We start from the raw sequence: 230,686 nt of genomic DNA, 5'->3' as shown, positions 1-230,686 counted from the left end.
AGTATTTTCCCTGAATTTTGTCCTGAGTGACAGATGCCGAACCCCACCAAAACTCCGCCATTGCGAGGGGTTTTAAACCTTGGGTTGCCGCATAGTGGAGTAGCTTGGGGGCGCAACAATCTCCTGTGCCGGTGGGCATTAAGCCTCCTGGCATCAATTGTTGCAACGATAAAGATTGCCCTGAAAAATTCGTCAGGCTGTAGGCAGCGTGCATCTGAGCCTGCAATTTCCGGGAAAGTGCTTTACGCTGTTGCTTCAGTTCTCTCATCCGCGTATCCGCCTGTTCAATCTGCTGCTTGAGCGGTTGTAATGCTTCATCGCGCTGGCGTTTGAGTCTTCGCCGATCAATTCCTTGCCGGCGGCTTTCTTCATCGAGTTGTTCAAGCGCATTAGTGAGTGTTTCCCCAGTCAGCGTTTCACTAAGTCTCTGCCGTTCTTCCTGCCGGCGCTCCTTACAATCTCGATGGTGATCGCTCATTTCTTGCAATTGCCGGTCAAACTCACGACATCGCATTTCGTATTGTTGCCGTTGTGGAAGTTGCTTGAGGGTAATCAGTTGCTGTTTGATCGCCTCCAATTCAGCCAATGTGCCGGCTTCTTCTAGGGCAACTTGATCGCGTCCTGGAATGGGCGGAACCCAGCCCTCCACAAGACTTTGAGCATTCAGAAGCCCGGAGAAGGCTTTTAACACCCTTTGTTCGCCTGCCGGCATTTCAACCAGCAATACTCCATACATCTTGCCCTCACCAGAGTAAGACTCATTGCCGGCAAAGGATTGCATTAAACCTCTGGAGATCGCCTCTACCACAGGAGTGCGGGGAAGTCTCAGGATCTCACCACTTTGAGGACAGCGCCCTTCATAGTAATAGTGAGGCGATAAGCCGGCAGTTGCAGCATTGCAGTCAATAAAATCTGAAAGCGGATGAAGAATTACCATACAAGGCTCGATCACAAATCTGGCTGATACCACTACCTGAGATTATTGTGTCCGAGCCTACTACTTTAAAGCATCAGATAAATCAACAAAAAAAAAACTCAGCCAACCGACTGAGTTTAGGAGACAGAGTCTACAGAGACTTCTTAAAAAAGCATTTAAAAAAGAATTTAAAGAAGAATTGACAAGAAAAGAGAAAACCTCACGTTTAGCCGGCAGATAAAGCAACTAACACCAGCAAACTGACAAACAAAGTCGCAAACCCGCCCACAAAGGCGTATTGACGCTGCTGCTCTGGGGAAGGGAACTCAGCATAGTACAGATCAGGCTCAGTGGCGTAGTTGTTGAGGATGCCATTGTCGTCGGTGGTGTACATTTGTTTGCTCCGGTTTGTTACCTTATGTAAATAAATGTAACGAAATCGTTACAAAGTGTCAACCCCCTGCCGGCTTCGTAAGATAGAAAATACTTTGGCAGGAGATTAGCCCTGCCTATCGAAGCACAATAAATGATTATCATTATTTATTTAAGTAAGATGGCATAGGCGGATAAAGTTATAAAAGTTCTGAGCGTGCCGGCTTTGGCTCTGTCTGGGTTGATTTTCAACCTAACCGTCTTGATTAAATGCCGTCACAGTAAAGTAGTTCAGCCCGTTCAATAGGGGAGTCAGACAGGGAAATTTCGGAATGGCTTTGAGTTAGCCTAATTTTCGAGTGCCGGTTTCTTTAAATCGAATCCGCGCTAGGAAACTCAAACATCAATAAAAGTTGAACACCTTCTTGAGTTCGCAGATAAATATTCAATACAGGATTCTATGAAACTTAGCAATCATGATGCAGCGCTCATTCGAGATTTAAAAAATCAGCCACTCGCTTTGATTTTGGTTTATATCGCTGCCGGTGTTGCTGGGCTGGCGCTGTCAATCTTTATAGATTTTAATTTGTCTCTCAAGCTCCTGACTGTTTTTTTATGCGGGTTGATCATTGGCATTTCCGCTGAAAAATTAGTAAGTCAGAAAATTAGAAAAATTGCTTTAAATTTAATGAAAATTAGAGAAGAATAAACAAAAAAGTCTTTTTCATTTTTAAGCCTATTGCTCAACAGTTTTAGAAAAACTGAAAGAGCGTTTTTTCTAAAGCCTGGGATTGAATGAGAAAAATAGTTCAAAAGGGAACTGCTGAAATTTATTATCACCGGCATTCCTGTCCTGAGCCGAAGTGAGAGCGAAAATATATTTACTATTTTTGGTGAATTAGATAAAATTGTCACATATTTTATCTTAAACAATTTTAAGATAGAAACAAAATAATATAGTTACGAAACCGAAGAGTAATCTGTTATCACACAGGGAAAGTTGGGTGTAGACAGCATCTAAAGGAAGTTGCAATGTGAGTTTTTCAACAGAAGATTTTGACGAACATGAATCGGCTCTAGATCCAATGAGCCGACGTTTAGTTAAAGACGATACGACAAGCACTGCCGGCCTTGATTTTGTCGATCCAGCGACGGGAAGACACTCTCTGGATATACTCTATGAACAGTTTGCCAAACCTCAACTCAGTACCGTACTCAAACCTAACGAGCCTTCAATTTATATCAGACATCTAGAAGGACAAGAAATTGCTGGAGGATACAAAATTGAAATAGTGTTTGAAGATCCCCAGACGGGTTTTTATGCTGAGGGTCGAGTTCCACTTTCTGGAACAAATCCGCCTGTTCTGGTTATCCGGGGATACGGTTCCTGGTATCCTTTCGAGGGCGTACTAGAAGATACCCCAGATGTTTTTATTGCCGGCATGGAACGGCATTTTAAATCAGCAGAAACTCAAGGAGCTGTGGATTGGCTGAAGCAACAATCTGAAGCGGGAAACCAGGCAGACGTAATCGGAGAAAGTTTAGGCGGAAAAGTCGCTCAACAAATTGCAGTGAAGTACCCGGATTGCATTCGCTCAACCGTTACGTTTAACTCCCTTGGCGTTTCTCAAAAATTAGCAGAAACATCCCAAGCAAGAAATGTCTTCCACTACTTTACTTTGGGAGAAAAGTATGCCTATTGGGCAAATCAAGGAGAGTATATACCGGGTCAATTTTTCCAAATCTCCAAAAACGGAAGAAGCTGCCGATATAAAGTAGAAGAAGCTTTAATTTGGATGGGAAGATTTAGGAGTCCGGCCAGGTTTCATCCCACAGGTCGTCGGAGAAAAATGGTTTTGATAGCTTTAGCCCAATTAATTTTATTAAATAGGCACAATGAACTCATTTTAAATAGACGAGCGCCGGTGGTCATTAAAATAGAGCGCTACCCATAAATAATCTCGTTAATCTCTAGCAATCCTATATACGTTTTAATAGAGATTGAGAAATTTCTTCGCTCTCATCAACTTAGATAATTTTCTCGCCATTTAAGGCTTAGGAATGCCGGTTCGTCCAGCAAGACTCGCCACGACAGTCGCTAATTCTGCCGGCTCCACAGGTTTAGGGATGTGCATTTGAAATCCGGCAGCAATTGCTCGCATCCTATCCTCAGCCCTAGCGTATGCGGTTAGGGCAACAGCAGGAATCTTGCCCCCTTGGTCTGGAGAGAGTGCCCGTACTTTACGGATAAAAGTGTAGCCATCCTCTTCTGGCATCCCAATATCGCTTAATAGAACATCTGGTTTAAGAAATTTGATGGCCTCAATTGCTGAATCAGACGATGCAACGGCACGCACAGAAGCTCCACACTGTTCCAAAACCGTAGTGAGAAACACACGTGAATCAGCTTCATCGTCCACGACGAGTAGTTGTAAACCTTCTAGCGAAGGTAAATTATCAAATGGAACTTTCTTTCCAGCCCTTGAGGGAATCCCTTCTACTTCCCTCGTCTCGATGAGGACCGGCATAAGCGGAAGCGTTACGATAAATGCTGCTCCCTGTCCCTCCCCTTGACTGTCTGCACGAACGGTTCCGCCGTGCAATTCTACCAAGTGGCGGACAATCGCTAGACCCAGACCAAGCCCGCTGTATGTTCGGGTAATCGAGCTATCCGCTTGCCGAAAGCGGTCGAAAACATAGGGCACAAAGTCGGGACTGATGCCAACGCCGGTATCAATGACAGTTATTTCAACATGGGAGTTAATTCGTTCGAGGCGAACCTGGACGCTTCCTCCTTTAGGTGTGAACTTAATCGCATTGGATAACAAATTCCAAATGATCTGCTGCAAGCGGTTTGAGTCACCGGCAACCGGCCCTGCCGCCGGATCGAGTATGCTTTGGAGTCGAATGCCCTTAGCATCAGCCGCTGGGCGGACGGTATCAAGAGCTGCCTCAACAACTAAAGCAAGCTCAACTGAGCGGACATTAAGGGACAACTTACCCTGAATAATGCGGGAAACATCCAGCAAATCCTCCACAAGCTGAGCTTGTGATCTAGCGCTGCGTTCAATCGTCTCCATCGCCCGCGCAGTCGTCGCCTCGTCAAATTTGCGGGTATTCAGTAATCGAAGCCACCCCAGCATTGCGTTGAGAGGTGATCGCAGTTCATGAGACAGTGTCGCCAAAAACTCATCCTTCATCCGGTTTGCTGACTCCGCTGCAGCCCGTGCCTCCTGTTCCGAAACCAGTAGTTGGTTGCGCTCATCTTCAGCTTGCTTACGCTCAGTGAAGTCGCGCATGATTTTAGAAAAGCCTCGTAGTTGCCCAATCTCATCTTGTAAGGGCGTTACGATACCACTTGCCCAGAAACGGGTGCCGTCCTTACGCAAGTGCCAGCGTTCATTCTCAGATCGACCTTCTATTACTGCTATTTCCAATTCTTGCTTATCGGCCTTGCACTCTAGGTCTTCAGGTGTATAGATAATTGAGGCAGATTGACCCAACATTTCGGCTTCCTGATACCCTAAAATGCGCTCTGCCCCAAGACTCCAACGAATAACAAGCCCCTTTGTGTCGAGGAAGAAAATAGCGTAGTCTTTCACATTCTCTAACAATAGGCGGAACCGCTCTTCACTGGCCCGCAGCGCTTCTGATGCCCATTTACGCTCTGTAATGTCGGCTACGATATAAACTGCACCTGTGAAAATTCCACCCTCATTGAACACGGGATCTGTCGTTACAGAAAACCATCGTTCCCCACACTTTAACTCCTCGTTCTCCCGGCTACGGGTCTCCTGAACACGCGTTAAGGGAGCAACCTCAACGCAGCCCAGGATCTCTTGCATTAGCTCTTGATAAAAGCAACCCTCGATCTTGCCGAACGGTTTTTTTAGAAGATTTGTCATGGCGCTGTTACAGCGCAAAATTCTGCCCAAGCGATCAAGTAAACACACACCATCGCTCATGGCATTGAAGGTCGTTTGCCACTCCTTCGCCAAAGCGAGTGCCGACTCTTCAGCCTCTCGGATACGGAGCAGAGCTTTTATCGTTGCGAGTAACTCGATTGGCTCCACCGGCTGGGCTAGATAGCCATCTGCACCTGTGTCTAACCCTAGTGCCTTGTCTTTACTCTCGACAAAACTAGCAGACAGATGCAGTACGGGAATCGATGAAGTGGCAGGATTTGCCTTGAGCCGGTGGCAAACCTCAAATCCATTAATCCCTGGCAGCTGCACGTCAAGGATAATTAAGTCGGGCGGCTGGTGCGCGACCGATTCCAGAGCTATTTCGCCGGTGGCAGCCTCTTGAACCTCAAACCCCGCTTTCCGAAGCATCCGATTAACGACATAGCGGTTGGTCTCGTTGTCGTCTACGTGCAAGATCGTGACAAAGTTACTATCAGACATAATCTTGCACTCCAGTTTGCAGCACCAGTCCAGCTAAAAGAAGAGCTTCTCGCACATGAGAGGTCGCGACTTCACGTGATGGGTTTTCTTTTGAGAGAATTGCTACTGTGTTTTCAACAAGTATCGAGCGCTCCTCTGGTTCAAGAACCTTTGAAGTATGAATAATGACCGGAATATTTTGAGTTGCTGGATCGGCTTTTAGCTGTTCCAAAACCTCAAACCCGCTCATACCTGGCATTACTAAGTCGAGAAAAATGCAAGAAGGATTTTCTTGGCCGGCATAACGGATGCCTTCGTCTCCTGAATTTGCCTCAATTATCTTAAAATTAAAGCAATTTTTCTCAGTAGCAGTCCCCGTACAATCGGCTAAATATTGCTTGAGTAGATAGCGGCATACTGGGTCATCATCAACAATCAAAACTTTTTGCAAATGCTCTCGCTTAATTAAAGTATTGAGTTTTTCGAGAAGCGATAATCGTTCCACTGGTTTAACAAAGAAGGCATCAGCACCTAAGGCGCGAGCTTTTTTCTCGTTGTCAATAACAGTGATGACGACAATCGGGATCTCTCGTGTCGAAGCGTTTTCTTTCATCTCAGAAAGGAGATCCCAAGTATTTTGATCTTCCAGCAAGACGTCTAATAGCACAGCTCGTGGCTTAAACTTTTGAAAAGCTTGTTTTACTTGCTTGAGCGATCTCGCTGGAATCATCTGATAAATCGACTCCGCAAAATATTTCTCGTAGATGAAGATCGTCTCTGGGTTATCTTCTATAACTAATAGCGGATAGCGAGTCGTATCTAACTGTAAAGGAGCATCGGTTTCATCTGCCTCATCTATATCACTTCTGTAAACAACTGGTATGGTGGCAAAAAACGTGGAACCCATTCCTTGTAAACTTTTGATCGAGACACTGCCTCCCAGCAATTCGGCTAACTTGCGCGAAAGCGGCAGTCCTAAACCTGTTCCTTTAACCTGTTTTTGAAGGTGAGAATTTACCTGAATAAATTCCTCGAAGATGCGATCAGTATCTTCAGGTGCAATCCCGATACCTGTATCAGACACAGAGAAGACAACCGTGTTGCTATCCAGTTCAGCTCTGATGCGAACTTCACCTCTTTCGGTATATTTCAAGGCATTAGAAATAAAATTTCTTAGAATTTGGGCAACCTTGCCCTCATCGGTGCGGAGCGTGGGAAAGCCAATGGGTTCTTCAAAAACCAGAGAAATTGAGGAATTATCACTCAAAAGTGGGCGCAGCATTCCTCTGAGAGCAGCGAATAGATCGCTAACTTCAAACTCATTTGGATGAACCACAATTTTTCCCGCCTCGACCTTTGCCAAATCTAAAAGGTCGTTCACTAACTCCGAGAGACCTTCAGCTGATTGACGGATAAATGTTACTTGCTTTTCTTGATCGGGGGTCAATTCACCATCCATCCGATCTAGCAGCATTCTGGAGAGGGACATAATCGAGTTGAGCGGCGTGCGAAACTCATGGCTCATATTCGAGAGGAAGCGAGTTTTGAGTTCATTGGCTCGCTGCAGGGAAACTGCTTTTTCGTCTAACTCGGCATATAATGCCACAACACCGCGATTGGTATCTTCTAGCTCGCGATTGACCTGGGCCAACTCGGCTTGACGCTTTTCGAGTTCCGCTAGCGTGCGAAGCAGTTCTTGGTTCTGCTGCTGAATTTCCTCAAATGGACTTTGAGGCGATTTCATGACTAACTCATCAAGAATCTGCCCCAAGCGTGTTGCCGTCAAGATGGGTGCCGGCTTCGACAAGGTTTTTCCTATCAACACTTCTGTTCCTTGCCCTAGCTTGGAAGTGATCTGAAAGCGATCCATCAGCCGCTTGGTGCCAATGATGCCTAAGCCCACGCCGGTTTCTGATTTATACTGCCCATCCAGAATAGTCTTCAGATTGGCGATGCCCGGCCCTTGGTCACGAATGCAGATCAGCAAACTCTGAGGCAATTCGCCTTCCACCCGAAATTCAACTTTTCCCCCGCCGGCATATTGGAAGGCATTGCGGGCAATTTCAGATACAGCAGTGGCAATGCGCGTCTGATCCTGAGACTCAAACCCCAAAGCTTGAGCAATCTGCCGTGCCCGCTGACGGATCGTAAAAACATCTTGCTCGTAGCGTACTTCTACAGTGAGGAGATTGGTCATAGGTCAATTGCTAATAGAAGGATTGCTAATGGCTAATTGTTCCTTAGCCCTTACTGCTGTACTTCTTTGCCCTTCAGCTTTCTTCGCGAACAACCAGCACAGTTACGTCATCGCGACCTCGGGAGAAATCTCGGTACAAGACGCCAGCGATCAGGCTGGGATGTCTGGTTATAAGACCAGGATAGCGATCCAAACGCCACTGCGTACTCAGCCCATCGGAATGCATCACCAGAAGCCCTCCTTTAGGCCACTGATAGACAAATTCCTGAATCTTACGCACCTCATGCCCCACAGTACCGTTGTGAGAAACCATGCTGTAGCTTCCTTCGGGAGAAAAAACGCAGCCAGAGATATTTCCAACGCCGGCAAAACGAACAACTTGTCGTTCAAAATCCACTTCGGCGATCGCTAAAGCAGCTCCACGAGTGCTCCGCAAAGCCGCGTGAGCCGCTTCAATAATCTCTTTGGGACTTTTGCGGACATTGTCTCGAAATATTTGAACGGCTTCTAAGGATGCCTGGGCGGCTAGAGGGCCATGACCCAGACCATCTACGACTAATAGCAAACTACGACCGGCCTGTTGGTCGGTTACCCACCCATCACCCGGCACCTCCTCCCCGGCCATCGGTAGGCAGACGACACCAATCTCTAGATTGTTGTTCGATTGCTTTACCGGCATGGGGCTAGCCCAGAGGTGGCTTAATAAAGCTGTCCCCACCTTGGGAGCAGACTGAATATCAAAAAAAGCAGAAAGCCGGCTAACCGCCCCCAAACCATTTCCAGGAGTCCCTCCTGTAGAAAACCCGTCGCGCAGACAATCCTGGATATTGTTGATTCCCGGCCCTTTGTCTAAGGCTAGGATTTCCATCCCCGCTATGTCGTTTTTAGTTACAGCCTGTAGCAGCAGCAAACCGTCTTTCGCGTGCCGAACTAGGTTATTTGCGACCTCAGTTACGACAATACCAACCTGCGCCCGCTGAGTTTCATGGAAGCCGAGACGCGTGGCAATTGCCATCGCTATCCGTCGCGCTTCACCAACCTGACTAGACTCTAAGATGGGCAAGGCAACGGGAGCGTTCATAATTAACTTACTTCCACTTTGTAATCGTGATTTTTGTGCCTTCTCCGACACGGGAAACGATATTGAATTCGTTTACCAGTCGCTTTGACCCACTTAAGCCCATACCCAGTCCGCCGCCGGTTGTGAAGCCATCTTTTAGTGCCAGCTCAATATCCGGAATTCCTGGCCCACTGTCTTCAAAAGTCAGTCGCAGAACCCGACGGATTCCCTCCTGTAGGGCTTCAAGTTTTACAGTCCCGCCCCCGCCATAGTCTAACGTGTTGCGTGCCAGCTCACTTGCCGCCGTCACCATCTTCGTCTGATCTATCAAGCTAAAACCTAGTTCTACAGCAAACTGACGCACGGCTTGCCGTACTAGCACTACGTCTGCGGAGGACTGGATGCTCATCGTTTCAGACCTCTGCACGACCATCTATGCTCCCCCCAGGAGAAGCCTCCAACGATTTACGCAGGAGCGTCATTCCCTTTTCAACGTTTAAGGCTGTGCGAATGCCGGTTAAGGAGAGTCCCAACTCTACCAAAGTGATGGCGACTGCCGGCTGCATTCCAACAACGACCGTTTCAGCATCAAGTACACGCGACATTTTGGCAATGTTTCCCAGTATCCGTCCAATAAAAGAATCAACGATCTCCAGTGCTGAAATATCTATCAGCACACCCCGGGCGCTTGTTCGGTTAATGCGGTTGGTCAGGTCGTCTTGCAAAGCCATCGCTAGGCGATCATGCATATCGACTTGAATCGTCACCAGAAGGAAGTCGCCCATCTGGAGTATAGGGATACGTTCCATAAAACTCCTTAATTGCGTGTTTGCGGGCGAGAGATCGTGGCTCCAGTTCGCTTGAGGGCTAGAAGAAAGGCATCGGCTAGGGACGCCTTGGTAATCACATCAGCGAGATCTACGCCCAAGTAGACAATCGTTTGAGCAATCTGAGGACGAATTCCGCTCAGGATGCAATCAGCGCCCATCAGACGAGCCGCAGTCACTGTCTTGAGTAAGTGCTGAGCCGTCAGAGTATCAACGGTTGGCACTCCCGTAATATCGATGATGGCGACTTCCGATCCCGTCTCTACAATCTTCTGCAACAGTGACTCCATCATCACTTGGGTGCGGGCGCTATCGAGGGTGCCAATGATGGGTAGAGCTAAAATGCCGTCCCACAGCTTTACAACCGGCGTTGACAGTTCCATCAGTTCCTCTTGCTGGCGCAGGATCACTTCTTCTCGGGCTTTTTGATAGCTCTCTGTTGTCCAGAGGCCAAGCTTGTCCAGGAGCGTACTAACCAACCAAATTTCTTCGAGAAGGCTTTCGCTATCCTGTGCAAGTTGTGAGCGCAACCGGGTGAACAAAGGTTGCTTCAAAGAAAAAACAAAGACTGCGGTTTCTGATGGCGTGAAGCCTTTCTGGCTGCGTGAGCGCGAAATTGACCCAAGCATCTCGCGCACGCTACGCCACTCCGGTGCTTGAATGTCGGTTAAGTTCCCCTCGTGAGCTGCAACTGCTAACAGCTCAAGAAATTCCCGGCACTCTTCCCGCAGTTCTGTCTCCCTAATTAGGTCTTTACGGATACCTACAGATACTTGCTCAGAGAGCCAATCTGCCAACAGTTGGCTTTGATCAGTTTTAATAATCTCTGAGATTTTACTTTGGCCGCTCAAGTTCATATAACGGACCCTTCTCTCTAGCCCGAATTTAGCTACTTATGGTACGAGTCATCTATTTAGGCTTTTCGGTTCACTAGCTCAGTGGAGTCGTTGAACAGCTTTCGTTAGTAGAAATTCTCTGATGCAGTTTTTGAGCATCTAAAAATTTATGTAGACGAACTAGGCGGTTTGAGGTAGTGCCTTAAAGGCTGATTGACCCACATTATTATAAGGATAAGGGGAACACAATAAGTATGTGTCCCACTAACCTTTAGATTTACATAACCCCAGATGTAGTTTGCCTTAAAATCCGCAACCTGGGCCAAAAGTATATCCTGCTTTTGGCGGCTATAGCTCGTTTAGTTGCTCTGACGCTTGGCTTGCAGCAGATCTTTTGCAGAGAGTCCTTCACCCTGAAAGCCAAAATACCAAAGCGCTGCACCGGCTTCTGCACGAGTCACCGGCTTGCTGGGTTGCAACAGCGTTGTATAACCAAAAGACCGACGAATATTTGACAGTTCTCCATTTTGGAAATCTGCCTGTACCGCACGCAAGGCTTTAGGATCGATTTTTGCCGCATCTTGGAAACCCCAAGTTTGCTGCACTGCTTCAGTCGAGGCGGTTGGTAAAGACCGACGCGTATCTAATGGTACTTTCCAAAGCAACAGTTGCTCCCGCGTCAGTGGGGCATCGGGGCGAAACGAGACATCTGTCCCGTCTCCAGAAAGTGAGCTAGGAATAATGCCGGCTTCGGCGAGTCCTTGAATGACGGCAAAATCGGGATCTTTGCGGGAGACATCTGAGAAAGCCGGTTCAGCAGTTTCTAATCCCAAACGAATTTTTCTCGCCGCTTGGTTGCTATGAATTTGATTGTTTGCCGCAACCAGCCAACGGGCGTATTCCCGGCGAGTGATGATTTTATTTGGCTCAAACTTGTCACCGGCAGCCGATTCTTTTGTTTTAACTGCGGCATTTTCAGGCGTCAGTACCCCTAGCGCTGCCAAATCTTCAACAGACTGGCGCAATTCTGCCGGCGCTTTATTCAAGTCTGTAAAGCTTCCGGACTTAGTCGGTTTGGTTGGCGTTGGGCTGGGTGAAGTGGTTGTTGAACTGGGAGATCCGCCGACAGAAGTGGTTGTTGAACTAGGAGATCCGCCGACCATAGCATTGGGTGATTTGTCCGGTTTTACCTGGGCTGTATCACCTGCATCACGCCGGTATTTAATCACCAAATTCGCGCCATCGGTTAATTTTTGCCCTGCCGGCTCCACAAACACTTTTACCTGTAAATTATCCAGGGAGGTTTCAAATGAGCCTTTGCGGTCGTCTGCCGGTTGGCTGACCAACTGCCATTTGTTTTCTTGAAACTGCTTGCGGTAAAAGTTCTGGACTAAGGTACTTGAGTCGGAAGTCGTCCAGCGCGTCACCTGCCCTTGTTCATCTGGGTTGCCGGCGGCATCAAGCAGCGGCTTGGCTTCCTGTAGTTTCGCGTCTGGATATAAGGGAATTTCACTCGGAAAATCAGCCGGCAGCTCAGCAGCAGCCTCATCTGGCCGGCTACTTTGAGCTGGTGGGGGGGTAAAGGTAGCAGGATTTTCTTGGAGTCGGGGATCTGCCGCTAAAGATTGCTCTAGCGCCTTGCCGGTGGGGCTATTGGCACAAGACGTCACAGAGATCAGCAAGCAAGCAGCTAAGCCAACAAATGCAGCAGAACGTCGATAAGGCAGCACAGCAAATGAGAAAGTTAGTATCTTTCCCTAGAGTAACGTACATTGAAGCAATCCCATTGGGTCTAATGGATAGCCCCAAAAGTTCTGAAAGCTTTTTAGAGCACTCGGTACTCTTGCAACCGCCCCACTGGACACTCTAGATCGGCTACTTCACCGGCCATTGCACCCCCACTCCGTCCGGACGATCAGCAGGACTAGACTGTATTGGAGCGCAAGGCTCGAGACACAGCGGCTCAACAAGGCTCGGTTCGTTATTAATGTTTAAGTTGCCTAGCCGGCTTTCTGGCGACTGTAGCTGTTGATTTGCTTCCTCAATAGCAATTTGCAGAGGTGCAGGATCAACTGCCGGCTCAATTGGTTTCAGCAGTTCTGCCTGACTGACGCCTTGGGTGTTGCTTGGGTTGGGATTGTCTTGAAGGGCGATGTAAAGCTTTTCTTCCTTAGCAAGTGCATTCGTGCTGATAAAAACAACACCACTCAAAGACAGAAGGATAGTTAAAAGTCGTTTCATATTAGTGCTCCCTTTGCATACCGATCCGTTATTGGACGGGCGCTGGAGTGGGGAAAGATTTCTTATGAGGCTGATTTAAAGCCTAGATAAATGCCACACAACCACTGCGTTATCTTTGCGCCCATTTTCTAATGCCGGCGCAAATCCCTTTCTCCGGCTGCCCTCTTCTTATTATTTAAGCATTGAATTTGAGAAAAGCGAGATTCTCCTATACAAAATCTGTCTCAAGTTATAACGTTTAATTAAGTTATCTGTAAAAATGCTGAATTACTTCTATGCAAGTAATTTTTCATCCTTTAGATTAGGGTGGGATGAGGGGCAAGTCGAAAGCGAATTAAACATTAAACATTAAACGCCCCTACATTTTCTTCACTTCCCCGCCCCTCGTCCGATTTTTGTCTACGGCGGTCTAATCTAACCGCAGAAGTCTCTCAGGATATAGACCAGAACCCTTGCGCTTGGCTGCCGACAACACGAGTCACAGGGCTGTTGTGCCGGCAATCCCATCTAAGCTTTTTCGCCTACTCCAGGGCTGTTTAAGACCGCTGAAAACCTTTTGCAGTCTTCTTGTTTCCTTTGGATTTGGATTGAGATTTACTGACCTCTGTAATCGCTTCTTGAAACAGATCGTGCAGATGCACCGGCACACTGGCAATTTCTGGAAGTTCTGGCTCTAAAGGCTTATTAAATTCCTTCATCAGGGCGTCTAAATCCTGCTTAAGAGTGAAGTCAGGACGCCCTAAAACGCCTTGCAAGAGCTTTTCCATCCCAGTTGGATACTGCTGAGCCAGCCGCCGCCAGATAAAAACATTAATCGCCGGATCTTCCAGATATTTGCGAACCAGCTTTTCTGCGCCTTCCACTGTCTGCCAGTCTTCAGCTTCCAGTAAAGTTTTAAACCGACTGTAGGTTGGCAGAAACATCTGACCCCAACGTGGATGAGCAAGTACCGTCACCTGTTCGGCTTTCTTCAACTCTGCCGGCAGCTCAATCTTCGGTGTCACCATTTTGCCGGCTTGTTGCGGATCAAACATTTGATCAATCGATTTTGAATCAGCGCCGGCAGAAGCTGCGGCAGCTTTAATTTCTTCTTCGTCAACTCCTGCTTCTTGAGCAAGTTCAGAAAGCGATTTAGATTCATCAATGCCGGCTGCCGTCAGCCTTTTTTTTGTCATCACTTCCTGAAACTCAGTAATCTTCTTGCTCAACTGATATCCCGGCATCGTCACTTCCTCACTGCCGAAAAACTCAAGAAAATTTTCGTGATATTGCTCCACCGACTGCCACGCCTGCTCCAGCAATTCTGGCGCGTCGCTGTACAAATGTTTCCTGTATTTGTCCTTAAAATTCCCAATCGCCACAGCCAGTTTGGGTTTGCCTAAACTCCCCATTTGTGTACAAGGGCCAGAAAACATCCAGTAAGTCTCCGTTACCGGCGCAATTCGCGTAAGTAAAATTTCTCCCTGCTTAAAGGATGCCATTTCTTCTCGCGCTCGCTCATTATTAGGCTTGACCGTATAGTTTTTTGCGGTCAACCAGTTCATCAGTTCAAAGCCTTCCGGTAAATTTTGGCTAACCGCAAATAAACTGGTGAAGCTGCGCTGCCAACCTCTCACTAAATTGCGCTCACTCTCTGATAATTCGGGCCGGCTTTCTAGAAATAAATCCATCGGCGTTTTCTCGCCAACTTTTCCTTCGATGAGAAAGGTATCAATCACCAAATCTCTTTCAGCCCTGTCAAATTGTTCTCCTCGATGGGGCTGCGTGGCAACATACGCCTCTAGGGCAACTGCCAAATCTCCCTCTGCCTCAAACACAAACTCAATTAAATCTTCCTTGAGTTCTGCGGCTCTTTCTAGTCTGGCATCCACAAGCAAATCTCCACGGTGAATAGTTCTACACAAAAGGTTACTGGCAAGCTCTGAAGCTTGCCAGTTTAAGACTGTTGTTTTCCTGACAATATCGGCTGAGTGTTTTCGTTAAATTTCGCACCTCTCTTGCACTGAGATAAGATGCCAAAACTCCGAAGCAAAATGTCAGTTTATGTCCCCGGTAATGTCCGCAAGCGCTCACTGAGATGCGTGCGATCTGCCAAGTTCTGAAGTAATGGGCCATTAGAGCCAAATTCAACAATGCTAACCGATCCGACTGGACATCCCAAGCGAAAGCGGAAGCGTCCTACATCAATTCCTAGCAGGCTGCACAGTATAATTCGGATGGTTGCCTTGTGGGCGACAATCAAAACGTTGCCGGTGTTGTAGTGCTGCTTGATTTCTTCAATGACGTGCAAAGCGCGAGTCGCGATCGCAACCGCTAATTCTCCCTCAGTCGGGGGATACCAGGCGGGATCGGCTGTCCAGCGGATGTAGTCATCGTGATACTCGCGGCTGACTGTTTCTACTGTTTGAGCTTCCCATTTGCCATAGTTGATTTCCTTCAGCCCCTCCCGCAGTTGCATTTCCACGCCCACTGCATCGCACAGAGGTTGCGCCGTTGCCCTCGTTCGCTGCATCGGACTGGAAAAAATAGCACTCCAGGGTGTGGAACGGTAGGCAGCCGCAAAAGCTTGTGCCATTTCCAGCCCTTCTGGGGTTAATTCTGGGTCGATGGAACCGCAAAAGACATTTTCTCGACTGCGGGCTGTCTGCCCGTGGCGGAGGAAATAAAGCGTTAGACTCAAAGTGTTTTTTCTCCGACAGGTCTACATTGAGATTTTAGGAGAAATAAGGGAAGATATCCGCGTGTGGTGATTTTTCACTAATTATTTCTATATCATTGAAAAAATATTTGCCTTCTTCAAAACCATTTTTTTAGAAAAAGCGAAATTGATTGTTGCAAGCTCGGATATTTTTAAATGGATTATTTGGCAATTTTAATAATTATGAAAGCATTAAATAGAATTAAGATGATTTAAATAAATTTATTAGATTTATCCAGTAAAAGCCGACAACTATTGCCTTACAAAGAAATACTTTATTTTTCAGCTAGTTTATCGAGTTTTTCTTTAATTCCTAAAACAATTAAAGAGTGCAACAACACCATAAATACAATTCCCGATACGCTGAAAGCCGCGACTGCCCAAACCTTAAAATTCCCTACCAGCATCACCGCGCCGGCTATAAAGATAAATCCCGTAAAACACGCATAAATTAAGCTTTTAAGCGCTAGATGAATGCGCTTGAGGGCGCGATCACTCTCTAGAGAACGCACCCGCACTTGTAACTCACCGTCTTCAATTCGTTTTTCTAACCGGGCGATTAAAATTTCAGCGCCACTTGGCTGATTCAGCTTATATTTAATAAAATCTCGTGCTTGTCTGGCAAGTTCTCCGATTGTATTGCCTTGTCCCTTAGAGGCAGTAATACTTTTCACAAAAGGCTGAACGGCTGTCATTAAATTGTACTCAGGATCAAGCGTCCTAGCAATACCGTCAAGCGTTGTTAATGCCTTTAAAATGAATGTCATCTGCGCCGGCAAGCGAAATGGCTGCTGCTCAAACATTACATACAATTCACCTTTAATTTCATTAAATGCCTGTACATCTATAGGTTTTTCAGTGAATTTATCTAAAAGAAATGTAATGAGCCGGCGCACTGGCGTCATATCTGGCACCGGCTCAATTAAACCCATTTTAACTAATGTCTCAAGAACCTCATCGGTATCTTTCCTCAAAACAGCAAAAAAGTTTTTAATCATCTGGTCTTTTGCCAGAGCGTGTACCTCCCCCATCATCCCGAAATCATAGAAAATCAAGCTTCCATCCTGGCTTACCGCCAGATTTCCCGGATGGGGATCAGCCTGAAAAAAACCATCCTGCAATAACTGTTTTAAATAACAACAAATTCCGAGTTGATTAAGTTTTTTAACGTTAATATTACACGCTTGCAATGTTTGACGATCATCTATCTTGATTCCTGGTAAATATTCCAGTGTCAGCACTTTATTGGTCGTGTATTTCCAATAAACTTTCGGCACAATAATATCTCGATAACCATTGAAATTTTGGCGAAAGCGATCCGCATTTTTTCCCTCTTGTAAATAATCAATTTCTTGATATAAAATCGTAAAAAATTCTTTATAAATTGCATCTAAGTCGTACTTTTTTGTCCACGAAAAATAACGCTGCGAAAGGCGCATGACTTTACGCATGGCTATCACATCCACATCAAATAACTGCTGCAAGCCTGGGCGCTGCACTTTGACAACGACTTCTTCTCCTGTGTGCAGCCGTGCCCTGTGTACCTGTCCCAGACTGGCAGCCGCAAGGGGGATTTTGTCAAAATCCCGATACAAAGCAAAGATAGAATTGCCGAGTTCTGCTTCAACCAGCGCGGCTGCTTGTTCCCCACTAAACGGCGGAACCTGATCTTGCAGCTGGGATAAAGCTTCTACATACTCTATGGGGAGCAGATCGGCGCGGGTAGAGAGCGTCTGCCCAATTTTAATAAAAGTCGGCCCTAAATTTAGCAGCGTCTTGACTAACCACTGAGCGCGTTGCTTTTTCCGCCTTGAAGATTTGTGATTAAAATTGGCATCCCACCACAGATAAAAGATAAACTTGCTGGCAGCCCCAAAAACATCGATTTGACGGGCTATGGGAGAATATCGAGGCCGTTGCCAGCGTAGTGGCTTGGGTGGTGTGATCTTTTGAAGCATTATTACTTATTTGTAGATCCCTTATCATCTTTTGCAAAATAGTTGCCTAGATTTTGCAGGGCGAAATTTGCCGGCAGGAAGTGTTTAAGGCAACATTTAAAAGCTACCCATCTAAACTGCTATTATATAAGCCCTCAGGCATCTATGAATGCTGTTGCCGACTTGAAATCCCCCATTGTCCGGACTACAAGGAAAAGTTTCTCACCCATCGGGCAATAAATAATAGAGTGAGCAATGCCAAACCTACCAACAATCCATATAAAGCACGATTGAATACCGTGTTTGAGCTGGATCTAGATTTTGGTGCTGTCAAAAACCTGGGGAAGGGTGAGGGTAAAGCAAGTTTCCCAAGCAGAGGCAGCGTCTAAAGCATTGCTAGACACATTAATGGTGGCATTTAAATGCTGCACTAAACACTTGACCAAAGCCAGCCCTAAGCCGGTGCCGGCAATTGCCTGTTGAGTCACTCCTTGGCCGCGCCGAAACTTATCAAAAATATGCGGCAACTCTTCGGGAGAAATTCCTTGGCCGGTGTTGGACACACTCAGGACAAATTCATGATTGCTTTGATTAACTTGCTGATGGGCACGCAAGACAACAGCGCTTCCCGGTTCAGCATACTTGCCGGCATTGGTTAAAAGTTCTTCAAGAATCCGGTTCAAACTATCTTTATCAGTCTGGATTTTCAATGCTTGCTTGGGTAAATCTAACACTAGCGTTAATTTCTTGGCAGCCCATTTCTCTTCAAAAGGCTGGCCGATATCGCTGATTAATTGCTTCAAATCTACCTTTTGCAGCTGTAGGTCAGCTTGATTGGATTCAAACTTCTGTAGGGTCAGCAAGTCGTTGATCAGATTCGTTTCTTGGTTACATTGCTGCTCCAAAATATCTAGATATCTGTCCCGCCGGTCTTCAGACAGCCCTGGTTGGCGTAACATTCGGATGGCTAATGTCATACTCGTCAGTGGCGTCCGCAGCTCATGACTCATTGTTGCCAAAAATTCATCCTTGAGCTGATTTAACCGGCGCAGCTGGTCAATTTGCTGGCGCGTTTTTTCATACAATTTGCCTTGAACTTCCAAGCTGCTTTGCAGTTGAGCAGTGCGCTCTTCAACAAGGGCTTGGACGTGCTGCATTGTCTGGGTTTGGATAATGGCGGTACTCACTTGAGCGCTCACTAATTCTACGAGTTCTAATTCATCTGTGGCCCAAGGGCGGGGTGAAGAGTGCTGTAAGGCTAAAAACCCTAAGATAGTGCCGGCTGAGATCGAACCGCTGGGCACCCCTATCAAGGGAACTAATAGCAGCGCCGGCATTCCCTCTGGATTAAAAATCGAGGAGATCCTTGTGTCTGAATCTAAAGTCAAGACCTGGCGTTTGTCAGCGATGGCCAGGGGCTTGGGGGAGTCAGTAAAGGCTAAAGCACACAAAGCACACTCGGAGACCCAAAATGACTGATTTAACAGCGTGCTCGCCGGTTGCTGCGGTTCTGGTTCCCCGGCAGCGATCACCTCAGACGCCTCACAAACGATGGTTGCCCTAGCTTTAGGAATGCGTTTCCCCTGCGCCGGCACTGAGCGAGTCGCAAATAAGGGATCTGCATATTTCAACAGCAAAATCAGACCTTGATTGACCTGGAAGGTTTGTGCGACTCCATCAATCGCCATCTGGAGAATCTGATTCAGGTCTAAGGCATTATGAATAGCCATAGTTAACTTGTTAATCAGGTTTCGGTGTTGGGTGAAGGCCCCCACCTGCTTCTGCAAAGACCCGATTACCCCGGCTTGTAAAACTTGAGAAATGGCGATGGCCACCGGCTCTGAAATTTCTTGCAGCAACTCTTTATTTGAGTCTGTCCAACAGTAAGGCTGCGAGTGCATCACAACGATCCCTCCATTTACCTGACCTTGAAACCGTGTTTGAATTCCTAAAATCGCCTGAACTTCTAGTGCTTGCCATAAAACGGCCCTCGCACGATTGGACTCATCACTCTCAAGATTAGAAATGGCCAGAAGGTCAGAATCCTCCAGCAGCGCTTGCATGGCTGCCGGCGCAATCTGCTGAACTGACTCTGAACTCAGCACCGCTTGAGTGCTGCTAGGATATCCATATATCTGTTGGGGCAAATGGTTGTCTTGAAGTGCAACCAGGCAGCCATCTGCCTCAAACGCTTGCCCCAACGCAGTCGCAATTGCGTTTAGCAACGTTTCCGGATCAGAGATTGTCCGGATAATGTGAGCAATTTGTTGCCCTAAATCGATGGGACGGGCCGGTTGCTGCATGAGTTGCACTCGGTGTGCCTGCATAGGAAAGGTTTCACTAGGGCAATGGGCCTGTGGCATAACAGACTCTACCCTAACTGGCGCTGTCACCAAACGCTGAATACTATGCTGACACACACATCTGTTTCTGGTTGCCATTGCGCTTCCAGAAAGTGACACTTCCTGTATGAACGGGCTGTGTTCTGAAGATCCCGAACTCCCATCTTGACAAGAGCAACTTAAATGTGCAGGCGCTCCCATCTGCTCATTAAGAGTCTGCAAATCTATGTCGTTTCTTGTGAATTGATTGCACACAGTTAAGTCCTAGCTGGCATTCTCGGCACTATTGTTTAGATTCGTTACAAGAAAATTACCATCGGGTGCTAAATCTTTAGCTGGATGGTCAGCAAGATTAAGAAAACAATTAGGCAACTGGTTCCTCAACGCTGTTGGCGCAAATGAGACAGGGCGTGGTCGGTACAACTGACTCTGTCTGAATTCCAGATTACACTGCACTCACCCAGCACAGCATCCGTGATTTCGCTGCTAATAATTCAACTGATTGTTCAACACTGACGAAATCTCTAGCAAAGCGATCACATCAATATGAGCAAGCGGGCTTAAAACGTTATTTTTAACAAAAATTAATAATTTATAGCCCTAGGGAATTATTCGCATCAGTGTCAATAAACTAACTTAAAGACATAATTTTTAACAAAAATTAATAATATATTGAAATCCTACAGAGAACTCGATAAACAAAATGAGCCGGTTTTAAAGGGCTGTTTTCCACTCAATATTTTTTAGTTCTGTTGCAATAGGGTCTTGCAATGCAAAGAAATTTTTGTGCCGGCTACTTTGAAGTAACACACCGGCAGCACCCACTGCTTTGGTTTAGCTGGAATTGCCTTAACATCATAATCGTTGTGTTTAAGGCTAAGGATTAAATCCGTGTTAAAACTCTATGGCGGTGCTCGCAGTCGCGCCTCAATCGTGCAGTGGTATTTAGAGGAAATTCAAGTTCCTTACGAGTTTGTCCTGCTCGATATGCAAGCCGGTAAGCATTTAAACCCTGATTTCCTGGCCATCAACCCGATGGGTAAAGTGCCGGCCATTGTGGATGGTGATTTAAAACTTTGGGAGTCTGGGGCAATTTTGATTTACTTGGCCGAGAAGTATGGCAAGATGCCTTCTTCCTTAGAACAGCGTGCCGAGATCGACCAGTGGGTGATTTTTGCCAATGCTACTTTAGGCCCAGGGATTTTTGTTGAAGCCAGCCGCGAGCGTGAAACGAAGAAGTTGATGACGCCGCTGAATCAAATTTTCCAGCAGCAATCTTTTTTGCTTGGTGAGGAGTTCAGTGTCGCCGATGCAGCAGTTGGGTCTATGTTGGCTTATATTCCCATGATGCTCAAACTAGACCTGAGCGAGTACCCGGCTGTGGTGGATTATATTCAGCGCATATCTTCTAGGCCGGCATTCCAAAAGGCAATGGGAGGCCGCGCTTAGTAAAAGCAAGGGGTTAGGGGCGTGCTGAGTGGGAGAGTAGAGGGATGAGGCATTTTTATCCACTCTTCCACTCTTCCCTAACCTCTAGCCCCTTGCCTCTAACCCCCTAATCCCTCTTCTTATCTGAAACCTACGGCAGCTTGCCAAACGAAAGCCAGCAGGAGGAAAAATACTGGGATGATCGGTAGAACATCTACCAGGGGGTCAAAAATTGCGTAAGCTTCAGGCAGTTTTGCCAACAGCAGTGCTGCGTCCATACAGATACCTACCTCTCCAACACAGTTTTAATAATTGACATGGATCGTAACATGAGCTGCTCATACTTGAGCCGGCTCATCGCTCAACCAGTAGGCAAATTCTGTTGTAAAGCGATCTGCGAGAATGGCGTCGCGAATTTGCCGGTTAAAGCGAATCAGTTCTGTGATGTTGTGAATGGATAGCAATGTGTAGCCGAGAATTTCCTTTGAGCGGATGAGATGGCACAAATAAGCGCGGCTGAAGTTCAGGCACGTATAGCAGGGGCAAGTGTCATCTAGAGGTGTAAAATCCTCTCGAAATCGGGCGTTTCTAATGTTCCAGCGCTCCCCTCGCACCAGAACTGCTCCATGACGGGCAAAACGGGTGGGAATCACGCAGTCAAATAAATCAACACCGGCAGCGATGGCTTTGGCCATTTCCCGATAAGTGCCAATTCCCATGAGATAGCGGGGTTTGTCTGCCGGCAGCAACGGCGCTGTGACTTGAGCGATCTGGGCGATGAATTCTGCCGGTTCCCCCACACTCACCCCACCAATGGCATAACCCGGTAGATCCAACTTGGCCAGAGCTTCGGCGGCAGCAACGCGTAAATCCGGATAGACCCCCCCCTGAACAATGCCAAACAGCGCTTGATCAGGACGCCGATGCGCTTCTATACAGCGTTCTAACCAGCGATAAGTACGTTCTGTCGCTAACTCAACTGCTTCTCGGCTAGCGGGGTAGGGCGGGCACTCATCAAAGGCCATAATCACATCTGCCCCCAGTCGATTCTGGATCTGAATCGAGCGTTCTGGGGTGATGTGAATAAGTTTGCCATCCCTCGGAGAGCGAAAGGTCACACCTTCTTCTGTGATGGTGCGTAGCTTGCTCAAACTAAAGACCTGGAAACCTCCAGAATCCGTCAACATTGGCCCATCCCACCCCATAAATCGGTGCAAGCCGCCGGCACCGGCAACGATCTCTTCTCCCGGTTGCAGGTGCAGGTGATAGGTATTTGCCAAAACCATCTGGGCATTTGCAGCTTCCAGCCGGTCAGGCGTCACCGTCTTCACAGTGGCCAACGTTCCCACCGGCATAAAGCAAGGTGTCTCCACCGGCCCGTGAGGCGTCAAAAAAACTCCTGCTCGCGCATGGGTATGGCTGCAGGCTTTTAAGCATTTAAATTTAAATTTGTCAAGCAAAATAAAAAATCAACAGGCAGTTGGAGAGGTTTGAATTGATCCGTCAGCTAAAAACTGAGCACTTTAACAGTTGAACGCTGGTGCGTTTGCACTTCACCCTTAACTTTAAAACGGGAAGGTTCCTTCGTCGTCCATTTCAGCATCCAACTTGGCGGAAAGTACCTCCGTGAGTACAGCCTCCAAGGCAGCAGCATTTAAGTGGCTGGTGTGTTGCTCTTGTAGGGGGTTAGAGAGGGGGATAAGCTGCAGATGCCGGTTCTCCTGAACAAGTTCAAAATAACTTTCCCGCTCACCAGAGCGCTTAAGCTCTAGATAGTCAAAACTATAAACATTTAGATAAAGAGCATGGTTAGCGACAAGGGTAGAGCGATGAGGATCGGCAAACACCTCAATCACAAATCCTTCACCCTCGCTTTGCCATTTACCATCTTGGGTGTGGATGTAGTGAACTCGCCCTAGATCGGCGAGCAAGCGGCGCATATCTAGCTTGTTCACAACAATGCCAGTGTCTATGATACAGGGGGCGGGCACCCTGATGTTTGATTGATCAGAATTCATGGGGAAAAGCCTCTGGTGTCAAATCCTTGCTTGCAGCGAAACCGGCGGCATCCAGTGGGAGCCTTATTTCTGTATTAACACACCCACCGGAACAGGCAGCGAATAGGTGTTCTGGGTACAATTCTGGCACAGGTCAGGGGGGCAAGCTAGTCCCCTGCACAAGGAAAAATAGGAATTTTTTTTATATGGCGGAGCATCAAAGGTTAGCCAGAGAAAGCATCCAGTTTATGCGCCGGCAAGGAGAGACTCTAGCTGCTGCGATTGCATTCTATACCTGTTTGCCGGTGCCAGCGGCTTGGACGCTTGAATTTCGAGGAATCGCGCGGATGGCCCCAGCGATCGGCATCATGATTGGGGGACTTTTGGGACTTTTAGATGCCGGCTTGCAGCAGCTAGCAATGCCGGTGCTAACGCGATCAGTCTTAGTCGTTGTCACTTGGATCGCTTTAACCGGCGGACTGCATCTTGATGGTGCGATGGATACTGCCGATGGGCTAGCCGTGCCTGACCCTCAGCGGCGGCTGCAAGTCATGGCAGATAGCGTTACGGGGGCATTTGGGGCCATGGCTGCCGTTGCCCTGCTGTTGCTCAAAACAGCCGGCCTGCACGACTTAGATGGCTATCGCTGGCTAGCCTTGATGGCGGTTGCAGGTTGGGGCCGGTGGGGCCAACTGGTGGCGATTGCCCGCTATCCCTATCTCAAAACCATTGGCAAAGGCGCGATTCACAAAGCTTCCATGCATTCACCGCTGGATCTTTTGCCGGGTTTGGTGTTACTCCTCGGTTTGAGTGGGTTACAAATTCTTCTAAATCGTGATCAATGGCTAGTTGCCGTCGGCATGGCTTTGGGGGGCGGTGCGATTGCCGTGCTTACCGGCGCTTGGTTTAATCGCAAATTAGGAGGTCACACCGGCGATACCTACGGCGCAGTTGTGGAATGGACTGAAGCGCTGCTACTGTGTCTGCTCACCGGCTTGTGAAATGAGTCCTGAGTCCTGAGTGGGAGAGTAGGAGAAATGTATCATTCCCAATGCCCAATGCCCCATTACTTATCAACCGTTTCTCGCCGGCTTGGGCGCTGTCCGCTAATGTCCAACCGCTGTAGGTAATCCCAGCCTCGCTGATCGGATACCTGACGCCCGATCTGGGTGGCCATCCATTCTGCCACTTTGCGACTATTCCACGGCCCACCGTCGGGAGCTGGGCCTTGTAGAGCTTCCCAGAGTTCTTGCTGCTGCTGTTCTGACAGCAAGGGTTCGCCCCCTGGATTTTCATGCCGGCGATCACCTAGCCCTTCGGCTCCACATTGGTTATAGCGACCGGCTATTTTCCTGACCCAGGTGGCAGAATAGCCGGTTGCCTCGACCACGGCGTGGGTGGGTTTGCCTTGAGCCAAGAGCCACACAATCTGCCAATGACTGCGAGCGACGGGGTCTTTGGCTTTACGATAGCGAGTCTCTAAATCTTTAAGGCTTAAGTGAGCCTCGATAGTCAAACGTTTGGGCATCAGACAGCTCTATACTCGGAAATTGCCGGCTCCTATCATTTTAAATTTTAGATTGAGATTTTAGATTGCGACTGAGGTGCCTACACCTTTACAGCAAGAAGAACTTCCGGCTGGGACTGCCCGATTTATTCCCGGCAGACACAACACAAAACGGCCACACAGAGTGGCAATGGGCTTAAATGTTGGGTGCTAGATGAGTGTGAGCGGGTCAGTGCTAATCCTAAGGGGAAGGTTTCCCTCAAAAATTGTTTAAATATACCTCAGGGGTGAAACTCTCCCTTACTGCTGACTTGGCTGGGGAGAGGCAGATGGAGTCGGCGTAGCGGCAGAAGGAGGTGGGGCGGTGGTTGCTGCTGGGGAGGTAGCCGGCTCTTGAACACACTCACCCACCTGTTCGGGTTTCGGATCGGGAATAGCAAGGGCGACCGAGCGAACTTTCTCCTCTGCCATCCAGCCAATCGGATTTTGTCGCACAGGAGGCCGAGTGACTGGTTCGACAGTCGTAGCTTTGCCGCTGGGTTTAACTACCGGCGTTTGCTGGGGTGTAGGACTATTCAAGCGTTGCTCAGTGTTATTGTTAACGGGCGCAGCCTCACGTTCAGCTAGCTGTGGTTGGCTAGCGGCTGAGTTAACCCGACTTCGGGGCGGTATCCAGCAGACTTGGAGTTGCAACCAGCTCATCCGATCAGCGGTTGTCTGTTTACGAAGAACTTTCACAACACTGCCTGCCGACACTGAGCCGGCAATATCTGGTTGTCCCGGTTGGCTGAGTAACTGTGCTAGCTGAGTTTGACCTTCAACGGCTTCTGGTGCCAAATTTTGAATTCGGATCAGAGAACCCACGTTTAAGGACTCTACAGAGGCATCGACCACAGGAGTAACCGGCTCAGGATCGGGATTAGAATCCGGCACCCGCCCAATCAAGGGATCGACCCCTTCTTTGACTCCTGGGATGAGCCAGTACGCTAGGACGGGAAGCCCTAGTAACATCGCAATCAGCAACAATAGTGGCAAGGGGCTGCCGGCTCGACGCGGACGCTCTACTAGCTGTGTGGGGGCAGTGGATAAAGCGGTCTGATTTGCCCCTGCTGTATTTTCTGGTAAGTCCGCAGCGTCCAGCTGGGCTAGCAGCAATTCTGGAGTGATGTTGGCGTTCTTGTTTTCTTTCACCCGACAACAGACTATCCCGACGGTGACGTTATCGTGGCCATTTTGGCTGTTGCCGAGGGCGATTAATCGGGTCGCTGCCGTGGCTACATTGGTCTGGCCGGTTAACACGGGCAGAATTTCACTTTCCCAGTATTGCTCGACGCGGTCATTGTCGCTCAGCCCATCGGAACACAACAGAAAAAGACAATCTTCGTCGATTACAAAGCGCCCGACAGAGGGGTGTAGCATTCCTGAAGCTGCCATCCCCAGTGCCTGAACCAGGGAACCTGCTGCCGGCTGTTGTACAGCATCTCGGTAAAGAGCGTAGCCTAGGCGCACTTCGCGAGTTGCCACATCATCATCTAGGGTTACTTGATAGCAGCCATTGTGGGAGATCAAGTAAGCTCGACTGTCGCCAATGTTGGTAAGATACAGTTCGTGAGCTTTTGCAAAAGCCATGACCAAAGTTGTGCCCATGCGCTGGCGACCTTGGCGCTGTTCGTCGTTGTTGCGGTCACTGATCGCATCATTGGCGGCACAGGCTGATTCTTCTAGTTCAGTGATCAGGCTTTGAGGCTCTAAATCTTGAGAATGGGACTGCAACTGCTTCACTCGCTGCCGGATAGCCTCAATCGCAATGGCAGAGGCGACATTGCCCCCTTCATGGCCTCCAATGCCGTCGCAAACAATGGCTAAAGATTCGGTTGCTGAGCTTTGGTTGGTGCCGCTGACTGGGTAGCAAGCATCTTCATTTCGCCTACGGCTGGGTCCGGTGTCGGTGCGTGTGGCAATTTCATAAGTGCGAGATTGTGTTTGCCCGCAGATGGCCAGTCCTCGATCTAGAAGAGCGACGAGATGTTCGCCGGTTCGCACTCGCCCTTCTATTAGCATTTGGCACAATTTATCGAGAAAGGGAGCGAGCGGGGATTTAGCTGTTTGCACCCATTGTGACCACATCTGGCCCAGTTGCCCTAGGGTTGCAGGGGTTCGATCACTTTGCAGATGTAACAATCGAACGAGTGGCCCTTCGACTCGCAGCAGTTCTGGATTAAGCAGACTGGAAGCCACGTTTTCTGTGCTACACGGCTGCCACAACTGAGCGATCTGCCACAGCCAATTCATCTGCCGCATAGCAGTGGCATTTTTCCAGGCGATGGTTAGCTGCGGGCGCAATTGCAGGTTGACTGTTTCGGAATCGAGACCAACGGGTGCCGGTTCTAACAGCCAAATGTCAGGGGTTTGCCGGCCTTCTGAGCGCGGATGCAGTTGTCCGTACACTTGAGGGATGTGCAGCCGGTAAGGGAATAATCTAAGATAGGCGGCGATCGGTTCGGGGATTTCTTCGGGTACTGCCGGTGGAAATCCTGGTTTAGTATCCAGTAAAATCTGCTCAGACTTTCGCAAGTAGCGATCGGCTATTATCTGTCCGGGTTTATAGACGGGTAGTCCTTTCCCTACAGCCCAAAGGTATCGTCGCGGTAAGGGCGCGCGACATTTCTGGCAAAACTTGTGAGTCTCCGGGTTAGAAGTCTGACAGGTGGCCTTGGGGCAGTCAATTGTTGCCGCGTCGTTTTGCATGGGATTCCTCGCGCCTATCAGCTGTTGTTGCTACAGCCTTGCTTAGCAAACGCCTTATCAGGCTAGCTGGTTGAGGCTCTAATTGTTAAGTTGCAGTATTGCAGATGTGGTTTATTGTAGTGCCTGATTCTTTAAAGGTGGGCGATTGCTGGTGAAAGTACAGCACAAAAGGCTTCTCTTCATTTTCGCTCAGGATGCGAGTAATTGCAGCGCCCTAAAAGGATGCCAGGGAGCGTTTTCACTACTTTGTTGTAAAAATTTACCCCTTACAGAAGGGTAAGGGAGCTTTTAAATGAAAACTTAAAGTCGCTCCATTGACTTGCTCAAAGATGTTAGCCACCCATGCGCCAGTATTTTTCTAGCATTCATCCTGATTTTACTCTTTAGGTTCTCTTAGCCCTAGGGAATCCTCTTACCAGATCGATTTATTCACCTCTATTGGTCATTGCCATGCCCACTCCTAATTTTGAGCCGGTTTCCAATCCCAGCATTGTGGAGCCAGAATGCCCTGATAGCCTGGAGATAAATCAAACACTCGCAGCGCTGAAGCAGTCTCAGGAGATGAATTATCAGATGATGCGCCTCAACGCTTGGGTGCTTTCTGAAACGATGGATCAGTTTATCGCGGGTTTTTGGAGTCGGTTTATGGCCAACCGTCAAATTGCCCACAAACAAAACAGTTGTTACAGCGGCGGCAGTAAGGTGAGCGAGATCGCTGAGATCGTAACCCATTATTTTGGAGACGGAAAGAAAATCTGAGGAAAATTCAGCTTGATCTCTCCTTTGCTGCCGCTCTTGACTGCGGTATAAATAGGCATGGCTTGGATCAGTAGAAAGCGCTCTAACTATCTTGGGAAACCACTTGAGGAAGTCCCATGCTGTAGTTGAGGGCGCGGCTGTTCAAGTTGTAGGAGATTTTGCCACTTTGAAGGAGCGAGCGCACAAAATGTTCTAAATCGGAACCAATCCGGCGGAGGTTATATTCTGTTAGGTCTTGCCCGTCGTAGGATTCAACCAGCTCATCAAACTTGCGGTAGACCTGTTGCAAGGTGTCTTGCTTCCAGAGCAATTCGTTGTCTGGATCGACATCAAGGGTTAATACCTGGTCGTTAGGAACGAGTTCGTTGTTTTCAACGTCGGCGGTGAATATGTGGATATGGCGAGTGGTAGATTTTAGCAACATAGAGCCAGATTTATGCAAATCTTTACAAATACGAATTAAATCATAGCAATTTGTAGAGTCTCCGTGAACTTGCTAATCCAACAGATAAAAGCTGTGCTTCTGAGTGCGGCTTCTTCACTATCCAGACGGCAAAAACGCTATTTTCTCATGGCCATCGACGCTGTGCTGCTGTTGGTCGCCATCTATAGCGCGTTGGGACTGCGCTTTAGCTCTTTGAGTTCCGTGCCAGAAATCTATCGCTACAGTGGGTTAATCGTCTTACTGATAGGCATTAAACTCACTGTTTTTCGGGTCATGGGTCTTTACCGACCTATTCTGCGCTACACAAGCTTGGAGTTTTTGCTCACTGCGGCGCTTAAAGCAGTCGCGCTTAGTTCGGGTACACTGGTTAGCCTTGCTTATTTTCTGGATCTGTGGTCACTGCCTCGCTCGGTTCTGATTATAGATGCACTGCTAACCCTGCTGTTCGTGGTTGGGTTTCGGCTTTCGTTGCGCCGGCTCGTTTACAAACTCAACTCGATGGCTTGTACAACAGTGCCGGTAGAACGAGTGGTGATTTACGGAGCTGGGGCATCTGGGTCGGAATTGGCACAATCCTTATCAGCGAACCCTGCTTATCGCCTGATCGCCTTTGTGGATGATAATTCCTCTCTCCATCACCAAGTTGTTCAGGGACTGAATGTTTACTCACCGCAGGATTTACCCAAACTTCGAGAGAAAAAGCATTTTCATACGATTCTCTTGGCTATGCCTTCTGTGGACGGGAAAACCAAGCTTGAAATTTTAGAGCGGTTGCAGTCTTTAGCGGTGGTGGTCAAGACTGTACCCAGCATCGGAGAGATTCTGGCTGGCAAAGTTTCTATTAGTAAGATTCGCAACATTGATATTGCCGACCTGTTAGGTCGCGAACAAGTTGCGCCGAATTTAAAGTTATTACAGATGAATGTGATGGGCCGCTCGGTCTTGGTGACGGGTGCGGGTGGCTCCATTGGCTCTGAGTTGTGCCGCCAAATCGCTTTACAGAACCCTAAGTGCTTGGTGCTTTATGAAATGGGCGAGTTTGCCCTTTACAGCATTGACATGGAATTGGCTGAAAATTATCCCACACTTCATAAAGTTGCTTGTTTGGGAAGTGTAACCGATTCAGTCCAGCTGAAGGATGTTTTGAGCAAATATCAGGTCGATACGGTTTATCATGCTGCTGCCTACAAGCACGTTCCCCTAGTGGAAGCAAATCCCGCTCAGGGGATTTGGAATAATGTCTTAGGGACACTAACCGCAGCCCGTTGTGCGATGGAGTCTGGGGTCAGCAAATTTGTCTTGATTTCTACAGATAAGGCGGTGCGCCCCACCAATGTTATGGGCGCAACAAAACGGGTGGCGGAGTTGATTTTGCAGGCGCTTGCCGAACGCCCTAAAACTCCTACCTGTTTCACGATGGTTCGATTTGGCAATGTGCTAGATAGTAGCGGTTCCGTTGTGCCCCGGTTCCGCCAGCAAATTGCTGAGGGTAAACCCATTACAGTTACGCATCCAGAGATGACTCGCTATTTCATGTCCATCCCTGAAGCCGCTTCTTTGGTAATTCAAGCGGGAGCGATGGCCAAAGGCGGCGAGGTGTTTTTATTGGATATGGGTGAACCTGTGAAGATTTACGATCTAGCTGTGCAGATGATTCGTTTGAGTGGTTTGGAACCGGGAGAGGACATTGAGATTGAAATCACCGGCTTAAGACCTGGAGAAAAGATTCATGAAGAATTGCTGATTGATAGCGCCAATGCTCAAGCGACAAACCATCCCAAGATTTTCTGTGCTCATGAATCTAAAATTCGCTGGAAATGCTTAGAACCATGTCTGGAAGCGCTGTTCGCACAAGCTCGGCTTGCCGATCCCGCCGGCATCCGGACAGAACTCCAGGGCCTTGTGCCAGAGTATCAGCCAAAAACACCTTTAGCTGCTGAGACCACAATGAGACCTGTCTCGGCACAATAAGCCGGCGAGAGGAGCTAGGAGAACAGGGGGTGAGGTTAACAGATACACGCTAATCCGAAAGAATTTTTGCATTTAAATTACATAAATGTAAAAGCGGCAGATCAAGGTAATGCTTTTCATGAAACAAAAACATTGAAATTTATGTGCCGCTTTTTATACAATTTAAATGTATTAACATTAACAAGATTACTTGGCAGCAATCATGCCGGTTTGACGGGCATAGGCAAAAATGCCACCGGCATCAATGACGGGGCCAACTTCGCCCAGTGGCTTGAGGTCGTAGGTCTTACCAAGCGTGTGATTGACCAGCCGGTTTTGTTCAAAGTCAATGGTAACTTCTTGGCCGGTTTCAAACTGAGCGCACAGCCGATCAACGGATTCCCAAGGGTAGAGTTCGCCGGTGGCTGAGCAGTTGCGGAAAAAGATGCGAGCGTAGGAGAGGGCGATCACAGCTTCGACACCGGCAGCGCCTAAGGCAATAGGTGCGTGTTCTCGTGAGGAACCGCAGCCAAAGTTTTCGCCGGCAATAATAATTGGGTAACGGGTCTTGATTTCACCCGGATCAATAAACTTGCCGTAGCGGTCTGGTAAGCCGACTAAGGCGTAGCTTCCCAGTTTTTCATACTCGTCCGGTTTCGAGGGAACTAGCGTGAGGTATTCAGCCGGAATAATTTGATCGGTATCAATGTTGTCATCTAGTACAAAGATGAGGCCGCGAATCACTTTGCCCATGATTAAGATCCCTGTTTTCCCCTCGGCTGTTTAAGGTTTTCACCTTGCATTCTACCCTGCTTCGGGAATGGAGGCGGATGCTGCTTGAGGGAACACCGGCACAAGTTGCTGCCGGCTTGCACTCATGTCGGTGAAACTCGCTTAGGCAAAGCATCGCTGACATCTGACGCTCAACGCAAAAAAAAACAGCGCTTCTCTAGCCACCGAGGGGATTACAACCTATCAGTGCTGTTTGAAAGTTTCTTCCTAAATTTGTGCCAAGCAACCAGTTGATAATATCGTTATGATTCGTTATATTCTGAGCCTGGGGTAACGTTAGCAAAAAGTCAGAATATCTGGCTAAAGGATTTAAGTCAAAAACTCAGGGGTAGCGATTAATCACCGGCTGTATGAAACATGGCAAATTCGATTGATAACATCGCACGACAGGCACGCCAGGGAAGCGTGGCGGCGATTATCCAAGTTTTAAATGATAAACTCTCGCACTCCGGGGTTAGAACGCGAGCTGTTTTGGAAAATGGGGTGCTGCAATTGCTGTGCGAGGCGGCGAAAGCGGAACAGCTTGAACAATCTAGCTTAGTGGAGCGCATTCAGCAGATTTTAGAGTCTTTGGCACCGCGTAAGATTCGTCGGGTAAAAGTTAACAGTCGCATTGTCCGTGAGCAGCAGTTACTTTGGCTAGAAGAAATTAATCGCGAGACAGAAAGTCAGCTTCTCTGGTCCCAAGAAATTACCCTAGCCAAGCCGAACTTTCTAAAACGGCTGGCAGAAGATAGGGAAGATCGCAAACGAGATGTTGAGGAGCCGGCTTTTCCTCAGCAGAGTGTCACTTCTCGTTTCGAGCGAGAGCAACGTCAATTCTGGCGCGGCATCTTGGTAGGGGGTCTGGGCCTGAGTTTATTAATAGTGTTATTGGGCTGGACGCTCAGTAATTGGCTTGGCTTGAAGTTGAGCAACCCAATGCAAGCACAAACACCAAAGCCGGCCGGTTCAGTGAAGCCAGGGAGTTCTCCGAGCAGGGATAGCTTTGCCGATGCTGTCAGACTGGCTGAGCAAGCTTCATCTGCCGGTAAAGTTGCCGCATCGCCGGCTGATTGGTTGGCCCTTGCCGCAAAATGGCAGCAGGCGGGGGATCTGATGGCTGCTGTCCCGCCTACTAATCCTCGCCATAAGATCGCTCAAAACCGAGCGGCGCTTTATCGTCAAAATAGTGAAAAGGCTCAGCAGGAAGCGCAGAAGCGACGCGGACAATCTTACTGAGTCAGGGCAAACTATGAAGGGTGAAGGGTGAAGTTTGTTTCACCTTTTCCCTGATACGCTCGTTTAGTGCAAGTCTGCCTCCCAAATACCGATGTAGATGCGCTGGCGATCATCGCGCTCAATCACTCCTTTTAGGGTTTCTAAAAAAAAGAAGTACCGGCTGGACTGACCCTGCTGCACCAGTTGCAACCCCAGTTTAATTTGCTCGTTGAGCCGGCAGCCTAACATACTGTTTAAGGTTATCTGGATCGCATCAAACTCGACTGAGTTGGCAAAGGATGCTTCTGTTTGGCGAAGGTACTCAGAATTTGTGTCAAATAGAAAGCCCAAACTAACTTTTTCTGGGATTAAGTCATAAATCATCGCGGTGGTATTTGGCCAGTAGCCACTCACCGTTCGGCTTGGTCTGCCAAACATCTGGCGGACATGACTTTTCGGTGTTCCCGGTTTAAACCCTGGAATACCGACCCCGACTGGCTCCTTCTGACATTGATTTTCAAGCACATTTTCTATGGGTGTCTGCACTTCTGAGTCTTTTAAACTCAGCCAAGATTGAGAACCGGCTGAACTTCTGGCATTGAGCTTGGATGAGAGGAAAAAAAGTTGTTGTTCCGCCAGCGGTTCTGACAGTGATAGTGCCGGCAGCAATGCTTGAGACAGTCCGGTCATTAAAAAACTAATCGCGATAGAGACACCAATGACATTCATGTACGACTTTGTAACGAATAGGCGTTGCCGATTATTGAGTTTGCTGTAATGCACCCGTTGAAAATGCTTGATGTGAGGATGCGCGTTAGTGATGCCGGCATTGGGCCAAAGCCAAGTCCTAGCGTGACCAACGTCCCTTAGCCTGTTCCACAGCATATCGGAAACTCTATTTTTTGAGCGCCTTTGTAGACACTTTCGATCACTGACCATACTCGCATTAAAAAAAATGTCTTATACGCTTGCCTTTTTGGAGGGATCGAATCCAAAAAGCGTCAGGGGAATCGCTGTCTCTTTTTTGCTGCTGCTGAGCGCTGCCGGCCTCATGTTTTGCAATCTTTATTTTATGTGTAAAGACAAAGCTCTCAGTTCAAACTTTTAAACTTATCTTTAAGTGAATATCCTAGACGATTTTACCTTAGAACTATTTAAACAAAATATGCGCTAACAGAGTTTGCAAAAAAAACGCATATTTACAAAATATTATATGGTTGTTTATTTTTTTAGTTACATTATTATTTTTACTTCTATTTGTAAGTAGATAACTTAGGAGTTTAACAATTTTTTGCAAAGTTAATCCCAAGGTAATTCTCTATTTCGCTCGAATTTTCCTTTCATTTTCCTCCATTTGCAGCAACTCTGGCACTGTCACAAATTTATAACCACGATTTTTGAATTCTGCAATAATCACCGGCAACGCTTCAACTGTTTGCCAACGATTGCCACCCCCATCATGCAGCAGCACAATTCCCCCCGATCTGGTATTACGCAGAACATTGTCGATCATCGTTGATGTTGATGTGCCGGTGTTCCAATCTCTAGAATCAGCCGACCACATCATAACAGTATATTTCTGTTGTTGAGCGTAAGCGGCTAAACCATTATTTAGAACTCCTCCAGGCGGACGAAATAAAGAAGTTTTTACGTCTGTCACTTGATAAATAAGTGTTGCTGTATCTTCAATTTCTTTAGTTGCTTCTGATGGATTTAAGCTGTAAGGATGATTCCAAGTATGGTTGCCAATTGCGTGACCCTGCACTACAACTTTTTTAGCAATATGGGGGTAAAGTTTGAGATGTTTCCCTATCCAAAAAAAGGTTGCCTTAACTTGATATTGCTTAAGTATATTTAATACCTTTTCTGTAGTATCTATCCAAGGGCCATCATCAAATGTTAAAGCAATAACTTTTTCCTGACCGGCTAATTCTGCCTGCTGGACAATTTTCCCCTGAAAACTTGCCGGGGACGAAAAAACTTGTTTTTTCTTTCCTTCATCTTGCCCTTGAGTGATAGAATCCCACCACTGTTCAACCCGCTGATCCGCAATCGCTTTTACACTGGGAAACTCTAAATCTAACTTAACTGCCGGCTTGAGTATATTTGTTAGCCTTACAGATGCCGGTTCTGAAGGGGGATCAACCGGCATCAGAACACCGGCAATAAAACTGCCGGCGGCGGCAACTAAAGCAAGGCAAGTTTTTTGAACCCCAGAGAACGAAACACGAATGGTCACGTCGATTTTGAGGAGAGCATCTATTAAAACAGTCTCAACAATACCACTAAGTTATCAATCAGATTGTTTCAGTTTGCTAACTTTCTGACACCTCAAACTTAGCCAAACCCAAATAGCGAATCCCCACCGGCGTCACTTCAAACCGGCAAGGCAATACCTCTAAACCCTTGGCAACAGCCTCTCGCAACAGCTTGCCATAAACCGGATCGGTATTATCTCCAGGCGCAAAGCTGGTGCAATCGCTGCGATTGATAAAATAAAGCATCACCGGACGAATTGCCGGCAATAACGCCATTAACTCCCGCAAGTGCTTCTGTCCTCGTTCGGTTACGGTATCCGGAAATAGGGCTAATTTACCATTTGTAAACGTCGTGTTTTTCACTTCTAAATAAATCGTGCGAGGTGTGTCGGTTAATCCATTCAAAGAATAGTTTGCGGGAGGAGAAGAGGGTGAGAAGCAAGAAGCAGCATTAGTTATTTTGTCTGAGTCCGAATGTGAGATAACCTTGCTGGTTTCTAGTAATAAATCGTCTTGAAAAATGGTAGGAGTTAAAGTTGCTTTAACTTTAACTGAATTAAGGGTTTCTTCGAGAGATTGAAATAACACAAAATCTACCCGGCTTTTCTTTTCCAAACCATAAGGCACCTCACCCTGAATTCCCTCATAATCGCCTAACTGGGGAAACAGCCGCTTTTCTAGCGCCAACTTGATCACTCGGTTCGGCAGCGCCGTATTAATTCCTACCCAAGTCGGTTCGGTGTCACAAACTTCTATCATCTCCCAGGTATAAGCCAGCTTCCGCTTAGGATTGTCACTGTAAGACACTTGCACGTTTGCGCCAATTGTGCATACACCCGTCATCGGGCCGGTGTTCGGACAATGTGCCGTAATCACCTCTCCCGAAGCCAGTTCAATATCTGCAAAGAACCGCTTATAACGTTTGACTAAAATGCCTGGGTAGAGAGGTGGGTATTGATAAAGCCAATCGGACATCATGTTAGTGTTAAGCCGCAATAGCTGGTTTCCCTGAATCGCTTTCCTGAATTGAGGAGTGAAACAGAGCATTATTGTACCGAGATACCTGCTTTGAAAATTGCGGTGGCGCTCAACCTGGGGTTAGAGTCACCAAATTCAGGTTAAATAGTGTGAAGCACTTTAGCTACTTTTAACAATTCGTGTCTGACATCAAAAAACCCGCTCGTTCCTTGGCTGGGATTGCCGGCATTGTGGCAGTGGCCACCCTTATTAGCAAAATGTTTGGTTTAGTGCGCCAGCAAGCGATCGCCGCAGCCTTTGGTGTAGGTGCCGCTGTTGATGCCTATAACTACGCCTATGTCATCCCTGGCTTTTTATTTGTGTTGTTGGGTGGGATTAACGGGCCATTTCACAGCGCAATTGTCAGTGTTTTGGCCAAGCGGAAGCAGGAAGAATCAGCGCCATTGGTGGAGACGATCACCACGCTGGTAGGCGGAGTGCTTCTGTTAGTGACGGTTGGTTTAGTGATTTTCGCCGCCCCCCTCATTAATGTTGTGGCACCCGGCTTAAACGTAACGGCGGCAGAAGCGGCAACGCGTGGAATCGGTTCAGAACAATTCCAAACGCTGCTTCAAACCAGAGAGATCGCCATTCAGCAATTCCGGATCATGGCCCCGATGGCTTTACTCGCTGCCTTAATTGGCATCGGCTTTGGTACGCTCAGTGCAGCGGATCAATATTGGTTGCCGTCGATCAGTCCTTTATTTTCTAGTATCACGGTCATTGGTGGGCTTGGACTGCTGGCTTTACAGTTAGGCGATAAAATTACACTGCCGCAGTATGCTCTCACCGGCGGACTCGTGCTTGCCTGGGGAACCTTGGCTGGAGCGATTTTACAATGGTTGGTACAACTTGCCTCCCAGTGGAAGGCCGGCATGGGGACGTTGCGCCTGCGGTTTGATTTTAACCGGCCTGGGGTGCGGGACGTGATGAATATTTTAGGGCCGGCTACCTTTTCCTCTGGGATGTTGCAAATCAACGTTTACACCGATTTGTGGTTTGCCTCCTTTATTCCCCAAGCGGCTGCTGCCTTGGGATATGCCGGTCTTTTAGTGCAAACACCCCTCGGTATTATTTCTAACGTGTTGCTGGTGCCAATGCTGCCGATGTTTTCCCGGCTAGCCGATCCAGCCGATTGGCCAGAACTAAAGGTGCGAATCCGTCAGGGTTTAATCCTCACCGGCATCACCATGCTACCGCTTAGCGCCTTAATGGTGACCCTCGCTGTGCCCATCGTGCGCGTTGTTTACGAACGGGGTGCTTTCAATACAGACGCTTCTAAGTTTGTCGCGCCGGTGCTCATCGCCTACAGCATCGGGATGTTTGTCTATTTGGGACGCGATGTCGTGGTGCGGGTGTTCTATGCTTTGGGCGATGGAGAAACGCCGTTTCGAGTCAGTATGGCGAGTATCCTGCTCAATGTCGTGCTCAATTACATCATGGTTGAGGCATTTGGCGCACCGGGTTTGGTGTTAGCCACCGTTGGGGTCAACCTTGTCTCTATGGTGGTGCTATTAGTGCTGCTTGATCGCAAACTTCATGGTTTATCCTGGCAGGAGTGGTGCAGGCCAATTTTTGCGCTCAGTGGTTTGAGCGTCCTTGCCGGTGTTGCCTGCTGGGGAACGCTTTGGCTGTCTCAGAAGACTTTAGGGACTGAGGGTTTGCTCGTGCAACTGCTGCAACTATGTCTTGCCGGTGGGGTGGGATTAGTGATTTTTGGGGTATTGGCTATCCAGTTGAAGTTACCAGAAGTGGATATTTTTGTCTCCCGCTTACAGCAGCGTTTTGGCAAAAAATCCTGAGTCTTCAGTGATGAACCGACAGGTGAGTATTTACTTAAAGAAATTTAAGGCCGGTGTTTCACTCATCGCTAGGGATTGAAATCCCTGGCGATTGGTGAGATGGATGCAAGATATGAGATTAAGAAGCAAGTTTAGATTGATTTCCCTACCGTGTTGCGATGGCAGGGCTAATCTTAGTCAGAAAATACTGAACTTTGCCGGCATTTACAAGCTTTTGTACTGATAAAATCTTTAAAACAACAACAGCACCCAAGCTATACTCGCTGAGGAATTTCCTGTTTTTATCATTTAACTTAGAGTTGCACTGACTTAAAAAGTTCAGTTTGCATTGCTCTCCAGTTAGCAATATAGGAAATATCAGCCCTCTAGTTGGATGCTGCTGTTTTTAGGGAATGAGACAGATGTTAGATGAAACAGCGTTTTTTACCTCTTCAATTAAATGGACTTCGCTGTGGTATCTGTCGGGGAAGCTCGGTTGCTTCTTTTATTACTTTATCAAAATCCGCTTGGGGATCAAGAGAAATACACTAAAGTTTACGTTTTTCAAGTAGCCACTCTTGAAATTGCAAAATTAAACAAAAAAGCTAATGAGAGGTTGGGAATTAACAAGATCGATTCTTGATTAAAGGCAATTAACTGGTATAATTAAAAGCCCATGAGCGTGATTGTATTCGGCAGTATTAACCTCGACCTCGTTGCCAAAACACCCCGGTTGCCGATGGCAGGGGAAACTTTAGCCGGCAACCACTTCTTAACTGCCGGCGGTGGCAAGGGCGCAAATCAAGCCGTCGCAGCAGCCCGTCTGGGAGTGCCGGCTCAAATGGTAGGACGTGTCGGTAGTGACAGCTTTGGGCAAGAACTCCTCGCCGGTTTGCAAGCTGTCGGTGTGGACACTGCCGGCGTATTGATTGATTTGGATGCTCACTCGGGCATTGCCATGATTGCCGTAGACGATGCCGGCGAAAATAGCATCATCATTGTTGCCGGTGCCAACGGGCGCGTCAAAATTTCAGATGTCGGGCGCTTAATCAAACTGCTACCCAGTGCAAAAGTCTTACTGTTGCAATTAGAAATTCCCCTAACCACTGTACTCCTAGCAGCAGCAGCCGGCCAAAATGCAGGCATCCCCGTCATTCTCGACCCCGCACCGGCACGCCCAGATATCCCTGACGGTCTTTATCCGCTTATTGATATAATCACCCCAAACGAAATTGAAGCAGCCCAACTGGTTGGCTTTCCCGTGAATGATCCGGAAACGGCTGCCAAAGCCGCTGATGAGTTGCGATCCAGGGGTGCCGGCACAGCAATTGTGAAACTCGGTGCTCAAGGGGTATTCTGCGCCTCTGCTGCTGAAAGCTTTTTTGTCCCCGCTTTTCCCGTCGAAGCAGTTGACACCGTCGCTGCCGGTGATGCCTTTAACGGTGCACTCGCGGCTGCTCTCGCCACCGGCTTATCTCTTCATCAAGCCGTCATCTGGGGTGCTGCTGCCGGTGCCCTTTGTGCCTCCAAAGCCGGTGCACAGCCTTCAATGCCCGATCGGCAAACTTTTGACGCTTTTCTTCAAGAACAAACCCATTTTAAAATTTAGTTCTAAATCTCCCGATCCCCCTGCTGGGGTGCCGCAAGTGCCACAATTCCACACACGGGAATGTTTGCGGAACGCAGGGTTTGAGCGGCTGCGCGAACTGTTGAGCCGGTTGTGTAGATGTCATCTAACAATAAAACCGAACCTTGTGGATGCCGGTGGCGAAATGCTTTTCCCAAACTAAAGGCATCGGCAACGTTTTGCTGCCGTTCCGAAGCAGACAGCCCAAATTGAGCCTCTGTCTGCCGAACTCGTTCTAAACCCTGCGGTTGCGCCGGCAAACCTGTCACTTCACAAAAACTTTTTGCCAGTAACTCTGCCTGATTAAAACCTCGTTCCTTTAGCTTTTTCAGGTGCATGGGGATAGGGACAACCGTCAGCCGGCTCTCGGTAGATATGGGAGATTTTAGCCAAGCTTCACCCATCCAGTGACCGAGGGGTTGGGCTAATTGAGGGTGATTTTCATATTTCATCACCGCAATGGCGCGTTTCAGGGCACCTCCGTAAATTCCCCAAACAAACACCGGCTCATTTGCTGAACGCCGGCTTACTTTAGTTAATTCGCAGCGTTGTAGCTGCCGGTGACAATACTGACAGAGTAAATCCTGAGCTGGACGCTGGCATAGGGGGCAACTTGACTTGAGAAATAAATCGAGGAAGCCTTTAAATTTGTCAGTCAATTTCCTCATTTTGTGTACCCCGACATCAGCTTCAGTTCTTGAGTGTGCAATTATTGGCGCTTGGTTGCAACATCCTTAAAACGCATCATAGCGATTTTACCTAGCCCATCCCAGTGCCGGCTGTGGCCCACGAGCCAATTTTGTATAAGATTTTCATGACCCTGAGGCCCAAAAGTGGCTTTTTGTATAAACAATTCTTTAAGTTGAGCTTAAGACACTGTGCTTTATAATCAACTTCTCTGTTCTCACTTAACCTATATACCTTCATATTTATAAAGTAAAAACCTCCTGTTGCTTGCTGTAGCCTCAGGAAAGATGCTTTTTACAACTTCCTTGCCTTGCCACGGTTCAAAAAAATTTGTAAAGATTCTGTAAGTTATTGACATCTTTAAGATTCCTTTATAAAATAACGAGCAAATTCATGCTATAAAAACCTCTCAAAACGGAAGCTTTAGAGGGTTTAGATAAAAACCTCAGGCATTCATGAGGTTTTTCAGGGAATTTATACCGGGAATTTAAAGAATCAGTAAAGATAGGGTGGAAATACTGGATTGTGTTTAGCAGAACTTACTATAATATGCAACAGAAAAGACCGTAGATTTGGCACAAACAGTGAATTCGGTCGCAACAGTGCGAGTCAATGAGATTCCAGGAAGCTTCCATTACACGCAAATTTGCGGATTTATAAGCCAAAATGCTGGATTTCAGCTAAAAAGTAAGATTGTCAAGAAGGCAAACTTCAGATGGTAAATATACGGAAAGCAGGCCCATAACATTTTTAATAAATAATCAGGGGGAAGGAAATTATTATGAATCTTAGACCGACTTGTATCGGGTTTGGCTTAATTGTCGGTGGCGTATTAGCCTTCTCCCCGACGCCAGCTCGTTCGGCCAGCTTATTTTCTTTTGGCACAGATTTTTCTTACCCTGGCACTGGCACTGTGAACTCGTGCAGTTCAATGACTCAGTGCGATATCTCACTTGAGAAAATTACTTCTGGAAATCAGTCTTGGCAGCTCGATGAGTTGTTTCGGGTTACAGAAACGGCTCTATTATCCAATGTCGAGGGATTAATCGCTTCAGACGAAACAGGAAGTAGGGGTGGAATTAGCCTTGATAAAGGTGACTTTGCAACCGGCTTGGCGCTGGAGTCTTTGCCGGTGGAGAGTAACGTGAGCCGGCGCGGACAGTTCAATACGTCGAGGGTAGAACGAATGATCGTGGAAACCTTGGGCAATCACCAACAATCTATTTTTAACCTTAACGATATTATTGATACTGAGGATAATGGCGTGGAAGGCACGCCAGATGAGGGAGGCGTTTTCACAATGGATCTGCTGTTCAATCAAGGCAATTCATTTAACTCCGTCTTCCTGTGGGAACGGGGGATGAACAGCGATATAGAAATTCAACCAATTTATGAAGTTGTTGAAAACCAAACAGCAACGGTTGGCGATTCTGTAAAAATATCGGGAAATCAGTGGGATGATGCTGGTTACTCGATTGACTCCACAGAAATCGATGTGGCTCAAAACGTGGGTTCTAAAGGAATTCACTTTGAATCCACCATCCAGGGTGTTCGAGTAATTGGTAAAAAGCAGTTCGATGGAGCGGATTTTAAGATAGTTGCCGGGACTAAAACCGCAATTCCAGAACCCCGCACACTTGTGGGTATTGCAACTGTTACGGGGTTATTCGCGGTGTCTCGCCGGCGCAGAGTTATCAACAATACCTAGCTCTAAACTTTCATTGGATTTAAGCGAACGCGAGTTCAGAATTCGCGGCCTATTCTTTTTTTAGGGAATAAGTGCTTAATCCTGCGAAAAAACTAGCCCGTGCAAAATAAGATTAATAGTATTTAGCTCGGCTAAACCGTTAACGTGGAAAATCTCTACTGGCTCGGCCAGATTCAACCCCCAGAGCGCAAGTTGATAGGGGAAAAAGCATTTTACCTGAATCAGCTAATGCGGCTGGGCTATCCCATTGTGCCTGGATTTGTCGTGTCTGCTACGGCATTGCAGGAGTTTTGGCACACTTATGACTGGTTGGAGCCACTATTTGCGGAACTGCCCCATTCTTCCCTGCATTTGAATGTGGATGAGTCGCACCAACTCAGTGCACTCGCCCAGCGCATTCGCCATGAAATTATAACGGCACATCTGCCACCGGCAATGTTTGAAGCTTTAGAGCCGGCTGGCAAACTGTTGCAGGCACCTGTACTGATATTTCGTCCTTCCGTCACGTTACCTTCATTGCAGGCAAATGCCAGCAGCCTCAAGATTTCCGGACTGCTGGAGAGTCATGTATGCCGGTGCGAGCCAGAGCAAATGGCCATCGCCTTGAAACGAACGTGGGCAGAATTATTTAGGGCCAGAAGTTTATTTTGCTGGCACCGGCTAGGGATTGAGCTGCAACAAATTAGCTTAGGGGTTTTGGTACAACCGTTGTGGCCGGCAATTGTCTCAGGGGAAGTACAAGCCGACTTAGGGGCTATCGAAATTCAAGCCACTTGGGGACTGGGCAAGTCTATTAAATTAGGAGAAGTTGTCCCAGATTCCTATCAGCTAAACCCCCATACAGGCGTAGTGCAAATTCAGCGACTGGGAAGCAAAACCATCGCCTATGACCTCATTGATCCGTCTGATCCGACTGAAGATGTCTTATCTTCCCACGCGAGTGATTGCCTCAAGCTTTATATGCTCAGCACTGAACAGCAAAACCAGTATGCTTTGCAACACCCTTATCTCAAAGAATTAATCGAGTTAATCCAAAGAGTGTCAGTTGAGTTGGGTTCTGCTTGTGTTTTAGAGTGGACACTTTGCAACGGAAAAGACGTTTCCCAACCACAACTTTATCTCACCCAAGCTTATCCTGATGGGAGAGATGAAGACATACAAAAAACAAGTTGGCTAGAAGGCAATCATTTACCCGTTAACTTGCCACCGACTAATTTTTCCAACACTGCAATTAAGGGCGTGCCGGCATCCGCAGGACAAGCAACCGCGCCGGCTCAAGTTATTGCTAGCCTGAATGAAAACATCGAGGCAATGCCCCCCGGACGAATTTTAATTGCCTCCGTTATCTTGCCAGACTGGCTTCCCCTGCTCAAGCAAGCTGCCGGTGTGGTTGCCGAACAAGGGGGAATGACTAGCCACGGGGCAATTCTGGCGCGAGAACTGGGCATTCCAGCGGTTGTCGGGGCTGCCGGTGTCACCCAATTAATTCAAACCGGCGAGTTGGTGTTTATTGATGGCGATAAGGGCGAAATCTATCGGCTCAGTGAACAGCACAATCAAGAATTCGGACTAAACAATCAAGAATTAAGAATGAACAGTCAACCATCTCATTCTCTATGCTCCGGCCTCCATTCTTCATTCTCAACTCCTTTAGCAACCCAACTCTTCGTTAATTTAAGTCAACCCAGTTCTATTGAACAACTGGCAGGCTTGCCGATAGATGGCGTGGGTTTAGTGCGTTCAGAACTCATGCTGATTGAAGTCTTAGAAAATCAGCACCCCCGCCAATGGTTGCAAAAAGGAGCGACTGAAGAATTTGTTGAAAAAATTACGGCCCAGCTTAGTCAATTTGCGAGAGCTTTTTCACCACGACCAGTATTTTACCGATCTCTCGATCTGCGCTCTGATGAATTGCAATCGTTAGTAGGTGCGGATGCCGGCGAAGAAGTTAATCCCACCTTGGGCGTTCACGGCACCTTTAGTTATGTTTTAGATCCAGGCTTATTCGATTTAGAACTTCAAGCATTGGCTAAACTGCACCAGGCCGGCCACACGAATGTAAATTTAATCTTGCCCTTCGTGCGTAGTGTTGAGGAATTTACCTTCTGCCGGCAGCGAGTTGAAAAAGCCGGTTTAACTCAGCAAAAATCATTCCAACTTTGGCTGATGGCGGAAGTCCCTTCCGTACTGTTTTTACTGCCTGATTATGTGAAAGCCGGTCTTCAAGGAATTTCCATCGGGACAAATGACTTGACTCAATTGCTGTTAGCAGCCGACCGGCAAAATCCGCAAATGGCAGCAGCTTTTGATGAACATCATCCTGCGGTGATGCGAGCAGTTCAGCATTTAATTGAGTTAGCCAAACAAGCCGGTATTCCTTGCTCTTTCTGCGGGGGCACGCCGGCACGATATCCTGATCTCATTGATCAACTGGTTCAGTGGGGGATTCGCTCGATTTCTGTCGAGCCAAAAGCTATTGAAAGTACCTACACCGCCCTCGCGCGTGCGGAACAGCGTTTGCTTTTAAATGCAGCCCGTCATCAACTCCAGTAAACTTCATGCCTAAAGAGTGCATGGCTAAAGGTGTTGTGATTTATGTCCGCCTACTTCTCAAGGCATTTAAAATGAAGAAAATAAAAAACTTTGGTTGAAAAAATCACCGGGTTAAGCTGAGGTCAAACTTAAAATCGAGCCGTAGAAGAATCAGGATCGGCGGCTGGAGGAAAAGCATGGTTCGGATTACTCAGGCGATGCATAATTCCCAAGCTCACTTGTTTGATTAGCCAGTAAAAAACCGCAATTACCACAAAAGTAACAACTATAACGAGCAGCGGACGGGTGCGGGTTAAATCTCTCATCACACTCATCACTAGCTGATCTGGTTGAGAGATGACGTGCCAGCTGTTGAAGCGTTGAAAGCGACCGAGATAAATCCCAATAGCACTCAAAGCGTGCAAGATTAACTCAGCCCATAAAATAAATCTGCCCCAACCTTGCCGGCGTAAATAGAAACCCAAGTAAATCAAAGACATCACATAGGCTTCAAACCCAATTCCCATAAATATTAAATACTGGGGAATTAAAGCTAAAGTTAGCACCCAAACCGAATAGTTATAGCGAATTTCTTCGTAAAAGTGAATGACATCTGTCAACACATAGGGAGCATTTGGCAAGAAAAAGATGAAAGCTAGAAATCCCAACCACCACAGTAAAGAACGAGCGCCGCGCCAGCCTAGCAGCCAAAAATCTAATCCCATTAAAATGAGCGTTCCGATGAGTGCCCCAACTAAATAAATTGGATCTATACCTAAATAAATCGCTCGAATATCCCGTAAAAGATTAACCGCAGATGTTAAAGAGTAGCGCCGTATACCTAGGAAAAAAGTCATGCCGGTGAGGATGAAGGTTCCCCAGCGCAACACGCGAGAGCGAGGTTGGTGGAATAGCCAAAAACTCAAAGCTAGTGGTACTAAAGCTAAAAATAGATTCCAAGCCATCCAGCGGTTATTTGCAAGCAGTGCTTGCCACGCCACAGAAATCCAATTGGTTAGTTGAGCTGTCATAGTTGTCATTTCCCCAGGTGAAACAGTTCAGCTTTACATTGTGCGGCGCTTCGCCGGCTGCTGTGATGAGATTCAAGCACGTCTTGGCTGTAATTGGACTGTTCGATCTCTAAGGTAGTTCCTCACTTTGGTTATGAGCCAAACTTAAGTAGTCCTCTATACTTGTTTACCGCAATTAGAGAGATGCTGACAGAGATCAGCCGGTGAGGTACATCCCAAATTTGCCAAAATAATTACAAAAATGGGCTTGGCCGGCTTCCGTCAAATTAATGTCGGTGTTCGTGCTTTCTATATTTGATCAAAGATAGCCCAATAGCAAAACCGGCAAGCGATCTCACGCTCACCGGCAAAGCTTCTTGAAGGTTAAAGATGAAGAATAATTGCGATGTCAGGCCACCTTTAAGCCAACCGCCGTTAAAGGTGGCCTGACGCTGCATCTGTTAAATGGGGTGGGGAGTCAGAGGCTCATCGCTCATCGCATCTGCTGAATGAATCAGCTCGCAATCTGGCAAATGAGCGCTGAACTCTGAGCGCTAAAACCTAACTAGCTCAAGTAATTAGATTCCGCTTCCAACTGTCTGACTAAATTTTCATCGCCTTTGGCTCTGGCCACTTCCAGTCGGTGTTGCAAGTGTTTTTGAAGGCTGGCGCGATGAGTTGCGGCTGTTTCTTTCAAGATTTCCTGACGTGATTGGTTCATGGTGAACAGTCCTAAAAACACAAGTGGCTTATTGGGTTTATCTTTTAAGAATAGCATTTTTAGTTTAAAACGGTATCAAATTTTACTGAAAATTTATTTTTGCTTTCGCAAAAGCGATAAATGCCCGTTTTATATAAGTTTTTCTAAGTAATTTTGTTCATTTCGCTTTTATTTTTAATATTTTCTGAGGTAAGTTTCAAGTTAGCCAGAGAAAAAACAATGGCCTGAACACCGGCTCTATCAACTGCTAGACATTTAACTTATATGTTAAGGTTGAGTACGTTCGCCGGCATCAAGCAAGGCCGGCAGAAGAATTGGCTGTTTTTACCGGGTTGCGCCGATATGCGACTTAGATGGGCCTTAATTGACCAGTTCAGTTTTTAAATATGCGTATAAATTTCCATAAGTCAATCTACAGAGCGGTTGATTTGTAGCATCTAAAACAGAAAGTTTACAAAGAGAGCAGAGGGAGAAAAGCCCCCCTATAAGCTCAAAATGCCCTAACGCTTTTGCTTGAAATAGGTTTTGAAGATTTCATGAGCAATTGGAGCAGCAGAAACAGCACCATACCCGCCATTTTCCACGACAACAGCAATCGCAATCTGGGGATCGTTAGCCGGCCCATAGGCAACATAATTGGAATTATCTTCTTGTCCTGGGACTTCAGCCGTGCCGGTTTTGCCACCCGTCAGGGGGATAGAACCATCATTGAGCTGCTGGCCGGTACCTTTCTGAACCACTGCAATCAATCCTTTGCGAATCGCCTCTACCGTTCCAGGTTTCATGCCGGTGGGTTCGGGTTTAGTGGCTGGTGTGTTGGTTTGAGCGCTCAAAAAATGCGGTTTAACACGTTTGCCACCGTTGGCGATCGCCCCAATCATCACCGCCATCTCTAAAGGTGTGGTTAAGACCAACCCCTGACCGATTGCCATTGTCACCGTATCACCGACATACCAAGGTTCACCATAGAGCTTTTCTTTCTCAGCCGGCGTTGGCAGCGTCCCGTGATTGCCTTCACCCAACCCCAATAAATTTAAATCCGTTGTGCCGGCAATCCCCACGCGGCGGCCCCATTTAGCAATCTCCTCCGGGCCGGCGGCCATTCCCATTTGATAGTAAAATGTATTGCTGCTATAGGCCAAAGCATCCGTAAAGCCAATCACTCCATAACCGCCGCCATGTTCGTGAAAACTAATGCCACCGATATTAATGGAGGAAGAACTCAGTAGCGTTGAGTCAGGTGCGAACTTGCCAGACTCCATGCCGGCGATTGACGTAACAATTTTAAACGTGCTACCGGGTGGATAGCCTTGAAGTGCCCGGTTGAGAAATGGCTTTTCCTCACCTTGCAGGCGCTTCCAATCGGCAGAGGTGATTTTGCGAGTGAAAAGATTGGGGTCAAACGTCGGCCCACTCGCCATTGCCAAAACAGCGCCGGTTTTGACATCGAGAACGACAACTGCCCCTCGCCGCTTCCCAAGCATTTTTTCGGCAGTTTTCTGGAGTTCGGCGTCAAGTGTTAGCCGTACCGACTCACCAGGTTTAGCAGGTTTCTCACCCAATTCTCGCAGTTCAGAACCGGCAGCATCCACTTCCACCAAACGATTTCCCCAGACGCCTGCCAGTTTCGTATTAATCTTACGTTCTAGCCCCATTTGCCCAACAATCATGCCCATTGGATACTCTGGATGGGCTTTCAGGTCTTCCGCAGAGGCTTCCCCAATGTAGCCCATCACATGAGCGCCTAAATCGCCATTGGGGTAGTAACGGTTAGATTCCGCCCGAACTTCGAGGCCGCGAAATTCACCAAACCGTTCTGCCAGCTTCACAAAAGTGTTGCTTGTGATATCTCGGCTAATCCGCACCGGCATGGGAGACTTATAACCCGCCTGCTCTAGTTTTTTGACGATATCGCTGGCAGGGATATTTAGCAAAGAACCCAACTCAGCCGCCATCACACGCCATTTTTCAGGCGATTGTTCGCGAGGCCACACATAAACAGACCGGGACATCCGATTCGCCGCTAACAGTTTGCCATTGCGATCCAGAAGATTGCCGCGATCAGAAGCAATCGGAACCAAGTGAATGCGATTCTGCTCAGCTCGTTGCCGATTGTATTCCCCTTGAATAAATTGCAGCTGAACCAAACGCCCGACGCACACACTTAAAAAAGCTGTAACCAGCAGCATAAACACCACTGATCGACTGGTTCGGGGCAGGGTGACATTAGCAATGCGTGTTCGAGTAGAAAAAGAAAGTGCCCGTGCCATGATTGCAGAAGCTCCTCTGGTATTGGGATAGAGCGTTTTTACCCAGTTGCTTTCCCTGCACGCGTTCAGGAACATCCTGTGGCCAAACAAGTTCTTTTCCCAATTGGGTGTAACGACATCACAATCTAGATACGCCTATCTAGTCGGAGCAATCCGGAAAATTTTCGCTGGGAACCTCTCAATTATTTAAATCTCGCGAAAACACGCCAGTATCACAATTGTGTGTTTCCAGAAAATTTAACTCCACACTCGACTGTAGTTGCCGGCTCTCATTCTCCCTCGCCTATGAATCCCACCACAATTTGTCGCTTTAAAAAATTAAAATGACTTCTAAATTTCCTATTTTCCTAATTTAGGGTTATTCCCATTAAATTACCCCATTAAAAACAAAATTTTAATGACAAGCTTTACCAATTTTTTTGTAAACTTAAACTAATATTCTTTTAAATTCCTTATCAACCACACTCTTCAATTCTTTTCGCAAAAGCAGACCATAAACGCCCTCGTCGGCCCCAACTGGGAAGATGTCCTTCGGGAGCCGTTAAATTAAAAATAAGTTCAGAATAAGAAATCCAAGAATTTCCTCTACGCCAACCAATTATTTCTCCAAATGCTTCGTAATTTTTTTCAACACTTTTCCAGACCTGATTTTGCACACTAAAACTGAAGTATCCGTTGCTATGTTCCAACCACAGTTTATCAATGGTGCGTAAATCCCTACAGGGAAATTTTTGAATATCTTCTATACTAAACCGGCCTTCTTTTTCTCTACCATAAACCCGAAGCATAATAGCCGCCGTTTCCCGATCAGCTTCTTGCCAATTTCCCGCCGCTAAGAAATCGCGCAGCCGGCTGTAATCCATCCCCACGGCTGAAGTCCATTGGGGAGAAAACACAGCCGGCTCAGAAACCTTTGAAACCACTGCCGGCTCAGAAACCGTGGAATTCAGCTCAATGCCTAACAAATTAAACCAAGCTGGTATCGTTTGCGGGCGATTTTCAGGTTCTAATGCCATCCCCTCAAGAATTGCCGCATTCACCCGCTCACTGATTTCCGGATTGAATTGCTTTGGGGGCACCAAGGGGTCGTTTTGATGCCGGTTAACCTGGCGATCTCTAGTTGGAGAAGCTTCAGGAATTTCTGCCGTTAAAAGCGCGTATAACGTAGCTGCCAAACCATAGACATCTGTATAAGCACCCCGAAGTGAGCGCCGATCGTACTGCTCAATCGGTGCAAAACCCTTCGAGATATATTCTGTATGAATTTGTGTCAAATTTGGCGTAAATTCGCGAGCCAGACCAAAATCAATCAGCACAGCTTCTTCTTGCTCTGTTCGCAATAAAATATTAAGCGGCTTAATATCTCGGTGTAAAAAACCCTGCCGGTGAACCGCACATAAAGCCTCCCCAATTTGCTGAATGTAGTGCAACGCTTCCGGCTCTGGTAAAGCTCCCTCGTTGTCTACTAAAGTCGCTAAATCTATGCCATCAATATATTCAATTACCATGCACCATAATGATTCCTCCTGAATTAACTCATGAATCCCCACAATATGAGGGTGAGCGCACTTAGCCAAACGCAAGGCTTCATTTAAAAAATCCTGCTGACATTTAGCAAAATTGCGCCGATTTTGAATTTTTTCATTCAATGTTTTAATAACAACAAAATTATTAGATCTATCACTGGCGAGATAAGTAATACCAAAGCCTCCTTCTCCTAGCTTTTCTTCAATAATATACTTACCGTCTTGCAAGACATGACCCGGTTTCCAAACCATTACTTTTCTATCCTCTAGGGAAGTTTTTCAACAAATCTCGTCGTCTTACTTTGCCCTAAGACCAAGTTGCAATCTAGATTGTAATTTTCAAATGCCTCATGTCACATTCATGCCTCATGCTCAAAATCATGTTTCTGAGGGCCACTGGGTATCCCAGGAAAAAGGGTGCAAAATGACTAAATCATGGCTCATCCCAATCGTAATTGAAAGCGGAAAAAATTAGCCACCCCGCAGACAATTTTTAGTCTAATCGGGGTGGCAAAAAGTGGTGAATTTAACCGTTAGGGAGAGAGTGTTGACCTATCATCAAGGCCCCCTCAAGAGGCTGCACCGGCAAGGGCAGCAGCCCGATGAGAGAATCAGAGGAATTATGCCACTGGAGGTTCGCTGTAAGGGCTGATACCCATGTCTTCACCTTGGCCAATCATGAATTTATAGGTCATTGAGGTCGTGATCTCGGTAACAGAGGAGACACTGAATTCCTTCATCAACGCGCCGGAGTGGGCTGTTTTATACGCCTCGAAGTCTAGCAGCATTGAGGAGGGTTTGTAGTTTTTCTCTAACCCGATAGTTAGAGAATACTCCAAGGTTTCTTGGTAGCTGACTTCTTGGATAGAGCTAGCGCCGTACTCTGTGAGCAAGTCTTGGCTGTGAGCCGCACGATACTCTTCCAAGTTAACCGCTTTGGATGGGTTTTTGCCCTCTTCCAAGGCTGCTGTCTTCATATAGTCGGTGAGTTCGTCGTCTTCAACCAGGCCACTGGCGTCAGCGTCAATGGTCGACTTTTCTGCCTCTATGTCGGCTGCGTAGGTAGCAGTGAACCACTCTTTATCCATAAGCTCCGACGTTTCCAACCCTTGCTCTTGAGCTTCAGTGGTCAAGAACTCTTGAGTTTCCGCGTCGTCGAGTGTGGCGTTTTCAGCGTTGTAGTTGGAGGCGATATCCTCAGCCTTGTTCTGGCGCAAGTAATCAGCATCGACAAACGCGCTAACCTTTAAGCCGGCAGTTGATTCGAGTTCCAGTCCTGCGTCGCTTAAGCCGAATTCTGTGATTTGGTCGATCTCCCATTTGTCGAGCTTCGTAAGCTGTCCGTAGGGGACGTCCAACTCTTGAGCCAGTTCCTTGAGGAATTCCTTGGAGTAACCGGCCACATCGACTTCTGACACGTCTGCGGCTGTTAAGTCTTGTTCGTAAGCGGCTTTCAGGACTTGCCAATCAGCCTCACCCGTGATGCCTTTTGCTGTCTCCAAGTATTCTGTGTTGACATACTTGGACAGTGCGCTGTCGAACTTCCAGTCGAGGATGAGCTCGTCGGTGAACTGGGTGGTGTCTTGAACAACCTCAACGGCAACACCGAAGTGTTGGGCGATCTCGGCTGCGTTTTCCTCGCGGATGTATTCGACATTGACGAAAGTGGAGACATCGATGCCTTCTTGCGCCATCGCTTCGCCTATGTAGTCCTCAATCTGCTGTTGAGACAGCGTGCTCACAGATGCGCCGGCTAACACATCTTCATAGAAGGCTGAGAGTTGTTCACTGTATTCAGTAACAAATCCCTCAATGTCGATAGCGGACAGCTTAACTTCTTCGTCTGCCGCTAATACACCCTTGTTGGTTAGCAAGGTCTTGAACTCAGCTTTGAAGGACAAATCCATCAGTTGCTTCTCGGTGAGCATTTCCACCTTGAAGTTGTCTGGATCAGCCTCAGGAATTAAGGCAGTGACTTCTGCAACGGTTAAGGTTCCCGCAGTCATCAATTTTTCAAGCTGGTAGCTAACGAAGTTAGTGTCGATAGAAGACAGTTCGGTGCTAACCCAGTTGATAATTTGTTCGTCTGTCACTGCAAGGGTATCGGTAGCCACTTGTTCAGCGGTTACACCTTCAAGCGTGCTGGCGATTGCAGCAGCGAAGGTTTCGCGAAGATAGCCGGTATCAACTGACCCTTGTAAGCTGAGACTAAGTTCCTTGGCGTCGTTGAGCATGAAAGCCTGGATTTGCTTAACGTCGAGTTCAGCAACATCGACCCCGTACTTCGTTTTCAGTGCTTCGGCATTTGCCTGTACCGCGATAAAGGCGTCGGAATCGAAGGCTGACAGGCTGCTGACTGTGAAACCAACTTCCTGGGACATCTCGCCGTACACGTACTCGAGCAATTTAACTTCGCTCAAGGTCGCGACTGCTTCACCGGCTGCAGTGGTGAGGTTCTCTTCCTGGGCCATGTAGCGCAGGTAGCTGGGGTCAACATAGTCGCCATACCCGCCATACTTGAACTCGAAGACCAGATCTGCACTCAGACTGGCAACCTCACTCACTTCGATATTGAAGTAGTTTGCGATGGCAGCTTGCTCGGTGGTCTTGATTTCGGCGACGATTTCTTGATCCAAGAAGGTGCTAATCTTCAGCCCTTGCTTCAAACCTTCGTCCTTCATGAAGGCGACGATTTGACTTTGGCTGACATCATCGATAGAGGCAGCGCCGTAAGCTTCTAGCAACGCAGCCTTATTCTCTGCAACAGCAGCGTATCCTTCGACGTTGAATGCAGACAACTTCTTACCAACTGCCCATCCTGCGCCATGTACGTGCAGCCTGAGTTCAAGGTCATCCAGGTCTTTGATGGATTTGCCCTCTGCCGTTGTTTCTGCCGCGTATTCCTTGCGATAGAAATCAGCATCAATGTATTTACCACCGTCACCCAAGAAGAAGCGGGCGATCTTGTTGGCATCGAGGGTTGCAATGGCTGCGTCGTCGGTCAAACCGAAGGCGTTTTTAATTTCAACTTTGTGCTTCTCGGTGTAGAACTCGGTATCGACGTACTCCTTGATATCGAGCTTGAGTTCAAAGGCTTTTTTGCTGATGAACTCTTTGATTTTCGTCTCGCCAATCGTTTCGAGTTCTGCGTCATCAACGGTCTCGCTGCCAAAGAAGTGCAATTTCAATTGGACTTTGATATCTGCATCTTCGAGCATACCCTTGAAGTCGACCTCGCTCAAGCCAAACTTTTCGTCTGAGGCCAGTTGCAGCATACAAGCCTCGATGTCTTTCACATCAATGGTTTGCGCTGTGATGGCTGCTTCGATCTTGACAACGAGTTCGTCAGGGGTGAGGGTTTCGATCTGAGTCTCGTCTAGAGCTAGTTCTGTTGCAAAGAACTTGGCGATTATGACGCTGTAGTTCTCCAGACAATACTCAATATTGATGACGGAAGCAGTTTCATTGACTGTATATTCAATGACTTCTTCGTTTGTGAAGGTTGCGCTGTCTTGAACCTCTGCTGTTGTGATGCCAAACTCTTCGGTGGCGTAGTCGGATAACGCCCTCAGGTTCATCACCTTGGCTTCTGTGACATCAAAGAAGGCCGACAGTTCCAATCCCATTGTTGCGCCTTCGCCAACGGTGCAGTATTCAAACAAAGCTTGGTAGTTTACTGAACCATCAAGTTCGGTGAATTTGGCTTTGATTTCGGCGTTCTTGGCTAAGACGAACTCAAAGCTAAATAGCGTGGTTGGACTTTCGCCTACCTGGATCAGCGCCTCTGCGGCTTCCTGTTGGCTAAAGGCTTCGATCTGGGCGCTGGTGTAACCGGCTTCTACGAGTTTGGCAATAACTTCGGTACTTTGAAGCTTGATATTAATGGTGACGCTATCGACAAACGGCGCTGGGCTGATTCCTTTCTCATTAACAAAAGTTTGGACTTCTGCGATTTGTGCCGCTGTCAGAGTGGCTGAGAAGTTAAAGGTGGGGAACTGAGTTTGCAGTAGCTCAAGATTGGTCTTGATAACGAAGTCGATGCTGAACAGCGGGTCTGCCGGTTCAGTGGGTTCAGTGGGTTCGGTGGGATCAGTAGGTTCGGTGGGATCAGTCGGATCAGTCGGTTCGATGGGATCAGTCGGTTTGCCGCCTGGCATATTTGGAGGAAGCCCGCCGTCACTGCCGCCAACGACTGAGTCGTTGCCGCCTCCACCGTTTAATGTGTCGGTGCCTTCGCCACCGTTTAGGGTATCGGTGGGTTCGCCGCCACCCACGGTGTCGTTGCCTGTGCCGCCACCCACGGTGTCGTTGCCTGTGCCGCCACCCACGGTGTCGTTGCCTGTGCCGCCACCCACGGTGTCATTGCCGGCACCACCGTTTACGCTGTCGGATGGAGGTTCGCTGATAAAGAAGCTGATGTCAACTTCATCGGAGGGGCTGATGCCTAGCTGCAAACCAGCGCCGAGCATGAATTTTACAACTTGGGCGTAGCTGATTTCTGCGACTGATGCCACACCAAAGAATTCGATCAGCGCTTCGGCGTTGGTGGAGGCGTAGTCTTTGACATCAATTTTGTCGCAGAAAGGACGCTCTTCGTTAATTCCATAGGTTAAGAAGTGCGCTACTGCTTCCTTGAAACTCATACCGTCTAGGTCTGAGTTAGCTGTTATGTAGAATTTGACATCAAAGGCTGCCGAGAAGGAACGCCCTTCGTTAACACCGTATTGAATCAGGTGTTGCAGTGCTTGCTTAGCACTCATCCCATACAAATCTTCTTTGTATGTTTGCCGGTAGTAATTGAGATCGCAGAAAGCAGAGAACTGGCGGTTCTCATCGAGTCCATATTCGACCAGGTGTTGCAGTGCTTCTTTGGTGCTCTTGCCACTCAGGTCTTTGTAGGTTTTCGTGTAGAAATCAAGGCTGACGAATGCGGAGAACTGACGATTTTCTTCAAGTCCGTGTTCGACCAGGTGTTTGAACGCATCTTTAACGTTCATGCCCCTTACATCGGCGTTAAGTTCCTGGTAGTAGTTAATGTCTACCACTGCGGAGAATGTGCGATTTTCTTCCATCATCCCGTAATTCAGGAAGTGAACCGTTAAGTCTTCATCGCTCATGCCCTCTAAGTCTTCGTTGCAATCACGATAGACATCTACATCAAAAAAGCCTAAGACTGTAGAATATTTGCCTGCGCCATTAATGTAATCGAGGATTTGGCTGTCAGTGAGGTCTTCTACGCTGTCTACCCCAAATTCCAAAGTTAATTGGGCGGAGTATTCAAGGCGCAGATAGTTGATTTTGATGATATTGATGGAACTGATGTTGTCTGTATTGCCATCGGTGGGTTGAGTTACTCCGCCGCCGCTCATGCCGCCGCTCATGCCGCCGCTACCACTGCCACCGGACAGTTTGCCTGTGTCGCCTTTCATCTCGCCGCTGCCGCTGCCACCGGACATTTGGACTGCGCTGCCGCCACTGTTACCGCTATTGCCGCCACTTTTGTTCTTGCGATTAACACCACGAATGTTGGGGCTGCTATTGTTGCTGCGGAACTTTCTCTTAGGGGAGGTTGATTCTTCGCTGGTGATTTCTAACTGATTGTTTTCGAGTTCGAGTGAATCCGTAGCCATATAAAACCTCTGTTGATTGTAGAGAAAAATTTATCTTGGAAACCAAGATTTTGCGAGTGTTTGAGTTACGTTCTCTAAGTTGCATCTACCCGATTGGGTAGCTTATGCAACTATGCTTTTACATTCCCTTTAGGTGCTTCGACTGTGTAAGCACACTTTTTACCCTTTAAAAAAAGCTGCCCAAGATGCTAACTTCACTACTAAATTAAATTTCCCAAGTTTGGATGCACCAGAAGCAACTGCTTTAATGATCACTAAATAATAGTGTTGTGACCATCTATGTCGCTTAACAATTATTTTGTCCGCTCAGACATAAGCAGTTATTTATTTCCTTTCCTGTTATTCATATTAGCTTACTTTTTCTGTCTGGCAAGATGCTTTTTCGGGTTTTTTGATGAATTTTTTAAAGATCAGTAATATCACTAATTAAAGTTTTGATGAACTTTATGGATTATTTTTTTGATTCTTTTATTTGATTGAAATGTCATCAGGGAATTTACGGAAAGTGCTTAAATATAAATACAAGGTTTGGCAGATAATTGTAAAAATAAAAACTTCAAACAAACAGTACCAAATCGCAAGTTTTTGCGTTTGCAAAAACCGGGGACTTCAGACAGGAGAAGCACTCACCGTCTAGAGTCTGAGCGGGACTGATGATTTGAAGTTTCTTGAGTTTGATATATGCGAGAATCTGTAAAAGATTTCTAGCAGCACAGAAACTTTGACGGCTTTGGAAATTTAATGGTTCCCAGATGACGAAACCTCTAAACTTGAGCTGCGCTCTTTAGGAACTACCGGCCTCAGCACTCAATTGTTTGAGTTATTTAAGCCGGCAGTCTGAGCGGGAGTTGTTATGCTTGAGAAGGATTAAGAAGTACTAGATGTTGTCTATTTAATGAATCCCCCTAAAGATAGATTTTGTTTTTTTGACAAATATCCTTGACTGATTAGTCGCAATGAACTTCAGATACTTCGATAAATATCTCGGTTGCAGAGATAGGGTTTTCCAAATAGCTTTCTGTTAATTTGCTAATGTCTCACGCTTCCACTCAGGACAAAAGCAGACATCAAATTCTTCAAGGGCAGCAGCTAACCCGATTTTCAAACCACACTCTCAAATCTCAATGTTTTAATGAAAGCCTGAAAATCTTTTTTGCTAGCGGCTCTTTTTCTATTTATATGTTCCCTTCAAAACTCAGCGCAGTAGGGATAAATTGCTGTATATACTCTTAATGCCGGCGCAGCGAACATCCCCTACAGAATGTAATGTGGTGTAGTGTGAATCAAACGAATCGGGTTCGCTCAGCTTGAGGATCATTGAGAATTGCCGCGTGTGTTGTTGAGATGGCCATTCGTTTGATTTCATCGGGGGTTACTGATCCGATCTTTAATAAAGCTGCATGATGGCTTTGAGATGCGGGCATTGTCTGAGTGCGATTAGCTGAGGGTTTAGCTTTTCGCTTGAAAAAAGCGGGTTTTCAGACATCCTAAACATTTAGGACATAAAAGCTTACCGCTTTGTTCCAGAAAATCCTTTTAAGTGTCGGATATCCCCTAGAATTTGGGTTGTGTGCTCGGGGAAATCATAATATGGCATTTGAACAGTACGAATTTACCGGCAGCCAGAACGAGCTGATTCGGGATCTGGCTAAGAAAATGCGCTTTGTTAGCTACTTCCTGATCGGGGTGGGCGTGTTGTCTGCCATTGCCGGCTTACTGACGGTGTTAAGAGGGGGCGGCAGCAGTATCATCAACGGCATCGTTTACATCGTCATTGGCATCTGGACAACTAGTGCAGCCTCTTCTTTTCAAAAAATTGTCGATACCCAGGGGAATGATATTGAGAACTTAATGCTTTCCCTGGGAGAGTTGAGGAAACTTTATACTTTCCAATACTGGCTTTTAATTATCGCCCTCGTTTTTCTGGCACTTGTGTTTGTGCTGGCTTTGCTAGGAGGTCTAACTGGAGCCGGCACCTAAGGCTAACCAGCATTAAACTTGCAGCTTTTCAACAAAGTGCTGATGGGGATAAAAGCTTAGAGGGCAAAGAATAGAGAACTTTGAGCGCAAAGTCAGCATTATCAAGTTAAATGCTAATTTGCTTAGATTGCCGGCACTTGATCGGGTGGGGATTGCCCACCCAACTTATTTATGCCGGCGAGTATGCCTCCATTGGCAAACAAGAACAGACAAAATTGCGATCGCCGAAGGCATTGTCAATACGCCCGACTGCCGGCCAGAACTTGTGTTCGCGAGTCCACGGAACCGGGAAAGCCGCTTGTTCACGCTCATAAGAATGGTTCCATTCCGCTACCATTAAGCTTTCTGCCGTGTGGGGCGCATTCTTAAGCACGTTATCTTCAGTATCCGCCTGACCCAGTTCAATTTCCTCAATTTCGTGGCGAATAGCGATCATGGCATCACAAAAACGGTCGAGTTCTTCCTTCGATTCACTTTCTGTGGGTTCTACCATCATGGTTCCCGCCACCGGCCAAGAAACTGTAGGGGCGTGGAAGCCATAATCCATCAAGCGTTTAGCGATATCATCCACTTCAATCCCGGCACTCTTTTTCAGAGATCGCAGATCCAGAATACACTCATGGGCCACTAAGCCGGCTTTTCCCTTGTACAGCACAGGATAGTAAGCTTCTAACCGACGGGCAATGTAATTTGCATTCAGAATCGCCACTTTGGTTGCTTGCGTCAAGCCGGCAGCGCCCATCATTACAATGTACATCCAAGAAATGGGCAAAATGCTGGCACTTCCCCAAGGCGCAGCCGAAACAGCCCCCACAGAAATTTGAGAATTTTCTTGATTCTTGATTCTCAATTCTTCGTGTTTAACGACACCGTGTTGAGGTAGGAACGGCACCAGATGGGAGGCGACACCAATGGGACCCATGCCTGGGCCGCCGCCGCCGTGGGGGATACAGAAAGTCTTGTGCAAGTTTAAGTGACAGACATCCGCGCCAAAATCTCCAGGCCGGCATAACCCGACTTGAGCATTCATATTCGCCCCATCCATATAAACTTGGCCGCCTTGGGCGTGAACAACCTCGCAGATTTCCTTAATTTGTTCCTCGAAGACGCCGTGAGTCGAGGGATAAGTCACCATCAGAGCGGCAAGTTTGTTGCTGTGCTTTTGTGCCTTATCCTCGAGATCGTCGAGGTCAACATTGCCTTGAGTGTCACAGGCAACCGGCACAACCTTCATGCCGCACATGACTGCACTGGCTGGATTTGTCCCGTGGGCTGATTGGGGAATAAGACAGACATCCCGGTGTGCTTCTTGCCGCTGTTCGTGGTACTGACGAATCACCAACAGGCCGGCATATTCGCCTTGAGAACCGGCATTCGGTTGTAGGGAAACTCCAGCAAAGCCGGTGATTTCTGCTAACCATCGCTCAAGTTGCGCGAATAAGATTTGATAACCTTCAGTTTGAGAACGCGGCGCAAAGGGATGAATTTTGCTAAATTCTGCCCAACTCACCGGCATCATTTCCGCTGTGGCGTTCAGCTTCATGGTGCACGAACCCAAGGGAATCATTGAGGTTGTGAGGGACAAATCTTTTGCTTCTAACTGGTGGAGGTAGCGCAAAAGCTCGGTTTCCGAGTGATAGCGATTGAAAACGGGATGGGTAAGAGAGCTGCTGTTGCGGAGTTTAAGGCGTGGCCATTCTCCTTTGCTGTGCAATTCTTCAACCGTGAAGGGGAGAGTTTCGCTGCCGGCGAAAATATGCCACAAATCGAGTAAATCTGTAACTGTGGCGGTTTCGTCTAGAGAAATGCCGATGGTTGTGGCATCGATGGTACGCAGGTTAATTCGATTAACTTCAGCGGTTTGCAGAATGTCTTCCAGGGATTTTGACCCTAATTCCACCCGCAGTGTATCGAAGAAGGCTTCTGAACCAATGCTGTAACCCAGACGTTTCAAGCCGGCTGCCAGGATAGCGGTTAATTGATGAACTCTCTGGGCAATTCGTTGCAATCCAGCCGGTCCGTGGTAAACGGCATACATGGAAGCAATGACAGCTAGCAGCACTTGTGCAGTACAAATGTTACTGGTTGCTTTGTCACGACGAATATGCTGTTCACGAGTTTGCAAAGCTAAACGCAGGGCCGGCCTACCGTTGGCATCTTGGGAAATACCAACGATTCGCCCTGGAACTTGCCGTTTATAAGCTTCTCGCGTGGCAAAATAGGCTGCATGGGGACCCCCATATCCAAGGGGGACTCCGAAGCGCTGGGTGTTTCCGACGGCAATATCCGCTCCAAATTCGCCGGGGGGTTGCAAGATACAAAGACTTAAGATATCTGCGGCGACTGTCACTAAGGCACCGGCACTGTGAGCTTTTTCGATAAAAGGCCGATAATCGTAAATCGCCCCATCACTGGCGGGATATTGCAGCAGCGCCCCAAAAATTGCTTGTTCAAAGTTAAACGTTTGGTGATCGCCGACAATAACTTCAATCCCCAGCGGTTTAGCTCGGGTTTGCACGACTTCGAGGGTTTGGGGATGGCAGTCTTGGGAGACAAAGAAAGCTTTTGCTTTTGTTTTGCACAAGCCATAGCTCATCGCCATCGCTTCTGCGGCGGCTGTGGCTTCATCCAGCAAAGATGCGTTAGCAATTTCTAAGCCCGTGAGGTCGATAATCATCGTCTGGAAATTCAGCAATGCTTCCAGACGCCCTTGGGCAATTTCGGCTTGATAAGGCGTGTAAGCGGTATACCAGCCGGGGTTTTCTAGGATGTTGCGCCCGATAACCGGCGGGGTGATACAGTCGTAATACCCCATGCCGGTGAATGAGCGAAACACCTGATTTTTTGAGGCAATCTGTTTCAATGTTGCCAAGGCTGCGTATTCGGTTCGCGCTTCAGGCAATTGCAGGGGTTGAGTCAGCCGGATCGCCTGGGGGACTGTTTTATCGATGAGGGTGTCAAGGGATGGCAGCCCTAGCACATCAAGCATTTGCTGAATTTCATCGGAATTAGGGCCAATGTGCCGGTGAACAAATGTATCGGTCGGCGCAAGGTCAGGGTTCAGCAAACTTGATAAATGGGTGTCTGTGCTAGATGTGGTATTCAAATTAGGCATATAACTCTAACGGTTTAAGAATTTGACTGTGTGCGGCTTCCACATTGATCCCGACCGAATATCCTATGGCAGGGTGTGGAATGCGAGGGTAGTTTGCGCCGGCGGCTAGTTTGTAAACAGTCTGTACCTCTACTTATTATTTTGCAACATTACTTAAAGTTTACAGGTAGCTCTGGGCATTCAGCGCACAGTCAGTAAGGTTTTCAGGCTGGGATTTTTGGTATCAGGCAATCAAATAAAATTGGGCATCGGGCATGGCTGCGCCAACCTAAAGGTACGGGCATGGAGGATGGGAGACGGCCGACAGTTTTTTTCGTTCACAGCAATCAAAAAGCTATATGCTTGTTAACTTACTTATAGGTAGCCCATTCAAAAGCGAATACTATCAGAAGATAAAAAATATTATTTTGCTCTATAATAGCAAGCTATTATTTTGCTTAAATTCTTTATTTATATAACCTACAAGCTTTTATAAACGTGCTTTTATTTCACTAAATATAAAAATAATCCGCTAAAATTTCGTGATTGCTTTGAATTTTGAGGGATGCCGGAAAGAAAAACTGCCCTGGAAAGCTGATGAGGACGCTTTCCAGGGCAATTTAACAAGCTCACAATTCTTGGGCGCAGGTAAGGGTTCGACCGGAAAATAGAAACCCCCTGATTTCATTTTGTTTGACAACTAGCTCACTCAGTCGCTGTGCATCTAGCGCTGATTCTAGAAGAAATTGAGAGCGAACGTTTAAGAAAGAAATGATGAAATTTAACTGTCTTGACCTGGGGTAGTGGATTGCCGGCTAGTCTCCCTCTACCAAGCCACGATACTCATCCGATGACATCGCCTCATCTAGCTCATCCGCATCGTCGATGCGAACCTTGAGCAGCCAGCCTTCTCCATAGGGATCGTCCCCCACTTGTTCTGGTGCCTCAATCACTTCGGCATTGCGTTCCACGACGGTGCCAGAAATTGGGGATTTGAGGTCTTCAACCGCTTTCACCGACTCAATTGTTCCAAAATTATCGCCCTTTTTTAAAGCTTCGCCAATTTCTGGCAGTTCCAGAAACACGATGTCTCCGAGCTGATCGACGGCAAAGGCACTGATGCCAACGGTGGCAATTTCGCCGTCAAGCCGCACATATTCGTGGGTGTCGAGATACTTCAAATCGTCAGGATATTCCAAGCTCATGTTACTTCCTCACACAACATAGATAAACGGATTCGCACAACTGGCGGGTTCTCAGCTCAGGATTGCCGGTGCCCGGAATCTAGCTGGTTATAGCATTAAGTTACTCGTACAGATTATTCCTCAAACTTTGAATTCTGGGTATGTGGTGCTGCAAATGAATCGAAAAACGTTAAGACATCTGCTGCTGGGTGAATTTTCCTTTAAACGTTTGGGACGCTCTGCCATTATTATTTATGCCTTTGTTTGCTTTTATGCGTTCTTTTTTACAGATCGATTGATTTTTCAGCCACCAGCAGCCAGTTATGAGGATTCTCGTGAGACGATCAAGCTGAGATCAGCGGATGGTATTCAGATTCCTGCTATCTATTTACCGAATCGGGGGGCAACTCACACAATTCTCTATAGCCACGGGAATGCAGAGGATTTGGGGAATATTCGCTGGATGCTCGAGGATTTGCAGAAGATGGGGTTTGCTGTCTTCGCTTATGATTATCGGGGCTATGGGATAAGTGAGGGAAAGCCGACTGAGCAGGGTGCTTATGGGGATATTAACGCTGCCTATAATTATCTGACGCAGAAGCTGGGTGTGTCACCGGCACGAATTATTATCTACGGACGTTCGGTGGGTTCTGGGCCATCTGTTAATTTAGCGAGTCGGGTTAATGCTGCCGGTTTGATCTTAGAAAACCCTTTTCTCTCTGCTTTTCGGGTGATTACACGAATTCCGATTGTGCCGTTTGACAAGTTTAGTAATATTGACAAAATTCAGCAGGTGCGCTGTCCGGTTTTGGTCATGCATGGCACTGCTGATGATCTGATTCCATTTTGGCACGGGCAGCAATTGTTTACGGCGGCAAATGAACCGAAGCGCTTTTTGTGGGTTGAAGGTGCCGGCCATAATGATCTGATGGAGGTGGCCGGCGATCAGTATGCCAAAGCGTTGCGGGAGTTCGTTCAGTTGGTAAAAACTCGATCCTTAACCCCTGTCTCTGACTCGCTTTCCGCCCACAAGAATGTTACTTTTCAAGCAATTCTGCGAGGCCGGCGATAACTTTTTCTAAACCGGCAACGACGCGGGCAGTGCTGTCAAAGTCGATTTTATCGGGTGTATCTTCTGGGGTGTGGTAGTGGGGATAGCGGAAGGGCGCGGTATCTGTCACCATAATCGCTTGATAACCTTGCTGCCAGAAAGCCCATTGATCGGACCAGCCAACGCCGGGAACGTCTGCCGGCAGGGCTGCGCCTTCGCTGGGAAATTTGGCGTGGGTACGGAAAGCGCCAATAACTTGTTGCAATAGTTGAGCGCTTTCTGAGTTGCTAACAAAACCGATGAAGTTGCCGGTGAGGGGATAGCTGGCAGCAAGGGGCAAAGGGTATTTCTGGCTGCCAATTTCGTCGGAGTAGTAGCCGATGGTTTCCAGGCTCAGCATGGCGACCACTTTTTCATGACGCTTATGGCACCGCTGGGCATATCGCAGGCTACCCATAGTAGGGGTGCCAAAAAATGGGGCTTCTTCGTTGACGAAGGCGACAAAGCGTAGGGTTCTAGACGGTTTTGTACCGGCAAATGCTCTGGCTAAGGCGAGTACGGCTGCTGTGCCGGTGCCGTTATCGTTTGCGCCGGCACAGTTGGGAACCGAGTCATAATGACCGCCAATGATCACAATTTCATCGACTTTGTCAGTGCCGGCAATCTCGACCTCCAGGTTATGGAAAGTTTGCCCGTCGATGTCGAAACTTTGCCGGTGGACGTGATAGCCGCTATCTGCGAATGAGGCTTCTAAAAAATTTGCAGCAGCAGTTAGCTGTTGATAGCGCCAGCAGTTACGCTCTCCAATTTGGCCGGCAAGCTGTTCGATATCCCGCCGCAGGGCGTCTCGAATGGCGATTTCCTGGGCGGTTAGCGGTAGCATTTCACCGCTATAGCTTTCCCCTGGCATTTGGATCATGGCAAAATCCTTTAATTGGTATGAAGCTCACACAGCGGTTCAAAACCTATACTTGCAACCTCACTATTTAGCGGGTCGATTCGGTGAGCGATAAAACGGACGCTTGACAACAACAGCAGGATGTGATTTACCCCGAATTTCAACTTCTAATTGCTGGCCGGCATTGGCTAGCTGGGGAGGAAGGTAAGCCATCGCAATTGCGTAGCCCAGTGTGGGTGAGGGTGCGCCACTGGTAACAACACCTACCGGCTGGCCGGCATGAAGGACGGGATAGCCGTGACGGGCGATGTGACGCCCTTCCATTTGCAGTCCCACGAGTCGCCGGTTTAAGCCGTCTCGCTTTTGCTGTTCTAAGGCTGATCGACCGATAAAGTCGCCTTTGCTGTCGAGGTGGACAACCCAACCGAGACTGGCTTCTAAGGGTGTTGCGGTCTCATCAATATCTTGCCCGTAAAGCGGCATGGCGGCTTCCAAACGCAGGGTATCCCGTGCCCCTAGTCCGCAAGGGGTGACACCGGCTGCGAGGAGATTTCGCCACAGTTGGATGGCAATTTGTGGGTCTACCATGATTTCAAAGCCATCTTCGCCGGTGTAGCCGGTTCGGGCAAGGAAAGCGGGCGCACCTAGTACGGAAGTTTCTAAATGGCCGAAGGGCTTCACCGGCTTGAGATCGGCGTCTAGAAACGGCTGGAGATAGCTGGCAGCTTGTGGCCCTTGAAGGGCGATCAGGGCTTTTTCTTGGGATAAATCTTGCAAATCAATTTCTGCTGATTTTAGGTGGGCCAATAGCCACGCTTTGTCCTGAGACTGAGTTGCAGCATTGACGATCATCATTCCTATGTGCTCACCGCTATCGGTTTTGCCTTGGTAATAGAAGATGATGTCGTCTAAGATGGCGCCTTGATCGTTTAATAAGACGGTGTATTGAGCTTCGCCCGATTGCAGCCGGCCCAAATCCGACGGGACTAAAAACTGAAGCTGTTCGATTAGCTGTTTGCCTTGTAAGGCGAATTTGCCCATGTGGGAGATGTCGAACATTCCCGCTGTGGTCCGAACTGCTTGGTGTTCCTGGTTGATGCCGACATACTGTACTGGCATTAAGAAGCCGGCAAAGTCGGTCATCCGGGCGTTGAGTTCGACAGAAAGATCGTACAGGGGTGTCCGGACGGGTGCTGTTTCTGGATGCAAATCTTTGGCTTCGCTGCTGTGGGTTGACTTAGTCACAAATTGTTTTTTTGATAGCCGGTGAATATTTTCTATATTAAAGGCACTCTATTAGAGGCACTCTTTAATATCTCTAACTTTGTAGTAGATTCTCTCACTCAAAATTGGGCATAGGGCATGGGAAACTCAGAACTGGCCCTCAGGACTCAGCACTACAGAAAAGGCTCAAGCATTGCTGCCTGAGCCTCCTTAGATTAAATTACTTCCTGAGACTGATAGCGCTTACAAGTGAATGAAGCTTTTTGTCTCAGCGCGGATCTGGGTTGATAACTTAGTAGCGGCGTGAGAAGCTGCTATTGCGCCGGCCACCACCGCCGCCACCACCACCAGGACCACGATCTTCACGAGGCTTGGCTTTGTTAACTTTCAGGTCTCTGCCCATCCATTCAGCACCATCAAGCGCTTCAATGGCTGCAGTTTCTTCCGCATCACTGCTCATTTCAACGAAACCAAAACCACGAGGACGACCTGTTTCCCGGTCTGTGGGTAGCTGAACGCGCTTGACAGAACCGTATTCTGCAAAAACAGCGCTCAAGTCTTCTTGGGTCACTTCGTAGGATAGATTGCCTACATAAATAGACATAGATTGTCTCCAAAACTCAATAGGTGTAGAGATTGATATTTCGGAGAGTAGCTTGTCAAGATCAAAAGGAAAATGCCTGTCAACACTAGAAACAAACGCTGCAACCGAATTTAACTCTCAAATACGATCCTAGCATAGCTTTCAGGCTTGAGGAGGAGATTTTTCAACCTGTGAGAAAATCAATAGCTGGCTGTGAAAGTATAAGGATATATCATCAATTTCGACCAAATTTTGCTTGCCGACTTGCAAAATCTTGGCACCGATCACATTATTATGTGCAGATTATATGGAGCTAAGCGGACTCGAACCGCTGACCCCCTCAATGCCATTGAGGTGCTCTACCAACTGAGCTATAGCCCCTTCCAGCGCTTTATTATCTTGCCTTAAGTCTTAGCGATTCGTCAAGTCTTTTTCACCGGCTTTTTTAATTTAACTGAAAGCTAGAGTGATCATCTCAGATTCTAGCTTTCGGTTTATAACTGAGCGTTACCTCAGACGCAGCTGTGTTGTTGTTTGCAAGTTAGAAGCCGGCATGACTTCGCTGCCGATAAAGGGGATACCTTCATCCATTAGCCCATCCCATTCAGAAACCCAGCTCAGATATTCTTGATCGATTGATCCGTCAAGCGAATAAGGCTGCTGGGTCATTTGTGTGACGTAGCCGATATACCCACCCATCAAAAAATAAACCGCTACCATAGCCGCTGCTGCTGTTGCTACCAGGGTGCCGGCCAACATTAAGGCAAACTCCTGGTTGTCTACTGCCTCTTGCATCAGGTGCAGTGACCAAGCTACTAGGGCAACAACAATAATCAGTATTATGAACATCACTTTACATAATTTAACTTTTGATATCTTGACATATTGTAACACTTAGCTCAATTAGTGCAACGAGCCGATGTCAAGTCTTTACCCCCTAGTTTTTTGGCAAAGTGAGAAGTCTGGAAACTGCATCCTTCCTAATTTCTCATATTCCTTTAGAGCAAACGCACGGGGACTTGATGGGCGGCTAAGTATTGTTTAATTTCAGAGACGGTTAATTGTCCGTAATGCAGGAGAGAGGCTAAAAGAGCGGCTTCTGCTTGACCGTCACTGAGCGCTTCATAAATGTGATGACAGTTGCCGGCACCGCCGGAGGCTATGACTGGAATTCGCACCTGTTCAGCAATTGAGCGGGTTAACGCCAAGTCATACCCAGCTTGAGTTCCATCAGCATCCATACTTGTCACCAGCAGCTCACCTGCACCGCGCTGCTCAACTTCTTTCGCCCACGCCAGTGCATCAATGCCGGTGTTTTCCCGTCCGCCCCTGACATAAACATCCCAGCCAGGATTTGCTGGATCGGAGCGCCGGCGGGCATCTATAGCCACTACAATACACTGGTTGCCAAAGCGGTCACTGGCCTTATTAATAAACTCAGGATCGCGCACAGCAGCGGAGTTGACGCTCACTTTATCAGCGCCGGCTCGTAACAATTTTTTAATAGTTTCTAAGTTTTGGATGCCGCCGCCAACTGTCAACGGTATAAATACCTGTTCTGCGGTGCGGTACACCACGTCATAGATAATATCCCGGTCTTCATGAGTCGCGGTAATATCTAGAAACACCAATTCATCGGCACCGGCATCATTATAAACCTGGGCAAGCTCTACCGGGTCGCCGGCATCCCGCAGGTTAACAAAATTCACCCCTTTGACGACCCGACCGGCTTTGACATCCAGGCAGGGTAAAATTCGTTTGGCTAGCATAGCAACTCCTTTAAAGTACGAACGCCACTGACAACGAGTGCTGCTGGCGTCCCGATTATGAAGATTAACGCAATACAGCCGGTTTTGAAATCTCTCTAACTGTTTAACTGGATGTGTTGCGGGGCTATTCTCTATTTTTCCCTCGTTTTGGATGCCGGTTACACACCTTGAAGCGAGTGAACAAAATTCACCAGAGTTATATACAGATTTTTTTTACTAAACTGGCTTTTTGCTGCCTTAAGGGGCACTTGAGTTGTTTACAGAGAGGGGTACAACCGAATTCGCCAATCGCTTTAATGGCAGCGTCACAGTAAACGTAGCGCCGGCACCCAATTCACTTTCCACCGTTACCTTACCGTCGTGTAAATCCACACACTGTCTAACAACAGCTAGCCCCAGTCCTGTACCAGGGAGAGTGCCAACATTTTGGGCGCGATGGAAAGCTTCAAACACTCGAAGTTTATCTTCAGCAGGAATGCCAATTCCTTCATCTTGGATTTTGAAGATCACCTCGGAAGCTTGGCAAAAAAGTTCAATCCGAATTGTGCCACCCTGAGGAGAATATTTGACCGCATTTGAAAGCAAATTGCTGATAATTTGTCGCAACAACTTTGGATCGAAATAAGCTTCTATAAATTCATTGTGCGTTATAAAAACGAGCGTATGTTTACCAACCGTCCCCATTTGTGTCGCTTGTACTACTTCGCGGCAGAATTGCGTCAGTTCAAGCGAAACGGGGTTGAATGGAAGCCTGCCGGCAGTCGTTTGGCCGATAAATAACACATCTTCTAACAATTGGGTCATATTCATAACAGAGGTTTGAATTCGCACCAAATGTTCCAATTTTTTCTGATTGTTTTCACTCGGCCATTTTTGAAAGTAATATTCCAGTAAATCAGCCGAAGAAAGAATCGTACTTAATGGCGTACGAAACTCGTGAGAAACCATTGAGACAAAGCGAGTTTTAAGTTCGCTGAGTTCTTTTTCCTTCTCTAAAGCATTCAGAAGTTCGGCTTCTACTAGCTTGCGTTCGGTGATGTCTTCCGCAATGCCGGCAAGACGATAAACTTCTCCAAGCTGATTGCGAACTGGAAAACTCCTCGCCCAAATCCAGCGAATCTCTCCATCAGGTCGCACAATTCGATACTCTTTATTGATGTATAGTTCTCCTGCCATGCGTTTGTTGAAGGCACTGATGACGTGCGCCCGATCATCGGGATGGATACAGTCAAACCAGGAACTCGGCTGCTCGTAAAGACTCTGGCAAGTGCGACCCCAAATTTTTTCGTAGGCAGGATTGATGTAAAGCAGATTTTTCGCATCTAGCGAAACCATCCAAATCACCTGATGGATGTTTTCTGCAAGTTGGCGGAAACGCTCTTCACTGTTTTCCAGCAACTCGACAGCCTGCTTGCGCTCGGTGATATCTTCGACTGTGCCGACATAGCCGATTGGCTGACCTTGATCTGACAGCAGAAGCGATGATCGGATATGAGAAAAACGAATAATTCCCTCTTTAGTTTGGAAGCGAAACTCGTCAGAGTATTCCCAACCTTCACGAGTAAATTCAGACCAATCTTTAAATACCCGCTCGCGATCGTCTGGGTGTATTGAATTCGTCCAACCAGTTCCCAAACTTTCCTCTAAAGTAAAACCACAGATAGCTTGACAACGCGGGTTGGTGTAGGTACACCGGCCTTCAGTATCAGTGATGAAGATACCGACCGGCGAACAGGCACCCAAAGAGCGAAATAGTTCTTCGCTCGATTTCAATTCTTCCTCTGCTTGCTTGCGCTCTGTGATGTTTTGCGCCACAATCATGCCGGCTAAAATTTTCCCCCGCTCGTTTTTCACCGGCAGTGCGTGTGCGCTGTAAATGCGATTTGCATACTGATATTCAGTCAGGGTTTGGGTGCCGGCGAGTGCGGCGCGATAAATCGGTTCTAGAATTTGACAGTGTTCAGGCGGGTAGACGCCCCAAATCGTCTTTCCTTCTAATAACTGTTTAGAAAGACCCAAAGTTTCTAACTCTTGACCTTCTGCAAGGGTGTAGCGGAGGTTGTGATCAAACAAGAAAACGACACCATCAGGAAAATTTCTCGCCAGTGTGGAATAAAGCTCTTGACTTTTTTGCAGAGCTGCCTCTGCTTGCTTGCGCTCTGTAATATCTATCCAGACGCCAATAATCTCAGACAATTCGCCGCTTTCATTTGGGGCGATGACAGCGCGATCAAGAAACCAAAGATAGGAACCATCAGCACACTGCCAACGGTATTCAACCGTAACTTCGCCTTCTTCGACTAGAGTTTCAAAAGTGTCGCATACTCTTTGTTGATCATTAGGATGCAGTCTCGACCCCAACCAGTAAGGATCGTCAGTGAACTGGCGGCTAGGGAAGCCGGTGATGCGTTCGACATTTTCGCTCACCCACGTAGTCCTGAAGCTGCCGGAGGCGTTTGCACTGTAGAGCACCACGGGAACTGAGCGAAGCAGGAAAGCTTGTCGCTGTTCGCTCTCTTGTAGCGCTTCTGCTGCGTGCTTGCGCTCGGTGATATCGCGCAAGACTGATAAATGCTGGCCGGGGAGAATCCTAGCAGTTGCGGAAAACTCTACATCTCGTAGCGAACCATCCGCGCGCACAATCCGGAATTCTCCAGTTTGCTGCCCTTGTTGCAGAAACATTTGCCACGCTTGTTCAAAATTGACATTATGCTCTGTAAAGTCTGCTATGCAGCGGCCTGTGAGCGCTTGCTGGGACAGGCCAAAAAGGTTACAAGCGGCGGGATTGACCTGTAGATATTTGCCGGCGTCATCTGCAATCAGAATCGCGTCAAGGGCACTGTCAAAGATAGCCCGCAGTTGTTGTTCTCTCTCAGCTAATGCAGCCGCAGCTTCTACTCGGTCGGTAAGATCTCGCACGGTGGCAACAACTGACTCGACGCTACCATCGCTGCCGTGAATTGGGCTAAGGATGTACTCTAAGTCTCGCAAACCCCTAGCCGTGGGGAACCTCATCTCGGCCCTCAAGGTTAACCCGCGCTCGAAGACTGCTTGCCGTTGGGCGTCAAACATCTCCATTTTCTGTGCCGGCAACCCTAGCTGATGCCAAGTTTTCCCGACGATTTCTGTTTGCTGGAAGCCCAAGGTGTGCGCACCGGCAAGGTTGGCGTAGGTATAGGTTCCGCTGCGGTCAAACAGGTAGAAGAGGTCTGGAGAGGCTGAAAGAATTTCGTCAAGAGTTCTGGCTTGCTGTTCGAGCAAAGCGGCGAGCCGTTGCTGTTCGGCTTCTGCCTGCTTGCGAGCGCTAATATCTTGGATGACCGTAATGAAATATTTCGGTTCACCTAAAGCGGTGGGTATTGATTCCTGTTCAATGAATTCACAATTGTTCTCGCGTACGAGTGAGACTGTAACCTGACCCCAGATCACAGAACCATTTTTGCCGAGCCAACGCTTTTCTACGGCAAAAGTTTGGATCTGGCCGGCAAGTAGCGAACGCATATTATAAAGGCTTTGTTCCAGGTCATCTGGGTGGGTGATATCCTGAAACGTCTTTGATAGCAGTTCCTCTGGGGGGTATTCGACAATGTCACCAAAGCGCTGATTCACGCGAAGAAACCGGCCATCTGGCGAGATATGAGCAATCCCCACAGCGGCTTGCTCAAAAGTGGCGCGAAACCGCTGCTCGCTTTCCCTCAGCGCTTTCTCGGTCTGCCGGCGCTCGGCCACTTCTGCCAGGAGTTGCTGATTCGCCTGCTTTAATTGGGCTGTGCGTTGCTGCACTTTGTTTTCTAGCTGTTCGTTCAGCTGTTGCAGTGCCTCCTGAGCTTGCTTGCGCTCCGTGATATCGCGACCTTCCGCAATCAGTAGCAGGACTTGACCTGTCTCGTCCTTCACCGGCTTGAGGGAGAAGTCAATGGTCAGGACGGCATCTGTTGCAGAGGACAGATCCATTTCATAACGAACCAATTCGCCGGCTGCGGCACGGCTAATGGCAGCTTGCAATTGTTTTTGTGCCGGTGTCAGCGCTACAGAGGATGAAGTTTGCAGTTCTGTGGCCTTGTCTTGGTTCCACCACCGGCATTCCCAAAACAAACGGCCTACAACGTCTGTATGGGTGAGTTTGCAAAAGTCCAGTGCTGTCTGGTTGGCTTCCACCAGCGTGCCGTCTGGTTTGAGCACTGCGATGAACTGGAATGTCTGGTTGAAGATGGCCCGGAAGCGGCTCTCACTTTCACGTAGCGCTTTCAAGTTTTGCGTGCGCTCGATCGCATAGCGAATGGCTCGCTCTAATAAAGGCGCATCGATCTGGCCTTTGGTCAGGTAATCTGCCGCGCCGGCTTTCATGATCTCAACGTCTAGTGCGTAGTCTCTTTGGCCGGTTAAAAAGATCGCGGGCGCTTGTAGTTCAGACTTGAGTGCCTCACGCAAAACTTCCAATCCGTTGCGCTTGCCCAGACAGTAGTCAATCAGATAAACGTCGTGTTCGTGACGGGCGATCGCATCTAAAGCTTTCTCACACGTATCTGCCCATTCTAGGGTGAACTTTTTTCCCTCAATCTCAGAGAGCAAGTCTCTAGTAATTACATAATCGTCTTCGTCGTCTTCTACCAAAAGCACTCTAATGTGGCTGTTGTCCATATCCATCCGCAACTCCGTTAGGTGGCAGTTCGACAAGTCCAAACCAATATTTGCTTAAAGTTTCCATGAGATCGACAAGAGAATCAAATGTCATGGGCTTGGTAATAAACGAGTTTGCGCCCCCGTCATAGGCAGTCTTGATATCTTCATGGGTCTTTGAGGTTGTAAATACCACAACCGGGATTCTCCGCAGTTCCGGGTCGGCTTTGATTTCATTGAGTGCCTCTCGCCCGTCTTTTTTGGGTAGGTTTAGATCAAGCAGAATGAGTGCCGGTCGGGGTGAGTTTTCCTGGGTATATTGGCCACGGCGGTACAAATAATCCATTAATTCTTCGCCATTTTCTACGCAGCGAAGATCGCTTAATAGTGAGCTTTCCTCTAGCGCATCTTGGGCTAAAAGCCGATCATCTGGATCATCTTCAACGAGCAAAATCGTGACGGGTCGGCGGCGTTGATTCACTTTAGATTTCCTCCTTTGAACTGTTTTACCGGCAGCATAACGGTAAAGGTTGCTCCCTCTCCTAGTGAGCTTTTGGCCGTGATGCTGCCGCCGTGGCGATCAACAATTTTGCGACAAATTGCTAAACCGATGCCGGTGCCTTCGTATTCACTGCGACTGTGCAACCGTTGAAAAGGGACAAAAATTTTATCAAGGTACTTTTGCTCAAATCCGATGCCGTTATCTTTTACTGTAATCTGATAAAACTGCCGATAGGAAATATTGCCCGTTGAGTTTTCCTCAACTTCGTTCAAAAGTTGACTGCAGATCTTAACGGCGGCGCTTTCTTCAGGCCGGCTGAATTTCAAGGCATTGTCAATTAAATTTTGCAGCAATTGGCGCATCTGAGTTGGATCGGCTTCCAGGATCGGCAGTTCTCCGATGTCTACAGATCCACCAGAAGACGCAATCCGTGTTTCCAGATCAGACAGCACTTCTGTTACGACTTTAGCAAGATTAACTGTAGCGAAAGATTGAGCTTGAGTGGCTACTCGCGATATGGCTAGCAAGTCGTTGATTAACGTTTGCATTCGTTTGGCTGCATTGTGCATTCGCTCTAGATAATCTCGTCCTTGAACGTCGAGCACATCAGCGTATTTCGCCTTGAGCCGGTCGCTAAAGGTTTGGATTTTCCGCAGCGGTTCTTGCAAGTCGTGAGAGGCTACATAAGCAAAGTCTTGCAACTCGCGGTTGCTCACCTCTAGTTGAGCTGAGTAGGCTTTTAATACTTCCTCAGCCTGTTTAAGTTCTGTGATGTCGCGCCCCACAGCTTGGATCTCTACAAATCGGTTTTGGTGATCAAAAATTGCTCGGTTGCTCCACTGCTGAGTACGGATTTCTCCGTGAGTGTTGATGATGCGATGAGTGATCGTAACTATCGGCTTTTCTTTGCTGAGAGCATTGAGTTGCGCTTTGACTTTTTCTATATCTTCTTCCACAATCATTGGGTAAAAGCTGCTCCCAATTAGATCCTCCTGGGTTCGCCCAAAGTAGCGACAGTAAGCTTGGTTGACGAAAGTGAGGGAACCTTCGGGCAAAAAGCGACAGATCAGTTCGGTTTGATCTTCAACGATCGCACGGTAGCGAGCTTCGCTCTGGCGCAGTGCTTCTTCACTTTTCTGGCGTTCGAGGATTTCGTTTTCCAGGTTTTGGTTGATGAGTGCTAGTTGGGCGGGACTGGGAAGTGTGAGTGCTTGGGGAAGCAAGGGGATGAGTTGGACGGCGGTGTAGAGGGAAACGCCTGCGGTAAAGGCTTTAAGGATGCCGGATGTCCAGTAGTTTGGGTGCCAAAGTGTCCACACTTCCATAATATGGGTGGTGCCACAGGCGATGATGAAGGTTCCAAATAACCAGAAAACCCACGGAAAAGGCACGTCGCGCCGGTGCTGCACGAAATAGACTAGGGTTATCGGAATCGAGTAATAGGCAAGTGCGACGACAGAATCTGACACGACATGAAGCCACACTAATCCGGGTTTCCAGAGGTAGCACATCCCGTGAGGCATAAAGCCTGCCGGTAGATGTAACTGTCCAGGGTGAATAAATTCTCCCGATGAAAGTAAGCTGGTTAAAAAATTCAGCATGAAATTTTCCAGTGATTCTTGCTTGTTTCCGTGAGGGGGAACTAATATGGGTTTTTATTAAGGGCTTAATGTTAAGTTAATAAAAACTTTTTATTTTGGGGGGTTTAAAGATTTGTCTAAGGTTCTCTATGTGGGAGTAGAATGTCACCGTTCATAGCTTTTGATAGTGTTCTGAAGAAAATTTTTTAATTTTTTTTGAGCTTAAATCTACAGCTCTTTATTTTCAAAAAGCTTAGAAAAGCTACCCTCCCTGAACTTTTAGCCTTCCCATGATAAATTTCTGTTTTTATTACTCAAAACAACAAATGAACATAAGTTCCTCCAGGCAGCTTTTTTGTTAAAAAGCCTTTAAGCCTTTATTGTATCCTAATTAAAAAGGCTGGATATTCCCACAAAGAGAATAGGCTTTGCTCATTGCCGGTTTCTGGGCGGGGGCTTTGGGTTCGAGGGCCTGTCTTTTCTTTGTTTCAACGATTCCTATGGTAAAGTTGTAAGTAAAGTGTTGATTTCAGTGAAAACACGAGAGTCATTTATTTAATTTATTTGCAGAAGGCCGGCACAACCTTAGAAATACTTAAAAATTCCCAATTAAATATTTTAACAACTAGCAATTTTTTCTTAACCCTGAAAACCTTTGATAATAACAGGCAGAGTCCAACCCTAATGGCATTCAATTAAGACTACTCGTTTAATATTTCCCAGCCCTGTTCATTTCCCTCAGATCAAGTGGGCCGACTGTAATTATTATAATTACGCAATTTCTAAAATGTTTATTGATAAATTTTGTGAGTTTGATGATGGAATTGAGGGAAAAATATGAAGGACGAAATACACCTTTCAGACTTCTCCCTCGCTTCCAGTCTTAAGCTTCTGGCAATTTATACTGTTCTACAATCCGCTTGGCATATTCGGGCACATGATCGTCTAATTTCTCTGGGTGATTGCGCTTCACATATAAATAATTGCGGGTGAAGTGAGAATCAATTGAGAAACGAGCGTATTCTAAACCTTTAGGGCCAATTTTTTCAATGACAATCCCCATCAGTTTGGCTGCCCACATCGGTAGAGTAACACCTTTATCGTAAGCGGGAATGCTTTGCTGTACAGCTTTTTTGCGATCTCCTTGAGACATCACCGGCTGCGTATCTAGTTGCTCTTGCACTAAGTCTAGCATCTGTTGGCCGGTGTCATTGCGAACCACAATCCACTGCCAGCCAAAAGGCGCACCCATGTAGCCAACAACTAAATCTGCCAGTGAATTAACGTAATCAAAACAGCTCATACACGAAGGCGCAAATACGTCTTTTAGCTGATTAGTTTTGAGACCAAAAAAAGGTACTTTTTCAATCGAACCGTCTTCGTGTTTAAAATGAACTTGAAAGTCCTGCATAAATTCGTAATGCACGACTGTTTCGGGAGACCGGCTGGTGGTATCAAGGAATTTTTGCAAGCCGGCGCGACTGACATTATCTACACAAGGCGTACCTAAAATGTAGAGCTTTTCTAAGCCTAGCTGTTTTTCCACAGCCCGCAGCGCTTGAATTTGGCAACCGACGCCAATGACTAACAGCCGCTTCATTCCAGATTGCTCGATTTGCTCCAATACTGAAAGATTCGGCGATAGAGTTGGCTTGTTAACTTTGGCTGCAAGCACTTCCTCTGGTGTCCGCGCAATCACCGGCATCGGCCCAAATCGGTCTTCTTTGGTATTCTGGACACAAACGACGCCTTCAACCATGCCGCGATTCAGCATTTCGCAGGCAATTGAACTGACAATTCCCGTCCACTGTGCTCCCTCAATTGGCTGCTTTTTACGCGCCGCCATCATATCTTGACTGACGCCGAAGTACCAATCATCCGGGTTATCCAAATTGCGTGAACGTCCGTGGGCTTCTTCTTCCAGTTCTGCAATATGCTGATGGATAAAAGCGCAGGCGTCCTTGACATAATGCACGTAATAGGTATCGCACAGCCCGCATTCACTGCACAATTCTTTAGCCGGTCTGCGGCTGGAAGGCTTGAGGGCTTTGGCTTTCTTGTGTTTGGCAGGGTCAGGAGTCGTGATGGTCATTGAAACTTGGTTTTTTAAGCTGGGATGACTTCTCTCACAATACCTTAGCGCTCGATCTTGCGATGCGTTCCTCTCATGTCTTTGTTCGCACCGGCTGTATTTGAACCCTCAAAATTTCTTGAACCTATTGAACCGGCTTGAGTTGAGCCTATTTTCTCGTTCACCAAAAACTTAACAAAATTACAACTGCCGTAAGTTTACTGATGGGTCACAGCACTCTTGAGTTAGGACTCAGGGAAATTCGCTGCCGGTAAACGTTACAGGCACTGCCGGTAAAAATTGCTCAAAATCATACTGCGGAATGGTCTCAGAAGTTATATCTATCTATCACAATACAGAGAACGAGCGATGGCGATTGAGGCGTTGCACCGCAAAGCATTGCAAATCGATTCTTTTCAAGAATCTAATCACTTTTATAAAGTTATTGTAAAGATAACGGATAGAAATTTCAAAATTCAGTAAAAACTTGGTAGTTGTGGACTTTTATCAGAAATTTTTGACATTAATTCGTTAAATTCTAGATACAGTTTGTATATGCCTTAAGTAATTCCACTATAAATTCAGGGTTAGTGGAGCAATTGAGGAACTCTCACGCATCTACACTCCGCAGAATTCCTGAGAATATTCATTAAAGCCTTGCAGAGTAAAGCTTTGAAGATGGCCCTCAGTTAGTTAAGTCAGTCTATCTCAACCCAGGAGTGAATGATGGTTAACGCCTCTAAAATCACCAATTTAATCAAAATCGGCCAAAATCAGCCATATATACAGAATAATCGCGTGGATAGCGCAGTCGCTCCAGTCTTGGCGATCGCCAGCCATGAAGGCAACCCGCATAACCCAAAAACTTGGTCAGGCACTTCAAGCAATATTGCCCAAGGACTGGAAAATTTAGGGATTACTGTACTAGATATTAACGCTCATCTCAACAGATATCAGAAACGAGCTTGTATGCTGGTTCACCAGATGTCTGGACTGGGCCACGACTTTTGGGGAGGGCCAATTTTTAGAGGCGAAAGCGGGAAAATTATCCAGCGTCAAGTCAAAGCTTTGGGCTGCAAAAAAGTTCTACACATGGGGCAACTGTCGCTTCCCATGCCGAAGATTAATCCGGGCGTTGAACACTATTTGGTGTGTGACAGAACTCGAAATTTGTGGAATAAACGTTCCAATCTTGAGGGCTACACTCCAAAAATGCTAAAAATTGCTGAGCGTTTGGAGTGGGAATCCTTCGCTCAAATCAAGCACTTTTTCCCATTATCTGAATACGTCCGCGATAACCTGATCGATTACTATCAAATTGACCCCAGCCGAATTACAGTCATTAACACCGGCAGAGGTAGCCTTCAACCTTTTTATGGGGAGAAGGACTACAAAAACGGTCATATCTTATTTGTTGCTAAAGATCGCTTTGAGGCAAAAGGTGGCCCGTTGCTCGTTGAAGCGTTTAAAATTGCTCAACAGAAAAATCCATCCTTGAAACTGGTAATTGTTGGTCAAGAAAACTACAAACATCTAAACGGAGTTATTCCTAATCTGACAGTTCACGGAGTTATCCCTTGGGGGGAAGAACTGCAAAACCTGTTCAATACAGCGGCTTTATTTGCAATGCCGGCAGTCAATGAAGCGTGGGGATTGGTTTATTTAGAGGCTTTGGCAACTAAAAATCCGATAGTGGCACTCAACCGGACTTCTCTGCCGGAGATTACGCAGAATGGCAAATATGGGTTTTTGATGGATGAGCAAACACCAGAACACATGGCAGAGTTACTGCTAGAAGCATTTTCAAATCCCGAAAGATTGCGGGAAATGGGGGCTGCCGGTCAGAAGCATTGTCTCGAATCTTATTCATGGCAACAAACGGCTAGCAAAATTGCCAGCGTAATGCTAAATATTCCAGCATCCAAGTTGAAAACAAGAGAACTCAGTTTAGTTTAAAAGTCAAATCTTCGGTTTTGAGTTTTAAATCTGAAGTGATTGATTTTTAAGCTAAGTAAATTTCCCTTCAAAAATTCGTGAATTAACATTTTTAGCTCGTTGGTGAACTCACTGGCGGGCTTTTTGCTGAGGTTGCCATCAACCGAAGCCGGTACTCAACTGAGTTGAATGATGTCGCATACTGGTTAATATGCACAATTCACGTCAACTCGCATTTCTCGCACTCCGGGACGTACACCGGCAGGGTGCTTTTACCGATGTTGCCCTTGACAAGTGGCTGCAAAAAGCCAGCGCTGGGGCAGAACCTCCAATGCCGGCAGATCGGCGACTAGCCATAGAACTATAGCCATTGTATTTGCTTGGTGAGCAACGGAAATCGTTCTGTACACACGTTGTCTACCCTGTAGAATAGTAGGGCATCACCAAGCCCACATTTCCTGCCGTACAACTCTTTTGGCGGTCGGCGGCTAGCCAGTTGGAGCGCTTTGGCTTGTTTATACTAGTCGTTTGAGTAGTTGAGGCTATTAAAACTTGAAAACTTGGCTTTTTTATTTCTCGATACACTTTGAGGCTAGGCAACTGTACTCCTGCTGTCCCGTAAGCTAAGTTCTATTTGTTAAAGTTAAAGGGCATTTCCCGTGACAAAAGCTGAAAATGTTATTGCTATAACCGCTCTGGGCAATCCGAGAGACCCAAAAACTTGGTCAGGCACTCCAAACAATATTATCAAAGCGCTTGAACATCAGGGATATACCGTCTTGGGTATCGATGCGAGCATCAAAAAATACCAAAGACTCGCTTATTTGCTTCTACACCGATTGTCTGGCTTAGGCATTGACGAACTCAGAGGTTCAATCGCTCGCTCTCATAGTGCTAAAATTGTACAGCGTCAAATTCAAACATTGGGCTGCACAAAAATTCTGCACCTAGGAACATTTCAACTTCCTTTACCAAAGCTTGATCCAGGAGTTGAACACTATCTTTTCTGTGACTCAACATGGGATTCCTGGTCTCAATATGTTACCACTATCAACCAGTATACGCCGAAGATGCTCAATTTATCCGATGAACTTGAGCAGAAATCTTACGCTCAAATCAAACACTTCTTTACCATTTCTCAGTATGTTCGTGATAATTTAATTGAGCGCTACCAAGTCGAACCCAAACGAATCTCAGTTGTCGGTACGGGAAGAGGAAAAATTGAACCATTCACGGGAGAAAAAGACTATAAGAATGGTCATATACTATTTGTTGCTAAAGGTCGTTTCAAGGATAAAGGAGGTGATTTGCTGCTAGAAGGCTTCAAAACTGCACAAAGAAAAAACCCGTCCCTCAAGTTAGTCATCGTTGGACGAGAAGAATATCAAAAGTTAGCCGACTCGACACCAAATGTCACCGTAAAGGGGTATATTTCTTGGGAAGAGTTGCAAAACCTGTTTCATACCGCTGCCTTATTTGCCATGCCGGCCTTAAATGAACCTTGGGGCTTGGTTTACCTAGAAGCCCTTGCTTGCAAAACCCCAATTCTTGGCTTGAATCGAAATTCCTTGCCAGAAATTACCTGTGACGGAAAGTACGGTTTTTTAGTAGATGAACCAACCCCAGACTGTATAGCTGATACAATCTTAAAGGCTTTCTCTGAACCAGAAAAATTAAAACAAATGGGTGCAGAAGGTCAGAAGTATTGTCTCGAAACTTTCTCTTGGAATCTGGTAGCTAGTAAAATAGCTGAAATCATGATATGAAACTCCAGAACCCACCATTAAATGAAACCCGTTTTGCCATGAAAGACAATAAGTTTATCGTTATTACGAGTATCAACTATCCGACAGAAGGCGTAACAAAAATTGCCCAACTCTGCCAGGATTGGAATATTATTTTAGTTGGAGATAAAAAAACTCCAACCGACTGGAGCTACGAAGGTGTTCAATTTCTATCTGTGCAAGACCAACTTGCTTTTGATAGCGCCTTTGCCAAAGAATGCCCTTTCAACCACTATGCCCGAAAAAACATTGGATATCTCTTAGCGATCCGGGAGGGCGCAACAGTCATTGCTGAGACAGATGACGACAATATCCCTTATGACAACTTTCTGAGTTCAGTAAACAAGTCTGTGGAAGGTAAACCTGTTAAAAAGGTTGGGTGGGAGAATGTCTACACGCACTTTACTGATGAGAGAATTTGGCCGCGTGGCTTACCATTAGAATATATTAATGAGAGCCTTAAAAGCACTACCCCTTTAGGCTCTCAATCTAAGTTTGATTGCTCGATTCAGCAGTATTTGGCTGATGGAAACCCAGATGTTGATGCGATTTATCGGTTAACAACAGAAGGAGAAATAAAATTTAATCCTAACACAATTATTCTTGGAGATGGTACATTTTGTCCGTTCAATTCGCAAAATACAATCTGGTGGCCAGAGGCATATCCACTGCTTTATTTGCCTAGTTTTGTGAGCTTTAGAATGACTGACATTTGGCGCTCATTTGTTGCTCAAATCTGTCTATATAAACTGGATCAAAATATTGCCTTCCGAGAAGCGACGGTGTTACAAGTCAGGAACGAACATTCTTTGATCCGCGATTTTGAAGATGAGGTTACCGGCTATTTAAATAACGTCAGAATTGTGGAAATGCTCAGTAGTCTCTCGTTGTCAAATCAGCCGGCTAAGACAGGAGAAAACTTGCTGCTTTGCTACGAGAAGCTGGTGGAAGCAGGAATTATTCCCCAGAAGGAGTTACCGCTGATCGATTTATGGTTAAAAGACCTAGAATCGTTTACCTCATCAGTGGGCTAACCTAATTACACTAAAGACCAAACGTAGCTTGGAGATCCGCCCTGTGCAGTCGCGGTAAGAGCGTTGAGAAAAGCTCTTTTTTGAGGGACAAACCCTGCTTTTCACTTCGCCTAAAAATAGCAAAGATGGGATGGGTAGAGTGATAGCCCTCCCCATCCGACTAACTGAGTTGAGTCATGTTGCATACTGGTTAATATGCACAATTCACGTCAACTCGCATTTCTCGCACTCCGGGACGTACACCGGCAGGGTGCTTTTACCGATGTTGCCCTTGACAAGTGGCTGCAAAAAGCCAGCGCTGGGGCAGAACCTCCGATGCCGGCAGATCGGCGACTAGCCACGGAAATCGTCTATGGTTGTGTCAGAAGACAGCGCACCCTTGACGCCCTTATCGACCAATTGGCTAAAAAGAAAGCCGATCGGCAACCCCCTGATCTCCGCACAATTTTGCACATTGGGCTATACCAACTGCGCTATCTGACTCAGATTCCTGCCGCAGCGGCGGTTGATACGACAGTACAGTTAGCTAAGCAAAATTCTTTGACAGGTCTTTCAGGATTTGTCAATGGTTTACTGCGGCAATACTTACGTCTTCTCCAAGATGAAACCGGAACTCAGGATTCCTCGTTTCAAAACGATCCCCTGCAACTGCCGGCAGATCCGCTACAGCGTTTGGGCGTCTTGCACAGTTATCCCGACTGGATGATTCAAAGTTGGCTAGACAGACTGGGTTTTGCAGAAACAGAACAGCTGTGTGAGTGGTTCAACGCTTCCCCAACGATTGATCTGCGCGTCAATATCTTACGCTCATCGATAGAAGAAGTGGAGGCAGCGCTGCAAAGTGCCGGCGTGCCGGTGAATCGCGTGCCCCATTTACCGCAAGCGTTAAGATTAACCAGTGGTGCCGGTGCGATTCAAAACCTGCCAGGATTTAATGAAGGATGGTGGACTGTTCAAGATAGCAGTGCCCAACTGGTTAGCTATTTGCTCGATCCGCAACCGGGAGATGTGGTGATTGATGCCTGCGCCGCACCAGGAGGGAAAACAACCCACATCGCAGAATTGATGGGCGACACCGGCACGATTTGGGCGTGCGACAGAGCGAATTCCCGACTTAAAAAAGTTAAAGAAAATGCTGAGCGGATCGGGCTAAAATCAATTCAAATTTGTGCCGGCGACAGCCGCAACTTTTCCCAGTTTACTGATTCAGGCAACCGTGTCTTGCTAGATGCCCCCTGTTCGGGTTTGGGAACCCTGCACCGGCGAACAGATGCGCGGTGGCGTCAGACGCCGGAAAACATCCAAGAACTCTCCAAACTTCAGGGAGAACTGCTTGAACAAGTTGCCGGCTGGGTTAAAACCGGCGGCGTTCTGGTTTATGCCACTTGCACCGTGCATCCCTTGGAAAATGAACGGGTCATTGAAACATTTATAACGCGTCATTCTAACTGGAAAATCGAGCTGCCGGTCTCAAGTTTTCCAGTGCCACCCTCCCCAGAAGGTTGGGTGAAAGTTTGGCCCCATCGCTATCAAATGGACGGGTTTTTTATGGTGCGATTGAAGCGTGAAAAAGACTGAACAAACACACAGGTTTGCGGAAAAACAACAATGGCAGACAACTCTAGTGCCAAACAATTCGTCAAAATCCTGATTGGTGCCGCTTGGATTGACGGGCAAATCCAGCCAGAAGAACGCAAATATCTCCAGCAAGTGGCCAAAGACAAGGGTTTAGCTGACGATGCAGAGATTCAGCTGCTGCTGTTTGAGTTTAGAACTGTGCACCCAAAAGAGTGCTACCAGTGGATTAGAGAATATTTGGGCGAACACCCCAGTGCTGAAGACTTCCACGAATTAATTGAAGCGATTAGCATGGTTGTTTACAGCGATGGGGTAGTGGCGATTGAAGAAGCGAGGCTTCTAACAAACATTAAGCTGCTCGATCCTGCCAATACTTCGTCTGAGCCGGCTTTCAATAACGTATTAAAAGCCGTTCAAGAACTCTACCAGCGCTGGCTCGGCTATCAAAACTAACAGCCTTACAAGCAAGGGCAGTATGACTGAATCGGGTTCGCCCTCTTATTAGAACCCACGCCAGCGCTCATTCGCTGAGCGTGGGGCAAAAATTACAAATACACTTGAGTTCACCGTTTCGGCTCACCAACACCTGGGGTCTCTTCTTTTTTGACTTTAGGCACAATATCAGGACGCTCTTTATCTTCCCAGCCCGGTGGACGCTTGGAGTTGTACCACGCAACCGAGCCAATTGTAACAGCGGCAATAAATCCGACTACATAGACCAAGGTAAAAGATAATGGAAAACTCTCTGCACCCGTACCGACACTGACATCCATTAAGACGTTCATAAATGATAAATCCTCTTAGTAATCGCAAAATTAGTATAACCAGCTATCTAGGTTCTTCGATTCTTCCATTAGACAGAAAAAGTTAGTACAACCGGCACAGCGATCCCCTTTGAGTGGTAAGCCCCTCAAAGCATAGCGAGTTGGAATGGAGGATAGAGGAAGCGGGAAAAGATATAATCCACAACGGTCTTTTAGTCACCGGCAGCCACTAGAAATCGAGGCAGGAGGGAGTGAACATCTCCCCTAACTGCTCAAATTGAAATGGGAGAGCGAGAGCGCTGCCGGCTCTTGAGAGGCAGATTCAGACCCTTACTGTGGTGGGTAATACTCAGCAGGCGCTTCGGGTGCCGGCTCCTCGTAATAATTGCCCGATTCTGGAGCCGAATAACCTTGATCGTAGTATTGCCCGGAGTTATTGCCCCCAGCGTCATAGCCAGGGTCAGGGTTGCTGTAACCTGGGTTCGAGTTTGGCTGAGAAGGGGGGGCCGGCAGTGGCAGAGTAATCATTTCAGCATTCACCGGCTTGGCTTTGATACTGCCTTTACGACCTTCGATTTCTGGAAGTTTGGGGAATTCTTCTACCGGCATTCCATCCACCGCTTTGGACATAAACTCGCGCCACGTGTAGGCAGCGGTGCCACTCGTTCCCCAAGTCGGGTAGCTGTCATCATTGCCCAGCCACACCCCCGTTACTAATTGGGGGATATAGCCAATAAACCAGAGGTCACGGGCTTCTTCAGAGGTGCCGGTTTTCCCAGCTACTTGCCGGTCTGGCAGCTGTGCCGGTGCGCCGGTGCCGTTTTGCACCACTCTTTCCAGCATCCAAGTCATCAGCGCAGCCGAATCTTTGTCCACCACCCGTTTCTGTTTTAAATTTCCATCGTAGAGAACCTTACCCCGTCCGTCTGTCACCTTAGTAATCCCGTGGGCTTCCACAAAGTTACCTTGGGCGGCCAGAGTTCCGTAGCCGTTGGTGAGTTCTAACAAGTTCACTTCAATTGCACCGAGGGCTAGGGCGTAGTAAGGTTTGAGTTCGGTTTTAATCCCCATATCGCGGGCGACTTTGATTGTCGGTTCAAACCCCACATCTGCCAACACCTTGACGGCAACAATATTAATCGAAGAGGTGAGGGCATCCATCATGGAAGTCCAGCCGCGATAAGTTTTGCCGTAGTTCTCAGGTTTGTACCCATCGATCGACAGCGGTGCATCTAGGTAGCCATCATAGGGAGAGAAGCCGGCTGCAATGGCGGATGTATAGACAAATCCTTTAAACGTGGAACCCGGCTGGCGCTGAGCCTGAGTGGCGCGGTTAAATTGGCTCTTTTCAAAATCATTTCCCCCAACCAGTGCTTTAATTTGACCATTGCGGGGGTCAATCGACACTAAAGCCGCTTGCTCAAATCCTTGAGCCGGCCCGTCCAGTTCAATCGCATCTTTTACAACTTTTTCTGCGACTTTCTGCCACTTGCGGTTGAGGGTTGTCTCTACCGTCAACCCGCCCATTTCAATTGCCTCTGTCGAGACATACCGGGGCAGTTGCTGCTTGATGTAGGTTGTAAAGTAGGCAGACTCTATCTGGAGACGCTTGGGGAGTTTGGGATTGAGCTTCAGGGGACTGTTGATCGCTTCATCCGCCTCTGCTGCGGTAATAAATCCCGCCTCCTGCATTTCTCGCAACACGATATTGCGGCGATCTTGTGCCACTTTCGCATTCACTAACGGAGAGTATTGTGTGGGGGCTGGTGGCAAACCAGCAATCGTGGCCATTTCTCCTAGGGTCATTTCGTCCACTTGTTTGCCGAAATAAACCCAGGCTGCGTCGGCCACCCCATAAGCCCCTGAACCCAAATAAACGAGGTTAAGGTAGCGTTCTAAAATTTGTTCTTTTCTCATCTCTCGCTCAATTTTTCGAGCGAGTAAGGCTTCGCGAATTTTGCGCTCAGCACTCGGATCTTGATTGAGGAATACAATCCGAGCCAGCTGTTGCGTGATTGTGCTGCCCCCTTGCACAACATTTCTCGCCAAGACATTCAATACACTCGCTCTCAGAATGCCTTGAAAATCCACGCCTTCGTGCTTGTAAAAGCGCCGATCTTCGATGGCTATAAACGCTTGAACCAACTTGGGAGGGATTTCTTCAATTTCTAGCTTTTCTCGCGTCGCCTCCCCCATTTGTTCTAAGATCGCGCCGTCTGCGGCTTTGATCGTTAGGGTTTTTCCGCGAACAAAGGTTAATATTTCTGAGGTTGCCGGTAAGCTGCGCTCCAGAGACTGCAAACCCACACCCACAGCCAGCGCCCCACTTCCCACACCGACCAAACCGAGACCGATCCAGAATGAGCGCCGCCGCTGTAAAGGTTTCTCGCGCAGGCTCTTTTGAGCGGCCTTTGCAATTGGCCCAATCGGTTTGAGTGTGGTGGCCAGTTTGGTCACCAAAGGCGTTTGCCGAATTGCCTGAAGCCTCTTTTTCAACAAAGATGAGCCAGGAGTCTTTGCAGCTTCTGGTTCTTGAGGTGCTTGTTCTTGATGTGCTACAGAGGACTCAGGCGTACTTTCCGGTTCTGGTTCTTGATGTTGTCGTTCTTGATGTTGAACTTGTGGTTCTTGAGCTTCCAGCCTATCTAGCGCTGGCTCTTCATGAACAAAGCTGGGTTTTCCAGCCTCAATTGCAGAGCCTTTGCTCTTTGTGGATATATCCTTGAGTTTTGAGAGAAACTTTGACACAACAGACCCTCACACACCACCAGATGATTCAGCCCTATTAACCCTTCGCTTGAGCCATTGGAAGGATACACCAACAATATCCTCTCCGCAACGGTAGGCTAGAACTTCTCTACTCAAGTTGCAGACACCACCCCAAACAAAGACTACATTCGCTTTATTTTAGACCGGGAAATCGAAAATTGCGCTTTTGCTGTCAATTGTTCGCATTTAGGGTTCAGCGAATAATGGTTTGTCTAACTAGCCTGTTAAGAGGCTGTGACAACTCTACTTACAGCTGAACCCAGAGGGATCAGAACATTTAAACAAAGGCACGCCCCAAGGCTATAGCGGTAAAGAGCATTCCAAAGACGAGGAAAGGTTGAGCGCTTGCCTGATATTTAACATCATTTTCCAGGGGATTCCGCAGAAAATACATATCCTGGAAAGTAATTTGAGGAATAATCAGCAACACCAGAATCACAGCGTAGAGGTTTTGGTGAATGCTGACCAGGTAAGCGGCGATTCCTGCTTGAAAGACATCAATCATCATCACGCAGATCCAGGCGGCTGTGGTAATGCCAAACATCACCGGCAGGGATTGTAAGCCAAGCTGCCGATCGCCTTCAACGCTTTTAAAGTCGTTGACAACGGCAATTCCCAGGCCGGCCAAGCTGTAGAATAAGGTCAAAACCATGATCGTGGGATTAAGATCGCCAAATAAGGCGTGGCCGGTCCACCAAGGCAGGGCGATGTAGCTGGCACCGAGGGCGTAGTTACCCAACCAGCCGTTTTTCTTGAGCTTTAGGGGTGGGGCTGAATAAATATAAGCCAGAAAAGATCCACCAAGGGCGATGGCGGTGATGGTGGGAAATTCATGGCCTGCCCACACATCTAAGGCATAAGCTATGCCAATTCCTACCAGTAATAACACCAAAATTTGGGTAACGACTTGAGGAATTGAGATCGCACCGGAGGGAATGGGACGGTAAGGTTCGTTAATCGCGTCAATTTCGCGGTCGTAAAAATCATTGAGGGTTTGGGTGTAACCGACCAGCACAGGACCAGACAGCAGCATACAAGCCGCTGCTATTAGCACATTTTCCAGTGTCCAAGTGAACCGGCCCGAAGAAGCCGCCCCACACAGCACACCCCAAATCAGAGGTATCCAGGTGATCGGTTTCATTAGCTGCAAGCGAATCTTCCAGATGGAGGTTTCGCCACCGGCAGCGCCTTTCATGCCTAAAAGTTGTCTGGTTTTAGCGCTGCGATCTGTCTGGGTTGCTGCTGCGTCGGCAGTCCCCTCGGCTTGATTTGGCGAAGAAGTTGGAGGATTAGACATTGGGGAATTGGGGAGTTGAGGAATGGGAAGCCGGGATTAGGGGATGTGGGGATTTGGCAATTCTCAATCTCCCAATCTCGGCCCTCTAAACGACTGATTGTTAGGCAAATGAGACAATTAAGGATTGATTTTGAAACTTAGCTCCTTTGACTTGTCTGCCTTTCAACTCTGGGGGGAGAAAGATGTTGCGCCGCTGATCACCGGCTTCTATGGTGACTTCTGGGCCGTACTGAGTCAGTTTGACTTGCTTTTTGTCAAAACCGGGCAAAAATAAGCTGACGGTGCGCTCAGCAACGTTAATGGTGATCGGTTTGGGTACGCTGCCGGCCTTGCTAAAATCTGGCAGGGCGTCGATTAGCGGTTGCCAGTTATCATCACTACACAAGGGAACTGAGCTGATTGGCAAGGGATCGAATTCGCCGGCAAAGGTATCGGTTACAGACGCTTGATTCAAAATCGCACCCCCAACGCTTAGCCCGACTTGTTGGGCGCTGCCCCAAAGATAGCGGGCGGTGGCGATGGCTGCTTCGTTGCCGGTGGTGACTAAGTAGGCAGTGACTTGGTTGGGATCGGCAACTGCGTCCTTCCACTTATCCAGAACTTTGTTAAATTCCTGAGTTGGTTGGGAAAAATTATCCCCTGACCAATCTACATTCAGGACGGAACTGGTGACAGGTTGGATAAAAGGCGATAAGGTTTTGCCCAAGTCGGAGTCGGCAAATACCTGACGAAACCGGCGGATATACCAGCTAACAATTTCTGGGGAACCCAGCATTCGCAATGTGGTTTGATCGCCGGTGCCATCGTAGATAATTACGTCATATTGGCCGGTGGCGTCATACTCGCGGATGGCATTCAAAATTAAGATACTATCCATCCCCGGCACGACCCCTAATTCTTGGCCGAAAACGGCTTTGAAAAAAGGTGTGCGGACATATTGCGCTTCTAGCTTTTTCACCTCTTCCCAACCCCGTTCTAGCAGCACAGATGTCTGAAACTGCACTGCTTTTAGGTTCGGGGCGATCTCTTGTGGATCTGGCCCAATAGCTTCTCCGAGCAGTATACCTAGCCCTGGCCCAGGGTCAGAGCCGGCAAGTAGCACTCGCTGCCCAAGGCTGGCAAATTTCTTGGCAGCGGCAATTGCAATGGTGGTTCGGCCTGTGCCGCCTTTACCCAAAAATGTTAAAAACCGGGCCATGTTTATTTCCTATGCTGACAGCATCCAACGATATCGAGTGCAGCACTCAAAAATCCAAGTTTTCCTTATGTTAGCGGTCGTTTTGGATGTGTGCCACACTCCGGCGCAACTGTCGTTTGCCGTTTGTCCTTGGTCTGTTGGGCGCTATTTTTGACAAACGACAAATGACGGCTGGCAAATGATTACTGTTGTAGCGGTTCTAGTTCGTCTTCAAAGAACCAGGTAGAAAATTTGTCATCAAACCGGACAAATACTCCAACGCCGCTGCCATCCACCATTTTAAATTGTTCAATGGTGCCGACTGGATTCTGCTTGAGCTTGCCGACTACATTGGCCGGCAGCCGGTCTCTCAGACGGCACACTTTCACTCTCTGACCTATTTCCATTCCGACTCCTAGTGATAGACCACTCCAAAGTTTATCAGCGGATGTATAGAATTGTATCGAGAAATTGTCTTCTATCAGTTTTTGAGGAAATTGCCGGCACTTGGGGGATTGGAGGTGGATGAGCTGCGGCAATGAACAAAATTAATCTTTCTTGCCAATAACTTCTATGGCAGCTTCCAGGGCAATGGCAACATGAGTCCAGTGTGTTCCGCCTTGGCAGAAGACTGTGTAAGGCTCCCGCAGTGGCCCATCGGCAGAAAATTCCGAGGTACTGCCATCGATAAAGGTGCCGCCGGCCATCACCAGTTGGCTTTCATACCCTGGCATCGGTGCCGGCACTGGGTCTAGATAGGAACCCACGGGGGAATGCTGCTGAATGGCGCGGCAAAAGGCAATTAATTTTTCTGGGGTTCCCAACTGAATGGCTTGGATGACATCCCGACGCGGTGCCATTGGGGGCGGATTCACGGGATATCCCAATTTGTCGAAAACATAGCCGGTGAGGTGATTGCCTTTCATGGCTTCCCCAACCATTTGAGGGGCTAAAAATAAACCTTGCATTAACAATCTGTTACAATCAAAGGTAGCGCCGCCGCTACTGCCTATTCCGGGGGCTGTGAGCCGGCACGCAGCTGCTTGGACCAAGTCTGCTCGACCGGCAATGTAACCACCGCCGGGGACGATGGTGCCGCCGGGATTTTTAATTAATGAGCCGGCAATCAAATCAGCACCGACTGCCGGGGGTTCCCGTTCTTCAATAAATTCCCCGTAACAGTTATCGACAAAGCAAACCGTTTGGGGATTTTGTTCTTTGATAATCTTGACAATCTTTTCAATATCTGATATTGACAAGCTCGAACGCCAAGAATATCCGCAAGAGCGCTGGATCAAAGCCAAACGGGTTTTCTCGGTGACAGCAGATGCCAAAGCTTGCCAGTCAATGGTGCCGGTGTTGGTTAAGGGGAGTTGCTGGTAACTTATGCCAAAATCCATGAGCGAACCTTGGCCAGATCCCCGTAATCCAATGACTTCTTCTAATGTGTCATAAGGGGGGCCGGCAACAGCGAGCATTTCATCCCCCGGACGGAGAACGCCATATAGGGCGCAGGCGATAGCATGGGTTCCAGATACAAACTGCACCCGCACTGCGGCAGCCTCAGCGCCCATGACCTCAGCAAACACACGATCTAACGTTTCTCGCCCCAAATCATCGTGACCATAGCCGGTGACGCCGGCAAAATGGTGAACCCCGACACGATGAGCGCGAAAGGCATCCAAGACACGTTTGAGATTATGCTTGACCTGAGCGTCAATTCCAGAAAAAATCGGAGACAGTGCCTTTTCTGCTGCCTGTAGCTGTTGAATGCTATCCATTAACCCCTCGCCGGCCATCTAGGTGCGCGGAGTTCATTATGGCGCAGATTGAGTCAAATAGTTCCCACAAAATATCTTCATGACGATCGCACCTTTAAAACAAGAACAGACTTTACAAGAAACGCCGCTTCGCCCCAAGTGGACGGTGATCATCTTCATGGCAGCAGTCCACCTTGCTGCTCTTTTAGCTTTCTTGCCCAGTAACTTTAGCTGGGCAGCAGTGGGAGTCGCCGTTTTCCTTCACTGGGTAACGGGTGGGTTGGGCATTACCCTCGGTTTCCATCGCCTCGTAACTCACCGGAGTTTCCAGACTCCTAAGTGGCTGGAGTATTTTCTCATTTTCTGCGGCTCCCTCACTTGCCAAGGCGGCGTGACTGATTGGGTGGGGCTACACCGGATGCACCACTTGTATTCGGATCAGGAGAAAGATCCCCATGATTCCAACAAAGGCTTTTTGTGGAGTCACATGACTTGCTGGTTCTATCACATTCCAGCCGATAAAGAAGTTGATCGCTTCACCAAAGATATTGCTGATGACAAAGTTTATCAGTTTTTAAACAAGTATTTTTTCCCGCTTCAAATTGGCCTAGGCGTTTTGCTCTACTTCTTGGGAGAAGCATATTCTCCAGGGTTAGGTTGGTCATTTGTTGTTTGGGGTATCTTTGTTCGCTTGGTTGTGGTTTTTCACTGCACCTGGTTTGTGAACAGCGCCACTCATAAATTTGGCTACCGCACCTTTGACTCTGAAGATAAATCTACGAATTGTTGGTGGGTAGCTTTGGTGACTTATGGAGAAGGCTGGCACAACAATCACCACGCTTGTCAATATTCTGCCCGTCACGGTTTGCAATGGTGGGAAATTGATTTAACGTGGATGACGATTCAATTTTTGCAAGCACTTGGTTTAGCCACGAAGGTGAAATTAGCCGACAAGTAGTTAATAACTAATGGCTAATAGATAGTTGAGTGGGCATTTCTTTTTTTGAGAAACCCACTCTATTTTTTTGTTTGATTAAATAAATAGATATTATCAGTGTATCTTTGACTGTTCCCTGCGCTATCATCTATGGTTTGAAAAAGTTTAAATTTTGAACTGTCATATAATAAAAAATATTTATCATTTTTTATTAAGTTAGATTAGATAAAAATATTATTTATTAAGTTGCAAATTATATAATCTTTAACAAAGATAATAATTACCTTCTAAAAATATTTTTTGTTAACACAAAATTAGTAAATTGTCTTTCTTGATTCTTAGTTTTCTATCTAGTACTCGTGATGTGCCGAGGAAAAGCAGTCTGTTCTTTTCTAACAAGATTGCGATAAATCCTCCTTTAGGGGGATTTTGTATCAATGTTTACCAATTAAGAATAGATTAGCTTAAATACAAGGCTTCTAGGCCCTGACTAACACAAGGGTCAATTGAGCCGGTGCATCTTTAGTCTGAGAAGCACAGAGTCCGATATCTGTACTCTGGGAATCTTGTCAAGCCCTCTTCAATGGCAATTCGATTGATTAAGCATCTGTGTAAAAACCACAAACCTTAGTTGATTCCAAATAAAGCTAGACAAGCCTTAGTCAATCAGCTAGGGCAACTTTTTGGCAAGTTTCCATCACATTCTGCTAATCGTCTGTTTTGCTATGGCTCCAAATACCTGTTTTAGCTAGCTAAATAAGCTGTTACAAAAAAAATAATGGCAGATTTTGTAAAATTTAACAGAGTTTTTGACAGAGATTCTAAAAATTTTCTGGCTTTAAAATCTTTTTAATATTAAGAATTAATAATAAAATTTTTATACCTAAACACAGGCTAGCAATAGTTGAATGTTTAATAAAAGAAATGCCAATTTGGCAACTTTTCAATAAATCAAAGCGCCATAATGATCAGGGATTGGCCGCAGCCTAAGTCAAAAATAAGGCTAAAAGTCAGAATGCCTAATAATTGAAAAAATTCTACTTGAGGGCTGCCGGGTATAATTTTTTACACATTAAAGCTGATAAAGGTTAATAGCAGGCAGCCAAAGCTTTGAAGATTTTAAGAAGATTTTGTAAAGTTTCCTAGTTTAAGTTGCGATTCATCAACAAATACATACAAAATTCTTTCATCAGGGTGCAGTTAAAAAACTGATGAAAAATGCGGATTGTTAAGGAATAAAAGAGGAAAATATGGCAGTTTATACAGGCACTGTGGGTAATGATTACCTTGTCGGTGGAGATGAAGAGGATTCTCTATTTGGATACGCCGGCAATGACACCCTAGATGGGGGAAACGGCAATAACTATATAGAAGGGGGAGTCGGCAATGACTCACTCACCGGCGGGGAAGGCAATGACTATCTCGATGGCGGGGAAGGCGATGACACCCTCCGAAATAACAGCTATCTCGGTGATGACACCTTAGACGGCGGCAGAGGCAATGACTTAGTAATTGCCTCTGACAAGGAACAAGGAAATTTATACTTGTACGGTAGGGAGGGCAATGACGTCCTTGTGGGCGGGCATCTTGCCATTACTTTCGCCGATGGTGGCACCGGCAATGATTATATTCGTGTAAGCGGTGGCACCCTAATCGGTGGCGAAGGCAACGATACCCTCTACAATGCGGGCAACACCACCGGCCCGGGTGACTACTTATTCTATGGTGGGGATGGCCATGACTCCTTACTAGGGGTTCTCGGTTATGGGCAAATGTATGGCGGAGCCGGCAACGACACTTTTTATTTATACGAAAGTGGTGGAACCAGTTATGGCGAGGATGGCGATGACGTCATGACACTCGTCTTTGGCGGTAAAGGCGATGGGGGCAATGGTAATGACTTGATCCAAGGCTCTGGACCCGATTCGATAAGCGCAACTGGTGGAGCCGGCGATGACACTGTTGCAGGAGGAATGGGCCGTGACCTACTTCTAGGTGGGGAAGGCAATGACTCAATCATGGGCAATAATAACCCTGATAATTTCCTTGCCAGTGACACGCTTTTAGGTGAGGAAGGTAATGACTTTATCGATGGCGGGGAAGGCGATGACTTCATCAATGGCGGAGAAGGCGATGACTCGCTCCTAGGCGAGGAGGGCAATGACTCCATTGAAGGTAAGGATGGGAGTGATTCCCTCTTTGGCGGAGAAGGCGATGATACCCTCAAAGGCGGCTACCTGTCTGGCCAAGATAGTGTTAATGGTGTTGACGGTGACAACTACTTAGTCGGGGGAACCGGCAATGACGTTATCTATGGTGGGTATTTGAATGACTCAATAGAAGGTGGGGAAGGCAATGACTTCATCTCTGCCGAGTGGGGCAATGACATAGCCGATGGGGGAGCCGGCGATGACACTATCGATGGCGGAGATGGCACCGGCCACGGCATCAACTATGACATCCTCAAGGGAGGGGATGGCAACGACTGGGTCTCTGGTGGAGCTGGTGGTGGCGAATACTATGGCGGCAATGGCAATGACATTCTCTCTGGTGGAGGGGGATATTTCCAAATCTATGGTGAGGACGGCAATGACAGGATTTATGTTGGTGAAGCCCTAGCTTTGCTTGATGGCGGCAGTGGCAATGATCTTCTCTCTGGTGGAGATTCCTCTTCAAATTCAACCCTCCTAGGCGGGGCCGGTGATGATACCCTCGGTAGCACTGGCGGCAGCTTACTTGACGGTGGAGAAGACAATGACTTGCTTTATAGCAGCCGCTATGGATATGACACTCTCCTCGGAGGAGCCGGCAATGACACGCTGATTGACGAGCAGGAGCAGGAGAAGACCTACCTGGATGGTGGGGATGGCAATGACTCGCTCATTGGAGGATATCAAAGCACCCTGAATGGAGGAGCCGGCAATGATACGCTCGTTGGGGTATACCAAAGCGCCCTGAATGGAGGAGCTGGCAATGATATTATCAATAGCTCCTACAGCAATGACTACTTAGAGGGGGGAGCCGGCAATGACACCATCAATGCTGGGGATGGCAACGACACACTGATTGGCGGCCCTGGACTTGACACCCTCAATGGTGGTTTTGGAGACGATCTCTACATCGTTGATAAAGCTAACGAAATTATCCAAGAAGACTTATATGGCGGCAATGACAGCGTCGAGTCTAACGTCAGCTTTGCCTTGGGAACTAACGTAGAAAACCTTAACCTAACGGGCACAGCCACAGTTAACGGCACCGGCAACGCCCTCGGCAATAAGATCACCGGCAATCAAGCAAGCAACGTTCTCAATGGTCGTGAGGGTAACGATACCCTAATTGGGGGTGCCGGCAACGACAATTTAATTGGGGGTAATGGTAGTGACTGGTTTAGCGGGGGAACCGGCAACGATGCGCTTACCCTGGGTAGCGATCAGGTCACTGACACGGTTGTTTATGCTGCCGGTGATGGAAGTGATACGGTTAATCAATTTGTCCGGGGTGCTGGGGGTGATGCGCTCGCATTTACCGACATTGCTGCGATTGATGTGGTCAAGAGTGGCAGCGGCACACAATTGCGCTTAGCAGATGGCATTTCTGGTAATAGCGGCTTTGGCAGTGGACAGTTGCTGCTGACTTTGGTGGGAAGTACGGGTTTCAATGCCGGCAATATGGGTGAGAATGTCGCTTCTGAGAACACAGCGCAGTTCTTGTTTAGCTAACTCTATCTGGCGGGTCGTTGCCGATGCCGGTGCAACCCGCCATTTAAGCTGGTTGAGGTTGCCAAAAATCTGTCACGTCATATCCAAATTGAGCAATCATTTGCCGCTGCAGAGGCAAACTGCCGATGACATGGGTGTGGCAACCTTCTAGTTTATCGACAAACAAATCGCCTTGAAAAAGTGCGAATTATTAAAGAAAAAAAGAGGAAAAGATGGCAGTTTACACAGGTACTGTGGGTAATGATTACCTTGTTGGTGGAGAGGAAGATGATTCTCTATTTGGATATGCCGGCAATGACACCCTAGATGGGGGAGGTGGTAATAACTATATAGAAGCTGGAGCCGGCAATGACAGTGTTATAGGCGGTTATGGCAATGACTTTCTCGATGGCGGCATTGGTGATGACACCGTATTTGCCGGCGATGGCATTAGTGACGCCACCGTCATTGGCGGGGAAGGGAATGACTCGCTATACGCCTCAGACGGCAACAACTACTTTGATGCCGACACCGGCAATGACACAGTTGTGGGTGGGTACTACAATGACTCTATTAACGGAGGAGAAGGCGATGACTCCCTCGATGGAGTGCAGGGGAATGACACCATAGATGGGGAAGCCGGCAACGACATCCTGAGAGGAACGTACCTCAACGGCGGAGAGGGCAATGACATCCTCGCAGGGTGGGATAACAATGGTATTTTCTATGGCGGAGCGGGGAATGACACCTTCTATGGCGGAGAAGGTTTTCACCAGATGTATGGCGAAGACGGTGATGATCGGATGCTTGTCAACGATGCCGGTGGCTTCCTTGATGGCGGCAATGGCAATGACTGGATAGAAAGCCAGTATGGCTATGGTCGTATTACCGGCTTGGGTGGCGAGGGCAATGACACGATACTCGGCGGTCTCGGTAATGACTCTTTAGATGGCGGGAATGGCAATGACTGGCTGTTTAGTGGGATCGGTTTGAGCAATGATACCAATGATAACCTCATCGGAGGGGCCGGCGATGACACGCTGATTGACCAGCAGGAGAGGAGCTACCTCGATGGTGGGGAGGGCAATGACTCGCTCGTCAGCGAGGGATACCAAAGCACCCTCCTAGGTGGAGCCGGCGATGATACCCTCGGTAGCAATGGAAGTAACTTACTGGACGGGGGAGAGGGCAATGACTTGCTCTATAGCAATTTTTATAATAATGGCAATGACACTCTCCTCGGAGGAGCCGGCAATGACAAGCTGATCGGAGGTCTGAATTCTGAGTTGCTTGAGGGTGGGGAAGGGAATGACTATATCGTAAGCGAGGGTTATTATTTCTCTGCTTTTGACACCCTACGAGGCGGAGAAGGTAATGATTTTCTCAACGGCGGTTATGGCGATGACTTGCTTGAAGGCGGGGACGGCGATGATACCCTCAACGGTGGATATGATGGCTCTGATACTATTGATGGGGGTGCCGGCAATGATATCTTACGAGCAAGCGACCAAGGATCCGCCTGGATTTATGGCGCAGAGGGTGATGACATCGTCTATGACAGCTTTTCAAAATATAGCTCTGATGAATACATGGATGGGGGCACCGGCAATGACACGATTATTAGCTCCGGTAGTATAGGCGGCGACAATGATACCCTTATCGGTGGTGAGGGTAATGACTCTCTCATTACCTGGGTGAATGACGGTTGGATCAAAATGGATGGGGGCACCGGCAATGATACTCTCATCGGTTCCTATAGCAACGATTATTTGCAGGGGGGAGCCGGCAATGACACCATCGAGGGCGGGTATAGCAACGATACCCTGATTGGCGGCCCTGGACTCGACAACCTCAGTGGCGGTTTTGGAGACGATCTCTACATCGTCGAAAATGCCAACGAAATTATCAAAGAAGACTTGGATGCCGGCAATGATAGCGTCGAGTCTAGCGTTAGCTTCACCTTGGGAACTAACGTAGAAAACCTGACCCTCACGGGCACAGCCACAATTAACGGCACCGGCAACGCCTTTGGCAATCAGATCACCGGCAATCAAGCGAGCAACGTCCTCAATGGTCGTGAGGGTAACGATACCCTAATTGGGGGTGCCGGCAACGACAATTTAATTGGGGGTAATGGCAGTGACTGGTTTAGCGGGGGAACCGGCAATGATGTACTTACCCTTGGTAGCGATCACGTCACTGACACCGTTGTTTATGCTGCCGGGGATGGAAGTGATACGGTTAATCAATTTGTTCGGAGTGTTGGGGGAGATGCGATCGCATTTACCGACATTGCCGCGATTGATGTGGTCAAGAGTGGCAGCGGCACACAATTGCGCTTAGCCGATGGCATTTCTGGCAATAGCGGCTTTGGCAGTGGACAGGTGCTGCTGACTTTGGTGGGAAGCACGGGTTTCAATGCCGGCAATATGAATGAGAATGTCGCATCTGAGAACACAGCGCAGTTCTTCTTTAGCTAACTCTAAATGGCGAGTCGTGTCGGCATCGGCAACGACTCGCCATTTAGGCTGATTGGGGTTGCCAAAACTGTGTCACGTCATACCCAAATTCGCCGCTCATGTGCCGCAGTAGAGCTAAACTCAGGCCGATGACATGGGTGCGGCAACCTTCAAGTTTATCGACAAAAAAATCGCCTTGAAAAAGTGCGAATTATTAAAGAAAAAAAGAGGAAAAGATGGCAGTTTACACAGGCACTATGGGTAATGATTACCTTGTCGGTGGAGAGGAAGAGGATTCTCTATTTGGATATGCCGGCAATGACACTCTAGATGGGGTAAACGGTAATAATTATGGGCCAAGCGGCAATAACTATATTGAAGGGGGAGCCGACAATGACAGTCTGATAGGGGGAACCGGCAATGACGTTATTTATGGCGGCATTGGCGATGACACCCTAGATGGCGGCGGTGGCGATGACACCCTAGATGGCGGCGGTGGCAACGACTTAATAGGTGTTAATTACTACAGTGATTATGGAAATGTATACCTGTACGGAAAGGAGGGGAACGATACCCTAGAGGGTAGAGATGATGGCACGACCTTTGCAGATGGGGGCACCGGGGATGATTATCTTACTGCAACCGTGGGGATCCTAATCGGTGGCGAAGGCAACGATACCCTCTACAACTCGTCAAGCTACGGAAGTTACTTATTTTATGGCGGGGATGGCCATGACTCGTTACTAGGGGTTCTCGGTAGTGGGCAAATGTATGGCGGAGCCGGCAACGATACTTGTGTGTTATACGAAAGCAGCGGAATTAGTTATGGAGAAGATGGCGATGACGTCATGAGCCTCTACTATGGCGGTAAAGGCGATGGGGGCAACGGCAATGACTTTATCCAAGGATCTGGATTCGATTCGATTACCGCAACGGGTGGAGCCGGCCATGACACTGTTAAAGGAGGAAGTGGCGATGACTCACTCCTAGGTGGGGAAGGCAACGACTCAATCATGGGTAATTACTACTCGGAGGATACGCCTGGCAGTGACACGCTTTTCGGTGAGGAAGGCAATGACTTTCTTGATGGCGGGCGAGCCGATGACTTCATAGATGGCGGGCAAGGCAATGACTTCATTGATGGCGGGGAAGACAATGACTTTATTGATGCCGGAGCCGGTAATGACACTGTATTTGCCGGCGATGGCTTTGGTGACGCCACTGTTATTGGCGGGGAAGGGAATGACTCGCTATACGCCTCAGACGGCAACAACTACTTTGATGGCGGCATTGGCAACGACACCCTAATTGGTGGGGTGGGAGACTCCTACGAAGACCTTAATGGCGGAGTCGGCAATGACATCCTGGCAGACGCGGATGGCAGTGGCACCATTTATGGCGGAGAGGGCAACGACACCCTCTCTGGCGGAGAAGGTTCTCATGATATGTATGGCGAAGACGGTGATGATCGGCTGCTTATAACCATTGGTGGTGGCTTCCTTGGTGGCGGCAATGGCAATGACTGGCTCGAAAGTCAGTATGGCTACGGTAGTATTGCCGGCTTCGGTGAGGAAGGCAATGACACGATCCTCGGAGGTTTCAATAATGACTACCTAGTGGGCGACAATGGCAATGACTCGCTGGTCGCAGCGGGATACGAAAGCACCCTTTATGGAGGAGCCGGCGATGATACCCTCCGGAGCAATGGCGGTAACTTCCTTGACGCTGGAGAGGGCAATGACTTGCTTTATAGCGGCGGCCTCTATGGCAATGACACTGTCCTCGGAGGAGCCGGCAATGACAGCATCAATGCAGGAGATAGTAACGACACACTCATTGGCGGCCCTGGACTCGACAGCCTCAGTGGCGGTTTAGGAGACGATCTCTACATCGTTGAGAATACTAACGAAATTATCAAAGAAAACTTGGCTGCCGGCAATGATAGCGTCGATTCTAGCGTCAGCTTCACCTTGGGAACTAACGTAGAAAACCTTAACCTAACGGGCACAGCCACAGTTAACGGCACCGGCAACGCCCTCGGCAATAAGATCACCGGCAATCAAGCAAGCAACGTTCTCAATGGTCGTGATGGCAACGATACTCTCATTGGGGCTGCCGGCAACGACAATTTAATTGGGGGCAATGGTAGTGACTGGTTGATTGGGGGAACTGGCAACGATGCGCTTACCCTGGGTAGCGATCACGTCACTGACACGGTTGTTTATGCTGCCGGGGATGGAAGTGATACGGTTAATCAATTTGTCCGGGGTGTTGGGGGTGATGCGCTCGCATTTACCGACATTGCTGCGATTGATGTGGTCAAGAGTGGCAGCGGCACACAATTGCGCTTAGCAGATGGTATTTCTGGCAATAGCGGCTTTGGCAGTGGACAGTTGCTGCTGACTTTGGTGGGAAGCACGGGTTTCAATGCCGGCAATATGGGTGAGAATGTCGCATCTGAGAACACAGCGCAGTTCTTGTTTAGCTAGCTTAAATGGCGGGTTGTTGCCGATGCCGGCGCGACCCGCCATTTAAGCTTGTTGAGGTTGCCAAAAATCTGTCACGTCATACCCAAGTTCGCCAATCATGTGGCGCAGCAGAGGCAAACTCAGGCCGATGACGTTGGTGTGGCAACCTTCAAGTTTTTCGACAAAAAGACCGCCTTTACCTTCGAGGGCGAAGCAACCAGCGCATTGAAGCGGTTCGCCGGTGGCAACATAAGCTTCGATTTCGCTATCGCTGACATTGGCAAAATAAACTCTTGTTATCTGGTAGCGCACGAGTGTTTTCCCTTGAGCCAGATCAATTAATGTATGGCCGGTGTAGAGTTCGCCAATCGATCCGCGCATTTGCTGCCAGCGTATGATCGCTTCTGCTGAGTCAGCCGGCTTGCCGTGAATTTCTCCCTTGATCTGCAAAACCGAATCACACCCTAATATCAGCCAGGATGCCAAACTTGGTGCCCCTTCCAAGTTGTGAGCCGGCAAATCCCCGACTTTCAACCGTTCTGCAATGCTTTCAGCTTTCAGTTTGGCGAGGGTTTGCACCAATTCGGCTGGGTTGGTGGTTTGAATTTGCGACTCATCAATGTCGCTAGGGCAGACAATGGGAGGGATGCCGGCGCTTTGCAGTAACCGACGTCGGGCTGGGGATGCAGAGGCGAGTAACAGTAAGGGCAGTCCCATAGGAGTAGAGAGGGGTGATTTGTCTAGTTATTCGGGGCGCTTTTGCTTGGCCGGCAGTAGGTGGTTTGCCGATATTGTAAGAGTGGGTTTATTCAACCCACCCATTACAAATTCCCAGCCGGTTGTGATGACCACTGAATGCTGAACACAGACATCTAATCAAGAGAGAAAGAATTGACGACTTGCTCAAACAACTGCTGCACTTTTGGCCAGCGTTCTTCTGTGGCTGAAGCGCTTAAGGTGTAGAGTTTACCCCGACCGATGGCTACACTGGCCAGGTTGTGACGTTGTTGAGTGGGCAGTTTAATCGTATGTTCCAATATATAGTAAGTCTTGTCGCCGACCTGCTTCTGCTCAGCATTGACTAATTCTGCTTCGCGTCCTGAGTTGGGAGGGCCAAGGCTACTTTTGGAGAGTTTGTAACCGACTTCGCTGGGGGTTCCTAAATCAGCGAGGGTTTTATTTGCCGGCATTGGATTGATTACAACGCTGACGTTCTCAGTTTCCTGAATCAAGTCCCGAAACACAACATCTGGGCCGTTGTTGACTTTCGTTTCCACCCACCCATTAGGATAGAGGAATTTATAGCCATCGGTGGTATCGACGTAGCCTTTTAAACCGGCGGTGGCGGTAGCTACGCAACCGCTTAGGGTTACGGTAAGTATGACGAGAAGTATTGCTGCAATTCGTTTGATCATGTCAGCGGTTGCCTTTATGCTGTGCCTTTCTTTTGGGGGGCGATGTCAGACCAGTTTTGATTTTTAATTGTTAATTTTTGATTGACCCGCACCCTAGCCAATCAGCATTTAGCGCGTCGGTCAATCTTGCAATTTTCAAGCAAAATGGCACGCGGGTTTTCCCCCATCTAGGTTCATTGTCTCATCTGGTGTCGGCAAAAGTTTAATGATGGGGCAATTAAAAAACCTCTGCCGGTGTGGCGGAGGCTGACATATTACTGCACTTGGCAAATATCTTTAGGTCTTGAATCGGGTTAGATAGGTATTATTAATATTTGCAGAGTTGCTTTTTGGCATTGGATAATTTCTATCATTTGATGCTTTCCCGCTATGCTGCCTGTAGCTCTCCTGCATCATTAATAATAAGTTTTCAACGGTAATTTGAGATTATTGACTCGTTGCCGGCGAACAAAGGCTTTGGACTGCTTGGTTCCAGATGTGGCGACCGGCTTCTTTAGCGGGCGATTCTCCAGGCGAAAATTCAGCGAGATAAGTTTCCTCATCAATGCCGTCAGAAACTAGCTGGCAAACTCCTTCGCCGGTTTGCTGAATGTCAATTTCCGAAGTTTCCGATAGAATCGCCCTCGCATCTTCTGACATCTCGCGAGACAAAAGGGCTTCTTTAAACTGTGCGGCGCTCTCCTGTTGCACACTATCGACAGGAGTTGGAAACTCGAAATTCGGATTATCTTGCTTGGCTGCAAAAGACGGGGTGGCAATGGCAAATAAAAGGCCGGCAGCCATAAATCCGTAACAAAGGCGTCTCATCAATGTACTCCAAATGTATTTGGGTTGCTGACTTGAACACAGAAGTTAGCAATCGGTGCCCTAATCAGACAAATCTTTACATTAAATGAATCAGCCTGTCGGCCTGATTGAGATTTTTCCCGGTAACGCTAACTGAAGGTTGGTTTAAGCTGCCGGCAACCTACCTTATATGAATTTAAACATAAAAGTTTATGAATTTTTTTAATTTATCTACCCAGACAATTAAGTTTTGTATATTAACTGTTGCAGATTTTTTGGAATTGAGCCGTTTTTTCAAGGGAATAGGACAAGCCGGTTCAAGAATCGGGCTTTCTCATTATTCCTTTAACAAATAGCGGTGATTTCAAGGTGATCTTGATATTTTTATAAATCGCTTTAAATTTAGAAATTGTAAATATTTGTCGTAGGAAGAGAGGAGGCAGACCCACAAAGTTCGCGCCTCTATCTGGTTAAGTTTAGAGACGCGATTGACTTGTGAGACGACAATTAAACAGATTTATTATTGTGAAAGGTTCTGAGCTATAATCCGCTTTGCATGGCGACCAACCCAATCACCGCAACGCTCATCAAAATCAGTAAAGCTCCCATTGAAAGTGATTGACTAAGCTGCGTATTTGAGATTTTCATATTTTAGGCTCTGTATTTTTACTGAGGTCTCATAACAATAACAGAACTTATGTCAACGACACATAACATTAAAATCTTTTAAAGAAACGTAAACTATCTTAAAAAAAGAACTCGACTTTTATAGCGCTAGAGTTTGCTTAAAAGTCGAGCTTGGGGGGTTTAGAAATAGATTTTTAGCTGAAATAGAGGTGCCGGCACCGGCTTTCAACGTTCAATATCTCAGATGCCGGCACCGGCAACGTTTACCGGCTATTTTGTTAAGCCGTGTTCCAAGGCGTAGCGGACTAATTCCGTGCGGCTATTGGTGCCGGTTTTGCTGAATAGCCGGCTAACATACTTTTCCACATTGCGAACACTGGTTTCTAAGCGGCGGGCAATCTCTTTATTCATCAACCCTTGAGCAACCAGATCCAAAACACTTTGCTCTCTGGGAGTCAAGTCAATTTTAATCGGTGCCGGTGTTTGCGTAATGCCACTACGACCTGTCAGTAAAGACTTAATCTCAGCAATTTGACTGGCAAGCTCAGTAATATCAGGCGTTTCACCATCGCCAGTCTTTGCTGTCGCTTCTCGCCTCTCCAGCAAATTTTCTACTATTGCCACCAATTCATCGGGGTCAAATGGCTTAGAAATATAGGCATCACAGCCGGCTTGATAGCCTAGAATTCGGTCAGATGTCATGCCTCTAGCAGTCAAAAACACCACCGGCAACGCCTTAAAACGAGGGTCATCTCGCAATTGCTTGAGAAACTGATAGCCATCGACTTGGGGCATCATCACGTCCGTAATCACCAAATCAGGCCGTTTCTGCTGCACCAGTTCCCATCCGAGCTTGGCATTACTGGCGACGTTCACACTAAATCCACTGTCTTCTAGATAAGCTTGCACTGCTTCACGCAATCCAGGCTCATCATCGACCAGTAATAATTGTGCTGACATGGATGTTCCCTTTCCGCTACTTTATTTAACTTTAGCAACGATAAGGACTGGAAAGGATGCCGGCAGCCTGTTCACAAATCTGTCAGTAGCCTTGCCTTTCTGAGAATAAACGTAAGAACCGTCTCTTGTTTAGAAATAATATCAGCTGTGCCTTGCATCCCAGCTTGAATCGGACATTTGCGATCGCCCTGAACCAAAGCAAGGGTTTCCGGCTGAACCGTCACTTCAAAGAAAGCAGCGTTTAAGGTGGGAGTTTGGGGAGATTGTGAATTGGCGTCAGGCTTCATTGCATCCGGTGAAACTCCCGTCACCTTGCCTTTAAGAATACCGTAATCCGGATAAGGACAGGCAGAAACCCGCATTTGCACAGATTGGCCGGCTTTCACGCGGCTGATATCCTCCGATGACACCAGCGCTTTCACCACCAAAGGCGCTTCACTAGGAGAAACTTCAGCAATCAGATCCCCTGGACGCACCAGTTGAGACGTGTTGCGGAGATTAAGCACCTGGATAGTACCAGAAACGGGTGAGCGAATGATCGTGTTTTTCAGTTCAGTTTCAATTTGTTGCAGTTCTTGCTGATCGCGGTTGAGTTGGCTTTGGATTTCCACTTTTCGCTGAAGCAACTGCTCTCGTTCTTGATTTAATCTAGCTAAGGTGACAGCACCGGCAGCTTTTTCTTGGTCAATTTTCTCCCGCGCCATTGCTACAATTGCCTGACTCGGATCAAGGCCGGCTGAGGCCCCTTGCAATCGAGCTTTTGCCGCCTCTATCGCTTGTTTTTGCTGCTCTATTGTTTGCCTTTGGCTGATAATTAAAGCTTTTTGCTGCTCAACCGCTTCTTCTTGCTGCTCAACCGCAAGTTTTGCTTCCTCAAATTGATCTTGAGAAAGTCCCCCGCTTTCAACTAAAGGCTGATATCGATCACGTTTCGACTCTGCTACTTTTAAAGTTGCTTGAATCGATCTTAAATTTGCCTCACCGGCTTGTAATTCTGCCTGTGCCTTTTGCAATTCTTTTTCGGCAGCTCTAATATTCGCTTCGGCTTCTGTAACTCCTGCCACAGAAGTCACCTGCCGGTCTTGATAGTCCCGTTGACTCCGATCCAGATCCGCTTGTGCTGAGGCTACAGCCCGCTTTGTGCGGTCACTTTCAGCCGCAACTTGACCCGCTAAGGCACTAATTTGAGCGTCGAGTTGAGTTAGTTGGAGTTGGCTATTTTGAATATTTCCTTGCAATTGGCTCTTTTTCGTTTGCAGTTGGGAGTCGTCAATATAAGCGAGTGCGTCTCCCTGTTTGACTGCTTGATTTTCTTTGATTTCAATTCGGTTAATGCTGCCTTGAGCAGCCGCTTGAATGAGTCGCAGATCGCCGGTGGGGCGAACTGTCGCGGCAGCTTTAACAGTCACGTTGTATTTTGTGACGGCAGCAACGATGACGCCGATGCCAAATGTTGCAACCAAAAATAGTCCGCCCAGCCTTGTCCACAAGCCGATAGGGGGGAGAAATTCGTTGCTGTTAAGTGGTTGAAAAAATTCTGAATCTGATTCACTCAACATGATTAAAATAAAGCCAGTTATTTTTGAGACTGAGTGAGCAAAATATCTGCGATTGCATGGGAAATAGGTAAACCTGGGCACAACTCCAGCCAGAAAAACTCCCCAACCGGGTTAACTTCCAAGAAAATATGGCGACCGTCTGGCGTTAAAATCAGGTCAAGCGCTCCGTAGTTTAACCCAAAGTAGCTCATCAACTGTAGCAGCCTTTCTCCGAGTTCTTGGGGTAAATCATAGGGTTTCCAATCATCTATCAGGGCTAAGCCTTGCCTGCGCCAATCGTGACGCGCCTTCTCAGAACTTTGAGAATCTATTGAGGCAGTAAACAACTGCTTCCCAACAACAATTGTGCGTAATTCTAACGCTTTGGGAATGTGTTCCTGAAACGTCATCGGACAAAAGCGCAACCCATCGAGATTTTCTAGATCTTCAGCAGTTAAAGGATTGGTGAAAACAACTTTTTCTATACCCTCTTCATAAATAGCAAAAGAAGAATGCATTTTGGTGATTAAATTTCCCTCGCACTCGCCGGCAAATTCTCGCACGGCTTGGGGATTATTTGTCATTAAAGTGCGTGGCGTATCAATCCCCAATTCTCGCGCAACTTGCAACTGCAATTGTTTGTTTTCCGCCCGCCGGAGATGGGGCACTGGATCGAGGTGAAAAGCTTTAAGGCTAGCGATCATTCCTTGAACAGTCGCCCGCGATTCCTGAATTGAGGCTTGTCTGAGTTGAGCATCCATTGTGCTAGGAATTCGCCCGCCTATTCTGAGCCGGCGATACCAGACTGCGGATACTTCATGAAGATCCAGTTTATCTTGTTCAGAAGCAACGATTAGTCGCTCTTTTCCGTTGCTGTAGTAGATATCTAGCTGAATCTCTGTGGGAAATTGGTCTGTGTTAAAACGAAACGCTTTGCCGCCTTGTTTCTCTACGGCGTCGATCACCATAGGGATGCTTTGGTTGTCCTGGCTGTGGGTAATAATTAGAACTGTCATAAGATTTCGTGGTTTAGATTTTGAATTCTGTCGGGCTGATTCATTCTTTTAAGGCTCTAGCCTGATAGGGATGGGCATTGTAGAAAAAGTTGTTAAAATTTGACTGTAAATATAGTATTTAAATCGATTTTAAACGACTTTGACTATAAGCAGGAGATTAAAAATTTGGCGAGTTTAGGGAATAGAACAGCTCTTGTCTAACAAATTTCAACGCTATTAACCTAATAGAGTATCTGCAATTGCCTCAGAAATTGGCAGATTTAAATCTCGCTCTAACATTCCCCATTCCCCTGTCGCGTTAACTTCAAGAAAAATATATTCATTGTCTGGGGTTTGGATAAAGTCGAAGGCTCCAAAAAGTAGCCCAAACTCTGCCATAAAAGTATTAAGACAATCGGCAATTTGAATTGGAATTTCTGCCGGCTCCCACACACACTCGCCTGGTTTAGCACTCCGCCAATCCATTGTCGTTGCGGAATAACGAGAGGCATCCAGTGCCCCAGCAAACAATTTTCCCGCCACAAATATCACCCGCAATTCCCTCAATTTTGGAATTTGCTCTTGAAAAACCATTGGGCTGTAGCGGAGTGATTCAGCATCGGCAAGATCCGCTTCTTTAACTTCGCTGGTATACAGGAAAAAAGCGGAGCCTTCCATACTGGCTGAAAGGGGTGTCAAAAGTTTTGCCACCATTTTTCCCTTCAGTTGTTGAAAAAAGTCTCGTGCTTCTTGAGGATCATTGGTAACGAGAGTTCGGGGAATGTGCAAACCGGCATTTCTAGCAATTCTAAGCTGGCGCAACTTGTTCTCTGCGGCGGAAATACGTCGCAAATCATCCACCCAGCGCACCTCGCTAAGGCTGTCTAAGAAGCCGAGAAGGGCGGCACGTGACTCTCGACGACAAGCGTACTGGTACTGTGGGGATAATTCTGGACTCAGCTTTGGTTCCCATAGCCGGCGCATCCAAACTGATCGCACTTGCTCTGTGCTAATCGATTTGTCTTGATAGTGAAGCCGGTGATGCAGTCCTTCGCTACTAATTTGAGCTGAAAGTTGCAGATCCATTGGGAATTGATCGGTGTCGAGACGAAAAGGTTGTGCCCCGCGCTGGGCGATGGCTTCGGCAACGCGATCAATCGTGAAGAAATCTCCACTGTGGGTGAGCAATAAAACAATATTGCGAGACAAACTCATGAAAAAAAATGCGGTGAGGTGGGCAAACAAAAAAGGTTGCAAACCCAAAAATCCGCAGAACTGATTAACTGGGAATCAGATAACTGCGGATTATCAGCTATGCAGTTATTGCGTGTTGCAGTTTGCTGGTTTCCAAAGCCGGCTGTCTAATTGCATTGAACCCAGCTCAAGCAAGCCATTACAGGCTGCCGGAGTCCTCGGCATCAGACGGGTACTTCATTGTCACCATGACTTCCCCTTCATCTTCGGCATCAGATGGGTACTTCATCGTCGTCACCTCTCCACCCTCTTCTTGATCTGATGGATATTTTTCGGTCACCGCGATTCCGCCGCCGCCACATTTTGATTTTTTCCTGCCTTTGCCGCCGGCTGCGGCTTCCATATCCTCTTCAGAAAGTTCTTCAATGTTCTGGCTTTCTAGGAAGCGGGCGAAAAAGGGAACTGCTTTTTCGTTTGGCATTTCAGACATGAGTGTATTACTCCTTTTTTTGTAGCAGTCAATTTTTGGATAGCAACAATCTGGCTAGCTGAATACCGATCAGTTGCAGACTGAAGCCGAAAGACGTTTCTCAGGAATTGTGGGTTCCTTGTCTTAAAATAATGTTACTTGAAATTTCGTAAAAATTATAGATAAGTATTTTTACTTTTCTTCCGAAAAAACTTATCTGTTCAGTAGGTTACACGCGATCCCCAGGACTTGACAATCGCATTTGCATTAAGATAGGGTTAAGCGATCAAAGTAATGATTTCCGCAGAGTAAAAAATCAAAACCAATTTTTTAAACCGATCAGTGTTTGGCCAATAGCATGAAAATCCGAATGAGGAAGAAATACGCGCTCGGTTTCATGCAGTTATTTCAAGATTGGTAGTAGACAGAGAATTTTTAGAATGTGTGCTTTAATGCCAGAAAGTTTCCTAGGAATTATTTAAATTTTCTCGAATAGAGGAAAGTTGGGATAGGTTTGGATAGCTGAGCTTGCATATTTCTATGTTTTGTCAAGATTAATTTTCTACCGGCGGCTTTCTGATCCCAAGCAAATTTGCTTCAACCCAGGTCAATCAAAGATATTCAACCTAAGAGGTTTCTAGCCGGCTTGAGGGTTGCAATCTCGCTTCAAGGCAGGAACACTGAAAGGATATCTGAGACTTCTCTGACATCCTCTCAGCCAAGCCGGCATCTACCATCATTAAAGATGCGCTTTCCCTTAAGGACGAATGAAATACCAGGTTGTTTTACAGCACAGTGAAGAAGACTGCGGCGCTGCTTGTCTTGCCACCATCGCCAAACAGCACGGGCGCACGTTTACCCTCACCCGCATTCGGGAAGCGGTCGGCACCGGCCAGTTGGGAACGACCTTACTTGGGCTGAAGCGGGGTTCAGAGGCACTCGGGTTCAATGCCAGAGGCGTCAGGGCTTCACCTGAAATTCTCGACAAAATGAAAGAAGCCCCCTTGCCGGCGATCATTCACTGGATGGGCTATCACTGGGTGGTTTTGCACGGACAGCGCGGTAATAAGTATGCGATCGCAGACCCGGCTGTTGGCATCCGCTACCTGTCTAAGGAAGAGTTAAAAGAGGGCTGGGCTAATGGCTTGATGCTTTTACTCGAACCCGATCCCGTCCGCTTTTCCGCCCAGTCTGATGATAAGGTTAGCGGTTTTGGGCGTTTCTTTAAGCCGGTGTGGGCTTATCGAGGCATTCTGGGGGAGGCATTTCTAATTAATCTTGTTTTGGGGATGCTGTCTTTAACTTCCCCATTTTTGCTGCAAATTCTCACGGATGATGTGCTGGTTCGTGGGGATACGCAGTTGCTCACGGGTGTGGTAATTGCTGTTATTATTATGAACTTTCTCAGCAGCAGCCTCCAGCTCGTACAGTCTAACCTGATCGCCCACTTTGCTCAACGGTTACAGTTAGGGCTAGTGCTGGAATTTGGCAGAGTCATTCTGCGTTTACCTCTAAGCTATTATGAAGCACGTCGCAGCGGTGAAATTGTCAGCCGGCTCCGAGATATTCAAGAAATTAATCAGTTAGTTTCCCAAGTTGTTATCCGCCTTCCCAGCCAATTATTCATTGCTGCTATTTCTCTGAGCTTTATGCTGTTCTACAGTTGGAAACTCACCATAGCTGCTTTTTTATTTGCACTTTTAATGACCTTCTCGACAGTCATCTTTCTGCCGACACTTCAGCAGAAGACTCGAACTTTATTAGTTTTAGAAGCAGAAAATCAGGGCGTTTTAGTCGAAACCTTTAAGGGCGCACTCACACTAAAAACCACCACGGCAGCCCCCCAATTTTGGGAAGAGTTTCAGAGCCGGTTTGGTCGCCTCGCTAACGTCACCTTCCGCACGATTCAAATCGGTATTATCAACAATACCTTTTCTGGGTTAGTTTCCAGTATTGGTAGCGTTGCCTTGCTTTGGCTGGGTAGCAGTTTAGTAATTAGCCAAGAATTAACTATCGGTCAGCTCTTGGCATTTAACAGCATGAACGCTAACTTTATCGGATTCATCGGCACAATCGTTGGATTCGTAGATGAATTTACGATGGCTCAAACGGCTACACAACGCCTAACAGAAGTGATTGACTCGACTCCTGAAAGCCAGAACGATTCTCAAAAGCCGGTTGCGAGAATTCCGGGCAATGCTGACATTACTTGTACGAATCTCAACTTTTATCATGCGGGAAGGGTTGACCTTCTCAAAGATTTCACACTCAAAATTCCTGGCGGTAAAGCAACTGCCTTAATCGGTAAATCTGGCTGTGGCAAAAGTACCTTGGCTAAGCTAATTGCGGGGTTGCACTCCCCGCAATCTGGGAATATTCGCTTTGGCATTTATAATATGCAAGACCTTTCTTTGGATTGCCTGCGCCAACAGGTTATCCTAGTTCCGCAAGAGGCTCACTTTTGGAGTCGGTCAATTATTGAAAATTTTCGTTTGGGCAATCCTTACGTGACATTTGAGCAAATTGTTACCGCTTGTCAAATTGCTGAAGCTGATGAATTTATTAGTAAATTACCCGATAAATATCAAACCGTTTTGGGTGAATTTGGCGCAAACATCTCTGGAGGACAGCGGCAGCGGCTAGCCATTGCTAGAGCAATTGTTAACGATCCGCCGGTATTAATTTTAGATGAATCCACAGCCGGTTTAGATCCGGTGAGTGAGGCTGAAGTTCTAGACCGGCTGCTGTCCTATCGGCAAGATAAAACAACCATTACAATTAGTCACCGTCCTAGAGTTATTGAGCGTGCTGAGTGGATTGTATTTATAGAAAATGGTCAGTTAAAATTGCAAGGTTCTGTGGAGGATCTGCGAAAACTTCCAGGCGAGCATATTAACTTTTTAACGCCTTAATTTGACGACTGGATAAATGGTTCAATTTGTCGTGATTTATCTACTAAATTTGCTTCTCGTTGTCCCGTTGTTCTAGCCTGAAAACAAAATAGATCGAGGGGTGTACTTAATAAGTCTGCCAAGCCGGCTTTTCCAGTAATCGCTTTGACACTAGCAGCCGGCAATTCTTTTAACAACCACCGGCTGATTCGATAAAGGGATTCTTTAGCCGTTAATTCCCGCATTAAATCAATGCCATGTAATTCGTGCAAATACTTGTTTGACTCGCCATAGCGCCGCCACTGACTTTGCAATTGCCGCAAAGTTGAACGATGCCGGTGTTCTACAATTGCTTCTGGTACAAATTCTAGTTGCCAATGAGTTTGCCGCAAAATCCGCCAGCAGATATCAGCATCGCCGCCAGTCGTTAAATAAGGACGAAATAAAGCGACTTCTTCTAAAACTTGCCGACGAATAGCTAAATTTGCAGTTTGACCGTAAGGGCAAAAAGGATGCGCTAAGGTATGCTTCTGGGATAAAGTATCGTGCCGGCTGGCGTATTTTTCCAGCAAAGTTTTACCGGCAAGCGCCTCAATTTCACCGGCAACAATTCCTACATTTTGGTTGACAAATGGCTGAATTAATAAGTACAACCAGTTAGGGTTGGGCCGGCAGTCAGCGTCAGTGAAGGCAAGAATTTCGCCGATGGCAGCACGAATGCCGGTATTCCTAGCGGCGTACGAACTTTGAATTTGATTCTCGTTGAGGTGGCGGAAACCCTCGCCGGCGGCTGCAATCAGGGTGCCGGTTTGATCGCTACTATTATTGTCTACGAGCAAATACTCAACTAAATCTGCTGGGTAAGTTTGTGAGCGTAAACAATTTAGTAAATCTGGTAAATCTGCCTCGCCATTGTATATCGGAGCAATGACGGAAACTTTGGGTAAAAAAGCAGGGTTGCTAAAGTTATTCGCTTGGCTGGGAGACATTTTCATAGATTGAAGGTTTTATGATGCATTTGGCACCCAGCCAAGCGTACCGGCAGTTTTGTCTAACGCTTTCTCCGTTTCAATGCTGCCGGCACATCTGTCAGCATTTTAGTAATTAATGAACCATTAGTGCGAGGAGAACAAGGATTGTGTTAATCACATAAAAAACGCCAACAATTTTGATTTCTCGCCATCCCGAAAGTTCTAAATGATGGTGAAGTGGGGCCATTTTAAACAGGCGTTTGCCAATTCCATCTGGGCCTTTGGTGGCTTTGTAATATCCTACTTGAGCCATTACAGACAGCGTTTCAACGATTAGAATGCCGCCGATAATAAAAAGACTCCAGAGGCTATTTGTGAGAATCGCCACGGCTGCTAAAGCGCCTCCCAATGCTAGAGAGCCGGTGTCTCCCATAAAAACACGAGCGGGGTTGCGGTTGTGAGCGACAAAACCAAGACAGCTACCACTGAGGCAGGCGCAGAAAATCGCTAAACCGGCAGAGGTTGGTGCAACTACTACAGCGAAACCCAGGAACGCGATTGCACCGAGTCCGCCCATTAGTCCATCCACGCCATCGGTGAGGTTAGTGGCATTACTTTCTGCCACGAGCACAAATACCGCTAAGGGCCAAAATAGCAACCCTAACGGAATCGCTAAACCGAGGGGTAAAAGAATTGTTGTGATACTTGCCGGCTCAACCGATTCTAGAAAGTACGTCTGGATGAGCAACCACAGACAAAACAGCCCACCAAATCCTACTTGTAAGGCAAGTTTCATTTGAGGCGAAATGCCTTTATTCGATTTGCGACGTAGGATTTGCCAGTCGTCCAGCCAGCCAATGAAGCCATAAGCGAGCGTTAAGGCGGCTACAGCGATGACAGAGATGAAATTGGATGCTGAGACTGCCGGCGAAAAACCAGACCACAGCAGCGCCACCAGCACGCCCACCGGCACAAAAAACACCCCGCCCATTGTCGGAGTGCCGGCTTTTTTCAAATGTGCTTGAGGGCCATCTTCTCGAATAATTTGGCCGGTTTTTAGCTGCTGTAGTAGCGGAACCACCCAGTAGCCCAAGCCCGCGGTTAGTAGGGCAGAAATTAACAGGGGCAACGTCAGGGAGAACCCTAAATTGAGAAACCTGCCGGCTGTCCAATCCAAAATTAGCGCTGCTGCACTCAGCCCAACGCCTAGCAGCCAAAACAGATTCGTGCCTGAAAGGTTTAATGCGTTGCCAGAAAATGATTTAGCGTCCACAAAGTTTTTATTTCACTCCACACACCAATAATCCGAAGACGGCGCTCAAGTCTCCGCTCAAAAAAAAGTGTGAGGGGTAAAGGGTTAAGGGTCAAGGATTTGGGATGAAAACTCAAGGCAGTGGGAGTTTGAGAGGTTGAAATGATTTGCACTCCACACTCCCCACTTTAGCCAATGCGTTACCTGTACGCTGGGTGAGCGACTACACCCCTCACACGTCGTTTTTAGTTTTTATTCCTCCAAATCAAGCTCATCATCATCGTCATCATCGAGGTCAAAGGTGCCCTCATCCACCGCCATCAGTTCAGAAATTTCTTCTTCCTCATCCAGATAACCCGCAAGCTCGTGAGAGTCGCGAGCTATCAAACGACCTGTGTTTTCCAGCCAGTCTAAAAGGGAAGTCTCTTGATTCAATGGAATGACATCCGCCGGCTGATGACGAGGTTCTTGACGCAGAGAAGGGTTATACATTCTTACACTCCCACGACTAAAGTCGATCCGCTATTGCAACTTGTGCCCTAAGTCATCTTACACGAGCCGGCTGAGAGTATGTTTATGATCAGTTGTCAGACTGTCAAAAAAAGATGTGAACGGGAGTCATCTGAGGATGAGTACAAGTTCGGCTGTTTTTTATATCAAGGATGGTTTCGATACGAGTGGTAAACAACTGCTCGGTCGCCAAGCGGCGGGTGAAGGTTTTCTTAAAGGTTTAGTCAAGTATGGAACAGCAGAGCGTCTCTACTGTTACACAGGGCAACGGCAAGATTTCAGCGATTTTTGCCAACGAATAGAACCTTGGGCAAAACGCCGCCGTCCTGTCCGGTGGCTACAGGCTGACAATCCTACAAGCCTTGCTGAAGCCGGTGGTATCTACAAACCCGATCCGAGCATTTCTGACTTGGTTTGGATGCGGCGATTTACAGATGAGCGTGCTTATAGCGTTTGTGGGGTGACTCACACCATCGTTAGCAGGTCGGCAACGAAAGCAATTGGGGATTTACTGATAGCGCCGGTGCAGCCTTGGGACGCTTTAATTTGCACGTCTGTCGCGGTTAAAACGGCGGTTGAACGTCTTTTAGAAACATGGGCTGAGTATTTAGGTCAACGCACCGGCAGCAAGCCTCAGGCTGAGATTCAACTGCCAATTATTCCCCTTGGTGTTGATTGTGAGGCATTTCCCCAAGGCAGTGAGGCGCAAGAGATTCGCAGCCGGATGCGTCAAGAACTTGGCATCGCTCCAGATGATATTGTGGTTCTGTTTGTGGGGCGCTTAATTTTTTATGCAAAAGCCCATCCAGTGCCGATGTATTTGGCTTTGGAACGCGCTGTTCAAGCAACTGGCGCGAAAGTGCATCTAATCCAGGCCGGCTGGTTTGAAGATGCGAGGGAAGAGGCTGACGGCAAAAACAGTCCTCAACGATTTTGTCCTTCCGTCAATGCAATTTTTCTAGACGGACGTGAGCCGGCAATTCGTTCAGGAATCTGGTCTGTTGCTGATATTTTTATATCTCTAGCCGATAATATTCAAGAAACATTTGGTTTGACGCCAATTGAGGCAATGTCTCAAGGATTGCCGGTGATTGTTTCCGATTGGGACGGTTATCAAGAATCGGTGCGTCATGAAATTGATGGGTTTAGAATTCCCACAATTATGCCGGCATCGGCAGATGGCATTGATTTCGCATCCAGTTATCTTAATGACAATTTGAATTACAGTTCTTACATCGGTCATGCGTCGATGGTAACGGCTGTTGATATTGAGGCTTGCGCTCGCTCGTTGATTGCTTTAATTGAGGATAGCGAGCTGAGGCAACGCATGGGAGAAAATGGTAAAACTAGGGCGAGGGAGGTTTACGATTGGAAAGTTATCATCCCTGCGTATGAGCAGTTATGGCAAGAACTCGCTGAAATTCGCGCTCAAAAGCCGGTGTCTTTTCCCACGCCTGCCGGTGCTCCACCTTATCCCCTGTGTGACGATCCTTTCCGGTGGTTGAGTCATTATTCAACGGCCCATCTGGACAGCAAAATGGTTCTCAGTTTGGGTTCGATGGCCACGCCGGCACATCTAGAGGGACTGCGAAAAACCTGGAACACTAATTTTGGTTCACCGAGAAGAACGCCGGCGGCCACTGTCGATTCAATTTTAGCTACCATTAAACAAGAGGGTTCTCTTTCTGTGGGAGATATCCTCAGCCGGTTTGCCAATCAAAATCCCGCCCAAGCAAAACATCTATCTCGTACCTTGGTTTATCTCTTAAAATTTGATGTTTTGCGCCTTCAATAATTTTATCCTCCGTAGGGGGACGCTGCGAATTGCGCCCCTACAAGACGGAATTACACCTAACAAGTAACAACAATTATGATAGGAAAATCTGCCTTATTAGAAGTAATTGCCGGCAAAAATCGCGGACTGCTGGCAACCGAAACAGATAAACTGGCCATTCTCGCGGCAGTCGCCCAACTGGAAGACCGCAACCCCACTCCCCGACCTGTAGAAGCTGCCGAAATGCTTGATGGAAATTGGCGCTTGCTTTACACCACCAGTCGGGGACTTTTAGGCATTGATCAGTTCCCTTTGCTCAAACTCGGCCAAATCTATCAGTGCATCCGCGCCAAAGACGCAAAAGTTTATAACATTGCCGAAGTTTATGGTGTGCCTTATTTAGAAGGCATCGTTAGCGTTGCTGCTACCTTTGAGCCGGTTTCTGAACGCCGGGTTCAAGTAAAATTTAATCGCTCAATTATCGGGATACAGCGGTTCATCAACTATCAATCACCCGGAGATTTAATCGAGCAAATTGAAGCCGGTAAAAAATTTATCGCCATTGATTTTCCCATTGAAAGCCGCGAACAGCAAGGTTGGTTAGATATTACCTATTTAGACGAAGACCTGCGGGTCGGTCGCGGCAACGAAGGCAGTGTGTTTGTGCTGACCAAAGGGCGATAAATTCAAAATTCTCAACTTCAAAACTGCTATGCGCTTATCCCAAGGGCAGCTAAATCTTTTAGAGACTTGCCCCCGCAAATTTCAAAACACCTACCTGGAACAATTGAGTTCACCGGCTTCCCCAGAACAGCAAGATCGGCAAGATTGGGGAAGCCGGTTTCACTTACTGATGCAGCAGCGCGAATTGGGTTTACCCATAGCATCTTTGATAGAAGAAGACCCTCAATTAGAGCGTTGTCTGACGGCTTTTATTAATGCAGCACCGGAAATTCTAACCCCCGATCCGGCTAAAAACAGCGGCGTTTTCCGTCAAGCTGAGCATTGCCGCACTCTAAATTTTCAAGGGTATTTGCTCACAGTTATTTACGATTTGTTAGTTGCTGAAGCGAAAAGCGCCCAAATCCTTGACTGGAAAACCTATCCTAGCCCGCAAAATAGAAGCCGGTTAGAAAAAAATTGGCAAACGCGATTGTATCTTTATGTTCTGGCAGAAACAAGCGACTATTTACCTGAACAAATTTCCATGACTTATTGGTTTGTTCAGTCTCCGGTAGAAACGTCAGATCTGCTATCCTTACAAAGCTTGCAATTTTCCTATAATGACTCTTTGCACAAACAAGCAAAGGCGGATTTAACGCAGTTATTGAGTAATTTGGATATTTGGCTGCAACAGTATCAAGAAATAGGAGAAGCGTTCCCTCAAGTGCCGGTTGCAAACGGTCATTGTACTGCCTGTAATTTTGGGACTCGTTGTGAGCGATCAAGAGAAACAGCAGAAGCAGCCGTTACCCTTAGCAACTTGCCAAATCTTGCGAATATTCAAGAAATTTCACTATAAGAAAAACCTTTTTCTCGTATGAATTTGGCGAGGCTGGGTAAAGCCGGCGCAAAAAAAGCAGGCGGGATGCCTGCTTTACAAAGCCACACAAGAAAGTAATCTTTCTATAAAAGCGGGAGGGTTACCTCAGAATTAACCCACTACTGCCTCATTAGAGGATGTCTGAGAAGCAGGAAAGCTCTCAAAACGATACCCTGTCAATAGCAAAAATCTGCTGGATATGCCGGCTTGACGTTAACATATTCTCTGATGAGCGATTTACCGGACTTGATATGAATTGCCAGTCAATCTCCTTTCCTATGCCATTTCATAAAGGAAATAAAAACCGATGACTGAACTGCGTGCTTTGATTTTTGACGTAGATGGAACTTTAGCAGATACGGAACGGGAAGGGCACAGAGTCGCATTTAATCGTGCTTTTGAAGAAGCCGGCTATGATTGGAATTGGTCAGACTCTTTGTACAGCGAATTGCTGGCGGTTACGGGGGGTAAGGAGCGGCTCCGCTTTTACTTGAACGACTACCTACCTGATTTCCAGCCACCTGAGGATTTGGAGCAGTTCATTGTCCGCATTCATGCCCTGAAAAATAAACACTACCAAGAATTACTCTCTGCCGGTGCGGTTCCCTTGCGCCCCGGTGTGAAGCGATTGATCGCCGAAGCGCGAGAGAATGGCTTGCGTTTAGCGATCTCGACGACTAGCGCTGTGCCCAATGTGTTGGCTGTGTTGGGAGAAATGCTTGACCCTGCTTGGTTCGAGGTGATTGCTGCCGGCGACATGGTTACAACGAAAAAGCCCGCACCAGATATTTATTACTACGCGCTGGAACAGATGGATTTACCGGCTGCCGATTGCCTGGTGATTGAGGATTCCCATCATGGCTTTCAGGCTGCTCATGAAGCGGGTTTAAAGGCTGTTGTGACGGTTAACGAGTACACCAAAGCAGAAGATTTTACCGGCGCGTGCCTGGTGGTAGATTCCTTGGGAGAACCCAACCAACCTTTTCGGGTTTTGGCTGGGGATGCCGGCGGTGCTACTTATGCGGATTTAGCTCTATTGCGCCGCTTGCACGGTGGCAACGGCAACGGCTGAGTCGGCTGACAAGGAGAGTTTTTAGCTATTTAAAAACTTTCTCGGTATTGAAAACATTTAAAACTTAAAAACTTTATTCGTTTTGTTTAAACTTATGAAGTAAATGTTTAGGCTGTTTTTGCTGTCGAATTGGGATTTCAATAATAAACTCTGTTCCTTGGCCTACTTCTGAAATACATTGTAATCGTCCCCCATGTTTTTCCACCACAATTTGGTAACTAATTGATAATCCTAAGCCGGTGCCTTTGCCCACCGGCTTGGTGGTGAAAAATGGGTCAAACAAATGCTGGTGAACAGATGCCGGCATTCCAATTCCGTTGTCTGCAATCCGAATAAACACCCAATTGCTGTCTAGTACGCCGGTGCGAATCCGAATAGTTGGGGGCTGTTCCTTGTTTAAGGTTACTCGCTCATTGCCATCAACCGAAGGCACAGAACTTTGCACCTCTTCCAGCGCATCAATGGCATTATTGAGGATATGCATAAACACTTGATTGAGGGTGCCGGCATAACACTCGACTGGGGGCAAAACCCCATATTCTTTAATAATCTCAATCGGCTGAATTTTTGATTTAGGTTTGAGCCGGTGATGCAAAATCAGCAGCGTGCTATCGATGCCTTCATGAATATCAACTCGCTTCTTTTCTGCTTCATCCAATCGGGAGAAATTGCGTAAAGACAAAACAATTTTGCGGATACGTTCAGCCCCTAACTTCATCGAATCTAGTAATTTTGGCAAATCTATAATCAGAAAATCTAGGTCAATTGTTTCTGATTGCTCGGTAATTTCTGGGGTGGGATTGGGAGACGACTGCCGGTAAAGCTTTAGCAAATGCAGCAAGTCTTTAATATATTGGCCGGCATAGGATAAATTCCCATAGATAAAATTAACAGGATTATTAATTTCGTGGGCAATGCCGGCAACCAACTGCCCCAAACCCGACATTTTCTCTGCTTGAATAAGCTGAGCTTGGGTTTGTTGCAAATTTTGCAGCGCGGTTGTGAGCTGATCCGCCTTTTGTCGTAATTGAGTTTCAGAGAGTCGCAGAGCATCTTCAGCCCGCTGACGCTCGATAATGTCCTGCAAAAGCATTGCATTCGCTGCTTGTAGTTCTGCTGTGCGTTCCTCAACCTGTTTCTGTAAATCATCATGAGCTTGTTGCAGCGCTTTTTCCGCCCGCACACGCTCTAAAACTTCACTTTGCAATCGCTCGTTTGTGTTTTGCAACTCTGTTGTGCGTTCCTCAACAGCTTGCTGCAAAGCCTCAATAATTCCATACATTTCTTTTGGATCAAGCGCTTGCAGCAAACTTGTCTGGGAAACAATTCCGACTAATTCCCCTTGATTTCCCACAACAACCATTCGCCGCACATGAAGGCGCTGCATTTCTTGATGTGCCAGCCATAAAGAATCTGAAGGAACTAGACAAAATAACGGTGAACTCATCACGTCTTGTGCCGGCATTTTCCCTAAATCCAGCGCTAATGCTTGAAATTGGACAATATCCCGTTCGGTGACAATGCCTAACGGCAATGGCGAAAGCGTGGGGGAACTCTCTTGATCCTCTTTCCCTCTTTTCTTCTTTTCTGCTTTCTGTTGCTCTTGTGCAATGACAACACAACTGACGCGATGCTCTGCCATGAGTTGGGCTAAATCTAGAACAGATGATTCCTTTGATGCTTGAATGACTTGGGTATTCATTACATCTTTAACAGAGCGCAACCGAGTTAGAATATTGGCCGGTTGCAGTGCTTTGCGAATGCTTTCCGGAGTCACCATCCCCAATAACTGCCCCTGTTGATCCACGATTGGCAAATGGCGAATCCGATGCTGGCGAAATAAAGACAAGGCGGTAAAAATCCCTTCTGACTCTGATTGCGTGAGGGTGATCACCGGCTTCGTCATCACATCAGCCACGCAAACGCTGTTTAAGTCCATCCTCGCGGCAGTCAGGCGCACGATATCCCGCTCTGTAAAAATTCCTAAAATCGGTACATTGCCCATCACCTGTACACCAGGCACTTGACAGTGCATCCCTGTCGGCATCCCTGCCATCACCAGCACACAGCTTGCCCGGATCTCTGACAGAATTGTTGCATTGAGCGAGGAACTTGCCACCGGCAGTGGACAGCTACTTCTGACTTGGCTCATCAGTGCCAGTACATCAACCAAAGGCGTTTCAGGCGCAACAATTAGTGGTGATGGATCAATTGCACGATCTAGAGTAGAGGAATAAATGAGCGTGTCGTTGAGTGGCATGGTAGGTGTGGATACTTAACAGAATGTTAAGAATGCTTAATGATGAGCCGGCCAGAAAGCCTTTAAACCAAAAGTTGTCGCACAATGTCTGCTTAAATCATGCTCTAGAAGTCGGTTTGTTGAAAGCGAATTTTAAAATCTTCAACAAATTTTTTAAAATTGTTAACAACTGTAAATTTTAGGACGAGGTATCTCAGCACGTCTGTATGCCTAATTTACTATTAATTCTGCCTGTAATAGAGGCATCTGGAAGATTTCTCTACACGGGTTCATGAGAATAATTTGCCGGCACCTGCTTCAGTCGAGTTCGGTAATTAACAAGATTTAGGTTTAAATAGTGTACGTTTAACCGGAGAATTTAAAGCGTAATCTTGAAGAGACTTCCAAAAAATAAATTTGTATGAATAATTATTTTTAAACAAATTAAAAAGAGGAATCAATCATCGATATGCGGTTAAAGCTTTTAACTGCTCGTTCTTATCGTAAGTTTCCGCAAATTTCCCAATAGCTGTAGGGGCGTATTTCTTTACGCCCCGATTAGACGGCAATTTTATTTGTGATGTTAAACGCTGCCGGCAAAATATATTTGCAAATTCTCTAACCTTTGCCTAGCCCTAAAATTTTCTAAACCTCGAAATGGCTGAGAGTGATCAGAGTGTTTTGACACCGGGCGCAGCGGTTGCCTTCGACACACCAGCAGTCTTTCACCGTTTGCAGCAGAAATGCCTTCATCTGCCGATTTTCTGCGAGTACCTTTGCAAAACGAGCTTGTGCTTGCTCGATGGATTGAGACACATAGACTAAATCTTCATTGAGATCCTCTAGATGCTCTAGCGTGTCTTGGCTTAAAGCGTCACCAATTTCCAGTTGAGCGTTGATGACGATTTCACTCAGTCGGTTTGTGGGATTGGTTCTCATGGCTATTACAGTTAAAGATTGCTGAAAAACTGAAACCGGCTTTGTAGCACTTTTGCCTTTGGCTTAGATAGAATTGGAATAACCGGGTAATCGGTAATCAGTAATGGGTAATGGTGATCTCCATTACCTATTACCCATTACCTATGCCGGCAGTAAATAAGCCGCACTTACCCAGTTGCTTGGTATTAGTTGATACCGTTCCTATTTCTATCTATACAAAGTCCAACAAGTGCAAGTCTGGATGGTAGCAGGGGACATCATCCAGACTGATTCGGTTAGTTAACGATGCTTGCTTCCATTTCACTGGCGTTATTATGGGGCAGCAGCATTTCGCTAGTACCATTTCCATTGGCATGAGCTGCCATTAAGCGGACAATTTCATGGGGCGGTAAGTGATCCAGACAAGCCATGAGTTTTGTGCCTTCCAGATCTAGCAAGCGGGCTTGATTGTTTTCATCTTCCAGGGCGACTGCGACTTGATCGAGCCGGCTCCATGCTTTATCTGAAGTGGCATCTAGCTGTTTGAGCAGCGGATCAGAAACATTCGGGAATTTCGCGCCGCGCTCGTACCATTCCCATTTCAGGGAATAGTAATTAATCGGTTTTAAAATGCCGGTTTCATCTGGCTTTTGACCGGAGTGCTTAACGAAATCGGGCACAAAAATGCCTTCTGCCGGCTCAATGCCCCGCGCCATAATTTCTGTAACTTTGCGATTGAAATCGCTCAATGAGCGGCCTTTAATATAGGTACACATGACGACGCCTTGAGGCATATCGCCGGCTTCCGCAACAAACCAAATTTGTCCCCAAAGTGTATGATGAGTTTGACCGAGGCTGCCGAAGAATTTGCTAAATTTTAAAATGGTCATCGCCAGCTTAGAACCATACTCCTCATCGCCAATTGTCCAGCGCCCAGACTGGCAATTATTACGGACTGACAGGGGAAGTTCTGGGACAATAATTGCATCAGCCGGTTTGCAACCAAAGACGGAAAGTTTAGGATGTTCAGACATAAATTCAGTTCCTAGTTTATTGTTAGTTGTTTGCTGTTTATTTCGAGCTTGATTCGCCATTTGTTCTTCACTCGCTCGCAATTGGTTACTTTTCGCGCCCGACTGGGTAAGAAACCAGAGGTTGATGGGTTGACACCGGCTTTGGATGCGCTGCATATTCGCTGCCGGCACCGACGCCGATTGCTTGTTCAGTTGCAGCACGCACCCGTTGCTCTGCATACATCTCAACTGCGGGCTGGCTGTGTTCAGTTGCGGTTGCTGACTGAGATTGGATGTCGCGCAACACTTCAGTTAATTGCTCTAGCAGCTCAATGTGGGCTACGGTGAAGTGGATGCTGAAGCCTTGTCCATCCCGTGCATAGCCAGGACAAACGAGAGAAGCTGAACTTTGTTGGTCGTGCTTGGCGATATAAAGCCAGTCGCTCTCAGCCAGTTTGTAGTGAGTATCTGTCCAAGTTTTGAGCATTGTGATTCTCCCAAAAGAGTTGGGGACTTCTCCGTGTGCCGTGACACTGTTGATTCATGGATGGGGCACAGCGCCGACGCTTCTGCAACTGATTGCGTCTCCACCCCGCGTGCTGCGCTTTGTGTCCGGTGAAATTTTGGCTACACTATATATAGAGTCTTGAGCGATTTGATTTTGGGTTATTACTCCACTGGTACTGTCGTTGCGTTGATTTTCTCGTCAACTACGCTTATCCTAACGCACAGTTGATTTTTTCGTCAAGGGCGCTGTTGATTTTTTATTCAAATTTGCGTAGAATGCAGATGCAGTAAGAAAAAGAGAAGATGTGAACAAGACGTTTGGACAGTTGATCCTGAATGCGCGTAAAGCGAAGGGATACAGCCAGAGACAGCTCGCTAAGTTACTCTCGCTGGATTTTACATACCTATCCAAGCTGGAGAATGATCGGGGTGATTATGCCCCGAAGGAAGACGTGATTCGCTCTTTGGCACGGAATCTGGATTTAAACGAGGAAGAGTTAATTTTCCTGGCCGGTCGGATTCCCCAAGGGGACGAGGATTTTCTCAAGCAGAATTACAAAGATATGTCAGTTCTGTTCCGCCGGATGCGGGAAAATCCTGATTTTGCTCAACAAGTGTTCCAGGCAGCGACGCAGGCAGATAACGGGGGCGAGTAATTGTGAGTCTATTCAAACCGTATCGCTTCTATTCCAAGGCAGAAATTGAGCGTCGGGCGAATGACTTGCTGAGGCGGATGGATTTGACGCCGAATTTTACTCCCAAATGGCCTTTTGAGGCGAGTTTGGTGGCTGATTTTCTGGATTTAGGGGTGGTTTGGGACTGCATCCCCCCCGATGAGGAAGGGGCGATCGCAGCCCGGATTCTGCCCTCATTGCGGCAAATTGAGATTAATGAAGACATTTTGAATTTGCCCCAAGGGTTTCAAGAATCCACCATTGCTCATGAAATCGGTCATTGGGTGCTTCACATTAATCATGATGAAGTGGATGGGGTGGTGAAGCAGTTAGAATTGGGGTTAGATTTGGAGCCGGTAGAGCCGGTAGAGCCTTTTGTCTGCCGGGGTTCGAGCAATCAATCTAAAATTGAATCGATTGAGTGGCAGGCGCAATATTTTGCCTCCTGTTTGCTAATGCCCTGCTCCATTTTAGAAGAGAAACGAGAAGGGCGAAATTTAACGCGGTGGTCTGATTTGTACGCAATGGCTGATGAACTTGGCGTAACGATCTCGAATTTAAAGCATCGGCTTAAGGATTTAGGCTGGATTCATGTTCCCAAAGGAACGCGCACAATTTATTTAGGAACTGAAGAGCCGGTGGAGCAACCTAAGTTATTTGCTCATAAGTAACAAATTTCAATAAAGCTTCTTAGTTTTGTAAAAAGGGTTAATAGAATATTGCTACAAGAGCGTTCGGCAAACATATTTTAATGAGGCGTTGATGGGCGAAGGACGAGTGCAAGCATCGCTCTCCCTGCTACTTACTGTGAAAAGCGTTCTCTCTATCTACGATTTTACATGGAGAGTCTATTTGTTGCTCGTGAACATGGTTTGCAGTTAAAAGCAGAAGCATTTAGGCAAATTGTAATTTTGTTAATCATATCGTCAATATCTTTATATTCTATTAAGTCGGTAGAAATGCATGTTAGTGAACTGCTTATACTAGAACCTTGTTTAAAGAAACAAACAATAGGTATTGCCAAAAATTCAGCCCAGCCAAGCTCAATTCCTTGACCAATAGAGGTAAATAAACTTCAGCTAATATAAGCTTACACTCACCTGACTCAAAAAATTTCTTAGTTTTAAATAGTTCGCCACTATCTTCATTATGTGGCAAAACAAATTTGTAAATCTTACCAATATGAGAAGAAAGTAGTGGTTCATAAAGAAAATTTCTATAATTTATTATTGAAGAATGTGAGATATAAATCATCCGGCGATCACTCCTACCAAGTAATTAAGATGCAACCAATGAAGTTATGAATTAAATATACAGAATTTATAAATTAAATATACAGTGGATCTTGTTTTTCAAATAAAGCTTCCGAAGATTTTGGATTAGAAAACAAAAAGGAAAAAATTTTGCAGTGTCCCCAATTATGATCTAATTTTACAGAGTATTCTTTAGCCTTTTTGCTTTGTATCAATAGCTCAAGAGGAGTTTCACTGATATTTCCTAAAACGAAGGCATCATCTAAAGCCTCACCTCTAGAATTAGTCGCCCATGCACTGAGTAGAAGAGTTCCGCGAGGATTTATCCCAAATGAATTCTGCATCAGATCACAGGGATTCTTCGAGTGTTCAGCCTGTTCGAGGTGTTTTAATGCACACTGAATTTTTACTTTTGGATAATTCAAGCGGGTTTCTAATTTTCTGAACTGATCAATAGCTCTAAGATAATCCTCACGTTGAATATCATTCTTATACTCTTGAATACCCCTACCAACGGGAAATACTCGCATTAGTAAAAGTTCATCAACCTCAGCTTCATGCAAGGAATTATAAAGCAGGTGAATATGTGAAATCTCTAAATTGCCGCAATGTAATGGCATCTGTGCTTTAGTTTTTAAATTTAGTCCACTTAACTTTTTGATCATGCTTAGATTAGCAGAGTTATAACCCAAGGGTCTATTAACAGGATTTGTATTGGGTGGTTCGTCAAACGTAAACTCAAATGTGCCAATTGTTGAAGCTATATCTGACAAGGAATATCTGCTTATGCTTGCTCCTGTAGCTGTAACGGCTATATTTTTTCTGCCAAATATTTTTTTGCTTCCTGCATAACCAAAAAATTTTCGTAGCAAGCCAAGGGATCTCCTCCTGAAAAATCAATTTCAGCAGACAGAGGTAAGATGTTATTGATTAATTTGATTTTCTGCTCGTAAGTCAACTCAAGACCTCGACTTTGACGATCTTGCAAAGCTATGTCAAAAACGTTTGGTTTTATTCCTATTTCTATAAGTTTCCTTAATGCAGGCTCAGAATAATTAATATCGTGAATATCTAAATTTCTTTGCTGACCTAATCCAAATTCCCTTATTATAATTGAGGTTCCAGTTTGTCTAACATATGCAGCATCAGTACAACAAAACTGGCAATTCCAGGGGCAGACTAGAGAAATATTCCAAATTATATCGAGCTTTCCTGAAATCATAAGCTTTTCTTCAGCCGAAACTACAATTCTACTTTTTATTGTACAGTTGCCTTACAGTACCAGATATTTATATAAACTTAAAATGTCGATTTCTTGTTCTAATGTAATATCTATAAACTCATGTTCAACTTGTAAATAAATTTCTCTCAAAATATCGCTTAATGAGTGTTTTCTAATCACCTCTGAAATTTTTTGTGTAAATAAAATTTCAAACACATCTGGAAATGCTTTTCTGATTACAGAAATTATTTCCGAGATTGCCTCATCATTGGGAGCTATTTTACACAAATAAAAAATTTTTCTAACGTAAAAAACTTTCTTGTAAGATCTTATTAACATTTTTCCTATATGATCAATAAGTGCCATCATAAGCAAATTTGACGCAATACACTTATTTAGCCATTTAAAATTTTCGATCTCTCCATACTCACTAAAAGACTGAATTAACATCTCAAATGATTTATTGAGTAAGTGGCTATTTACTGTAGTTTGTTCATCAGCCAGCTTTATAATATTTGAAAGTCCAATTAACTGATGATTGTGGGCGTTTTGATAGCTTCCAATTTCTACGAAATTTCTATGTATGGATAGGTAGAGATCGGATTGATAAAAATCTTGCATTTGCCATAAGACACTTACTCTCCAGTATAAAGATGAGAGCGATTTCTTGGCATCTGAATTTTTAAATGTGTCTTGTTGCTCTAAAAATTTTAAATAAGAAGTTAGCGTCTTTGGATTGTTGGTAATTTGTGATACCAGCTTGCCTTTGCACAGGTAGTATTCTCTACTCAAATTTTGTCCCTTCAGGCTTTGATATATTTTAAGTGCTTTTTGAGCATTTTTTATATCTCCATTTTCCTGAAATATGATAGCTTGCTTCAATACCCCTTCTGAGCGAATTTTTTCATCTAAAAAACTATTATGTACGCAAACATCAATTAACTCTACTACTCTTTGATAGTTAGATTTTGAAGACTGAGCAATAGATTTTTCAATCAACAATTGATAATTTCTAATAAAATCAGTATTACTTATATTTTCTTGGGAAATCAAGTTTTTAAAGAAATCAGACTGAACCTGTCTTGTAATTTTCACCCCCTGTTTTGAGGGGGTAGCTACTTTTTTGTTGCTGCTCCTTTAATTAAATGAGTAAAGGTTGGAAAATAGGTGCGAAAAAAGTTTTCCATATCTATCTCTGCTTCGTAGGAAACTCCTACAAATGGTGGAATAGAAGAAATTATCCCTTTAAGCTTGGCGGCGGCTGATGCTCCCGGCTGATTCAATTTATCCCGAATTTCCTGCAGAATTTGCAGTACCTCATCAGGATAAGTAGCCGATTGATTCACTTCAACCTGTCCGACGAACTCGACAATTTCTATAATAGCGGCTTCCGCTTCCTGCTCAGGAATGGCTAGCGAACCCGCTTGACTCGCTAAAATTTGCCAATACTCTTTCTTATACTCTTCAATCTTGGGTTTTATTTCCAATAGCAGTCTTTGCTCTGCTTGAGTTTTTGGGAGACCAGTTGTTAACAGTGCTTCTTGTTCGAGGGTAGCCTGTTGAGCGTGGAGTATCTCTAGGAGGGTCTCAAGTTGAAGCAGGCGGTTGTTATTCATTGGCTATTTTTTGAATAATAATAATGTCACTACTGTTCTAGCTTATGCAGTCGTACTTAGTTTATGCAGTTTGAAACTTATCCAAACTATTTCTGATTGTCTCATGTTCTTAGCTGTCCAGCTCCCTGTCCTACTGCTACCCTACCGTCCAACTCTCAATTACACCCCAGCTATTTTCTAAAACACCATTAAAGTCAATAAAACTGTAAGCATTTAACTCCTAAATTTACGCTTTTCTATAGGCTGTATCCAGATGGTACAAAATTGTTCTGTAGTCGGCCTTCCAATTACCTTCAGAGTCGCCCCAAACGCTGAACATATTTTTGACATTCTAGATCAGTAACGCTATCCAAATTCCGCTTCATCAAATTACGAGCCAACTTTCACTTAGCGCTAGTCGTATACCGCAAAGCCTCTGCTGGCTCTTGAGTCAGATGAACCGCCTTAAGAGGTGCGAACCCTTCTTGAAGACCAGAGTAAACCTGTCCATTCCATCAAAGCACCGGCATCCAAGGTCGTCAATAGGATACCCGCCGCAGCTACCAAAGAACTTCGATGTAGTCAACCTTGTCAATACGTCTGACGAACCAGAGAATTTACAGCTTCAGCAATCTGCCTTTCTTGTTTATTCTCAGCACCATGCCTGCGTGGCTATTCTCATTCGCTTTGGGGAGAATTCTGGAGTGATTGCTGGTAATATTCTTTCATGAGTTTAGGCCAAACTAATAAGAAAAATCCCATCCAAATTAACACCGGCACAGCAACAATCAATGTCACCCAGATAATTTTAAAAAGCAACCAGCTACCGCTGATTAGGGTGATGCCGGTGAGGAGAATTGACCAAGGTTGACACCACCAAGGTTTGTAATCCCAAGGACTAAAGGGCTTTTGTTCAGAAACTTGTTTCATCGGAAAAATAAAATTAGTGCTGTTAGTGGTTATCTTACTGTAAATTTTTCCGTAGCGGGTGAGTCAGTCTTAAATTTCCTAATGCCGGCTCATTCCTAAAACACCTTGATTAATCCAGTTCCTTGTGATTAATTTATCCTAAACCTAAATTTTTGCCAAGTTGTACGCTTCTCGGCGTTAGGGTTGGAAAGGCATAGGGAATTAAATACTCTCCTTGAGGAATTTGAGAGTTTGTATTGTGATTCCTCACTTCATAACCCATACTGCGTAAAGATTGCAAATAAGAAAAAACATCCTTTTCCTTAACTTTCCACAATACTGCCAATTTTTGCGCCGGCATTTGTGTTGCCACTCCGATTCCCCTAACCACGCATTGAACCACACCCCAGAAAGGATCGACGGTTAATGAATGATGAAACGTTATCTCTGTACTGATGCGTGGAGAATATTGGTAATATCCAGAAAGCTGAACCAAATCAGCTTTACCTGTCAGTTCAATCAATTTTTCTTCAAAGGCTTTCCAAAGGCCCGTATAAACAGATTCATTTAAAGTTTTAGCACAGAGCTTAACCTTTGTTGTAGTTAAATTCCAATTTTTTCGTCCCGACGTTGGGCAAATTTCTATTATATATTGATTTTCAGTTTCTAGCATTTCATCTATTTCCGCTGAAATGAGCCAGCAACAATCATTCAAATTATACGTTAAATCAATTGGGACACTATGAGTACTTGCTTTTCTATTCCAATCAAAATTCGTGGATAAAAATCGCCTTGCTTTTCCATGAAATGCGAATTGAGTTGATGAGGCAGTATTGAGAAAAACTGCAATTGCTTTCTGAGCTTTTTGAGCGTATCTTTTTGTCAATTGACGCTTGCGCTTTCTAAAACCAAGTTCCCTATCTGCCGGCAAGTAATTCATGCGGAATGGTAACTTTCTCCCCATCACTTGCTCTAAAATACTGAGCGCTAAAATTCGCCCCAGTTGTGGCGGGACTGAATTACCAATCTGTTCAATACAAACTGAGCGATTTCCTGCAATTTCATAAGCATCCGGAAAGGTTTGCAATCGCTTCAGTTCTGCAATAGTGAATTGTCGGTTTTCCCAACTAAAAGGGCCACTATATTGTCCTCCCTGCGCTTTAATGGTTCGCACCGGCATCTCAGGATCAGCTTTATATAAAAAATCAGAAAACTTCGATCTCCAGCTAAATACCGGCTGAGGATGTCCCATTTCTTCTGTATAAAAACTGTAATTCAAACCGGGTGGAATATTGGTAAGAAGATAACCGTATCGCCCGCCAATTTCTGCCTCTAATTCTGTCTTTGATATAATCGTGCCGACAACCGCTTCTCCTGCTGTATAAAAAGGCTCATTGTTTGGAGAATCAGGGCCATGTGTTGGACAGGGAAATAAATAATTGCCTTCCTTCAATCCTACAATAAATAAACGCTCTCTATGCTGGGGCACTCCATAATCAGCAGCATCGAGTATGCGATAATGAATTGTGTAGCCGGCATCCTTAAAAGCCTCTTGAATCTGTTTCCAAGGCTGACCATTCTGAGCGCCAATTATCCCATAAACATTTTCAAATAAAAAGCCTTTAGGTTGCAATGTTTTAAGAAGGCGCACGTACTCTTTAAACAGAGTTCCTCTTGTATCGCTTGTCCCCGAAACTCCAGAGGCTCTACGCCCTGCCGCTGAAAAGGTTTGACAGGGTGGCCCTCCAATAATAAAATCTACTTTTAAATCGGAATGCGGGAAAAATTCTCTAATATCAACACAGAGCGGTTGAGAGTTTTCTAATAGTTTCCCTGGCTGCGAGTTTTTTACCAGAGTTTGCACATACTTAGCTTCAAGTTCTACCATTTGAACAATCTCAAAACCGGCATCGTGAAAAGCAATATCGAGTCCACCGCCGCCGGAAAACAAACTCAGTGTTTTAATGGGAGAATAGTTATGTTGAGTCAGCCACTGGCGTAAAGATTGGCCAAATTGATCCGGCCAAGCTGAACCACGACTAACCCCTAATGAATCTAACATCTGCTGAAACCAGATAACTTTTGCCGACTCAGAATTCTGCAAATTTAGATCTAAAGAAAGTGGTTGCATGAGTTAGATCAGCGTTACGATTGCTATTGCACTATCTTACGCCCAGACCAACTTAATTAGTCATTGTGATCACTCAATACAGCTATGGAAATCACTCAATGTCTTCATGCTGCAATAATCGTTTCTGAACTTGAACAAGCTGAGCATTTTTATGGGAAAGTTCTAGGGCTGCCAAAAGTAGAACGAGTTCTAAAATTTCCTGGTGCTTGGTATCAAGTTGGAAACTTCCAAATTCACTTGATTGTCACTTCAGATATTTCTTCAACTCAAATCAATTCTGAGAAGTTGGGGCGCAATCGGCACCTCGCTTTCTCAGTTGCTAATTTAGAAGCTGCGAAAGAGATGTTAATCGCTCATGGATGCTCAATCCAAATGAGTGCATCCGGTCGCGCAGCGTTATTTACTCAAGATCCAGATGGTAACATTATTGAGCTGAGCGAGTGAACGGTGCCGGCATGAGATAATAAACAATAACTCAAAAACCTCACATTTTACTAATGTTATGGTTCAAGCAATTCCAGCTAGTAATCTTTCCCTGGAAGATTTGCAAGAAAAGTTCAATCTACAATGCACTTATAATGAGCAATTTTTTACAGAATGGTCAACGACTTTACCGGAATTTTCTAATATAGAAAAACAAACTTTAGATAGAGTTAAGAGCAATTATTTACACTTAACTCAGAGTCGTCCCATGATAGAAAGCCTGGTGCAAATGGTGGTGCTATCGCCGTTGCTGGATCTAGCGGGCTTTTACCAACCTCCCTTTAAAGTCGAAGTGGAAGTGCCGGTGCAAATCTCTGTTGAGGATGAAGACGAAGTTGTTCAGGGACGCATAGATGTTTTAGTCTTGCGAAATCAATTGTGGGTACTCGTCATCGAATCTAAACGCGGTGGCTTATCCCTTGAACCGGCAATGCCACAAGCATTGGCTTATATGCTGGCTAACCCCGCCACAGAAAAACCCGCCTTTGGATTTATCACAAATGGCAGTAATTTTATTTTCTTAAAATTGTCTAAACAAGGCACACCGCACTATGTCTATTCCTATGAATTCACGCTTCGACGAGGAAAAGAAGATTTCTACAACGTCCTGAGCATTTTAAAGCGATTGGGTCAATTAATTTTGCAATGAAAATCATTGCTTATTCTTACACCGATCCTCTGTTTGAACCGGCACCTGATCGCTTTATCTGGGGTTGGGAAGTGGATCGCGTTTATCAAGACTTAGGCGAACGGGCACAACTTCAGCAACTTTTACAAGATTGCCAAAACGAAACCCCTGACTATTTATTAATTCGACGTTTAGAAGAACTGGGCGATTCAGTGCAGGATGTATGCGTTCACTTAGCTGCAATTGAATCTTTGGGCATCAAACTGATTGCTACAAACTCAGAAATACAAACTCAGAACTCAGAACTTAAAAAAGCAGACTTACTCCAACTGCTTAATGAAATCCAGCAAAATCAGCGTAGCCGACGCATCCGTCAGGGACACGCCCGCAATCGCATTAAAGCTTTACCACCTCCTGGTAAAGCCCCCTACGGATACCGCAGAGGCAAAGATCGCTATGCCCTTGATCGCAGTGCTGCGACGGTGGTTAAAGACTTTTTTGAACAATTTCTCCTCTACGGTTCTTTGCGCGGTGCTGTGCGCTATTTAGAGCAAAAACATGGTAAGAAAATCTCGGTTTCTACAGGTCGGCAGTGGCTAACAAATCCCGTTTATCGCGGCGATTTAGAATACCAAAATGGCGAAGTTATTTCTAATACCCACGTCCCAATTATTTCACGGGAAGAAGCCGCCCAAGTCGAGCGAATTTTGCGCCGCAACCGGCGAATGCCTCCCCGTACCGCCAGTGCGCCTCGTTCTCTCTCCGGCTTGGTTATATGCAGCGAATGCCACTCATCGATGACGGTGTCTCGCGTTACCACCTTTCGCAAAGATCGGGAATATCTCTATCTGCGCCCCACCGGCTGCCCTAAACAACCCAAGTGTAAAGCGATTCCTTACGAGCAAGTTTTGGAGCAAACAATTGAGGGAATTTGTCGAGATTTACCTCGTGCAGTTGCCGGCATCAATATGCCAGATATGGATAAAATCAAAAGTGGAATTGTCGGCACAATTGCAACTAAACAAGACATCCTTTCTCAGCTTCCCAGCCTCACCGCAGCCGGCATTCTCGACACAGAAACCGCAGAATTACGTGCCTACAAACTCCGCACAGAAATTTCTGAACTGCAAAGCCGGCTCGCTCAACTGCCGCCCGTGAATTTACGTGAGATTGCCCAGGCTGTTTCTATCCCGCAATTTTGGTTAGATCTCTCAGAATCCGAGCGTCGATTTTACTTCCGAGAATTTATCCGTCAAATAGAAATTAGTCGCCAAGAATCAACCTTGGATCTGCAAGTTATTTTCATCTTTTAAATGTTTTTGCCGGCTCATTCATTATTAATGACAATTCTTCAGCCTCGCGTCTGTTAGACTGACACACCGGCAGCTCTACAATAAAAGTTGTGCCTTCGCCCAATGTTGAAAAACAGTAAATTTTGCCGCCGTGAGTTTCCGTGACAATTTGATGGGAAATAGATAATCCCAATCCCGTGCCAACGCCTATCGGTTTCGTTGTAAAAAACGGCTCAAATACGCGTGTTTTTACTTCCGGATTAATCCCTAGCCCATTATCAGAAATACTGATAGAAATTCGGTCTGTACCCACCAGCTGTGTAGCAATTGCAATTTGCTTTTTGCTAGAAGCGCCGGCAGCCATTTCTTCATCCGACTGCTCATTTTTTGCCTCTTTTGCCAGCAACGCATCAATAGCATTGCTCAGCAAATTCATAAACACCTGACTTAGCTGATTAATGTGGCATTCCACCGGCGGCAGTTCGCCGTATTGCCGCACAACTTCAATTTTTTGCTTGTAACGGTTGTGCAACATTACCAGCGTACTTTCAATGCCGGCATTTATATCCGCTTCTTTCATCTGGCATTCATCCAGGCGATAGAAATTTCGTAAGTTGAGAACCAATTCGCGAATCCTTTCTGCACCCAGCTTCATTGACTCAACAATGCGCGGCAAATCTTCTAGAACATAATCTAGCTCCACCTCTGAAAGCACATCCTCAACGGCAGCCTTCATTTCATAAGCCGATTGATAAACATCTATCACCTTTAACAGCGCTTCTATATGCTCCTCTACATACGGTAAATTCCCGTAAATAAAGTTAATCGGGTTATTAATTTCATGAGAAATACCGGCAACCATCTGACCCAACATTGACATCTTTTCCATCTGAACCAGATGGTCCTGCAGCTGCTTCATTTGTGTCATGGCTTCTTTAAGGCGCAAGTCTTTATGCTGAACTTGCCGGCTCAATTCAGCAACCTTTTGCTCTAGTTCCGCATTGCGTTGCTCTAGATGTTTAGTTAACTCGTCCATTCCCCGAACCCCCATCCTTAGATTGATACACAGTAAAAGCCAGCGACCACAATTCAGAACTCACCTTTCAGATGCCTTGAAAATTATTACTCTTTTGCAATTTTTTACTAAACTTGCTCCGTTCTTTACAATCACTTTAGAAAATTTATCATTTGAGGACGAACCTGTTGGGCACTTGCCTCAAACAGAATCATGCTTGCCAATCAGGTAAGCTATACTCTTGAGGGTTATCCTCTGATAGTAATCGGCCAGTTACAGCAATTTGCGAGTGGAGTTCGTTCTGCTGGCGCTCACAGCTACGTCTTCAGCTTCTACCGTTGTTTTACCTAAAAGAGCTGTTGCCAGACCAAAGAATGCCTCTTAACTGCCTAACTTATCTTCACTTTATCGAGAAATCTAAGAAATTTACTGTGAGCTAGATCACGGATTAAGATGTTCTTTGTCAGGTTATGTCTTGAGAAGTTCCTATTGGCTCTTCTCAGCAGCCAGATGTCGAGAGAATTTTCAGTCTTAATATGTAGCTTATTACGTTATAAATCTATCGCGCGATAGAAAAAAAGTTATGATTTCCACAGGGGAAGCATTAGGAGAGAATCCAGGCTCACCCGTGACAATTTAGCCCCAAATTTAACCCTCTGCTGGTTGCAGTTTAGATGCGGAAATCTGGCATCGGCACTCCTAACTTTTTCACTTTGCTCTTAATCGCTACTCCCTTACTTCAGGTACAATTTGCTGCTCATGTTTAGGGAAGTCGGATTTGCCGGTATTGCGGACATTCACAATTTTGTTCAGCAAACCAAACCAAAAGGAGGAACCCATAGAAATCGCCAAGCCGCTCACGATCCAACCTACAATTTGCTTGAGATAAAAAATCTTCCGGTCTTCTTTACTAAATTGCTGATCCCGATTCGCTTTACTCCAACCAATTGGTATAGAAACGTCTGAAAGTGTCTTTCTCATTTCTTTTTTGAGATCGGCTAAAATTACTGGTGTTTCCTTGGAATTTTGGCTCACCTTCTGCTCAGCATGTTTAGCAATTGTTTCCCGCAAAATAGAATTTTTTGATAAACTCTCAACGATATGAAATGTATCGGTATTAGCAGTCACAGCAACAACTAAACCAATTAAAATTGCCACGCCTTTAGCATTGCGTTTATAAACCCCAGACGCTCGATCCAGTGAGCGATCAAACCAAGTTTCAACTTGAATTTGCAGTTGACTAATATCATCCTCAATGCTGGCACTTCCACTTTTCACGCGGTTGGTGAGTTCAACCATACTCGCTTTGAGAGAATCAGGTAAGGTATCGATTAATTTTGAAATGTCTGTGTAGGTAGGACTGTCTTTATCTTTAACTGCTTTTTCAAATTCCGAATAAAGCTCAGGACTTCTGGTAATGACTTGCATCACTTCTTCCAATTTGGGTTTCAGCGTTCCCAGCAAGACTCTTCTTTCATTTTCACAAAAAATATCTTGCTTCAATAATTTAAGCCGGCTTACAAACATTTGGCTCGATGGATCATCTGCCGGCAATCCTATCTCGCAATTGCCAATCCAGGTATCCAGCTTATCAGACATTCGTTCAATGCTCATTTCCAAAGTGGTTGTTGCCGATCTGAGATCAGCGACAATTTCCTCAAGGCTTTGATCGAACTTATTCAGCTCTTTTTCAAAGATGGTTTTCTTGTCTTCAGAAATGTCTGCTTCCGTGACAACGGCGACGATTTTTTCCAGCAATCGATCTTGTTTAAATTTCTCAACTCTAGAAATACTTAATATATGAGCTAGGGGTTTAATTTTCAAAGCATCAATGAGCGTCCGGGCGAAGGATTCTGCAGGGATGTAAGAAGGGCCGCTGTCTTTCTTCCCAAAAACATTTTTATCTTTTGGCAGCATTTGGCGACCGAGCTTAATGACCCCGTCACTAATCCGGCGGAATGCTTTTGCCAGCCGTCCTTTTGCTTCTTGATTAAGGTTTCTCAGCAAAGGATAATCGTAAAGTGAATTGGCAAGAGTTCGAGCTTTTTGAGCATTGGCACTGTCATCATTGCCGCCTGCGATTAACACTTCTATAGATTTTTTTAAATGTTCCGCTCTCCACTGTAACAAGGTAGTGATCAGTTCTTGAACTTCGGAAGCGAGCAGGCTTAATATTAAGTAAATAAAAATTAAACCGACAGCAATATCTAAAATTAAAGGAATGCTCATTTGATTTAAAACTCCAGTCTGAACAGCTGCCCGCATAAGCTCGGCAGTTTGACGAGCCTTCGGTACTATAGGGCAGAATGGGGAGTGTTCTTAGATAGTTTAAAGAAAATTTAAACCGGCACAGCGCTAGTGCAACCATTGTTCTGGCTTCTCACCTGGAAAAAACAAAATAACGATAGCAGTGCCGGCGCGATTCTGCCAGCTAGGGACATCACCGGCACTGGCAACTTAAGCGGTAAACTCAGACCCCACAATCATCGAACCGATCCCAGTGTCAGTAAAGATTTCTAACAGCAAGGCGTGGGGAAGGCGACCATCGATAATATGAGCGGCCTTAACGCCTTGGGCAAGTGAACGCACACAACATTTTACCTTGGGAATCATCCCGCCGGCGACCACACCAGTATCGATCAAATCTCGTGCGTCTTGAATACTCAACTTGGGAATTAACGTTGATGGGTCTTTATAATCCTTCAAGATGCCGGCAGTATCGGTCAATAAAATCAACTTTTCTGCACCTAAAGCAGCCGCAAGTTCACCGGCAACCGTATCCGCGTTGATATTATAAGCTTGACCTTCTAAATCCGCCGCCACACTAGAGACAACGGGAATATAACCGCCGTTAACCAACGATTCTAAAAGATTGATTCTCACACTGGTGACTTCCCCAACAAAGCCAATGCCTTCTTGACCTTCGGGACGTGCATTGAACAAGTTACCATCTTTGCCGCACAGTCCCACTGCCTGTCCGCCAGCACGGTTAATCAGAGAAACCAGTTCTTTATTTACCCGACCAACTAAAACCATCTCCACGACATCCATCGTGGCGGAGTCTGTAACGCGCAAACCGTTCTTAAATTGTGGCTCAATGCCTAGTTTATCTAACCAGCTGTTAATTTCCGGGCCACCGCCGTGAACCACAACAGGTCGTATGCCAACACAGGACAGAAAAACGATATCGCGGATGACTTGGTCTTTGAGCGTGCCATCTTTCATCGCCGCGCCGCCATATTTGACAACAACCGTGCGACCGGCAAACTGCTGGATGTAAGGCAGTGCTTCACTCAGCACTCGCACCCGCGTGGCTTCAGCTTGCTGAAAGTATTCGTGTTCGGAAAGCATGGGGTAAGAATTATGCAAACAGGATTGAATTGCAGTTTATCGGCAGAGGGTGCGGCTCAACAATCTCTTGATGGTGCGATTTATTGCTGATTAATTTGACTCAGCCGCACTAGCAACGTCCGATTTAAGAGCTTTGCGAATTTCCTCAAGCACTCGCGGTGCAAGTTGTTGTGGCGTCTCACCGGCACCACTGATGACGTGCACATCCGCTTGTGCGTATAGGCGTTGCCGGCTCTCGTAAAGGCTGTGCAGCTTTGCCAAAGGGTCAGGATCTCTTAACAAAGGCCGGCTGGTATCCTGGCGCAAACGCTCATAAAGCTGTTCCACCGGCACGTCTAGCCATAGCACAATGCCGTAATGCAAGTAACTCCAGTTTTGCTGCCGCAGCACAATTCCGCCGCCGGTGGAGATCACTAACTTTTTATAAGCCGCCACTTCCCCCAAAACTTTGGTTTCCGTCTGCCGAAAAGCTTCTTCCCCCTCCGTCTCAAATATCTCTGCAATTGACTTACCGGCAACCTGCTCAACTAACTCATCCGTATCCACAAAGCGGTAGCCGAGCTGCTTGGCCAATATGCGCCCCACCGTTGTTTTGCCGGCACCCATCATCCCAACTAGATATAAATTCACCCCTTTTAATAAGTCGCTCACAGACTTTATTTCTCCGTTGATGCTTTCTTCTTTTAGCCAAATTTTTTATTCTGTTATTATAAATTATCTTTGCTTTTTTGGAATTATTAATCTAAATTTAGTTTAAAATTCTTCAGCTTAAACCATAAATCTTTTCTATAGGTAATTCAATCAAATTTTAATTGAATCCCCTATTTTGAGTTAAAATAAAGTAGCGTATCCAAAAAATATCCAGGTTATCTATAATAACCAGACACAGCTTATAATAAAAATCTTCCAGATTCCTTGGTAATAAAATTTAAACTTTAAGAAGACATTTAAGAGCAACCAACAAGTCACCTAATTTGCAATGAATTCCGAAACTTTAGAGCTAGTCCGAACCGAATATGAAGCCGGCAAAATTGCCTTTGAGAGCGGCCAGTATCGCCAATCCGTGCAGCATTTACAAAAAGCCAGTGCCCTTGTAGAACGCACTTCCAGCTTAGGGGGAGACGTGCAGATTTGGCTAGTGACAGCCTACGAAGCAGCCGGTCAACGTGCAGAAGCGATCGCCCTCTGCAACCAGCTAACTCACCACCCGCATTTAGACACCCGCAAACAAGGACGCCGGTTGCTTTACATCTTGGAAGCGCCTAGACTAAACACCCGTCCGGAATGGCTGGTTCAAATCCCCGACTTAACTGCCTTGGATGAAAGTGAGGCAACCGCTCGCCAAACCAGCATTCCCCCAGCTAAAAGCTCTAAATCTCAACGCCCAAAAGCCGAAGTAGAGCCGGTCGATCTAAGCCAAGTCAATACAAAAGACAATCGATTTATCTGGCTGGCGCTGATTGCCACAGTTCTAACGCTGGGTAGCTTGCTGTTAATGAGCCGGTAAGCTGCAAACTGCTAAAGTAAACCTTCTAGCACTGCTGCCACAACCCGATGATCCTCATCCACTCTCAACCGGCTTAGGGCATCCCTGGCATCTGCATCGTTAAATCTTCTCAAAACCCTAGCCACTCGAAGGCGAATGCGCCACTCATCTGAGCTAACTAACCTCAGCAGTTGTTGCAGTCCTGCCGCTTGTTCCGGCTTACCGGCAAGTGATCCAAATCCATCAACCGCCCCCTCCTGCACCGTCAAGTCTGAGTCTGCCAGCGCTTCGATACACACTTCTAACAAAATATCGGGGTAGGGCATTTCGATAAAAGCCGCCAAAATACTACGGCGGATCAGCCAGTGCCGGTTTGCGCGAAAGACTTGCAGCAGATGCGGAACGGCGGCTTCCCCATACAGAGATAGAGAGTTCGCGGCTTCAGCTCGCACATTGTAATCGTTATCATGTTTTACCAGATCGATTAAAGCCTCAAAGGCTTCTGGTGTTTGTTTGCGCCCTAATCCCATCGCCACAAACGAACGCACCAAAAATTCTGGATCTCGCAATTTCGTTTTCAGCAGGGGAACCGCAACCTCCGATTCATAGCTTCTCAATGCGGTGAGGGCTCTCATTCGGGCTTGAGAATCAGAACTCTTGAGGTCGGCTTTAATTTGATAAATATCCATGCTGCTTTTGTCAAAAATTATGAGTGTCCCTTTACTTTAGTTTACAAAACCGGCAGGGGTGATCGGCTTTTAGGAAGAGGATGCCAAAGTCGCGAGTGATCTCGTGGCTACAAGATGATTGCCCTTACCAGAATAGATTAAGGATGGGCAACGCGACATGAGATTAGATGCCGGCTCTATCCCAGGCATGAAAAAACACCCCAAATGAGGTGTTTCGTTAGCTCTAAGAGATAAATCAGCTTATGCTTCAATGGGCAGAGCCATTCCCGTGGTAGTTATCTGTATCATAGAATCCGTTTTTCGTGCCAAAAAACAGCGTTGCCACGATAAACACACCCGTCAATACCAGCAGAATTAACTTGACATCCATGTTTTGTCCCAAATTCGTCTGTTTCAATTGCCCAGAGAAATTCTAGGTACTTGTTTAAAAATTCGCTCAAACTCTGTCTAGAGCAAAAGTCTGGCAATTTAGACAAGACCCGAACCCTTCAGGTACAAATTACTATGAATGTAACGCAGTCCGAGCTGATCGTAGAACCTTCGTGGTTGGCGCGTCCATCTACAGAAGTAGCACCAGACTTACTGGGTTGCACCCTGGTACGGCAGTTGGCCGACGGGCAAACAATTCGAGGGATGATTGTAGAAACCGAAGCCTATGGGCCGGGAGATCCGGCCTGTCATGCCTACAGGCGACGCACCGCGCGCAATCAGGTGATGTTTGGGCCGGCAGGGATGAGCTATGTCTATTTAATTTACGGAATTTATCACTGCTTCAACATTGTCACCGATCTCGACGGCGTGCCTAGTGCTGTGCTGGTTCGTGCTTTGCTGCTGGAAACAATGCCGCCTTGGATTGATTCGCGCCAAATTACAAAACCCGATCGCCTTGCCGCCGGCCCTGGTAAACTTTGCCTGGCGCTGCAAATTGACCTGAGTTTAACCGCTTTAGAGCTACGTGCCGGCCAACCCCTATGGTTAGAGCATCGTAGCCCTAAATTTCAGCAAGATTTGGCCTCCGGGGCAATCAGCTTTGTGCAAACAACCCGCATCGGTATCACTGCCGGCGCTGAATTGCCTTGGCGGTGGTATCTCGCAAAGTGTGCGGCTGTTTCCAGACTTTAAAGCAGAATTTCTTTGCCTTGTTCAGTGAAACGAACGGTTTTGATTTTCCAGTCTGGGTTACTGGTTAAGGTTTTATTCAAACTGCTGAATAAGGCAAATTGTTCGCAACTTGATAGAGAAACAAGCTTGCGTTTAGAATCAGGCGCAATGCGAAAATCGACGGTTGCCTCACCCGTTGCCGGTTCAACATTAACACGATAACCGGCTAAATCAAAGTCGCCAGTATCATATTTTTCCAGCACCTTCCCAACCGCAGTTTCCAGTTGTTTATCTGCCGGCACCGCAACTTTTTTAGGAAGTACCTTCTCACATTGACTATCTGCTTCATAAACCGTCACATTCACAGTATTTTGAGACGACGCCTTTAAAGGCTGGCTGCCGATTAAAGTTTCACCCTTAGATTCTTCTGAGGAGGGCTTTGCTGTGGGACTAGCTGTATTTGAGGGAGTGGGATTCGGCAAGGAATTGTTACTGCCAAGGTTGCCTGGAGGAGGGGTGCAGCTACCCAAGCCGACTAAAAGCAGGCTGGAGATCAGGGCAGTCAGATATTTGTGGCTAGTGTTCATTGGTGCCTCAGTTAAAAATGATCAGTTCGTCGATTTGTCTATTTAGGTGCTACAGCGGATTGTCCTTTAACCCCTTAAGAGTTAGCCTAAATTTTAGCGGTTTCTTTGTGACGAAACTGATGTTGAATTTTGCGTATTTTATGGATCAAAGTCCATCTGCTGACAGTATTAAACTCCCCCGTGCTGGGAGACATGGCCACCCAGCGCGGGGGAGATAGCGAAGGTTTTATGGTCACTCAAGAAGCGCCTATTTCTATTTCCAATAGTAGTGACTTAAATCAGTTGAAATTCTAGTTGAATCAACTGCCGGCTGTGGATGTGGGAGATTATATTGTAGATGGGAATTATCACCATTGACGATGTGGTGGACAGTCTTGAAGAAGAAGCCACTGAGGATATCCAAAAACTAGCGGATGTCAGCGGTGGGGACGAAGCCGCGCTTTCTGCCCCGAAGGAAGTTTTAGCCGGCCTGGGAACGGCTTTCACGTTAGGAACGACTCTGATCCTGCTTTCCCTGATTTGGACGTCCCCTCAGTCGCGCTGGGTGGGATTTGTTGCCGGCTTAGTGATGGCAATTAATGTCTTTGTTGCGGTTACTTTAGGAACCATTCTGCCAATGGGACTCAAGCGCTTAAAGCTAGATCCCGCGCTGATCAGCGGCCCTTTGCTAACTACATTACTAGATGCGGTTGGGTTTATGATTTTTCTGTCGCTGATTTGGGTATCTCTAAACATCCTCCATTTACAGCCCTGACACAAACCAGTAAAAAGAGAAAGGAAACCGCAAGAATTCTCGCTTGTCCCTTTTCCATTTTCTCTTTTCCTTCATCCCTCCTTTTGCATGGCTACAACGACTTGGACGCGCCGGCACATTCTTTCTCTGGCTGACTTTGTTTCAGAGGAATACAATACTGTCTTGCAAACGGCTGCAAGTTTTCAGGAAGTCCTCTCTCGACGCTTGAAGAAAGTGCCCTCTTTGCAGGGTCAATTGGTGGCGAATTTGTTTTTTGAACCTTCCACCCGAACTCGCAGCAGCTTTGAACTGGCAGCAAAGCGGCTATCGGCTGATACGCTGAATTTTGCCCCCGGTACGTCTTCCCTAACCAAAGGGGAGACAATTTTGGATACGGCGAAGACTTATCTGGCGATGGGATGTGACATGATGGTGATTCGTCACAAGCAAGCCGGTGTGCCCCAAGCGATTGCCGATGAGATGGATCGCCTAGACTCCCGCGTTGGGATTCTGAATGCCGGTGATGGCCAGCATGAACATCCTTCACAAGGATTGCTCGATCTGTTCACGATTTGTTCTTTATTAGACCCAGACCGGCCTCATTTAGAACTGCTTGAAGGCAAAAAAATTGCAATTGTCGGCGATATTCTGCACTCGCGGGTGGCACGGTCGAATATTTGGAGTTTAACGGCAACCGGCGCAGAGGTGCATCTTGCCGGCCCTCCTACCCTCGTGCCCCAGCTATTTGCAGATTTCGGCACCGGCAGAGCGGGTAGACTCTTTCTGCATTGGACAATCGAGCCGGCTTTACAAGATGCCGATTTTGTGATGACATTGCGCCTGCAAAAAGAGCGGATGGATCAAAATTTGTTGCCAAGTTTGCGGGAGTATCATCAACGGTTTGGCATTACGCGTGAGCGCTTGAAACTGTGCAAACCGAATGTCAAAGTTTTACATCCAGGGCCGGTTAATCGGGGGGTTGAAATCTCCTCTGATTTAATGGATGACCCTGAATTTAGCTTGATTTCCCAACAAGTAACGAGTGGCGTTGCGGTTCGCATGGCGTTGCTCTACCTCATGGGTGGCGGGAAAGCTTAATGCCGGCAATATCAACGAACTGCAAGGGGAAAGCGCTATCAATTCCAGTCATTTAGGCATTAATCAAGCAAAATAGATCCACTAGCCCTTAACTAGCTCAATGCGATGAATCTTGGAACCACACTTCCCCTAAACACACCCATTCAACCCCACGCCGGGGATAGCTTTGCCATAACGTTTGCGCCTCTGTCCCTTGAAGAAGTCTACGCCCTAGCAGACGATCCGGGTAATGGGGCGGTGGTGGTGATGAGTGGCACGGTTCGCAACAAAACCGATGGCAAGCCGGTGGTTGCCTTGGAATATCAGGCGTATGAACCGATGGCATTGCGGGTGTTCCAGCAAATCGCTGCCGAGATCCGCAAAACGTGGCCAGATGTGAATCGGGTCGCCATCCACCACCGCACAGGCCGGTTGCAAATTGGGGAAATCAGCGTACTGGTGGCAGTTGGCTCTCCTCATCGTTCAGAAGCATTTGAAGCGTGCCGGTATGCAATCGACACATTGAAACATCAGGCACCCATATGGAAAAAAGAGCATTGGGAAGATGGTTCGAGCAGTTGGGTGAGTATTGGTGCGTGTGAACAAAACTGCTGATCGTTTGGCTAAAGGCTGCGGGGGTAGAGCCGGCATTAGACGCAATTGTGATTATTCTCCCTCACGCTGCCCAATCCTTACACAGTAGAGCAGATTGCATTACAGGCTCTACCAGTCACGTAAGATGTTTCTAGCGTAAAACACTTCTCTAAATTATATTTATAGATGTTTTTTTAAAAAAACATCTCATTTTAAGAAAGCTGTGCCATAATGAGACAAGGAGAGGTTAAGTCAAGCCGATAATCTCTCTGCCTCAATAAGTGACCTATTTTTTGAGCCTACCGCTCTCGGTAAACCTTGAAAATCAAAGGATTTAACATCACTCATTCTTATTATTTTGAAAAGAGGAAACCTATGCACCCTTCTTATAATCCAAAACAGCAAGCTCCAGGTTTAGCAGCTTACTCCGAGGTGCTTGATGCTGCCCTTTCTGCCCTTGATCAGCTAATACAGAAGCCCTCGCAGGAGGACGTGCGCTATCGAGGTTTAGCAGCTTACTTCGCGGTGCTTGATGCTGCCCGTTTTGCCCTTGATCAGCTAATACAGAAGCCCTCGCAGGAGGAAGTGCGCTATCTAGCTAGGTATTTTTCCGAGGACGTGCGCTATCGAGGTTTAGCAGCTTACTTGGAGGTGCTTGATGCTGCCCGTTTTGCCCTTGATCAGCTAATACGGAAGTCCTCGCAGGAGGAAGTGCGCTATCCAGCTAGATATTTTCGCAAGGTTTTTGAAGATCGAATGTCCAAGGGAAAGAATCAAAAGTAACAATCTGTAAGATAAGCTGATGGAAGTCGTCTGAAAATTTTATCTTTTGGATGCTTACAGTCGGCTGGTTGAATTGGCCAATCTGATTTATTTCCAGCCGACTTCTTTTCGTGGTTTGAAGTTATTAAGTTAGGAGCTACTATGCCGTATACTTTCTCAGTGATCAAAGGAGAACAGAACCACATAAATTTCTACCTAACAACTATTGAGTATGGTGAGATCGATTCTTTGGTTAAATTACCAGAAGATTTAGTTCTTGATCAACTACTTGCTTCTGATACAGAAATGCAGCGAAAGTTAAGCTGGACAAGAGTTAGAAAGGAACTAGTCCCCTACTTATTATATGGAGCTAATGCTTTTTATTCAGCATTGACACTTTTCATTATCCCGCGCAATTTTACGGAAATAGTTGAAGGGAAAGGATACGATTTTATACCTTCAAAAGACGACCCACAAGTTGGTTCTCTAAAAATATATAGTAGCTGCTTTTTATTCGCGGCAGATGGACAACACCGTGCAGCCTCGATTAAAGAAGCTCTTAGAGAAAACCCAGATCTAGCTAGTCAGAAAGTACCAGTAGTTCTCATGCTTTTCAAATCAAAGGTACTGGTAAGGCAGCTATTCAGTGATTTGAATCTGAATGCTAAGCCTGTGAGCAAGACGATAGGACTCTCCTTTGAAACACGAGATACAATGACAATTATTACTAAGAAAATTGAACAAATTGTACCGATATTTAAGGAGCGCGTTAATCACGACAATAATTCCTTGCCTGCATCTGCTGACAAAATTATTACTTTAAGTGTTCTCTTCAATTGCAATGATAGATTAAGAGAAGCATTAGGAAAAAGTCTAGATCCACTGAAAAATAATGAAAATGAAATTGAATCTACTACTCAAGCTATTGCCGATATTTGGAATGTCATATTTGACGCCACCCCAGTGTGGACGAAATTTCAAAATGGAATAATAGAAAAAGAAAAGCAAGAGCAAAATAGCAAGAAAAAGCAATCAGTCCCAGGATTCATTCGAGACAACTATTTGTGTGCTCTATCCTTGGGTTGGCAAGCAATTGCAGGCGCTGCATCAGTGATTGTGAAAAATAATCCAGAAACATGGCAGCCAATTCTTAGGCAAGCAATGCAATGCACAAACTGGCACAGATCTAATCCTGATTGGCAGCAGATTTGCCTAACAGGCGATAAAATAAATAACACAGAATTAACTATTAAGGCAACTACAGGCTATATTTTTGAGCAAGCTGGCATTAGCAGTGAAGGAACAGAGCCATTCTTGCAAACGTTAGAGGAGATGCGTCGTCTTCGTAGTATTTCTAAGGATGATTAAAATATAAAGATCGAGCCAGAGTAAGCGATAGCATTTGTATCAGTGAGGTGCAGCAAACCTAACCAGTAAAGCAGCGTGCCAGCCTCCTATACTTGGAATCCAGCAGCACCTCCTCTCAAGAGCAACCATGACTCAGCTAATAGTCCTGCTGGAAACTAGGGCGTGATTTTTCCTACATAGTCAACCAAAAAATCAATATCGCTCTCTTGGGTTGCTTCTCCCCGTGCCACAGAACCAAACACCCGCACGTTATAGGCTCCATGCTTTTCAGCAATCGCGAGAATTTGTGAACGCCGATCTTGCAACAAATCTTTAATCCCTAACCCTGTTTTGCTAATCATGCCGCTACATCCCCTTGGGCTATCTTCCGTCCTTCCCAACTTGACTCTGCACTTCTGCTGAGCATAATCCTCCCCAACCAGGAATCGCCACAGCCTGAAGTCGGCACCGGCATCGCCGAAACAAGCCGCCAATCCAAAGCACGGTTCATTTGTGAGAAGGAAAAAATAACTTTGGGCAGATGATTCGAGCAGTTGGCTTAGTATTAGAGCCGGTGAGGCAGAAAACACCGGCAGCTGCTAAAATCAGTCGATACACTGGGCTGGGGATAACCTACGCAAACGCGCTTCCCGCTCGTGTTTAAATGTATTTGTAACTTTCGCAGGAACTTCTTAAATATGGCACCGTCACTAAAGCTGGAATGTTACAGAGCCAATACTGCTCATGAGTCACTCTATTCCTTTATCTTGGTCAACGGGTGAGCCAACGGTTCTTCAAGTGCCAGTTCCACCTGAGAAACTTTCTAACTACGACTTAGTGCTGCGGTGTCAGGATGGACTACACCCTGACAGAGCTGCGTTTGCTGAACTGCTGCGCCGTCATCAGTCTCATGTCGAAAGAGTTCTATACCACTTGGCTCCAGATTGGCAAGATCGGGCAGATTTGGCTCAAGAAGTCTGGATTCGGGTATATCGTAATGTTAAGCGCTTAAACGATCCGGTTAAGTTCCGGGGATGGTTAAGTCGTATTGCGACAAACTTGTTTTATGACGAATTACGCAAGCGCAAACGGGTGCGCGATCCACTCTCTCTAGATGCCCCCCGGCTGCTAGAGGACGGCGAGATGGATTGGGAAATTGCAGCCGACAGCCCCGGACCTGAAGAAAATCTCACAACTAGAGAATTTTACGATCAGCTGCGAGAAGCAATTGCTGACTTGCCAGAAGTTTTTCGTACTACAATAGTTCTCAGAGAGATTGAAGGAATGGCTTACGAGGAAATCGCCGAAATTACTGGCGTATCCTTGGGAACCGTAAAGTCACGAATCGCTAGAGCGCGTCAGCGTCTGCAATTACAATTACAAAACTATCTGGATGGTAAGTAGGAAGGTTAGGTCTTAAGCGCCTAGTTTAATCGTTCCTTTGATAGATGGCCCCAGATAGCAAATGGCTTCACTATGATCGGTAGTAAATTAACTTGTGTTCGTTCCTCCGGGTTTTTGCCCCAATTTGAGTTGGTGGTGGTGTTAAAATGACCCCTAACTTTGAGTTCAATGATGATTCTAGAAAGCAACCCCAAGGGGAGTTGCTAGATGGGAAACTTGCTAATCACGCTGAGTTGATGGGTGCCGTGAATACGCTAAAACGTGACCGTTTTGAATTATTGAGTGCTTACCTCGATGGCGAGGTGACAGCCGCAGAACGCCGGCAAGTTGAAGAATGGCTGGCCAATGATCCGAGGGTACAGCAGTTGTACAGCCGGCTGTTAAGTCTGCGCCAAGGATTGCATAAAATGCCGGTGCCGGCAGCACAGCAAAGTGTTGAAGAAACGGTAGAGCAAGTTTTTGCCCGTCTTGATCGCCGGCCAAAGCGAGCCATCTTGTGGGGTGGTGCGGCACTGGCGGCTATGTTCATCGCTGCCGTGTCGGGGATGCTCCCGTCTCAGCAGTCTTTTGCACCCCAAATGGCGCAATCCCCTCAAACCCTTGAGTCTGACGACAGCTTGATGATTGCTCTTAACAACCCGGTTGTAGAAATTCCCAAAGCGCCGGTGGCCACTCCAGAAAAATCGGTCATCACTCGCGCATTAATAGTCGAATAAAAAGACTTAATATACTTTAGATGTGAGATTGCGGATTTGCGATGAGCTTAAAAATCCGTGTTCTCACATTTATTTTCGGGGAATTCACCGGCAACCCAGCAGCCAGATGCCACCGGCACGCCTGCTCTGCGCTCAACCTGTTCGGGTGTCATTAAGTAAACCCAAGCAAGGTCTAACTTTTGACCGGATAAGTCAAAGACCTCAATTTGCACTCGGTTATATTCATTTTGTACCGGCAGCCGGTGAGGATCGTAATCTTCTAGCCGATCCAGGTCATGCAAAACAGTTGGATCGCTAAATGAAAGCAACACACCGCTGATAAGAGCGTCCCCCGCAGTCATCGCCGGGTATCCTACCGGCAGGGCGAATAGCCGGCCAAACACAGTTGCAGGTTGAGCGGCTACAACCTTGCCGGCACAGTAGCGTTGATAGTTACATTGCCCAGGTTTGAGCGTTCCGTAAACAAATACCTTCAACAGACTCAAGAAACTCTCCTAAAGTGAACTTAGAACACATCTGGGACGCGAGAGCATAAGTCAGCTTAGCTTGACAAGAAACTACAGCTAGGTGAAACTTGACGCCTGTATCTTCCGTCTTGCAAAATATCTGGGTCGCTCAGCAACTGAGATCAGCCCTACAGCTCATACAAAATTAACAAAAGTCGGGCTTTTTATCAAAAAAGCTTAAAGCTTTTAACTGTAAGCAGTTTTACGGTCTGATTCAGTTAAACTTGGCTTACGCGGGTTGTGCCTGCGCTCTGCAAAGTTCAACCCCTAAATTGCCGATGCGTTTTCAGAATGCTTAAACAGAGCTTCTATCGTGGCTCCCCAGTTGAGCTGTGAAACTTAGGATAATTTTTAGGTTGTTAAGTGCCATCAAGTTTTTTTATTACGGAGATTTAGCATCATGAGTATCAAATCAGTTTTTCGTTTAGCATTCGCCGGCTTAGTTGCCGCTCAAGTTCCCATGCTAAGCGTTCAACCGGCTTCTGCCCAGTCAACCAATTTACAAGCGTTTGAATGCCGGCAAGATGACTATTATGTGACAGTAGCTGTTAGAAAAAATGGCACCGTCTCAGATCCCATGATCGTTTGGACAACCGAAGAGTTTAGCGAGGCAGGGTTCCCGCCAGCAAAGCGCTGCGCCGAGGTGACGAGCCGGCTAAACAGCGCCATCGCTCAAAATAGCGGCACTCTGAACGGCTTGTATCTGACGGCAGGAAGAGTCAATGGTTTGCCCGTTATCTGCTCGGTCAACAACACAAGAGCCGGTTGCAATGGCAATAACGTACTGTTTACCCTCAAGCGAGAAAACAATCCTAATACCGTCTTAGAAAAATTATTCAGTGCGAGTGGCACCGGCACCCCAATTCAGCAGTCTGGCGGTCAAAATTATGTAGATTTGAGCAAGTTGGTTAACCAACTTTTTTAAGTCGCCAAACCATTCATTGTTGCGAAGATAAGGGCTAGGGTTCATGGGTCATTTGTTCTCAGTCACGAAAACAAAGAAAATAACCGATTGCTAACAATAAGTTAATTGCTTTTATTGCGTGACTTTGACTGGCCCTTTCAGCGCGTCTAGTGAGAGAAAGTCGCTTGGCCATCAAGCGGATGCCGGGGAGTTTATGGCCAAGTTTAGCGAAGATGCCGGCAGAGAGCCTTCAACAGGAAGCACAGCAAATTGCGGACGTTTTTGAGCGGCAAGCTTTGAAGAGATGCCGGCTGCGATATCTCCAACTCCAAGCTTTCATTGATATAGAAAATTCGTCATTTTCAGTACAACATAATTATTAAAATGATTTTCTTTGGCCGGTTATCCTCCTGTCTGGTTGGGGCATCTGCCGCAGTGGCAATCACGATTCCACTGATGGCCGCTCAAGTATTGACAAAAGAACAGGTCGATGACGTTGCTTCCCAAACCACGGTCGTGATCGCCCAAGGTCTGCAAAAGGGAGATATTGAAGCCAGACAGGAATGGAACCCAGGCTCAGGGGTGATCGTAGCCCGCAGCAATCAGACTTATTACGTTTTAACGGCGCTTCATGTTGTGCGGACGCGAGATGTGGTTTACGGGGTGCGAACCAGTGACGGGGAAGTTCACTTTGTTGATGATGTCAAAAGTCACGAGAATATTCTTCCCTTCGGCACCGAGGACGAACAGTTAGGCGAAACCATCAAAGGTTTCGATCTGGCAATTATTAAATTTGAGAGCGATCTCAAGTATCCCGTTGCCGTCGTTGGAAAATCCAACCAGTTAGCGGAAGGAGAGCCGGTGTTCATCTCCGGTTGGCCAAATCCTGAAGATGAGAGCGCTCGCCGGGTGCGGGAGTTCTCCGCCGGCAACTTAAGTGAAATTGTCGCTCCACCCTCGCCGGATGGTGGCTATAGCTTGCTTTATAATAACCAAACACGCCGAGGCATGAGCGGCGGCCCTGTGTTTAACGCACAAGGTGAGTTAATCGGCATTCACGGACGGGGAAGAGCACAGGACAACATCTACTGTATCGATCCAAGTTTAAGCGCCAACAATAGCTGTGGGATGCAGACGATACATTTTGTCAAGCAAGCGGAAGTGGCGGGACTCCAGCTCGCCTTGAAGCAGCCGCCGGTCGATCCTCAATTGCTACAAACTGGGAGGGGGAATCGGGAAAAAGCGGATGTGATTGAAAATATTTACGAAGCATTCACGTTTGATGTGCGATCGCTGCTGAGAGATGAACCTTCTGGGGGATGTGGCAGTCTATTGCTAGGTGACGCCTGCGACTAAATTTAGAGAATTACCAGAACTTCGGTGATAGAAAATCTCCTAGATTTGTCAGTGAATCAGGTAGTGTGCCTTAGAGGAGCGAAACATTAACCTGTGTTTCTGGTATCTAGGTGTGAGGAGCGATCATCAGCATGAAGTACATCTTTCCCGGTTTGGCAGTATTACTGTTCGCAGCACCGGCAGCAGCAACCTCCCAGTTGTCTGCAACGACAAGTTCATCTGAAGGGCTAAAAACTGTGGAGGGCGATCGGCCTGTGGAGGGCAGTTTTGATGGAGTAATGCCGGCACAGTCTTTACAGCCGAACATTCTCTCAGATAACCCGAACTCCGGGTTATTGCCACCAACCCATAAGGGTAAGCTGACTAGGCTGCTGAATCGTGATCCAGATAGCCAAGCAAGTGCTGAACCGTCCCTAGATAACCGGCTGAGTCAGATTGAAACTGAGCAGTCTGATATCGTTTCGCCTGACAGCGCGATGGATCAGGTAACTTCCGTATCGCAATTGCAGGATGTGCAGCCGAGTGACTGGGCGTTTGGGGCACTACAAAACTTAATCGAGCGCTACGGTTGTATTGCCGGCTATCCAGATGGGACGTTTCGGGGCAATCGAGCCATCACGCGATATGAATTTGCTGCCGGTTTAAACGCCTGCTTAGAGCGTATCAATGAATTGATTGCAGCCGAATCTAGGGAAGACTACGTTACCCAGGAAGATTTAGCAGTTTTACAAAAACTGCAAGCAGAATTCGCTGCTGAATTAGCCGGCTTGCGGGGTCGAGTTGATGTGCTGGAAAATCGAACTGCTCAATTAGAAGTGCAACAATTTTCTCCCACAGCAGTTTTTGGCGGCGAAGTGATTTTTGCCCTATCGGGCGCTGCCGGCGGCGATCCTCCAGGCAAAGGAGACGGCGACACGGTGCTCACTCATCTAACGCGCTTAGGCATCGTCACATCTTTCACCGGCAAAGATCGGCTGCGGCTGGAATTAGCAACGGGGAATTTTGATGATCGGGGATTTGCTAACCCTGAGATTTTTAATAGCGATATGACGTTGCTATCTTACCAAGCTGATTTAGATAATCAAATTAAATTAGATAAACTGGAATATCGGTTTGCTGCGCTCAATGATCGGGTTGTTTTCACGATCAGGCCGGTGGGATTTAGTTTAAGCAGTGTTTTAACGGCTAACTCGCCTTATTTTGATGCCGGCAGGGGCGCGATTTCACGCTTTACTGAAGCCAGTCCGGTGTTTAAAATTGGCAATTTAGATGCCGGTGTTGGGTTTGACTGGTTAGTGGCTGATCCTGTGCGGTTGCAAGTTGCCTATGGTACGGGAGATAGCAATCGTTCTGATCCGGGTGGGGGCGTATTTGGAGCGGATCGCAGTGCTTTGGGTGTGCAGTTGTTACTCAAGCCGGCTGCCAATGTTCTCACCGGCTTGGCTTATGTGAATGCTTACAATAGCGATGGCCGGTTAGATACCTTCACCGGCAGCTTTATTGCCGACACCAATGGCTTTATGGATGAGCCGGCTCAGATTCATGCAGTCAGCGGCACTCTACAATGGCGTGTGAATCCTAGAATTACTTTCGGGACTTGGGGGGGATTAATTTTCACAAACTCCAATCAATCATCTGCGTCTGCAACGACTTCCACATATCTATTTTCTGTTGGCTTATCCGATCCGTTTGGTAGAGAAGGAGATTTACTAGCATTTTTATTCGGTCAGCCACCTAAATTAGTGAATGGCAACGGTCTGATTTTAGGGAAAGATGAGGATACTTCGCTGCATTTTGAAGCTTTTTATCGTTTCCGAATTACTGATAATGTCTCTATCAGTCCCGGGTTCTTTCTGATCACGAATCCAGAGCATGATTCAGATAACAGTGATATTTTTATCGGAACGATTCGCACAACTTTTCGGTTTTAGGAGCTAGATTTTATGCGATTTTTTTTGCTTTTCTTATCCTTTTATTTTTTACCTTCTTTAGCTGTTTATGCTGGCGAATTAGAGACGAAACAGCAATTTCAGGTAAATAATCACTTGACTCAAGCGGTGCCGGCGAACCCGTCAACTCAGCCGGCACCCCGGCGAGTGAAACCGACTTTCTCTGAAGAAGAAAGAAGAGGTTTTGATCAGCGGGGGTTTAGAAATACCTTCTTAATGGATTCACTCAATGGTTTGAGCGATCCATTGGCAGGTGGTGCTGCCGGCGCTGAGTTTACAGGCAACGAAGGCTTATCACCGCTTTCACCTCAAAATCGTAGTATTTTTCCCGGCGTTGACCCCACAGATGTAATTATCCCCCGTTCAGGAGGGAGAAGATAATTACTTCAACCCTTGAACAAGGGAGGGGTCATTTGCTGTGTGTTTTTAACCAAGTTCGATGCTATCAATCACAATTTTGTTAGCCACATCCCCAAAGGTTACGGATCTGGCAATTCCTGAAAATGGAATCGTTATTTCATTAAATGTGCTGTAAGCATCAGGCAATTCACCGGCAGGAGTTCGAGATAAAGGAACCGAAGCCAAAATATTGCCGGTGCCACTGGCACCCGAATAAATAGTTACAGTGTGATCGCGGAAAGGCGAAGCGTAGAAAAACGAAAGTTGGCTGTCAAAACCACCGCTGACATCCATTAAAATCTCAGAACCTTCACCATAAGTTAAAGCAGTAATTCCACTCGGCGGCGTCCCAAAGTTACCGCCAAATTCATCATTTCTTCCCAAGGCATCTAAGGCATCGCTATCAATAATTCCTAAAGCATTAGAAGAGAAAGAAACACCTTGTGCTGCATACGCATCTCCAACGGTTTCTAAATTTCCCACAGCCTCGAAGTCTAGCAATGCCGGCACATCACTTCGCGCAATCGTGAGAGTTGCGGTATTCTGCGCTCCTAGGATAGCACCGTTGGTAGGATTAACTAAGCTGAGATTCACCGTTTCTGGAACTTCAATTAAAGTGTCATCACTGATAGGAATATTAACCGTTTTAGACAGTTCTCCTTCGGCAAAGTTAACGGTTATTGGGGTATCCGTGTAATCCTGAGAGGCAATTGCCGTGCCATTTGTTAATGAAATTGTCGCGCTAACTTCTCCACTGCTACCGCCGCTGCGAGTCACCGTGACGGCTGTTATCGGAATCCCATTTTCATTGACTAAAAAACTCGCTTCACTAAACTCTAAGGTGCCTGGTGCTGACGGTGAGGGTGATGGTGAGGGTGCCGGCGGTGCGGTGTCATTATCAACTATTTCGAGGACGGCAACATTATTATTGCCAATCAGTGCGTTTTGCTGGGGATTGCTTAAGGTTAAATTAATCGTCTCAGAACCTTCAACTAAGTTATCATCAGCAATGGGAACTGCTAAAGTTTTACGTGTTTCCCCAGGGGCAAAGATAAGTTCTATGGGACTATTGTTGAAATCCTCTGGGGACGTTGCTGTACCTTCAGTCAGAGTAATGGTAGCAGTCACTTCTGTATCGAGAATGCCGGTGCGAATGATTCCAATCTCTTGAATCGGTGTGCCGTCTTCATTCACCCTAAAAATGGGGGCGCTAAACTGTAAAGCAACATCATTGTCTAAAATTGTCAGATTTGTCGTACTTTGCGCTCCAATCGTTGCCCCGCCCGTGAGGTTTTCTAAGGCTAAATTAATGGTTTCTGATCCTTCCACTAAGGCATCATCAACAATGGGAATTGTTACGGTTTTATTTGCTTCCCCTGAAGCAAAGTTTAGCTGGATTGGCGGGTTTTCATAATCTTCGGCGGCGGTGGCAGTGCCATTTGTAAGCGTCAGGGTGGCACCGACTTCTCGATCCAGAATGCCGGTGCGAGTTATCGTGACTTGAGCGACAGGTGTGCCATCCTCATTAACGCTAAAGGAGGCATCACTAAACTGCAAGGCAACATCATCATCAAAAATGTTGACAGTTGCAGTATTTTGCGCCCCAATTGTTGCTCCTCCGGTGGGGTTTATTAAGCTCAAATTTATGGTTTCAGTGTTTTCAATGGCGGTATCATCTAGGATAGGAATGGAGACGGTTTGCGTCGTTTCTCCCTCAGCAAAATTTACCTGAATAGGGGTGTTGATGTAATCTTGAAAAGCTGTGCCGGTTCCATCGCTTAGGTTAATCGTTGCGCTGACTTCTCCGCTCGTGCTACCAACTCTATTCACAGTTACCGCTGCCACCGGCACCCCATTTTCATTAAACGCAAATGTGGGGGTGCTAAATTCTAAAGCACTGCTAATCGGGTTCACCGGCACTAATAAATCGCTCAGATTAGACAAGTCTGGAGGATCGCCCTGATAATCTAACTGTGCCAAAATGAGAGGACGACTGTTGGTTTGTTGCAAAAAGGTAATTAAAACGATGCCTGAATTTGAACTGACGGGAAGAATTTGTGTCCTTACTTGAGCAAGATCGATTTCAGCCGGCAAGCCAATTCTGTCTACACCAAACTCAAAGTCGGTAATAATATCTTGTCCCAAATCCCCAGAAAAACCGAGGGCAAAGACATCAACACCGGCACCGCCGGTTAAAGTATTATTTCCCTCACCCCCATAGAGGGTATCGTTGCCGTCGTCTCCATCTAAACTGTCATTGCCGCTGCCGCCCAATAAAACGTCATTGCCACCGCCGCCCAATAAAACGTCATTTTCCTCTTCGCCAAAGACAATATCATTGCCTAATCCCCCGATTAAACTGTCATTTCCGAGGGCACCGATGAAAAGATCATTTCCAACGCTGCCAATTAACGTGTCATTTGTATCATCGCCTAAGAATAAAGCCATCGTTTAACGCTCCTATCTACAATTGGTTCGCTGAAAATTACCCTGTAGATGCCTCTTGCTCTGACTGCTAAGCCTTCACGCAAGGGTATTAATTAACTATAAAATTAAGCGTTACCCTGATTAATAAATCATAGAATAAGCAAAGCAATATTGACAAATAAATTATTACGTGCCTTTTTAGTTTTTACTTTTTTAGGGTTCACCCTCGCAGAGGCAAACGCGTTAGGGCGAGCATCCTACCAGCACCCAAAAAAATCAGTCTCCTCAAGCGACGGCTCTTTAATTTGGCCGGTTATTTGGATAGGAGAGGGCGCACAGGCTAAACACTGCTAATAATTTTAAACAGATCTCTCAATTTTACCAATTCAAGCGTTGGGGTACTGACATCTTACAGCAGTACAAATTTTTAGCTTGTGGCCGGCACCAATTGCGGCATTAATTGATATAATAATACGATTAAATTTTTATGTTTTTATTCTTTGATTTCACAGATGGGTAACAACAACGTATCCTCTATTTTCTGCCGCACCTCACAGGACACCTCACAATCACTATTCAAACAATCTACCAGCAACATATTAGCCTCGTAATACTGTTCAAGTAGTTCCTTCTGCTGTTCGTTGAAGTGCCAATCGTGACCGATATTTCTATGCTTAATCATCACCGCTCTTAATTGTTCAGTCCAAGCTTGACCTTTTTTTTCCTCCCATTGCTTTAATATTTCTTTTATCTCCGTATCACTATTTAAGCCCAGTAGTTGCCCCTTAAGTTCTTCCAGTGCTTGAGCCAGTTCAGGAGCAACATCAACAGCCAGATCAAGGGCAAGGTAAAAGGCATGGGTACGGACAACAGATAGGCCAAGGGCACAATCAAGATAAAGTTCAATAGCTAGGTTACGATCCAGCTTAAGTTCAAGTTTAAGGTCACGGTTTGGAGGAAGCTCAAGCTTAAAAGCAAGAACAATATCTAGTTGAGCGTCAAGGTTCAGGTCAAGGTCACGGGCAAAGACGCGGAAAACGTCAAGGTCATAGCCCATGTAAAAAGCCCTAACTGCTACTGGCTTGTAAGGAACCTCAACTGAACAGGATTTCTGACTTACCCAGATGAGGAACTGCTGCAATTTTTCATCCAAAGCTATAAGTGCATCAATTTTTTTCTTCATCAGCCGCAGTAACTCATCAGCAGACTTTATCATGGTAACTGCTAGTAAAAATACTTCTTGCCATCGGTATTCAGTAATGTGGCTGACCAAGTTTTGCCAATCTGCACGCTCAACAAACTTTTTCGCCGTGAAATACTCTTGAAACGTCAGATGAGAGAAAGAGTAAATATTTTGCGCCCGTTCTACCAATAACCCATGCTGCGCTTCAATGGACTTCAAAACTGCCTCACTATCCAGTTGCAATGCCTCCGGGTTGTTTTGAGCATCAGGTAGATGGTGGATGTAATCAGAAATATACTGCTCTATTTCTTTCCGTTTAAAGAAATAGTCTCCTCGCTCAAATGTGATTAAGGCAATTTGACTCAGTAAATCTTTCTTGCCCTGCACTGATAAATTTTTATAAACCTGCTCTCGCTCAATTTTTCGCGTTTCATCCCATTTTTTTATTAGGTATCTACTCCTCGTTCATAAAGTTCTGAACGATTAAAAGGGAATTTATCTGATTCTTCAAACACCCAACATAATAGTGTCAGTAGTAGCGGATTGGTTGCCAGTTCTCGAATTGAATCATTTTTACTAAGTTGTTTAATAAATTCTTTTACTTTAACTGTTTGATTAGTTTTAAACCACTTATGAACAAAGGTTTTAATCTGTTCGTCATCAAAATCAGCGACTTCAATATCTTTAAACTTATCAAAAGTATAGTTACTTGCTGCAATCCGACAGGTAATTACAAACTGATTGGTGCGAAACTTGTCAGAAAAATCACGAACTTGCTTGATGACACGGTTGTTATCCTCAACTTTTACTTCATCCAAACCATCAAGTAAAACCAGTATCTTACCGTGCTTCAAAAGTACAGCTATTTGGTCAACAGAGACATCACAATCAAAAAACCTCTGGGTGATGTATTCCAGTAAGCTAGGTTTTCTTTCTGCTTCTGCAAAGTCTTTGAGTGTGATAAAAACTGGGATGGGATGACCTTGAAATTTACCTGTATTGCACTGGATTGCTAAATGCTTCAAAAATGTAGTTTTTCCTGACCCTGGCTTACCCAACACCATCAATTTTGAGTATTTCTCAACTGCTTCTAGTCCTGGTATCCGTCTATCAGTTACTTCGCCAAGTCCAAAGCGAGCGAAGTTTTCCGGGTTACACTCTTGTACCATTTCATCAACTTCGCGCCACTGGCGACTGGGAATTTTTTCCAGAATGTTGACGTTGGTGTAGAGTTCATTCACATCGATAGGTTGTGACATGGTGAGGGATTTAATTGTGCCACATTGGTCTTGAATCATCTCACGGCAATAGGAGCGCACCTCTTGCACCAAATCATTCAGATCGTCCTCTGACAGATTAGAAGATGGAGAATCTGAAGGCTTAGACTTCCGAAACTCAGTAGTCAGAAAATTAAGCAAGCGACCATATTTACCTGGGCCTTTGCCGTTGATGCGAAACTTCCTATAAACGTGGCCCATGCGGGTGGTAAGCGCACTGTTAGTGATATGGAGTTCTGTTGCTATCTCCAACTCTGTCCTGTTACTGCTAAACCAGATTACGAAAGCATCCTCTTGCTCTGGCGAAAGCTCATACTTACGAGCCATTTCAATTAAAAAGTTACGCGGCAGTGGCATCGGCCAATCTCTCCATTATCTGAAAGCGAGTTCACTAGCTGCATTCAGCTCTAAACCACAGTTAAGCCTGCTCTGATATTACTTATTCTGGAGCAAGAACGATGTTGAATAACAGGCTAAAACTGAAAATTGTAGCAAGATTGTAAATAGGTCAGCCTAAGTCAGTCTAAGTCAGCCTCAAAGTGAGAGATATCTCTAAAGCTAAATTGCGAGATTGAATTTAGCAACTTTTTGGAGATTCTTCTGATGAAAGGAACCCAGGTTAATGGACGGTTTTACTACCAAGACGAAAAGGGCATCCGGCTACCAGCCGTTACTACGATACTTAAGGCTACACAGCCTAGTGAGTCTGTAGCTGCTCTTTCTAATTGGCGTAGTAAAGTAGGGCAGGCAGAGGCGAGTCGCATTGCCCAAACTAGCCGTCGCCGAGGAAAACTATTGCATCAATGGGTTAAGGAGTATTTGCAAGGGTCATCTCCCAATGCTTCCAGCCTGATTCAGCCCTATTGTTATAGCGTTCAGCAGGTATTGGAGAAACTGAGCGACATTCAGTTTGTCGAGGCAGTTGTGCCAAATTATGTGGAAGGATACGCGGGAAAAGTTGATTTAGTTGCCCGTTATCAAGGTCTTCCCTGCATTATTGAGTGGACGACTGCTGAAGAACCTAAATTGCGATTGGGAAAATTTTACGATAAACCTTTACAACTTGTAGCTTATGGTGGCGCAATTAATCGCTGTTATAAGGACAGATTGTTTGGCTGCAAAATTGTTAATGCTTTGATTGTCGTAGCGCTTCCAGGTGAAGATGCAGAAATATTTATGTTTGAACGCGAACAATTGCTTGACTACTGGCAGAAGTGGTTAAATCGGCTCAAGAGTTTTGGAAAAAAAGCTGCTTGATAGGAATAGGGTGCCGGTGAATGCAAATTTAAAAAGTCTCGTTGAGCTATAAAGTGGCATTGGCAATCGAGGAATTTTCAAGGCTCTATGATTTAACAAAGTGAGTTATCGAATTGCCCTGCCTCCAGATTTAAACCGCCGGCCTAGCTGCTATCGGGACGCACACCGGCACGACAATATCTCCTTAAATCAGGATAGTGGCACGGGAGCGAGAGTATGTAAAAATATCAAGGCGGATAAACAGTATTAATCATCGAGGAGTTCCGTTCGTGGAGTCCCGTTACAACCCCGGATCTATAGAACAGAAGTGGCAACAGACTTGGACTGAGCGAGGCTTAGCTGAAACACCGGCAGAAACAGAGAAACCGAAATTCTATGCCCTGTCTATGTTTCCCTACCCTTCAGGCAGTCTGCACATGGGACACGTCCGTGTCTACACCATTACAGATGTGATTGCCCGACTGAAACGGATGCAAGGGTATCGGGTTCTCAGTCCAATGGGTTGGGATGCCTTTGGACTGCCGGCAGAAAATGCGGCGATCGAACGCGGCATTCCCCCAGCAAAGTGGACGTATCAAAATATTGCCCAAATGAAAGGGCAATTGCAAAAACTCGGTATCTCCTTCGATTGGAGTCGAGAAATTGCCACCTGTTCGCCCGATTATTACAAGTGGACGCAGTGGATTTTCTTACAATTTTTAAAAGCCGGCCTTGCTTACCAAAAAGAAGCTGCCGTTAACTGGGACCCGATCGATCAAACTGTGCTGGCAAATGAGCAAGTTGATAACGAGGGCCGGTCTTGGCGTTCCGGTGCTAAAGTAGAGCGCAAATTGTTGCGGCAGTGGTTCCTCAAAATTACCGACTATGCCGAACAATTGCTCAACGATCTCGATAAATTAACCGGCTGGCCTGAACGGGTGAAGTTGATGCAGGCCAACTGGATTGGCAAATCCACCGGCGCTTATTTAGAATTCCCGATTATCGGATTCGATGAGAAAATCGCAGTCTTTACCACGCGCCCAGATACCGTCTATGGCGTGACTTACGTGGTTTTGGCCCCCGAACATCCGCTCACACCTCGCGTCACCACCCCAGACCGGCAGGAAGCGGTAGACGCCTTTATTAAAGAAGTATCCGCTCAAAGTGAATTGGATCGCACCGCCGAGGATAAACCGAAACGCGGAATTCCCACCGGCGGCAAAGCCATCAATCCCTTCACCGGCGCAGAAATTCCCATTTGGATTGCCGATTATGTGCTCTATGAATATGGCACCGGCGCAGTCATGGGAGTGCCGGCCCACGATGTGCGGGATTTCCAATTCGCCACGCAACAGAATCTCCCCATAAAAGTGGTGATTGTGCCGGCAGATGCAGCAGACCCAAAAGCCGCCCTGAAACAAGCTTACACCGAACCCGGAGTGGTGATTGAGTCCGACCAGTTTAACGGCATGGATTCAACGGAAGCCAAATCGGCAATTGTCGAGTATGCCCAAGAAAAGGGATACGGAAAAGCGCGAGTACAATACCGGCTCAGAGATTGGTTAATTTCCCGCCAGCGGTATTGGGGGGCACCGATTCCGGTGATTCACTGCCCTAAATGTGGAATTGTGCCGGTGCCAGACGCAGACTTGCCGGTGCAGCTGCCAGAAGATGTGGAATTTAGCGGACGCGGCGGTTCACCCCTAACTCAGTTAGAAAACTGGGTGAATGTGCCCTGTCCGAGTTGCGGGACGCCGGCAAAGCGGGAAACCGACACGATGGATACATTTATCGATTCCTCGTGGTATTTCTTGCGCTACCCAGACGCCCAGAACTCCGCCCAAGCCTTCGATACGGCAAAGGTGAATGATTGGATGCCGGTGGATCAGTATGTCGGCGGCATCGAACACGCAATCTTGCATTTACTATATTCGCGCTTTTTTGTCAAGGTTTTGCGCGATTGCGGCTGGCTCAACTTTGACGAACCCTTCCAGCGCCTCCTTACCCAAGGCATGGTTCAGGGCTTGACTTACAAAAACCCCACAACCGGCAAATACATTCCCTCGGCAAACGTCAATGCCGGTGCCCCGAAAGATCCAGAGACGGGAGAAGCGCTGGAAGCTTTTTATGAAAAGATGTCCAAGTCCAAGTACAACGGCGTCGATCCCCTAGAAGTCATGGCGAAATATGGGGCAGATACGGCACGGATGTTTATCCTCTTCAAAGCGCCGCCGGAAAAAGATTTGGAGTGGGATGATGCGGATGTAGAAGGTCAATCCCGCTTCCTGAATCGTGTTTGGCGCTTAGTCACAGAGTTTGCCGGCAGCACTCCCCCGAAACCCTACAAGGGCGGGGATCTGAGCAAAGTTGAGAAAGACTTGCGGCGGGCAATTCACACAGCAATTGAAGCAGTGACAGAAGATTTGGAAGGCGATTATCAATTTAATACCGCCATTTCAGAACTGATGAAACTCAGCAACGCCCTCTCAGATGCCGCGTGTAAAAATTCGCCGGTTTATGCAGAAGGCATTGAGACGCTGATTCGTCTCTTAGCCCCCTTTGCGCCGCATATTGCTGAGGAATTGTGGCACGAGATTGGTCATACTGATTCAGTGCATGAACAAAGTTGGCCAAAAGCAGAAGCTTCTGCCCTGGTAGTCGATGAAATTACCCTAGTGATTCAAATTATGGGTAAAACCAGAGGCACCATTCAAGTGCCGGCAGCCGCTGATCGGCAAGCTTTAGAACAATATGCCCGTGAATCTGAAGTAGCGCAACGTCATATCGAAGGCAAGGAAATCAAAAAGGTGATTGTGGTGCCTGGAAAACTGGTGAATTTTGTGATTGGCTAACTTTACTTCAACTGACTTCCATCTCCTCTAAGAAAAGGGGGAGATGGGGAGTTTTGAGTGGGGGAGACTGCCCAATGCCCCATGCCCTATCCCCCATGCCCAGTAAAGTAAATATACTGATGAAAATATAAAGTTTTAATAAAGATTGCCAGTTTGGCAACATCTTTAACCGGCTCAGTGTTTGTATAACTTTACATAGCTAGGTTTTATTAATGTTTCTCTCCTTCACAGAGGGCCGGTGTTTAAACAGCCCCGTCTTCGTGAAGCAGGGCAGGGGACTTTATTAAGAATGATCATTTTCCCTAAAAAATAATGTCAATTGCTTATTTAATCAATCAGTATCCCAAGGTCAGCCATAGCTTTGTTCGCCGGGAGATTGCTGGGGTTGAGGCTTGCGGAATTCCAGTGGCGCGGATTTCTATCCGTTCCAGCGCAGCTGAACTCGTTGACGAGGCAGACAAGCAAGAATTAGAGAAAACCCGAACTGTCTTGGGCGGTGGGGTAGCCGGCCTGCTATCGGGCTTAGTCCGTGCTGCCATAACCCGACCTGTTCGGCTGCTGGGCGCTTTTTGGCTGGCGCTGAAAGTCGGCTGGGGTTCAGATCGCGGCGTTTTGCTGCATCTGGCTTACTTAGCAGAAGCTTGCATTCTGCTGCGTTGGTTTGCAGAAACGGGAATTGCACACGTTCACGCCCACTTCGGAACCAATTCAACCACCGTGGCGATGTTGTGCCACGCCTTGGGTGGCCCGTCCTACAGCTTCACGGTGCATGGCCCAGAAGAGTTTGATAAACCTGAAGCGCTGTCTTTAACCGAAAAAATCAAGCGTTCAGCGTTTGTCGTGGCGGTGAGTTCCTTCGGGAAAAGCCAGCTTTATCGCTGGTGTGATTACGACCAGTGGCCCAAAATCCATGTGGTTCACTGTGGCGTAGATGAGATGTTTTTGAAACAACCTCCGACTGCGGTGCCGGCGGTGCCTCGTTTAGCCTGCGTGGGCCGGCTTTGCGAACAGAAAGGCCAGTTACTTTTAATTGAAGCAGCCGGTCAGCTAGCTGCCGAGGGCTTACCGTTTAAGTTAGTCTTGGTGGGCGATGGGGAATTGCGCTCTCCCATTGAAGCGCTGATCGCCAAACTGAATCTTCAAGATCGGGTGGAAATTACGGGTTGGGCGAGCGGTGCTGAAGTTCAGCAGCAAATTTTGGCCGCTCGCGCGATGGTTCTGCCAAGCTTTGCAGAAGGACTGCCGGTGGTGATTATGGAAGCGCTGGCTTTAGGCCGGCCTGTAATCAGTACCTACGTGGCGGGAATTCCTGAGTTAGTAGAACCTGGAGTTTGCGGTTGGTTGGTGCCCCCCGGATCGGTTGAAGCCTTAACCGTAGCAATGCGGACTGCCTTGCAATTGCCGGCGCAACAGCTAGAAGAAATGGGCAAAGAAGGGGCTGAACGTGTGGCAAAACAGCATGATGCTGCGATCGAGTCCAGCAAACTCGCCGCTCTGTTTCAGGCTACTATCGAGAAGTCTCAGGAGCGGGCCATTGATGTATCCCCAAGCGTTCCCTATGCCGGCATCTCCTCCGCTAAGAGCAATTAACAGTTAAAGATCCCTGTGTCCACTCGCCAAAGTCATCATGTCATCACTTAAAAAACTTGCTATCCGAGGCGCGATTTGGACAATTATTAGCTACGGTGCTAGTCAGGTTTTGCGATTTGGCAGCAACCTGATTCTGACTCGTTTGCTCGTCCCAGAATTGTTTGGTCTGATGGCTTTGGTCACAACCTTCATTGTTGGGCTAAACCTGTTTTCAGATATTGGTGCCGGTCCCAGTATCATCCAAAATAAGCGCGGCGATGACCCAGATTTTCTCAATACTGCCTGGACTTTACAAGTCATGCGCGGTTTTGCTTTGTGGTTGTGCTGTCTCGCGATCGCTTGGCCAATTAGCCAGTTCTACAATGACCCCCGGCTGCGTTGGTTGATTCCACTGGTGGGTGCAGGCACGATTATTTCTGGGTTTAGCTCCACTGCTGTGTTCTCGCTCAACCGGCACATGGACATTGGTAAGCTGACAATTTTTCAATTTACAGCACAAGCTCTGTCCATTGTCGTGACCGTGGTGTGGGCTTTCTTCAGCCCGACAATCTGGGCGCTCGTTGGCGGCCAGCTTTCTTCATCCTTAATTAGAATGGTGTGGAGCCATTTTTTAATTCCTGGAAAACGCAACCGCTTTGCCTGGGATAAAGATGCACTCCAAGATTTATTTACCTTTGGCCGGTGGATATTTATTTCAACGGCAATGACATTTTTAGCCGGCCAAGCCGACCGACTCATTTTAGGGAAATTGCTCTCATTCCAGATGTTGGGGGTTTATACCGTTGCCTTCACCCTGTCTGATATGCCGCGTCAGATTGTTGGGGCGATTAACAGTAAAGTGCTTTTTGCCGCAACTTCAAAGCTTGTTTCCCTGCCTCGCGAAACTTTTCGAGCTAAAATCTTGGGGAAACGGAAGCTGATTATTGCAGTTTTGGCCTTAGCCTTGGCAGTGCTAATCACGGTTGGAGATTTGTTGATCGAGGCACTTTACGATGACAGATATACAGAAGCCGGTTGGATGCTGCCGATTTTAGGATTGGGTCTTTGGCCTCGCCTACTCTCTCAAACCATCGATCCGTCTCTTCTCGCCCTTGGCAAACCTTACTATGTCGCAACCGGCAACTTTCTCAAGTTTTTGTTCATGATCATCGGTTTACCCCTCGGATTCTATCTCGGCCAAGTTCCGGGGGCAATTATCGTCATTGCGCTGAATGATTTTCCTTATTATGCAGCGGTAACTTACGGCTTGTGGCGTGAGGGGATGAATTGTTCGTGGCAAGATTTGCAAGCGACCGGCCTATTTCTCGCGTCACTCGCACTTCTGCTATTTGGCCGGCATCTTTTGGGTTTTGGGATTCCATTTCAAATCGCTCTTTAGAGGGTTGAATTAACCCATCCAAAACATTTACCTTTCAAGAAATTGTTTTAAAAATTGATTCGTTTGTAGGCATCGAGAGGTTTCTGATAGATGGCTCCACCCGTAGACTTGCTGCTCATCACTTGGAACCGTCGGGAGTATGTTGAAAAGACGCTACCGACCATCTTCAACGATCCTTCAGATTTTCGTCTGTACTGTTGGGATAATGGCTCTCAGGACGGAACCGCAGACTTAATTGCCTCCATCGACGATCCGCGTGTTGTCAAACGGCAATTTAACCCGGAAAATGTCGGGCAGTACAAGCCTTGTATGTGGTTCTTTGAAACAGCTGCCAGTGATGTGCTGGGGAAAGTCGATGATGACATTTTGCTGCCTGCCGGCTGGGTTGATCGCATTGCCTCGATCGTTCGCAAAGAACCCAAGTTTGGGATGCTAGGATGCTGGATTTTTATGCCAGAAGATTGGGACGAAAAACTCGCCCAGCGTAATATTGTTGAGCTATCGGGTGAACGGGTATTTCGATGCACCACAGTGGCTGGGCAGTCTTTTCTCGCCCGAAAAGAACACTTGCTTCGCTATAGCATTGCAAACGAGCAAAGCTACAGTCATGGCTTGCCGATTAATCGCGTCCAGATGACCCTCGATGGTTTAATCAGTGGTAACCCGTTGCCATTGCTGTATGCCCATAATATGGACGATCCGCGATCTCCTATGAATGTTAAAACAAAGTCTGGAAATCTAGGTTCAGATGCGGCGCTAACCGCACGGAAGCTCAAGTTTGAATCCGCAGAAGATTATGCGAAATGGATCGCTACAGATGCCCGTCGCCGACAGGAGTTGCCATTTGACACGCAAATTGAGTGGGAGTTGCTTCGCCGAGACAATTCTTTCATGGGAAAACTCAAACGAAAGCTGTTGAAGACGTTTGTGATCAAATAAAATCGCCCCTTTGGCGAGAACTAGAAAATCAACTGTTTTAACCTTTGGATGTTCGGCTTGCCGGCTGTTACGTGTGTTTAGTTGCTTCTCAAAGAAAGTATCCATTTCTTGACTAGGTCAGCGTACTAGGAGGCTGTTATGAATTCAACAACATCTTTGTTTTGTCTTGATGAAAACCGCTTAAATAATTTAGCGAGTCAGTTTAGTCAAAGCTACGCCCAAGCAACCCCTTTTCCACATATCATCATTGATGATTTTTTACCGGCCTCTTTATTAGATAGGATTCTAGAAGAGTTTCCCAAGCCCGGAACAATTGATTGGCAAAAGTTTAATAATCCGGCGGAAAAGAAGTTAGCCTCAAACTTAGAACTCCAAATGGGAGAGTGGACACGGGTTCTGCTCTATCAATTGAATTCCTCAACGTTTATCAAATTTTTAGAAAGCCTCACGGGGATTGATGGAATTATCCCTGATCCGCACTTTGCCGGCGGCGGTCTTCATCAGATCGAGAGAGGCGGTTTTTTGAAAATGCACGTTGATTTTAACCGGCACAACAAACTGAAACTTGATCGCCGATTAAACCTCTTACTTTATCTGAACAAAGACTGGAAAGAAGAATATGGCGGTTATCTAGAACTTTGGGACAAGGATATGACTCAATGCGAGCAAAAGATCCTGCCAATTTTTAATCGCTGTGTCATTTTTAGCACTACAGACTTTTCCTATCACGGACATCCTGAACCGCTGACTTGTCCCGAAGGGCAAACGCGAAAATCCCTGGCACTTTACTACTACAGTAACGGAAGGCCGGCTGAAGAAGTTTCTGGCACGCACACAACAGTATTTAAAGCCCGCCCTGGCGACGAGCTGCCGGCAGAAAATCCTTTAGGGGGTGGCGTTAAAACGTTCTTGAAAAAGCTAGTACCCCCAATTTTGATTGATGCCAAAAATTACCTAAAAGATAAACAGAAACCTGGCGATCTTTAAACTCAACTGACCTTTAAAATAAGTGTAGTAAAGCATGAGTCCTACAGTAATGCTGGCTCTGTTCGGCCTGATACCGTTTACCATCTATATGTTTATCCGGTATCCTTCTCAACGGGCAGTTGTGATAGTTTTTATCACAGCGTTTATCTTCCTGCCGGTTGCAGCTTTTAAATTGCCGGGGATTCCAGAGTACAGCAAAACATCCGCACCTTGCTACTGCATTTTACTCGCAACTTTTATCTACGATCCTCAACGCTTTACTTCATTTAAATTTGGCTGGCTTGACGTGCCAATGCTTTGTTGGTGTTTCAGCCCGTTTGCTTCATCAATTACTAACGGCTTAGGCCCTTACGATGGCTTTTCAGAAACACTCTCACAAACGATGGCATGGGGAGCGCCTTACTTTTTAGGCCGGATATACCTCAATAACTTAGAAGGACTGCGTCAGTTGGCATTGGGCATTTTCGCCGGCGGCCTGATCTACGTTCCTTTATGTTTGTTTGAAAGCCGCATGAGTCCGCAACTGCACCGGATGGTTTACGGTTTTGCCGCCCGTCGTGACTTTGCCCAGACCATCCGCTTGGGGGGGTACAGACCAACCGTGTTTATGGTACACGGCCTTTGGGTTGGTGTATGGATGATGTCAGCGGCGCTAATAGCAGTTTGGTTGTGGAAGACGGGAACCATCAAACGATTCTGGAATATGCCAATGGATTGGCTGGCGCTAGCGTTGCTAGTGACATTTATTTTGTGTCGATCCACGGGGGCCTATCTCTACTTTGGGATCGGGATTTTTATCCTGTTTGTTGTTAAATACTGCCGCACAGCTTTGCCAATGTATCTCCTAATTTTTGGGTTATGTTTCTACCTATATTTAGGAGTGAGCGGCGGTTTTACAGGAGGTGAAGTTGTTTCATATGTCGCTGATACCCTCGGCCCAGAACGCGCTCAGTCCTTAGAATTTAGATTCATCAATGAAGGGCCGCTTGCAGAAAAGGCGCGGGAGAGAATGTTGTTTGGCTGGGGAGGATGGGGCAGAGCACGTATTTTTGACGAATGGGGTGAAGATATCTCTGTTACCGATAGCTTGTGGATCATCGCCTTTGGCAACCAAGGTTTATTCGGCTTAAGTGCTTTTGTCACCTCTGTGCTACTTCCCAGTTTAAGTTTTTCCTGGTTAGGTTATCCGCCCAGTACATGGTCTCATCCCAAAGTTGCGCCGGCAGCCGCGTTAGTCGTGATCCTGCCTTTGTTCATGCTGGATTCGGTATTGAATGCAATGGTTAACCAGATATTTATGCTCGGTGCGGGAGGACTCACAGGATTGATGCTAAGCAAGGCACAACCCCAAAATGTAACAAGCACTCGCTCATCGCCGGCAAGGCGTTCTACAGCCCGATAGAGGTGATCTTAGAAGACTGGAACTGTTGGTAACGAATTCCTCATTTTATGCAACCAAACAATTCTGACAGGGCAACAATTTGTTACCCTAGAAATCAGAATTTCTCAACAAAATATTGAGGGAATTGTTCGCACTTTTTCTACTTAATAAATAACGAGATAGGGCATCTATAAGTATGGTCGATTCCATGCAAGCTAAACCAGAAACGACGAAAGAGGACACCACCGTAATGTCTGATGCTATTGGGTCAATAAACCCTCCTCTTTTGCTAGTTGTGATTCTTAACTACCGAACGCCGGTTCTCACCATTGAATGCTTACGTTCCTTGGTGGAGGAAGTGCAATCTTTACCGGGCACTCATGTTGTCGTGGTTGACGGCGCTTCTGGGGATGGTTCCGCCGAACAAATTGCCGCCGCGATTGAAAATGAAGGGTGGTCTGAGTGGGCGGAACTGATGCCTCTAGAACACAATGGGGGATACGCTTATGGCAACAATGCTGCGTTGCGCCCAGCCTTGGAGGCACCCAATCCACCCCCTTATTTTCTCTTGCTCAACCCAGACACGGTGGTTCGCCCCAACGCGCTAAAAATCCTGGTGGATTTCATGGAAGAACATCCCGATGTAGGGCTTGCCGGCAGCGGTTTGGAAGACTTGGAGGGAAATCAACGGCGCAGAGCATTTCGCTTCCCGACTGTGCTCAGTGAACTAGATTCTGGGCTACGTCTGGGGGTAGTGTCAAAGCTCTTGTCAAAGTGGGCGCTGATCACTCCCATGCCAGAAGAACCGACTCAAGCTGAGTGGGTGCCAGGAGCAAGTATGATCGTCCGTCGCGAAGTATTTAAGTCTATCGGATTGATGGATGAAGAATATTTTCTGTATTACGAAGAAACAGACTTTTGCTTGCAGGCAAAGCGGGCCGGCTGGCCTTGTTGGTATGTGCCGCAAAGCCGAGTTGCCCATATTCCCGGACAAAGTACAGGGGTGACGGCTGTTGGTTCACGGAAGCGGATACCGAAGTATTGGTTTGATTCCAGGCAACGATATTTTCTCAAAAATCATGGCTGGGCGTATACTGCACTTGCCGATCTCGCTTGGGCTTCGGGTTTTATCCTATGGAGAGGGCGACGGGTGATTCAACGCAAGCCTGATGAAGATCCGCCCTACCTCCTCAATGATTTTTTGCGGAATAGTGTGTTGCTGAAAGGCTTTGCCAAGTCAACAGAAGGTTGATCACACTTTCTTTTATGCCGGCTCTCAATCCCCCACGCCTTTCTTAATAAATTGGCTGGGGGATTTCAGCTACTAGCCATTTAATTCTTCTGTGAACCCGAAACGACATTGAATTTTACGCACAATCACTTCTTTGGATTGCTGAAGCCAAGGGTGAGGCTGCTTAGCCTTGGTTGCGGCAGCGTAGTAAAGCTATTTGTTTAGCCTTCTAATTTAAAAGTATGTTTGTCCTTTAGCTCGACAGTCAACTAAATTCTTGTGTTACAATTATACTACAGAGGGAAAGTTCTGTGATTGTAGCTTTGTACAGGATTTTTAGCAATGAAGGATTATTTTAAAAAGACTGACTTTATATTAGATTTTCTTTATTTTTATTATTGTGGCAATCGCTATCAAGGACGAGGATTTATGACTTGGAATCCGGAAGAAGGTTTCCATCTCCAAGCTCTTTTAGATAGCCAGGTAAAGCCTATAGAAAAAATTGAGCTGGGAAAAGTTCATCTTCCTTCAAAAAGTGATATTTTCTCGATCAGAATGAGACCTCGAGATTATGATTGGGCAATTGTTCCTAATATATCCTTATCTGAGATGAATAAGCTGTACATTCAAAATAAATATCTTTCTATTAACTTTGAACGAGTAGTGTTTTGTGAGTCTGTAAAACCTGGAAGTAATGAAAATTTTTGGGCAGGCTCAGCCCTGTATGAGACGCAAAGTAAACTACGGCTATCTGATACAGTACATACTAACATACGGATTAATGATCAAGATATAGAAAGAGACCCGCGAATATCGGGAATTTTTTATGAGGATGATACGCAAAGGAAGCTAATTGGACGTTTTATTGATAATAAGCAACTTAAACTTTACTGGAAATTACCAAAAGAACTTTGGTCAAAAGCTGAGGCTTGGAAGTGGAGTATAGCTATTCAAGATGTCCTATCGATATGGTTTGGAGAAACAATTGGGCTATTACAACGCGAATTCTTACGTGGTTCGCAAAAAGTTACTGAAATTAGGTGTAAAGGTAAGTTTAGTACCTTAGGTTTGCTATCTCCTTTTGGGAATTTACCCTTTAATAAAGATGCTTTTATAAGCATGGCTGAGTTCTTTATTCGTGACCCATCAAAAGCTGATATTTGTCGCAGAATTTTATGGCAACTCTTAGAGGCGTCTAATCAACAGAGCCAACAAGCGCAGGAACTCCTACTTTCAACAATTCTAGAAGCGTCTCTTCGCTCTTTAGATAATCGTCCGTTTTCCCCTAAAAAAGATAATTCTTGGAATGTTGGAAAAAGTTTAGAAAGCTTCTTCAAGACTTACTTGCCATCTGACGAGTGGAAAGATATATGTAAACAAGTAATGAAAGAACATTGCTATTTACGAGATCGTAATGCTCATCCAGATTGGCTATTTAACCAAAGCGGTCGTTTCTCAGACGAGGAACAAAGAAAGTCCTTGGACAGTATGATTCTATTGAGTCGTTTCTATGGGTATATGATTCTTGCTCTTGCAGGGTTTAAAGATTTGCTACCTAATTTTCCACCATCACACCAAACTTGGAATGCAGCAGCAACAATTACAGTAACTTCAAATTCCAATCCTGAAAATGCTTTCCCTGATTTGCACATACTAGGAGAAATGTCAGATTTAGGCAAACTAACCAAGCAATTATCACAAGCAAAAACTTATCATGAAAGAACAATAATTTGGCGTGATTTTAAGCGAGGCATTAATTAACTTGCTTTCTTTCTATTTATTATATCCTTTCCTTTGGAAGCAAAGCTATATTACAATTACACCGGCATTCAATCATAAAACAATAAGGGCGGTACTTTATGCCCGCCCTCATAATAAGATAATTTGCTTACACCGGCTTATTTAGAAACAGATTCTTCTGCCAAAGCTGCATGAATGTAAGCATTCAATTTTTCTGCCATCACCTGCACATTGGGGTCTTGCAGCATACTCGAATGTCCGCCCGGAATATCGTAAACCACAACCCCTTTCGTTGCGCGTTTACCCCAACCAAATAAAGGATCATTGGTGAGGTTAATTGCCGGCTCTTCTATGCCTTCCCCTTCAGTTGCGCGGAACAGTGCTAACTGACCTTGATAACCTTGGGGCATATATTCTTTTGCTGCAATTCGGTAAATTGTTCGCACAGAAAGGTCTTGCAAAAATTGAGGTGCCGGCAACCCTTTATCCAAGTAATACCTGTAAAGCATTACCTTGAATTTATTGCGGCTGCTCTCAACTCTTGAGCCAATTTCATAAGCAAGCCAATTGCGTGCTTTCTTGGAAGCTTTATTCACAATAGCGGCAAAACGTTCTAGCTTATTAAGCTGCCGGTCTTGATTGAGAACTTGTGAAAACCGGCTCAACTGTTTTTTCGCAACGCGAGCAATTTTCCGGGGGGCTTGAACATCAAGGGAATCAATTAAGGCAACGAGAGCAACTTTTTCACCTTGCGTTTGAAGTTCCTCTGCGATCGCATAAGCAATCACACCGCCGGCACACAAGCCGCCTAACAAATATGGCCCTTGAGGTTGCACATTACGGATCTTTTCGATGTAGTAATTCACCATTTCCGACAACCGGGTGTGCAAAATGGGGAATCCATTTTTGCTGTAAGGACGCAACCCGTAAACTGGGCGTTCTGGATTCAGCAGGCGTGCCAAATTCAGGTAGAGCATGGTTTCGCCATCGGCATCATGCACTAAAAACAGCGGCGGATAAGCGTCCCCAGACTTGATAGCTACTAGGGAATCGAAGCTCACCGGCACCTCAGAAGGGCGGAAAATATTCGCTAATTGCTCAACGGTTGGCGACTCAAACAGTGTCGCTAAGGGCAGCTTTTGGTTAAATTGCTCTTCAATTCTGGCAAATAGCTGAATCGCTAATAGCGAAGAACCCCCTAACTCAAAGAAATTGTCATGAATTCCTAATTCTGAAACGCCTAAAACTTCCTGCCAAATACCGGCAAGTTGGCGTTCTATTTCATCCCTCGGTGCAACCCGTTCAGCCGTTGTACCCCGACTTTTCGCCGTTAGCTGCGCTTTGTCGATTTCCCCCGATTCTGCCACCGGCATTTCTGCAAGTTGCTGGAATTTGCACCGGCTGGGTGTTCCGAATTGATCGCCCACTTCCAATGTCGGCAATTGCGTGGCGGCTAAATCCTTGATAGCAGCCGTAAAATATGCACTTAACTTCTGCAAAGCATAGGAATCCGTCTCCATGTAGCGCAACATCTGCGGGTTGCTGCCATCCAAACCTACAATTGTGTGTGCTTGGTGATATTGCAAAGCGATGGGAATTGAATGCAAACCTTGTTCGGCGGAAATTAAATAGTAACCGCGAGCACGGGTGAGTTCTTTCATTTCATAGTTACGACTCATCCCCATTTCATCCCACATACTCCAGGCAAAGCAATAACTTTGCAACGAAGTTTTATGGCGTTGGTAATAGCAGAAGTAATCTAAGAAATTGTTCGCTGCTGAGTAAGCACCGGCACTAAATCCGCCAAAAAAGCCGTTTACGGAAGAGAAGGTTATGAAAACACCATTTGGCTGATTTTTGAGCAGTTGATGCAGCACCCATGTGCCATGAACTTTGGGACGAAGGGTGCCGGCGACACTGTCTTCTGTCTCCTCGGTTAGCAAACGTCTGGATGTCACGCCGGCTAAATGGATCACCCCATCCAATTCACATTGCCAGCGAGATTTTACGCCTTCAACAACCTGTTGCATCCCGGCAAAATCGCTAATATCAACGGCTTCATAAGCGATTTCACCGCCTAGCTTTTCTAGCTCCAAGTAAGCTTTAATTCGCTCAAAACCGGCACTCGACTGCTCTAATTTAGATTCCCAAGTGCTTCTTTCTGGTAGGGGAGTTCTGCCGATTAACAGCAATCGCGCTTGATAATTTTTCAGCAGATATTGGGCAATTTCTGTCCCAATGCCGCCTAAGCCGCCGGTGATCAGATACATTCCGCCGGCTTTAAAGGGAAGTGCTTGCTTTTCTTCTTGGGAAAAATCGCATTTCTCTAGGCGAGAAACCAAACGCTTACCGCTGCGATAAGCGACTTCTGACTCCCGCTGAATTCCTTGAAGTTCTTGAAGAATGTAGCCGGCATTTTCTTCATTTTGCTCTGTAGACAAATCAAGATGCCGGCAGTCTATCCAGGGAAATTCTTGCGGAATGGTTTTAACGAAACCTAATATGGGCGAACGTTCACAAGCAATCTCATCATCGGGTTCAACCGGCTGCACATGGCTGGCAATCACATCTAAGCGTACAGGTGTTTTAGAACCCTGAATTTCAGACAGTGCTTGAACCAAGAAAAGTAGGCTGTAGATTCCTTTGTTTTGGGCGGTTTCTAGCGTTTCTAAGCTCTCAATTTCTCCCTGATATTTGTCATAACTCCACAGGTGCAGAATTTGCTCTATTGGGGAGTTATCTTTAACACTCTGCTGCAATAGTTGCTGGTAGTGTTCCGGATTTTTCGGGTCAATTCGATAGTGATTATCTGCGAGTTTGGCAAATTCGGTGCCGGCTTCCACTGCCACAACCGATGCACCGTTTTTGCTTAGTTCCTTTAGCAACAATTCCCCTAACCCCAGCGAGTCGAGAAATACCAAGGACTGACCGGCTTTCGGTTTATTGTCAAACGCTGTAATTTGTTTGGGACGCCAAACTTTTCGGTAAAACCAGTCTGGAAGCGTATTTTTATTGCCCAACAGCACATCAATTCGCTTGACAATGGCATCAAACGTCCCAGATTCAAAGCCTTGTTTGAGTTGGGAACGCTGAATCTTACCTATCGAAGTTTTGGGAATGACTTCTTTTTCAACCGGGATCAGATAAGTCGGACTGATACCCAGCCGGCGCACGACGGTTTTCTGAATATCTTTGAGCAGTTCTAATAAACGCTCATCTTCAGAAATTTCAGTATTAAAAAAGACAATTAATTCATCGGTATTGCTTCCCGGTTTTCGCGTTGCACAAGCCGCCGTATAAGAAACTTCAATTCCGGCTACTTCTTCAACGACGGCTTCTATTTCATGGGTGTAGTAATTGCTGCCGTTGATGATGATAATATCTTTGGTTCGGCCTGTAATGGTCAATCGGCCTTGATGGAGAAATGCCAGATCGCCGGTGTTAAACCAACCATCTTCTGTGAACATTTCTTTGTTCAATTCCGGGTTGTTATAGTAGCCGGCAGTTACCGTAGAACCCTTGATTTGCAGATTACCGATGGTTCCTTCTTCAACGACTTCATTTTGAGCATTAATAATTCGCAGAGAAGTGCCGGGAATCGGACTTCCTAAATCGGCAAAAGAAGCGCTTTGTTGATTCGGTGTTGAATCGATTAAATATCGGTCGTAAACTGTTACGCTGGAGGCGGTTTCTGCCATCCCCCAAGAAGATTGCATCGCCGTGGCTTCTAAACCATAAGGGGCTAGCAATTCCAGAAACTTTTTCGCAGTCTGTACGGCAATCGGTTCGGCGGTGTTTAAAATAGAGCGGACGGAGGATAAATCCCAGTGCCGTTTCTTAATCGCTTCGGCGCGATCATTAACCAGCGCGTATGCAAAATTAGGTGCCCAAGTGGTTGTGGCGCGATAGCGTTCGATCCAGTCGAACCATTTCAGCGGATCTGCCAAAACAGCGCCGGTGGGGGCGTGAATTTGCTGGCAGCCTAAAAAGGTGGTGCGGATAACACAGCGGACAATTGGGCCAGGATGATCGAGGGGCAGCCAGTTCAGCGAGACATCTTCTTGAGTAAAATTACTCATTGCAGAGGTGGCGGTGACGCTGCTGATCAGGTTGCGATGTCTGAGGGTGACGCCTTTGGGGACGCCGGTACTACCTGAGGTGAGAAGCAGCAATGCGAGATCCTCAGGCAGGCTATTATGCCAATTCAGATCCGGAGCGCAGTCTCGGAAATCGTCAATCGCCGCAACTTGAAAGTTCTCAAGATTTAATTTACCCGACAGGGAGCGGACTTGCGGGGCTAAACTGTTGTTGGTGAGTACGAGGGGCCGATCCAGCATCAGCCAAGCGTTTTGCAGCTTTTTAACGGTGCTGTTGGATGCTTCGTAAGCCGGCGCGGCGGAGATGGGAACGGGAACGAAGCCGCCTAATGTGCAACCCCAAAATGCCGGAAAGAAATCTTGATTGTTATCGAATTGAAACAGGACTTTGTCTTGCGGTTGGAGTCCGAGTTTTCTCAAGCCGGCTAAAATTCGCTGGGCTTGTTCTAATAAGGCTGGATACAGTTGAACCGTTTCAGATCCGTCACTGTCTAGGTAAATAATGCCTTTATTTGGCGATTTTTGGGCGGTTCTGGCGAGGGCTTCAGCGAGATTTTGCGGGGCACCGGCTTCTTCAGTAAGGGGTGCGCCGGTGCTAATAGCAAGGGGTTTGGGGGCTGAATCTTCTACCTTGCCGGTTGAAGGTGCCGGTGTATCCACAGCGGTTGAAACTGCGGCACTTTCTGAGGCGGTTTTCCAGTTGGGCAGCAGATCCGACAGATGGATCGGGGAAATTTTTTCCGTGTGATCTTCTACCACTACGGCTGCCTGTTCAATTTCTGGCAGTGATCGCAGCCGGTTTTCCCATTCCTCCACTAAGCCGTTTTCAATAACTGGGATCTGGGATAAAGCTTGCCGATCAATTTCACCCTCAGCCGTCAGGGGTAGTGTCGAAACCGGCACAAAGTAAATTTTTGGTAGGGGAGTGCCGGCAAAAGCACTTTCTAAGTGGCCTTGCAGCCGTTCAGGCGAAAACTGCCCCGTGAGAACTGTGTAAGCAACGAGGGCTTCCTCGCCGGTTTGAGATTGGCGAAGCATTACCACACAGTCATCTACTGACAGATGAGTCAGCAGTGCTGCTGCTACGCTTTGCTCATCAATCTTTTCGATGGCTATTTTCGTCTGTAATTCAAGGAGTGACGAACTATCTACAACTTCTGTAGCGAGAACTTGTGTAGCCATTGAAGATTTTGCTGGCTTAACGCTCATCTTTTTTCTAATATCCTTATGTTTTGAAATTAGCCTTCAACTACTGAATGTTTACTGCCTTACATCCCCAAGCGATTATAGCAGTCCTCAGCAGGGGGGAGCCTGCCAAAATGGCAGGAATATTATCAGGCAGGCAGGGGTTGTAAAGGCGAGAAGATTGCTGCTGCGCTCATGTACATTCTTCTCTTTGCTGAACAGATGCAATTACAATGCACCTTAATTGCCTTACCAATCATTTCTGCCCTTCTCTGATTGTAATCAATTATTCTTGAAAGCCTGAAATCTAGCCAAGGTCAGGATTTGCTGCAAGCGTCGGCTGCCCTAGTTTCATTGGTTGCTGCCGGCCAATACTGCTTCCTAGAGTTCCAGCATTTTTTCAAATATATACCCTAAGATTGATGCCAAAACCCCTCAACGGTTACTAACCGTCCTAAAGCGCTTGGGATATTTAGTTAGTAAAGACTTTGCAGATTAAACTGAATCAGTTATCTTAAAAGGCGAGTCCACTGAGAAATCGGAGATAATTTTAATCCTGGAAATTTTAGGTAAGCCGGTGAAAAATAATACAATGGTAACTCATTAATTTTCTCCTTGATTTAGTTATTAGCCCACAAATTTATGCAAGCTCAGCAGATTAAAGTGATGGGGGACTGCTCAATCAGTGAAAATTCAGCAGCTTACAGGTAAACAAGTTTTTTCTGGCAATCTGGCAACATTTTCCCCAGAGGTTGAGCGACAATTTTAATTGAATCCTTGACTTTAATCCGTCAAAGAGTCGCGGATAGTAAGAACTGGCTTAAGGATATGGGTCAGAAGCTAACAGGGTAAGCACGAAAAAGTATCGTAGGATACAAAAAAAGAATAAAGTATAAGTTTGGAAAGTTCTGAAAAAATTAGGTGCTGTTGAAATGCCGGTTTATCTTATTTAAATCTTAAGCTTCCAGGGCAATGCTTGTTAAAAAACTTACATTAAAGGTGCGTATCCCAAAAGGGATTGTAAACACTGCTCAAGATTAAAGTGGGACTGGCTAATCATGCATGAAAAATCTTCGCACATTGCCATTTATCTCCATTGCCTTTTCAATGGTGGAATTGAGCAAATGATGCAGAACTTAACGCGCAAGTTTATCGAGCGTGGCTTGAAGGTGGACTTAGTCCTCAACTTTCCAGGAGCCGTTGGGCTGTGGGATTTTCCACCAGAAGTCCGAATTGTAGATTTAGATGCGCGACGGGTAGCAGCAAGACTTCCAAACTTAATTCGTTACCTGCGCCAAAATCAACCTGTGGCGCTACTCTCAGCGAATCACTACGCCAACGAAGTTGCATTGTGCGCTAAGCGCCTTTCTGGAGTTTCCACAAGGGTTGTGGTGTCTGAACGGACGATGATTTCCGTTGAAGCAAAACACGCACCGCCTTACAAGATGAGGTACTGGGCACCGCTTGCGGCAAAGTTGTTTTATCCGATGGCGGATGGCATCGTCGCAGTTTCTAAGGGTGTGGCTGAAGATATCACCAATATCACCGGCTTGCCGGCACAGCGAGTCCAAACAATTTATAATCCCGTGATCACGCCGGCACTTTTGACAAGAGCCAAAGAACCCGTCGATCATCCCTGGTTTGCCCCTGGAGAGTTGCCGGTAATTTTGGGCGTGGGAAGATTGGAAGAGCAAAAAGACTTTTTCACTTTAATTCGCGCTTTTGCGAAAGTGCGACAGGTAAAACCGGCACGACTGATGATTTTAGGGCAAGGTTCGCAGCGCTCTCGATTGCAAGAACTTGTGCGCGAATTAAACTTAGAAAATGATGTCGCCATGCCCGGTTTTGTTAAAAATCCCTATGCTTATATGGCAAAAGCAAGCGTTTTTGCTTTGTCATCGGCTTGGGAGGGTTTTGGTAATGTCGTGGTCGAAGCTTTAGCGGTGAAAACCCCCGTGGTTTCTACAAATTGCCAGAGTGGGCCGGCTGAAATTTTAGATAATGGAAAGTACGGCGAACTCGTGCCGGTCGGCGACAGCGAGGCGATGGCAGCCGCAATTTTAAAGGTTCTTTCTGGTCAATCCAAATCAGCCGCTTCAGATTGGCTCGATCAATTCACGTTTGACAATGCCGCTCAAAAATATCTCGATCTGATGGGAGTTGTTGCTAACCGAGAGGGCGTAACTTTGGAGGAGAAAAAAAGTGAGACGGTGATAGGATAAACCCCCTGATGCCAGCCAATTTTTACCCGACAAGTTAAAATCAGAGTTGGGAAAAATGTAGCCGGCAGGGGGCTTCCCTCCATTATCAGCCCCCAACTTTTCCAAGGATTTGAGATGAAAAATAGTAGACAGCAGCGCAAATTCAGTAACTTGTGGGGACAGTTGAGTGCGGGGGATGCGGGCAGCAAAAAGCGTTTTGATTTCAATCGGTTGAGAGTTCTGACAAAAAATCCTTTTGTCACGGCTATCACCTGCTTTATTTTGGCATTCATCGCCGTACTCGCCCTTAACATGAATGGCATTCACGGAGTCAACCCGCTAGCCTTGTCTGTTGTAAGTTCTACACCCGCAACAGAAACTAATATGTCCGTGGGAATACAAGTTTCTTCCCTAAGTGACTGGACGCCTGCAATTCCGTTTAAGAATTTATTCAAACAATCTCGGCCTTGGTATGTCGTCGATGCTAACCTCAAAGCTGGGGATTGGGGACAAGGCGGTATTCAACGAAGTAAGGAGAATGAAGCTTATTTTGAAAAGCTTAAAAATAATTGGTTAGACGGGGAAGGCTATCCGAAAGAAGTCCCCTACACTCTTGAGGGATATAACCATCCAGAAACCGGCAAGCCAATGCCTTTAAGAGTGAGAACGGTGATGCAAGCCGATAACAGCAATTATCCGGCGGGAATCTACACCCTCAAATTTGAGGGAACTGGAAAGATTGTGATTAGTCAGGATGGAAAACTAGAAGTAGAAGGGACAGGGGGAACAACAACCGCTGAATTTAATGTAACGCCTAAAAAAGGAATTGCTTTGGATCTAATGGAGTCAAGTGCTTCAGATCCGGTAAGAAATATTCAAGTCATTTTGCCCGGACATGGAAATGACGATTTAACCAAAGCACCCTTTAATCCCCTGTATGTTGAAAGGTTAAAAGAATTTTCGCCTTTAAGATTTTTTGGTAACGCAACTAAACCTGTTTTTGCCAACGCCCCCCCTCAAGAAATAGTTGCTTGGGCGGATAGAATTAGGGCCGATGAAGTTCGCTATCCTGATGGCGGGAAGGGCGGATGGGGAGAGGGATGGCCTTTAGAATCTATGGCTGAGCTATGCAATGAAATCGGCGCGGATTTGTGGTGGAGCACCGGCTATGCAGTCAGTGATGAATATATTAGAAATGCTGCCCAATTACTGAAAGAACGTCTTGCTCCCAATCGGAAGATATATTTAGAATATTCAAATGAAATTTGGAATGGCCGGTTTCCGCAATTTCGCTACGTTACCGAAGCCGGCGTAAATCAGGGATTGGGGGAAACCGTCGATAAGCAAGGAAATAAAGAGATTAGTGAAAAACTGGCGAGAATTGATTTAACGGTTAAAAGATCCTTAGAAATTTTCCAAATATTTCGAGAAGTTTTCGGATCAGATGAAAGATTTGTGGAAGTGATTCCCGGTTGGAATGGTGCCCCAGATTATAATGAAAAGCTCTTGGCAGCGCTTGATAATCCCAAAGTTAATGCCGGCAAACTACAGCCGGATGCTTTAGCCATCGCACCTTACTGGGGAATTCCCAAGGAAAATTTAGAAAATTTGTCAAGTTTGACCGTTGATAGCGTCATTGAAGTTGCAGAAAATTACTTCAAACAAGACGACAACGAAAGATATAATCGAGTGCTAGAAAATGTATCGATAGCTAAGTCTCGCGGTTTAGATATCCTCGCCTACGAATCCGGACAACATTTTGCGGCTCCACAAGATTCTAAACTAGCAGATGTGTTTGTTCAAGTGAACCAAGATCCCCGAATCTACGAATTGTATCTTTCATATTTTGGTCGAATGAATGCCTGGGGATTTAAAACGGTGAGTCAATTTAACTATGTGGGAGGCTTTGGCAAATACGGTTCATGGGGGGCGCTGGAATATTTGAGCCAACCCCTTGAAGAAGCTCACAAATATCGGGCGCTTTTGAAACTGAAAGAGCAGTTAGAACTGACTCCAACAGGGGTAACGACGACTCGTTCAGATAATTCAGTTGAAATCAATTGGCAGGGCGTAGAAGCGGCAACTTCTTATCAAGTTTATCGCCATACTGTTAACAATCCCACTAACGCAACTAGCATTGCAACCGTGCCGGCGCAGACGACCACTTTTACCGATAAAGCAGCCAACTCTGGAACCAATTATTATTGGGTGAAAGCTTATAAAGAAGATGAGGAGTCAACTTATTCAGTAGGTCGGCAAGTTTAAATATAAAGCAGCTAGCTGTAAATTTGCTTGAAACAGGCTCGTATCCGTTGGAAAGCGAAAAAACCAAAAATGCTTCACCTTATCAACTTGAAATTTCAGCTTTTAAGAAGAACTTGGCGGGCATTACGGTTGCTGGTAACAACAACAGCCAAAAAGGCAAACGGCATCTCGTGACAGTCTGCAGTTTTTATTTGTAAAAATCATTACTTTGCTTGCTATTTAAAGGCAACCATCGTAAAATCTTGACATCTAGACTAATAAAAATACTTGATTAAAAGACATGAGCCGCATCGGTGTAGTCACCATTGGGAGAAATGAAGGAGAACGACTGGTTCGTTGCCTTAATTCACTGAAAGGGCAACTTCCCGAAGGCGTAGCGATCGTTTACGTTGACTCCGGCTCCACCGATGGAAGTTGCGAAGCCGCTCGCAATCGCGGGGTAGAGGTTGTCGATTTAGATATGTCAGTGCCATTCACCGCCGCCCGCGCTCGAAACGCCGGCTTTGAGCGACTGCAAGCCTTGCATCCTGAAGTAGAATACGTCCACTTCTTCGACGGAGATTGCGAAGTGGTGGCCGGCTGGATCGAAGCAGCCACCGAGGCACTAGATGCTAACCCGGAAGCCGTGGCGATTTGCGGTTGGCGGCGCGAACGCTACGCAGAGCGCAGTCTCTATAACCGGATTTGTGATGTGGAGTGGCGCATGGGTGCCGTCGGTGAAACCGGCAGCTTTGGGGGAGATGTGGCGATCCGCGCCGCCGCACTCGCAGCAGTCGGGGGCTACGATAACAATGTAATCGCCGCCGAAGATGACGAACTCAGCGTACGCTTGCGTGAGGCCGGCGGCAAGATCCTACGCATTGACCGAAATAGCACGGTACACGACGCAGATATGCAGCGTCTGTCCCAGTGGTGGCAACGGGCGAAGCGCTGCGGGTACGCCTACGCCCAGGTTTCCCAGATGCATGGAGCCGGCCCAGAGCGCAAATTTGTCAAAGAAATGCGGCGCACCTGGCTTTGGGGGGCGATCATACCCTTTGCCGCCCTAGTCCTAGCACTTCCCACCCACGGGCTTTCCCTGATTCTTTTAGGACGTTACCCACTATCAGCATTGCAAGTGATCAAAAAGACGCGGCAGCGGGGATATTCTTGGTCTGAGAGTGTGGCGTGGGGTTTATCCTGCGGATTCTCAGCAATTCCTGGCGCGTTCGGAGTTGCTAAATACTTTTTAGATCGCTGGGGCAACAAACAACATGAAATTATTGAATACAAGGGTTCTCAAACAACTGTGACAAACACGATCCAACCAACTGGGAGATAAGCCAATGGCAACTAACAACGGAAGTAACAATCCCGTAGCCGTGGCACTCCTCGGTGCCGGCTACATTTCTGACTACCACCTCAACGCACTGCGACAACAGCCCAACGTAGATGTGCGGGCAATTTGCGACCTAAACCGAGGACTAGCAGAGCGTTTCGCGGCAGCTAAGGGCGTGCCAAAGGTCTACTCAGACTTGAGTGAAATGCTCTCAACCGAGAAGTTGGACGTGGTTCACGTCCTGACACCGCCCCATGTCCATTTTGTCACCGGCTCTCAAATTCTAGAAGCCGGCGTTGACGCCTTCATTGAAAAGCCCCTGTGCCATACCGTTGAATACTGTCAAAAGCTGCGTCAGCTGGCAAGCGATCAAGGTCGTGCACTCGGCGTTAGTCACAACTTTCTTTACTTCCCCGCCTATGAAAAACTGCTCACCGACTTACGCAGTGGTCGCTTAGGCCGGCTCGATCAAGTTGACATCGTCTGGAATAAAGAACTCGGACAGCTCAAAGGCGGGCCCTTCGGGGCATGGATGCTAGCCTCACCGAAAAATATCTTATTCGAGGTCGCCCCCCACTCCTTCGTTCACCTTGTCCACCTGATCGGTTCCCCCGACTCACTTTCTGTGGATGTCCACGACAAAGTAGAACTGCCGCGCGGACTAGAATTTTACCGGCGCTGGGAGATCCGGGGGTGGAAAGACAACACCAGCATTCGCATCCGGTTTTCCTTTATTGATGGATATCCCGAACACTATATCCACATTCGCGGGACGAATGGCGTTGCCAGGGTAGACTTCGAGAACAATACCTACGTCTGTAACGAACACACACCCTACCTGCTGGATGTTGATCGCTACGCCAATGTCGTTGCCAGCGCCCGCGACTCGGTATTGCAGGCAAGCGGCACCCTGTCTGGCTTTGTGCTATCGAAGATGCGCCTGTCTAAGGCAGAAGGGCCATTTCCTTACAGCATTGCCCGGACAGTAGAAAGCTTCTACAACGGACGCGGTTCCGTCCTTGACGAACGCGTTGAAGCCTCACTGGGCGAGGCAGCGGTGGCAGTGGCCGAGTGGGTGGCACGCGAAGCCAATCTACCAGAACCTCAAAAGACAGCGTCCGCGCCGGTGGAAGCCGTGGAACCGCCGGTTCAGAAACCGACAGTCCTAGTCATCGGCGGCACCGGCTTCATCGGCAGGGCGCTGGTGCGGCGGCTGCGGGCGGACGGGCGTGGGGTTCGCGTCCTCAGCCGCAACCCTAGGGACTGCCCGCCTGAGTTGCTTAAACTTCAAGTCGATATCGCAAAGGGTGATTTCACCGATCCTGAAGCCCTAGAAGCCGCCCTGGATGGCATTCGCTATGTTTACCACTTGGGGCGCGGCTACGGGAAAACCTGGGAAGAATACCTGAAATATGATGTGGAACCCACGCGGAAGTTGGGGGAACTGTGCATCAAACACGGGGTTGAGCGCTTGTTCTATGCCTCGTCAATTGCGATCTACTATGCCGGCCAGAATGCCTCGTCCATTACCGAGGAAACCAAACCCCATGAGGGTGTGATGCGTTCCTCCCCATATCCGCGCTCAAAGGTAGAAAATGAGCGGGTGCTGCTGGAACTTCACCAAGAAAAACGACTACCTGTGGTGATCTTCCGTCCCGGTATTGTCCTCGGTGCTGGCGGTAGTCCTTACCACTGGGGTGTTGCGGCTTGGCCCTACAACTCGGTGGCCGCCCTCTATGGTAGTGGCAACAACCGGCTACCGATCGTCCTCGTTGACGATGTTGCCGATGCAATGGCGCGGGCAATTGATTTGCCAAATATTGACGGAGAGTCGTTTAACCTGTGTAGTGCCCCTTGTATCACGGCGAACGAGTATCTCGACGAGTTGGAAAATCGCGCCGGCATTAAGTTGCGCCGCGTCCCAACTCCCGGTTGGCGTGCATACACAGAAGCAGTGGCGAAGTGGGCAATTAAAAGCGTTGGACGTGATCCGAACGTTGCACTTCCTAGCTACGCCGAATGTGAAGGTCGCAGTTGTGCCGCCCGGTTCGACGCTTCTAAGGCCGAGCGCCGCTTGGGTTGGTCGCCGGTTAAAGACCGGGAAACAATCATCTACAAAGGCATACACTTGCCTGTGGATGAGTTCTTTGCCTAGGGTGGGTTAAGCCGGCGGGAACGAGGAATCGCTCGATCTCGTTCCCCTTGCCAAGGCGCGGTAATTGCAGATGGTTGATAAGGAGAAGCAATGGAAACCTCAAATATGCGAGTTTTAATTGTTGCTGAACACGCCTCTGCTAAATTCGGCGGAGAGGCGTTTCTGCCGGTGCACTATTTCCGGTTATTTCGCTCGCGCAATATTGAGACGTGGCTGGTAGTTCATGCCCGTACTCAGGCTGAACTTGAGAAGCTTTTCCCCGACGAGGGCGACCGGCTCCACTTTATCCCAGATACTTGGCTACATCAGCTGCTATGGCAGTGGGGCCGGCGTTTACCGGAACGGGTGGCGGAATTAACCACCGGCTCGATCATGCACCTCCTGACTCAGGTGGTGCAGCGCCGCATGGTGTGCCGGCTGGTTCGGGAACACAACATCGATATTGTTCATGAACCGATCCCTGTCTCGCCGAAAGTGCCATCTCTAATGTTTTCTGTTGGTGCGCCGGTGGTGATTGGCCCGATGAATGGAGGGATGGAATATCCCCCAGCTTTCCCTCATTATCAAGGCCGGTTGGCAACGGTGATGGTCAGTCAGGGACGCCGGTTTTCCAATTTGTTCAATCGTCTGCTGCCTGGGAAGTTGAAAGCAGAGACGCTGTTGGTTGCCAATGAGCGGACAAAACAAGCGCTGCCGGCAGGCGTGCGCGGTAAAGTCATCGAATTGGTGGAAAACGGCGTTGATTTGTCGGTGTGGAAGGCGACTGATTTAGCCGCGAAGCAGCCGAACGAAACGGTTCGGTTTGTATTTGTAGGCCGGCTGGTGGACTGGAAAGCGGTAGATTTGCTGCTGGAAGCGTTCAAGCCGGTTGCCGATGCCACAGGTGCGGTTTTGGAAATTATCGGCGATGGGGCAGAACGTCCCGCACTAGAAGCTCAAGCCGCTCGGTTGGGACTAGCGGATAATGTGATATTCGCCGGCTGGCTTTCTCAAGACAAGTGTGCAGTTAAATTGCAGCAAGCTGACGCACTGGTTCTTCCCAGTTTGTATGAATGTGGGGGGGCAGTTGTTCTGGAAGCAATGGCGATGGGGTTGCCGGCAATTGCCACGAAATGGGGGGGACCGGCTGATTATCTGGATTCTACTTGCGGAATTTTAGTTGAGCCGTCTTCACGGGAAGCGTTGATCCAAGGACTCACTGAAGCGATGCTGAAATTAGCGCAGTCTCCAGAATTACGGCAGAAAATGGGTTTGGCTGGGCAAGAACGCATCCGGCAGCATTTTGACTGGGAACGCAAAGCGGATCAAATGCTGGAAATTTACCGTCAAACTCTTGCCACAGCGCCTAAATAACTTATTGATTTTCAGTGAGTTCCTGTAAATTTTCGCAAGTGCGGGATACTTGCTGCGCTTTTTCATATCCAAAAGCCTGCTGGGATTACCAGCTGCACGATCAACGGTAGGGAAACCGTTTGAAACAGGGTCTATTTTTTTTGCGACGCGGTTGTTAAAGGGAAAAATTTGTTTGGGTCTGTCAGAAATTCCTAACTTTAAACCTAATCTTGACTGCACAAGCTACGCTTTCTGTAAATTTTAACGACTTAAGTGTTAATGAATACTTCTTTAAGTGAAAAAGTGGTTTAGTATCGGCACATATTCCACATAATTTTCCTTATAAAAATAGGTGGAGTAGTTTCAAAGGTTTGTGAGTTAAGTATCCATAACGCTTTGATGTTGGGGAAATTTTTAGCGCCGGCTGCTACCCAATTTGAAAGCGTCAAGGTTCCGGAAAACGAGTTTACCAAAACCATTTTATTAAAGATCTCGCTGGCTATTTTCAGTTGAAGCGAGAAAAATTTCGCGATTAAAAATTGTAAATATTTAATCCAGCGAATTGACTGAAACCCTGTGGTTATTTGTTTTCGCTTCAATTGAAAAATAGCTTCCAGAATTGCTTCATATCCAAATACAGGTGAAACGGCAAGGAGAATGCAGTGAAATACCATATCGCATTAGGACGTCCGCTCAACCTAGAGGAAATTAGCAGGGATGCCGCAGAGGGAAAACGCCCCAGACACGTGATGTGGGCGTTAAGCCAGCGATTGGGGGCAACGATCCACGAACCGGGGTCAGAGCCGGTGTTGCCTTTAGACAAGCTGCGGGCTAAAATAGCAGGCCAGCCTGAACACTGGGCGATGGCGCGGGCGTTGTCTTCGCAGCTAGGTAGTGAAGATGTGGTGTTCTGCACCGGCGAAGATGTTGGGGTGCCGGTGGCTACACTATGCGGGACTAAAGCAAGCCGGCCAAAAATTGTTGTATTGACGCACAATATCAACCGGCCACGCGGTCGTGTATCGTTGAAGTTATTTGGCTTGGCTGAGCGGATTGATTTATTCATCACCTACGCCCGCCCACAATACGATTTTCTGCGCCGCTTTCTGAAGTTACCCGAAGATCGGCTTTGTATGCTCGCTGATCAGACGGATATGCAGTTTTTCACCCCCGGTTCGCCCTCACAAGACAAACGCCGCCCGATTGTTGCAAGCGTGGGGCTGGAGATGCGAGACTACCGAACCCTTGCCGATGCAACCTCAGATTTAGAGGTTGATGTCAAGATTAGTGGCTTTTCAACAGACGCGGTTGCCTTGGGACAGGCATTTCCCGATACTCTACCAGAGAATATGTCGCGCCGGTTCTACGAATGGCCAGAGTTGGTGCAACTTTACCGCGATGCGGATGTTGTCGCAGTTAGCCTGATCGAGAGCAAGTATTGTGCTGGAATCACGACCATAATGGAGGCAATGGCTTGCCGTCGGCCTGTGATAGTGACGAATACCCAAGGAATTTCTGAGTATGTTGCACCTCCGGGGATTGCCACTGTGGTGAATCCGGGCGATGCGGCAGCAATGCGCCAAGCAATTATAAATTTGTTGCAAAATCCTCAAGAAGCTGAAGCACAAGCACAGCGAGGCTATGAATATGCGCTGAAGCACTACAATAGCGATGATTATGTTGAGGTGCTTGCGTCGCAGTTGATGCGAGTGGGTGGCGAATTGGGTGTGACTTTAACGAGGCAAGGCCAAGCACTGCCGGTTTGAGGGCAGGTTTGAAACTTTTATCTTAAGTGCCGGTGGCGATGTGGCTGCCGGCATGGTTTTTAACCTAGTTGCTGTTAGAAACGATTGCTTCGATTCTCGTTTCAGTCCCCTTGACTCGATTCAGTTATTAAAACTTAGTTAGCCCTTCTTCCACGCCGGCAGCTTAACCGGCACTTCCATAATAAACTCCGCACCGCGATCCGGTTCCGAAACACATTCCAACTGACCACTATGTTTTTCTACAATAATTTGATAGCTAATTGACAACCCTAAACCCGTTCCTTTTCCTGGGGGTTTTGTCGTAAAAAATGGGTCAAACAATCGGCTGCGGATTTCCTCTGTCATACCTGGGCCATTATCCGCAATACTAACACGGACAAAGTATTGGGAATCCAACATTGAATTTTTATCTTCTTTTTTTGTGATCCATGATGCACTCTCAATCAGCTTAGTGCGGATCGTAATTACGCGGGGTGCCGGCTGATTTTCCAGTGCGTCTAAACAATTGCTGAGGATATTCATAAATACTTGGTTTAGCTGCCCTGGATAGCACTCCACCGGCGGCAAAACACAATAATCTTTAACGATTTGAATGCTGGGGTGTTCTGGGGCTGCTTTCAAACGATGTTGCAAAATTAGCAGCGTACTATCAATCCCCTCGTGAAGATCAACCCGCTTTTTCTCCGATTGATCTAAACGGGAGAAGTTTCGCAAACTCAAAACAATTTGACGAATGCGATCCGCCCCGACGTGCATCGAGGATAAAATTTTCGGTAAATCTTCCTGCAAAAATTCTAACTCAATTTCTTCAGCAGCTTCCGTAATTTCAGTAACCGGCTTAGGATAATTTTTAGCATAAAGATCCAATAAATACAGCAAGTTTTTCACATGATCTCGGGCTGGACTAACATTCGCGTAGATAAAATTAACCGGATTATTAATTTCGTGAGCAACTCCAGCCACCATTTGCCCCAAACTCACCATCTTTTCACTTTGCACTAGCTGAGTTTGCGCTTGCTGGAGATTTTTAAGCGCTTGTTCTAAAGCAAGGTTTTGCTTAGCCAATTGCTGGCGCTGGCGAGTTTCTTGCTCTCGGATTTGAGCTTGAAACAAAGCAATACTTACTTGATCGGCTAGTTGTTGCAACAGTTCAATTTCAAAGCTCGTCCATTGCCGCGTCTCCCCGCATTGATGAGTGATTAGCAATCCCCACAACCGAGAATTAAGTGTCGTACTATTAGAATTAGCAACCTTTTCTTCAGTCTTGGTTTTTAATTCTTCATTCACCAAAATAGGAACGACTAAATTAGCTTTGACGTCAAATCTTTGCAGCAGATCAATATGGCATTGTAGCAGATCCGACTTTTCCAAATCAGCAATCGCTCTCACCCGACCGGCAGCATATAACTGTAAATACTTTTCGCTAAAACAAGGGTCTGAAATATTCTGTCCTAAAATCGCTTGAAACCCCGGACGCACGGCTTCTGTGACAACTGTTCCGGAGTTATCGGGTAAAAGTCGATAAATTAAGACCCGATCCGTTTCCAGCAGATTTAACACTTCTGTAACCGTAGTTTGAAGAATTTCTTCCAGCTGAAGAGACTGACGTATTTTAAGAGTAATTTCTGCTAGCAGTTGCGCTCGTTGGTGCTGCTTGATAAGCTCATTTTCAGCTTCTTTTCGCTCAGTAATATCTTCAGAAATTGCCAAAAGATATTGCGGGTTGCCGGCATCATCAAGAATGGGAACTTTCTTAGTATGCAGAAGCCTGACTCCTTGGTGCGGAGTATGAACCGGCTCTGCGGGTATATCTACAAGTTTGCCATTAGTTAAGACTTCTCGGTCTTTTGATATAAAGAAATCAGCTTGCTCTTTTGGGAAAAAATCATAATCGTTTTTACCGATTGCCTCAGCTTTAGAATAACCAAATAGTTTTTCGCTGGCTTGATTCCAGCCGGTGAACCGCAAAGACTCAGCTTCTTTAATTAACACGCAAACCGGCAAATTCTCAATTACAGAATTTAGAAAAACTTGAGTTTGCTGCAATTCAGCTTCGCCACGCAGACATTCGCTAATATCACTAAAACTGCAAATTACCCGCTCAACTTCGCCATTGGCTGTAAGCAGAGGATTCGCATTCACTTGCAACCAAATAATTGAAGCGTCAGCAGGCGAAACTGCCGCATGAAAATCGGCAGCTTCTTGCTTTTTACACTCCTGTTTTAACCCTTTACTTCTCTGGATTCCCAGAACAACATTCCGCACCGACACTTTTGTGATGAGTGCTTGCCGCACAGGTTGGAACTTGCTGGCAAACGGGGTTCCGTCCTGCTGAAATACTTGCCAGTCGCTATCAAAAGGGATCTGGCTGAGTAATTCACTTTGGCTCAAACCCAGTAACTCTGCTGCCGCTAAATTAGCGAGTTTCACCTCTAACTGAGGACTCAGAAGTAAAACTCCCACCTGCATTTCATTAATAACTGTCTGAAGCAGTGACAGTGCTTGTTGCTGCGCCAACAGATGGCGATCAACTTGGGAAATTAAAATGGTCAGCATCAAAATTACCATCGTGGTAATCCCAATTGACATCACCAAGGATGAGGAATTAGCCATCTGGGGATTAGCCATCAGTTCTGCGCCGCGTTTGAACGTGACTGCCGCCATGCCGGTGTAGTGCATCCCACTGATGGCAGTTCCCATAATTGCCGCACTGCCAAGCTTTTGCCAGTTCCAAAAGGTTTCTCTGCGTAGCTGAAGTGCCAGCCGTAAGGCAACCCAGGAGGCGACGCAGGCAATCGCTACAGATAAAGTCACTAAGAGCGGGTTATATTCTAGGGTTGCCGGCATTTGCAGGGCAACCATGCCAATGTAATGCATCATGGCAATCGCTACGCCCATAAAGACGCTACCTCCAAGCATTTGGGGTTTCCCCAAAACACCTTGACCCAACAGTATTAGCGCCCCACCAGAGGCGATGACGGCAGCGACTAATGACAGCAGCACCAGGGGTAAGTCGTAGGTAATGGGGACGCTTAAGTGGAACGCCAGCATCCCGACAAAGTGCATCGACCAAATGCCAATTCCCATTGCTAAAGCACCGCCGGCTATCCAGTTCACTTTTCCTTTGACGCCGGCTGTTACGCGACTGGCAAGCTCAAGTGCTGTATAAGAAGCGGCGATGGCGATAATAATTGAAAGCACGACTAAGCTGGGATTGTAAGTGCTAGTCAAGATTTCGCCGGCAGGGCTTATTTGGGTTAATTTAGGGCTGATAGAAATCACAGTTCAACTCTATCCTTACTAACACGTCAGAGTTTGAAAGATTTAAACCTAACCGCAGCCGACCAGTAAATTATGATGACGGAAGCGGCTCAAATTTATTGTTCTTAACAGCCTTGAGCAATAACTGCAACTTCTAAATTGCAACCCCTGAAATTTTATTGTTTAAACAGCATTGCAGGCCATTGCTAAGTTTTAATGTGGCCAAATCTTGAACAATTAAACTCCTTTAATTTGAAAAAGATTAAAGAAAAGCTTGACAAATAAACTTCCAATCTAATTAAATACGATGCAGCGCCTCTACCCCGCCGGCTTCCAAAAATGTCCTCTATGAAACAAAGGGTAGAAAAATCAAAACTTTGAATTACTAAGGCTGCTGATGGGGGACACGCACTCTCATTCAAAACAAACCTGAATTTGAGTTTTTTATAGCATAACTTACAAATTCCTACAGTGGGGGTCAAAGCTAATTCGCGCTGCGGCAGATGAGGAGCAGAATCAACACTAACCAAAGATGATTTAGTCGGTTGTATTGAACTTTTGCAAGAGGGATTCCAAGCAAATTAAAGGTTGACTGAGAGCCGACTATGAAATAATCAAGCGTCTTCTCAAAGATCCCCTAGACGCATTAGCTGCGATTATTGCGAAACCGGCCTCTGCAAAAACTGAGTTTTTTTGTACAAAAAATGTAGGAACACTATTTTTTACTCAGAAAAACTCATAAAGTCAGGATGATATGAGTTGAGTCGCAGCAAAATGCTAGAGTTCGCTTCACCGGCTTGTCACCGGCAAGTGTTTCAGAAACGCGAATTCCTCCCCCTCACTCTCCGCTAAGCGGAGGGACAGCACCTCAACGAGATCCAAGTGTTGTGTGATCTGCAAATCTCACAATGACATTTAACTCCCTAAGCATCTGCCAATGCAACGAAAGTTGACTTTTGCCCTCCCCAAGACGGTGCTACAGTTGAGAGGCAAGACGTTTCACCGGCAAGGGAAAATCCTACAATCGCAGGAAGCCGCAGCAAACGTTAACGCACTGCTTTCTTGTCTTCTCTGTCCTCGTGCAATTCAACAATTTCTTGGGAATCATCTCTTATGCCTTACACCACCTTCACTAGCCCCGTTACCGCCTCGCTTGAAACACTGTGGGGAATGTTAGTGGATAAAGTAGAAAACCCCCAGCGTTATATTACTGAGGTAGAAGAAGTTAACGTGATAGAAAAGTATGAGGATGGCATTCTTCGAGAAATGAAACTTCCTAAAATGCAGCTAAAAGAAAGAATCACTATCAACGAAGAAGCCAGAGAAATAAAATTTACATTAGCCGGGCATCCGCTTTTCTCAGGAGAAATTATCAACAAAATTGATAGTCCTCTCTATGACAAATCAGGAGATACTTTAATGTTAACCTTTACCCAAAATTGGCAAGCATTGAACGAAGAAGCCGGTCAAATCAATCAAGAAGAAATGGCTCAAACAATCAAAAATGCTGTGCTTCACCTCAAACAATTAGCAGAAGAAAAAGACGCCATTCAGGCGAGTTGAGCGGAAAAATGAGAGGATTTGCTCTTTTTCTAAAGCACAGGCCGGTTGGGGAATTAATGCGCTTTTATTGACAAATTAAAGATTGAATGTTATTAGAATTCCCAATAATCTGAAGCCTGAGGCTGAAATTCCCGGATCTTACATGAGATAGATTTCACCGGCACCAAACATCTGGGAAATAAAGGCGGCAGGACAAATAAAATTGCGGCTTGTTATTAGTTGTTGAAGAACGAGGTCGTTGCAGCCCGAATTGCTGAATATTTGACTAAAGTAGAGTTATGTCCTGTATCGCCGTCAGATAGGGAAAATCTATGAGTTCATTATTAAAGCAGTTGAGCGTTTATGTAAGCTTGCTAGCCATAGGCGGCGGTGCGGGATTTTTAGGCAGTCGCTATCTGGAAGCTCAGAAAGACGCCAACAATCCCCAAACCTTGCCGGTGGTGCTGCGAAAACCGGCCCTAGCGCCATTGCCGGCATCCAAATCTGCATTGATAGCGCGAGGAAACCCTAACTTTGTTGCCGAAGTTGCCCAAAAAGTCGGGCCGGCAGTCGTGCGGATCGACTCAGCCCGTAAAATTGCCGCACAAATTCCCAAAGCTTTAGATAATCCCCTCTTCCGGCAGTTTTTCGGTGAAGATGCCCCCATTCCTGAAGAACAGTTTGAGCGCGGGACGGGTTCTGGATTCATTATCAGCAGCGACGGAGAGATGCTCACCAACGCCCACGTTGTTGCCGGCGCAGATGTTGTGGATGTCACACTCAAAGATGGCCGCACATTTAAAGGCAAAGTATTAGGCACCGATCCCCTCACCGATGTGGCTGTGGTGAAAATTGACGCCAAGGATCTACCCACAGTCCAACTCGGCAAATCTGAATCCCTCGTTCCCGGACAGTGGGCGATTGCCATTGGCAACCCCCTCGGCTTAGACAATTCCGTCACTGTTGGCATTATCAGCGCCACAGGTCGCTCTAGTTCTCAGGTGGGAATTCCTGATAAACGTGTTCGCTTCATTCAAACCGATGCTGCCATCAATCCCGGCAATTCAGGTGGCCCTTTGTTAAATGACCTAGGGGAAGTGATTGGAATTAATACTGCGATTCGGGCGAACGCTCAAGGTTTAGGTTTCTCGATCCCCATTGAAACCGCCACACGCGTTGCCACAGACTTAACCACCAAAGGCCGTGCTGAACATCCCTTTTTGGGCATTAAAATGGTAGAGCTCACCCCGGCGCGGCGAGAAGAAATCAATGAGCAAGCGAAAGGGAACTTCAAAATTACGCAGGACAAGGGAGTGTTGATTTTAGGCGTTTTGAATGACTCGCCGGCACAGAAAGCCGGTTTGCGTGAGGGAGATATTATCCAAAAGATCGACGGCGCTGCCATTGAGAAGACAGAAGAAGTACAGGATCGCGTCGAAGCGAGTGGCGTTGGCAGCGAACTAAATTTGGAAATTAACCGCAACGGGAAGATCCAGCGGATTGAAGTGCGGCCCGATGCCTTTCCCCTCAAACAGCTAGAATAAGTTGCCGAAAGCGCTAGATTTGCGCCGGCTCACTGGCAGTGAACCGCTGGGCGCTAAACGTTAATCGCGCTCGGATTCTCCACCGGCAGACGAATCGCGGTGCAGGGACATACAATCTTCTAGACTTTCATCTAGTTGCATTCGCTGTTCCATCTGCCGCAGAAAATAGCCGGTCATCATGGCTGAAGCCAGCAACCCTGCCAAGTTTTCGCGGTTGGTTGTGATGTGAACATCAAAATGATCGGAGGGAAGCAGTCCCACCAGTCCTTTGACGTTTTGAGAAATGATTTGCTTAATTTCGGGACTGGCGGACTTGGCCACACGGGCCAAAACCTCTGGGGGCTGGTGCTGGAGATATTTCAGCAGCGGGTTGGTTTCGCTGTCGTCAGTGTCGGATTCGTTAAAGTCAGGGTTAAACACCATGTGGCCTCTAAATGTCTGCCTTTCTTATTATCTACTCTAGACCATTCTGATAAAATGACGCCTCTGCCAGCTAGGCATACTCCGCTGTTGTGGATGGAGAATTCCAGCGTCAGTTAATGCTAAAGATAGATGTTTTATTCTTCTTCCAAGTTTTCCTCACCACTGAGGGGGAATTTCAATTCTAGCTGCTGAGGCAATTGATCAACTTGGAAATATTGATGAAACTTATCGGTTATCTGCAACCAATAAGACCGGCCATCGGTTTGCCGGCGTCTGCGAACAAAACCCAGTTCCAAAAGTTCTTGAACGTGCTGATAAGCGCCAGAACCACGCAGTTCAACTAATTCAGTTTGCGTAATCGGCGCTTTGAGGGCGATCACAGCCAAAGTCCGCAGTGCGCCCAGCCCTAAATCTAAGGGAATAATCGTTTGTACTAACTCTTGGAAGGTGTCTCGCAGTTGCAAGCAAAATCCAGCCGGCGTTTCAACCACTTCTAAAGCGCTGTCGCGGTGCGCGTAGTCGTTCATCAATTCAATCAAAGCGTCTTCCGCGTCGTCTTTCTCACAACCAGCATATTCAAGAATTTCTGCAAGGGAAAGGGGTTGCCCCTTTAGGTAGAGAATGGCTTCTATTTTGGTAGCTAAACGATGCATTGAGATTTTAGATTTTAGATTTTAGATTTTAAATTTTAGATGAGCGAATAATCGAAAATCTAAAATGGGTAGCCGCTTGGTTAGTCTAACTGGCGTCCTGTGAGTTCCACAAAAATATCTTCCAAATTGGAGGGGCGTACCATCATGCCGGTTTTATCGCTTTGCTGTTCAAGGTGGGCATTCGCTTGTTCCAAGTTCGGGAAAAACAAATATTCCCAGCGATCCCCAATTTGCTTCATTACCAGTCCTTCGCCGTGTTTCTGCCGTAACTGTTCCAAGGTGCCCAGTTCAATCAGTTTGCCGGCATCCATAATCCCGATGCGATCGCATAAATACTCTACCTCATCCATATAGTGAGTTGTCAGCAGCATCGTCATTCCCTGCTTGTTCAAATCACGGATAATTTCCCACAGCCGGCGGCGAGTTTGCGGATCGAGTCCGACAGTTGGTTCATCTAGAAATAGAATTTTCGGTTCATGCAACAGTGCTCTGGCAATTTGCAGCCGGCGCTTCATCCCTCCAGACAAGGTTTTCACCAGATCGTCCCGGCGATCTGCAAGTTCGACATATTCGAGCCACTGGTTAATCAATTTCTGCCGGCTAGGGTTGGGAATATGATGCAAACGCCCGTGAAATTCCATGTTTTCCCACACAGACAAATCGTTGTCAACACTAATTTGTTGCAACACAACGCCAATTGACTGCTTAACTTGGGCTGCTTGCCGCGTGACATCATAACCGGCCACTTCTATCCGTCCACTCGTGGGGCGCGTCAGGGTGGTGAGCATCCGAATCGTTGTCGATTTGCCGGCTCCATTTGGGCCAAGCAAACCGAACATTTCGCCGGCTTCGAGGGTAAAAGAGAGTTCGTCAACGACGGGGACGTTGTTATAAACTTTGTGAACGTTCTGGAGCGAGACGGCAGCACCCATAAATGTTTATTGAAGATTAATCAACCGTGTGAGATTATCGGCAAAAGTGGTGCCGGCTCATATTATCAACCCTAATTTGTCAAAAAACACAGCGATGAACTTCTATCTCGGTATAGATTTCGGCACCACCGGCGCACGGGCTGTTGCAATTGATGCTGCCGGCACCCTTCACGCCGAGGCACAGTATCCTTTTAATGCCACCAGCGATTTGCAAAATCATTTGCCGGATCTCTGGCAAACCGCGTTATTTACCTTAATTTCTCAAATTCCCCAGGAAATCTGCCGCGATCTTAGGGCAATTGCGATTAATGGCACCTCTTCCACGGTTTTGCTCTGCGATGCCGGTGGTAAACCCATTGCTGAACCACTTCTCTACAACGATGGGCGAGGCGTCGCGGTGATGCAGGAGTTAAAAACCATCGCACCCGCAAATCATCCGGTAATTAGCGCCACTTCCAGTTTGGCTAAACTTCTATGGTTTAGGCATAAGTTAAACTTGCCACTGCAAAAGCATTATTTCCTACATCAAGCCGATTGGTTAGCCTTTTTATTACATAACCGGCTCGGTATCAGCGATTATCACAACGCCCTGAAGCTAGGTTATGACCCTGAGCGTTTGTGCTATCCCAATTGGTTATTAGATATAAAATCAATTCCACATTTGCCAGAAATCGTCAAGCCAGGGATGCCGGTGGGGGAAATAACGGCAGAAATTGCTCAGCAGTTTGGCTTGCCGGCAGATTGTCAGGTGTGTGCCGGCACCACGGACAGCATTGCCGCATTTCTCGCAAGCGGGGTGCAATCCCCCGGAGAAGCAGTAACCTCCCTCGGTTCCACCCTCGTACTCAAGCTGCTCAGCCGAACTCGCATTGATGATGCTCGCTATGGTATTTACAGTCACCGGCTAGAGGATCTGTGGCTAGTTGGCGGCGCTTCCAACACCGGCGGCGCGGTGCTGCGGCAATTTTTCACCGATACTGAACTAGAAAGTCTCAGCCGGCAGATTGATCCTGAGCAAGAAAGTCCGCTTGATTACTATCCTTTGATCAAAGCCGGTGATCGCTTCCCGATAAACGATCCCAATTTGCCTCCACGATTGGAACCGCGCCCGGATAATCCAGTAGAATTTTTACACGGTTTGTTAGAAAGTATTGCCCGAATTGAAGCGCAAGCTTATCAACTTTTGCAAGAGTTGGGTACAACTAAATTAACTCACGTTTACACTGCCGGCGGCGGTGCTAAAAACCCGGTTTGGAGTGCAATTCGTGAACGTTTATTGAATGTGCCGGTGGGGGTGCCGGCTCATACCGAAGCAGCTTATGGCACAGCATTATTAGCAATGCGCCAGCTCACTCAATAAAGCATTCACTCAGCAAATTCCGATTACATATTTTGAACTTTTTTAAAATCACCCAGCTGGATGACCTAACAGGAGGAAGTGCCGGCCAATTTTATTGTTATAACATTAACAGTTACCTTGATTGACACAAACTTCGATGGTTGCAGCACTTAAATGCAACCATTTTTTTTGTGGGTGCCTTGTTGAAAGCATCCATAACGAAGGTGAGCAGTTACCGGCTTCTCAAAGCTAGGTGAATTTTGCTGATGAAATTATCATTCATTCCAGTCGTTGCAGCGGCGCAGTCTTCGGATCGATAATCTTCACACCGGCACCGGGAAACTTAATCGCCAACGTTACTTTCTCCCCCGATCCTAAAAGGTGAGTCACTTCCCCAACCCCAAAGCGCCCATCAAGCACGCGATTACCCACTTTCCAATCTAAAACTTTAGCAGAATTTTTGAGCGTAAATTTATCCCCCGCCCCTTTAGTCTTCTGCATTCCCGCACTCTTACTTTTTGCCCCACTTCCACTCAGAAACTCTTTGGGTAATTCTGAGAGAAATAACGAAGGAATTGCCGGCTGCTTGTTTCCCCAAGTACGTCTCTCACTGGCATGAGTGAGAAACAGTCGTTCCTGTGCGCGAGTAATGCCAACATAACAAAGCCGGCGTTCCTCCTCTAAAGAAGCTGGATCGTCTAAACTACGGAAATGAGGCAGCAAACCTTGTTCCATTCCTACCAGAAATACCACAGGAAATTCTAAGCCTTTTGCCGCGTGCAGCGTCATCACCGAAACGCGCGATTCCTCTTCTTTCATGCTATCCATATCAGAACTCAGCGCCGCACTCGCCACAAAATCTTCTAGGGTTGCTTCCGGATTTTCTTCTTCAAATTGCAACACTGCATTATAAAGTTCCAATACGTTAGCTAAGCGATCTTCAGCTTCATCGGTGCCTTGAGTTTTCAAGTCTTGAATATAACCAGAATCTTCCAAAATGCCTTGCACAATTTCCGAAGCGTTTGTCGGTTTACTACCCTCTTCAAGTAGGGCTTTTGCCTGCCACCGGCACATCATTTCCACAAACTGAAGAATCGGCTTCGCAGTCCGTCCCGCCAACGTATTCACCGATTCATCATCCGTGAGAATTTCCCATAATGGAATCGTTAATTGTTGCGCCGCATCTTGCAGCCGGTCTAAAGTTGCTTTCCCAATCCCACGCCGAGGCGTATTGATAATTCTTACCAAACTCAGCGTGTCTGCTGGATTAACAATGAATCGCAGATAAGCAACAATATCTTTAACTTCTTTGCGATCGTAAAACTTCAGTCCCCCGACCAAATTATAAGGCACATTCCCTCGAACCAGCGACTCTTCAAACACCCGTGACTGGGAATTTGTGCGATAAAGAATTGCAAAATCGCCCCATTTCAATTCAGGGTGTTTGCGAACCAACTTTATAACTTCGCCGACAACAAATTCAGCTTCTTCAATTTCATCGCCGGCACGGTGCAAGTAAATCGGTTCACCTTCTCCACGCGTCGGACGCAAAACTTTATCAATTCGCTGAGTATTCTTTTGAATTAGATGATTTGCCGTGTGCAAAATGTTATCTCTAGAGCGGTAATTTTCCTCTAATTTAACCATCGTGCGCGTGTCATCATCCGGCAACCCGTCCCCAAAGTCTTGCTGAAAATCAAGCAAGATTTTGAAATCTGCCATACGGAAAGAATAAATCGCCTGATCCACATCCCCAACCACAAAAACCGAGCGATTTTGCCAGTTATTAAAGGTTTTGGGGCTTTCGTTGTTCGTCACCAGCAGCCGAATTAAATCATACTGAACTCGGTTGGTATCTTGATATTCATCTACTAAAATATGAGAAAACTTTTGATGCCAATAGCCTAAAACCGTCTCATTTTGCGTGAGCAATTGCACCGGCACCCGAATCAAATCATCAAAATCAAGGGCGTTATTAGCGGCAAGCGCGTCTTGGTAAAGGCTGTAAGCATTAGCAATGACCCGCCCGCGCATATTCGGTTGTTCTCGCTCAAGTTCTTGCGGATTCAATCCCTGGTTTTTGGCGTTACTAATCGCATAACGCACAGAACGCGGCTCAAATTTCTTGTCATCTAAATTTAGCGTTTTCGTAACAATTTCTTTAACAAGACTTTGGGCGTCCGATTCATCAAAAATAGAAAACGTTCGCTTCCACCGGCGGCCCTTTTCGTCTTGGAATTTTTCAATATCATAGCGAAGAATGCGAGCGCATAAGCTGTGAAATGTGCCCACCCAAAGCGGTTTAATATAAGTTTTATACGCCTTTGAACGTAGCCTGGTTTGCTCCTCGGGGACTAAGGCATCAAAAGGCTTGCCGTATCTTTCTAGTGCTTGCTGCTGCGCGAATAATTTCTCGATACGTTCTTTCATTTCCCGCGCCGCTTTGTTGGTGAACGTCACCGCCAGAATATTTTCTGGATCGACTCGGTGGGTGCGGATTAAATTTGCCACCCGAAAAGTTAGCGCCCGTGTTTTGCCGGAACCTGCGCCGGCAACAACCAATAATGGCCCGCAGAAATGCTCAACGGCTTGGCGTTGGGAGGAGTTGAGGAGGCTGAGAAAGTCAGTGGTTTGAGTCATGGCTAGCCGGTGAAGTGCGCTCACATTGCGGGAAGATGCCCATTATATGCGCTTGAGAAGGCTATTATAGTGTAACGAAACTTGCTGACGACTCCCCAGCGTCTTAGCGTGCTTCACTCCCGCACTCGACTTTGAATGGCGAATTGACTACAACCGCAGCAAATCCACCATAGCGCTGTAGGAATACAGCATTACGGAAAATTATTTATTACTCTACACACGAGAAGGGCGAACGATGGGGTTCGAACCCACGAATGGTGGAATCACAATCCACTGCCTTAACCACTTGGCTACGCCCGCCATTGCGCTTCTTAATATAGCACTTCTTCCGGGTTGCGATCTACCCCTGCGTTCAAAATTCTTCATTTTTATGATTAAATTTTTTAATTTCTATATTTTCCCCTTTGTGCTAGAGTCGCCCACGACAAGCTGGAAGCGTTGCAAATAAAGGATTATCCCAGCAAAATTCCTCGGCAAAATCTCAAATCCGCGTCAGCCAACTCAGTCTAATGCGTAATCGCTAAAAGAAAACGGGTAGTCTTAGCTTAAAGATTCACTGCGGAAGACGTATGAAGGGTTTCAAGACTGCTGCAATCGTCGGGGGAGTTGTTTTAGCAGGAGTGGGAGTGGCAATGGCTGTCACCAATCCAGCTCAAACTGCCTATGAAGAGTATGCCGTTCAGAAGTTGACAGAATATGTGAAGGGCAACTTTTGTCAAAAAGCCGGCTTTTTTGAAAATCGCTGCGCGGCAATTGTCGATTCTGGACAATCTGAGTTTAAGCAAGCCATCGCCCAGAACACACAACGACAAAACTTTATTTTCTTTAGTATTTATACAACGAATTTGTCTGTTACTCCATTGCTGCCTTCTGGACTTACTTCTGTGCTGCCGGCATTACCCGCTTACCGCTTTGAAACCGCAGGCGTGCTGCAAAGCTTTTACACTTATCAAGCCAAGCAAAAATAAAGGGATTTGCTACTTTTCAGCTAAGCGACCGAGCTAGAGGCTATCCTAGGAACATTTAAGCTTTACGCATCTGCATTGAGCGACTTCCTATGACTTACTGCGTTATCCCAGGGTGCCAGCAACCCCAGAACCCGGATACAGCTAAAATTTGCCAGAGTTGCGGTTCTAAGCTGTGGCTCAAAGAGCGCTACCGCCCGATTCAACAAATCGGTCAAGGAGGGTTTGGCAGAACATTTTTAGCCGTTGATGAAGATATCCCCTCCCAACCGCGCTGTGTTGTTAAACAACTTTACTTTCAGCAGGGCAGCAATAGCAACTTCCAAAAAGCCACTCAACTCTTTCACCAAGAAGCAGTAAGGCTGGAGCATCTAGGCACGCATCCGCAAATCCCGTCTTTGCTGGCGCACTTTGAACAAAACAAGTGGTTGTATTTAGCTCAAGAATTGATTGAAGGGGAGACACTTTCACAGCAATTGAAGCAACAAGGTGTTTTTAATGAAAAAGTTATTTTTCAATTGCTGCAAGATTTGCTGCCGGTGTTGCAATATATCCACGAACAACAAGTGATTCACCGTGACATTAAGCCGGCAAATATTATGCGCCGGCGCAGCGATGGCAAATTTATGGTGATCGATTTTGGGATTGCCAAATTGTTTGCCGGCACCAATCTTTCCCAAACCGGCACGATCATTGGTAGTCTAGAATATATGGCACCCGAACAAACGCGAGGTAAAACCCTTCCTGCCAGTGATCTTTACAGTTTAGGCGCGACTTGTATTCACCTACTCACCGGCATTGCTCCTTCTAACTTATATGACATGACCCGTGATCGGTGGGCGTGGCGCGATTATTTACCCACCGGCACTGACTTCGGTGGAATGACTTCGCCCGCATCTCGCATCCGCTTGGGTAAAGTTTTGGATAAATTGCTGCAAAATGCCCTCAATCAGCGATATCTTTCAGCAGATGAAGTGCTGCAAGCACTCAATGAGCCGGTAAAACCCCCCGCTCCCGAAAGAGTTAACCTATGCTCTGTAAAAAGAGCTTCCGCCTCGATTAAATCCCCGCAGCCGGCTGCCGTACAACCCTTACTTCCACAGCCAAATAATTCATTTTTAAATAAACTGTTTCGCCGCGTAAGCCATCGATCTCAAGGTAATGATCTGCTCACTTCAGCGATGGGGGTAGACTATAGAAAATTGCGCGATTTACTGGCGGCGCACAAATGGCAAGAAGCCGATCAGGAAACGAAAACAGTTTTATTTCAAGCAGCCGGCAAACGAGGCGGCTATATCGACACCCGTCATATCGAACAATTGCCCTGTCAGGATTTGCAAACAATTGACCGGCTATGGGTGAAATACAGCGCAGGTCGCTTTGGCTTTAGTGTGCAGAAAAAAATTTATGACAGTGTTGCGGGAGACTACGCAATCTTTTGTGAGCGCATTGGATGGCCGGCTCATAACCCAGCGATACCCAATAACAGCCTAAAGTTTAAATCCTCAGCGCCGGCGGGACATTTGCCCTCGCGAACTTGGGTTGGGGGAATTTCCTGGTGGCAACACGCCGGTGCGATGTCTGAAAAACTTAGCAAATGCAATCCCATCTAATTTTGCCATGCCGGCAGTCACCAGACATTCGCAACAGCACGCTCGCTTATTTATGACTCATCGATTCCAAGAAGCTCAAATCGTTCCCTATCAAAGTTTTTAAAAGTAGAGTCCGGCTGGAATTTACACTTGATTGCCACAGCAAAAACCTGCCGGTTAAATACACCACTGTCCAATAATCTAAGATTTGAAATCTAAATATTTAAATGGCTCTATCTTAAAGCAGAGATCGTATATTCTTCATTTGTCTCTGTAGATAGACGTACTCATTGCCATCAAAAAAGACAATGAATTCAAGACAAACATTTAAAGCCAGGTAACGCTTCAAGCAGCTTCCCTGGTTAGACACTTGCCGAAAAAAAGCTCAGAGAGGTATTGAATCGTGTTTTTTCACAAAAAAGAACTCATTAAAAAAGATGTGAAAATTGAGGCACCAAATCCTCTTTTCGCTCAGTTGCTACTCGAACAATTTGGCGGGGCAACCGGCGAACTGACTGCAGCTTTACAGTATTGGGTGCAGTCCTTCCATGTGGAAAATCCTGGCATCCGGGATATGCTTCAAGATATTGCCATCGAAGAGTTTAGCCATTTAGAAATGGTCGGCAAACTCATTGAAGCCCATACCAAAAATACAGACCAAACAGACGCGTTCAAGAGTACGCTCTTTGCAATGCGGGGCATTGGGCCGCATTTCTTAGATAGCCAAGGCAGCGCTTGGACAGCAGCTTATATCAATGAAGGCGGCGACGTGGTGCGCGATCTCCGGGCTAATATTGCTGCAGAAGGCGGGGCGCGTCAAACTTACGAACAGTTGATTAAATATGCCCCAGATGCGGGAACGAAGGAGATGCTGGTTCATCTACTGACCCGCGAAATTTCCCACACCCAGATGTTTATGAAGGCGCTGGAATCACTGGGTAAACTCACAGATCCTTTCTTCGGTAATGTTCAGCCCGATCAAACTGTAGATATCTACTACAATTTATCGACAAATGGGGCACAGGATGAGCGCGGTCCGTGGAACTCTGAACCAGATTTCCGCTATATTGCCGATCCGTTGAATGCTAAAGCTTAATCTGCTTTAATCGCTCCTAGCTTGTTCTAAAATGAGTCAGAAGTAACTTTTCTTCTGGCTCATTTATGTTTTTATAAGTACAATGACTGCGGATAGATTGCAACTATCTCAGTGATTGTTCATTTAAAGTTTACAGGCACCCTCAAGAAATTGTTATCTGCTTATCTATTGGTATTTCACGGCAGCCGCGACCGGCGCTACCAGGTTGCTGTCGAGCAACTGACTCAATTAGTCTGCGATGTTCAGATACACCGGCAGGCTTCTGGACGCTCAGGATCGGGGAATTTGGCAACGCATTCGGCAGAAACCTTCGTTGGGATGGGTTTGTTAGAACTGCATCCCTTGCCTTTGCATGAGCAAATCCGAGAATTCGCTGAGCGTTGTTTTGCCGCCGGCATCCACTCTATTCAAGTGGTGCCGGTGTTTTTACTTCCGGGTGTTCATGTCATGGAAGATATCCCGGCAGAGGTCGCCAAAGCGCAACAAGCTTTAGGCTCACAGGCAAAAATAGAGATCAAGCCTTACTTAGGTAAACATCCGGGTCTTACCGGCTTGCTGTCCGCGCAACAGGCAAATATGGGGGCTGATGCCTGGATTTTGCTATCTCACGGCAGCCGTCGTGCCGGTGCCAATCAACCGATTGAGGATCTGGCCATTAAGTTAGGTGCGGTGCCAGCCTATTGGTCTGTGCGGTCGAGTTTGGAAAAGCAGGTGGAAGCACTCGTGAATGCCGGCCACCAAAAGATCGGGATTTTGCCCTATTTCTTATTTGTTGGCGCGATTACAGATGCGATCAGCCAATATGTCAGTGAGCTTTCCCAGCAATTTCCCGCAGTAGAATTACATTTAGCTGAACCTTTAGGAGCCGGTATTGAGCTGGCACGTTTGATTTTAGATTTGGCTGGGGAATGAACCGCACAGGCTTGGAGCCGGTAAAACCCATAAAATGACTATCGGGATCATCTCATTTTTGAAAATTTCGAGTGCCGGCATCTTGCCCGCTTGCTGTAATCTTAGGAAACAAGATGCTCCCACTCCTCCAATATTTTTGCCAATCTAGGGTGCATCCTTACTATCGAACTTCGCAATGATCAATCGCCCTCTCTTCCCTGTCATCTTTTCCGGGGAATCAACCTCTCTTTTGCTTCCATCCCAGTCTCATAGTTGGAAAGCATAGAAAACAGGTTGCCAATGATTCGTAGTGACATACTTTTTTTAAAATAAATTAAATTTTAATTGAATTCTTAATATTTATACTAAAAATTTTATCTATAGCAACTTATGTTGTGTATAGCATTTTAATTGTTTATTAATGTTGATAGTTGGCTTCATGATTTTATTCAAACGCTTGGTTTTTAGAATAAAGTGAGCAAGTCTAGCCCTTTTTACCAGCAGAATTTGCTTGGTGAATAAAGCTGGCAAACTTGAAGCTATAAGTTTAAAGTTAGATTTTGTTACAAGTAAATAGCACACACCTCTCTCAATTTACTTTCGCGACTATAATAAATAAAAAACAGACGACCGAGATTGTAATTTAGTTAGGGATGCCAAGTTACGGTCAGATATGTTGGGTTTTCAGGGTAAATACTTAAGCCGATGCCGGCATACCCTACCCGCCGATTGTCCAGGGTATGCGACTAGCCGATTTTGTATTATTGCTTCTTAGTTTTATTTACAATCTTAAAAAAGGAGGAAATAAAATGCAGTCCAAATTTGCAACTATGAAACTCAGTAACGTCGTTCCCTTAGGATTTTCAGCAATAATTGTGGTGATGGCGATCAATGGTTTAATCTCTAAATTAACAGTTAATGGTCTGGTTTTAACAGCGAGTGAGGTAATGCACAGTTATCGGGTGCAAACAAAGCTGCAAGAGTTAGAAGAAACTTTAGTTGATGTTCAACTCGGAGAGCGAGGCTTTATTCTTACTAAGAATGAAGATTTTTTACAACCTTACAAAGACGCACAAAAAAATCTACCCAATAATTTTAAAGAAGCTAAATCTTTGCTTAAGGACGATCCGGTTCAAAGTCGAAATCTTGAAGAAGTTGAAGAATTATCTCAACAAGGCATAAATAGTTTAACCAAAAATATTGCTCTGATCAGAGCCGGTAAATCTCCATCCCAAGCTAACTTGGTAGAAGGTAAGCAGGGTTTGGAGACTGTGAGAGACAAGATTGATAATATGCTGCAAGCCGAAAGTGATTTATTAGCAAGGCGTCAGCGATCTGTCAGCGAAGCTGAGCAGTTTTCGACGTTTATTACTTTAGGGGGAACAATTTTAGGTACAATTCTAGGTTTTTTAATTGTATCATTTGTTGTTCGTAGAATTGTGAAACCAATCGATGAAGTGACGAAGATAATTACGAACTCCTCAACAGAAATTGCTGCAACCGTAGAGCAGCAGGAACGGACAGCAGCAGAGCAATCTGTCGCGGTGAATCAAACCACCGCAACCATGCATGAATTAGGCGCTTCTTCAAGAGCGACTGCTGAGCAAGCTGAGGCGGCAGCGGCTGGAGCCAAACAAGTGTTAATCTTAGTAGATAGCGACGCCGAATTAAATAGGCAATATGGGAAATATTCAGTTTCCGAATTTAGTCTGAGAGAGCGAGTCAGACAGATTGCCAGGGAAATTCTCCGCTTAAGTGAACAAACTAATCAGATTGGTACAATTTCAACTTTAGTGAGTAATTTAGCGAATCAAACCAATATGCTTGCCTTAAATGCAGCAGTGGAGGCGGTTCGTGCCGGCGAACAGGGAAAAGGATTTGCCGTGGTTGCCGCAGAAATTCGCAAACTTGCTGATGAAAGCCACAAATCTGCAGAGAAAATCAATAGCCTAGTTATTGAGATTCAGAAAGCCACAGATTCGACAGCAAAAGTGACAGAAGAAGGCACAAAAACCGTTGAAAGTATTGTGGAGGCAATTGAGAACATTGCCGTTAACTCTCAACAAATTTCACTCACGGCTAAAGAACAAGCGATTGCAATCCAACAAGTAGCACAAGCCATGAATACCATTGAGCGAGGTGCAGTGCAAACAGCCAGTGGCATTACTCAAACAAAAAATGGCACCCACAAGCTGAATGAAGCGGCAACAACACTGAAAGCAGTCGTTTAAACAATGCAGAGATAGGGAAAGATGCCGGCACCCATCCACTCATCTCTGTTCTTTTCGCCTTTAACGCACACCCAAACCCTTTAAGTTATGAGCGGCTTCGTTAAGTTTTTGAGTTCCGACTTTCGTTTGAGTGATGCCACTCGCTGTTTGTTGAGAGCCGGTGTTGATAACATTCATCGCACTAACTACTTGCTGAATCGCCACAGCTTGTTGGCCGGCACTTAAAGCAATTTGTTGGTTATTCATCACCACTTGGTCAATTGCAACAGCAACTCCTTTAAAAGCATTCGCTGTTTTTTGAGCGATTTTAACGCCATTTGTAACGGTTTTCGTTCCCTCCTCTGTCACCATTACGGTTGAGTTGATCGCCACTTGAATATCTTTAACAAGTCCGTTAATTTTCTCTGCGGATTTTTGGCTTTCGTCAGCGAGTTTGCGAATTTCTGCGGCAACGACGGCAAACCCCTTTCCGTGTTCGCCGGCACGAACCGCCTCCACTGCTGCATTTAAAGCCAGCATATTTGTCTTGCTGCCTAAATCACTCACCGTACCGGAAATGCTGCCAATTTGACCGGCTTGATCGCTCAAGCGTGTAATAGACGACGCAATGGCACCAACTTTTTCTTGCAGCGTCGCCATGCCTTTTAAGGTTAACTTGACTGCGTGGGTTCCCCCCTCCGACAGGCTAAGTGCCTGCTGTGCGCTAGCCGCTGCTGCCCCAGCTTGCTCGGCTGCTGTTCTTGAAGAAGCCCTCAATTCCTCCATCGTGGTACTCGTTTGGTTTACCAAAGCTGCTTGTTCTGAAGCAACCCGTTCCTGCTGCTCAACTGTGGCGGCAATTTCTGTGGAAGAACTAACAATCATATTAATAATGCCGCTAATCGCTTTATCTAGAGGTTTGGCAATCGCCGTACTTAAAACTATCCCTAGAACAATCGCCGTGATGGGACCCAACACCATACCTAAGATAATCCAGAAGCTAGTTTGAGCCACATCCCTTGCAGCGGCTTTTTGTGCCGCGTCCCCATATTCCTCGTTGTATTTGATAAGGCGTGCCACCGATTCTGTTGAGGTGTCAAATGAGGCTCTTTCTTTATTTGCTGCTAAGTCGCTGAGTTGAGCAAGTAATGCATCGGCGGCTTGTACTTTTGCCATTTCTGGTGAATTTTGTTTGCGCTGACTGACTAGCTCAGCCATTCTGTTTGGGGGATCTAAAACACCCAGCCGTGCGAATTCTTGATATAAACGCACAAATTCTTCATGATCTTGCTGCCAGTTAGCCCAGTCTTTAAGAAATTGCTGGTAAAGGGCTTGTTCCGATTCAGTTCTAGAAGTAGATGTGTATTGTTGAGACCCTTCGTTAATCTGTTGCCAAGCTTCTTTTATTCGGCTCAATTCAGCCTGACGTTTTTCTTTGCTTAAGAGGGTGTTGAGCAAGGCTCTTTCTGACGATTGAACTTGGGTCTGCCCTTCATTAATTTTCCACAACCCCATAACACTTGGCAGACTATTATTACCTAATGTATTAATATGCGTGCTGATACGAGAATTTCCATTCCATCCCACACCGGCTACGACCAAGACAAGTAAGCCCATCATTAAAAAAGCTGAGATCAGCCGGCTTTGTAAATTCATGTTACGAAACACGATATTTCTCTCCCCTAATTTGTTTGCTTTATGATTAATATTAATAGAAAAAATGTGGGTGAGCAGTAAGTAAGAAATTAAACTTCACTGCTGAAGAGGGGTCGTGGAGCCTGTGAGGTGGTTATCACCACGTCTGAAGAATGGAGGACCTGGCATAGAGTTTTTGATACGGTAAGTAACTGTAAATAGGGGAGTGGGAAAAAGGTGTTCGTTTATTTATGTTCACCTACTTAATCAAAAAATGTAGAGTTAGCTTTATTTCTTTATTTTAAAAAATGACGCATTCCTTAAGCAAAAAAATAGTATAAATCTGTTTTTTTAAAGAATGCCTTAGTAAAAAATAAAAAATGAGAGCAGAAAGTAGGGAGAGTAATCGCAATAAATCTCTTAAACACTCACTCTTCTGGGTTCCCTTACTCGTGTCTCTACCCAACACCGAATACCTTAATATTCTGGGCGGCTTGTTTCAGGTTGTCGATGCCCACCTTCGTTTGAGTGATGCCATTGGCAGTTTGTTTAGCGCCGGCATTGATAGTGTTCATTGCATAAATTACTTGATCGATGGCCACGGCTTGCTGCCTCGAAGTCAGGGCAATTTGCTGATTGCTTACACAGATTTGCTCGATAGCTTCAGACACACTTCTGAAAGTGTCTGCCGTTTCCTGAGCGATTTTGACGCTGTCCTCGACTGTTTTTGTCCCCTCATCCGTTGCTAGCACCGTTGAGTTGCTAGCCGTTTCGATATTGGCGACGAGGGCGTTAATCTTATCTGCCGATTTCTTGCTCTCGTCTGCCAGTTTGCGAATCTCCGCTGCCAAGACGGCAAAACCCTTACCGTGTTCTCCGGCTCGCACCGCCTCCACCGCTGCATTCAACGCCAGCATATTCGTCTGGCCGGCTAAATCTCGCACTACAGACGAAATCTCGCGGATCTGAGCAGTTTGCTGACTCAATAGTACGGTCGAACCGGCAATCCCTCTGACTTTCTGTTGGAGTTCTGTCATGCCTCCGAGCGTGCGCTGTACAGCTTGGCTTCCCCCCTCTGCTAGCGTCAGCGCCACAGAAGCGCCGGCAGCTGCCGCTTCAGCTTGCTCCGCCGACTGTCGAGAGGAGGCACCCAGCTCATCCATTGCAGTGGTCGTTTGGCGCACCGAAGTCGCCTGTTCCTGTGCGATGCGCTCCTGCTGCTCGACTGTAGCGCTAATCTGGCTTGAAGAACTGACAATTTCATTAATGATGCCGCTGATGGCTCTATCAAGCGGCTTAGCAATTGACCAGCTCAGAATAATCCCCAAAATCATCGCCGTCAGTGGGCCGGCGATTGTGCCCAGAACAACCCAGCGCTGAGTTTGCGTCACACTCAGATCGGCTGCCTGCTTTTGATTGGTTGCAATTGTCTCGTTTACTTTAATGACTTTTTCCAGGTCTTGCGCTGCCGAATTAAATACTGGCCGGTTGATAGTAAAGACCTGCACATTCATTTGTTCTAGCAGAGTGCTGGCTGCTTGAGCCGCTATCATTTCTTGTGAGTTAGCCCGATCCTGCCGCCACAGATCCAACTGCTTTGTCTGGGGAGCTAAAATGCCTCCTTGTTCAAATTTTTGATAGAGGCGTAGAAATTCTTCATGCTCTTGCTTCCACCGCCCCCATTTCGAGAGAAAATTTTTCCACAGCTTATCTTCCTGCTGGGTGCGGGGTAGCCGCTCATATTTATCTTGCCCTGCCTGCATCTGTAGCAAAGCCTGCTGGATTCGGGTTACTTGATCTTCCCTAACTGTGTTGCTCAATCTGGTATTGAGTAGCGCCATTTCGCCGGCATGAGCAACCCTGAGTCCCTGATCTACCATTTGTAATCCTACGATACTCGGCAGTCTCACCTCACTAATCTCATCAAGGTATTGAGTTAGCCAGAAACTACCGAGCTGCCCTACCCAGCCAACAGCAAAGACAATCAGTGCCATGATGAGAAACGCACTAATCAGTTTCCCTTGCAGCCCCATTTTCTTAAACCAGGTACTAAGCCGATTCATTTTTACCCTCACTTTAGCCAACTTATTTTGTCACTTCTCCGCTCTGATTAAAGTTAAAAATGAATAAGCACGTGAAAAGTAAATGTCTTACCTTTTCACGTTCTCATTTAATCTTCACTTTCGTAATCAATCTTTTTAGCAAAACTACAGTTTCTTACCCTTCGCTAAAGTTTATACGCTAACAATTTTATTTGTTTAAAGAATCTGCATAAGCTTCGACAAAACTACTATCAAATAACTGGCTGAGATCGGGCTTTTTTTTAATAAAGTCGGCCTTCAGCAAAAAGTTACTAAATTCCTCGGCTGCATAAGGCAAAGATGTCAGATCAGAACCCGAATTAAAGGCTTTCAAGTTTTCTTCTATTGTAAAAAACTTGATGTCAGACTCATAGGTTTTGAACTCATTCACCGAAACGCCCAGGTAGTCCGCCATAACCTTATAGGAATTTTCAGGATTCTGGCGCACGAAGTTTAAGGTGGCGAACCAAGTATTGACAAGCGCTTGAACATCAGAACGCCTTTCTTCAATCAATTTGCGGTCAACGACTAAATGAGAGGGAACGGTTTGAGGGAAATCTTTTGAACTCAATAGCACTTTACTACCGGCAAGCTTGAGAGCTTCCTTCGTGTAAGGTAGATAAACCACGACAGCATCCACCTGTCCTTCTACAAACGCTGCAACTGCGGCTCGCGGATCTAAGCTTTCTAACTGAATATCGGCTTGGCTCAAGCCGGCTTTTTTTAGCGCCAACAATAACATAAAATGATCTACTTCGCCTTTTTCTGTAGCTATCTTTTTATTTTTTAAATCCGCAACTTGCTTAATTTCTTTATTGACAATAATCGCATCACCTCCATTAGAAGCATCCGTCGTTAAAACAATCACTGGATCGGATTTTGAATTATTATCTATCATTTTAATTGTATCACTTAAAGTTTGAAAATTAGCTTGAACTTCTCCTTGTTTCAGGGCTTGAACCGATTTCGCATAGTCATAAAATGTTAAATCCACGTTAATATTATTTTGGTTGAATATTTCTGAATCTTCAGCGACTTGCACATAAAGAAAGCTCGGCCAATTGCTAAAGCCTAGTCGAATGGGCTGGTTAGTAGAAACCGCAGATGGAGAAGTGGTGGAAGTCGGAGCTTGTGGAAAAGTACAACTGACCGCAACGATTAAACTCACTAAAAAAACTGCGATCAATGACAGTAAAGTCCGAATCTTCATTGGGCCTCCTTTGGGTTGCAGGGAATCGTTCCCAGTGCTGATAATTTAAGAGCAGTTAAGATTCGTAACGCAAGTTACAAAAATAGACTATTTATTATCAGTAAGCGGGAAATGTTCTGTCAGAAAAGCTTCAGCACCGGCACGGATTTCTTGAGAAGACACCTGGCGGTTGTCAATGATTCCATCAAGCGTTGCCGCCAGTAGAGCATCTAGTATTTCCTTATACTGAGGGCCAGGTTTATAACCCAGCGCTTTCAAGTCATTGCCATTGAGAACCGGCTGAACAAGAGACCATCGCGTTAAATACTGCCAAATCTGCCGGCGTATCGAGCGCGAACTTTGCACCCCAGTCAAAATTAAAGTCGGTAACTCATGCCGGCGCAACAGCCTCACAATTTGGCTAGGACATTGGCACAGAGGCAAAGACTCTACAACCTCAATTTTAGCTCGCTCAAACTGCCGCTGCCGGTCGATACTATCTGCCGGCAGTTGTAAAGCCGCCGCCACCTGAATTCGATATTCAGCAGCCAAATGAGCAATTAAAACCTCTAAGCGCATTTGCCAAGGGTCGGGGATTTTCTTTTTAACCTCAGCCTGAGAATTCAAGATCAAAGACTCAAATTGTTGCAAACAGCGACTCAGCAAACAAATTTGTTTCCATAACCGCTTATCCAATTCCAGCGTGGGATGAATACATTTTAGCGCCCCCAAATCCCCCAACAACTGCAAAGCCGGCTTCCAATAAGCAGCTTGCAAAATATATTTCAGCTCGCTTTTAAGCCGCGTTTCCAATGCCGGCGCTCGTTGATTTTGCCCCGCAGATTTTAACTCTGAAAAACTGTCACCCTTAGCACGTTCGTAAACACCACTTTCAATAGCATGGCGAATATATCCTTCCGTCTGCGGGTCTATCTTAAATCCCAAGCGCACGGCAAACCGCACCGCCCGATAAATGCGTGTGGGATCTTCTATAAAACTATTCGCGTGTAAAACCCGAATTTGCCGGCTTTCTAAATCGACCAACCCTCCAAAAAAGTCTAACAACTCGCCGGCACGTGGCCCAGTTAGGCGCACCGCCAAAGCATTAATCGTAAAATCGCGCCGGTATAAATCTTGACGAATGGAGGATGCCTCCACTTCCGGGTTGGCAGCAGGGTAAGGATAAAATTCCGTTCTAGCCGTTGCAATATCGATCCAAAGCGATTCTAAAACGGGGTCTTTGTGCCACAGCAGCGCTGCCGTTTGAAATTGCCCGTGAATATCCAAACGGGCTTGTGGATAGCGTTGCTGTAGGGCAGTTGCCAATTCCACACCGGCACCCTCTAAGGGCGTGGCAAGTTGCCGGTTTGCATCTGCGCCGATGCCGTCCACCACAAGGTCAATATCACTCAACAAAATGGTGTCATCGGGGTTGGCTAACAGTAAATCTCGCACGCCGCCACCCACGAGATACAGGTGACAGCCCCGCTGTTCTGCGAGTTCGGCGGTATCGGTGAGCAACTGCCACAGGGGGGCAGCTAGACGTTCTCGCAAGAGCTGCTGAATCGCTTGTGGCAGCGGACAATAGCCCAATTTTCCCGCTTTCCCGCTTTCCCGCTCTCTCTCTTTCCCCCGCTCTCGATCTTGGTGCAATTCTCGCAGCACATCGGTGCGGGTAACAATTCCCACCAACTGCTCATCCTCCAACACCGGCAGTCGTCCAATGTCGTAAGTAACCATCAGCGACTCTATTTCTGGCAGCAGGGTAGCCGGTGTAATTGTCTTCAGATTCACCGTCATGTAGCCTTTCACCGGCGCATGAGCAAAGCCGTGGTGCAGGGCAATATCCAAATCCCGCCGGGAAATCACCCCCATTAGTTTGCCCGCCGCATTTACCACAGAAAGCCCAGAGTGACCGTAGCGTAATAAAATTCTCTGAGCTTCATAAATCGTGATTTCTGGGCGAATGGTTCGCACCGGCGACGACATCAGCTCACCGGCAGTCAGCGGATGGGGAATTTGTGCTTTGAGTTGCTCTACTAGTTCATGCAGGGTTGCCGGTGCGTCTACACCCCGCAAACTTAAAGACGCCGCCCGTTGGTGTCCACCACCGCCCAGTGGGCTAAATAGCTGATTAAGATTGGTGCCGGCAATTTGGGATCGCCCAATCACGCTTAACCGTTTGTCCCCGGAATCTTTCCCAGAAGCGCAGTGTGCCAACAACAGCGCATCACTTTCTGTAATATCCATCAATTGTGAGGCCAAACTCGACAGCCCCGGAACAAAGGCATCGGTTTCCAGCAACACCCAAGAAACCGTATAACCTCGGACAGTTGACTTTTGCAACTGATCTAAGGCAACCGTCAGTAATGTTTGCAATTGGGGAGACAAACCGGGATCAGCGCACTCCGCAATCACCGGCAAGCTGGCTCCTTGTTCCATCAACCAAGCCAAAGCCCTGGCATCTCGTGCCGTGGAATGGCCAAACGTGAGGGAGCCGGTGTCCACATGGATGCCTAATGCCATCACCGTCGCCTCTGCCGGCGTGAGGAACCGTTCTGAGTGCTGAGTCCTGAGTTCTGATTGCTCGCCTCTGCCCCTCTCTTCTACTACTTTTTGCAATAGCTCCACAATCAACGTCGTCGCTGCGCCCACCGGCTCTATCTGGCTGCGAGTGGCTGGGATATCGCTTTCCATCTCTAGATGATGGTCATAAACAGCAATTTCAGTCAGATTGGGCAGATCCAACCACTCAGCCGCCTTTCCCAAGCGTTCGCGCTGCTGAGTATCGACAACAGAAAGCGAGCGAATTTGGCCGGCGGGCACCGCACGGCGTTCGATCAGAGCGTACTCATCGCGATGCAAGGCTAAAAAATCTCGCACCGTTGGGTGAGATCCGCCGGTGAGTACCACCTTTGCCCCCGGCAGAAGCCGTGTCAACCCCACAGCCGCGCCGAGGGTATCAAAATCTGCAGTTGTGTGGCACAAAATTAAATCCATGTCGCTTGCTTTTTTAAGGAAATACAGAAGCTGGGAAGCCTGGAAATTGAGGAGCCGGTGAGCGTTTCTTTACCTTTGCCCCTTCTTCCTCTATGCTACGCACCCGAAACGAGCGCACTTCCTCACTAGCCTCTATCAGAGAGGGTCATTTTTTGGTAGCTTAAGACTCAGGGCTGATTACTAAAGTAGCCTGAGTCTGGCTGAACTGGTGCTGTCCAGTTAATTGCTCTGTTGGGAAAAAAAGAAAATGTCAATTCTATTTCAAATCGCACTTGCCGCTCTTGTATTTCTTTCCTTCGTGATGGTGATTGGCGTCCCCGTTGCCTATGCCTCTCCCCAAAACTGGGATCAATCTAAACAGCTTATTTTCGTTGGCTCTGGTCTTTGGATAGCTCTGGTATTTTTAGTGGGTGCCTTGAGCTATTTGGTAGTCTGAGTCTTGTTATTTGCACAAGTCACCGATCACTGGATCGGTGACAAAGCAAGAAACACTTGACACTTGACAAAGGATAGATAACATGGCAGTTTTCGAGGGAAATTTTACTCAGACAAGCCAGTTCAAGTTTGCCATCGTTATTGGTCGCTTCAACGATCTGATTACCGGCAAGCTGTTAGAGGGCTGTCAGGATTGCCTGAAACGTCACGGCGTTGATGTCAATCCCCAGGGGACTCAAGTTGATTATGCTTGGGTGCCCGGAAGTTTTGAGCTGCCTCTGGTGGCTCGCCAATTGGCAATGACAGGTCGTTATGATGCGGTGATTTGTCTCGGGGCAGTGATCCGGGGTCAAACCCCGCATTTTGATTATGTGGCGGCTGAAGTGTCTAAGGGAATTGCAGCGGCGGGCTTCCAAACCGGCGTGCCAGTGGTGTTTGGCGTCGTCACCACCGATACGATGCAGCAAGCCCTAGAACGAGCGGGAATTAAAAACAACCTCGGCTGGAACTACGGGATGTCAGCCCTGGAAATGGCCAGTTTGATGCATCAAGTCAAGGGAAGTGTGGTATCTGATCTTTACAGTGATCACGCATCCGGTACGCCCCAGAGTTTACCGGCTCCCATAAAAAATGCCATGCCGATACAAGAGCCGGTGGATCGGCAGTAATTGAGCGCTCTCAGCAACGCTGGCACCGGGTTCAAAACTGCCGGCAAATAAGCCTCCAGCCGATACCAACTCCCCAAGCAAAAAAAAAACATCGCGGGGAGTTGACAAACTCTGAAAAATCTGACATATTAATGATTACTGCAAATTTGCGGGTATAGCTCAGTGGTAGAGCGTCACCTTGCCAAGGTGAATGTCGCGCGTTCGAATCGCGTTACCCGCTTTTAAAAAAAACAATCTCATTAAAACATCTGTTCGGGTTATATCCTGTTTTTCAGATGTATCGGTTGCCACGGCACTGAGGCAGCTACCCCACCCATTGAAAGACGATTTTCTGAGTGCCGGTGAGGTTGTCGCTGTTCAAATCGGGTGCAAACTTAAAGCCGCAACAAAAAGCCAGCCAGCTAAGCCGATGTTTGAGGCAATTGCTACACTCGCTTGAAGTTGACAATGGTAAAATTAGCGTAAGTCATCGGACGCTTAGAGGGCTGTTTCCGCACTTAGCGCAACTGAGCAATTTAGTTGGCGGCTATTGTCGAAAGCCTAATAATAAAACATTAGTTCTCGAGTTTTTAGATAAACTTTCATTACATACTTTTGCCTTTACGAGCGCTTGTGCAATCTCAAAAAGCCCAGAAGATTGACTTAAATACTGACTACCCCTGCCCCTGCCGGCGTCGGGGACGTCTCATTCCGATCGTCCTGACCGAAGCATTTGGCTGCAATCGATGTCAGCAGATATTCGTTGTCGATGAAAACGGCTTTGCGATCGAGCAACTCTCCACAAACTATCCCTACAAGCAAGCTTGGCGGTGGACGGGACAGCAGTGGAGTAAAGCCTATTCTGGACTGAGGGACAGTTACTTGCCCTTAGCACTGGGAATTATTTTAGTGCTGCTGATCATTTGGCTGCCCTCAGCACTGAGTTTACCCTTGGGTTCTAATGTTATTCCCTGGGCCATTATCGTCGCGGTACTGTTAGCAGTGCTGCCGGCGCTTATGGTCTGGCTGGCTTATCGGCGTTAGCTACATGACAACTGACTCGTTACATCCTTCACCGGCATTCGCTCAAGCTGCGCGTCGTGCTTATCAGGCTTCCCTAGAATTAGCAACTGTCAAGGGAATAGACCGCTCTCGAACCTTACAAGCAATGGCACAAGCCCTCAAGCGTGAGGCAAACCAGATTTTAGAAGCCAACACCCTGGACTTGGAAGCAAGCCGGGAAATGGCAGTGCCAGAATTGATTCTGGAGTGGCTGAAACTGACGCCCGAACGGTTGCAAACAACCATTCAAATTTTCCAACGCTTGTCGGAACTTTCCGATCCCCTGCGGCGGGTGATGAACGCTTCCCACCAAATCGAGCACTCCCAAATTTACTGCCAGTTAATGCCGCTGGGTGTGATCGCGCTGATCTACGAAGCCTTTCCAGAATTAGGCGCAATTGCAGCCGGCTTGTGCCTGAAAACCGGCAACACTTTAATTCTTAAAGGGGGGAGTGAAGCAAGCCACTCGAATGCAGTGATTGTGCAAGCCTTACAGTCCGCACTGCAACAAACAGGGCTGCCGGGGGAATGCTTGCAGTTACTCCCCTCAGACCAAGGCTCATCCATCCGGGATTTAGTTACTTTAGACCACTATCTCAATTTAGTCATTCCCTATGGCCGGCCTAGTTTGGTGCAGCAAGTTGTGCGACAGGCAACCGCGCCGGTGTTAAAATCCGCAATGGGCAACTGTTACCTCTATTGGTCACCCACCGGCAGCTTAGAAATGGCTCGCTGGGTGATTGCAGATAGCCATCAAAGCGAACCCGATCCTGTCAACGCCATCGAGAAAGTCTTAATTCACCGCGATCAAAAACCCTCCTCCTTAACAACGCTGTGGAATAGCCTTAAAGAAAAAGGCTTTGAAATTCGGGGAGATGCTCATCTAGTCGAGGATTTTCCAGAATTAAAGCCGGCTCAAACTTCAGAGTGGGGAAACGCTTATTTAACCAAAACCATTGCGTTTAAAGTCGTAGAAAATCTAGAAGCAGCAATTGCTTGGATTAATCACTACAGTAGCGGCCATGCTGATTGCATCGTGACGGAATCTTACCAAGAAAGCCGGCAATTTGCTTTAGGAATCAATAGCGCCTCTACCTACATCAATGCTTCTCCCCGATTTTCCCGCAATCCCAAACAAGGAGACGCAGTTTTTCTAGGAATGTCCAATCAAAAAGGACATCGCCGGGGCTTAATCGGTTTAGAAACCCTGACAACGATTAAACATATTGTTCAAGGTAACGGACAGTTTTAGTAATTCTTGAAGCATGAAACATAGGCAAATGAGTCGTTGATTTATCTTGTTTGAGTAAAAGCTTCAAAAGCATTTATATTAGCTGAGTTTCAGCCCTCTTTGTCATTTCGCCAGTTTTTAACCACAGATAAACACAGCTAGGATTGGCTGTTTATTTATGTTCATCTGTGGTTAAAAAAGCGAGTAATCGATTAGTCAAATAATAATTCAGTGGTGTTGGTGGAGGCAATATTGTACTGAATATTATCGGCTGTAAAACCTTGAGTTCCGAGCATGGTGATCAGCAATTCACCGCTTCCAAACCCGCTATTTCCTACAATTCCATCGCTGAGACGGAATTCTGTCCCGTCTTCAACGGTAACAACATCGATTGAGTAAATGCCGTTAAAGACGATGATATCGACAAACTCGCCGCACCGACACCGATCAAATTCAACGATGACATCATAGCCATCTAGAAAGTCATAAATAACGGTATCTGAGGAGTTATCATCTCCGAGCAGGATGATGTCGTCACCGGTGCCACCAATGATAGTATCCTTGCCATAACCGGCGTCTAAAGTGTCGTTATTCGCGCCACCGATGAGAATATCATTGCCATTAAACCCATCAAGAGAGTCTCTCCCAATGCCACCATCAAGGTAGTCATTGCCACTCCTGCCATAGAGAATATCGTTGCCGGTTTCACCAAAGAGATAGTCTTCTCCCGTCTCACCATCGAGGTAATCTTCTCCATCCGCGCCTAATAGCGTGTCATCATTACCCCCGCCAAAGAGAACATCATTTTCGCTGCCGGCATCGAGGTAGTCGCTGCCATTGCCGCCATCAAGCGAGTCATTGCCTTCCTCGCCAATCAGAGAGTCATTGCCGGAGTCTCCTAAAAGGGTGTCTGCGCCAAATTCTCCCCAAAGCAAGTCATCGTCATCTCCGCCATCAAGGTAGTCATCGCCACCGGCACCTAATAAGGTATCGTCGCCGGTGTTGCCATTGAGCAAGTCATCGCCAATGCCGCCATCGAGATAGTCATCGCCAATGCCACCGAAAATTAGATCGTCGCCTTCTTCCCCGTCGATGTAGTCTATGCCGGCTTGCCCATAAATCGTGTCTCTGCCGCCTGCGCCTACAATGATGTCAAAGTTGCTTCCGCCATAAAGTAAGTCAGAATTGGCACCCCCATCGATAATATCTGCGCCGTATCCGCCATCAAGGATATCAGCACCGAGTCCGCCATCAAGTAAGTCATCCCCAAAGCCGCCTTCGATGATATCATCGCCACCTTCGCCGGCAAGGGTGTCATTGCCGCTTCTACCCATGATGTCTTCATCGCGGAAAGTCCCAATGTAGATGTCACTGAAGATAGTCCCCAAGTAAGTAGGCATAATGTGCACTCCGTTTACTAACGTCTCAGCCTGTAGCCGGCTGCCACAGGAATATATGTTTGAGAAACGAGCACTTATGCGGATTTTTGACAGTTTTCTGCCGGCTGCCATTGCTGAGTTAGCCCAAACTTTGAGCCGGCAAGGCGTACAGCCTCTACAGGTATAAGAAGCAAACAGCCTTGAATTGAAGAAGAAAGTTAAAAAACGCTTTTGACTACTCGTAACAACCGGCAATCATGGCAGCCGGGTTTCAATCGCATTAGAATATAGCCACATTCAACTGAGAGAGCTTGCAGTAGGGATTTTAGAGGGCAAGCGAAGAAAACCTTTGTGCTTTAAATTTTGAAGGGCAGCGATCGCACATTATGTCTACAAACCTTGCAGAGACTCAGCCAGAAAAGTCATTACGCCACAATGAGAACTTGTACCGAGAACTTGTCCAAAATGCAAATTGCATCATTTTGCAAATGGACACTCAGGGGCACATTACTTTTATCAATCATTTCGCTCAAACCTTTTTTGGCTACTCTCAGGATGAAATTCTAGGCAGAAGCGTCGTTGGCACCATTGTGCCTCAAACAGATACATCCGGGCGCGATCTCGACGCCACGATCCGGGATATCATTCAGCACCCGGAACAGTATCAGCGCAATGAAAACGAAAATATGTGTCGCAATGGCGATCGTCTCTGGGTGGCGTGGACGAACAAAGCGATTTTAGACGCAGACGGGCACATTGCAGAAATCCTCTGTATTGGTAACGATATAACAGCTCGAATCAAAGCTGAAGAGGAACTGCGGAAAAGCGAAGCCCGCTATCGGGCGATTATCGAAGATCAAACAGAGTGGATCTGCCGATTTTTGGCAGATGGCACCCTAAGTTTTGTTAATAGTGCCTATTACCGTTACTTTGCGAAAGAAAGTGAAGAATTAATCGGAAAAAATCTCTATTCTTTAATTTTAGAAGAAGAGCGAGAAACGATTGAAGGTTATATGACTTGCCTCAATCGGGAAGAGCCAGTGAGGATAGTTGAACACAAAGTCACGTTACCAAACGGACATACTCAGTGGCACCAGTGGACGAATCGGGCACTGTTTGATGAGCAAGGTAACTTTATTGAATATCAGTGTGTGGGGCGAGATATTACCCCTCTGAAACAGGCACAAGCAGCCCTACAACTGGCAAATGCAGAACTTGAATGCCGGGTGGAGGATCGCACCGCTGCTTTGATGAAAGCAAACAAGCACCTGCGCTTACAAATTGCTCAACGCGAGCAGGCAGAGCAAGCGCTGAAACTTCAGCGCAACTTTGTTTCTACAATTCTGGATACAGCCGGCGCTTTAGTGGTGGTTCTCGACACGCAAGGGAGAATTATCCGCTTTAACCGAGCTTGCGAGCAAACCACAGGATACTTGGCTGAGGAAGTAATTGGTGAGCCTTTCTGGGATTTGTTCTTGCTGCCGGAAGAAGTTGAGCCGGTTAAAAACGTCTTTAAAACCCTTTGCTTGGGGGAACTCCCGATGCAGTATGAAAACCATTGGGTGGCACGGGATGGCAGACGCCGGCTGATTGCTTGGTCGAATAAGGCGCTTTTAGATAGCACTGGCAATGTTGAATATATTATTGGTAGCGGAATTGATATTACCGAACGTTCAACAGCTGAAGAAGCGCTGCGAAAAAGTGAAGCCTTTCTGCGTACCATCGTTGCGAATGCACCAATCACATTATGGGCCGTTGATCTTGAGGGGAAATTCACCTTTTCAGAAGGCAAAGTTTTAGAAACTCTAGGATTGCGTCCCGGACAACTGCTAGGGCAATCAATTTTTGATGTTTATCGGGAAGTGCCCCAAATTGTAGAAAACTGCCGCCGCGCGTTGGCCGGCGAAGCATTTAACTGTACGGTAGAGCTGAATGGGATGGCATTCGAGTCTTGGTACAGTCCACTATTTAACGATAGCGGTCAAGTCACCAGCGTAATTGGAACGGCATTTGACATTACCGAACGCAAACGAGCGCTAGAGGCAATTGAGCGAGAACGTCGGCTGTTTATGGGAGGGCCGGTGACAGTTTTCCGGTGGCGCGAGCAAGAAAACTGGCCGGTGGAATATGTCTCACCAAATGTCAGTCAGTGGGGGTTCGATCCACAAAAGTTAATGAGTGGCGGAGTGCCCTACGACAGCATTCTGCATCCCGATGATCTTGCCAGAGCGTGTGCTGAGGTGCAAGCCCATATTGCTGCCGGCTTGACTTCTTTTGAACAGGACTACCGAATTATTTGCCCCGACGGTCAGGTACGGTGGGTTTATGACTTCACGTTTGTTGTTAGAAATGACGCCGGACAAGTGATTAATTATGAGGGGTATGTTCTCGATATCACCGACCGTAAGCGGGCAGAAGAGGCACATCGCAGTTTAGTAAGCGCCATCCCAGATTTAATTTTTCGGATCGACAGAGATGGCACGTATTTAGATGTAAAAGCGCCAAAAGATAGCTTTATCCTGAGACCTGCCAGTGAACAGATTGGCAAAAATATTTATGAGATTTTGCCGGCATCTGTAGCGAAGCAACGCATGGATTATGTTGAAAAAGCTTTAGCAACAGGTGAGTTACAAGTTTTTGAGTTTCAGTTGCCTTTCCCTGATTTGAAAGAACATTATTATGAGGCACGAATTGTCGTCAGTGGGGAAGATGAAGTTTTGACCATTGTGCGAGATATCACTCAACGCAAGCAGACCGAAGAAGCTCTCCGAGAAGCAAAAGACCAATTGCAAGCTGTTTTAGATGCCGTGCCGGGATGTGTTTCTTGGATTGGCTCAGATTTAAAGTATCGGGGAGTCAATCGGTATTTAGCAAATATTTGTGGGCTATCACCGGCAGACTTTGTGGGCAAAGAAATGGGCTTTCTCAATATAGCCGGTGGATTTAGAAATTTTGTGGAGCAATTTTTTGCCTCGCCGGCACAGGAAGCTTCTCAAGAAATTGAGATCGCTCAGCCGCCGGATGAAAAAACTGCCAGAAAAACTCCAAGCAAACATCATTTATTGGTGGCTCAAAAATACTTACAAGGTCAAGCCGCTGTCTGTGTCGGTGTTGATATTACAGAGCGCAAGCAAGCTCAGGAAGCGTTGTTACAGTCAGAGCAAAAGTTTTCAAAAGCCTTTCGTTCTAGTCCCAGTTCAATGAGCCTTAGTACCCTAGATGAGGGGCGCTACTTGGATGTGAATGAGAGTTGCTTAAAGACTTTTGGCTATCAGCGTGAGGAGGTGATCGGGCGAACTTCCTATGAACTCAATCTCTGGGTTAATCCTGAAGATCGCGAACGGATGAAACAGCAATTACAACAGGACGGGGCAGTTTACAACAAAGAAGTTCAACTGCAGACAAAAACAGGACAGGTGCGTGTGGGCTTGCTTTCTGCTGAAATTATTACACTTAACGGTGAGAGGTGTTTGTTAGCAGTTGCGAATGATATCACTGACCGAGTTTTTGCTGAGAAACAATTGCGGGAAGCGCAAGAACGCGAACGGTTGCTAGCAGAAATTGCCCTGCGCGTTCACCAGTCTTGTGATTTGGAGCAAATTCTTAACACAACAGTTGAGGAAGTTCGGCAATTCTTGAAAGCGGATCGCGTTTATATTGGTCACTTGGATGAGAATTTAGATGGTTTAATTGTCGCAGAATCTGTGGCCGCCGGCTTTCCTTCTTCTTTAGGTCACGTTACCCCGCGTGATATCTATTTTGGGGAAATTAAAATACTTTTTGACGAGGTTGCAGTTCGTGCTGTTGATGATACAAGTCAGAAGGTATTTCCTTCTGCTTATATCGCCCAGTATTATGCAGATTTTCAGGTCAAATCGAGCTTGGCGGTTCGGTTGCTTGTGGATGATCAGATGTTTGGATTGTTGGTAGCAAATCAATGCGATCATCCGCGTCACTGGGAACCTTTTGAGCTGCAATTTTTGGAGCGATTGGCAACGCCGGTATCAATGGCAATTAAACAAGCCCAGCTTTATCAAAAATTGGCAGCGAGTGCGGCTAATTTGGAATGGCTGGTGGGGGAACGCACGGCACAACTGCAACAGCGAAATCAGGAATTGCAAGAGATTAATCAGTTGAAGGATTTATTTTTACACGCAGTTACTCACGATTTGCGAACCCCGGTGATGGGTTCGTTATTAGTGTTGAATAATTTGCTGAGCAGTCAGCAGGCTCCTAGTGAGCAAGGTATTCAGAATTTATCCTCAAAAATTGAAATTCCTCGCTCAATTTTAGAGCGGATGATTCAAGGCAGCCAGCGGCAACTTAAGATGATTAATTCGCTGCTAGAAGTTCATGCGACTGAAGTGCGAGGCATTGTACTTGAGCGAGAGCCGGTGCAGTTGAGCCGGCTGATTGCAGCGATTGTGGCGGAGTTAGAGCCTCTGCTGGCTAAAAATCAAGCGATGCTGAGCAATTTGGTGCCGGCAGAACTGCCGGTGGTGAGTGCGGATTCGGCGCAGTTATGGCGCGTGTTTGAAAATCTGATCACGAATGCTTTAAATCATAATCCGCCAGAACTTCAGTTAACGATTGCTGCGACAGTTATCAGTGAGGAAGTAACAGAAATAACAGAAACAACAGAAGCGGAAGCAGCAAATTTTGTCATTTCTTCTAATCGAAGATTGGAGATGATTCGCTGCACAGTTCAAGACAGTGGTGTGGGAATGAGTCAAGAGCAATGCAATCAATTATTTGAACTTTACACTCGTGGTACTCAATCACGCCGATCTACCGGCCTTGGTTTAGGGTTATATTTGTGCCGGCAGATTATTACGGCTCACGGCGGTAAAATTGGAGTCGATAGTGTTCCAGGTTCCGGGTCTACTTTCTGGTTCACATTACCTCTGCCGGCATCATAATTAACTTCAATTTCTAAAAGCAAATTTTGCTATTATAGGCAAAAATGTTGAGGATTTGTTACAGCCGGCATCCGGCAATCTAAAAATAAAGAAAATTGCCTGGAAGTGCCGGCAACCGACTCGCAGAGTAAGCGCAAACTAAATATTCCTGGCAGGGAGATGAATTTGAGCAATAAAAACAGTTGAGCCATCACTGCACTTAATATTTCAGAGGAATAAATTTCACTCAGCGCCAATCACCCTGCACGGTAAATGCTGCCCAATAATAAGGCGACTGCCACTGCCCAGAATTCCACATCTCTAGTTGTGCCGCCCTCAACGCCTTAACTGGATTTTGTCCTTCATTAATCATCTTCTGGTAAAATTTGGTCATCAGTTCGGAAGTGGCCACATCATTGACACTCCATAAAGACACCACTACACGCCGTGCCCCTGCATACATAAAGCCTCTTGTCAATCCCACTAATCCTTCTCCTTTCACCGCTTCACCGAGGCCGGTTTGACAGGCACTCAACACCACCAATTCAGCCGGCAAATTCAAGTTAAAAATATCGTGCAGACGCAAAAAGCCATCCTGGGATTTCCCTTGTTGATCAAATAGCGACAACACCACCCCCGATAATTCAGGATTCACCGGATCAAGTAAGCCATGAGTAGCCAGGTGAATCATTTGATATTGAGCTAAATTCGGGTCAGTGGCAACTTGCCGAGAAGCATCAAAATCCAAGGCTTGCAAACGTTGCGCGTCGGGAAGTAAGGCGAGGATTTTTTCAGCTTCAGTGCGGGTGAATTTGAGCCGGTCAAGAACTACTCCACCTTCCCCAATTCCTAAATTGCGGGTCGCACGAGTTAGGGCAGAATTATTAATAGAAGCAGTTGGTTGAGCAGGAATGCCGGTTACTCGCTCATCATTGAGATTGAAGACTGGATCGGCAATCACAGCCAAAGTTTTATTAGCAATAGGCCGGTTTTCCAGTTGCCGGCGTTGGATGGCAACAGTAGAGGCAGAAGGCAGCGTCACAATCTCGTTTTGTACTAAAAGCGGTGTATTGGGAGAAGCGGGAAGCGGTAATGCAGCAAATGGAATCGTTTGCAGTGCCCCATCCCCAACAATTAATAAACGTTTATTTTCTAGTTGAGACGCAGCCGGCTCTAGTAACATTTTGCTTAAAGGTAAGCCGGCTTCTATATTTCTCCCACTATTTATCGTGACAGCCTCTCGGAAGGTTTCCGCTGCCGCTTCGATTTCACCTTGTCTTGGTAAGATATAACTAGTTAAGCTATTTTTTGTAACCACCCACAGATAACTCTGTTTCTCACTTAAAGCATATTCTAAAAGGACAGTTTCTTCATCCAGAACTTGTTGCTGAATCTCCTGCAAAGTCAGAGGTTCAGGATATTTCAAATCAGCATAGCGAGGGCTAGAAATGCGAATTTTAGCTTTGAGTTGGTCAAGTTGAGCGAGCGTTGATGCAATTTTTTGTTGAATTTCCTCAAGTTCTGTTTGCGTATAAGACCCACTGACTAATTGATACTTTTGATGATCTAAGGCATTGAGTTGTGGTTGTAAACTTTGTTCACTTTCAAGCAGTTGGGGTTCTACTCCAGCCCGAATATCTGCTGTTGCTTCAGTCAGGAGTTCAAGAAGACTTCTCGCACGGGCACGCTCGCTAATATGCAAAGCCTCGGCATCATAACCTTTATTCGGGTCTTGCTGATGCAATTGCATTAATAAATCGATGTAAAACTGATAATAATCTTGGTTGCCGGCAAAGTAAGATTGTCTCAGGTCTTGAGAGGCAATTTGGGTGCGGAGGTTCTCAATAATATTGAGAGCGGTTTCGATTTCGCTTTTGGCAACTGTGAGGCGATTTTGTTGCCGGCTCAAAATCGCTTGATTGTAGAGAATATTAGCTTCTTCAGTTTTGTAACCAAGTTGTCGAGACAAAGACAACGCTTGATTATAAGATTCAACGGCTGCCGGCTCTTGACCTAAAGCGGCGTAGATTTTTCCCATCTGATTAAGGATGGCGGTTTCTTTAACTTTGTCGTTAAGATGCTGGGAGATTAATAAGGCTTGGTTGTAGGCATTGAGAGCCGTTGCCCATTCGTTTGAGGTGATATAGATGTTCCCAATGCCCATGAGGGCAGAGGCTTCGGCATCTAGAGTGCCGGCAGGTCGTGAGATAGTTAAGGCTTTATTGTAAGATTTGAGGGCATCATTTTGCCATTGTTGTGAAGTTGCTTGAATAGAACCAATGTTGTTGAGGGTAGCGGCGACGGCCTTTTGGTCATTTAATTGATAAAACAAGGGTAAGGCTTGGTTATAGTAATCAAGGGCAGCTTTTGGCTCAGCTAACTCGGTGTAGAGTTGACCGAGACTATTGAGAATATCGGCTTCTTCTTTTTTAGACCCAGCTTGTTGTGACAAAGGTAACGCTTGATTGTAGGAGTCTAGTGCCGATTGAAATTGACCTAAATCAGCGTGAATTTTACCCATTGATAAAAGCGTGAGTGCAGCTTGAGCAGAGTTTTGCTCTGCACGATAGAGTTCAAGGGCTTCTTCTAACTTGGTTAGTGCTAGTTGTCTCGATTCGATGGTTTCTTGACTAAAGAGTTGGTTTCCTTTGATATAGGCGACTTCTGCGGCAGAAACTTTGATGCCGGCAGCAATATCCCAGATTCGGGCGGTTCTATCCTGACTAGCCGTGAGAATTTGCCGGCCATTTGGGCTAAATTCTGCATTGTTGATCCCATCTTCATGTCCCCGGAATATCGCTAACAGATTGCCTTTGTTATCCCACAAACGAGCGGTTTTATCTTCACTAGCGGTGAGAATTTGCCGGCCATCCGGACTAAATACGGTGCTGTTGACAGAACTGTCATGATCTCGGAATATTGCCAGGAGATTGCCTTTGATATCCCACAGGCGGGAAAGTCTATCTCCACTGGTGATCAGGATTTGCTGGCCATCCGAGCTAAATTCTGCACTCCTGTGAGAAGCGGTGCCTTTCTCTACATCCTTCTGTCCCCGAAACTCAGCAAGGAGATTGCCTTTGGTATCCCACAAACGGGCATATCCATAAGAATAATCGCTGGCAGTGAGGATATGGTGACCATCTGGGCTAAATACGGCATTGATGACAGCATCTTCATGTCGGAACACAGCCAAGAGATTACCTTTGGTATCCCACAGACGGGCAGTTTTATCAAAACTGGCGGTGAGGATTTGGCTACCATCAGGGCTAAATACTGGATTGATGACTTCATACTCATGCCCCCGGAACTCAGCGAGGAGATTTCCTTTGGTATCCCACAGGCGGGCGGTACTATCTATACTAGCGGTGAGAATTTGACCCCCATCCGGGCTAAATACTGCCCTTGTAACAGAACCCTTGTGTCCTTGGAATTTTGCCAGGATATTACCTTTGATATCCCACAAGTAGGCGGTTTCATCACCCACTGCAAGGATATGCCGGCCATCGGGGCTAAATACTGGTCTGGAGACCCTTTCTTTAGGGACTTGAAACTCGCTTAGAAGATTGCCTTTGTTATCCCACAGGTGGACGATTTTCTCGGTAGTGGTGAGAATATGGCGACCATCCGGGCTAAATACGGCACGCTGGACTTCCTCGTTCTCCTGTAACTCTGCCAGTTGAGCGTTATTTTTGGACAAGCTTTCCTGAAAGGTTTGCAGGGCAGCCATTTGCTTGGCTTGGGCAGCCATTGCGACTGATACATCCCACAACCGGGCAGTGCCATCATCACCGACAGTGAGAATTTGCCGGCCATCTGGGCTAAATACTGCACTGTGGGTGGTGCCTTCATGCCCTCGGAACACTGCCAGGAGATTACCTTTGAGATCCCACAACCGGGCGATTCCAGGGCCGAAAGTGTCACTGCTGGTCATGAGAATTTGCCGGCCATCCGGGCTAAAGATTGCACTTCTGAGATGTCTTTCATCTACCCGAAACTCTGTCAAGAAATTGCCTTTGAGATCCCACAGACGAGCAGTATCATCTAAACTCTTGGTCAGGATTTGACTTCCATCTGGACTAAATACGGCACTTTCGAGTCTCTCCTTATGCCCCCGAAACTCAGCTAGAAGATTGCCTTTGAGATCCCACAACCGGGCAGTTTCATCATTACTTGCTGTCAAGAATTGGCGACCATCTGGGCTAAAAACGACACTGTTGACAGCCTTCTCATGTCCTAGTGGGAATTCAGCTAAAAGATTACCTTTGGTATCCCACAATCGGGCAATTCTATCCTCACTGGCGGTGAGAATTTGATTGCCATCGGGACTAAATGCTGCACTGTTAACAATCCACTGCCATTCTTCTTCGTCCTCAACTTTCTTTGGCACCCGCAACTCAGTGAGGAGATTACCTTGGCTATCCCACAAGCTAACCGGATAGCACAGGCAATCGCTGGGGAGGATTTTGCTTCCATCCGGGCTAAATACTGCATTAATGCGATTGTGTCCTTGCAATACAGAGAGGAGATTGCCTTTTGTGTCCCATAAACGGATGTTCTCACCATTCGTGGTGAGGATTTGGCGACCATCTGGGCTAAATCTTGCTCGATAGATCCCTTCTTCATGTCCTTTAAACTCTGCCAAGAGATTGCCTTTAAGATCCCATAATCGTGCAGTTTCATCTCGACTCGCGGTGAGAATTTGCCGACCATCGGGGCTAAAGACAGCACTGGTGACATAACTTTTATGTCCCCGAAATATTGCCAGTTGAGCGTTATTCTCAGATACGCTTTCTAGAAGGGTTGTTGTCGCAACCCTTTGCTCGGATTCAGCAGTAATTGCGGCTGAAACATCCCATAAGCGAGCAAATTTATCCCAACCAAAGGTGAGGATTTGCCGGCCATCTGGACTAAATACTGCCGCAACTGCACCTACACTATCATGTCCCCGCAATATTGCCAGCAGATTGCCTTTGGTATCCCACAGACGAGCAGTTCCATCTCGACTACTGGTTAGGATGTGCCGGCCATCCGGGCTAAATCCTTGTACACTCCAGCTATAAATTTCATGCCCTTGGAATTGAGCCAAAAGATTACCTTTGATATCCCAAACCCGCGCTGTATCGCTACTGGCAGTGAGGATTTGGTTTCCGTCGGGACTAAATATTGCTCTATAGACCCCTTCCTCATGCCCCTGAAACTCTGCCAGCACATTACCTTGCCTATCCCACAATCGTGCAGTTTTATCTGAACTGCCGGTGAGAATTTGGCTGGCGTCAGGACTAAATTCTGCACTAATGACACGATCCTGATGCCCCTGGAACTCTTTGAGAAGATTGCCATTGCTATTCCATAAGCAAACAACTCCATACAAATCGACAGTGAGGATTTGGCCACCATCGGGGCTAAAGATAGCGTTTGAGAAAATTAATCCTCCACTTCTCCTTCTCCTGTCCTGACGACCTTGGAACTCTACTAAAAGATTGCCCTTGGTATCCCACAAACGAAATTTATGCCCTAAGCCGGCTTGATTGGTAAGTCTACTAATAGTGAGAATTTGCCGGCCATCTGGACTAAATACGGCATTTGTAATATTGTCTTGCCCCTCAACTCCCCGGAACACAGCCAGGAGATTGCCTTGGGTATCCCACAGGCGGGTGCTTTCATACTCACTGATGGTCAGAATTTGCCGGCCATTGGGGCTAAACATAGCACGTCTGACTTCTCTCTCATGACCCCGAAGCACCGTCAGAAGATTGCCATTGCTATCCCACAAGCGGACGGTTTTATCTTCGCTGGCCGTGAGAATTTGTTTCCCATCTGGGCTAAATACGGCACTGGTGAGATCAGCCTCATGTCCTAAGAAAACGGCAAGTTGACCGGCAAATGCCTCCACCGGCTCTTTTGTTCTTCCTGTCGTTCTGCTTTCTGTTGCCGGTGGCTGGGCTAGTGTGGGATTGTTGGGTTGGGCGTTGATGGGGATGCTGTAAGTCGTTGCAAATACCACACCCATCACAAGGGCAACACAGCGCTCAACTTTTCCGTAGTTACCTGACATCATCATTATTTTTTAAGCCACTTGAGTCAGCTATGGACGTTGCACATTCAGAGCCTAATCAAAAGAATTATTTTTTAACCCAATTAAACAACTGCTTGATGTTGAAAATATGGCCGGCTCAACAAAAATTAGCAGTGTCAAATAATGCAACTAGCTCAATGCCATCTCCACAACTCAGCGCCAATCACCTTGCACGGTAAATGCTGCCCAGTAGTAGGGAGACTGCCACTGCCCAGAATTCCACATCTCCAGTTGTGCGTCTCTCAAAGCCGTCACCGGCTTTTGACCGTCTTGCAGCATCTTCTGGTAAAACCTGGTCATCAGCTCGGAAGTGGCCACATCATTAACACTCCATAAAGATACCACCACACGTCTTGCTCCTGCATACATCAAGCCTCTTGTCAAACCAACTAATCCTTCTCCTTTCACTTCTTCACCTAAGCCGGTTTGGCAAGCACTCAGTACCACCAATTCAGCCGGCAAATTAAGGTTGAAAATATCATGCAGACGCAAAAAGCCATCCTGAACTTTTCCTTGTTCGTTAATCAGGGATAGCACCACGCCAGATAACTCAGGATTGACTGGATCGAGTAATCCATGAGTTGCTAAGTGAATGATTTGATATTGCGCCAAATTTGGGTCAGTAGCGAAAGAGCGAGATGCGCTAAAATCTAAGGCTTGTAGACGTTGAGATGCGGGAACCAAGGCGAGGATTTTTTCAGCTTCAGTGCGAGTATATTTCAACCGATCTAGAATCACCCCACTTTCCCCAATTCCTAAATTACGGGCAGCACGCGTTAAGGCATAATTTCTGGAAGTGTCAGGAGTTTGTGCAGGAGTGCCGGCAACCCGCTCATCATTGAGATTGAAGACTGGATCAGCTAGTACCGCCAAGGTTTTCGCAGCAAGAGGTCGGTTTTCTAGCTGCCGGCGTTGGATGGCAATCGTGGAGGCAGAAGGCAGCGTCACAATCTCGTTTTGTACTAAAA

Annotated in this window: 174 protein-coding genes, 3 tRNA genes and 1 pseudogene (1 of these 178 only partly in view); 80 read left to right on the top strand and 98 right to left on the bottom strand. The window is 46.6% G+C overall.

The genetic code is table 11. From position 1 onward, the window contains the following. Positions 1-1,142: 1,142 nt before the first annotated feature. Complete coding sequence (psb34, locus tag H6F56_RS24800) at positions 1,143-1,310, bottom strand: photosystem II assembly protein Psb34 (protein WP_190674454.1); 168 nt, start codon at positions 1,308-1,310, stop codon at positions 1,143-1,145. Between the two features lie 438 nt (positions 1,311-1,748). Here psb34 and H6F56_RS24795 point away from each other — a divergent pair, with 438 nt between their 5' ends. Both H6F56_RS24795 and H6F56_RS24790 read left to right on the top strand, forming a co-directional pair. Next, positions 1,749-1,997, top strand: a complete 249-nt coding sequence (locus H6F56_RS24795) for a hypothetical protein (protein ID WP_190674452.1) — start codon at positions 1,749-1,751, stop codon at positions 1,995-1,997. 325 nt (positions 1,998-2,322) lie between these two features. Continuing rightward, entirely contained in the window at positions 2,323-3,243 is a 921-nt protein-coding gene (locus tag H6F56_RS24790) for an alpha/beta hydrolase (protein WP_309236629.1), read from the top strand. Between the two features lie 93 nt (positions 3,244-3,336). Here the strand turns inward: H6F56_RS24790 and H6F56_RS24785 are convergent, their stop codons facing one another. The 12 genes from H6F56_RS24785 to H6F56_RS24730 form a co-directional block, all read right to left on the bottom strand. Next, positions 3,337-5,694, bottom strand: a complete 2,358-nt coding sequence (locus H6F56_RS24785) for a response regulator (protein WP_190674449.1) — start codon at positions 5,692-5,694, stop codon at positions 3,337-3,339. Next, positions 5,687-7,870, bottom strand: a complete 2,184-nt coding sequence (locus H6F56_RS24780; protein ID WP_190674445.1) for an ATP-binding protein — start codon at positions 7,868-7,870, stop codon at positions 5,687-5,689. Before H6F56_RS24780 ends, H6F56_RS24785 begins: the two co-directional genes overlap by 8 nt. 73 nt (positions 7,871-7,943) lie before the next feature. Next, entirely contained in the window at positions 7,944-8,951 is a 1,008-nt protein-coding gene (locus H6F56_RS24775; RefSeq protein WP_190674441.1) for an ATP-binding SpoIIE family protein phosphatase, read from the bottom strand. Between the two features lie 7 nt (positions 8,952-8,958). Further along, positions 8,959-9,339: an anti-sigma regulatory factor gene (locus H6F56_RS24770; protein ID WP_190674437.1), complete on the bottom strand. Its 381-nt coding sequence runs from the start codon at positions 9,337-9,339 to the stop codon at positions 8,959-8,961. Positions 9,340-9,343: 4 nt separating this feature from the next. Further along, a complete protein-coding gene (locus tag H6F56_RS24765; protein ID WP_190674434.1) occupies positions 9,344-9,739 on the bottom strand; it encodes an STAS domain-containing protein in 396 nt (131 codons plus the stop codon). 8 nt (positions 9,740-9,747) lie between these two features. Further along, a complete protein-coding gene (locus H6F56_RS24760) occupies positions 9,748-10,614 on the bottom strand; it encodes an STAS domain-containing protein (protein ID WP_190674431.1) in 867 nt (288 codons plus the stop codon). Between the two features lie 338 nt (positions 10,615-10,952). Continuing rightward, entirely contained in the window at positions 10,953-12,323 is a 1,371-nt protein-coding gene (locus H6F56_RS24755; RefSeq protein WP_190674428.1) for an S-layer homology domain-containing protein, read from the bottom strand. Positions 12,324-12,468: 145 nt separating this feature from the next. Further along, the gene (locus H6F56_RS24750) at positions 12,469-12,834 is read right to left on the bottom strand and encodes a hypothetical protein (protein WP_190674425.1); all 366 of its coding nucleotides are present in this window, start codon (positions 12,832-12,834) and stop codon (positions 12,469-12,471) included. Positions 12,835-13,370: 536 nt separating this feature from the next. Next, a complete protein-coding gene (locus H6F56_RS24745; RefSeq protein WP_190674422.1) occupies positions 13,371-14,705 on the bottom strand; it encodes a hypothetical protein in 1,335 nt (444 codons plus the stop codon). A gap of 170 nt (positions 14,706-14,875) precedes the next feature. Beyond that, positions 14,876-15,514, bottom strand: coding sequence for a histidine phosphatase family protein (locus H6F56_RS24740; protein ID WP_190674420.1), 639 nt, complete (start codon positions 15,512-15,514; stop codon positions 14,876-14,878). A 293-nt stretch (positions 15,515-15,807) separates the two neighbouring features. Further along, positions 15,808-17,490: an ABC1 kinase family protein gene (locus H6F56_RS24735; RefSeq protein WP_190674417.1), complete on the bottom strand. Its 1,683-nt coding sequence runs from the start codon at positions 17,488-17,490 to the stop codon at positions 15,808-15,810. Positions 17,491-17,783: 293 nt separating this feature from the next. Continuing rightward, positions 17,784-19,832 (bottom strand): ATP-binding protein, encoded by a 2,049-nt coding sequence (locus tag H6F56_RS24730; RefSeq protein ID WP_206753426.1) that lies wholly within the window; start codon positions 19,830-19,832, stop codon positions 17,784-17,786. A gap of 870 nt (positions 19,833-20,702) precedes the next feature. Between H6F56_RS24730 and H6F56_RS24725 the strand changes: the two genes are divergently transcribed. Then, positions 20,703-21,260, top strand: a complete 558-nt coding sequence (locus H6F56_RS24725; RefSeq protein ID WP_190674411.1) for a glutathione S-transferase family protein — start codon at positions 20,703-20,705, stop codon at positions 21,258-21,260. Positions 21,261-21,379: 119 nt separating this feature from the next. Here the strand turns inward: H6F56_RS24725 and H6F56_RS24720 are convergent, their stop codons facing one another. The 3 genes from H6F56_RS24720 to H6F56_RS24710 form a co-directional block, all read right to left on the bottom strand. Further along, entirely contained in the window at positions 21,380-21,517 is a 138-nt protein-coding gene (locus H6F56_RS24720; protein ID WP_190674408.1) for a photosystem II reaction center protein K, read from the bottom strand. A gap of 60 nt (positions 21,518-21,577) precedes the next feature. Next, the gene (tgt, locus tag H6F56_RS24715) at positions 21,578-22,699 is read right to left on the bottom strand and encodes a tRNA guanosine(34) transglycosylase Tgt (protein WP_190674405.1); all 1,122 of its coding nucleotides are present in this window, start codon (positions 22,697-22,699) and stop codon (positions 21,578-21,580) included. A gap of 105 nt (positions 22,700-22,804) precedes the next feature. Beyond that, positions 22,805-23,257 (bottom strand): hypothetical protein, encoded by a 453-nt coding sequence (locus tag H6F56_RS24710; RefSeq protein WP_190674402.1) that lies wholly within the window; start codon positions 23,255-23,257, stop codon positions 22,805-22,807. 185 nt (positions 23,258-23,442) lie between these two features. Here H6F56_RS24710 and cobS point away from each other — a divergent pair, with 185 nt between their 5' ends. Further along, complete coding sequence (gene cobS / locus H6F56_RS24705; RefSeq protein WP_190674399.1) at positions 23,443-24,237, top strand: adenosylcobinamide-GDP ribazoletransferase; 795 nt, start codon at positions 23,443-23,445, stop codon at positions 24,235-24,237. A gap of 65 nt (positions 24,238-24,302) precedes the next feature. Here the strand turns inward: cobS and H6F56_RS24700 are convergent, their stop codons facing one another. Together H6F56_RS24700 and H6F56_RS24695 are read right to left on the bottom strand one after the other, a co-directional pair. Then, complete coding sequence (locus H6F56_RS24700; protein ID WP_190674396.1) at positions 24,303-24,764, bottom strand: helix-turn-helix domain-containing protein; 462 nt, start codon at positions 24,762-24,764, stop codon at positions 24,303-24,305. A 279-nt stretch (positions 24,765-25,043) separates the two neighbouring features. Continuing rightward, complete coding sequence (locus H6F56_RS24695) at positions 25,044-27,491, bottom strand: PP2C family protein-serine/threonine phosphatase (RefSeq protein ID WP_190674392.1); 2,448 nt, start codon at positions 27,489-27,491, stop codon at positions 25,044-25,046. A 450-nt stretch (positions 27,492-27,941) separates the two neighbouring features. Here H6F56_RS24695 and H6F56_RS24690 point away from each other — a divergent pair, with 450 nt between their 5' ends. Beyond that, positions 27,942-28,250 carry a hypothetical protein gene (locus H6F56_RS24690; protein ID WP_190674389.1) on the top strand — a complete coding sequence of 103 codons (309 nt, stop codon included), beginning with the start codon at positions 27,942-27,944 and terminating at the stop codon, positions 28,248-28,250. An 82-nt stretch (positions 28,251-28,332) separates the two neighbouring features. Here the strand turns inward: H6F56_RS24690 and H6F56_RS24685 are convergent, their stop codons facing one another. Beyond that, the gene (locus tag H6F56_RS24685) at positions 28,333-28,674 is read right to left on the bottom strand and encodes an NAD(P)H-quinone oxidoreductase subunit M (RefSeq protein ID WP_190674386.1); all 342 of its coding nucleotides are present in this window, start codon (positions 28,672-28,674) and stop codon (positions 28,333-28,335) included. Between the two features lie 147 nt (positions 28,675-28,821). On the opposite strand from H6F56_RS24685, the gene H6F56_RS24680 reads away from it, so the two are divergent. After that, positions 28,822-30,666 (top strand): polysaccharide biosynthesis protein, encoded by a 1,845-nt coding sequence (locus tag H6F56_RS24680; protein ID WP_190674383.1) that lies wholly within the window; start codon positions 28,822-28,824, stop codon positions 30,664-30,666. 186 nt (positions 30,667-30,852) lie between these two features. Here H6F56_RS24680 and H6F56_RS24675 read toward each other — a convergent pair whose 3' ends face one another. Next, positions 30,853-31,398, bottom strand: a complete 546-nt coding sequence (locus H6F56_RS24675) for a 3-isopropylmalate dehydratase (protein ID WP_190674380.1) — start codon at positions 31,396-31,398, stop codon at positions 30,853-30,855. Positions 31,399-31,482: 84 nt separating this feature from the next. On the opposite strand from H6F56_RS24675, the gene H6F56_RS24670 reads away from it, so the two are divergent. Continuing rightward, complete coding sequence (locus H6F56_RS24670) at positions 31,483-31,671, top strand: hypothetical protein (RefSeq protein WP_190674377.1); 189 nt, start codon at positions 31,483-31,485, stop codon at positions 31,669-31,671. A 123-nt stretch (positions 31,672-31,794) separates the two neighbouring features. Further along, positions 31,795-32,658 (top strand): hypothetical protein, encoded by an 864-nt coding sequence (locus H6F56_RS24665; protein WP_190674374.1) that lies wholly within the window; start codon positions 31,795-31,797, stop codon positions 32,656-32,658. Between the two features lie 63 nt (positions 32,659-32,721). Here H6F56_RS24665 and H6F56_RS26630 read toward each other — a convergent pair whose 3' ends face one another. From H6F56_RS26630 to sfsA, 3 genes are all read right to left on the bottom strand, one after another. Then, positions 32,722-33,522: a hypothetical protein gene (locus tag H6F56_RS26630; RefSeq protein WP_242032156.1), complete on the bottom strand. Its 801-nt coding sequence runs from the start codon at positions 33,520-33,522 to the stop codon at positions 32,722-32,724. A gap of 433 nt (positions 33,523-33,955) precedes the next feature. Next, positions 33,956-34,876, bottom strand: coding sequence for a polysaccharide deacetylase family protein (locus H6F56_RS24655; protein ID WP_309236628.1), 921 nt, complete (start codon positions 34,874-34,876; stop codon positions 33,956-33,958). A gap of 76 nt (positions 34,877-34,952) precedes the next feature. Further along, complete coding sequence (sfsA, locus tag H6F56_RS26625) at positions 34,953-35,873, bottom strand: DNA/RNA nuclease SfsA (protein ID WP_190674372.1); 921 nt, start codon at positions 35,871-35,873, stop codon at positions 34,953-34,955. Positions 35,874-36,052: 179 nt separating this feature from the next. Here sfsA and murJ point away from each other — a divergent pair, with 179 nt between their 5' ends. Continuing rightward, the gene (gene murJ / locus H6F56_RS24645; RefSeq protein WP_190674370.1) at positions 36,053-37,714 is read left to right on the top strand and encodes a murein biosynthesis integral membrane protein MurJ; all 1,662 of its coding nucleotides are present in this window, start codon (positions 36,053-36,055) and stop codon (positions 37,712-37,714) included. Positions 37,715-38,369: 655 nt separating this feature from the next. After that, the gene (gene rbsK / locus H6F56_RS24640) at positions 38,370-39,302 is read left to right on the top strand and encodes a ribokinase (protein WP_190674368.1); all 933 of its coding nucleotides are present in this window, start codon (positions 38,370-38,372) and stop codon (positions 39,300-39,302) included. A 2-nt stretch (positions 39,303-39,304) separates the two neighbouring features. Here rbsK and H6F56_RS24635 read toward each other — a convergent pair whose 3' ends face one another. Continuing rightward, positions 39,305-39,988, bottom strand: coding sequence for a ComF family protein (locus H6F56_RS24635; RefSeq protein ID WP_190674365.1), 684 nt, complete (start codon positions 39,986-39,988; stop codon positions 39,305-39,307). An 800-nt stretch (positions 39,989-40,788) separates the two neighbouring features. Here H6F56_RS24635 and H6F56_RS24630 point away from each other — a divergent pair. Continuing rightward, positions 40,789-41,715, top strand: a complete 927-nt coding sequence (locus H6F56_RS24630; RefSeq protein ID WP_190674363.1) for an exosortase-dependent surface protein XDP2 — start codon at positions 40,789-40,791, stop codon at positions 41,713-41,715. A 144-nt stretch (positions 41,716-41,859) separates the two neighbouring features. Then, positions 41,860-44,268: a putative PEP-binding protein gene (locus H6F56_RS24625; protein ID WP_190674362.1), complete on the top strand. Its 2,409-nt coding sequence runs from the start codon at positions 41,860-41,862 to the stop codon at positions 44,266-44,268. Between the two features lie 128 nt (positions 44,269-44,396). Here H6F56_RS24625 and H6F56_RS24620 read toward each other — a convergent pair whose 3' ends face one another. From H6F56_RS24620 to H6F56_RS24590, 7 genes are all read right to left on the bottom strand, one after another. Beyond that, positions 44,397-45,278 carry a DUF1361 domain-containing protein gene (locus H6F56_RS24620; RefSeq protein WP_190674360.1) on the bottom strand — a complete coding sequence of 294 codons (882 nt, stop codon included), beginning with the start codon at positions 45,276-45,278 and terminating at the stop codon, positions 44,397-44,399. Positions 45,279-45,544: 266 nt separating this feature from the next. Further along, entirely contained in the window at positions 45,545-45,715 is a 171-nt protein-coding gene (locus tag H6F56_RS24615; RefSeq protein ID WP_190674358.1) for a hypothetical protein, read from the bottom strand. 107 nt (positions 45,716-45,822) lie between these two features. Further along, a complete protein-coding gene (locus tag H6F56_RS24610) occupies positions 45,823-45,978 on the bottom strand; it encodes a hypothetical protein (RefSeq protein WP_190674355.1) in 156 nt (51 codons plus the stop codon). 500 nt (positions 45,979-46,478) lie between these two features. Beyond that, the gene (gene mrdA / locus H6F56_RS24605) at positions 46,479-48,248 is read right to left on the bottom strand and encodes a penicillin-binding protein 2 (RefSeq protein WP_190674353.1); all 1,770 of its coding nucleotides are present in this window, start codon (positions 48,246-48,248) and stop codon (positions 46,479-46,481) included. Positions 48,249-48,703: 455 nt separating this feature from the next. Beyond that, complete coding sequence (locus H6F56_RS24600; protein ID WP_190674350.1) at positions 48,704-50,026, bottom strand: serine/threonine-protein kinase; 1,323 nt, start codon at positions 50,024-50,026, stop codon at positions 48,704-48,706. A 368-nt stretch (positions 50,027-50,394) separates the two neighbouring features. Continuing rightward, positions 50,395-55,404, bottom strand: coding sequence for a calcium-binding protein (locus H6F56_RS24595; RefSeq protein ID WP_190674347.1), 5,010 nt, complete (start codon positions 55,402-55,404; stop codon positions 50,395-50,397). A 1,195-nt stretch (positions 55,405-56,599) separates the two neighbouring features. After that, on the bottom strand, positions 56,600-56,770 hold the full coding sequence (locus H6F56_RS24590; protein ID WP_190674344.1) for a hypothetical protein: 171 nt from the start codon (positions 56,768-56,770) through the stop codon (positions 56,600-56,602). A gap of 224 nt (positions 56,771-56,994) precedes the next feature. On the opposite strand from H6F56_RS24590, the gene H6F56_RS24585 reads away from it, so the two are divergent. Continuing rightward, positions 56,995-57,384, top strand: coding sequence for a hypothetical protein (locus H6F56_RS24585; RefSeq protein WP_190674341.1), 390 nt, complete (start codon positions 56,995-56,997; stop codon positions 57,382-57,384). A 169-nt stretch (positions 57,385-57,553) separates the two neighbouring features. On the opposite strand, the gene gcvP is transcribed toward H6F56_RS24585, so the two are convergent. Both gcvP and gcvH read right to left on the bottom strand, forming a co-directional pair. Beyond that, positions 57,554-60,499 carry an aminomethyl-transferring glycine dehydrogenase gene (gcvP, locus tag H6F56_RS24580; RefSeq protein WP_190674338.1) on the bottom strand — a complete coding sequence of 982 codons (2,946 nt, stop codon included), beginning with the start codon at positions 60,497-60,499 and terminating at the stop codon, positions 57,554-57,556. A 794-nt stretch (positions 60,500-61,293) separates the two neighbouring features. Next, positions 61,294-61,683 (bottom strand): glycine cleavage system protein GcvH, encoded by a 390-nt coding sequence (gene gcvH, locus H6F56_RS24575; protein WP_190674335.1) that lies wholly within the window; start codon positions 61,681-61,683, stop codon positions 61,294-61,296. 154 nt (positions 61,684-61,837) lie between these two features. On the opposite strand from gcvH, the gene H6F56_RS24570 reads away from it, so the two are divergent. Then, positions 61,838-62,734, top strand: coding sequence for an alpha/beta hydrolase (locus H6F56_RS24570; protein WP_190674332.1), 897 nt, complete (start codon positions 61,838-61,840; stop codon positions 62,732-62,734). On the opposite strand, the gene H6F56_RS24565 is transcribed toward H6F56_RS24570, so the two are convergent. The 10 genes from H6F56_RS24565 to H6F56_RS24520 all read right to left on the bottom strand — a co-directional run bounded on the left by H6F56_RS24565 (position 62,700) and on the right by H6F56_RS24520 (position 75,981). Continuing rightward, complete coding sequence (locus tag H6F56_RS24565) at positions 62,700-63,632, bottom strand: M28 family peptidase (protein ID WP_190674329.1); 933 nt, start codon at positions 63,630-63,632, stop codon at positions 62,700-62,702. The genes H6F56_RS24570 and H6F56_RS24565 overlap by 35 nt on opposite strands. A gap of 63 nt (positions 63,633-63,695) precedes the next feature. Beyond that, positions 63,696-64,856: a glycine cleavage system aminomethyltransferase GcvT gene (gene gcvT, locus H6F56_RS24560; protein ID WP_309236627.1), complete on the bottom strand. Its 1,161-nt coding sequence runs from the start codon at positions 64,854-64,856 to the stop codon at positions 63,696-63,698. 271 nt (positions 64,857-65,127) lie between these two features. Continuing rightward, on the bottom strand, positions 65,128-65,439 hold the full coding sequence (locus H6F56_RS24555; RefSeq protein WP_190674326.1) for an RNA recognition motif domain-containing protein: 312 nt from the start codon (positions 65,437-65,439) through the stop codon (positions 65,128-65,130). A 287-nt stretch (positions 65,440-65,726) separates the two neighbouring features. Beyond that, positions 65,727-65,799: transfer RNA gene (locus H6F56_RS24550), tRNA-Ala, on the bottom strand. A 126-nt stretch (positions 65,800-65,925) separates the two neighbouring features. Beyond that, positions 65,926-66,267: a hypothetical protein gene (locus H6F56_RS27140; RefSeq protein ID WP_190674323.1), complete on the bottom strand. Its 342-nt coding sequence runs from the start codon at positions 66,265-66,267 to the stop codon at positions 65,926-65,928. A 149-nt stretch (positions 66,268-66,416) separates the two neighbouring features. Next, positions 66,417-67,187, bottom strand: a complete 771-nt coding sequence (gene hisF / locus H6F56_RS24540; RefSeq protein WP_190674321.1) for an imidazole glycerol phosphate synthase subunit HisF — start codon at positions 67,185-67,187, stop codon at positions 66,417-66,419. 237 nt (positions 67,188-67,424) lie between these two features. Further along, a complete protein-coding gene (locus H6F56_RS24535; protein ID WP_190674319.1) occupies positions 67,425-71,834 on the bottom strand; it encodes a PAS domain S-box protein in 4,410 nt (1,469 codons plus the stop codon). Beyond that, positions 71,809-72,288 (bottom strand): response regulator, encoded by a 480-nt coding sequence (locus tag H6F56_RS24530; RefSeq protein ID WP_190674317.1) that lies wholly within the window; start codon positions 72,286-72,288, stop codon positions 71,809-71,811. Before H6F56_RS24530 ends, H6F56_RS24535 begins: the two co-directional genes overlap by 26 nt. Next, the gene (locus tag H6F56_RS25990; protein ID WP_199313238.1) at positions 72,285-73,910 is read right to left on the bottom strand and encodes a sensor histidine kinase; all 1,626 of its coding nucleotides are present in this window, start codon (positions 73,908-73,910) and stop codon (positions 72,285-72,287) included. Before H6F56_RS25990 ends, H6F56_RS24530 begins: the two co-directional genes overlap by 4 nt. A gap of 862 nt (positions 73,911-74,772) precedes the next feature. After that, the gene (locus H6F56_RS24520) at positions 74,773-75,981 is read right to left on the bottom strand and encodes a Coenzyme F420 hydrogenase/dehydrogenase, beta subunit C-terminal domain (protein WP_190674314.1); all 1,209 of its coding nucleotides are present in this window, start codon (positions 75,979-75,981) and stop codon (positions 74,773-74,775) included. A 702-nt stretch (positions 75,982-76,683) separates the two neighbouring features. On the opposite strand from H6F56_RS24520, the gene H6F56_RS24515 reads away from it, so the two are divergent. From H6F56_RS24515 to H6F56_RS24490, 6 genes are all read left to right on the top strand, one after another. After that, a complete protein-coding gene (locus H6F56_RS24515; protein ID WP_206753425.1) occupies positions 76,684-77,916 on the top strand; it encodes a glycosyltransferase family 4 protein in 1,233 nt (410 codons plus the stop codon). Between the two features lie 190 nt (positions 77,917-78,106). Next, positions 78,107-78,262, top strand: coding sequence for a hypothetical protein (locus H6F56_RS24510; protein WP_190675086.1), 156 nt, complete (start codon positions 78,107-78,109; stop codon positions 78,260-78,262). 292 nt (positions 78,263-78,554) lie between these two features. Continuing rightward, a complete protein-coding gene (locus H6F56_RS27135; RefSeq protein WP_190674309.1) occupies positions 78,555-79,661 on the top strand; it encodes a glycosyltransferase family 4 protein in 1,107 nt (368 codons plus the stop codon). Continuing rightward, positions 79,658-80,713: an STELLO glycosyltransferase family protein gene (locus H6F56_RS24500; protein ID WP_190674307.1), complete on the top strand. Its 1,056-nt coding sequence runs from the start codon at positions 79,658-79,660 to the stop codon at positions 80,711-80,713. The genes H6F56_RS27135 and H6F56_RS24500 overlap by 4 nt, the downstream gene beginning before the upstream one ends. A gap of 195 nt (positions 80,714-80,908) precedes the next feature. Next, positions 80,909-82,291, top strand: a complete 1,383-nt coding sequence (locus H6F56_RS24495) for a 16S rRNA (cytosine(967)-C(5))-methyltransferase (protein ID WP_190674303.1) — start codon at positions 80,909-80,911, stop codon at positions 82,289-82,291. 30 nt (positions 82,292-82,321) lie between these two features. Beyond that, positions 82,322-82,744: a TerB family tellurite resistance protein gene (locus H6F56_RS24490; protein WP_190674300.1), complete on the top strand. Its 423-nt coding sequence runs from the start codon at positions 82,322-82,324 to the stop codon at positions 82,742-82,744. 110 nt (positions 82,745-82,854) lie between these two features. Here H6F56_RS24490 and psb35 read toward each other — a convergent pair whose 3' ends face one another. The 6 genes from psb35 to H6F56_RS24460 form a co-directional block, all read right to left on the bottom strand. Further along, positions 82,855-83,076 carry a photosystem II assembly protein Psb35 gene (psb35, locus tag H6F56_RS24485; protein WP_190674297.1) on the bottom strand — a complete coding sequence of 74 codons (222 nt, stop codon included), beginning with the start codon at positions 83,074-83,076 and terminating at the stop codon, positions 82,855-82,857. A 309-nt stretch (positions 83,077-83,385) separates the two neighbouring features. Next, positions 83,386-85,803: a penicillin-binding protein 1A gene (locus H6F56_RS24480; protein ID WP_323799702.1), complete on the bottom strand. Its 2,418-nt coding sequence runs from the start codon at positions 85,801-85,803 to the stop codon at positions 83,386-83,388. 298 nt (positions 85,804-86,101) lie between these two features. Continuing rightward, on the bottom strand, positions 86,102-87,121 hold the full coding sequence (gene chlG, locus H6F56_RS24475; protein ID WP_190674293.1) for a chlorophyll synthase ChlG: 1,020 nt from the start codon (positions 87,119-87,121) through the stop codon (positions 86,102-86,104). A 100-nt stretch (positions 87,122-87,221) separates the two neighbouring features. Beyond that, on the bottom strand, positions 87,222-88,319 hold the full coding sequence (locus H6F56_RS24470; protein WP_190674289.1) for an ArsA family ATPase: 1,098 nt from the start codon (positions 88,317-88,319) through the stop codon (positions 87,222-87,224). Positions 88,320-88,501: 182 nt separating this feature from the next. Next, complete coding sequence (locus H6F56_RS24465; RefSeq protein ID WP_190674286.1) at positions 88,502-88,705, bottom strand: DUF2862 domain-containing protein; 204 nt, start codon at positions 88,703-88,705, stop codon at positions 88,502-88,504. 141 nt (positions 88,706-88,846) lie between these two features. Beyond that, positions 88,847-90,079, bottom strand: coding sequence for an aminotransferase class I/II-fold pyridoxal phosphate-dependent enzyme (locus tag H6F56_RS24460; protein WP_190674283.1), 1,233 nt, complete (start codon positions 90,077-90,079; stop codon positions 88,847-88,849). 79 nt (positions 90,080-90,158) lie between these two features. Between H6F56_RS24460 and H6F56_RS24455 the strand changes: the two genes are divergently transcribed. The 4 genes from H6F56_RS24455 (at position 90,159) to H6F56_RS24440 (ending at position 99,641) form a co-directional block, all read left to right on the top strand. After that, positions 90,159-91,016 (top strand): acyl-CoA desaturase, encoded by an 858-nt coding sequence (locus H6F56_RS24455; protein WP_190674281.1) that lies wholly within the window; start codon positions 90,159-90,161, stop codon positions 91,014-91,016. Between the two features lie 1,229 nt (positions 91,017-92,245). Continuing rightward, positions 92,246-94,714: a calcium-binding protein gene (locus H6F56_RS24450; RefSeq protein WP_190674278.1), complete on the top strand. Its 2,469-nt coding sequence runs from the start codon at positions 92,246-92,248 to the stop codon at positions 94,712-94,714. Between the two features lie 212 nt (positions 94,715-94,926). Next, positions 94,927-97,173 carry a calcium-binding protein gene (locus H6F56_RS24445; RefSeq protein WP_190674275.1) on the top strand — a complete coding sequence of 749 codons (2,247 nt, stop codon included), beginning with the start codon at positions 94,927-94,929 and terminating at the stop codon, positions 97,171-97,173. Between the two features lie 215 nt (positions 97,174-97,388). Then, positions 97,389-99,641 carry a calcium-binding protein gene (locus H6F56_RS24440; protein WP_190674273.1) on the top strand — a complete coding sequence of 751 codons (2,253 nt, stop codon included), beginning with the start codon at positions 97,389-97,391 and terminating at the stop codon, positions 99,639-99,641. Positions 99,642-99,683: 42 nt separating this feature from the next. Here H6F56_RS24440 and H6F56_RS24435 read toward each other — a convergent pair whose 3' ends face one another. From H6F56_RS24435 to H6F56_RS24400, 8 genes are all read right to left on the bottom strand, one after another. Beyond that, positions 99,684-100,337, bottom strand: coding sequence for a Maf family protein (locus tag H6F56_RS24435; protein ID WP_190674270.1), 654 nt, complete (start codon positions 100,335-100,337; stop codon positions 99,684-99,686). Positions 100,338-100,492: 155 nt separating this feature from the next. Beyond that, entirely contained in the window at positions 100,493-101,035 is a 543-nt protein-coding gene (gene psbP, locus H6F56_RS24430) for a photosystem II reaction center PsbP (protein WP_190674267.1), read from the bottom strand. Positions 101,036-101,461: 426 nt separating this feature from the next. Then, positions 101,462-101,842: a hypothetical protein gene (locus H6F56_RS24425; RefSeq protein ID WP_190674264.1), complete on the bottom strand. Its 381-nt coding sequence runs from the start codon at positions 101,840-101,842 to the stop codon at positions 101,462-101,464. Between the two features lie 876 nt (positions 101,843-102,718). Beyond that, positions 102,719-103,408: a response regulator transcription factor gene (locus H6F56_RS24420; protein WP_190674263.1), complete on the bottom strand. Its 690-nt coding sequence runs from the start codon at positions 103,406-103,408 to the stop codon at positions 102,719-102,721. A 71-nt stretch (positions 103,409-103,479) separates the two neighbouring features. Continuing rightward, complete coding sequence (locus tag H6F56_RS24415) at positions 103,480-104,967, bottom strand: HlyD family efflux transporter periplasmic adaptor subunit (RefSeq protein WP_190674260.1); 1,488 nt, start codon at positions 104,965-104,967, stop codon at positions 103,480-103,482. Positions 104,968-104,984: 17 nt separating this feature from the next. Further along, positions 104,985-105,962, bottom strand: a complete 978-nt coding sequence (locus H6F56_RS24410; RefSeq protein ID WP_190674258.1) for an MvdD family ATP-grasp ribosomal peptide maturase — start codon at positions 105,960-105,962, stop codon at positions 104,985-104,987. Between the two features lie 216 nt (positions 105,963-106,178). Then, positions 106,179-107,156, bottom strand: a complete 978-nt coding sequence (locus tag H6F56_RS24405) for an MvdC family ATP-grasp ribosomal peptide maturase (RefSeq protein ID WP_190674255.1) — start codon at positions 107,154-107,156, stop codon at positions 106,179-106,181. Between the two features lie 178 nt (positions 107,157-107,334). Beyond that, positions 107,335-107,625: a microviridin/marinostatin family tricyclic proteinase inhibitor gene (locus H6F56_RS24400; protein WP_190674252.1), complete on the bottom strand. Its 291-nt coding sequence runs from the start codon at positions 107,623-107,625 to the stop codon at positions 107,335-107,337. 746 nt (positions 107,626-108,371) lie between these two features. On the opposite strand from H6F56_RS24400, the gene H6F56_RS24395 reads away from it, so the two are divergent. Beyond that, entirely contained in the window at positions 108,372-110,516 is a 2,145-nt protein-coding gene (locus H6F56_RS24395; RefSeq protein WP_190674248.1) for a peptidase domain-containing ABC transporter, read from the top strand. On the opposite strand, the gene H6F56_RS24390 is transcribed toward H6F56_RS24395, so the two are convergent. The 3 genes from H6F56_RS24390 to H6F56_RS24380 form a co-directional block, all read right to left on the bottom strand. Next, complete coding sequence (locus tag H6F56_RS24390) at positions 110,513-111,490, bottom strand: glycosyltransferase (RefSeq protein ID WP_190674245.1); 978 nt, start codon at positions 111,488-111,490, stop codon at positions 110,513-110,515. The genes H6F56_RS24395 and H6F56_RS24390 overlap by 4 nt on opposite strands. 109 nt (positions 111,491-111,599) lie before the next feature. Next, positions 111,600-112,739, bottom strand: a complete 1,140-nt coding sequence (gene mraY, locus H6F56_RS24385; RefSeq protein WP_190674242.1) for a phospho-N-acetylmuramoyl-pentapeptide-transferase — start codon at positions 112,737-112,739, stop codon at positions 111,600-111,602. A 231-nt stretch (positions 112,740-112,970) separates the two neighbouring features. Then, a complete protein-coding gene (locus H6F56_RS24380) occupies positions 112,971-113,210 on the bottom strand; it encodes a DUF3134 domain-containing protein (protein ID WP_190674239.1) in 240 nt (79 codons plus the stop codon). 136 nt (positions 113,211-113,346) lie between these two features. Between H6F56_RS24380 and H6F56_RS24375 the strand changes: the two genes are divergently transcribed. From H6F56_RS24375 to H6F56_RS24360, 4 genes are all read left to right on the top strand, one after another. Beyond that, positions 113,347-115,023: a glycosyltransferase family 4 protein gene (locus H6F56_RS24375; protein WP_190674236.1), complete on the top strand. Its 1,677-nt coding sequence runs from the start codon at positions 113,347-113,349 to the stop codon at positions 115,021-115,023. A gap of 75 nt (positions 115,024-115,098) precedes the next feature. After that, a complete protein-coding gene (locus H6F56_RS24370; RefSeq protein WP_190674233.1) occupies positions 115,099-115,686 on the top strand; it encodes a PAP/fibrillin family protein in 588 nt (195 codons plus the stop codon). A gap of 28 nt (positions 115,687-115,714) precedes the next feature. Then, positions 115,715-116,524 (top strand): PD-(D/E)XK nuclease family protein, encoded by an 810-nt coding sequence (locus H6F56_RS24365; protein ID WP_190674230.1) that lies wholly within the window; start codon positions 115,715-115,717, stop codon positions 116,522-116,524. Between the two features lie 328 nt (positions 116,525-116,852). Beyond that, a complete protein-coding gene (locus tag H6F56_RS24360; RefSeq protein ID WP_190674227.1) occupies positions 116,853-117,617 on the top strand; it encodes an HAD-IA family hydrolase in 765 nt (254 codons plus the stop codon). A 73-nt stretch (positions 117,618-117,690) separates the two neighbouring features. Here H6F56_RS24360 and H6F56_RS24355 read toward each other — a convergent pair whose 3' ends face one another. The 4 genes from H6F56_RS24355 to H6F56_RS26605 all read right to left on the bottom strand — a co-directional run bounded on the left by H6F56_RS24355 (position 117,691) and on the right by H6F56_RS26605 (position 122,274). Continuing rightward, the gene (locus H6F56_RS24355) at positions 117,691-119,877 is read right to left on the bottom strand and encodes a CBS domain-containing protein (protein WP_190674224.1); all 2,187 of its coding nucleotides are present in this window, start codon (positions 119,875-119,877) and stop codon (positions 117,691-117,693) included. Positions 119,878-120,501: 624 nt separating this feature from the next. Continuing rightward, the gene (locus H6F56_RS24350) at positions 120,502-120,795 is read right to left on the bottom strand and encodes a hypothetical protein (protein ID WP_190674209.1); all 294 of its coding nucleotides are present in this window, start codon (positions 120,793-120,795) and stop codon (positions 120,502-120,504) included. A 275-nt stretch (positions 120,796-121,070) separates the two neighbouring features. Next, positions 121,071-122,009 (bottom strand): hypothetical protein, encoded by a 939-nt coding sequence (locus H6F56_RS24345; protein ID WP_416361008.1) that lies wholly within the window; start codon positions 122,007-122,009, stop codon positions 121,071-121,073. Next, on the bottom strand, positions 121,894-122,274 hold the full coding sequence (locus H6F56_RS26605; RefSeq protein ID WP_242032155.1) for a hypothetical protein: 381 nt from the start codon (positions 122,272-122,274) through the stop codon (positions 121,894-121,896). The genes H6F56_RS24345 and H6F56_RS26605 overlap by 116 nt, the downstream gene beginning before the upstream one ends. 325 nt (positions 122,275-122,599) lie before the next feature. On the opposite strand from H6F56_RS26605, the gene H6F56_RS24335 reads away from it, so the two are divergent. Both H6F56_RS24335 and H6F56_RS24330 read left to right on the top strand, forming a co-directional pair. Beyond that, positions 122,600-122,950, top strand: coding sequence for a helix-turn-helix domain-containing protein (locus H6F56_RS24335; protein ID WP_190674207.1), 351 nt, complete (start codon positions 122,600-122,602; stop codon positions 122,948-122,950). A gap of 2 nt (positions 122,951-122,952) precedes the next feature. Beyond that, positions 122,953-123,639, top strand: a complete 687-nt coding sequence (locus H6F56_RS24330) for an ImmA/IrrE family metallo-endopeptidase (RefSeq protein WP_190674203.1) — start codon at positions 122,953-122,955, stop codon at positions 123,637-123,639. 656 nt (positions 123,640-124,295) lie between these two features. Here the strand turns inward: H6F56_RS24330 and H6F56_RS24325 are convergent. The 6 genes from H6F56_RS24325 to H6F56_RS24300 all read right to left on the bottom strand — a co-directional run bounded on the left by H6F56_RS24325 (position 124,296) and on the right by H6F56_RS24300 (position 130,078). After that, positions 124,296-125,093 carry a hypothetical protein gene (locus H6F56_RS24325; RefSeq protein WP_190674191.1) on the bottom strand — a complete coding sequence of 266 codons (798 nt, stop codon included), beginning with the start codon at positions 125,091-125,093 and terminating at the stop codon, positions 124,296-124,298. Next, positions 125,033-125,443 carry a hypothetical protein gene (locus tag H6F56_RS24320; protein ID WP_190674188.1) on the bottom strand — a complete coding sequence of 137 codons (411 nt, stop codon included), beginning with the start codon at positions 125,441-125,443 and terminating at the stop codon, positions 125,033-125,035. The genes H6F56_RS24325 and H6F56_RS24320 overlap by 61 nt, the downstream gene beginning before the upstream one ends. Positions 125,444-125,494: 51 nt before the next feature. After that, positions 125,495-126,538 (bottom strand): hypothetical protein, encoded by a 1,044-nt coding sequence (locus H6F56_RS24315; RefSeq protein WP_190674185.1) that lies wholly within the window; start codon positions 126,536-126,538, stop codon positions 125,495-125,497. Between the two features lie 20 nt (positions 126,539-126,558). Next, positions 126,559-127,059: a hypothetical protein gene (locus H6F56_RS24310; protein ID WP_190674182.1), complete on the bottom strand. Its 501-nt coding sequence runs from the start codon at positions 127,057-127,059 to the stop codon at positions 126,559-126,561. Between the two features lie 657 nt (positions 127,060-127,716). Further along, entirely contained in the window at positions 127,717-127,968 is a 252-nt protein-coding gene (locus H6F56_RS24305; RefSeq protein WP_190674179.1) for a DUF6737 family protein, read from the bottom strand. A gap of 133 nt (positions 127,969-128,101) precedes the next feature. Next, positions 128,102-130,078 (bottom strand): DNA cytosine methyltransferase, encoded by a 1,977-nt coding sequence (locus tag H6F56_RS24300; RefSeq protein WP_190674176.1) that lies wholly within the window; start codon positions 130,076-130,078, stop codon positions 128,102-128,104. An 84-nt stretch (positions 130,079-130,162) separates the two neighbouring features. Between H6F56_RS24300 and H6F56_RS24295 the strand changes: the two genes are divergently transcribed. The 3 genes from H6F56_RS24295 to H6F56_RS24285 are packed head-to-tail and all read left to right on the top strand — an operon-like array spanning position 130,163 to position 132,502. Beyond that, positions 130,163-130,522, top strand: a complete 360-nt coding sequence (locus H6F56_RS24295; protein ID WP_190674173.1) for a VOC family protein — start codon at positions 130,163-130,165, stop codon at positions 130,520-130,522. A gap of 58 nt (positions 130,523-130,580) precedes the next feature. Continuing rightward, positions 130,581-131,210, top strand: a complete 630-nt coding sequence (locus H6F56_RS24290) for a type I restriction enzyme HsdR N-terminal domain-containing protein (protein WP_190674158.1) — start codon at positions 130,581-130,583, stop codon at positions 131,208-131,210. Next, complete coding sequence (locus H6F56_RS24285; protein ID WP_190674153.1) at positions 131,207-132,502, top strand: recombinase family protein; 1,296 nt, start codon at positions 131,207-131,209, stop codon at positions 132,500-132,502. Before H6F56_RS24290 ends, H6F56_RS24285 begins: the two co-directional genes overlap by 4 nt. Here the strand turns inward: H6F56_RS24285 and H6F56_RS24280 are convergent. From H6F56_RS24280 to H6F56_RS24265, 4 genes are all read right to left on the bottom strand, one after another. Then, positions 132,492-133,517, bottom strand: coding sequence for a sensor histidine kinase (locus tag H6F56_RS24280; RefSeq protein WP_190674150.1), 1,026 nt, complete (start codon positions 133,515-133,517; stop codon positions 132,492-132,494). The two genes, H6F56_RS24285 and H6F56_RS24280, sit on opposite strands and share 11 nt — an antisense overlap. A gap of 705 nt (positions 133,518-134,222) precedes the next feature. Continuing rightward, positions 134,223-135,725, bottom strand: coding sequence for a hypothetical protein (locus tag H6F56_RS24275; protein WP_190674146.1), 1,503 nt, complete (start codon positions 135,723-135,725; stop codon positions 134,223-134,225). A gap of 228 nt (positions 135,726-135,953) precedes the next feature. After that, complete coding sequence (gene argB / locus H6F56_RS24270; RefSeq protein WP_190674143.1) at positions 135,954-136,847, bottom strand: acetylglutamate kinase; 894 nt, start codon at positions 136,845-136,847, stop codon at positions 135,954-135,956. Positions 136,848-136,937: 90 nt separating this feature from the next. Continuing rightward, complete coding sequence (locus H6F56_RS24265) at positions 136,938-137,498, bottom strand: shikimate kinase (RefSeq protein WP_309236626.1); 561 nt, start codon at positions 137,496-137,498, stop codon at positions 136,938-136,940. Positions 137,499-137,826: 328 nt separating this feature from the next. Between H6F56_RS24265 and H6F56_RS24260 the strand changes: the two genes are divergently transcribed. After that, positions 137,827-138,354 (top strand): hypothetical protein, encoded by a 528-nt coding sequence (locus H6F56_RS24260; RefSeq protein ID WP_190674141.1) that lies wholly within the window; start codon positions 137,827-137,829, stop codon positions 138,352-138,354. A gap of 11 nt (positions 138,355-138,365) precedes the next feature. Here H6F56_RS24260 and H6F56_RS24255 read toward each other — a convergent pair whose 3' ends face one another. Together H6F56_RS24255 and H6F56_RS26995 are read right to left on the bottom strand one after the other, a co-directional pair. Next, on the bottom strand, positions 138,366-139,022 hold the full coding sequence (locus H6F56_RS24255; protein WP_190674138.1) for a HEAT repeat domain-containing protein: 657 nt from the start codon (positions 139,020-139,022) through the stop codon (positions 138,366-138,368). Positions 139,023-139,269: 247 nt separating this feature from the next. Continuing rightward, positions 139,270-139,392, bottom strand: coding sequence for a hypothetical protein (locus H6F56_RS26995; RefSeq protein WP_255513773.1), 123 nt, complete (start codon positions 139,390-139,392; stop codon positions 139,270-139,272). 134 nt (positions 139,393-139,526) lie between these two features. Here H6F56_RS26995 and H6F56_RS24250 point away from each other — a divergent pair, with 134 nt between their 5' ends. Continuing rightward, on the top strand, positions 139,527-140,144 hold the full coding sequence (locus H6F56_RS24250) for a DNA-3-methyladenine glycosylase (RefSeq protein ID WP_190674135.1): 618 nt from the start codon (positions 139,527-139,529) through the stop codon (positions 140,142-140,144). Here H6F56_RS24250 and H6F56_RS24245 read toward each other — a convergent pair. Then, positions 140,141-140,710 carry a sporulation/spore germination protein gene (locus H6F56_RS24245; RefSeq protein ID WP_190674131.1) on the bottom strand — a complete coding sequence of 190 codons (570 nt, stop codon included), beginning with the start codon at positions 140,708-140,710 and terminating at the stop codon, positions 140,141-140,143. The two genes, H6F56_RS24250 and H6F56_RS24245, sit on opposite strands and share 4 nt — an antisense overlap. 129 nt (positions 140,711-140,839) lie before the next feature. On the opposite strand from H6F56_RS24245, the gene H6F56_RS26600 reads away from it, so the two are divergent. The 6 genes from H6F56_RS26600 to H6F56_RS24215 all read left to right on the top strand — a co-directional run bounded on the left by H6F56_RS26600 (position 140,840) and on the right by H6F56_RS24215 (position 145,244). Continuing rightward, positions 140,840-141,004, top strand: coding sequence for a hypothetical protein (locus H6F56_RS26600; RefSeq protein WP_190674128.1), 165 nt, complete (start codon positions 140,840-140,842; stop codon positions 141,002-141,004). Between the two features lie 43 nt (positions 141,005-141,047). Then, the gene (locus tag H6F56_RS24235; RefSeq protein ID WP_242032154.1) at positions 141,048-141,464 is read left to right on the top strand and encodes a magnesium transporter; all 417 of its coding nucleotides are present in this window, start codon (positions 141,048-141,050) and stop codon (positions 141,462-141,464) included. A gap of 87 nt (positions 141,465-141,551) precedes the next feature. Continuing rightward, positions 141,552-142,541: an aspartate carbamoyltransferase catalytic subunit gene (locus H6F56_RS24230; RefSeq protein ID WP_190674125.1), complete on the top strand. Its 990-nt coding sequence runs from the start codon at positions 141,552-141,554 to the stop codon at positions 142,539-142,541. A 105-nt stretch (positions 142,542-142,646) separates the two neighbouring features. Continuing rightward, the gene (locus H6F56_RS24225; protein WP_190674122.1) at positions 142,647-143,135 is read left to right on the top strand and encodes a molybdenum cofactor biosynthesis protein MoaE; all 489 of its coding nucleotides are present in this window, start codon (positions 142,647-142,649) and stop codon (positions 143,133-143,135) included. A gap of 354 nt (positions 143,136-143,489) precedes the next feature. Next, positions 143,490-143,897: a hypothetical protein gene (locus tag H6F56_RS24220; RefSeq protein WP_190674119.1), complete on the top strand. Its 408-nt coding sequence runs from the start codon at positions 143,490-143,492 to the stop codon at positions 143,895-143,897. Positions 143,898-144,038: 141 nt separating this feature from the next. Then, complete coding sequence (locus tag H6F56_RS24215) at positions 144,039-145,244, top strand: DNA sulfur modification protein DndB (RefSeq protein WP_190674116.1); 1,206 nt, start codon at positions 144,039-144,041, stop codon at positions 145,242-145,244. Positions 145,245-145,423: 179 nt separating this feature from the next. Here the strand turns inward: H6F56_RS24215 and H6F56_RS24210 are convergent. Then, positions 145,424-145,585, bottom strand: a pseudogene (locus H6F56_RS24210) (nucleotidyltransferase family protein); the annotation flags it as partial. After that, a complete protein-coding gene (locus H6F56_RS24205; RefSeq protein ID WP_190674109.1) occupies positions 145,582-145,734 on the bottom strand; it encodes a hypothetical protein in 153 nt (50 codons plus the stop codon). The pseudogene H6F56_RS24210 and the gene H6F56_RS24205, both read right to left, overlap by 4 nt. 233 nt (positions 145,735-145,967) lie before the next feature. Here H6F56_RS24205 and H6F56_RS24200 point away from each other — a divergent pair, with 233 nt between their 5' ends. Continuing rightward, entirely contained in the window at positions 145,968-146,627 is a 660-nt protein-coding gene (locus tag H6F56_RS24200) for a sigma-70 family RNA polymerase sigma factor (RefSeq protein ID WP_190674106.1), read from the top strand. A gap of 146 nt (positions 146,628-146,773) precedes the next feature. Further along, entirely contained in the window at positions 146,774-147,343 is a 570-nt protein-coding gene (locus tag H6F56_RS24195) for an anti-sigma factor family protein (RefSeq protein WP_190674103.1), read from the top strand. A gap of 47 nt (positions 147,344-147,390) precedes the next feature. Here H6F56_RS24195 and H6F56_RS24190 read toward each other — a convergent pair whose 3' ends face one another. Beyond that, positions 147,391-147,828, bottom strand: a complete 438-nt coding sequence (locus H6F56_RS24190) for a gamma-glutamylcyclotransferase family protein (RefSeq protein ID WP_190674099.1) — start codon at positions 147,826-147,828, stop codon at positions 147,391-147,393. Between the two features lie 421 nt (positions 147,829-148,249). On the opposite strand from H6F56_RS24190, the gene H6F56_RS24185 reads away from it, so the two are divergent. From H6F56_RS24185 to H6F56_RS24165, 5 genes are all read left to right on the top strand, one after another. Continuing rightward, positions 148,250-148,774 carry a COP23 domain-containing protein gene (locus tag H6F56_RS24185; RefSeq protein WP_190674085.1) on the top strand — a complete coding sequence of 175 codons (525 nt, stop codon included), beginning with the start codon at positions 148,250-148,252 and terminating at the stop codon, positions 148,772-148,774. Between the two features lie 149 nt (positions 148,775-148,923). Beyond that, positions 148,924-149,136 (top strand): hypothetical protein, encoded by a 213-nt coding sequence (locus tag H6F56_RS24180; protein ID WP_190674082.1) that lies wholly within the window; start codon positions 148,924-148,926, stop codon positions 149,134-149,136. A 1-nt stretch (position 149,137) separates the two neighbouring features. Further along, positions 149,138-150,109, top strand: coding sequence for a S1 family peptidase (locus tag H6F56_RS24175; protein WP_190674080.1), 972 nt, complete (start codon positions 149,138-149,140; stop codon positions 150,107-150,109). A 131-nt stretch (positions 150,110-150,240) separates the two neighbouring features. Next, entirely contained in the window at positions 150,241-152,040 is a 1,800-nt protein-coding gene (locus H6F56_RS24170; RefSeq protein WP_242032153.1) for an iron uptake porin, read from the top strand. Positions 152,041-152,052: 12 nt separating this feature from the next. After that, positions 152,053-152,439, top strand: coding sequence for a hypothetical protein (locus H6F56_RS24165; RefSeq protein ID WP_190674077.1), 387 nt, complete (start codon positions 152,053-152,055; stop codon positions 152,437-152,439). A gap of 45 nt (positions 152,440-152,484) precedes the next feature. On the opposite strand, the gene H6F56_RS24160 is transcribed toward H6F56_RS24165, so the two are convergent. The 3 genes from H6F56_RS24160 to H6F56_RS26590 all read right to left on the bottom strand — a co-directional run bounded on the left by H6F56_RS24160 (position 152,485) and on the right by H6F56_RS26590 (position 157,701). Beyond that, a complete protein-coding gene (locus H6F56_RS24160) occupies positions 152,485-154,905 on the bottom strand; it encodes a Calx-beta domain-containing protein (protein WP_190674074.1) in 2,421 nt (806 codons plus the stop codon). A 472-nt stretch (positions 154,906-155,377) separates the two neighbouring features. Beyond that, positions 155,378-156,454: an NACHT domain-containing protein gene (locus H6F56_RS26595; protein WP_242032152.1), complete on the bottom strand. Its 1,077-nt coding sequence runs from the start codon at positions 156,452-156,454 to the stop codon at positions 155,378-155,380. Positions 156,455-156,513: 59 nt separating this feature from the next. Then, a complete protein-coding gene (locus tag H6F56_RS26590; RefSeq protein ID WP_242032151.1) occupies positions 156,514-157,701 on the bottom strand; it encodes an NACHT domain-containing protein in 1,188 nt (395 codons plus the stop codon). 246 nt (positions 157,702-157,947) lie between these two features. On the opposite strand from H6F56_RS26590, the gene H6F56_RS24150 reads away from it, so the two are divergent. The 10 genes from H6F56_RS24150 to H6F56_RS24105 all read left to right on the top strand — a co-directional run bounded on the left by H6F56_RS24150 (position 157,948) and on the right by H6F56_RS24105 (position 170,699). Further along, a complete protein-coding gene (locus tag H6F56_RS24150; protein WP_190674072.1) occupies positions 157,948-158,601 on the top strand; it encodes an exonuclease in 654 nt (217 codons plus the stop codon). A 100-nt stretch (positions 158,602-158,701) separates the two neighbouring features. Next, positions 158,702-158,851, top strand: coding sequence for a hypothetical protein (locus tag H6F56_RS24145; RefSeq protein WP_190674068.1), 150 nt, complete (start codon positions 158,702-158,704; stop codon positions 158,849-158,851). A 19-nt stretch (positions 158,852-158,870) separates the two neighbouring features. Continuing rightward, the gene (gene leuS / locus H6F56_RS24140) at positions 158,871-161,432 is read left to right on the top strand and encodes a leucine--tRNA ligase (protein WP_190674065.1); all 2,562 of its coding nucleotides are present in this window, start codon (positions 158,871-158,873) and stop codon (positions 161,430-161,432) included. 312 nt (positions 161,433-161,744) lie between these two features. Next, positions 161,745-163,022 carry a glycosyltransferase gene (locus H6F56_RS24135; protein ID WP_190674062.1) on the top strand — a complete coding sequence of 426 codons (1,278 nt, stop codon included), beginning with the start codon at positions 161,745-161,747 and terminating at the stop codon, positions 163,020-163,022. Between the two features lie 37 nt (positions 163,023-163,059). After that, the gene (locus H6F56_RS24130; protein WP_190674059.1) at positions 163,060-164,400 is read left to right on the top strand and encodes an oligosaccharide flippase family protein; all 1,341 of its coding nucleotides are present in this window, start codon (positions 163,060-163,062) and stop codon (positions 164,398-164,400) included. Between the two features lie 90 nt (positions 164,401-164,490). Next, positions 164,491-165,339 carry a glycosyltransferase family 2 protein gene (locus H6F56_RS24125; RefSeq protein ID WP_190674056.1) on the top strand — a complete coding sequence of 283 codons (849 nt, stop codon included), beginning with the start codon at positions 164,491-164,493 and terminating at the stop codon, positions 165,337-165,339. A gap of 138 nt (positions 165,340-165,477) precedes the next feature. Further along, positions 165,478-166,326 (top strand): 2OG-Fe(II) oxygenase, encoded by an 849-nt coding sequence (locus H6F56_RS24120; protein WP_190674053.1) that lies wholly within the window; start codon positions 165,478-165,480, stop codon positions 166,324-166,326. A 34-nt stretch (positions 166,327-166,360) separates the two neighbouring features. Continuing rightward, a complete protein-coding gene (locus H6F56_RS24115) occupies positions 166,361-167,728 on the top strand; it encodes an O-antigen ligase domain-containing protein (RefSeq protein ID WP_190674050.1) in 1,368 nt (455 codons plus the stop codon). A gap of 175 nt (positions 167,729-167,903) precedes the next feature. Next, positions 167,904-168,959 (top strand): glycosyltransferase family 2 protein, encoded by a 1,056-nt coding sequence (locus H6F56_RS24110; RefSeq protein WP_323799659.1) that lies wholly within the window; start codon positions 167,904-167,906, stop codon positions 168,957-168,959. Positions 168,960-169,280: 321 nt separating this feature from the next. Next, positions 169,281-170,699 (top strand): hypothetical protein, encoded by a 1,419-nt coding sequence (locus H6F56_RS24105; protein ID WP_190674047.1) that lies wholly within the window; start codon positions 169,281-169,283, stop codon positions 170,697-170,699. 137 nt (positions 170,700-170,836) lie between these two features. Here H6F56_RS24105 and H6F56_RS24100 read toward each other — a convergent pair whose 3' ends face one another. Further along, entirely contained in the window at positions 170,837-175,984 is a 5,148-nt protein-coding gene (locus H6F56_RS24100) for an SDR family NAD(P)-dependent oxidoreductase (protein WP_206753424.1), read from the bottom strand. A gap of 1,034 nt (positions 175,985-177,018) precedes the next feature. Here H6F56_RS24100 and H6F56_RS24095 point away from each other — a divergent pair. From H6F56_RS24095 to H6F56_RS27130, 6 genes are all read left to right on the top strand, one after another. Further along, a complete protein-coding gene (locus H6F56_RS24095; protein WP_190674040.1) occupies positions 177,019-178,182 on the top strand; it encodes a glycosyltransferase in 1,164 nt (387 codons plus the stop codon). Positions 178,183-178,296: 114 nt separating this feature from the next. Beyond that, entirely contained in the window at positions 178,297-180,426 is a 2,130-nt protein-coding gene (locus tag H6F56_RS24090; protein ID WP_190674036.1) for a hypothetical protein, read from the top strand. A gap of 280 nt (positions 180,427-180,706) precedes the next feature. After that, on the top strand, positions 180,707-181,747 hold the full coding sequence (locus tag H6F56_RS24085; protein ID WP_190674033.1) for a glycosyltransferase: 1,041 nt from the start codon (positions 180,707-180,709) through the stop codon (positions 181,745-181,747). A gap of 4 nt (positions 181,748-181,751) precedes the next feature. Further along, a complete protein-coding gene (locus H6F56_RS24080) occupies positions 181,752-183,899 on the top strand; it encodes an NAD-dependent epimerase/dehydratase family protein (RefSeq protein ID WP_190674030.1) in 2,148 nt (715 codons plus the stop codon). Positions 183,900-183,989: 90 nt separating this feature from the next. Next, positions 183,990-185,252: a glycosyltransferase family 4 protein gene (locus tag H6F56_RS24075; RefSeq protein ID WP_242032150.1), complete on the top strand. Its 1,263-nt coding sequence runs from the start codon at positions 183,990-183,992 to the stop codon at positions 185,250-185,252. A gap of 641 nt (positions 185,253-185,893) precedes the next feature. Further along, positions 185,894-186,997: a glycosyltransferase family 4 protein gene (locus tag H6F56_RS27130; protein ID WP_190674027.1), complete on the top strand. Its 1,104-nt coding sequence runs from the start codon at positions 185,894-185,896 to the stop codon at positions 186,995-186,997. Positions 186,998-187,135: 138 nt separating this feature from the next. On the opposite strand, the gene H6F56_RS24065 is transcribed toward H6F56_RS27130, so the two are convergent. Beyond that, positions 187,136-190,279 (bottom strand): MHYT domain-containing protein, encoded by a 3,144-nt coding sequence (locus H6F56_RS24065; RefSeq protein ID WP_190674024.1) that lies wholly within the window; start codon positions 190,277-190,279, stop codon positions 187,136-187,138. Between the two features lie 1,092 nt (positions 190,280-191,371). Between H6F56_RS24065 and H6F56_RS24060 the strand changes: the two genes are divergently transcribed. Next, entirely contained in the window at positions 191,372-191,821 is a 450-nt protein-coding gene (locus tag H6F56_RS24060) for an AtaL-like protein (protein ID WP_190674021.1), read from the top strand. A gap of 311 nt (positions 191,822-192,132) precedes the next feature. Continuing rightward, positions 192,133-193,344 (top strand): HhoA/HhoB/HtrA family serine endopeptidase, encoded by a 1,212-nt coding sequence (locus tag H6F56_RS24055; protein WP_190674018.1) that lies wholly within the window; start codon positions 192,133-192,135, stop codon positions 193,342-193,344. Between the two features lie 60 nt (positions 193,345-193,404). Here the strand turns inward: H6F56_RS24055 and H6F56_RS24050 are convergent, their stop codons facing one another. From H6F56_RS24050 to ccmA, 3 genes are all read right to left on the bottom strand, one after another. Continuing rightward, a complete protein-coding gene (locus tag H6F56_RS24050) occupies positions 193,405-193,767 on the bottom strand; it encodes a DUF760 domain-containing protein (protein WP_190674015.1) in 363 nt (120 codons plus the stop codon). A 134-nt stretch (positions 193,768-193,901) separates the two neighbouring features. Next, complete coding sequence (gene scpB, locus H6F56_RS24045) at positions 193,902-194,420, bottom strand: SMC-Scp complex subunit ScpB (RefSeq protein WP_190674012.1); 519 nt, start codon at positions 194,418-194,420, stop codon at positions 193,902-193,904. Between the two features lie 80 nt (positions 194,421-194,500). Then, positions 194,501-195,352 carry a heme ABC exporter ATP-binding protein CcmA gene (gene ccmA / locus H6F56_RS24040; RefSeq protein ID WP_190674009.1) on the bottom strand — a complete coding sequence of 284 codons (852 nt, stop codon included), beginning with the start codon at positions 195,350-195,352 and terminating at the stop codon, positions 194,501-194,503. Positions 195,353-195,446: 94 nt separating this feature from the next. Here ccmA and H6F56_RS24035 point away from each other — a divergent pair, with 94 nt between their 5' ends. Further along, positions 195,447-196,712 carry an FGGY-family carbohydrate kinase gene (locus H6F56_RS24035; RefSeq protein WP_190674994.1) on the top strand — a complete coding sequence of 422 codons (1,266 nt, stop codon included), beginning with the start codon at positions 195,447-195,449 and terminating at the stop codon, positions 196,710-196,712. Between the two features lie 258 nt (positions 196,713-196,970). Here H6F56_RS24035 and pcrA read toward each other — a convergent pair whose 3' ends face one another. Next, complete coding sequence (gene pcrA / locus H6F56_RS24030; protein WP_190674006.1) at positions 196,971-199,331, bottom strand: DNA helicase PcrA; 2,361 nt, start codon at positions 199,329-199,331, stop codon at positions 196,971-196,973. A 227-nt stretch (positions 199,332-199,558) separates the two neighbouring features. Further along, positions 199,559-199,631, bottom strand: a tRNA-His gene (locus tag H6F56_RS24025). Between the two features lie 269 nt (positions 199,632-199,900). Between H6F56_RS24025 and H6F56_RS24020 the strand changes: the two genes are divergently transcribed. The 5 genes from H6F56_RS24020 to H6F56_RS24000 all read left to right on the top strand — a co-directional run bounded on the left by H6F56_RS24020 (position 199,901) and on the right by H6F56_RS24000 (position 206,106). After that, on the top strand, positions 199,901-200,299 hold the full coding sequence (locus H6F56_RS24020) for a DUF4359 domain-containing protein (RefSeq protein WP_190674003.1): 399 nt from the start codon (positions 199,901-199,903) through the stop codon (positions 200,297-200,299). An 89-nt stretch (positions 200,300-200,388) separates the two neighbouring features. Then, entirely contained in the window at positions 200,389-201,909 is a 1,521-nt protein-coding gene (locus tag H6F56_RS24015) for a serine/threonine-protein kinase (RefSeq protein WP_190674000.1), read from the top strand. A gap of 382 nt (positions 201,910-202,291) precedes the next feature. Then, entirely contained in the window at positions 202,292-202,984 is a 693-nt protein-coding gene (locus tag H6F56_RS24010; RefSeq protein WP_190673997.1) for a manganese catalase family protein, read from the top strand. 111 nt (positions 202,985-203,095) lie between these two features. After that, positions 203,096-203,896 (top strand): sirohydrochlorin chelatase, encoded by an 801-nt coding sequence (locus tag H6F56_RS24005; RefSeq protein ID WP_309236625.1) that lies wholly within the window; start codon positions 203,096-203,098, stop codon positions 203,894-203,896. A gap of 788 nt (positions 203,897-204,684) precedes the next feature. Beyond that, on the top strand, positions 204,685-206,106 hold the full coding sequence (locus tag H6F56_RS24000) for a methyl-accepting chemotaxis protein (protein ID WP_190673995.1): 1,422 nt from the start codon (positions 204,685-204,687) through the stop codon (positions 206,104-206,106). Between the two features lie 60 nt (positions 206,107-206,166). On the opposite strand, the gene H6F56_RS23995 is transcribed toward H6F56_RS24000, so the two are convergent. The 4 genes from H6F56_RS23995 to H6F56_RS23980 form a co-directional block, all read right to left on the bottom strand. Continuing rightward, the gene (locus H6F56_RS23995) at positions 206,167-207,753 is read right to left on the bottom strand and encodes a methyl-accepting chemotaxis protein (protein WP_309236624.1); all 1,587 of its coding nucleotides are present in this window, start codon (positions 207,751-207,753) and stop codon (positions 206,167-206,169) included. A gap of 425 nt (positions 207,754-208,178) precedes the next feature. Next, positions 208,179-209,783 carry a HAMP domain-containing methyl-accepting chemotaxis protein gene (locus H6F56_RS23990; protein WP_190673993.1) on the bottom strand — a complete coding sequence of 535 codons (1,605 nt, stop codon included), beginning with the start codon at positions 209,781-209,783 and terminating at the stop codon, positions 208,179-208,181. Between the two features lie 187 nt (positions 209,784-209,970). Beyond that, positions 209,971-211,011 carry an aliphatic sulfonate ABC transporter substrate-binding protein gene (locus H6F56_RS23985; RefSeq protein WP_190673990.1) on the bottom strand — a complete coding sequence of 347 codons (1,041 nt, stop codon included), beginning with the start codon at positions 211,009-211,011 and terminating at the stop codon, positions 209,971-209,973. Between the two features lie 87 nt (positions 211,012-211,098). Then, complete coding sequence (locus H6F56_RS23980) at positions 211,099-213,990, bottom strand: CBS domain-containing protein (protein ID WP_190673987.1); 2,892 nt, start codon at positions 213,988-213,990, stop codon at positions 211,099-211,101. Positions 213,991-214,237: 247 nt separating this feature from the next. Between H6F56_RS23980 and psbZ the strand changes: the two genes are divergently transcribed. From psbZ to H6F56_RS23955, 5 genes are all read left to right on the top strand, one after another. Further along, a complete protein-coding gene (gene psbZ, locus H6F56_RS23975; RefSeq protein ID WP_190673974.1) occupies positions 214,238-214,426 on the top strand; it encodes a photosystem II reaction center protein PsbZ in 189 nt (62 codons plus the stop codon). Positions 214,427-214,508: 82 nt separating this feature from the next. Then, positions 214,509-215,093 (top strand): 6,7-dimethyl-8-ribityllumazine synthase, encoded by a 585-nt coding sequence (gene ribH / locus H6F56_RS23970; protein WP_190673971.1) that lies wholly within the window; start codon positions 214,509-214,511, stop codon positions 215,091-215,093. 148 nt (positions 215,094-215,241) lie between these two features. Then, positions 215,242-215,313: transfer RNA gene (locus H6F56_RS23965), tRNA-Gly, on the top strand. Between the two features lie 392 nt (positions 215,314-215,705). Further along, positions 215,706-216,116, top strand: coding sequence for a hypothetical protein (locus tag H6F56_RS23960; protein ID WP_190673968.1), 411 nt, complete (start codon positions 215,706-215,708; stop codon positions 216,114-216,116). Positions 216,117-216,120: 4 nt separating this feature from the next. Then, positions 216,121-217,386, top strand: coding sequence for a glutamate-5-semialdehyde dehydrogenase (locus tag H6F56_RS23955; protein ID WP_190673965.1), 1,266 nt, complete (start codon positions 216,121-216,123; stop codon positions 217,384-217,386). 191 nt (positions 217,387-217,577) lie between these two features. Here the strand turns inward: H6F56_RS23955 and H6F56_RS23950 are convergent, their stop codons facing one another. Continuing rightward, positions 217,578-218,765, bottom strand: a complete 1,188-nt coding sequence (locus tag H6F56_RS23950) for a calcium-binding protein (RefSeq protein WP_190673962.1) — start codon at positions 218,763-218,765, stop codon at positions 217,578-217,580. 1 nt (position 218,766) lies between these two features. Here H6F56_RS23950 and H6F56_RS23945 point away from each other — a divergent pair, with 1 nt between their 5' ends. Both H6F56_RS23945 and H6F56_RS23940 read left to right on the top strand, forming a co-directional pair. Then, entirely contained in the window at positions 218,767-218,931 is a 165-nt protein-coding gene (locus H6F56_RS23945; protein WP_190673959.1) for a hypothetical protein, read from the top strand. Positions 218,932-219,130: 199 nt separating this feature from the next. Further along, complete coding sequence (locus H6F56_RS23940; RefSeq protein ID WP_190673956.1) at positions 219,131-223,663, top strand: PAS domain S-box protein; 4,533 nt, start codon at positions 219,131-219,133, stop codon at positions 223,661-223,663. Positions 223,664-223,695: 32 nt separating this feature from the next. Here the strand turns inward: H6F56_RS23940 and H6F56_RS23935 are convergent, their stop codons facing one another. The 3 genes from H6F56_RS23935 to H6F56_RS23925 all read right to left on the bottom strand — a co-directional run. Beyond that, on the bottom strand, positions 223,696-223,854 hold the full coding sequence (locus H6F56_RS23935; RefSeq protein ID WP_190673952.1) for a hypothetical protein: 159 nt from the start codon (positions 223,852-223,854) through the stop codon (positions 223,696-223,698). Positions 223,855-223,889: 35 nt separating this feature from the next. After that, positions 223,890-229,703: a CHAT domain-containing protein gene (locus H6F56_RS23930; RefSeq protein ID WP_242032149.1), complete on the bottom strand. Its 5,814-nt coding sequence runs from the start codon at positions 229,701-229,703 to the stop codon at positions 223,890-223,892. Between the two features lie 168 nt (positions 229,704-229,871). Beyond that, on the bottom strand, positions 229,872-230,686 hold the end of the coding sequence (locus H6F56_RS23925; protein ID WP_242032148.1) for a CHAT domain-containing protein. The gene runs 5,020 nt beyond the window's last position; 815 of the gene's 5,835 nt are visible here — the last part of the coding sequence; its start codon lies off the right edge, out of view — the gene reads right to left on this strand; its stop codon occupies positions 229,872-229,874.

The sequence above is a fragment of the Microcoleus sp. FACHB-672 genome (assembly GCF_014695725.1).
Classification (GTDB): domain Bacteria; phylum Cyanobacteriota; class Cyanobacteriia; order Cyanobacteriales; family Oscillatoriaceae; genus FACHB-68.
The sequence above is the reverse complement of the archived record's forward strand: the minus strand, read 5'-3'. Positions and strand labels throughout refer to the sequence as shown.

Bases quoted from the DNA above. Each gene is read 5' to 3' on its own strand.
- psb34 (WP_190674454.1), bottom strand. From the start codon at position 1,310: ATGTACACCACCGACGACAATGGCATCCTCAACAACTACGCCACTGAG.
- H6F56_RS24795 (WP_190674452.1), top strand. From the start codon at position 1,749: ATGAAACTTAGCAATCATGATGCAGCGCTCATTCGAGATTTAAAAAAT.
- H6F56_RS24785 (WP_190674449.1), bottom strand. From the start codon at position 5,694: ATGTCTGATAGTAACTTTGTCACGATCTTGCACGTAGACGACAACGAG.
- H6F56_RS24780 (WP_190674445.1), bottom strand. From the start codon at position 7,870: ATGACCAATCTCCTCACTGTAGAAGTACGCTACGAGCAAGATGTTTTT.
- H6F56_RS24775 (WP_190674441.1), bottom strand. From the start codon at position 8,951: ATGAACGCTCCCGTTGCCTTGCCCATCTTAGAGTCTAGTCAGGTTGGT.
- H6F56_RS24770 (WP_190674437.1), bottom strand. From the start codon at position 9,339: ATGAGCATCCAGTCCTCCGCAGACGTAGTGCTAGTACGGCAAGCCGTG.
- H6F56_RS24765 (WP_190674434.1), bottom strand. From the start codon at position 9,739: ATGGAACGTATCCCTATACTCCAGATGGGCGACTTCCTTCTGGTGACG.
- H6F56_RS24760 (WP_190674431.1), bottom strand. From the start codon at position 10,614: ATGAACTTGAGCGGCCAAAGTAAAATCTCAGAGATTATTAAAACTGAT.
- H6F56_RS24750 (WP_190674425.1), bottom strand. From the start codon at position 12,834: ATGAAACGACTTTTAACTATCCTTCTGTCTTTGAGTGGTGTTGTTTTT.
- H6F56_RS24735 (WP_190674417.1), bottom strand. From the start codon at position 17,490: ATGCTTCAAAAGATCACACCACCCAAGCCACTACGCTGGCAACGGCCT.
- H6F56_RS24730 (WP_206753426.1), bottom strand. From the start codon at position 19,832: ATGCCACAGGCCCATTGCCCTAGTGAAACCTTTCCTATGCAGGCACAC.
- H6F56_RS24720 (WP_190674408.1), bottom strand. From the start codon at position 21,517: ATGGACGCAGCACTGCTGTTGGCAAAACTGCCTGAAGCTTACGCAATT.
- H6F56_RS24710 (WP_190674402.1), bottom strand. From the start codon at position 23,257: ATGAATTCTGATCAATCAAACATCAGGGTGCCCGCCCCCTGTATCATA.
- cobS (WP_190674399.1), top strand. From the start codon at position 23,443: ATGGCGGAGCATCAAAGGTTAGCCAGAGAAAGCATCCAGTTTATGCGC.
- H6F56_RS24700 (WP_190674396.1), bottom strand. From the start codon at position 24,764: ATGCCCAAACGTTTGACTATCGAGGCTCACTTAAGCCTTAAAGATTTA.
- H6F56_RS24695 (WP_190674392.1), bottom strand. From the start codon at position 27,491: ATGCAAAACGACGCGGCAACAATTGACTGCCCCAAGGCCACCTGTCAG.
- H6F56_RS24690 (WP_190674389.1), top strand. From the start codon at position 27,942: ATGCCCACTCCTAATTTTGAGCCGGTTTCCAATCCCAGCATTGTGGAG.
- H6F56_RS24685 (WP_190674386.1), bottom strand. From the start codon at position 28,674: ATGTTGCTAAAATCTACCACTCGCCATATCCACATATTCACCGCCGAC.
- H6F56_RS24680 (WP_190674383.1), top strand. From the start codon at position 28,822: ATGGCCATCGACGCTGTGCTGCTGTTGGTCGCCATCTATAGCGCGTTG.
- H6F56_RS24675 (WP_190674380.1), bottom strand. From the start codon at position 31,398: ATGGGCAAAGTGATTCGCGGCCTCATCTTTGTACTAGATGACAACATT.
- H6F56_RS24665 (WP_190674374.1), top strand. From the start codon at position 31,795: ATGGCAAATTCGATTGATAACATCGCACGACAGGCACGCCAGGGAAGC.
- H6F56_RS26630 (WP_242032156.1), bottom strand. From the start codon at position 33,522: ATGCTGTGGAACAGGCTAAGGGACGTTGGTCACGCTAGGACTTGGCTT.
- sfsA (WP_190674372.1), bottom strand. From the start codon at position 35,873: ATGATGTCCGATTGGCTTTATCAATACCCACCTCTCTACCCAGGCATT.
- rbsK (WP_190674368.1), top strand. From the start codon at position 38,370: ATGAGCGTGATTGTATTCGGCAGTATTAACCTCGACCTCGTTGCCAAA.
- H6F56_RS24635 (WP_190674365.1), bottom strand. From the start codon at position 39,988: ATGAGGAAATTGACTGACAAATTTAAAGGCTTCCTCGATTTATTTCTC.
- H6F56_RS24630 (WP_190674363.1), top strand. From the start codon at position 40,789: ATGAATCTTAGACCGACTTGTATCGGGTTTGGCTTAATTGTCGGTGGC.
- H6F56_RS24620 (WP_190674360.1), bottom strand. From the start codon at position 45,278: ATGACAGCTCAACTAACCAATTGGATTTCTGTGGCGTGGCAAGCACTG.
- H6F56_RS24615 (WP_190674358.1), bottom strand. From the start codon at position 45,715: ATGCAGCGTCAGGCCACCTTTAACGGCGGTTGGCTTAAAGGTGGCCTG.
- H6F56_RS24610 (WP_190674355.1), bottom strand. From the start codon at position 45,978: ATGAACCAATCACGTCAGGAAATCTTGAAAGAAACAGCCGCAACTCAT.
- mrdA (WP_190674353.1), bottom strand. From the start codon at position 48,248: ATGGCACGGGCACTTTCTTTTTCTACTCGAACACGCATTGCTAATGTC.
- H6F56_RS24600 (WP_190674350.1), bottom strand. From the start codon at position 50,026: ATGGTTTGGAAACCGGGTCATGTCTTGCAAGACGGTAAGTATATTATT.
- H6F56_RS24595 (WP_190674347.1), bottom strand. From the start codon at position 55,404: ATGGCTACGGATTCACTCGAACTCGAAAACAATCAGTTAGAAATCACC.
- H6F56_RS24590 (WP_190674344.1), bottom strand. From the start codon at position 56,770: ATGAAATCAAACGAATGGCCATCTCAACAACACACGCGGCAATTCTCA.
- H6F56_RS24585 (WP_190674341.1), top strand. From the start codon at position 56,995: ATGGCATTTGAACAGTACGAATTTACCGGCAGCCAGAACGAGCTGATT.
- gcvP (WP_190674338.1), bottom strand. From the start codon at position 60,499: ATGCCTAATTTGAATACCACATCTAGCACAGACACCCATTTATCAAGT.
- gcvH (WP_190674335.1), bottom strand. From the start codon at position 61,683: ATGAGCTTGGAATATCCTGACGATTTGAAGTATCTCGACACCCACGAA.
- H6F56_RS24570 (WP_190674332.1), top strand. From the start codon at position 61,838: ATGAATCGAAAAACGTTAAGACATCTGCTGCTGGGTGAATTTTCCTTT.
- H6F56_RS24565 (WP_190674329.1), bottom strand. From the start codon at position 63,632: ATGATCCAAATGCCAGGGGAAAGCTATAGCGGTGAAATGCTACCGCTA.
- H6F56_RS24555 (WP_190674326.1), bottom strand. From the start codon at position 65,439: ATGTCTATTTATGTAGGCAATCTATCCTACGAAGTGACCCAAGAAGAC.
- H6F56_RS27140 (WP_190674323.1), bottom strand. From the start codon at position 66,267: ATGTTCATAATACTGATTATTGTTGTTGCCCTAGTAGCTTGGTCACTG.
- hisF (WP_190674321.1), bottom strand. From the start codon at position 67,187: ATGCTAGCCAAACGAATTTTACCCTGCCTGGATGTCAAAGCCGGTCGG.
- H6F56_RS24535 (WP_190674319.1), bottom strand. From the start codon at position 71,834: ATGGATATGGACAACAGCCACATTAGAGTGCTTTTGGTAGAAGACGAC.
- H6F56_RS25990 (WP_199313238.1), bottom strand. From the start codon at position 73,910: ATGCTGAATTTTTTAACCAGCTTACTTTCATCGGGAGAATTTATTCAC.
- H6F56_RS24520 (WP_190674314.1), bottom strand. From the start codon at position 75,981: ATGACCATCACGACTCCTGACCCTGCCAAACACAAGAAAGCCAAAGCC.
- H6F56_RS24515 (WP_206753425.1), top strand. From the start codon at position 76,684: ATGATGGTTAACGCCTCTAAAATCACCAATTTAATCAAAATCGGCCAA.
- H6F56_RS24510 (WP_190675086.1), top strand. From the start codon at position 78,107: ATGCACAATTCACGTCAACTCGCATTTCTCGCACTCCGGGACGTACAC.
- H6F56_RS24500 (WP_190674307.1), top strand. From the start codon at position 79,658: ATGAAACTCCAGAACCCACCATTAAATGAAACCCGTTTTGCCATGAAA.
- H6F56_RS24495 (WP_190674303.1), top strand. From the start codon at position 80,909: ATGCACAATTCACGTCAACTCGCATTTCTCGCACTCCGGGACGTACAC.
- H6F56_RS24490 (WP_190674300.1), top strand. From the start codon at position 82,322: ATGGCAGACAACTCTAGTGCCAAACAATTCGTCAAAATCCTGATTGGT.
- psb35 (WP_190674297.1), bottom strand. From the start codon at position 83,076: ATGAACGTCTTAATGGATGTCAGTGTCGGTACGGGTGCAGAGAGTTTT.
- chlG (WP_190674293.1), bottom strand. From the start codon at position 87,121: ATGTCTAATCCTCCAACTTCTTCGCCAAATCAAGCCGAGGGGACTGCC.
- H6F56_RS24470 (WP_190674289.1), bottom strand. From the start codon at position 88,319: ATGGCCCGGTTTTTAACATTTTTGGGTAAAGGCGGCACAGGCCGAACC.
- H6F56_RS24465 (WP_190674286.1), bottom strand. From the start codon at position 88,705: ATGGAAATAGGTCAGAGAGTGAAAGTGTGCCGTCTGAGAGACCGGCTG.
- H6F56_RS24460 (WP_190674283.1), bottom strand. From the start codon at position 90,079: ATGGATAGCATTCAACAGCTACAGGCAGCAGAAAAGGCACTGTCTCCG.
- H6F56_RS24455 (WP_190674281.1), top strand. From the start codon at position 90,159: ATGACGATCGCACCTTTAAAACAAGAACAGACTTTACAAGAAACGCCG.
- H6F56_RS24450 (WP_190674278.1), top strand. From the start codon at position 92,246: ATGGCAGTTTATACAGGCACTGTGGGTAATGATTACCTTGTCGGTGGA.
- H6F56_RS24445 (WP_190674275.1), top strand. From the start codon at position 94,927: ATGGCAGTTTACACAGGTACTGTGGGTAATGATTACCTTGTTGGTGGA.
- H6F56_RS24440 (WP_190674273.1), top strand. From the start codon at position 97,389: ATGGCAGTTTACACAGGCACTATGGGTAATGATTACCTTGTCGGTGGA.
- H6F56_RS24435 (WP_190674270.1), bottom strand. From the start codon at position 100,337: ATGGGACTGCCCTTACTGTTACTCGCCTCTGCATCCCCAGCCCGACGT.
- psbP (WP_190674267.1), bottom strand. From the start codon at position 101,035: ATGATCAAACGAATTGCAGCAATACTTCTCGTCATACTTACCGTAACC.
- H6F56_RS24425 (WP_190674264.1), bottom strand. From the start codon at position 101,842: ATGAGACGCCTTTGTTACGGATTTATGGCTGCCGGCCTTTTATTTGCC.
- H6F56_RS24420 (WP_190674263.1), bottom strand. From the start codon at position 103,408: ATGTCAGCACAATTATTACTGGTCGATGATGAGCCTGGATTGCGTGAA.
- H6F56_RS24415 (WP_190674260.1), bottom strand. From the start codon at position 104,967: ATGTTGAGTGAATCAGATTCAGAATTTTTTCAACCACTTAACAGCAAC.
- H6F56_RS24410 (WP_190674258.1), bottom strand. From the start codon at position 105,962: ATGACAGTTCTAATTATTACCCACAGCCAGGACAACCAAAGCATCCCT.
- H6F56_RS24405 (WP_190674255.1), bottom strand. From the start codon at position 107,156: ATGAGTTTGTCTCGCAATATTGTTTTATTGCTCACCCACAGTGGAGAT.
- H6F56_RS24400 (WP_190674252.1), bottom strand. From the start codon at position 107,625: ATGTCTGAAATGCCAAACGAAAAAGCAGTTCCCTTTTTCGCCCGCTTC.
- H6F56_RS24395 (WP_190674248.1), top strand. From the start codon at position 108,372: ATGAAATACCAGGTTGTTTTACAGCACAGTGAAGAAGACTGCGGCGCT.
- H6F56_RS24390 (WP_190674245.1), bottom strand. From the start codon at position 111,490: ATGAAAATGTCTCCCAGCCAAGCGAATAACTTTAGCAACCCTGCTTTT.
- H6F56_RS24380 (WP_190674239.1), bottom strand. From the start codon at position 113,210: ATGTATAACCCTTCTCTGCGTCAAGAACCTCGTCATCAGCCGGCGGAT.
- H6F56_RS24375 (WP_190674236.1), top strand. From the start codon at position 113,347: ATGAGTACAAGTTCGGCTGTTTTTTATATCAAGGATGGTTTCGATACG.
- H6F56_RS24370 (WP_190674233.1), top strand. From the start codon at position 115,099: ATGATAGGAAAATCTGCCTTATTAGAAGTAATTGCCGGCAAAAATCGC.
- H6F56_RS24365 (WP_190674230.1), top strand. From the start codon at position 115,715: ATGCGCTTATCCCAAGGGCAGCTAAATCTTTTAGAGACTTGCCCCCGC.
- H6F56_RS24360 (WP_190674227.1), top strand. From the start codon at position 116,853: ATGACTGAACTGCGTGCTTTGATTTTTGACGTAGATGGAACTTTAGCA.
- H6F56_RS24355 (WP_190674224.1), bottom strand. From the start codon at position 119,877: ATGCCACTCAACGACACGCTCATTTATTCCTCTACTCTAGATCGTGCA.
- H6F56_RS24350 (WP_190674209.1), bottom strand. From the start codon at position 120,795: ATGAGAACCAATCCCACAAACCGACTGAGTGAAATCGTCATCAACGCT.
- H6F56_RS26605 (WP_242032155.1), bottom strand. From the start codon at position 122,274: ATGCTCAAAACTTGGACAGATACTCACTACAAACTGGCTGAGAGCGAC.
- H6F56_RS24320 (WP_190674188.1), bottom strand. From the start codon at position 125,443: ATGATTTCAGGAAAGCTCGATATAATTTGGAATATTTCTCTAGTCTGC.
- H6F56_RS24310 (WP_190674182.1), bottom strand. From the start codon at position 127,059: ATGAATAACAACCGCCTGCTTCAACTTGAGACCCTCCTAGAGATACTC.
- H6F56_RS24305 (WP_190674179.1), bottom strand. From the start codon at position 127,968: ATGAAACAAGTTTCTGAACAAAAGCCCTTTAGTCCTTGGGATTACAAA.
- H6F56_RS24300 (WP_190674176.1), bottom strand. From the start codon at position 130,078: ATGCAACCACTTTCTTTAGATCTAAATTTGCAGAATTCTGAGTCGGCA.
- H6F56_RS24295 (WP_190674173.1), top strand. From the start codon at position 130,163: ATGGAAATCACTCAATGTCTTCATGCTGCAATAATCGTTTCTGAACTT.
- H6F56_RS24290 (WP_190674158.1), top strand. From the start codon at position 130,581: ATGGTTCAAGCAATTCCAGCTAGTAATCTTTCCCTGGAAGATTTGCAA.
- H6F56_RS24285 (WP_190674153.1), top strand. From the start codon at position 131,207: ATGAAAATCATTGCTTATTCTTACACCGATCCTCTGTTTGAACCGGCA.
- H6F56_RS24280 (WP_190674150.1), bottom strand. From the start codon at position 133,517: ATGGACGAGTTAACTAAACATCTAGAGCAACGCAATGCGGAACTAGAG.
- H6F56_RS24275 (WP_190674146.1), bottom strand. From the start codon at position 135,725: ATGAGCATTCCTTTAATTTTAGATATTGCTGTCGGTTTAATTTTTATT.
- argB (WP_190674143.1), bottom strand. From the start codon at position 136,847: ATGCTTTCCGAACACGAATACTTTCAGCAAGCTGAAGCCACGCGGGTG.
- H6F56_RS24260 (WP_190674141.1), top strand. From the start codon at position 137,827: ATGAATTCCGAAACTTTAGAGCTAGTCCGAACCGAATATGAAGCCGGC.
- H6F56_RS24255 (WP_190674138.1), bottom strand. From the start codon at position 139,022: ATGGATATTTATCAAATTAAAGCCGACCTCAAGAGTTCTGATTCTCAA.
- H6F56_RS26995 (WP_255513773.1), bottom strand. From the start codon at position 139,392: ATGGATGTCAAGTTAATTCTGCTGGTATTGACGGGTGTGTTTATCGTG.
- H6F56_RS24250 (WP_190674135.1), top strand. From the start codon at position 139,527: ATGAATGTAACGCAGTCCGAGCTGATCGTAGAACCTTCGTGGTTGGCG.
- H6F56_RS24245 (WP_190674131.1), bottom strand. From the start codon at position 140,710: ATGAACACTAGCCACAAATATCTGACTGCCCTGATCTCCAGCCTGCTT.
- H6F56_RS24235 (WP_242032154.1), top strand. From the start codon at position 141,048: ATGGGAATTATCACCATTGACGATGTGGTGGACAGTCTTGAAGAAGAA.
- H6F56_RS24230 (WP_190674125.1), top strand. From the start codon at position 141,552: ATGGCTACAACGACTTGGACGCGCCGGCACATTCTTTCTCTGGCTGAC.
- H6F56_RS24225 (WP_190674122.1), top strand. From the start codon at position 142,647: ATGAATCTTGGAACCACACTTCCCCTAAACACACCCATTCAACCCCAC.
- H6F56_RS24220 (WP_190674119.1), top strand. From the start codon at position 143,490: ATGCACCCTTCTTATAATCCAAAACAGCAAGCTCCAGGTTTAGCAGCT.
- H6F56_RS24215 (WP_190674116.1), top strand. From the start codon at position 144,039: ATGCCGTATACTTTCTCAGTGATCAAAGGAGAACAGAACCACATAAAT.
- H6F56_RS24205 (WP_190674109.1), bottom strand. From the start codon at position 145,734: ATGAACCGTGCTTTGGATTGGCGGCTTGTTTCGGCGATGCCGGTGCCG.
- H6F56_RS24200 (WP_190674106.1), top strand. From the start codon at position 145,968: ATGAGTCACTCTATTCCTTTATCTTGGTCAACGGGTGAGCCAACGGTT.
- H6F56_RS24195 (WP_190674103.1), top strand. From the start codon at position 146,774: ATGACCCCTAACTTTGAGTTCAATGATGATTCTAGAAAGCAACCCCAA.
- H6F56_RS24185 (WP_190674085.1), top strand. From the start codon at position 148,250: ATGAGTATCAAATCAGTTTTTCGTTTAGCATTCGCCGGCTTAGTTGCC.
- H6F56_RS24175 (WP_190674080.1), top strand. From the start codon at position 149,138: ATGATTTTCTTTGGCCGGTTATCCTCCTGTCTGGTTGGGGCATCTGCC.
- H6F56_RS24170 (WP_242032153.1), top strand. From the start codon at position 150,241: ATGAAGTACATCTTTCCCGGTTTGGCAGTATTACTGTTCGCAGCACCG.
- H6F56_RS24165 (WP_190674077.1), top strand. From the start codon at position 152,053: ATGCGATTTTTTTTGCTTTTCTTATCCTTTTATTTTTTACCTTCTTTA.
- H6F56_RS24160 (WP_190674074.1), bottom strand. From the start codon at position 154,905: ATGGCTTTATTCTTAGGCGATGATACAAATGACACGTTAATTGGCAGC.
- H6F56_RS26590 (WP_242032151.1), bottom strand. From the start codon at position 157,701: ATGCCACTGCCGCGTAACTTTTTAATTGAAATGGCTCGTAAGTATGAG.
- H6F56_RS24150 (WP_190674072.1), top strand. From the start codon at position 157,948: ATGAAAGGAACCCAGGTTAATGGACGGTTTTACTACCAAGACGAAAAG.
- H6F56_RS24135 (WP_190674062.1), top strand. From the start codon at position 161,745: ATGTCAATTGCTTATTTAATCAATCAGTATCCCAAGGTCAGCCATAGC.
- H6F56_RS24130 (WP_190674059.1), top strand. From the start codon at position 163,060: ATGTCATCACTTAAAAAACTTGCTATCCGAGGCGCGATTTGGACAATT.
- H6F56_RS24125 (WP_190674056.1), top strand. From the start codon at position 164,491: ATGGCTCCACCCGTAGACTTGCTGCTCATCACTTGGAACCGTCGGGAG.
- H6F56_RS24120 (WP_190674053.1), top strand. From the start codon at position 165,478: ATGAATTCAACAACATCTTTGTTTTGTCTTGATGAAAACCGCTTAAAT.
- H6F56_RS24115 (WP_190674050.1), top strand. From the start codon at position 166,361: ATGAGTCCTACAGTAATGCTGGCTCTGTTCGGCCTGATACCGTTTACC.
- H6F56_RS24110 (WP_323799659.1), top strand. From the start codon at position 167,904: ATGGTCGATTCCATGCAAGCTAAACCAGAAACGACGAAAGAGGACACC.
- H6F56_RS24105 (WP_190674047.1), top strand. From the start codon at position 169,281: ATGAAGGATTATTTTAAAAAGACTGACTTTATATTAGATTTTCTTTAT.
- H6F56_RS24100 (WP_206753424.1), bottom strand. From the start codon at position 175,984: ATGAGCGTTAAGCCAGCAAAATCTTCAATGGCTACACAAGTTCTCGCT.
- H6F56_RS24095 (WP_190674040.1), top strand. From the start codon at position 177,019: ATGCATGAAAAATCTTCGCACATTGCCATTTATCTCCATTGCCTTTTC.
- H6F56_RS24090 (WP_190674036.1), top strand. From the start codon at position 178,297: ATGAAAAATAGTAGACAGCAGCGCAAATTCAGTAACTTGTGGGGACAG.
- H6F56_RS24085 (WP_190674033.1), top strand. From the start codon at position 180,707: ATGAGCCGCATCGGTGTAGTCACCATTGGGAGAAATGAAGGAGAACGA.
- H6F56_RS24080 (WP_190674030.1), top strand. From the start codon at position 181,752: ATGGCAACTAACAACGGAAGTAACAATCCCGTAGCCGTGGCACTCCTC.
- H6F56_RS24075 (WP_242032150.1), top strand. From the start codon at position 183,990: ATGGAAACCTCAAATATGCGAGTTTTAATTGTTGCTGAACACGCCTCT.
- H6F56_RS24060 (WP_190674021.1), top strand. From the start codon at position 191,372: ATGCCTTACACCACCTTCACTAGCCCCGTTACCGCCTCGCTTGAAACA.
- H6F56_RS24055 (WP_190674018.1), top strand. From the start codon at position 192,133: ATGAGTTCATTATTAAAGCAGTTGAGCGTTTATGTAAGCTTGCTAGCC.
- H6F56_RS24050 (WP_190674015.1), bottom strand. From the start codon at position 193,767: ATGGTGTTTAACCCTGACTTTAACGAATCCGACACTGACGACAGCGAA.
- scpB (WP_190674012.1), bottom strand. From the start codon at position 194,420: ATGCATCGTTTAGCTACCAAAATAGAAGCCATTCTCTACCTAAAGGGG.
- ccmA (WP_190674009.1), bottom strand. From the start codon at position 195,352: ATGGGTGCTGCCGTCTCGCTCCAGAACGTTCACAAAGTTTATAACAAC.
- H6F56_RS24035 (WP_190674994.1), top strand. From the start codon at position 195,447: ATGAACTTCTATCTCGGTATAGATTTCGGCACCACCGGCGCACGGGCT.
- pcrA (WP_190674006.1), bottom strand. From the start codon at position 199,331: ATGACTCAAACCACTGACTTTCTCAGCCTCCTCAACTCCTCCCAACGC.
- H6F56_RS24020 (WP_190674003.1), top strand. From the start codon at position 199,901: ATGAAGGGTTTCAAGACTGCTGCAATCGTCGGGGGAGTTGTTTTAGCA.
- H6F56_RS24015 (WP_190674000.1), top strand. From the start codon at position 200,389: ATGACTTACTGCGTTATCCCAGGGTGCCAGCAACCCCAGAACCCGGAT.
- H6F56_RS24000 (WP_190673995.1), top strand. From the start codon at position 204,685: ATGCAGTCCAAATTTGCAACTATGAAACTCAGTAACGTCGTTCCCTTA.
- H6F56_RS23990 (WP_190673993.1), bottom strand. From the start codon at position 209,783: ATGAATCGGCTTAGTACCTGGTTTAAGAAAATGGGGCTGCAAGGGAAA.
- H6F56_RS23985 (WP_190673990.1), bottom strand. From the start codon at position 211,011: ATGAAGATTCGGACTTTACTGTCATTGATCGCAGTTTTTTTAGTGAGT.
- H6F56_RS23980 (WP_190673987.1), bottom strand. From the start codon at position 213,990: ATGGATTTAATTTTGTGCCACACAACTGCAGATTTTGATACCCTCGGC.
- psbZ (WP_190673974.1), top strand. From the start codon at position 214,238: ATGTCAATTCTATTTCAAATCGCACTTGCCGCTCTTGTATTTCTTTCC.
- ribH (WP_190673971.1), top strand. From the start codon at position 214,509: ATGGCAGTTTTCGAGGGAAATTTTACTCAGACAAGCCAGTTCAAGTTT.
- H6F56_RS23955 (WP_190673965.1), top strand. From the start codon at position 216,121: ATGACAACTGACTCGTTACATCCTTCACCGGCATTCGCTCAAGCTGCG.
- H6F56_RS23950 (WP_190673962.1), bottom strand. From the start codon at position 218,765: ATGCCTACTTACTTGGGGACTATCTTCAGTGACATCTACATTGGGACT.
- H6F56_RS23945 (WP_190673959.1), top strand. From the start codon at position 218,767: ATGTGCACTCCGTTTACTAACGTCTCAGCCTGTAGCCGGCTGCCACAG.
- H6F56_RS23940 (WP_190673956.1), top strand. From the start codon at position 219,131: ATGTCTACAAACCTTGCAGAGACTCAGCCAGAAAAGTCATTACGCCAC.
- H6F56_RS23935 (WP_190673952.1), bottom strand. From the start codon at position 223,854: ATGGCTCAACTGTTTTTATTGCTCAAATTCATCTCCCTGCCAGGAATA.
- H6F56_RS23930 (WP_242032149.1), bottom strand. From the start codon at position 229,703: ATGATGATGTCAGGTAACTACGGAAAAGTTGAGCGCTGTGTTGCCCTT.